This window comes from Deltaproteobacteria bacterium (assembly GCA_016874735.1).
Classification (GTDB): Bacteria; Bdellovibrionota_B; Oligoflexia; order Oligoflexales; family CAIYRB01; genus CAIYRB01.
Map to the genome: position 1 here is coordinate 115,343 of VGTI01000001.1, position 230,686 is coordinate 346,028.

The window sequence follows — 230,686 nt, forward strand, 5'->3', positions numbered from 1 at the left end:
CACAGGCGAGGGTGATTTCGGCACGACGCTCATCTGGCAATCACCATACCGGGTAATTATTGCGAAAGAGCTTGGAGAGGTTGCCGATTCAGGAAAGGTTAAACCTTTCAAATTTATCGCATCATGCGCAAGTAAGATGGATCAATTGGGCCGCCGTATCATTGTTAAACTGATCTCAGGTGAGTCCTGGTCCATTTATTTTCCCGATAAAGACACTTTGCTAGACGCAGACGATGATACGCCTCCTGCCCCTCCTGCGCCTTCGGGTAAAGGGGAACCGCCACCCAAAGAGGTCAAAGGCGAGGGGCACCACGGAGCCGAGGAAGAGGCGCCGCCACCAGTCTCAACCCCAAAGGCAGTGAGTCGTTACGATGATCGTCAGGTGTGGGCTATCCCGAGGACGGGATCGTTCACGATGCCATCATCCGGATTTCAAAGTGCCGGTGCAGTCACTCCGGGGATCGTCGGGGGCGAGTGTCGTTACACTTATTCTGGGACTTCAGAGGATCTAGACGTCGGAAGAATTGAATGCCATCAGGTAGCAGGCTTTAACTCGCTGTATTTACCGCTTACCTGTTTGCGAGAAATCCGTCCGAAGGCCCGTGACGGAAAATATAAATAGCTGTATATATTGAGTAATTTATAATTTTTTCGAAAAAGTCTAAATTCTTTGTCCGCCCTGCCGATGGAGGTGTGTGGGGGGACGGATGAGGACCTTGCAAAAGGCTATGGTGGCCACCATGGTGGCAAATATATTTACCGGGGCACAGCAGTTATTTGCGGCCGGCGGTACCGCGTTGACGGAAGTTGAAAGCGTGATCGATGAGGACCCACTTCCATCAACCAGGGCCCAGGGAATGGGATACGCTCTGACCACCGTGGCAGATGACGTTGATGCGGCGATGCATAACCCGGCAGGGATAGGTGGACTAGGGCCGGTGAGGGACAATGCGCCTTGGATACGGAGGCTCTACTTCCCGTTCGTCGCGGCAGGGGCAAACACCAGTGCTAAGAGTTTAGTCGGCGAATTGCGGAGCAACGGGGCCTCCTCAGACGCTGTCATTGGCAGGGCTGCTGTGGATAGCCGGGCAAACACTAGGCAGTACGCACGGGTCACGGCAGCAACGGGGATTTTGTTGAAGAGGCTTCTGATTCTCCCGTTCCAGGATTACCAAATTGCGGCAGTGCCGCGGGTGACCAATGACACCAGCACTCTAGATACCCGGTACCGCAGTATGACCGGCATTGGGTACGGATTCAGTGGTCAGGACAGCAAGGGGCGCATTAGCTTGGGATACTTCGGTTACTATGCAAAGCGGCAAGAGGTGCGTGGTCCCCTGAGTTACGAAGACCTCATGGATACTGGTAGACGCAATGCGGCAGTTCGCACTTATGCCAACGAGTACACGGGACGCTCAGACAATGTTGGGCTTATTTGCCGCTTCTCCCCAGCGTGGAACCCCGCCCTTGGGGTCAGCACGAAGAACCTTGGGGACACGACCTTCCGCAATGCGGGTGGTGGCACGCATTTGATTGTCAAACAGCAGACGAGCGTGGCCGTGTCGGCATCACCCAGGCTGGGTAAAGACGCCAGCGCTAATTTTGTCCTCAAGTTCGATCAGTTGGAAAACAAGAGCCTTGCGCCCAACGAAAAGTACCATTTTGGATCCGAGATTCTGGTTGGTGGTGTCGGCAGCTATGCGACTCTGGGTCTCAGAGCAGGGTTAACGCACATGGGTGCCTCCGGAGGGCTCTCACTGAATTTGGGCCTCATTTCGTTGGAGGCTAGCAGCTACTTTGTTGATTTGGCCGGTACAAGCAGTGCCCGTCAGGCTGAACAACGCCTAGGTGCGACTGTCTATGTCAATGTCTCAGAGTTCTGATATGATCGCCTCATGTTGGTTATTTCAAACCTAAGCTTTAAGTTTCGCCACCGACGCCTATTCCACGACCTGTCCTTAACGTCAGGCCCAGGGGACCTCTGGCATATTTCGGGTCCGAATGGCGTTGGTAAGTCGACGTTTTTGTCAGTGGTGGCTGGACTGCTAAATCCAAGTTCAGGCGCCATCGAGTTAACTTGGGAACAAAAGTCAGTTGACGACCGACGATCACACCTAGAGTACCTGCCGGCAGAGGCCAACGGCCTCTATCTGAAGATGGACGCCGTGCAGAACCTCAAGTTTTGGTCGGAACTCCGTGGGCTCCGGTTAGATGATGGCGCTATTTTTGGCGCTTTGGAACCATGGGGCCTAAACCACCCTCTCTTGCGTGATGGATTTCCCACCGAGAAGTACTCGACTGGTATGAAACGCAGGCTCGCCTTGGCTAGGCTCGATCTCTCGCCTACTCCTGGATGGCTACTAGACGAGCCGCTCTATGGACTGGATCAACAGGCTCTCACCGTTTTTAGGGAACGACTGCGGAACCATTTATCTCGTGGCGGATTTGCTCTCCTTGTGAGTCATGACCTGGAGCCTTTTCGGGATTTGATTACCGGGTCAATGGACATTGCCAAAAAGGGGGGCGTGTGAAGGCGACCGCCGGGAATCAGTACTTAACGCTGGTTAGACAGGGATTACGGGCAGAGTTTGTCGATAAAGAGCGGTTAATTTCTCCCGTTCTTTTCGCGCTCACGATGCTAGTTCTTTTTGCATTCGCCCTTGGAGATCTCGATCAATCCTTACGGATTAGAATTTATCTGGCCGAGACTTTGTTGACGGCGATTTTTGCACTACAAATCAGCTTCTCGCGTCTTTTTGAACCAGATCGGCAGGATCGGGTTTTTGATTTGCTAAGGACTTATCCTATTTCCTACACGGCTTTATTTCTTGCTAAATATACGCTGGTGTTGATCCTTGGTAGCGCTACCTTAGTGCCGACCATGCTTTTTGGGGCATTTTTACATCAGTCTGCGACCATCCAGCTTTTTTCATGGACAGTCCTTGGCATCAGTCTTTTGGCACTAGCCGGTCTAGGGGCCCTTGGTGTGCTCCTTTCGGCTCTCACCTTAAAGGCACAAGCACGGCAGATTTTATATCCCTTGCTATACTTTCCCATGACAACACCCGTGTTACTGGCCGCGGTGCAATCAGCGCGCCTTTGTCTCGAGGTCGGTCTGGGGAGTCCCGAGTTGAAGTCATGGCTTGGGCTACTGGCAGCTTTTGACACCATTTATATCACGCTAGGCGTACTTTTATTCACGGAACTTATGGTAGAGAGCTAAACTTATGCTGACGAGCGAAGATAAACGTGAGTTTGTAATTGGGTCATTTGTCCAATTACTGATTATTCTGCACTGGTTAATGGCGTTTTTCTATGCGCCAGTTGATGTTAATCAAGGGCCTGTTTATCGCATTATGTTTCTACATGTGCCGAGTGCCATCACAGCCTTCGGTAGTTCGCTCGGACTTTGTGTCTTCAGCGTTCTGGCTCTGCGTGATCGCTCTGAACGTTTGATGGCGTGGTCTAAGGGCACGGCAGAAGTGGGCCTTATTTTTACTCTGCTAACTTTGGCGACGGGGTCAATCTGGGGGCGCCCAACATGGGGGACCTGGTGGACCTGGGATGCACGCCTTACGACCACATTTCTTCTCGCCCTTCTCTATGCCGGTTATCTGCTACTCTATGGTTCCATGGCCCCTGGTACGGGACGGACCCGCGTTTGCGCTGTACTGGGTATCCTTATCTTTGCCGATGTACCTGTCATTTATAAGAGTGTGACATGGTGGCGCACGCTCCATCAGCCCCCGAGTATGATTCGTGAGGGCGGATCGACGATGGATCCTGAGATCCTCTGGACATTGGTTGCTGGAATTTTAGTCATGTGTATTTACGCGGCATGGTTGGTACGTGTGCGAGGGCGCAATATCATGTTGGCAGATGAGATAGAGTCTGCCTCCTATGCAACTCTGAGTGCGCCTTAGCTTGCAGGTCCAGCATTTAAATTTTGAAAGAGGCTAATTTAGTGGATAGGGGATGAGGTTATGGAATCGATGAATATACCAGGCACTGATCCTATGCCATATATTCTCATGGCATACTCAGTTGGAGCGTTAGCGCTTTTGGGTTTTACGCATTGGATGCTGCTACATCGGATCAAGCTCAGGATGAAGCTTAGATTACTCAATCAATCAGGAGCTGAAACGAATCATGGCAAATAAAAGCAAAACACGTTGGATTGTTGGTGGTGTGGTCATTGCAGGTGCCATTGTCGGGATGTCATTTCTCAGTCTCGGGGATAATTTAATTTACTTCTACACACCGTCAGAGGCGCAGGCAAAAGCCGCTGAACTTCAGGGTCAGACTATTAAAGTTGGGGGGATGGTACTTCCTGGGTCGGTAAAGTGGCAGCCCGAAGGTTTATCTTTAGATTTCACCATGACGGATTTGAAAGGACACAATATTGGTGTTCACCACAACGGCACCCCTCCTGACATGTTCAAGGAGGGGCAAGGAGTCGTGGTCGAGGGTCGCATAAGTGATGATGGCCAGTCGATTGCGTCTCGTAATCTCATGGTCAAGCACTCAGAGGAGTACAAAAAGCCAGGAGCCGAGCATTCTTCCATGGACAAAGAGTTACTTGAGAAAAGTTTGTTCAAGGGCCAGCAAACATCGGTGAAATAAAGGTACGATGATGAGTAACGACGAACTACTGTCAAACGATACCCCTGTTTCACGCCGCCGTACTCACCTAGTGATCACGGGTATTATTATTGCGATCGCGGCTATCCTGGTGACGGTGATGGCTACGGGTCTACGCATTGATACGACGCGTGTACCGCCTGCAAACATCGATAAACCAGCGCAGTCATTCCGCGTTGCTTGGGTACAAGGGCAATCTTTGTTGCCTCAAGTCAGTGGTGAACACTTTTCGTTAAGTGATCTCAAGGGTCGTCCGGTTGTTCTTAACTTCTGGGCAAGCTGGTGTGTGAGTTGTCGCCAGGAAGCGCACGAATTAGAGCAGTTCTGGCAGGCTAACAAAGACAAGGTGATGGTTGTGGGTATTGCGATTCAAGATAGTGCCGAGGATGCGAAACGATTCGCGGCGTACTTTGGTAAAACTTATATGCTTGGGCTAGATGAGGATGGCAAGGCTGCAATCGACTACGGTGTGTCAGGTGTGCCAGAGACTTTTCTCATCGATGCAGACGGTATTATCCGTCACAAGGAGATTGGCCCCGTCGACGCTAAACAGCTGGCGCAAAATATTAATAAAATACTTGGTAAAAGTAATCAGTGAGAACTATCCGTCGTCTCTAAGGAGCTGTGATCGCGAATTTCAGACTCTGGATCACGTAAGACGGTGTGCCCGGAATCTGATCATCACTTTGTAGCGATACGGCGTATTTGTAAGTCACTCCCGAATTGAAATTAAACACGGCTTTCGGAACGGTGATCGTTGCGTTGGTTGCTGTTTTGGTTGCGTCAAAGAGCTTCGACGGAGATGTCCATATTAAAGTAGTGTCGCTATAAACACTGACTGTCCAAGTAAAAGAGTTTAAAGGATCGGTGCTACCGCTGGCGGTGAAAGGGTTGGTTACAACCAGGTTACCACTGTCCCAAGCGCTCTTAGCCACGGCATCAGTGGCAGCTGGCAGAGAGGCCAAGTCAAGGGAGAACACCCACGGGAAGTCAGCCATCCACGCTTTGGCGTCGCTGCCAAACTTTAGCTCCAGGAATAAAACATCGAAGGTGTTAATGGTTGCAGTTGTCGCAACTTTGGCCTGGCCAGTGTAGGTTTTGGTCCCACTGCCGTCATCGGTTAGGCTGAGTAAAGATTTTCCTAATAGTGCGTCGGAGCCTCGGATAAACACCGTTGGTGTCGGACTAAGGCCGTCAAGCAGCTGGGTCGAAAAATTTATGTAAGTCAGTTTCTCTTGAGTCGTCTCATCGGCCGTTTTGCTGACTTGAACCGTGAAATACTTAATTACATTATTGAAGACTTGCTTGGGATTGGTTTCACCTGTGGCGAACAGATCGAGTTTTAATGCCTCTTTGTCGCCATCGTAAGGGTCCAGCCACTTGACGATACCGTTGGCGTTGTAATCGGGCGAGGCTGACTTAGCCGTTGTCGCGAGCAATCCCAGACTACCCGCGCCTAACTCACCGTGCAGGGCTCTGGCAGTTTCAGTGAGTCTTACGCCACGGGTGAGGCCGAGCTTGGATACTCCTGTTGGCAACTCTTGGTCGGACTGTTGGGATGGTACCGTGTAATTTTGGATTTCTAGTCCATCCGTGCTAGCAAATTTGAGGATATTACCAGCGTTAATCAGTTTGGGAAGTTGGGTTGAGTTGTAGCGCAACCATTGCCTAATGTTCTTAGAGTCGGTGCCAGGCATTGAGAGCACAGCTTGGAGCCGGTAATTTGGTGACAAAAGAGCGAGTGTCTGAGCAGTATTCGTCCGTACTTTTTTAAATTTAAATTTGCCAGCATTGTTGCTGATCGGCTCCACGCGGGCTATCCCAGTGTCCCGTTCTAGAGTCGTGACAACCCAGCCTTGCATGGCCGATAAACTTCCCTCAGCCGAAGAGATGACTCCAGAAATGTCGCCATAGGTGCCGCAAAGGTCGCAGAAACTCGCCGGCGACTCGCCGACGTTTCCGCACCCACTGACTAGCAGCAGTGCCGCATAAAAATGCAAAGTGGATTGCATTTTCTTCAATTGGGACCTCCTCGTATGTCTCTCCCATCGGCAAATCCCAAGACAAATTTAGTGCTGGCTGCTATGACGCCCTATTCATGGCTCGATAATGACTGGCGATAATTTTATAACCAACTATGATCACATGATTAATTCAAGATTTACACATATCAACGAAAGTTTCATTTGCGATCAGTGCCGTCGTGAGGTCCCCCCTCGCCGTGGCGGCTGCCGCAATCATTGCCCTTATTGTTTAGTATCGCGCCATGTCGATGTGAATCCTGGCGACCGGGCTAATCTCTGCGGTGGTCTCATGGATGCGATTGGCTATGAAATGCACGCGAAAAAAGGAATCATGCTGATTTTTAGGTGTCGACGTTGCCATCTAACGACACGCAACATGGCGGCCCATGAGGATCCTGTGGCTCCCGACAACTATGAGCTTATTTTGAAATTGAGTTATTCATCAAAACCTTAAAATCATTGAGAATCAGTGATATTAAAACTTGACCTTTTAATGCTAAATCATTACATTACGCCGACCCGAGGATAGCGACTTTTAGTGTGGGTTGGGAATGAGGTGGACTGTCGCTAACTTTCGTTTCGACGAGAGGAGGAGGAAAGTCCGGACTTCATAGAGCAGGATGCTGGCTAACGGCCAGGCGGGGTAACCCGACGGAAAGTGCAACAGAAAACAAACCGCCGTGGGCTGCGAAAGCTGCCAGCGGTAAGGGCGAAACGGTGAGGTAAGAGCTCACCCGCAGCTTGGTGACAAGATTGCGTGGCAAACCCCATCCGAAGCAAGGCCAAATAGGGAGACGATCATAAGTAACTAAAATTACTTATGGTGACACCGGCTCGGTAGTGTCTCCGGGTAGGCCGCTCGAGGCGACTGGCAACAGGCGTCCCAGATAAATGACAGTCACCTTTGTCTGTTTCGGCAGCAAAGACACAGAATCCGGCTTACAACCTCCCCCAATCAGACTTAAGTCCTATCCTCGGGACTCCAGAATTTTAGAGTAGAGACGCAAGACATGCCCGTGAAGCATCCAAATCCCTTTTCTTACAGCACCGATGGACTTTCCGACCAAGTGAATCCCTACGTCGCTGCGTTGCGAGCGGCAAACGAGGATGGCTCCCTAGCGCTTGGCTTTGGACGTGCCCTTGAGGGGAGTGCTGGCACTTGGCGTCAGCGAGTAGCTGCTTACTACGGCAAGGCCGACGGCTATAAACGTCTCGTTATTGAGATTGGATGCCACTTAGGTAAGACGCTACTTGAGATGGCAGAAGCCAATCCAGATACGCTTTTTATCGGCTTCGATATCACCTTCAAAAGGGTGGTCACTACGGCTCAACGTGCGAAGGCAAAGGGCCTTCAGAATGTTTTTGTCGTGCTTGCCAACGCCGCCGCTATCGATCAAGTTTTCGCCTCGGGAGAGGTCGATGGTGTGGTCATCTTTTTCCCAGATCCGTGGGTCAAGAAGGCGAGGCAGGCTAAAAATCGCTTGGTAGATGCTAGCTTTTGTCAGCGTCTAGAGGGTGTGCTCGTTAAGGACGGCTTCTGCTGGTTTAAGTCTGATCAGAGGCCTTATTTTGACGTGGTTGCCGCCCATCTGCGGGAGCGCGGCTTTGTGCGGCAAGCGACTGAGCGGCCCGAGGTCTTCCCGCGCGATCACATTAGCACCTTTGAATCAAGGTTTAGTCAAAAGAATATAGACACTTACGGTGGTTGGTGGAAGTCCGGTGCGATCGAGATGACGCATTGAGCTATGGGCTAAACAGCCCTCGTGCCGGCCGCGTAATGTGCTATAATAAGGGAATGGCGCAGCAAAAATCTGACAACAAGCCCCCTTTAAGCCCAAAGCTGCTTCGGTTTACTAGTAGCACGAAGCAGTCAGAGGCCGCGCCTGAACCTGCGCCATTGCCTGAAAACTTAGTTAACCAGGCGTTGGCTATTGCCTTGTTCGATGCTGGCGCTGCTGTGAAGGCGCCTACCACGGCCCATATTACTTCGATTGCGTCATTTACCGTGCCTGACGGAAGGCGGGCGCTTAAAGTGCGCGCCGAGGGTAAAGAAGAGTCGCGTCTAGGCGACATTGAACCCTTGCCGCCGGGGAAAAAGAAGAGCCAGTGAAACCACCCGCTGCACCGCCATCTGTAGCTGCAGTCGATATTACCTGCCAAGTGCGCAGGTACAGAGTGAGCACTGCAGTTATCACAGCGATAGCTAGGGAAATAAAATCTCATCTGGGGCTGGACGATTTTCAAATCGGCATCACATTCGTCGGTAGCCGCGCGATTAGAACGCTCAATCATCGGTTTAGAGATCGCGACAAGGTCACTGATGTGTTGTCATTCCCCCAAATTGATTGGCAGAGGCCTGTGCCCGTGCGTAGAAAGCGCAAGACTAATCGAGGGCAAGGCGATGCATTTTTGCTGCATACCCTGGGTGATATCGTGATTTCCATCCCGGAGGCTGAACGCAATGCGGCGCAAATAGGCCAAAGTTTGGAGCGTGAGCTATGTTTTTTGGTAGTTCACGGATTTTTACATCTCTGTGGTTACGACCATATGGTGCCAAAAGATGAGGCCATCATGTTGAGAGCGCAGCGCGTGCTGATGCAAAGACTCGGCGAGGGCACACGTCGTCCGCTCTGGCGCAATTGCGTTAAGACAACTTTAGTTAGAAGAAAGCGAGCCCGATAGTCATGGAAGCATTGTCTTCATACGACACTACCCAATTGGCAATAATTTCCGTAGCCCTGCTACTCTCGGCCTTTTTCTCTGGGACAGAGACAGCCATTACTGGGCTAGGGTCGCTCAAAGCTAAACATCTCATGGAACAGGGAAGTACCGCGAAACGGCAGCTTAATTTATGGCTGACGCATCCGGGTAGAGTGCTCACGACGATTCTGATCTTCAATAATCTATTTCATATTTTAGCGTCTGCAGTAGCGACGGATTTCGCTTCCAGGCATTTACAGAGTCAAGCCATTGGTATTGCGACTGGTGTGATGACTTTACTGATTCTTTTCTTTGTCGAGATCATTCCTAAGTCCTTTGCCAAGACCCATGCTGAGCGAGTCGCGGTCCCGGCACTGAGAATGATTTATGCCATCTACCTAGTGGTCGCTCCCTTGGTTTGGTTGGTATCAGGGTTTGCCCTCAGAGTGGTGGGCAAGTTGGGAGGGGTTAGACAAGATACCCCACCGATCACAGAGGAGGAGTTAGAGTATCTTGTGAACGTCGGTGAGCGTGCCGGTGTACTTGAAGAAACTAAGAAAGAAATGATCGTTGGTGTCTTTGAGTTTGATGAAACTAAAGTCCGGGAGATCATGACCCCGCGGCCTGACGTCAAGTGGCTAGGCGACGACGCCACTCTCGCCGAGTCCCTGGCCTTAGCAGTTGAATCTGGGATGTCACGGATTCCTGTGTGCGAAAATGGTGCAATAGACAATGTCATCGGGATTTTGCTCGTCAAAGATCTTCTTAAGGTGGCGCGCGATCAGCAGCGTGACAGCACTCCATTTAGCGTCAAAAGAATTATGCGCTCACCATTCTTTGTGCCCGAATCAAAACCAGTGATGGATGTTTTTAAAGAGTTAAAAAGCAGCAAGAACCATATCGCTATCGTCATAGACGAGCACGGTGGGACGGCGGGCTTGGTCACTATGGAAGATATCCTGGAGGAGATCGTAGGGGAAATCCAAGACGAGTACGATACGGAGGAGGCCGAGATTATCGAGACCGAGCCCGGAGTGTTTGATGTCGCTGGATCTTGTAACATTGATGAATTTCTTGAGCATTTCGGTATCGAGGAAGAGGATCTCAAAGAAAAACCTGATGAAGGTACAGACACTATCGCTGGCTGGATTGTGGCACTACTCGGGGACCTGCCGGCCCAAGGTGAGACCCTCAAGATTGGTTCCTTGAACCTTGAGGTGACCGAAGTCGAGCGGCAGCGGATTAGGCGCGTCAAGGTAACGGCCACTAAACCTGTGCAGGCAGATCCTATCGCAGGCTAAGCCGGTAAAGGACGTAAATGTTTGCGCATCGCGTTGACGCGTCCGGCCGCATCTTCCAGCCGCTCACGGAACGCAGGGCTGCGACTGGCCTCTTGGGTAAGCGCGTTGAAGGCTAGTTCGTAACGCTCTAAATGGCGACACACGAGAACCATGTCCACTCCGGCGGCGACGGCATGTACGATCGCCGCTTGCCATGCGGCAGGATCCTGAGGAACTGCTCCCATATTCATATCATCGCTGACCACAACGCCGTTGTAGCCAAGTTCCGCTTTCAACAATCCGTCGATGATGACCCGAGAACTGCTAGCCTCCCCAGGCCCCAATGCTGGGTAGATGCAGTGGGAGATCATGACCATTGGGGCAAAAGGGAGTAGCGACCTGAATGGAGGCAGGTGTGTCTGCTCCAACTCTGGGCGTGATAAGGATACCGTGGCTCCACCGATGTGAGTATCCACGGTGGCGGCCCCTTGTCCCGGAAAGTGTTTAAGACAACCTAGCACACCCGCCTCGTGGAGTCCTTCCAAGAAGCTGCCGGCACGCATGGTGACGCTGCCGGGAGTCACACCGAAGGCCCGGTCCCCAATCGCTGTATTGGTGGGTTCGGTCAACACATCGCAAACCGGTGCAAAATTTACATTGATTCCCAATTGGGCCAGGGCTGTGCCGATCTCACGTGCAATACCGCGAATTTGGGCCAAAGCGATCGGGGTGTCCAGCCCATCCGCCAAGTTTGCCGCAGGACCCGGATTAGGGAACGGAGCCTTTAAGCGCGCCACGCGCCCGCCCTCTTGGTCGATAGCGACAACAAGCGGCGGAGCCCCCGCTGGCCGGGTCGCTTGGAGGCTGCAGATGAGAGAGGCAAGATCCGAGCCGGGAGGACAGTTGCGGCCGAAGATTGTGACTCCCGAGGGAGCCACGCTGCGGAAGAATGAATCTTCGTCAGCGGTTAACTTCGTGCCCTCAACAGCGCATACCAGTACGGTCCCAGCGGCAGAGTGGACCATGCGGTAGCCTATTCGTCAATAATCTGGAGAATATAACGCTTAGACAGTTTGGCGGCTGCGCAGTTTAGGATGGTCCTGATGGCATCGGCGGTACGTCCTTGACGACCAATCACTTTGCCAATGTCCTCTTTAGCCACCTTTAACTCGATGATGTTGGTCTGGTTGCCAGCGATCTCACTGATCTCGATCCGCCCAACCTCGTCAACGAGCGCCTTGGCTATGAACTCTACCAGATCCTTCATGGTAACGTCAGAATCACCCATAGCTCACTTCCGTGTTCAAAAGGAATTCAACTCGCAACCGCTCTCAGCTAGCGTCAGCAGTCCTGTACTTACCTTACGTTAGTTTATAAGATAACTCTCGATAAGAAAAGGAGACAATCTGTGTCAGCAGTCACAATAGAAAACATCTTTGACGGTAACATAGAGCAAGTATTCGAGGCTTGTCGGCAATATCTCGACTATCCCAAATTCCTACCCGGGGTAGCTGGGATCGAGGTGCTCAAGGCTAAAGAGCCTAAGTCGGTGTGCCAGGTCCGCTACGAGGTCAGACTTATCAAGGTGTTTCACTACACGCTCAATATGTTTGAGGAAAAGCCTAGCAAGATCTGGTGGCATCTCGATGAATCCAACCTCATGAAGAAGAGCTCTGGGTCCTGGGAGTTTAGTGATCTGGGTAAGGGAAAGACTAAGGCCGTGTACAGTTTAGATGTGGCATTTTCCATGTTTGCACCGCAGAAGATAGTCGACCAGGTGGCTAAAGCCAATCTACCGGGCCTCATGAAGGGCATGCAGGCACTCATCGACCATCACCGGCATCATGGTTAACCATGGCCATCATCCCAGGACTGTCTAAAAGGTAGGCGGCTGTTTCAAGAGTTCGCGCTGCTTTCCGTCAGAATCGTGGCTGGACTTTCGTTTGACCTGAGACTCCTTGGGGGTCATCAGGTGACATTCTAATGTTTTCGGCCGGTTGTCCAGAGGGCTAAGACGTGGCATGGTCTTTGCTGATTACAGTGTAGATAGGCGATCTTGTCGCCCACCTACTGCTGATGTTGCCGCTGATTCGGAGGATAAAGTAGATGCAAGGACATGATACTGACAAACAAAGCAATGTTGTTTCGTTGTTCACGGTGCGTGATAAGTCCGCAGCCAAAGCCGTAGATCAGGCGGACGCCGAAATGGCGTCGAACACGCCTGAGACACCGGCTTTCGATGATGTGATGACTAAAAATGCTCGGAACCAAGAACGCATGGCCAAAGAGCGAGCAAATGCTAATAAATCGGTGCTGAAATCTTACCGGATCAAGCACTGAATCCGTGTTCTCTACCTGTTAGAGTGTTGTGGTTGACGTTGTCGCTTGTTGATAAATGTTGTTGTGTTGTTGAAGGCAGGTATCTCTATGAGTTTTGAGCAAAAGGGTTCAGAGTCCGGACCAACCCAAATTGTCGATCTGGCTTCTTTCCGGAAGAAGAAGGAAATCGATCAAGAACTGGCTCGCGGTGGGCGTCGCCCGTTATATGTTAGCCATATGACCGGTAAAGTTACCGGTCAAAACCCAGAGGCTAGTGGTCAGAATGACACCCAAGCTGACTTTGGGGATCGTCTTCAAAGGATTCGTAGTAGCCTCGAAAAGATTAACAGGCTTATGTCCGAACTAAAGAAAATGTCTACCGATTCTCAGCCAGCTTCGACTCCTATCTCCTCCTCCGGCCGCACTAAACTTTAATCAATTGATACATCTCATGCTTTCAGCTTGCCATTAAGTTGCCAGGCGATATATAGCCTCTCGCTCGATAGATCAAGGTAATCAATACTTTGACGATTGGTGGGTTCTATATGTCGCTTAGTAATTTTATGCACTTGGTTGCCTTCTGTTCACTTGTCATGGCTTGTTCTGTTAAGGACGACCTGGACGAGATGCACAAGAGCACCGTGGAAATGAATAAGACCACGCTAGAGATGCGTGATGCTACGACGCGCATGGAGCAGAAGACCGCCGCAATGCAGCAAACCACTGCGTCGATGGCTACGACTACGGAAGCGCTCAATCAGAACACAATCAACACCTACCAAGACTTGCGCCATGGGACCTCGGCTCAACTGAGAGCGATTGCCATTGAAAAAATGCGAGCGGCAAAGAGCCAAGTTGAAAAAATAGTTTACGCCGCCAGTTACGTGCGTGCCTTCGAGTTTCAGCTGTGGAAAGGTCAGGGGCGCGACGACGAAGCCAAATTGAATAATCAGCGCGACGATGCCGTGAATGAGTACCTGCGCATGATCAAAGGGATCTGCATGGACTTAGGTGCTAAGTTGACGATGTCGCCAATGTCCTCCGATGCGAGGATGCAGGATCTTTATGCCCTGGTAACAGTGATACACTTGGTGGATTCCAACGATCCAGGTCTCCAAGACGAGATGGACCGCGGCATGGAAAAACTTCTGGAAGAGGGTCTCAAGACCAAAAAGCAGGTCGAGAGTGGGGCGATCGGAGCAACGGCGCTTACGACATATATGCAAAGCGTACTACTTTACGAACCATACGCGCGTCTAGTTTTTGAACTGCGCCAAAATTTCCTGGCAGCCATGTTTGTGGGCGATATGGTTGGCGGACCGGCACGTACAGTTAGTCTCGTGCAGAAATTAAAAATGACTTTACTACTCTGGGTTGCTCCGACGCAGAGCCACAACACCGCCGCGTTAAATCAACTCAGAGACATGATCAACGAAGCGATGGAATCCCGTCAGATTCTCGTAGATCTTGGCTATCCGGTAACGCTACATAAATCGATAAGGCGTTTACTCGCTAATATGCGCATTGAAGAAAATGCTTTGGAAGCTGCCGATCGGCAACAAACCCTGAACGTTATTCGTAGCAGTGTCGAGCAAATTGTGTCGATGGACGCCGAAGCTGAGTGAGCGGCCCAGTTCAGTCTGTAACCTGTGCCAGGTAAGGCAAATTACGATAGTACTGATCTAAGTCGAGGCCGTAACCAATCACAAACTCTCGGCTGATCTCGAACCCAACGTAATCTAGGTGGTGATGCATTTGATGCGCCTCCGGCTTGGAGAGAAAGGTCGCCACTTTGAGGCTTTTGGGATTTCTGAGCTTTAGGAGGCCTAAAAGATAGTCGATGGTAACACCCGAATCGATGACATCCTCGATGAGCAGTACATGCTTGCCCGTGATATCACGAGTCAAATCGTGAGTCAGACGTACATGGCCGGTCGAAGCCGTGCCAACGTAGCTTGATACCCCTATAAATTCCATTGAGAGGGGCAGATTGATAGCTCGCACTAAATCAGCCATAAATATAACGGCACCCTTGAGTACGCCGATACAGACTAGTGGCTCACCATTGTAATCGCGTGCGATTTGAGCACCTAGCTCCGTAATTCTTTGTTGAATTTTGGAGGCGTCAAATAGTGGTTTGAAATTGATTTGTTTTTGCACAATCACACTCCTACAGCTTTGATGAGAATAGATTGAAGGCGCTCTTGGTTTTTAGCCACAAGGTCTAACACGTCGTCATGAGTCAATGGTTCGCCAAGACCACCTGACATATTTGTCACGAACGATAAACAAGCGACTTTCAGCCCAAGCTGATGTGCGGCCATGGTCTCTTGTACGGTACTCATGCCAACCACAGTTGCACCCAGACCTGCAAGCATGCGAGCCTCGGCCGGAGTTTCGTAAGCAGGTCCAAGAACGCCGACATACACACCTCGGACGATGTCATGATCTAAGGCGCAAATCTTTTCGAGCCAAGATTTGTCCCAAGCGCTTGCCATATCTAGAAATTGTTTACCGAAATATTTGCCCTTCGGACCCATCAGGCAACTTGTTCCCGTCATGTTTATCTGGTCGGTGACGGCGACTAATGTGCCTGGAGGGACGTCGGCGCATAACGACCCCGACGCATTTGTGAGCAGTACGCGTTTGACCCCTAAAGTTGCCAAAACTCGTAATGGATATACGATGTCATGGGCGCTCAGCCCCTCGTAAAGATGAAGGCGTCCGGTCATCACTACTAAAGGCGTATTGCCTATTGTTCCCGCTACTAGCGAGGCGCCGTGACCCTGCACGCTCGGTGACGCAACGTGAGGCAACTCTTGCAGCTCGACACTAGTCGAACCCGAAAGGTTGTTCTCAAAACCTTTAAACCCGGATCCGAGTACAACTAATGTCGGAGGAAGACGGTCGACTCCAAGGGCAGATTTCACTGCTGTTGCTGTAGCTGCAATCTCAGTCTCAAGTTTAGTTACTGACATTAAGTAATATCCTCAATAAACACGTGAGCCGTCGCTTGTTCACCCAGTTTGTAGGCTTGTCCCACCATATTGACGGCAACAGCTGCAGTTGATTCATCGGCGGCGTGAACTATGGCTACTGGCTCATCTCGGTCAAGGCGCGCTCCAACTCTTTTCAGCCCAGTGAGTCCTACCCAGGGGTTAATCCGGTCGTTGACGAGTCTGCGACCGCCACCGAGAGCTAATACGGCCAATCCTAATTGGCGCGTATCAATCGTACTTACAAATGGTCCACCAGAGACGACAACCGCTTTCTTGACGGGTGCCTTATAAAGCCGCTTGGGATCTTGTAGTAAATCCAAATCACCATTTTGCGCCTCGGCCACCTGTAAAAATTTGCGCCATGCGGTTCCGTCCAGAAGATGACCGCGCAATTTGGCGCGAATCTCGTCACCGTCTCGCGACGGCATAGCGAGACGCACCATCTCCGCCGCTAGGTGAATTGACAGCTCTGTCGTATCTTCGGGTCCTCGACCACTAAGAACCTCGCAGCACTCAGCAACCTCAAGGGCGTTACCTGCATGTGTGCCCAGTGGTGAGTTCATGTCAGAGAGAGTGCAGTGGACTGACAGTCCACAACTACGACCCACTGTTGCTAACTGCTGCGCCAATTCATAAGCGGCATCACGCGTCGCCATAAAGGCACCGGTACCGTGTTTAACGTCAAGCACTAGGCCGCCGATTCCCTCTGCCAACTTTTTCGATAAGATCGAGCCCACAATAAGAGGGATCGACTCAACCGTAGCGGTGACGTCTCGCATGGCATAAAGCTTGCGATCTAATGGCACGACTTGTTCAGTCTGTCCCATGATGCAGCCTCCCAGAGTAGCCATCTGGGCGGCAATTTGCTCCTCTGTCAGATAAACCGTCCAGCCCACCGCTTCGAGTTTGTCTAAAGTACCACCGGTATGGCCCAGGCCACGCCCAGCCATCATGGGTACTTTGACACCCTCGCACAAAACCAAAGGTAGTATGATCAATGAAGTTTTGTCACCGATACCACCCGTGCTGTGCTTATCCACTATCTGATGCCGGGGATAAGGCCAAGAGAGCTGGCGCCCAGAGTCACGCATAATTTTTGTCAAATCACTGGTCTCTTGCGGAACCATGCCTCGTAAAGTGACGGCCATTAGCATGGCGCCCATCTGATAGTCAGCGACCTCACCTCGAAGAAAACCTTGGAAAAACTCGGCGAGTTCGTGGCTAGATAGGGCCAAACCGTCGCGTTTGCGCCGTATGATTTCCTGGGGAAGTAAATTCAATGTTGTACCTCAGGGCGTTCGTGTTTAGCCCTATGGTGTATCACTGGATTAAAATTAGTTGCAGCCAAAACCGCCTCGTCAGATCGAGTGCTGGTTTCACCGGAACTATCAAAGTTATTAATCACGGACACCGTTGTGCCTCTTAATTCCACACGAATCCAATTACTTTGAGCGATCGGCACGGCCTGAATGGTGATGGTGCCATTTTGCTCGAAATCGTGAGGTGGATAGGCTCGTTTGATTAAACCACTTTCTGAATAAACTAGTATTTCCCGGGCGCGCACCTGAGGGGTGGTAGTAACGGTTACTTGCAGTTCCCAGTTCCGTCCCTCAGTATTTTTGACCTCAGTTTGATGGAGGCCGTTGATCTGAATGGTGGCACCAGCACTCAGGGAAAAACTGCGTTTTTGCATAGCCGTCCAGATGTCAACAGGTGTCGCCAGGCTACTGGGTCTGGCAGCAATAGCAATACGTGGTAGGAACGGCACATCCTGATCGTGCAAGTTCACAGGCGCCGCCGTTAGTAGCATGGGTGGGTCGAAGTGTGTGCTCACCCTGGACCAAAGTGCAATCAGTGCGTCATGATCATGGCTGGTCCGACAACCAAAAAACTGCAGCGCAGTCGGTTTAACGTCGCGAATAATTTGCTCAAGATCCTCGGTGCCTAATGTGTCGTTGGGGCAAAGTAGTTCGATCCATCCGGATTCGCCCTCGTCTCGAAGAAATTTGACGAATCGACTAAAGCTCTCATCGCCGGGACCAAGTTGTGCCTGCCTCCAGCGGTCTCCCAGTTGGATCGTTGCAGGCCAGTACCGCAATCGTGCGTCAAATTGGTCACTTTTGACCTCGAGAAACGAAACATCGAGGCTTGCCCCATTCTTCTGAGCAGTAGTCAGGGACTCACCGGCTAAATCCAATCCTAGACCTTGCATCAAAGCTTGGCGGAGGTCCGCGCTGAGGGGAACTTTGGGGCTAACCTCGGGCGCAACGATCGGATTGATATTAGCGAATAGGAAATTAGACCCAAATTCCGTCGCTGCGTCAGGCAACGTCGTGGTGCAATTCATGGTGCTCTGGGCGCCAGCAGCGATGGTGAGTCGCTGACGGCAAATGATGCCGCCATGGCCATTGACTACGCTTATCTGGTAGCTGCCTTCTCTCAATGTGGCTTGGGCAACTTTTGACCGGAGGAGCCAAACTTGCCGATCGATTTCTTGCGGCGGCTCTTCAGTCGATGAGTCATCGAAAACGACACCGGTTCCCAAACCAGAGGGGCCCATTGGTTCAATTACGAGCAGTCTGGGAACGATTCCTATTTGTTCAGACTTTAAATTAAAGCGACCAGTAGGTTGCAGTGGCAGGGTCAGATGGTGTGAACTCGCCGGTTCTAATTTGATCGGGGTGATACCCTCAATCAGGCGTCCGTATGGCGTATCTGCCAGGTAGTAGTCGCCAGGTGCCGGAAGTAACAACACGCTGGGCTTGTGCGTTTGAGCGACGGTGTAGGAAACGGGCTGACCTGCGGCATTGAAAAGGAATACAGGGAGCGCCACTCGTTGTTGGTCAACTGCGACCCGATCAATCGATAGGGTTGCTGTGCCGTGGTTAGTCTCGCAACCAGATAATGCGCCCCAAAAATCGTCGCGCGACTTATGTTGCTGTTTGAAGCTGTGTACTGCTGCGCACTGTTTTAATGCGCGGACCCTAGCTAGTGAACTGTCGCTACGGACCGAGAGCGACAAGTCGAACTCGACGCCATCCGCAGGCGGAGCCAGTGGCGGCTGAACTGGGGCTGATTCAAGCGCATTTTGTTCGGTTTTCAGGATGAGTCCACGATAACCAATGACCGAGATCAGGTCTGTGCCATTATAGCTGTAAAGATACTCTGAGCTCGCGAATTTACCGCTCCCTACCGTTGGTCCGACCAAGTAACTGCCAACCCCAAGTAACCGTAATTGCCAGGAGTGTGTGGCGGAAGTCAGTCCAGCTTGTTGAGGTTCGAGTAAGAAGGTTAAGCGCCCACTGGCTGCGTCCAGATGCCACGTCACCTGTATCGTTCTATTGGTGATCGATTTGTTGCCATAGAGGAAGCGCGCAAAGGCACCTTTACCGTCCGCATCTAAGCCAGTGTCCAGTGCCAATTGATGTACCGATGATGGCGAGGACTGACCTGGATTTATGCTCAGATCGATCCCCGAAATCGCACGGCGTCTGACCCAAGCGGGTGGACCAAACTGGGAGTCTAGAGCGAAAAAAGCCAGCACCGCGGGCTGCCATTGGGCCTGGCTTGGTTTGAGTGCTACGCCAGCTAGTACCACTTGTACTTTGGGACTACTCAGGAGCACGTGTCCGATGTATGGCTCTAAATGCGGGTGATGCTGAGCTGTAGACGGAGATATGGGCTCGGCTTGAATCGAGGGCGATGACTTTATGCCCTCATCAGCTAAGGTGATACTCCAAGCATAAATACATAAAGCTATTATTAACTTGATTATTGACATTTGACTACATTTATGGAAATTTAATGACCCTGCGATTATACGTGACGTTGATAGTGTAAGGTAAGTATTTATTTTTGAAGGGTGGACTCATGAACCTTGACCTTCCAAAAGACCACCAGTCTAATAAAGTCAAACGGCTACCGCCGTCGGTGGTTAAGGATATTGAGCTGAAGAATCATGCTCGCCGATTGGCAAACTTATCGCCGATCCGCATCAAAGTGCGGACTTGCATCTCTTGCGGAGCGTTATTCGAATCGGCTGGCAATCGCACCTGTGGTTGCAACACGCGCAGTACTGGCTACATCGCTGGTCGTGAGATTATTTGAAGGATCAAATTGAGAGGCGTTCTGTAGGGCCCAGTAATTGCTGGGCCTTTCTTTTTTTTCTCAATGTTCGTTCAGGTTGTACCGAAACTCACATTGGTGAGTCGCCAAGGGATCCTTGTGAACCTTGGGTTGGGGGGGTAATTGGCCAGTGATATTGCATCTTTAGTATTCGACCGACGGCCCTACACCGTCTATTATCAGGATATGCAAGGTGCGGTACAGACACTCAAACGGACTCCAGCACCGAAGCTGCACGAGGCATTACCTACGGATACTGTTGAGCTATTATCAACTAAGAGTGACGATTTCCGTGCTGGTGATGTGATGACGGTTCAGCATATCAACCCTCGTTATCCCAACACATTGCAATTACGTAACGGATCTGGCGACACGACGTTCGTCGAATATCTTGACGTCAACCTTAAGAACGAGGTGGCCCCTCGCCAGGATGGTCGCGACCCCATGGACCAGCCCTCGGTGAAAACAAGTAATCGCTACCTCATGTGGCCCTAGCCGGCTACCCGGCGTGCCCACAGTACCGGTCAGAGGCAAACATGTCATCCTTCTCGTAGCTGCGCAGAAGCACGTTGCCGATCGTCCACCCGACCAGATGACCATCGCTCCCGTACGCGCGCAGCCGAAAAAATTGCTCGCCGTTGCGATTGGGGCCGCTGTCATGAATAACTTCGTTCGTCGTCAGGCGTGTTTGACCTCGGACCTGTGCTATGCGGACGGGCTCCCAAACCACACGTCCGCTGGGGCAGCGGGCGAGGCGCTCCAACTCTAGAATCCGCGACGCGGAATCAAATAAAACTGTGAGCGGCATGGACTCCCCGGCTTGATAAACACGGCCGTTTGAATTGCTATCAAATTGGACGTCTGTGCTGAGGCCGCCTGGATTCGTTAAGTAGCCCTGCATGATCGTGAAGTCAAAATCGGCAATGTCACCCCACACATAAGGGCGGCTATCGACTTGATGGCGAAATCTAACCCCCTTGGGCCCTCCCATGCTTATGCATTCCTCTCGTCTGACGCTAGGATTGTTCTGGCTCATGGCTGTGCAGACGTTACTAATGACTTGGGCCATACCGCGGAGCTGCCCGTCGGTGAGCCAATTTGGCAGGGCTGGTTGACGGCTACCGTCTTGGATGCGCCCCGAGTTGCCGGTCAGGACGATGACAATAGCATCGTCTACCAGTTTCAGACTGCCTTGCTCATCTGTGATCGTGAGGTTTTGGCTGTAGTCTGCGACTTGAAAGATCCCATTAAGCACTGGGTCATTGCCGGCATCGTTAGGCAGAATGGGGGGGATGATGTAATGGCCTGCTAGTTTCACTTCGCTGTCATTGGCTCGCGTTTGTAATTCAAGGCAGGCTGATAGATTGAGTGGACAATGAATGACCTCGATGTGGTCGGGTTTGTTGGTTCCTCCGGTCATCGCTACTGGCACCAAAGGCAAAGGGGTCACCCCTAGGTCAGCGCCGCTGTTGGGGGTCACAAGACGAAACCATTGCTGGCCGTTGACCGGAAACTTTTCTATCGTCAGCCGCTCACCCTCTTTGGCGAGTTCCAATTTGGCGCCCGAGCGACGATCTTGCCAAATGAACCCCCGATTCAGTAGCTGCACCAGTTCTCTTGCAAAAAGAATCTGTACGTTACGTCTCTGATCGATGCCTCGTCGATGAACTTTGGCCAAATTTGATATCCAGTAAAACTTATCCTCAGCCGCGTTAGGATTTGGGCTCAAACTGACACCGGCCTCTTTGAATTGCTGTTCGAGCCAGTGAGCGTAGGCGTCGATTTGTGCCTCGAGTTCCAAGGACTCCGGTTTGCTGGCGTCAAGCCCGAGACTTACCAGAGGCACTCCGAAGGCTGACTGGGTCATAATAGTGCCGCGACCTAACGCGGGGGGGGTGCCGATGAGGCCTGCTGGTTTGCCGTAGTTCACCAAAGCATTGGTGGCGGAGAGCCTCGATTCTAGGTACCCGACCGCCATCATCATCCGGGCCGACATGCCTGTAGCTGCGGCAGCGCGGTAGAAGGCTGATTCGATTGAGCTGCCTCCTTGGCCGGCGGGACCCTTGCCGTTTCCACTCATACCGCAGGCCGCCATGGCAAAGGCCGTCATTGCCGTTAACATTCGGCTAATATTGACTAATCTAGCCATGGGCTAAATCCTCCGATGCGGATATTTTGGCTTTGATTTCAGAGCTGTAGTTGTAATAAGTATACGGGGCCTAGTGATCTTAGTCATGCAGTCCTTGATGCACCACGTTCCACCAGAGTTAGAAAATTTACTAAATTTTTATAGTTAGTTTATCAGTTACCCAGAGATACGGTGTACGACTACGACCTCTAGATAAGGCGCTAAGATCTCAATACTATCGAGATCGGACTTCAACTTAATGAGAAGGGTTCTTTAATGCTGAGTAAGCCTAGATTATTCCTCGCCTCTGCTACGATCATCGCTGCAGCTCCTGCATTCGCTGCTGGACTGAGCGGTACGGTTAAGGTTGATGGGTCATCGACGGTGTATGCCATTAGCGAAGCCGTTGCTGAGGAGTTTCGCGGCGTCGAGAAGGACATTCGCGTCACTATTGGTGCGGCAGGCACTGGTGCTGGTTATAAAAAGTTTTGCGCAGGTGAGCTTGACCTTGCCGGTGGATCGCGTCCCATCAAAAGTGACGAGGTCGATAAATGCAAGGCTGCCAAGGTGGACCTGATTGAGCTGCCAGTGGCGCTTGATGGGCTTACCATTGTTGTGAATCCCAAGAATACTTTTGTGAAGTCACTGTCTTTTGAGCAGCTCAAGAAGATTTGGGAGCCGGGGTCTAAGGTGAAAACATGGAAGGATGTAGATGCCTCCTGGCCGAATCAGCCCATCAAATTATTCGGCCCAAGCTCGGAGCATGGCACCTTTGACTATTTCACCGAAGTGGTTGTCGGTAAGGCTAAGTCCTCTCGTAACGATTACAGTGCTGCCTCTGACACCAACACTCTGGTTAGTGGCGTCGCTGGTGAGCCGAATGCTCTTGGGTACTTCGGGTACGGTTACTTCGAGGAAGCCAAGACTAAAATAAGAGCGGTTCCGATATCTAAAGATGGTAAAGCGCCAGCAGTTGTTCCGAGCAACGCCTTGATCGAAAACGGTAGCTACCCTCTGTCGCGTCTACTCTTCGTAACGGTAAACAAATCCTCTGCGCAGAGGCCAGAAGTTGATCGGTTTGTTGCATTTTACCTGCAGAACGCAAGTGAGATTGCCAAATCTGTAGGCTACACGGCGCTGCCTGGCTCCAAGCTGGAGCAGTCTAAAGCTAAATACAAGGCCCGCAAGGTGGGTGCTTGGCAGGAGTCGGCTCACTGATTGAGGAGTTCGGTTCCTAAGAATGAGTTTTATGTCTGAGGCATTTCTGAAGTTAGATAGAGTAAAACTAGCGCACTTCGAAGAGTCAGTTGTCAAAAAACTGCTCCTCGGATGTGCGCTCTTCTGTATCGTTGTCACCATTGGGATTGTCTTCTTGCTGTTTGAGGAGGCCATCGGCTTTTTCGCGCAGGTGCCGCTTTCCGATTTCTTGCTGGGCACCAACTGGGCGCCCATGTTCGAGCCGCGTAGTTTTGGCGTTTTGCCGCTTATTTGTGGCACCTTTTGGGTGACGTTAGGGGCGGCTTTAATAGGTTTACCGACTGGACTCGGGATTGGGCTATTTCTCAATGACTTTGCGCCTAGTTGGATCCGCAATTTAGTGAAGCCGGTTCTGGAGATATTGGCTGGTATACCAACGGTGGTGTACGGATATTTTGCTTTGACTGTGATCACACCTTGGTTGCAGGGACTTCTGCCCAGTGTGGAGGTATTTAATGCGGCGAGTGCAGCCATCGTTGTAGGGCTTATGGTGCTGCCCATGGTGGCATCACTTTGTGATGATGCTATCAAGTCGGTACCGCGTGCGGTTAAGGAAGCTGGTTTTGCCTTGGGCGCAACCAAGTCTGAGGTGGCTCTCCAAGTCACCATACCTTCGGCCCTGTCCGGGATTGTTGCCTCTTTTATTTTGGCGATCTCTAGGGCGTTTGGCGAGACCATGGCCGTCACTTTGGCTGCTGGATCGACGCCCAAATTGACTTTGAATCCGTTTGAGAGCGTCCAAACCCTCACAGCCTATATTGTGCAAGTGAGCACGGGGGATACACCTCAGGGTAGCATCGAGTATAAGTCGATTTTTGCTGTCGGCCTGTTACTTCTTGTCGTCAGTTTGCTCTTTAACATGCTGGCATTTTATCTCGTTAAAAAATACCGGACTGTGGGTGAATGATGACTGACTATGAACTAACCCAGGGATCCGCATCGATAGGTAGTCCGCCAATCAATGGTGTCGCCACCCAGTCGCGGCAAGTTCCTTTAGAGTCAAGACAATGGCGCCCTCGCAGAACGCGGCGTAAATATGTCGGTTACATGTTCCTTTTGCTGACTCTAGCCGCCACTCTTTTGGGGGTAGCGGCCTTATACGTACTACTCGAGTCCGTGATCAGCCAGGGCTGGGCGCGACTCAGTTGGGATTTTATCAGTAATTTCCCTTCGCGCATTGCTAGCCGCGCCGGTATCAAAGCCGCATTATTCGGCTCAATTTATCTAACAGGATTAGTGGCAGTCATCGCCATTCCTGTAGGGGTGGGTGCCGCGGTCTATTTGGAAGAATTTGCTGCTGACACTAAATGGCGGCGTGTCATTGATATCAATATAGCCAACCTTGCCGGTGTGCCCTCCATAGTTTATGGGATGCTTGGCCTCATGCTTTTCGTCAGAATTTGTGCTTTTGGCCACAGTCTGCTGGCCGGAGCATGCACCATGAGTCTTCTGATCCTACCTGTCATCATCGTTACGGCGCGAGAGGCGCTCAAAACGGTGCCAAATGGTGTCAGATTGGCTGCACTCGGACTCGGAGCGACTAAATGGCAGACCATCAGAGCTCATGTGTTGCCGACTGCCTTGCCGGGCATTCTCACTGGTGTGATCCTCTCCCTGTCTCGAGCTGTCGGTGAGACCGCGCCTTTACTTATGATTGGTGCTCTGAGCTATATGGCATTTGTGCCAGAGTCACCTATGGATGATTTCACGGTATTGCCAATTCAAATTTTCAACTGGTCGTCGCGCCCTCAAGATGAGTTTCGCGTCGCGGCAGCTGCTGGGATATTGGTGCTGCTTGCGATTCTGCTGACGGTCAATTCATGCGCTATTTTCATGCGCATGCGCTTTCAAAGGAAGATGCAATGGTAAAAGGCATCGAAGATAAAATGGGCGAGCGGAGACCGTTTGAGCCAAGTCCGCCGTATGCGATCGAGGCCCGAGACGTGAACATAGCCTATGGGGCGCGACGTGCCGTGCTCGATGTGACTTTAAAGGTACCCGAGCACACCATTGTAGCGCTGATTGGGCCATCTGGTTGCGGCAAGAGTACGCTGCTGCGAAGCATCAACCGCATGAACGATTTCGTGACCGGCGCTAAAGTTTCTGGGGAAATCCTCTTCCGTGGTCACAATATTTATGAACCCGCGGCTGATCCTGTTTTGATTCGACGCCAAATTGGCATGGTGTTTCAGAAGCCAAACCCCTTCCCAACTTCAATTCGTAAAAATATCACTTGGGGCCCAAAAATTAATGGTTTTCAGGGCAACTACGATGAGTTGGTTGAGACCTCGCTGCGCCGTGCGGCCTTGTGGGACGAAGTTGCAGGCAAATTGGATGAGAGTGGCTTAGCGTTGTCAGGTGGACAGCAGCAACGTCTTTGCATTGCGCGAGCCATTGCAATGGACCCCGACGTTATTCTCATGGATGAACCGTGTTCCGCCTTGGATCCCTCATCAACTCTCAAGATTGAGAACTTGCTATTAGAGCTCAAGGATCGGTTTACGATCATTATAGTGACGCATAACATGCAGCAGGCCCGACGTGTATCGGATTACACCGCATTTATGTATCAGGGTGAATTGATCGAATACGGGCCAACGGACGAGGTTTTTGAAACTCCAAGGCAAGAGTTGACGCGTGATTATGTGTCAGGTCGCTTTGGGTAGTCGTGGGCAATTAGGCACTAAATTTACTCGTTCACTGATGGAGTATTGGATGAACATTGCTGCAGAGACAGAGGTTTTTCCTAAAAAAGTGGCGGTGGCTGCAATGAATAATGAGCGCATTCTGCTCATCGAAGACGACTCCGATATTTCCGAACTAGTTCAATACAATCTCGAGCGGGAAGGATTTAAAGTATACACGAGCGCTGACGGCGAGGCTGGATTTAATCTGGCGCGTCAAGTGCGTCCTGATTTGATCATCCTAGACCTCATGCTGCCGAGTCTCGATGGTTTGAGCGTTTGTCGCCGTCTTCGGACTGACAGTCTGACTAAAGACACGCGTATCGTTATGCTCACGGCCAAGGGCGAGGAGAGCGATGTCGTGGTCGGGCTTGAGATGGGTGCCGATGATTACGTGACGAAGCCGTTTAGTCCGCGGGAATTGGTCGCGCGAATACGTGCGGTTTTACGTCGTCCTTCACCCGAAAGCCGTGGCGAGGATCAGCCTGATGACAGATTGACGGTCGGGCCGGTCACCATTGATGCCGCCAGACACGAGGCATACTGCCACGGGCAACCTTTGGCTCTGACTCTAGCCGAGTACCGTTTGCTGGCTACCCTGATCTCACGCCCTGGAATCGTTTTTACTCGGGAACAGTTGATTGAGAAGTTTACCGGTGGCGAAACCTTCGTCATCGATCGTAACGTCGACGTCCACATCAGAGCTATTCGTAAAAAACTTGGTGACGAAGCGGAATTTATTATGACTGTGCGCGGAGTTGGCTACAAATGCCGCGACTAAGCGCATTTAGATCGCGCTTCTTTTGGAAGAACTATTCGGCTTTTGCCGTGCTGTTTTTGGGTACCACGCTACTGGTTAGCGGTATAGTGTTTATCAAGGTCCGCACGAGCCTACGAGCGACCATTCAGGACAACCTGAAGGAGAAGCTCGAACTCATAGTGCCAGAAGCACAGCGGCTTTTAAGTGAGGGCACTGCTAATCCTTCTCAGTTTCTTGCCGTGTTGGGCAAGGCATCGCACACGCGAATTACTTTGATTAAAGAGGGTGGTGACGTCGTAGCCGACTCTGAATTCGATGTGGCGCACATGGAGAACCATTGGGGACGACCAGAGGTGCAACTCGCTCTCACTAGTGACTATGGATGGGCGGAACGTCGCAGTGGCACTGCCCAGCAACGAGTCACTTACGTTGCTAAGGCAGTATTTGATGTCGTTGGTCAAAGGGTAGGTATTGCCAGGATCTCGCTCAGTACTGATCGGATTGACTATGAGATGCGCGACTTGTTACTCACACTCGCTGCAGTGACGGCAGTCGGTGCTTTGCTTGCCCTAGGACTTGGCTGGACTCTGGCGCAAAGGGTTTCGATCCCAATTTGGGAAATGGTGCAGGTTGCTGAGGCTATGCGAGGCGGCAAGTATTCCGAAAGGGTTCGTACCATTACCCATGATGAGGTCGGTCGGCTCGGGGACACCCTTAATCGTCTCGGTTCAGAGCTGACGAGCAAAATTAGTGAGCTACAGAGACTTGAGACTGTCCGCCGCGATTTCGTCGCCAATGTATCGCATGAGATTAAAACTCCACTCACCTCAATTAAGGGATACGTCGAAACTCTGCTTAGTGGGGCTGTGCAAGACCCCGTCAATAGTCTGCGATTTTTAGAGAAAATCGAACGTAACGCCGAGCGTTTGACTAATCTCGTGCAGGATCTCTTGAGTTTAGCCAAGATCGAGGCGACTGAGGGCTCGCTCAAGCTTCAAGCTATAGATTGGAGCGAGGTCGTAACATCGGTTCTGGCTCGCAACGAGGATGCTATGCAGAAGAAGCATCTGCGCATAAAAGCTGAGATTCCGGCGTCCCCCGTTAGGGTCATGGGTGACCGCGAGGCTATGACCCAAGTTGTCGATAACCTTTTGACGAATGCTATCAAGTATACGCCCGAGGGTGGGAAAATTGTTGTTTCTCTCGCCAGTCGGGGCATTTGGGGCAAACTCACCGTGTCGGATACCGGGATTGGCATTCCCGCTGAGCATCTCCATAGAATCTTTGAAAGATTCTATAGGGTTGATAAAGCTCGGTCGAGGGATCTTGGAGGCACAGGGCTTGGACTCTCAATAGTCAAGCACCTGATTTCTGCTATGGGTGGTGAGGTTCATGTGGAAAGTGTGGTAGGAACTGGAAGCACCTTTTCCGTGCGTTTGCGCGGTGATAACTAGAGTAGTGGAGATTAAAACTATCGACCCTTAGGTACCATGTGGGCAGATGGCCCAAATTGTGGTAGTAAAAGGCATCGTTCCATTTACATGCCAGGGGGTGATTCTCTTGCGCAAGCTTCTATCTGTGACTCTATTGCTTGCTTTGGCGGCGGCCGTATTTTACCAAGTGCAAAGAGGGGGGCTGATTTGGCAAGATCCTGAGTCTCTCACCTCTGCAGGCATTGAACTTGGATCGCAAGGTGATGCCCAGGCCCAAACGCTGAAACAGTTGTGGCAACCGGAATTGCACCACCGTTTTGCCCCTGTGCCAGCCACGGTATGGCAGGGTGTAGCACGTCTTTCCGGATCTAAAGATTTAGATACCAAGCTGCATACGCTCAGTCTCGGTGTTCACCTATTCAATGTGATCTTGCTCTTTTTCCTTTTGAACACCTTTGTACAGAGTGAATGGGCGGCATTCCTTGCGAGTGCGTTGTTTGCGGTGCATCCGATTCAAACCGAAGCTGTGGCTTATTTAAGTGCGTTTGCAATTTTATTGGGAGGCACTTTTTCTCTACTGGCGATCAGCCAGTTCGTGCACCATGCCCTTGCTTTACGTCATGGTCATAAAAGTTCAAAGGGGCGGCGTTTCTATTGGTTCGGGACCCTGTGTCTGATCCTAGCGGTTCTTTGTCACCCCGCTTATGTTGTGATTCCGGGTGTAGCTGCAACCATGTTGCGACTTCTGCCCAAACAAACAACTCTTTACGTGGCCAAACCGAGCTCGTGGCGTATCGGACTTTGGTGGGCTATTGTTGTGCCGGCTGCTGTTTGGGAGATATTTTCGCAGGAGACCGAGAGTCTTCGTCAGTTGCTGCCATTTTGGAGTCGGCTGGTGGTCTCCGGTGATACCTTGGTTTTCTATATGGCCAAATTCCTAATGCCGATCAACATCGGGCCCGATTATGGGCGCTCACCAATGACCGTGATGACACATTGGTGGTCTTATGTTTTATGGCTACTTCCAGTCGGGCTTTACCTACTAGCAGCACCTCGTCGCGGTAGTCAGCAGAGCTGGTACCAGGCAGCGGTGGTGATCTTTGTCACGTTGTTGCTACCGGTGTCTGGCTTAGTTTATTTTTCTGCTCAAGCAAACTCTACTGTTGCCAACCAATATGCATATTTAGCACTGATGGCTCCGGCGCTCGGCTTAGCTTTCTTCATATCTAAGTCCCGTCGTGCCTTTGCTTCGCTAGTGATCGTGGGTTTGATTGGAACGTGCGCTTGGTTGAGCAAGAGAGACATTTCTCAGTGGCGTAGCGATGATTCACTTTGGCCATTCGCTTTAAATGTGAGTCCCGGTAGTCCCATAGCACACCTCATGCTCGGGAATCGAGCTTTCAAGGCTGGTGACTCAAGTGCGGCGCGAGAACACTACCGCGCCGCGTTATCGTCCCATCTGATCGATGCGTCGGTTTACTCAAATCTTGCCGACATCGAGAGACTGCAGGGGACGCCAGAGCAAGCCGCTGCCTATTACACGAAGGCTCTGCAATTAAACCCTGGGCTGCGTGGTGTTCATAGGTACCTCGGTGAAGTACACCTGGCTAAGGGTGCAAAGGATAAAGCTCTTGTTGAATTTCAAGAGGCTGTTAAAGAAAACCCCAAGGACTTCGAATCGCTTAGACAGTTGGGTATACTTTTCGCCCATAATCAGCAATTTGACCTAGCGATCCCTTACTTGACCCAAGTAGTAGATCAAGGACAAAAATCACCAGAGACGGCTGAGGCTCAAGCTTTACTCGGTAAAGCGCTTTTTAACACCAATCAACCCGACCTTGCGTTGAACCACCTGCGTCAGGCTTTGGAGATTTTTCCCAATCACGGTGAGGCTAACCGGCAGCTCGGTGATATTTATTTTGCAAAAGGCCTGCTCAACGAGTCAAAGACTTGTTACGAGCGTGTGCTTACTTACGGACAGCCATCTTTTGAAGTTTATAAAAATCTTGGGGTTATCCATACGGGCCGCAAAGAACATGCCAAGGCGATGAGTTACTTGAGTTCTGCACTTACACTTAAGAAAAATGATGCTGAGATACTCAAGAATATCGGCGTCAGTCAGTTTAATCTCCGGCAGTATCGGGAGGCCCAGCAGAGTTTCAATAGGGCACTGGGGATTAATCCAAATTTAGCGGAGCCCTATTATTATCTCGGCGATATGGCTCGCTGGCAGAGGAAGGATGCAGACGCTATTCGTTTTTATCAGGCCGCGATAAAGAACGATCCCACCTTCGGCGATGCCTATTATAGACTTGGTAACCTCTACATGAAGCGTGAGCAAGTGGCCGATGCGTTGGCTTTATTTCAGGTTGGATTGAAAAACATTCCTAATGATCCAAAGCTCACTTATGCCCTCAGACAGGCAAGTCAGCCGAAGCAGAAAGATAAGGTCGAGATCTAGTGTGGCTAGGACGCGCGCAAATGCCCGCGTCCTTGTGGCCACCCTTAAAGCAACGCCGCTACTCTTGGATCAGGCAGTGGTGCGCCATTGAGTGACAACTGATATAGTTCACCTAGTCTTTGGTAGTATCCCGCAAAAACAGGCGGTTCCTGCGTCCAAATGAAATCGGGGCGATCGGTTGAGAGCCAAGCACCACCAATGATTTTGCCGCGGCCATCCAGCTCCAGCGTGTATTCGTACCTTGCGGCAATTCCATACCAGTAGTCGCTGTCGTTTAAGGCGTTCCATTGCGGTTCCACCTCGATCGCATAGCTCATTTTCATGCTCACAACCAACTCCCGCATCGTGCCTTCGGCAGCTTTGGGACTGGGGGCTTGCTCGCGCAGTATCACACCGCTAAACGCGTATACTGGCTGATTCCAAACTTCGTAGCCGCGAGCCACCTCAGCCACGAAACCCACCTTCCTGCGACCAACAAGATTCGTAAGAGCGACATGGAGTGCGCCGGCATTGATACCACGACATTCTGGATGGTAGCGGATGGCGCTTGGATTTTTGACTAAGTCTACATCGCAGCGAAGGCCTAACAGGCGCGAAGGCGCGTAAGCAATGTCTCCTTGGTAATAACTCAGGAGAGCCTTAACATCCGAAGATGCGAATGGAACATTGATTCCACTTGGGCTACGGGCTGCTAATGATCGAGGCTCTTTGAAGTTTAAGGACGCCGCCGCCCAGCCATGGCACATGCCCTCCCAGGTAGCATTTGTTGGACTGACTCTTTCTCGTTCACGTTTGACCGTTGGGTAATCAAAGCGATCCATCAAAATATCGTACTTCTCGGCAGGAGATAGGTCGGCAAGGTCGGCCAAATTCATAGCGGCAACTTGGTCTCTCGTCGGAGGTGTATAGGTAAATTGTTCATCAGCCGACAGAGTTGCACGCCATCTTTGAGAAATCCCTCCCATATAACTCGGCCAGTATGAGTCAGTCCAAGGCCTCAAATCGAGCTGACCATTTAGGGGTAGTCCGCCAAAAGTCCGGTCGAATTGCCCTCCGAGAAGCAGGGGGTCGTTAGCCGCATTCCACGCCTCCCTGAGCGTCGGTGGATGTTGGCCGTTGGATCCACACGAGAGCACCGAAGAAACCAGAAAATAGCCAAGCAAATTGATGATTTTCATGACTTAACTCCGTCGCAAGGGTGGTCAATCGACCGCGGAGTCGGGCAAGGCGTGGGGACTTAGGCTCTGTGGCGTGCGACCTTATGTGCTGAGGTTCCTGGATTAGTCCTAATGCGCACGCGCTGCTAACCCGCTAGTCGCTATGGCATTGATAGCTCTTGGGGAGAGCCAAGGCAATCGATGTAGTTACGAGCGTAGAGTAAAATTCCGTAGTATGCTGGAGAGGCAGCATAGTATAATCTTACGTCCTCTGAGATCGGGAAAGGAGCCGCCAATGGGTGAGCATCATCACAATCATTCCAGCAATCGTCAGCCCTGGGCATCGCCAGCAATGTTTGGGATCCTTTTGATTGGCGCGGTATTTGCTGCTCTCTTCGCCTACGTGTCTTACTACGGGTTAAAGACTACGTCTTACAACCCATGGCAAATGATGCAGTGAAGGACGTCTAGGTTGAAGCGTCACTTAGTGCACCGTCTAGGACTCGGTCACAAATTGGCTGTTGTGCTAGCAGTTTTCTGTGGCACTTGGGTAGCGGTCTCATGCGTAACGACAGAGGAAACCAACCGACGTCGTTTGGCTCCGCTGCCGGATGCTTACATGAATCAACTAGGGCTCAGTGCATACACAGAGTTGAAGGCTAGTGAGCCGATTGAGCGTAGCAACGAGCTCAACCAAATGCTGCGGACTGTGGCCATTAGGGTTGCTGATGCTAGTGGCAAGAAGTTTGATTGGGATTTCACGCTTTTCAACAGCAAAGAGGTCAACGCTTTTTGTTTGCCTGGCGGAAAGGTCGGGGTCTATACGGGTATCCTTCCCGTTGCAAAGACCAATGCTGGATTGGCAGCAATTTTGGGCCATGAAATTGGTCATGCAGTTGCGCGTCATTCCGGCGAGCGTATGAGCCAGGAGATATTGGTCAGTGGAGTTCTGGTCTCGGTACAAAAGCTCCTTGGTGATTCTCAGACAAAGCCTTACGTGATGGCTGCGCTTGGTTTAGGTGCCAAGTTTGGTGTCGTGTTACCTTATAGCCGAGCACAAGAAACGGAGGCCGACACCATAGGCCTGAAATATATGGTTCGTGCTGGATATGATCCGAACGAGGCGGTCACATTATGGGAGCGCATGGCAGCATTAGGCGGTGCACCTCCAGAAATGTTGAGCAGTCATCCAGATCCACTGCGCAGGGCAGCAGCGCTTAGAGCAGAGATACCGCGTGTTCTAGACGAAAACTCGACCAAGAATCGAGTGAGTACAGAAATCATCCGCCTGTGAGTCATTTACTAGCCTGAGTGCGATCTACGCGCTATGATGCGCGTAGCTTTAAATCGCACAAAAAAATGTGAGCCGATTCATGCCGCTAAGGCGAATCGGCTCACTATACAGGAGGTAAGGAGGAACTCACGCACTTCTAGATGCTGCAGCAAGCGTGCCAAAAATTATTTGTTTAGTCAGTCGAGGCGGCAATATAAATTGCATGGTATCTTAGGTGTTTACATGCAGTCCTGCCGGCGATCGCATCGATCTTAAATGATTTGTATAAATCATGGTCAGCAACGCCAAAATCATGACCAATCCTTAGACGATGCCTCGACTAAATGCTCAAGAGGAGACTGTGATGCGTACTAGTTTATTCAATCAGGTCATTGGTTTAGTGACGTTGTTTCTGGCTTGTCAGCACTCCATCGCAAGGGCTGGAGCGCAGCGTCAACACCCACCGAGTGAACAAACCCAGCAGCAAAATCAAATCACTTATGGCAGCGGTCCGTTTAGTGGCAACGCCACGCATTTTGACGGGTTGGGAGAGCTCGCCGGAGGCTGCGGCGTACCCCAACATCGGCTCGAAACCCAAAACTTCGTAGCTTTGAACGTACAACACTCTCCCGGTGATTATAGCGAGGGTCAATCTCGTCCGTTACCAAGCCATCAGAGCCAAATCATGGGAGCATTTGAAAATGGACGCAACTGTGGTCGATGGATTCGTGTGACCATTGGTGACTACTGCACAGGAAATAACAATGGCGCTCCGCATGCGGGTTTCTGCCATAGTGCCGGTGACTCCCCATGGGTTACCGATCAATTTAACGGGGCTACCCTCGACATGATCGTCGCGGATAGTTGTCATGACGGCAACGCCTGGTGTCGCGATGACGCTCACCATCTGGATTTGGCGACAGCATCCCTAACGCAGTTCAAGAAGAACGGTGAGACGATGGCCGATTTACCAAGTAAATGGGGAAATCGTCGCGTGCACTGGGAGTATATAGCGGCACCAAATTATTCTGGTGATATCAAGATTGGACTCGCCAGGGATGCACAAAGGCTGTGGATTCCTCTAGTGATTACGCACCTGGAAAATGGCATTCACGGTGTTGAAGCTTGGGTCGACGGCCGGTGGCAGCTCGGCCAAATGGTGTCGGATAACGGCCAGGTTTTTCAGTTACCTGGTGGCGCACAGGCGCCGTACCGCATTCGCGTTTATGATGCAAACGATCAGCTCATAAATCAGGGACGCGTTTACGTGTTCGACTGGCCTAGTGAGTGTGGCGACCGTTGTTTAGCTAATTACACAGGGGTTACTTATAGGGCGGAGTAGGCCCGTGGCCTAGTCGGCGACATTTTTTTGTTCATATGCTCAGCTTGTTTAAAAACCACCGCCGCGGTCGGGGAACGGAAGTCATAGATGAACTCTCCCTCTTCCGATCCGGTGGGCACCAATTGCCAAATCATCGTCCCATTGTAGCCGGCTTTGTTTGCTGCACCGAGTAGTACTTCAAGCCACTTGTGTGGCTCTTTGGTGTATCCTAGATAGGGATTTTCTATATCGCTGATACCGATCTCTTCTAAAACGACTGGCTTGTTTAGTTTGTGAGCTATGCGCGCTCGATCTGCCAAAAACTCCTCACTAAACCAGTCAATATCATCTGTCGAAATCATCCAGTGAGTCGGGTAGGCGTGGACCGTCGCGAAGTCAATATTTGGCAGCGTCAAGTTGCGCTCATAATCGGCACCTTTGGAGCCGTCAGAAAGCCACCAATGCCGATCAACCTGAGCTTTTGAATGTGGCTCACGTTTGTAGCCCTCTTCGCCCGAAGCGATCAAATGGTTCGGGTCAACGGTACGTATGAAGTCAGACATAAAACCGAGCCAATCGTAGAGCATGTCACCAGGTTGCATGCCGCGGTCAGATTCATACCAGTCCTCGGTATGGGGCTCGTTTGCTAGTTCGATCGCCATGATCGTTGGGTCATTAGCGTAGGTCGTATTCTCACCGCGTTTATTGAGATAGGCAGTATTGGCGCGAGATAGCATGCGGCCCACGTGTCGCTTAAATGCTTCGCGGACATCCGGATCCGAATAGAAAAGATTTGGGTCGTCTTCGCCAATCACGTTGTTGACCCACCAAGACATGGGACAGTATTCCTTTTGGTAGTTGACCAGCGGAATAATTACTTTCAGATTAGCACTCCGTGCAGCATCGATGGCTAGATCAAGGCGGCGCAGAGCGATCTCGTCATATACAGCCGATGTTTTGGATACTGTCTTGAGCATGGCCTGAGCATTGCTGTCACCGCAGGAAAAGCCCCAGATACGCACCACTTTCATGCCCGATGCCGCTAGTTGTCGCATAATATCGTAAACCTCAGTCTCGGCGTGGCGCTCGATCAGACTGAGACGATAGAAGTTAGTACCCTGAAAATAAAAGGGGCGCCCCTTTAGCATGAAAGTATCGCCGGCTCGCGATACGAATTCCGAGCGATCGGCCACGAAAGCCGCTTTCTTGGCGGCGAATCCACTGGTCGCAACGACAAGGCACCATGGAAGAACCAACAGTCTGAAGAACCGCGGCATAGATCAGTATCCTCGTGCTTAGGTCAAAACACTGTAAAACGCGGGTTTTTTTACCCTACTTTTCGGTTTGTAGGCGGACGCTACCATCAAAATATGAATCCTGTATATAGACAAAGTGAACACAAAAAATGCCAAAGCACGGCAAAAAATTACAATGTAATAAGCTATATCTGGCCGCGGCGCGGCGGGTTCTAAAAAGCCAGAATCATTGTACTTTTAGTGGAAACACTGGCTGACATCGATACTAAAGTTTTGTCTCAAAAAGGCCGATACACATACCAACAATGTGTGTCGGGAAGTGAACACCCGACCGGAGATCACCATGCGCACCAAGGCAGCTATCTTGCGGCTACTGGGCTTAGTCTCGATCGGGAGTTTGTGTTTGACAGCCATAGAGGCATGCAGCCCGGCGCCGCTTGAAGGTGATCGCCGACTGGCGGTGGGCGCAGAGGGTTCGATCGGTGGCTCCCAACCGTGCCTGAAGCTCGCCGATCCCGTGCCCGGGTACGAAGTGCAGATCCAGGGCCTGATGGCGAAGTACTGTGTCTCGTGCCACACGGAACCCAAACAGCCTCCCTATTTAGCGACCTATGAGCAAGTGAAGAGCGCCGCTGCGGCGTCCAAAGCCGCAATTATTAGGGGCTCCATGCCGGTCAAGCCGGTGGTGATGAGCGAGCCGGAGAAGGCACTGTTCTCAGCTTGGGTAGACGGTCAAATGCCAGCAAAGGATGGCGTAGCCGTGGCTCCAGGTTCGGGCTCGCAAGCATCGACAGGACAAGCGACGACTGTGCCTGCAACGCAGATCAACACAGTCGCCAATTGTAAAAAACCATCCCCCGCCCCGGCGCCAGGTCCTGTGACCGCGGTCCCGGGGGCAGGTACATTTCCGGGCCCTGGCCCGACGTCTGGTCCATCTGCTGCCCCACCGAATACTCCCGTGAGCTATGCTGCCGTGATCGCGCCCTACCTTCAGGCTAAATGCAACAGTTGCCATCGCGTTGGTGGTACGCCTCCAGTGCTGACGGATTTTGCATCGGCAAAGCTAGGCGCAGCGCGATCTTTGGTGCGGATGAAGGCGCAAACGATGCCGCTGACTGGGGGCAACACCGCCAAGGAGATTGGCGACTTTGAGCTTTGGATTCAGGGTGGCATGCTGCCGTGATCAGGGCTTGATTTATAGTAGACGCTGCGCCCATGCTTGATGGCCGCTATGGAGTGGGCTGAAACGAGTTTTTTGAGGATTCGTTTAGTTGTAGCTGGTGAGAGCTCTAGACGCTTGGCGAGCTCATTGCTTGACATCGGAGCATCGTCCAACAAGCGGACAATTTCAGACGCAGGTACGACACCTTGTCTCCGGCCTGGACGAAGCGAAATGGCCTCAGCGAACAGAGAGATCTGATCCCCGTGGATCATCAGAGGTGCGACAGTATAAGGAAACAAATCGCGGAGTCTCATGATGCTGTTGCGGATTTTTTGCTGCCAGCCCTGTGAGCCTAGACTTTGGCGCCAAACTTTGGTCTGAATCTCGGCGCTTGAAGCGCAGAAATTACTTTTATTTAGCAGATAGTCCAGCATGTCCGCGAGTGACGAGTGGCGCTCCAGGCTTACTTCATAATGACCGCTCACAAGGAAGTTGCGGTCATCCAGACGCTCTAGATAGGGAGCAAAAAAGGCTCTTGTGTATCTAGCCAATAAATTTTGCTGCCACAACAGCTGTAGTCTTGGAGCATGGCCGTTGAGAGTGGCTTCCCATGCGCCTAGTGCGAACCTATCAGCAAAATGAATGCGTGATAATTTTTGCATGGCTCGTAGCAATTTACGACATTGTGCGAATTGACCAGTCTGGTAAGCGATTGCTGCTTCGATCATCATGACATGGGCATTGCGAGGAGTTTGGCCCAAATGTTGCGTGAGCATGCGAAACTCGGTCAGGCGAGATTCTGCCTCCTTGCATCGATGCTCGTGCAGGGCCAGTTTTATTTGGCCAAAAAGACCGTTTGCTGTCTGAGGGGCGAGACCGTGCGCAAGCCCCTGAGCGTAGCAGGTGTTAAAATGTACTTGGGCTTCGCGTAAATCACCGCCGGCTAGAGCAAGCTCTCCTAGTGCGTAAATGTATTCTAGGTAAAAGTGTTTGTTCCGCGCTAGCGTGGGTTTTAATTGCGATTTGGCTATAGGGAGGTCGGTATTTACCAGCGATGATTGAAGATAGTATCTCGATAGAGCTGTGATCTCGTCAATGGTGGAGACCCCGTGAGACGTATGGGGAACGCCAGCATTGATTAACACGGACTGACTTTCCTCGACGTCTCCCGACTCCCAAAAGAGCTCTGCTTTTAAAGCAAGATGCCTCATATGGCGGCGGACCCCTGGGTCTTTCGCGGCGATGTCTAAAGCCTCAAGTCCGAACTTAGTTGCCAGATCGACGCGTCCCACGGCCAAGTAAGTATCGGCAAGGGTCGAAATGATACGCAGTCGACAATAGCCAAAGTCGCGTCCGGGTAAAAATGCAAGCGCTCTACGCAGATGCTCGCGGGCTATCGTGTAGTTACCGCGCTCAAACGCGTCGACTCCCAGGCTCGCTTCACAATGGGCCAACGGACCCGGTAGGTCTTCTGACTCAGCAATACGGCGGCACTCCGCCATGAAAGTGAAGGCTTCCTGACGATTCGGGTTTTCCCCGCTTAAATGACAAATGGCGGTATTGAAAATGGTCTTAGCAACCGCCTCCCAATTGCGTGCCTCGCGATACTGCGCTGTGGCAGAGGCGTAATGACGCGCAGCTTCGCTATAATTCCCAAGGAAAAAGTGAATGCGGCCAAGATTGCAAGTGACGTCGCCATAGGTTTCTTCCGGGGCAGAGAATGGCCCTAGGTCCGCTTGGATGGCCTGAAGCTGCCGCATGGCTTTATCGCCGCGGCCCTCCTCAGCGTGGCTAACGGCGATGATTAGCGAGAGCTGCAGCTGATCTAACTGGCTAAGATTCTTCAGCCGCAAGGCGCGTGTTGCCGTCTCCCTTGCTAAATCTGAGCGACCACTTTCGAGATACAGCTGGGCGGCGGGTATACTTACTTGTGGCGAGTGGATGCGTTTCGAAAAATTATGAATCTCAAGGCCCAGTTGGGGGTTCCAGGCCGACAAGGAGCCGCGAAGCAGACATCCCCAGATTGCAGGATTATAATTCAGGCTCTGTGGGTCACGCGCGAGTTGGCCGAAGACTTCCTCCAGAGGGCGCGATAAACTGCAGTGGGCAAGCCGCTCCCCCCAGGTATCCAGGATGAGATCCCACGCTTTTTTGCTATGGCTGGACCGCGCCAATTTGACGAGCTGGTCCCATTTTTTCGTTTGTTTTGTGCGACTGGCGTTCATGGCGTGTAGCATTATCAGATTTCCCGTCGGTCACCAAAAAAAAACGCTGACCATGTCTCGGGGGGCTAAAACTACTTTATGCTAGCGGCGTGCAGATGCGTGAAGATCGGCGCAAGCAAGGTGTCATAGGTACCCGGTACACTTGCCATGATACAGAGGGCCGCGCGGGTGATGGCTGGATCTGGGTTTACGGACGACCTGGCCAATGCTGTGCCGAGTTCAGTTGAGCTAGTGGGGCCGCTAATTACGCCGGTAGCTAGCCGGCCGTCCTGGTAAATTACCTGGCAGTAACCCTCTTGCCACGGGAAGGTAAGTAGTAGCTCTGCCAAGGCTCTGCCATCTGGAACCAGGCGCAAAATTAGGTCGCTCGCGCGATCGCCTCGGAAACAGTGCCACTCGGATCCTTGGTAACGATCTTTTCTGACCTCCGTAGGAATCAGGAGCATCGATCGGCCCTCGCGCAGGGGCTCAATATAATCACGAAGAAATATAAGGCTAGCGGCTTCGGCGTGAACCAAGGAGAATGCCAGTTGCGTCTGTGTGGATGCAAGCATCGTAGCTCGTATGAGTCGTGCTTTGAGCTGGATGCTGGACTCAAGAAGACTGAGCTGCAGATCGTATTCTTTGCCAGTAGCTAGGCTTAAGGTGTGGTCGTCGATAGTCGTGGCCAGACCACCGTAACTGAGGTTGTTGAGTCGGCCCGATTGTCCGGAGTCCATCAAATTGACAATACCGTTTAGCGCGTTAGGGATTGGTACGCGCATGTGCAGGCGGCCCTCGCGCTCGATAGCGGAAAGGGCCTTGACCGTCGCTGCATCGCGGTCTTTGAGTTTCGCAAAAGCTGATTTCATGTGATTTAGTAAGCCCATAACCACCCTGCCAAAGTCCTCTCCAATCAGTAGTTTCGGCGGGGCTTAGAAATATCTTTAGTTGAAATCTATGTTTTTTTATGATACCACGATGACGTTCCTCAGTGTGCTTGTATCTAAAGTGAATTTCCCTGAGAATTCACTGACCTGCAGGCCCAGGCGTCTGATTTCCATTTGGTTATTGGATTGCATCTGGCCTTTTTTGTTTGGTCTTTCTCAATCGTGCGTGGCTAGGACAAGGTAGAGCGTGGATCGCATCAAACTCGACAACGTCATTACATTAGTCAACGGGCAATTGAATCCGTCTGGGTTTGATTGCATTGAGGCGGAATGGCTTGGTCACGAGCGGATCCTGCGCCTGTTTGTCGAGCGCGCGTCCGACGAAATCGGAATGAATTTAGATGGTTGCGTGAGTGCAACGCGTTTGCTCCACGAATGCGCAGCCTTAGACGATATGGTGCCTGGTCATTACGTCCTCGAGGTTAGTTCGCCAGGGGTGGAGAGGCCTCTGCGGCGCGTTGAGCATTTCCGCGCAAATTTAGGGCGTAGGGCTGAGGTTAAGCTGAGAGAGAAGTGTAACGAACGCAGGCAGGGTAAGGGTATCCTGGCTGAGGTGAGAGACGATAACGGTGGGTTGGTAACCATGCAAACTGAGCAGGGAGATTGGTCTTTCTCCCTGGAATTGTTGCAGCGTGCCAGTCTGCTATATGACTGGGGCGATAGTTAATCAGACCGCTCGTTGGTTGAATAAGTGAGGAAGGATCGAACAGCATGGCCGCAGTGACAGAAGCAAACGAGTTAGATAGCGATCTTACCCGAGTAATCAATGTGGTAAGTCGCGATAAGAATTTGGACAAAGCCGTTATCATCGACGCGCTGGAGCAGGCTGTATTGCACGCTGCGCGGCGGGATTACGGTGCGACTGCCGATTTAGAGGCTCACTACAACGAGGATAGTAACGAAATCGAACTCTTTCAATTTCGTACCGTAGTCCAAGATGTTGAAGATAAAGTGCGCGAGATCTCGGTGCCTGAGGCTCACCGCCTGGATCCAGAGGCCGGGGTTGGCGATGCGCTTGGAATCAAGATCGATACGGCAAGTTTCGGGCGGATTGCCGCTCAATCCGCAAAACAGATTATTGTACAAAAAGTGCGCGATGCTGAGCGCGCTCAGATTTACGACGAGTTCAAAGACCGTACGGGCGAAATTCTTAGTGGGCATGTGCGGCGCTTTGAGCGACATGACATCATCGTGGATCTCGGTCGTACTGAGGCCGTCATTCCCTATCGTGAGCAAATGCCAACTGAACGCTACCGCGTCAAGGATCGCATCACAGGGTACGTCCTCGAGGTCAAGAGATCGTCGCGTGGGCCGCAGATCGTTATGTCCAGGGCTCATCCAGGCTTCTTGGTCAGGCTTTTTGAGCAGCATGTTACCGAGATTTATGACGGTATCGTGACTATTGAGAGTGCGGCGCGTGACCCAGGTCACCGCTCCAAAATTGCCGTTTACTCTCGCGATCCATCGGTGGACCCTGTGGGAGCGTGTGTCGGTATGAAGGGCGCCCGTGTTCAAGCGGTCGTGCAGGAGCTCAACGGTGAGAAAATCGACATCGTACCTTGGGACAAAGACCCAGCTCGTCTTGTGTGTAATGCCCTGGCGCCAGCTGTCGTCAGCAAAGTAATCGTCGATGAGGCAAATCACAGTATGGAAGTCATCGTTGCTGATGACCAGCTGTCACTTGCCATTGGTAAGCGCGGCCAAAACGTGCGCTTGGCAGCGCAGTTGACCGGGTGGCGCCTTGATATCAAGAGCGAAGGCAAGCTGGAGCAAGAGCTCGTGGGTGCCAAGATATCTGTGGCGAACATTGCAGGGATCGGCCCTATGAGGGCGGAAATTCTTGTGAACGAGGGAGTTAAGTCGCCCGCTGATGTTGCTGCTTTGAGCTCCAGGACGCTGCAGCGTCTCCTCAATATGGAGGAGGCAGATGCGGACAAAGTGATCGAAGAGGCAACCAGAATAGCTAGGGAGTCTGGTCGTGAGATCGTTCCAGTTAGGGACGAACACGACGAGGAATCCGAGCTGCTGGCTCATGCTGCCGCCGAGCCTACCAAAGCTCCAGTGCAGACCAAGGAAGTGGAAGTTGACAGTGCTCGGGGGGATCGCCTCAAGTTGTTCCAACGTCTCATTGGTGTCGGCGAAGCAACGGCTCATGCCCTAGCTGATGCCGGGTACGGAACCATCGGAGATATCATTGCTGACTCGGCGGAAGAGGTAGCGCAAAAGACCGGCCTTTCTATCGGTATCGCGCGCACAGTTCAGATTGCTGCTGACAAGTATTTGCAGTCTGAGCTGGTAGATGGCTCTGAAGATGAGTGATTTGAGTTGAAAGTCCGGACCTTAGGTCAACGGACATAAAGGAAATGTGTAGATGTCAAAACTGCGGGTACATGAGCTTGCCAAAGAGTTGAATGTTGAGTCGAAGGTCTTAATGGCTAAGCTCAAGGCCATGGGCGCGAAAATCATAAGTCATCAGAGCACACTTACCGATCAGCAGGTTACCGAGCTGAGGGGGGCCTTGGGTGCCCCAGTCGCGTCAGCTGGAACGTCAGCTGGAGGTAGTGCGGCAGTTTCTAGCGATGCTAGTGGTAAGCCGCGTGTGGTGATACGTCGCCGTGCTGCATCTAAAGAAGACGCCGAGTCTCTAGAATCGGCGCAGGTAGAGACCGAGGAGGCCCCAACGGTCGCAGTGGCTCCCGTCGTAGCGACCGCAGTTGTCGCTGAAGAAGCGCGCGAGCCACAACCTAAGCCGACTTTGGGCGAGCCGGCAAAGGTAGTCGTGGCATCCGCGGAGCCGGTCAAGAAAGTGGTAGAGCAAGTAGCCGCGTCGATACCATCGCCGGTTGCCCAAGTCGTTACCAGACCGCCGACGCCAGCTAAAGTTGAACCCGCAGCAGAGTTTGATAGCGCAGCACATCCGGTCCCATCAGCGCCGGCCCCGGTAAGTAGGCACGTTGAAGAACCTAAGACTGTTACGAAAGAATCAGTGCCGCAGGAAGTAGTGCCCGAGGTTGTCCCTGTCGCGCCGGCTCCTGTTGCTGCACCAACGGCTCCCCCACCGGTAGATACTGCGACTGATGTCGCCAAACGCAGGCGCGAAGTTGGTGGCGCCACGATTGTACGCCGGGCTACACCCGAAGAAGTCGAAAAGCTAGAAAGTGCGAATCGCAGCCGTCAAACTGGACGGAAGGAAGACCATCGCGGTACCCGTGTCACGGGTTTGGGTTTACTTTCCAATCGCATCAGTAGTGATGCAGCGGCGCCAGCTCCTGCGCAGCAGGCCGCAGGTGGTACACCTGGTGCTCCTCAAACAGCATCTGATGTCGACGAATGGGGTGCGCGACGCGGTAACGTAGTCAAAGATAAGAAGACCTTGGACGACGAGGAGCAGCTGCGTCGTAAGGCGGCTGCGAAGGCGCGCCGTAATCAAGGCGCGATAAACACGCGGCTATTGCTGCAGCAAGCCGAAATTCTGACTTCTGACGAAGAGGTCCAGCAGGCGGACTTTTCAGGGCGCACGGTCTATACCCCGATGTCACCGCGTAGTAAGCGAGACATCAAGCGTCGTAAGGATCTTAAAAAGACGGCGATTACAACCCCGCGGGCATCCTATCGGGTGGTCAACATGGGCGAGTCAATCACCGTTGGTGAATTAGCCAAGCAGCTAGCTATCAAGAGTTCTGATCTCATCAAAAAATTGATGACTCAGGGTGTGATGGCAACAATCAATCAACCGGTAGATTTCGATACAGCCACGCTACTTGCAAGCGAGTATCAGTTCGAAGTTAAGAGCAATATTCAGACTGTCGATGACATTCTGAAGAAAGCTGAGGTCACTGATCTCGAGTCCCGCTCACCAATCGTCACGGTGATGGGTCACGTTGACCACGGAAAGACCTCAATTCTGGATGCTATTCGTTCTGCTGATGTGGCTGGTGGTGAAGCCGGTGGGATCACACAGCACATTGGTGCTTACTCCGTGGAACATAACGGGGAAAAGATTGCCTTCCTTGACACTCCTGGTCACGAGGCATTCTCGGCCATGAGAGCACGCGGTGCTAAAGTGACGGATATCGTCGTTCTGGTAGTTGCTGCAGACGACGGAGTGATGCCCCAGACCATTGAGGCGATTAATCACGCGAAAGCTGCAAATGTTCCTTTGATTGTTGCGGTCAACAAGATCGATAAGCCAAATATCAATTTGGACCGTGTGTACACCGAACTTACGGAGCACGGTGTTCAGGCCGAAGAGTGGGGCGGTGAGACTCAGTTCATTAAGACTTCTGCCTTGCAACGCAAGGGTATTGACGAGTTACTCGAGGCGATCCTTCTGCAAGCTGAGGTTTTAGATCTGAAAGCGAGCGCGAATGGGCAAGCCGAGGGTGTGGTGATTGAAGCCCATCTCGACAAAGGCAGAGGGCCAGTCGCCACAGTCATGGTGCAAAGCGGCACCTTACGCCCTGGTGACTATATCGTTGCTGGCACGGAATACGGCCGCGTTCGTGCTATGCATGACCATCGCAATCGCGATGTAGCAGCGGCAGGTCCATCAGAGCCCGTCGAGATTATTGGTTTGTCGGGTGTTCCGCGGGCTGGTGATCAGTTCAATATTGTAAACGATGAAAAAACTGCCAGAGAAGTTGCAGCTTTCCGCACAGAGCAAGCTCGCAATGCTCAGGCTACGAAATCGAGTGCAGCTAGCTTGGCAGATCTCCTCGCTAAAGTTAAGAATGAGGAGATCCCAGAGGTGCCAATCATCGTCAAGGCCGATACCCAAGGCTCGGTCGAAGCGATTGTTGACTCTATACTGAAGCTTAACACCGACAGAGTGCGTAACAGGATCGTTCACAGTGCCGTAGGTGGTGTGAATGAGTCGGATGTTTCGCTGGCGCAAGCCTCGGGTGCCGTAGTGGTTGCCTTCAGCGTCAGGGCTGCCCGTGGACTTGATGAGACTGCGGAACAAGCAGGCGTACCTATCAGGTACTTCAGTATCATCTATGAGATTGTTGATGCTGTGAAAGCCTTGATGGTTGGGAAATTGCCTCCAATCGTCAGTGAGCATGTGCTGGGTCGAGCTGAAGTGCGCAAGCCTATTAGTGTCCCTAAAATCGGCATGATCGGTGGATCGGCGGTTCTCGAAGGTAAGATCACGCGGACTTCATTCTGCCGCTTGATACGTAACGATATCGTAATTTACTCCGGTAAGCTCGGGTCGTTGCGTCGATTTAAGGATGACGTCAAGGAAGTTGTTCAGGGTTACGAATGCGGTATTGGTATTGACGGCTACAACGACCTCAAAGAGGGCGACATCATCGAGGCCTATATCCTCGAAGAAACGTCGGCCACATTATAGTTAGTTAAGGGTCATTTATTATGGGTCTACGTCAAGCCAGATTAGCCGATGAAATGAGAGATGTCTTAGCTGCCACCTTCACCGGTGGGCAGCTAAGTGATCCCCGTGTAGCCGGTGTCACTATCACTGCAGTTAAGCTATCGGCAGATTTGCAGTTAGCTACTGTCTACTTCCGGATCTACGGCGAGGGTCCAGAGCGCACTGCTCCCGACGCTGCAGCGGGATTGAAGAGTGCGACAGGGTTCTTGCGTCGGGTTTTGGCAGATGCTTTCGATATCCGTCGGGTGCCGAATTTGCGCTTCTTCTATGATGAGAGTATCGAGCGCGGCTCCAAAATCGAAAGTTTATTGGCCCAAATTTAGGCCAACCTGCTGTCGGAACAGTCCTAAGTGCAAAACTCACAGCAAATAGATGGGCTCCTTGCCGTCAACAAGCCCGCAGGCATGGTGTCTAAAGATGTTTCCCGTTGGCTCATGCGCCGTATTGGCAAAGTCAAACTAGGTCATGTAGGGACGTTGGATCCGGCGGCGGCAGGGGTTTTGCCTGTACTTTTGGGGCGTGCCACACGGCTACAGGACTTTTTGCTCGAGATGCCCAAGAGCTACGAGTTTGATGTGGCCTTCGGTATCGAGACAGATACCCTCGATCAGGACGGGCAAATAGTGGCTGAGTCAGAGTGGGATCATATTTCTGCCCCGGCGCTTGAGCGAGCCATCAAATCGTTCCTGGGTGAAATTGAACAAGTTCCACCCATATATTCTGCGGTGAAATACCAAGGTAAGCCCCTGTACGACTATGTCCGTGGCAAGGGTAAGAGTGGTGCTGCAGCCTCAGTCGTGCCTCTTGCTGAGCTTAAGCGCCGCGTCACGGTAACTAATTTTGAGATGCTGCGTTTCAAACCGGGATCTGGTACCTTCAGGATCACGTGTTCAAAGGGAACTTATGTCAGGTCACTAGTCAGGGATTTAGCGTATGCAGTCGATAGCTGCGCAACGCTAACGCGCCTCGTCCGCACACAGGCGGCGGGCATTGCGATTGAAGATAGTCTCTCGCCAGAATCGATTGACGCAGACCTCACAAAGTTCTCTGATCTAGTTGTGCCGATCTCGAAGATTAAGTTGAATCTATCTGTATGGCGTTGTTCAACACCTACATTAGGCGGCAGACTGAAAAATGGGCAAAAGTTAGTTCTGGACCATAATCAGTTTGAAGAATCTCTCGATGTGAATAAGGACAGCGCTCGCGATGCGGTGCTTCTAGTGGATGAAGGTGGAATTGCTTTTGGCGTGGGATGTGTCCGACGTCATGAATCTGGATCAGTGGAACTTGTAATGAAGAGGGGACTTTGATGAGCCAGGGAAATTCTGACTACCTGTTTACTTCTGAATCAGTGAGCGAGGGCCATCCTGATAAAGTTAGCGACCAGATTAGCGATGCTATTCTTGACGCTCTTTTGGCCCAGGACAAACACTCCCGTGTTGCGGTGGAGACCTTGTGTAAAACCGGCCTGGTCGTCATCGCTGGCGAAGTCACGACTAAAGCTGTGGTCGATTATGCAAAAGTTGCCCGCGAAGTGATCGATTGGATTGGTTACAATGACGGGAAGCTAGGTTTTGATGCTAATAGCTGCGGCGTCCTCACGGCGATTGAGCAACAATCACCGGACATCTCGCAGGGCGTGACAGCTACTGCTGACAAAGAGCAGGGCGCTGGCGATCAAGGGATGATGTTTGGTTATGCTTGTGACGAGACCACCGAGTTTATGCCGGCGACGATTAGCTATGCGCATAAATTGCTACGTAAGTTATCGGACTTGCGCCGTCAAAAGCACGTCGATTTTCTGCGGCCTGACGCTAAGAGTCAAGTCACCGTCGAGTACAAAGCAGGACAACTGACGCGCGTTGACACGGTAGTAATTTCTACCCAGCACACGCCTGAAGTAGCTCCGAAAGAGCTCGAGTCTTACGTCATTGAAGAAGTGATCAAGCGCACCATTCCGGCTGAGCTTCTGAAGAATACCCGTTATCTGATCAACCCCACGGGCCGCTTTGTCATCGGTGGACCACAAGGTGATTGTGGATTGACCGGTCGTAAGATCATCGTTGACACCTACGGTGGTCACGGTGCTCACGGCGGTGGCGCGTTCTCGGGTAAGGATCCATCAAAGGTCGATCGGTCTGCGGCTTACATGGGTCGTTACATTGCTAAGAACTTAGTGGCAGCTGGTTTGGCTAAGAAGGCCCTGGTGCAGCTTGCCTACGCTATTGGGGTCGCTGAGCCGGTCAGTGTCTTTGTCGAGACCTACGGGACATCTAAACTTACGCTAAAAGAGCTTGAGTCTAAAGTGCGCAGTGTTTTCCGGTTGAAGCCCCATGAGATCGTGAATCAATTTGATCTGCTGCGTCCTATTTACCGTCCAACTGCGTCGTACGGTCATTTCGGTCGCGACGAGTTCCCTTGGGAACGTCTGGATAAGGTTGCAGCACTGAAGGCATAATTACGCTTGAACGCAGCTAAGTCACTGTTTGTACCTAAGGTGCAAGCGGTGACTTTTTGCTTTCAATGGGTATAGAGGCTGACAGCAAGTTATATTACGCTCTATAATTGGCGTTATGGATAAAAAAGCCCGTAAGCAAATTTTTTTGGTTAATCGCGATTTTCAGCTTCGATACGTGCGACTTGCTGTGATTGTTGGTATTGCCTCAACGTGCCTTACGCTGATTCTAGTCCTATATCCATTGGTGCAATTTCGTATCATTCGGTTCCCTGTTTTCTTGCCACTGCCGTTTTTAGCAGCAATTTTGACTGCGATTGGCGCAAATATTGCGATTATTACCTGGTTAGGTGTGCATGTGACTCACCGCATTGCGGGGCCTATATTTAGCTTGGTCCGTCACATGCGTCATGTTGAGCTAGGTGGCTCGTTTAAGGGTGTGAAATTTCGTGAGTCTGACGACCTGCAGTATTTGGCGCGTAATTACAACTCATTGATGCATGCCCTCGTGGCTGCGGAGGAGGCGCGTCTAGCCATGCTCGATCGTCTAGAAGTAAGTATCAAGCAATCGACTGGTGAGCATACCGCCTCGCTCCTTGTTATTGAGGAGCTGAGGCAAGAATTTAAGAGGCGCACATGATCGAGCGAGTATTTGGCCAATGTGTAATGAAGCAGGGTAGTACCGTTATCATTGACGTAAACGGAGTGGGTTATGGAGTTGAGGTAACGGACGCTACAGCCGCGCAGTTACATGAGGACACGGCGGCATTACTCTGGATTTATACTCATGTGAGAGAGGACAGCCTGAGGCTTTTTGGTTTTCCAGAGTTATCGGAACGTCAGCTTTTTAGTCAGCTACTCAGTGTAAGTGGTGTTGGGCCAAAGGTTGCCATGGCTATACTCGCGACTATTTCGGCAAGTGATTTGGTCCGGGCGGTTGAGGAGGATGATGCCTCCATACTTGAAGAGGTGCCTGGTATTGGTCCACGCCAATCCAAGAAAATTATCCTAGAGCTCAAGCCCAAAGTTGCAAAAATTTCCGCGTTCTGTCTGACGCAGCAAACAGGCAAGACGCGGTCTCCGGCGACTGCCCCTCTTTTTGATGCACGCTCATCACGCCTAGCTGCTGACACAATTAGGGATTTACGTTCAGCGTTGGAAAATTTTGGGTACAAGGACAAGGAGATTCAACCCATCGTGCGCAAACTGGAGCGAGATCCGCCAGCCACTGACCTAGCTACTCTGCTCAAATCTGCGTTGGCAGATTTAGCCTCAGCCAGCCCCAGTGCGATCGGTCGGGGAGAGGAACTATTTTAAATGACGGATATAAAAAATCAGCGCCCAGATGAGTCCAGTGTTGGGACGAGTGGTCGCACTAGCATTAAAGTTGAACGTATCGTGGGCGGGGAAGTGGGTATTGATGACGATGTCTTAGAGGCGAGTCGGCCTGAGCTTCGTCCCCTGTCCTTCGATGATTACCTTGGTCAAAATCAGGTAAAGGATAATCTCAAGATCTATGTCAAATCGGCCATGCAACGCGCGGCCAGTTTAGATCACGTCATCTTGCATGGTCCACCGGGGCTGGGCAAAACCACGCTGGCTAGGATTATCGCGAATGAGCTAAACGCCCCTTTTTTTGAGACACGCGGTCCTGCAATTGAGCGTCCCGGGGATTTAGCCGGAATATTGACCGGTCTCACACCAGGCAGTGTTCTTTTTGTCGATGAGATCCATCGACTTTCCATTAAAGTCGAGGAAGTTCTCTACTCAGCGATGGAGGACTTTCAATTGGATATCATTGTGGGGCAAGGTCCGGCGGCCAGAGCCATGCGGATTCCGCTGCCCGAGTTCACGCTAGTTGGTGCGACGACGCGACTCGCTCTCTTGTCTAAGCCTTTATTAGATCGCTTTGGTATCCAGGAGCGTCTTGAGTTTTATGATATTGAGGCTTTATGTGCCATTCTGCGCCGCAGCGCGGCAATACTAGGTATCGAGGTATCTCGCGAAGGAGCGCGTGAGATTGCTAGCCGTGCGCGGGGAACCCCTAGGATTGCCAATCGCCTTTTGAAGCGTGTGTGGGACTTTGCCTTTGGATTTGATAAACGCCATGTCGATGCTGAGTTGGCCGATAAGGTTTTGCAGCGTCAAGGCATCGATTCATTCGGTCTCGAGCGTATCGATCGGCAGATACTCTCAACTGTAGCGGAGCAATACCAAGGAGGACCTGTGGGCATTGAGGCCTTGGCGGCTACCTTGAATGAGGACCGAGCAACGCTCGAAGAAGTTTATGAACCGTATCTCGTTTACAGTGGTTTTCTGGCACGTGGACCACGAGGACGCATGTTAACCTCCAAGGGTAAGGTTCACCTAGACGCGCTTGCTGCTAATAAATTGGAGCCTCGATGACGTTTACAGCTGGTGCATCTGAGAGCAAGTCCAGGAAGTCATCCAAGCGATTTATTAAATCCTCGGTTGTCCTTCATGATCGCACGCAGCTCGAGACAGTTTTTGACTATCTGCTTTTGATGTCGCGTAAATATAAGAGGAAGTTGCCTAACACAGAAATCACAAAACGTACTGTTCGTGTCGATTCGTCCTCATTTGCATTACCGCTCCCCCATTGGCGTCCGACCAAGATACCAGCGTCTGTAGGGTATCAAGTTGATACCTATCTATTTTACCCACGTCAGTTTGGTATCAACGAGCATACGTACCCCAAAGAGCGATTCTACGCTGACGTGCGACCTATGCTTCGATTTCGCGAACCCAAAATGGGTTTTAAAACCATGGTTGGTGGCAAAAATCTTGAAGCATCGCCATTAGTGTTCCTGCGTGAGTATTTAGAAGCTAGTGAAACTGAGCGTGAACCGGAGCCAATTCAAAATGCGATCGATGAGGTGCGGCTATTTGCGTGTGCCTATATTGGGACATATTTTCGCAGTATTGATAGGAACCGTAAACGAGTAAAGAAACTCGTGGCATTGGGTGCCGAGGCTAAACAAGAAGAAATTGTCAGTGTTTGTCTGAAATTAAGACGTATGGTTGAGCGGGCCGATCAGACATTGCGGGAGTTTTGGGGATTGCGTGATGTTGCCAAGACTCTGTCAGTAGGCAGCGTGCGACCCTTGCTTGATGAGATGCAAATAGTCGAGGAGTATTGTTACTACCGCCTACGAGACGGGGCCTCCTATCTTTTGCAATTCTGTCAGAGGTTAAACACAAAGTTTTCCGATGTCGCCATAGACGAGCTGAGGGAAGCCATCATGGCAGTGCTGTCGGTCCATGATGGCAGAGCCCGAACCTCCGGGTTCATGATGCCGAGTCCAACTAGCACTAATGCTCAGAAAGAAAAATTCATTCATCGACGCGGTGAGCTGAAAAGGCATATTTGGGAAGTGCTGTTCTTAGAGATCAGAACAGTGCCGCTTTTTGCAGTACAAAGACAGTTGGGGGCTATGATTGCTGCAGGTCTTGCGGCAACTTGGGCTCTTGTTGCTCAATTTGTGATTATTCTGCGGATTGCCCAAGAGAAGGACTTGGCTGATGGGCTTGGACTTTCAGGCTTAGTGTTTCTCTCTGCAGGTATTCTGGCGTACATCATCAAGGATCGCATTAAGGAAGTAGGGCGCAGTTATTTTGGCGGTGGTGTCATCAGAAGGGTGCCGGATCACAGCGAGCGCATTTATTATAAAAACAGATTTGGCAAGCCAACCCCGGTCGGCGATGTCAAAGAATTTGCTCGTTTCATCAAGCCCGAGGACTTGCCACCCAGGATTGTTGAGTTGAGGGACAACACGCCTGAGTCAGAAGTCTATGGCGCCGGTGGTATCACGCGTATTTTGCATTATTCAAAGTCGATCAAGCTCAGCGGCAAGCTGATGATTCTGAATCGCTATCCGCTCCGCGCGGTTCATGACATTTCCCGATTGAATATTGACGCCTGCCTATCGAAACTCGGAGAGCCGCGCCGTATGGTCGATCTGGTCACAGAGGACGGTGAAGTCGAAGCAGTGCGATTTCCGAAGGTGTACTATCTAGATATGATTTTAAGCTACTGGCGCTTAACGGATAAAGGCGAGAGGTCGCACCAAGGTCTGGAATATTATCGCTTAGTCCTAGACAAGAACGGCCTCATTAGGATTGAGAGGATGAATTAGGTTTGAACGCTTTAGTCATCTATCGCCTTGTCAAAATTGCTACAGTAGATAGTATTTAGGATGGTACTGAGCTCGGCCTTAGGAGGCTTACTTGTCGCAAGTTATTGTCACTAATGATGAATTGAAATCTAAGCGTGAAAAATCACGCGACCAAGAGCGCCGCATCGAGCGTGAGAGCGGCTTCGCCAAATGGCGACGCAACGATATCACTGGCCGTGATCCGCGGCTGACGGTCATTGGCTTGGCCCTACTTCCCGTCGTAGGGCTTTGGACCTTACTTGGGGTAGTCATGGTGGCCATGCTTGAGCTTTCGACCGCGCTATTTCGCGTCTTGGGACGCTTTGCCGGGGGGACCAAGTCCCTAATCACCGGCAAATAGCTGGGATCAAGTTGAGAGATTACGTTTGATCAAGTCGATGGTCTCTTTGATCTGGTCAGGGCTAAAATCCCCACTACGATAGAGCAGCACTTTGCCGCCGCGGTCAAAGAGCACGACCTCGAAGCTGTCATCTTTTAACTTCCATTTATTGACTAGAGTCTTCTGGAAATCCTTGACGTAAGTGGTTCTTGGATAGCGTTCCTGATTTTTCTTGAGCGCAGATTCTAGGATTATATTAGGTACCCAGGTACTTGCCATGTTGATGATGGCAATACTACCGAGCTTTTCGTCTGGAAAATTTTCCGCCTTGAGAGCCTCTTTTAGGGCCTCATTGTCGTCGCGACGGCTGGGTGCAACGTAAAAAAGAAGCCAGAGGCGATCTTTTATCGACTCGGTGGACCAGGGGGAGCCATCGACCCGGGCGCCTACTTCATTGCTGAAGAGCACCGTCTCCGGTTTTTCGCCGACTTTTATGGTGTCGCATAAAGCCGATTGCGAGACCACGAAGACGGCGGTAAGGATAGCCAGCTTGGTAACGACAGCTCTCATGATAAACCCTCATTGTTTCGCAAAGTTATTGAAATTTTCTGGCAAAAGCGCATTGTAGTCAATCGTCCGGTGAATGCATTTGGGGCTCACGGTTTGAGGCCCACGCTTTTTGCAGGGGATGGTCCTAAATGAAATCGATGAGTAGTCGCCATTGTTTCACAATCATGAGCGGACGATCGACCAGGGGAGCTGCCGACCGCTTCTGTGGGTGGACTGATCCCCCGTTGTCCGAGGATGGGCGAGCGCAGGTAATGGCGCGTCGGGTTGAATTGAGTCGCGAGGTGCGTAAGCTACCCGCTATCTGGTATGTTTCCGACCGGCGGCGCGCTATCGAGACCTTTGAGGTTTTGACAGCAGGCACGCAGGTACCGATCCTGAGGATCGCGGATAAGCTGCGAGAGATCAATTTCGGAGTCTACGAGAATCTCACGTGGGAGGAACTGCCAGATGAATTTCAAAGGCAGTACGAGCTAGCCCTGACGGACCCACTGCGGCTCACCTTTCCAGAGGGTGAGTCCTTTCGCGACATGTGCGAGAGGGTATCGGCTCTGGCTTTGGACATCCTCTCTTATCAGGATGACGAGTCCGATGTTGGCGTGATAGGTCACCAGGGAAGCGTGCGACTCTGGCATTTGATGGCAGAGGAGCTTCCGCCGGAGCAGTTTTTTGCGGATACACCCGATCTCGGGCAGGGTAAATGGATTACGATCAGCGCATCCCAGGTTGCTCAGTGGCGCCACAGGCATTTGAGCACAATGACGGCGGGTTGAATGCCTCCTCCGCTGCTGGGCGTCAATGGCAGCAGTCGATCCCATCGCGCATGGCGGCCATTGGGTTCATCATTTTGATAGTAATGGGCAATTTCTGGTTAATTGACGCCCTATTAGGGGTGCCGGTGCAAGGCTGGATGCGGTTTGGCCTGCAAATTGGGACAACTTCGGTTTTTTTAGGCGCTACGGGTCTTTTAGTACGGGCCATCATCAGCATCTTCCGGTAGTCGAGATGCAATGGGCTAATATTTGCGAGGCTGCCAAAAAATGGCCAGTCGTTCTACATATGATAAAATTAAGGTCAGGCGTCAGATCGACCGACAGCCTACCTGGGAGTCGGGGTATCCAATTCCTTCACGGGGTGACAAAGAATTGAAGTCTAAGAACGACAATAAATCAAAGCCAATGAGTCCGACGGTGAAAGCCTCGGTCAAGGCCACCGCATCGTCACCAGCGGCAAGGCCTAATCCCGCCACGAATGCTCCCATGCGGGGTATGAGTCGGTCACCGCAGCCCAATCCAGCCATGCAAATAAAACAGCAGCAGCCGATACAGCAAAATGACTCAGGTGAGGAATTCGACCTACAAAACACCCCAGCCTACCGGCTTCATCAGGCCTTGGCCAAGGCGCGGGGCAAAAAGCTGCTGATCTGTATCAAGGGCTATCCTGACCCAGACAATATTGGGACTTCTTTATGTCTCCAGTGGTTGGCACGTCACTATGACATTAATACCACCATCATCCATTTCGAGGCTATTTCGCACCACGAGAACCGGGCATTGGTCAAAAAGCTCGATCTGGACATGATCGAATACGAGAACAATTTTGATGTGTCCGGATTCGACTATTTTGCCGTCAATGATTCGCAAAATCCCGATTTGCCAATCAAACTGCCGGCAGATTGTAAGCTGCTAGCATTTGTTGATCACCACAAGACTCTCGGCACCGTTGAGGGTGAATTTGTCGATATTCGCGAGTCGTCTGGTTCGACCTCGGGAATCTACGGTGAGTATCTGATCGAGGGCCCCATCAATTTCCGTGGCAATTCTGTTGAGGAAAGTCGCATTGCCACGGCTCTAATGCACGGCATTCGCAGCGATACTGATAACTTTGTTAACGCACAGCCAATCGATTACCGAGCCAGCGAATACTTCGCCCAGTTTGTGGATAAGGATTTGCTGTCGCTCATTTCGCACCAGTCAATTCCAGCAAAGACCATGGATCTCACGCAGATTGCTCTCCAGAGGAAAGATATCCGCGGGACTTTCATGTTCTCGGGCGTAGGTTTTGTGCGGGACGAGGATCGGGACGGAATCGGACAGTGCGCCGATTACTTACTTCATAGAGAGGGAATCGACACGGTTGTAGTTTATGGAGTGGTTGGTAACCAGTTCATAGACGGCTCCCTTCGGACCAAATCTCACACGCTTGACCCTGATAAGTGGCTAAAAGACGTTTTTGGTGCCGACGAGGGCGGTAAGTACTACGGTGGCGGCCGCAAAGATAAGGGTGGATTTCAGATCCCCATCGGGGTTTTTGCTAGGTGTAATGACCGCGAGCTACTCTGGATACTGATCAAAAAGACCATAGACGAACTCTTCTACCAGAAGATCGGTATCGAAGAGGACGCCAACATAGACAGCGATTTGGCCAGCCAAAAAGGCTAGAGATCGCCTTCTGGATAGTTGAGGACGAAGGTAACCGGACCGTCATTGCGAAGGTCTACCTTCATATCTGCCCCAAACTGCCCGGTTGCTACTTGCAGGCCGGATTGCTTGGCAGCCGCAACGAAGTTTGAATAAACCCTGTTGGCAAGATCCGGCGCGGCAGCCTGAGTAAAGCTGGGGCGTCGCCCCTTACGGCAGTCAGCATACAATGTGAACTGACTGACCAGAAGTAGCTCCCCCTGGACGTCGCGGATACTAAGATTCATCTTGCCATTGGTGTCGTTGAAGGCACGAAGATGCAAAAGTTTGTCGAGCAGATGGTTGATCGTCGCATCGTCGTCGCCAGGATGGACACCGATGAGCACTAACCAGCCATGGCCAATCCGGCCAATAATCTCGCCATGAACCTCGACGCTTGCTTGACTGACCCTTTGCAGTACAAGTCGCATTTTATTTCCCTTGCATTGGCATGAAATTATTGAATCTTGCCTTCATTGGATTGGGCACCTATAAAGGGTCCTCCAGGATCCAGATAGGGCGGCATTATGGAACAAGCGAGCTACCAGTACCACTGTGAAAAACTGAAAGAGCTTCTGACCTCCCTGGGGGAGGACCCAGAGCGCGACGGGTTGCTGAAGACTCCGGGTCGGGTGATCGACTCACTGCAGTTCCTCACATCTGGGTATACAGAGGATGTTGAGAGCGTTCTGACCGGAGCTCTATTCGACGTTGATTACCAAGATATGGTCGTCGTTCGTGATATTGAGATCTACAGCATGTGTGAGCATCACATGCTGCCATTTTACGGCCGGTGTCATGTCGGCTACATCCCACGAGACAAGGTAGTCGGGCTCTCCAAGCTACCGCGGGTCGTCGATATTTTCTCGCGGCGCTTGCAGGTACAGGAACGGCTGACGCATCAGATCTCTGAGGCGATTGAGCAGTATCTTAAGCCGCTGGGAGTGGGCGTAGTGGTGGAAGCCTACCATTTGTGTATGATGATGAGGGGCGTTACGAAGCAAAACTCGTTCACGTTGACGAGCTCGATGCGAGGGACGTTCCAAAATCTTGAGACAAGGAATGAGTTTTTTAGCCTTATCCGAAGCCAGAAGTTGTGATTCATGGGAATGCATCTTTACACTTATGACGACCCACCAGCTGAGCGTGATGTCAGCCGGGCTGTTCGTGTCCTGACGGATTCAGGGGTACTCTCGTACCCTAATGATCTTAATTGGGCATTCGGGTGTGATGCAGCTAGTGCAAAGGCTCTTGATAGAATTTACATGCTAAAGCCAACTCACCCGCGTGAGTTGCCATTTAGCCTACTGTGCAGTTCTATTTCTATGGCTGCGGAATATGCTGTGATCGATAACGCGGCGTATCGAGTGCTGCGAAAGGCGTGGCCAGGTCCTTTTACCGTGTTGCTTAATGCGACTAAGCAGCTGCCACGTCAGCTCAAGGATAAACGTCGCGTCGTCGGTATTCGTATTCCGACCAGTAACTTGCTGCGCACTATTATCGAGCGTTTCGGCCAGCCCATAGCTACCACCTCGATACCCCCGATTAAGTTGAAATCTGCCATGAGCTCCGATCCACAGCCGCCTCGCTTCGGTTACGAGGTATTTGAATCCTACGGGCATGCGATTGATCTGGTTCTAGATCTTGGAGCAGAGCTCCCTGGACTCGAATCGACGATCATCGATCTAACCTCAGGGCATCCAGAAATTGTGCGACTGGGCGCCGGTGACCCTAGCCTTTTCCATGCGGGAACCTCACCAAATCGTGACTGAGGCACATAATCCTTTTCCCTGTCCGACCTCATTAGAAAGAGTGCTCTTGCGGGCACTAGCTTCTATAGGGCGGCAATGTTACGAGCTTGGGTGGTGTCCGGGAACCGCGGGTAACTTTTCCTTGCGAGGGTCGCGCGGTCTTTGCTGGGTGAGCCGCACTGGTATCGGCAAAGCTAGACTGGGAGCCGACGATTTTGTGCCTATTTGGCTAGCGACTGGCTCTAGTGTCATGCCTGGCGCATCGGCGGCCTCTCTGGAGGCTGCAGTTCACTTGGCGATTTATGGGCTGAGGCCAGAGGCGCGCGCTGTGGTTCACGCCCATCCTCCGGCTACGGTGGCACGCAGTGTCATGCATGAAGTTCTAGAGTTTAAGGAAGCAGAGATGCAAAAGGCTCTAGGTGCTCCCACGCATTTGAAATCGGTGGGTATACCTGTTATAGCCAATCCGGCGACGATCTCCCTTGGTGAAATGGTCGCTGCGTTACAGCCACTTACTAACTTAAATTATGGTGCCCTGGTTCTGCGTGGCCACGGAACTTATGCTTGGGGGGAAACTCCCGAGGCGGCGATGGATCGCATTGAGGCGCTCGAATTTTTATGCCAGACCAGCGTTTAGACTATCTGCGTATTCTTTATGTAGGCACCCTAGATTACGAGCAAGCTTTGCGGGTGCAGGAGCTAACGCATCAAGCGGTCACGACCAGCCAAGCGCCCCCGACGATCATTGTCGTGCAGCACCATCCCGTCCTGACTTTGGGCAAACATGCAGATCACAAGTTTCTTAAGCTAGCCCTATCGGCATTTAAAGATCTTGGGGTTGATGTAGTCCAAACAGATCGCGGTGGCGAGGTTACGGCCCACATGCCTGGGCAGTTGGTTCTGTATCCGATCATCCGTCTAGCCACGTTCAAATTGACGCCTAGGAGCTGGGTCGAAGTCCTAGAGCAGTCTGTGATTGAGGCCTTGGCTCAATTCGGGATTTCCGCCGCAACCGACCCCATAAACCCAGGTGTATGGGTTAAAAATCAAAAGATATGTGCCATCGGCATTCGGATCAAAGACCGGACTAGTGTCCATGGCATTGCGCTAAATGTGTCTAATAATCTTGAGCTTTTTGATAAAATTGTACCCTGCGGCATTCCAGATCGGGGTGTTACGTCTATGGCAAACTGCCTAGAAAAGGTGCCGACACTTGCGGAGACGGCATCTGTATTGCTTGACATATTGAGCGGGATGCTGCTATCGCGCGCAAGGGTCTAGATTCACTGCCGCTTGCAATAGCACCAAATAGGCTCTACAATTAAAATTATAGATTTCAAGTAAAATATTTTTAGGGAGTCGCGATGGTCGACGATAGCCTACGGGCAGTCGCTACACCGCAAAAGCACGGTACTGACGATGACCAGGTGGTCGCGCCAGCGCTGGCTATCGCAAACAACATCCCTGAATGCTGCATGGCGACCATCCAGGAGCATGTGCGCTACAACCCGATGATGGTTTGCGGACATTGTAAGAATATCATCAAATGCTTCGATAATGAGCGTGCCTTCCAGAATTACCTGACTTTTTGTCAGTCACGACGTCGCAATGTCCTTACCGGTTTGGTAAACGAGCATTGGACGGTTGCTTTTCGCTCCTACGAGACCTTTCACAGCCGCTGAAATAGTCTCAGCGCGAGGGTTGTTGGTCGGATCCGTCCAATATGACCTTGGGCGGCAATTTCTCCTCGGGGCGCGCAGAGGAGCGCTGCTGTTCGAATCGTGTCCAGCTCTTCAGGTAAGTGAATGCCGTCACGAGCTGGTAGTCCGAGCGCAGGGGTTCCGGCCATTTACTCACCTGGGTAGCGATGGCCGACTCTTTGGCTAGGTCGCTCAAATCGTTACTGGTGATGTGACCCTCGAGGTCGGACTCTTTCCTGGCGTCGTCGTCATTTTCTCTACGTTGTTTGTTGCCGCTGGAGTCAGAGGCAGTGGTAACGGATTTGTCCTTTTTTGCACGCGTCGGAACCAGGATATCCGGTGTGATGCCCTTGGCCTGAATTGAGCGATCCTTCGGCGTATAGTAGCGAGCCACCGTAAATTTTAGTCCTGAGCCGTCTGGCAGTGACACCAGAGTTTGAACCGAGCCCTTACCAAAGGTCGTCGTTCCCATGATCACTGCGCGTTCATGGTCCTGGAGGGCGCCGGCGACAATTTCAGAGGCACTGGCGGAACCACCATTAACTAACACCACAAGGGGAAAACCTATATGAGCTCCCCTTTTTGACGCGAATTCTCTTTCAACCCGCGATCTATCGCGTCCAACAGTGGAAACTATAACCCCACTGTCTATGAACAGGTCACAAACTCTGACTGCCTGATCGAGTAGGCCCCCTGGGTTGTCCCTAAGGTCTAGTACAAGTCCGCGTAAAGATTTCTTCTGACTTGCGAGAAAATTGGTAAGTTCCTCGCCGGTATTCTCCTGAAAACTTGCAATCCTTGCATAGTGAATGCCATCGGCCAGCACCTCTCCTCTCACCGATTTAACTTTGATGATCTCTCGAGTTAATTCAAAGTTTAGTGGGTCTTTGACACCCTCCCTGCGGATGGTTAGTCGCAGTACGGAGCCAGGCTCACCGCGCATAAATTCAACGGCATCAGTATTTTTAAGTTTAGTGAGCTCCCTACCATCCACGGCGATGATCTCATCGCCGGCTTTAACTCCGGCAGTGAATGCTGGTGTGTCCTCGATGGGAGATACGACGATCAGCTTCTGATTTTCCTGAGAAACGATAATTCCGACACCGCCAAACTTACCTTGAGTGTCACTTGTGAGTTGCTCGAAAGCCTTTTTCGGTAAAAGCACAGTGTGCGGATCTAGTTTCTCTATGATGCCACGCAGAGCGTTGGTGCTCATCTCGCCGAGCTTTACCTTGTCTTCGTCAACATACATCGTCTCTAGGTAGAACATCCCACGTGCTAATGTTTCGAGAGGTTGGTAGCGCTTATCAAGCTTGATACTTGGTGCGGCCTCGGGCGCTGCTGTCAGCGAAGCAGCATGCAAACATAAGTTTAGCAGACCGAGTTTAGTCAAAGAGCTAAGCCAGTTAGTGTGAGCAGGTGTAAGCAACTGGTTGCCCCCTAGTTGTCTCTCGAAAATTAGCAATCTACTCGGGATGGTTTTTAAAAGTTAGCGCATGGTGCCCGTCTTTGCCAAGTGCCAAGCTGTCGTCAGCCTCGGGCCGCTCCGTTGGTATCCCCTGCAGTGAGCTGCGAGTAGAGGGACTTGGCCCTACTTTTATCATCAGCATTGATGCCGTCAGTCTTACCATATTTGATGAGTAATTTCTGGGCTTCAAGCGTTTGCCCTTTGCGGACGTAAAGACTGGCGAGCGATTGCACTGGTTCGAAACAGATCAGGCAGTAGTCGACGGCCTTTTGATACGACTGAATTGCCAGTGCTTGACGATTTGAGTTCTCGTAAATGTGAGCTAGTTCCAAGTGCGATAGGAAAAAAGTTGGATTCTCATCCAGCGCTCGTTTCAACCATGTTTCTGCTTGAGAAAACTTGCGGTCCTTGGAGTAAGCAAATCCCAAATTGTGAAACAGGCGCTCGCGGTAGGGGTAATTTTGTTTTTCTGCATCGATGATGAGTTGATTTAGCAGCTTCACAGCCCGACTCAGGTCGCCGGAACTAATGAGTGCCGAACTAAGATTGAGGCCTGTGGCGACGTTTTTATCGATCTTGTACGCAATTTGGAATTCTTTGATAGCTCGCGGGTTATTCCTCAAGGATAGCTGGGTTAGCCCCATCAAATTATGCATACTTGGATCGTCCGGGTGTTGCCTCAGAAGATAGCGTAGGCTACTGAGGGCGGCTTCGGGTTTACCCGAGTCCAGTGCCTCACGGACGATTTGGCGTTGGGACTCAACGACCGCGTCCTCAGCCTCTTTCGCGGTGCCGGCTGTTTGACACCCAGACAGTGCGGAGATTAGACTGAAAATGGTACCTAGCGTAGTGACTTTGATTTGGAGTGTGAGGCTCGGTCCAAAACTTTGCTGTCCAGACATGAGTTAACCTCGTGATCGGATGGGCGGAGAGGTCTAGGAGGGTCGTCGTCACTACTGTCAAGTTTAGCAGATATGCCGAGCCAGCGGAAATTGCCGACCCGATAGTGAATAATCGCGCGGCTTCGACGGAAGGATAGGGCATGCGTGCAGACCAGGATGGACAGCAGCAAATAACGGACAGCATTCACACGGATCTAGCGTCGCAGCGGCAGGCTTTTGGACAGAAGCTGAAGAACCTGCGCGAGCAACAGGGGGTCAGTGTTGAAGCCTTGGCCGAGATCACGCGCATCAGCCAGGTTTTTATCGAGGCCCTTGAGTCCGGAGCGATGGATCGCTTACCCGGGCGCGTCTTTGGGCGCGGTTTCGTTCAGAATATTGCAAAAAATTTTGGCGCCGATCCAGAGCCGTGGCTGAAGGAATTTGCCATGGTATGGGAGCTCACGGCGCCCCCTTCAGTCTTGAAGGTGCAGATTAAAAATAAACCGACCAAAGATTTTTCTGACCGTCTGCAGCCCCTAGTGTCCCAGATGGCTAGCCTCGCCAAGCGCGGGGAGATTATCAAAATCGCCCTGCCGGTTGTTACGGTCCTAATCGTTGGGTATTTGGGCATAAGCCGTTCACTGGTGCAGAACGCGTGGCGGAATCTTAGCTCTCACAGCGTTGCCAGCCATGTTAAGGCCAAGCCGCTAGATTTGAGACCAGTTGACGGGAGTTTGAACGGCGTCGACATGGCGTCTTCGGCGGGAATGACTGCTGTAACCGGCGGTGTCGTTTCCGTGACGACTTCGGCCAGTGCGATAAAAGACTCTAAAATTAAAGCGGAAAACATAAATATTGCGGATGCTTCCAAGCATGCTGCGCCGTCGGTGACTAAGGCCAGCGCTGCATCAAGTGCACCAGGCGGAGACGCTCTGAAACCAAAAATACCGAAGCTACCGATGAGCGAAGCTGCGGCACCGGTAAAGATTGAAGAGAAAGAATCTGCCAAGGGACCGACAAGCAACGTGGAAGGTCAACAACAACTGGTCATAGCGGTATCGGAGCCAGTGCGGATTAGGCTGGATGTGGATCAAGGTCCGCCCGTGACTAAAGAACTGCAGCCGGATACCTACAAGTTTGGATTTAACAAAAAGGCCGACATGCTGATTTATGACGCGGCTGCTGTTCAAATTAGCTTCAACGGCAAAGCGCTTGGTACTTTGGGCAACAAAGGGCGCGTGCGTCGGCTCAGCTTTCAAAATCAAGTGCCTCAATCTAAGTCAATGTAATTAAAAGAATAAGAACTCCCGAGGGGCGTCGGCTTGCCGGCGCCCTTTAGATTTACGGCAGGCCCGCTAAAGTTTCCCGCCCAGGCTCCGAAGATAATCATGAAGGTGCAAACCTCGCTGGGAATAGTGGGATGGGGCTTGAGGGTCTGACCGACCTGAGCTTCTACGGGGATGGAATGGGTGCGCCAGTACCCTAGGACACGTGCGGGCCTATGATGGGCCAAATTGCCATGAGGGCGATTTAAGATCTCCTGACTTACTACCCGCTGAATCCCAACGGCTCAAATTTGAACGGGCCGTTGGGTTTTAGTATTTTTGGGCCATAAGGAACCCTACGCGGGGTGGATGAGGCTATTTGCGTGGCTTTCGCTGATTGTCATAATCTGGTGGCTGCTGTAGTGATACTAGATTGTTTCAGGCAATTAACGGCTTAATTACGGGACTTCAACGAGAACGATCGATGCTACCGTCTACACTTATATCTATCGCAGATTTAAAGGCCCGGCGTGAATCCTGGGCGACCGAAGGTCACAAGGTGGCTTTCGTACCCACCATGGGGGCGCTTCATGCAGGCCACCTTAGTTTGGTTCGGGCGGCTAGGGCTCAGGCCGACAGGGTCCTCGTGAGTATATTCGTGAATCCCACTCAGTTCGCTCCTCATGAGGACCTCTCCAAGTATCCGCGCACGATCAGTGCGGATCTTACATTGCTGGCGAGTGAGGGCGTGGACGCCGTATTTCTACCCAATGACACGACCATGTATCCGCAGGGTTTCCAGACTTTTGTACACGGCAAGAGTATGGCGCGGCTGCTCGAGGGGCTTTCGCGACCTCACCACTTCGAGGGAGTGCTGACCGTCGTTCTTAAGTTGTTCAATCTAGTAAAGCCAGACATCGTATTCCTCGGCAAGAAAGACTACCAGCAATGGCGCTTGATAGAGCAAATGGTTGAGGATCTCAATTTTGAAACCAAGATCATTGGTTGTGAGACGCTACGCGAACCTGACGGTCTAGCTATGAGTAGTCGCAATCGCTTTTTGTCACAAGAGGAACGGCCTATCGCCGCCGCGATCCACCGAGGACTTCAGGCGACACGCCAGCTCTTTCATGCAGGCGAAAGATCAGCGACTAAACTGCTTGCTGCATGCCATGAGGAAATTGCGTCTCATAAGGAACTCCAGCTCGACTATATTGAGATTAGGAAACGCAGTGATCTCAATGTTTTTGAGTCTGATTTGGACGCGCCGGCTGTTTTGTTGGTGGCGGTAAAACTGGGTGCGACGCGTTTGATTGACAATATTGAACTGGATTAACAACGTGGGAAATAAATCTGCTATCTCAGCTCTTCCACTTTGGTGGTTACGCAAAATCCAAAGCCTTTGGGTTAAGACCAAATTGTCACCGGAATCTCCGGCGACAGAGTTGGGGCTAAAGCCGGGTGTGCCGGTGTGTTACGTGCTGCCTTCGCGGTCTTTGTCAGATTTGCTTGTCCTCCAGGATCTGTGCCAGCAACACGGCTTGCCTGTGCCAGAGACGACTCGCAGTGGTATTCATAAACTTGGTCCCGCGACCTATATTTATTTAAATAAAGTTGGTTTACTGCAGGTTGATAGAGAAAGCGGCAAGGAGCCGCCATCGCCACTGGCCAAATTCGTCAAACTCGCAGAGGAAAATCCCGACTTAGAAATTCAACTTGTTCCTGTTTGTGTATTTTGGGGGCGCAATCCCGGACGCGAAGAGCGGTCCATCATGCGTCTACTATTTTTCGATGCTGAGCATGCTGGAATTCTCCAGAAGCTTTTTATCGTATTCGCCCAAGGGCGTAACAATTACGTCAATCTTGGAGCACCTATTTCCCTTCGTGCCTTGGTGGATGAAAAGGCGGGAGTGGCAGAAACTGCCAAAAAACTACGACGTGTGCTGCGTGTGCACTTTCGGCGACAACGTAATACGGTGCTTGGCCCAAGTCTACCGAGCCGTGATAGCGTTGCCTCTATCTTGCTGCAGAGCAAGGCGCTCCGAGATGTCATAGAGGACGAGGCACGCAAGAGAAAAGTGCCAGCCGTCAAGGTGCAAGCGATAGCACGCCGCTATATTATGGAAATAGCTTGTGAGCAGAGTTATCCCATCATCCGGTTGGCAGTTATATTCTTTACCTGGGTGTGGAATCGTTTATTCAACGGCGTCGTCATTAAGCACGCAGAGAGACTCAGAGCGATTGAGCAAACTCATGAGCTTGTTTATCTCCCCGCTCACAGGAGTCATCTCGACTACCTACTTCTCGCCTACTCGCTTTATCAACAGGGGCTCATGCCTCCGCATACAGCTGCTGGGATTAATCTGAACTTTTGGCCGGTCGGCGGCTTCCTGCGTCGAGCCGGCGCATTTTATATACGTCGCACTTTCAATGGTAATCGTCTCTACACGGTAGTGTTTAACGAGTATGTCCATTACCTGCTGACAAGAGGGTATTCACTCAAGTTTTATACAGAAGGAGGACGCAGCCGTACGGGGCGCCTGTTACCAGCAAAGACTGGCATGCTTGCCATGGTGGTCCATAGTTATCTCAGGAACTCTGAGCGTCCAATAGCTATCGTGCCGATCTACGTCGGATACGACAAGGTGGTTGAAGTTCGCACATACCAGCACGAGCTGCGAGGCGCTAAAAAGCGGAAAGAATCAGCAGGGCAGTTGATTAAAGCTCGTCGTGTGCTGAAAACTAATTTTGGTAAGGCCTACATTGGTATTGCCGAGCCCATCTATTTAACTGACTACTTAAACATTAAACATCCCGGTTGGGATAGTGAGGCTGTCACCAGCAATCACAAACCAGATTGGATGCCACCGGTGGTTGAAAGTCTGGCGACTGAAGTTTTGACGCGGATTAACGGTGCGGCAATTGTCAGTCCGGTTTCTCTTCTGGCGCTGATTTTGATATCGACGCCAACTAAGGCCATGGCAGAAGAAGACCTCCTCTACATGATGGAAAAGTTTACAGCATCCATGCGAGCAGCTCCTTACAGTCGAGATGTCTCTCTACCCGATGGTGATGCCCGAGAGCAGCTCCTCGCTGCCATGAGTGTGGCCAAAGTCCAGCGGTTCCAACACCCGGGCGGTGATGTTATTTTTGTCGAAGAGCAAGACGCAATTCTACTCAACTACTATCGCAACAATACACTTCATCTCTTGGCGATACCCTCTCTTATTGCCGCCTTTTTTGCGTACAACGACAAATTGGACGTTGAGACTTTAGTGACTGCTGTTGGACAATTTTACCCAATTCTCAAGCAGGAATTCTTTCTGCGTTGGCCTCAGGAAGCGATAGAACGCACTGTGACCACAGTGATTAGTACGATGGTCGACCAAGGGCTTTTGGTCCAGCTAGGCGATGGGGAATTATCGCGACCCTCTGTGACAAGTCGCGACCTAACGACGTTGCTGGTACTAGGCCGCTGCTTGGGGCAGCAACTAGAGCGGTATGCCATCGCGCTTGCGATATTGGCAAAGAGGGCCGAAGCCGGCCTAACCGTAAAGGTGGATGACTACGTTGATCAGGTGACTTTGATGGCCCAGAGAATCGCCATATTGAGCGGTCTTGTCGATGCAGAATTTTATGACAAGAAAGTCCTGCTCAAACTTGTCGATCAGTTGGTTGATCTAGGCTACCTAGGAACCGAAACCGAGGGGGTTTTGCGAGCAAGCAATAAGGTGGCGGAGCTAGCAGGTAAAGCTGTGCTCATGTTGAGCTCAGATATCCGCGACAGTATTTATCGTATGAATGTCAGCGCACCGAAAAAGAATTAAGAGTATAAGATGGCCAAATGGCATTTGAAGGACACCGATCGTCTCGAAAAGATCGGCAAAATTCGTAAAAAATCACGTAAAAAGACTCACGCCATTGAGCCAGGTGAGACTTTTGGAAAGCCCTCCACTGACTGGAACGTTGGCGGCGAAAGTGGGGCATTCGCTGCTCGCGTTGTCGAAGTCCATAAGCGCTATGCATTTGTATCCACAGAGACTGAACTCGGTAAAATTGATACAAGAGACGTATGGTTAGCGGAAGTTGCACGCAAATATTTGGTGTCTGAAAGATCTGAGCGTAATTTCGTGGCTGTAGGCGACTACGTCCTCTGTACACCGGATCGAGAGCATGTCGTAAAGACCAAGGCAGATTTACCTAAATGTGTGATTCAGCATTTGGCTCCTCGACGCTCAAAAATAGCACGACTAGATCCACACACGCCCGGTTTAGAGCACGTACTCGCTACCAACATGGATCAGTTGCTCATCGTCGCCAGTTACCTTAGTCCCAAGGTCAAGTGGGGGTTGATCGATCGTTATTTGGTGTTGGCAGAGTGCGAGGGTATTACGCCGATTATCGTTCTGAATAAGAGTGATCTTTTGCAGGAAGAGGGCTCGGCCGAGGACATTGCCGAGGCGGAGGCTATGGTGAACCTTTACAAGAGTATCGGCTACACCGTGTTTTCGGTCCAGGCGAATGCAACCACAGCTAACAGAGATCCGACAATCAAGGACATTGGCGAACACTTGCAGGGTAAGATCACCCTATTGTCTGGTCACTCCGGTGTAGGTAAATCGTCGCTAGTGAACTTATTTAGACCGGAAATCGAGCAGGTCGTAGAAGAAGATGACAACATCTTTTATAAGGGCCGTCATACAACTTCTTTTGCTAGCTTCATTAGGTTGGGTAGCGGTGGCTACGTGATTGATACGCCCGGAATCCGTAGCTTCACATTCGAAGAAAAAGGACCTATCGAGCTCAGCCATTGTTTTGTTGAATTTCGTCCTTATCTTGGGCAATGCAAATATAGAGAGTGTCGCCACCTCGATGAACCTGATTGTGCAATTCGTGCCGCAGTAGAAGCTGGTGAGCTGACCAAGTGGCGTTATAAATCGTATCTTGGAATACTTCTGGGGGCGACCGGTCGTGAGGGGCGCATCCGCGATCTACCGCTAGAAGAGTGATCGTTAAGCGCATTTTCGTAAATTGGTTTTTTCCAAGTTGGAGATATGGTGATGAGTTATGAGTTCGAGGACAATGAAGAGCTGAGTTTAATGCGCCATACTGTGCGTAAATTTGCTGAAAATGAGATCGCACCAAGGGCGAGGGAGTTGGATGAAAAAGAAGAGTTCTCGCTTGAGCTCACAGAACAGATGGGCGCTTTGGGCCTATTTGGTACCGTTGTGCCGCATGAGTACGGCGGGCAAGGTATGGACTATATTTCCTATGTAGTGGCGGTCGAGGAACTAGCCAGAATTGACGGTTCACAGGCCGCGACTATCGCCGCTCACAACAGTTTAGGCGCTGCTCCGCTATATTATTACGGGAACGAGGAGCAAAAACGTACCTATCTGCCCAGCTTATGTACCGGCGAGGGTCTTTGGGCTTTTGGCCTAACTGAGCCTGAGGCTGGAAGCGATGCTCAGGCTAGCAAGACCACGGCCACCTTTGACGAGACGCGGCAAGAATGGGTTATCAACGGTAGTAAACTTTGGATCACAAACAGCGCTAGCTCGATGACAAAGGGCATTACCGTTCAGGCAGTGACTGGGCGCCTTGCCAATGGGCGGCCTGAGCTGTCTTGTTTAATAGTACCGGCTGGGACACCTGGTTTAACGGCACGGGCTATGCATGGCAAGATGATGTGGCGCGCGTCAAATACGGGTGAACTCTACTTTGATAACGTGCGCGTTCCCGCCAAGAATATGCTCGGCACGCGTGGTCAGGGTTTCAAGATCATGATGGAAACTCTTGATAACGGACGTCTATCCATCGCTGCTATGGGCCTCGGTTTGGCCAAAGGTGCCTTGGATATGACACTCAAGTATGCCCAGGAGCGTCGTACCTTCGGCAAGGCGATCGCTCAACATCAGGCGGTGGGTTTCAAATTGGCAGAGATGGCCACGCGAATCGAGGCGGCAGAGAGTCTTCTCTACAAAGCAGCCTGGCTCAAGCAAAATCATAAGCCGTTTCAGAAGCTGGCCGCTATGGCCAAGCTCTATTGCTCTGAGGTGGCGGAGTATTGTGCGCGCGAGGGTCAGCAGACCTTTGGTGGTTATGGCCTTATGAAAGAGTATCCGATCGAACGTTTCTACCGTGATGCGGCTTTACTGCGGATTGGCGAGGGGACCAGTGAAATCCAGAGATTAGTGATTTCTCGTTACCTGGGCTGCTAAATTGACAGGGATCAAGCAACACTTAAAGATCTTCATCGCATGCGCTGTCTTTGGCGGCGCATTTGGATGTATTACTGACATTTTCAGTCGGCCTGCCAATTACGATAGCAGACCGTTAACAGTTCTTAATGCGTCTCTGTTTAATCAGAGGACTCCCAGTCGGCTGGTCAAGCGACCCTGGAAAGGAGACTGGGTGCTGCGACGTGATAGGCTGGAAATGATTGATCGTGACTTGCGTAATTCCCAGCCCGATATCGTTATGTTCCAGGAGAGTATGGAACGGATCGGTAGTGGAGCGGAGTCTGACAGTCGTATATTGGGTGCCGGCTCGTTGTCTGAATACGAATGGCGCCAACAGCAGATTAGTGAGTACGGAGACACCCAAGAAGCTGAGTCCATGGTAATAGCCGCCCGTCCACCACTCAAGTTTACCCTTAAGACTGACGGTCGTGGAGAGACGTGGACCATGGGTAGTGGTGGGTTCTTGATGACTACCACTCTCGAGTTTGAGAGTCAGCCTGTCGTGGTTTTTAACGTGCAGATGCCACCGGTAAATTCTGGTGCCTATGTATGGTATACATTCGTTCAGGAGCGTATTCTTGCCAAAATGCGTAAGGAGCAAATTTGTCCCAAGCGCGTGGTTGTTGGTGGCTACCTACCAGGTGACGAAACAAATAAGCGCTTCGCCGAATTTGTCAAAACCTTGCAGCTCAGAGATGCCTCGGCCGGGTTTTGCCAGGTGGCTTCCCGTTGTTACACGGCCACTCCGATCAATGATCTTTTTATGGCCACAGTAGGCGAGGAAGCGCCGTCGCGCGTGGACAAAATATTTGCCCATGTATCAGCGAATATTTTTTCAAGTGGCAAATTCTTCGAAGATTCTGATGCAACCGATCATTATATTCGTGAGTTTGGGATCAATAAATTATGGCCGACCCAACGTTTTGGGTGGAAAACCCAGTTAAGAATGGCGCGTTGTACTAGCTCAGAAATCGAACAATATCAGCAATTGCCCTAATTCGTATTGATTGCTAAGCCCCCTGCTATTTCCAGTCCTGCTAACTTGGAACTATTCACACCACGCCATCTATCGACTCGTAGATTGATCATTACGTCGCGGCTTATCGTATGGATGAGCTGAACGAATATGCCCGCGCCGATTTCTGCTGGATAGATAGGATCGCGAAGAGGCGGCAGCTTGCCACTACGTGACGGTAGCAAGTATGAAATCTTAACACCCAGTGATCCGTAAAAGGGATGCGAAATGCGAAAGACGCGCGCTGATTCATGGTGTAACGAAAAAATTGCTAAAGTCCGACTTGGTGCCTGTACCGCCTCCGTGCTCACTCGATCAAATGTTCGTAGGCCGCCACCTAGGGCCATCATCCAAGTGGAGTTAACGATATGGATGTAGCTTAGGTTCGGCTGTAAGTTTCCTGGTCTTAGGCTTAATTGCGCCCATGCCTCCGGATAGTTTTGAGCAAATTCCAGTCGAACATATGATTTCTGAAAGGGATTAGGATCATAGGTGCCATCGGTCTCCGCCAGGCATTCACCTGATAGGAAAAGTAGAAAGCAGAGTGAAAAACGTTTGAACCTCACTTTTTGCCTCTTCAAAGCCATCATGATCCTTCAAATGGAATTGCTGTTCTAGAGAATTATCGCATACCATCAGTGGAGACCATTCAAGTTTTCACACTGGAGTGCTTTAAGTGGCAAATAGGGCGGGTAGAGCTATTACAATTGCAATGGGATTGGCACTACTTGCGACCACCCTGCCGATATTTGCTGGATATACTTTCGCCTGCGCTGTCCTGACCTTATTAATTATGACTGGTTTTTGGCGACTCCTTACGCTTAACCTGCGGAGTCTACCAAGTTCGATTAATCCTCCAAACGCTGCAGTTATGCAGCACGCTTTCGCTGTACTTCGTCCACTGACCTTTGGTTGTTTGGGGCTTGTGGGAGCACATTTTCTAGCAGCATTTTTGGGCGTGTTTTTATCGCCGTGGACGCAGCCTATCGGTCCTTCACTAGCTGTCTGGAGTCATACTGCGGTTAAGTATGGGTTGCTGTGGTGTACTTTGAGTGCGGGAGTAATTGCGGCAAGTTTCTATGGTTGGCGACTGAAACATGCGGGCAGATTAATGTTTTGGTGGCTTTTAGCACTTTTTGTCTACGTGCTTTTCCAGCATTGGACGGGGATCGATTGGGTGCATGGATTCCATGCCCGCCTGGGACCCCATAGGTTCGCCTATGGAGTTTACCGAGTATCCGGTTTTATGGGGCATCCATTGACCTTCGCTTACAATCTTATGTTGGTATGTTTGGTTTCATTAGCGCTTTGTTGGTATCAAGTAAATAGCACTGACAAGCATCGCGTATGGTGGTTCGGTTGCTTTGTTTTGTCACTTTGTATGCTTTTGATCTCCGGCTCGCGATTTGTGCTCATTGTCATTGGGGCTACCATTCTCATTTGTGAAGGTCGTCGACTATGGCAACTAAAGTCGCGCATAGTACCGATTGTTATCGGAGTTTTCGCAATTCTTTGGTTAGAGGGATCTGCTCTGTCGCGATTTACTGAGATTTTTTCTGACAATCAAACCTTAGAGGAGCGATTTCCGCGTCTTGTCTTCTGGAAGTTGCATTGGCGCATGTTTATGGAAAATCCGATTACCGGAGTTTCGCGATCGGGTCTGCAAGATGCCATGCAGGCCTACTTCGTAAGTATCGGAAAACATGATACAGTATATGAAGCTCATAACCTTTTCCTACAGTATCTTGCCGACACCGGCCTAGTCGGCTTTGCCGGTCTTGCCATCTGGATTATCGGGTTGATGATTGGCTGGCGTCGCTTGTCTCCGGCAAGCTCCAAAGGTGTGAGCTATCTCGCCGTCGCCACCTTTATTTCTGCGCTCATGCAAAATAATCTAAGAGACTCTGCCTTCGTTTATGCTCTTTGGTTTTTCCTCGGTGCCCTCGTAGTCGACGTATCAATGGAAAAATTGAATCCAGTGGACCCGCCGCTAAATGACGGAAAATCGCCTCAAAATTTCATCTCAGGAGCGCATTCAGCGCATTCTAGTGCGCGTTTGTGAGGCGAAAATACCACTGGTGCTGCGGGTGATTGGAGCAAACTCAGCTATTGCCATCAAAGCACGAGCTCATGAGATCGGCGCTGATGCATCAGGACGTCGGTTCGTTGGGTTTAGTGGTGTTTCAAAAGCCGGGATAGAGATGATTGAAGTCGGTGGCGGTTTGCAAGTTGAGTTCGCTACCATGGCGACTAAAATCATGTTTTCAACACCGATTCTGGAGCGTGGAACATCCTGGGTCCGTGTTGGTTTCCCCAAGACATTGGTTAGTTTGGAGCGGAGAAGCTCCGACAGATACCTTTGTCGTGATCATTTAATGAGCTTTTTGAGCTTCAGTCTTTGGGGTCCAAAGGTAAGCGATGTGATCAGCCCGCCCTTTTACGAGCATCAATTTCAACCAGCATCCATGGTGCCGATAGCCGACATAAGCGCTGGAGGTGTTTGTATTGTTACTAGGTTTCCATCCCTCTGTAATGAGCTTTTTCGCGGCGTAGTTGATAAGCAGGCGCACTTACATATGCCTATGCAGCCATCAATTCCTGTCGAGGCTGAAGTGCGCTGGATCAAGAAGATTAAAGAACATATGACTCAGGTCAATACCGATACGCCAATTTCTCTATATTCCCGGCATTACCGACTTGGGATTCAATTCAGAGATCCAAGTGACAGTTTTAAGCTTGCTATCAAGCAGTTCACACAGCAGCTCGCGTTGAAGGATGCAATTTAGTCGGCCATTTTAGTTGGAGATAAAGCGATGGTAACGTCCAAAAAGTTACACTCACGCCTAAGGAGGCTGACTATACCTGCGATTGGTGGTCTGCTTCTCTCTAGTTGCACCATGGTGCAAAAGTTCACCAAAAAAGAGCAAGCCATCACTGAGCCTCTGGCGGTTAGCAAAGATGATACCAAACACGGAGCGGCCGAGCATGCCTCAGGTGAATCGACAGCCAAGGATGAGCGGGATTTGAAGGTGGCAAAACTCTGGGCCCGCGTTGATGAATTAGAAGAGGAAGTTTTGCGTCAAAAGGAGCGGATCGTCATCCTCGAGCGAGGATTAACACTTGGTTTGGTTCCTGACGAATTAAAATACCCCGAGCGCTCAAAGAAGCCGAAGACGGTTGTTGTGTCAGTGCATCCTGAGACAGCCGAGAAAAAATCAGTTGATTTAGAGAAAACAGTACCGGATCTCCCGCCTCCGTCAACTGATCCGGAAGCTCCCCAGCTTAAGATCACTAAGGTGGCTGACGGAGACAGAAAAGGATCTCCGTCAACAGCACCTGATCACGAGGAGTATGAGTTGGCAGTTGCAGCAGCCCATGACAGCTTTCGCTCAGGCCGCTACGGTCGCGCGATTGTTGAATACGCGGCAATAGGAAAGAAATTTGGTGAGCAGATAGACGCTGCCATGCATCAGTACTGGATTGCGAAATGTTGGGCAAATTTAAAGGAGTTTAACACAGCACGACAGCTACTCGTAGAGTTTTTGAAAAAGCATGGTGATAGTCCGTGGGCACCGCGTGCAAGGCTGGATCTTGGAAGGGTTGAGTGGCAGATGGGCCTGAGGGAGTCGGCGTTGGCTACATTTAAGTCAGTCATTCAGAAGTACCCGCTGGCTGATGCGGCTGAGATGGCTCGCATGGAATTAGAGAGTTTAGATAAGAAGCTTTGAAAGAAGGGCAGATCATGATGTCGCGGGCGATTGCCAAAACGGTCACAATTCTGCTTTCAGCGGTGTTTATGGCTGAGGTGTGCCTTGCTGTCGATCCGCTCGATCAGGCCACGCCTAAAGACAATTTGGACACTGCTTTGGATTCCGATGAAGCCGCGACAGGAATCCCAAAGGCAACGTATCTCATTGCACCAGTGGTTAACCCTAAGTTGACGGAGGCGGCAACGGCAGCTCCGCCTGTAGTCGATCCGCTTCTCGATCTTCCCGAACTCTCCAATCAAGTTGACGATGTCCCCGTTGGAGATTTTGGAACACCACCTCTTGGAAACAATTTTGCGGGCGCACCGCCGCTTCCCGGAACTATGCGGTTGCTTGCTGATGGTGAAGCTCCTGAGGATTATACAATCGAAGAGGGTGACACACTCATAGACATTTGCGATCAGTTGCTGGACGAACCAGGTTACTGGCCTAAGTTGTGGGCGCTCAACCCCGAGATCAAGAACCCGCATTTTATTTTTCCGTTTATGCGCCTTAGGTTTTATCCCGGTGATGATGATGTGCCACCCTACTTACAGGTTGTGTCTGAGGAGGACGTGGTACCTATCGATAAAGAAGACCTTGAGGAAAAGCAGCTGATTTCCGAACAAGTAGATCAGAATGCAAGGAGTATTAGAGAACGACGTCCGCAATTAGAAGACGATGCTGGTAATCCTGAAAAGCTTGTAATGCCCGTAGTAAAGGCATTTCAACGTGTGTTCCTAGGTCTTGTAGGTTTGGATCAAGTGGATGATCTCTCGCCACAACCGATGATGGGAGGGCGCATTTTTGTTGGATCTACCATGACCTTAAATGTCCCGATGTTTATTTATGGCGAAGAAGTAGATCCGATGGGAGTCGTTTTAGCTGGCCGTCTTGGCGGATTTTCCGTTGGTCAAGGCGAGGAGGTCATTGTTGAGGCGGAGAAGGGTTTACAGGCGGGGGCGACTTACACGATTTTGCGTGACACCGGTAAAGTTGAGAGCGCTCGGAAGGATGAAAGAGTTGGATACAGGTATGAATACGTAGCGCAAATTCGACTCGATCGTGATGTAGGTGATGGAAAATTTCGTGGGATAATTCAGGCGAGTCGGCTCGGTGTTATGACGGATGACATCCTGGTTCCCCTAATAAAGACCGAGAGAATAATCCCAAACGAGGATAATTCTGGCGGCAGTCAAGCCGTACAGGCTTCAATTATTGCCTGGGAGAATCAGGAGCAAGAAAATGGAGCGCGCGGAAATTACGCAGCGATTGATATCGGCCGCAACGGTAATGTGAACGTAGGATCAGTGTTATCTGTCTATTCAACTCCAGGTTATCTAATCGGTGACCTCAGTGCGCTATCTGACGTCATTGATTACAAACTGACGGGAGTGATTCGGATTATCGACGTAACGGACGTTGCGGCTGTGGGTTATGTGATTCAGAGTACCTCCGAGTTGCGGGTGGGAGACCTGACATTCAAACCCTAATTTGACTGATATTTACCGTATATCTGGATGGTTCGGCGATGGCCACGGATGTCCGTGGTGTTTTTTACAGTGAGGATGCAGAGTGAGGCGCAAGGGAGGGCTTTATGAGCTACCGCGCACTTGCTGTGATGACCCACGTGGCTTCTCAACTGATATATCGCTGGATTCCTTGCCCCGATCCATGTGGGTTTGCCATCACGACGCAGCTCGATGTGGACCGAGCCTCGGTCTCTGATTGGCGGGATTTCATCGTTTTCTTGGTGAAGAGTCTAGACTACGTACAGTCCTGGTGGGCCGTTTACCAAAGGATAACCCGCGATCAAGGGGATCGGTTGGCGCAGGCTATTGCCTCACATATAAAGGTGGCAAAGGCGGCCGGTGCTCACTATATTGTTTTCGGCGATCATGATTACCCGTCCGCGTTGCTGCATATCAGTGATCCCCCTCTGGGTCTCACTTTTACGGGTGACGCCTCTCTGCTCAGACGTCAGTCGGTGAGCGTGGTAGGATCGCGGAAGGCGTCACCATTCGCCGTCCATCAAAGCTACATGGTCGGAGCTCGGTTTGCGGAGCACGGTATTGTTGTAGTCAGTGGGGGCGCCTTTGGCTGTGACATAGCATCGCACTTTGGTGTGCTCGCCAGTGGTGTTGTCTCTGCGCCAGCTATCTGTGTATTTGCCGGAGGGCTTAGTTGTCTCTATCCACGTTCCAATCAAGGAGTTTTCGCCAAATTGCAGCGTCGTTCGGGCCTGATGCTGACGGAGCGGCTTTGGGATGCTCCCTGCCGTCCGCGCGATTTTACGGCGCGCAATAGGATCATAGCCGGATTATCGCGCACCACCCTGGTCATGCAGGCGGCTCAGCGGTCAGGGGCCCTGGTGACTGCCAGGCGCGCCCTTGACCAGGGAGCTGACGTTCTGGTACTCCGCCATCCGTCTGATGATATCCGCGCACAAGGGAGCCAAACGCTACTGGCGGAGGGGGCTCCTGGCTTTGATGATGCTGCCGATCTTGAGCCTTGGGTGTGATTCCTGGAACTATTCCTGACTCCCAATCGATAGTGATGCGTGGGGTCACGGCGGCAGGGTGACTTGCAACATGGATCCTTAGCTGCTATGCCGAGAATAGGACGGAGTGCACTAAGCGGAGTTGGGGGGGTGATGACGGAGGTACAAGGGTCAGTACAGCAGGAATGGTGGCAAGCTGTGCGTAGCATCGCCGAACTCGTGCACCGACAAGGTATCCAGCCGGACGATGATCGCCAAATTCGTGCTCAGTTGGTTGAGCAGGGTTACTCCGAGGCTGGCATCTGCCAGGCCCTGGACTGGATGGATCGGGCGGCGCTTTCAGGCAACCTCTCAGATTCATTGGCAATGATTCAGGACACAACAACCTATCTGCGCGTCGAACATGTGCTCGAGCAGGTCTCCGTTCATCCTCAACTACTTCGGGCGGTGACCACATGTAGGCAGCGAGCTTGGTTGCAGTCCGATGTTGCCGAACGCCTACTTGAGGGACTAAGAGTGATGGACTCTCGGGATTGGGATCGGCAGGAGATTGATGGATTCCTGGCGGATGTTTTAGGGGTGTCTGTGCCCAGTTTAGCCGGGCTCAGTTTAGAGTCGTTACTGAGGCGATGGCCTCGCGATCGGTACAATTGAAATCGTGATAACGTGATAACTTATGCGGCAGTGGCAGCTAGAAGATCGGAGTGAGTAAGCGATCATGGCTAAATTTCTCGTGGTCGTCGAGTCTCCGACCAAGGTCAAGGCACTGAAAAAATATCTGGGTAAGGATTACGAGGTCTTAGCCTCCAAAGGGCACGTGAAGGACCTGCCCGACAGGTCGCTGGGCGTAGACATAGATAAGGACTTCGAGCCCCAATACGTCACCATCCCTGGCAAAGAGAAGGTGTTGCGAGAAATTAAGGCAGCAGCTAACGAGGCCGAGCGGATTTATCTGGCGCCTGACCCCGATCGCGAGGGTGAGGCGATTGCTTGGCACATTGCTAGCGAAATAGCCAAGCCAGCCGACCAGATTCAGAGGGTCCTGATCCAAGAGATCACCAAAAAAGGGGTGCAAGATGCTATAAGCCATCCCGGAGACTTGGATGCTAACAAGTACGAGTCGCAACAAGCGCGTCGCATTCTCGATCGGTTGGTGGGCTATCAGATTAGTCCGTTGCTTTGGAAGAAGGTGAAGCGCGGACTTTCGGCCGGTCGCGTGCAGAGCGTGGCTGTGCGACTTATCTGTGAGCGTGAGGCCGAGATTAGGAAATTTAAGCCTGATGAGTACTGGACTGTAGATGCTGCACTTGATTCGGCGAGTCCCCCGACAATACTCTCGCGCCTTGTTTCCGTGGACGATCGGAAATTAGGTAAAGATCTGAAGATTGAGAATGGCGATCAAGCGGCCGCGGTAAAAGCCAGGATTTCATCGGGTAGCATCGAAGTGAAGTCGGTGCAGCAGCGAGAACGTAAAAAGAATCCCGTACCTCCATTCACGACGTCGAAGCTACAGCAGGAGGCCTTCCGCAAATTAGGTTTCAACGTCAAAAGAACCATGTCGGTGGCGCAAAGTTTATACGAGGGTGTTGATATCGAAGGTGAAGGTCCGCTCGGTCTCATTACCTATATGCGTACTGACTCAACACGGATCGCTGACGATGCTTTAACGGCGGTCAGAGATTTTATCCAAACCAAATACGGCGGCGAAAACCTGCCCGATAAAGCGATTGTATACAAATCCAAAAAGTCGGCGCAGGACGCCCACGAAGCAATTCGTCCGACCAGCTTGGAATACCCCCCGGATCGTGTAACTGATGTACTCAGTAAAGAGCAACTCTCGCTCTATCGGTTGATTTGGAATCGCTTCGTGGCCAGCCAGATGAAGCCGGCACTTTACGACCAACTATCTGTAGATTTTGCCGCCGATCGGGGCAAAGTAACCCTGCGTGCTAGCGGATCAAGATTGGTTTTCAAAGGCTTCCTCGAGGTTTATGAGGAGGGTCATGACGAGGAGCGTCGTCGTGCTGATGAAGAGGACGATGCTGAACAGGTGAGTGAAGGCATTCTGCCTCCGCTGAAAGAGGGCGACAAAGTTCAGCTGAACAAAGTTGATTTGCAGCAGCATTTTACACAGCCTCCCCCTCGATTCAATGAATCGTCTCTGGTCAAGGAACTCGATGAAAAGGGCATTGGCCGTCCTTCAACCTATGCCACCATCCTATCGACAATCGTCGATCGGGGTTACATCAAGAAGGCCGAAAACCGCTACGAGCCAACAGTCCTTGGCGAAAAAGTTAATGAATTATTAGTTCAGGCTTTCCCCGATGTTTTGAGTGTCCTGTTCACGGCCGGTATGGAGGAGAGCTTAGATAAAGTTGAAGAGGGGACGGCACAGTGGCGTCAGCTACTGAAAACCTTCTACGCACCATTCGCCAGTAAAGTGAAGGAAGCAGAGGGCTCGATGACTAACGTCAAAGCGTCATCTGAGCCCACGGATATCGTGTGTGACCGCTGTGGTAGTATTTTTCACATTAAGTGGTCGTCGCGCGGCGAATTTCTCGGTTGCTCAAATTATCCGAAGTGTCGCGCGACGCGAGAATTTGTCCGTGATGCTGATGGTAAGATCATTGTCAACGAGCCAAAGTACACCGGTGATAAATGTCCGAAATGCAGCAAGGATATGATCCTTCGTAGTGGTAGATACGGAGACTACATCTCTTGCCAGGACTACCCGCAGTGTCCAACGGTCAAGAGTCCCCAATCTGATGTCAAATGTCCAGAATCGGGCTGTTCTGGTGGTTTAGTTCCCCGTCGCACTAAGGTCGGCAAGAATTTTTGGGGGTGTACGAACTATCCAGGTTGTCAGTACGCAGTGTGGGACAAGCCTGTAAACAAGCCTTGTCCCGCTTGTAATTTCCCAATTTTAACCGAGCGTACAACGAAAAAGGATGGAACGCGCCATATTTGCCCATCCTGTAAAGCTGTGAGTGAGGCACCACAGACGGCGCCAGCGGATGGTGAGTCAGCTGACGAGCCAGAAGTTTAAAAGAAAAGCCTCGTCGCAAATAAGGACGAGGCTTTTTTACGCCTAAAAAATTGCGATTATGCCTTTTTGCCTGCTAACACAGCGGGATCAATTTTTATGTGCACGTCGCGCAGTTGCTTTTCTAGTACCTCCGCGGGTGCATTCATCAGTAAGTCTTGGCCTTTTTGGTTAAGTGGGAATGCGATAATTTCACGGATACTCGCCTCCTCGGCAAGGAGCATCACAATACGGTCAATCCCTGGTGCGATGCCTGCGTGAGGTGGTGCGCCGAATTTGAAGGCTCGGATCATGCCACCAAACCTTTGGTCGACTGCTTCTGGCGGGTGTCCGGCGATGGCGAATGCTTTATACATGATCTCTGGTAAGTGATTACGTACGGCACCACTAGATAATTCGACACCGTTACAGACAGAGTCGTATTGGAATGCTTTGATTGTGAGTGGGTCCTGATGCTCAAGGGCGTGCATACCGCCTTGGGGCATCGAGAATGGGTTGTGGGAAAATTCGACCTGTCCCTCGTCGTTGCGCTCGTACATCGGGAAGTCGACAATCCAGCAGAATCGATAAACATCCTTTTCGAGGAGATCCAAATCCTCGCCGAGTTTCGTCCGCAGGAGTCCCGCCAATTTCGCGGCAACGGATTCTTTATCGCAGATGAAAAACACGGCATCGCCGGTCTTAACCTGGCAAAGACTTTTCAAAGTTTCCATCTGCTCGGGCTTAATAAATTTGCCGATGGGCCCCTTGACGCCTTCATCAGACCAAACCAAATACGCTAGACCTTTGGCGCCAATCGAGGTTGCGTGGTCGACCAGCTTGTCATAAAAACTACGCGGTTTAGTCGCGATCTGCGGCACTGCAATGGCTCTAACAACGTCACCAGCGGCGACAGCAGTTTTGAAGGCCTTGAACTCCGTCTCGGCGAAGAAAGTGCTAACGTCACGAATTTCAAGTGGATTGCGCAGGTCTGGTTTGTCAGAGCCGTATTTTAGCATGGCTTGATCAAAGCTGATGCGCGGGAACGGCGCCGGTGTGTGCTTTTTAGTCGAGAACTCACCAAACACACCTGTCAGCAGTTTTTCCACGACGGCAAAAACATCGTCCTGCGTGGCGAAGCTCATTTCCATATCTAGTTGGTAAAACTCACCTGGCGATCTATCTGCGCGAGCATCTTCGTCGCGAAAACATGGGGCGATCTGGAAATAACGGTCAAAGCCACTGACCATCAGCAGTTGTTTGAACTGCTGGGGGGCTTGCGGTAGCGCATAAAACTTTCCAGGATGTAGGCGACTAGGGACCAAAAAGTCGCGCGCACCCTCGGGTGAGCTGCTAGTGAGGATTGGTGTTTGAAATTCGTTAAAGCCAAGGTCGATCATGCGGCGACGAATACTTGATATCACCTTAGAGCGTAGGATGATATTGCGTTGCATCTTCTCGCGACGAAGATCGAGGAATCGATACTTCAACCGATGCTCTTCCGTCACCTCTTCTTCAGTATCCAGTACGAACGGTAACACCTCGGCACTTGAGTGTACGGTGTATTCGTCGACGACTACTTCGATCTCCCCAGTGGGCATGTTGGGGTTTATCGTGTTGTCGTCGCGACGAATGACGCGTCCGGTAATTGTAATCACGCTTTCGATGCGCTGATGAGTCGCTGCCTCAAAAAAAGAGCGGCTAGGTTGAATGACGACCTGAGTTAAACCGTAATGGTCGCGCAGGTCGATAAAAAGTAACTGACCATGGTCGCGTTTACGAAAAATCCATCCAGAGATGCGGACAGTTTGGCCGACATCTTGGGCTCTCAGTTGGCCGCAGGTATGGCTGCGATAGGCATGCATGCACAGGCTCCTTAGTGGTGACTCGGGACGGTAGCGTAATACCACGGATCCCCAATTGTAAAATACGCTAGAGTTTTGGCCAATCGCTTCAGTGAGGGACATGAAGTACCGCTCTCTCCATGTCCCTCGTAGGCCCAATGAGCCTCGTGTATGACTGTCCGGCTTGACTTCAGTGGAGGCCGGTTCTCTATGGATGATCAGTATTTTACGAAGTTATCGGATGAGATCCTAGGATTCTTCGATGATCTGTCCGTCGATGAAGTGTTGATCAATGGGACGAGTTCTGTCTGTCTGGTCACGGGTGGACGGTACGCATTGAGATCGGTTCCATTTCAATCCCCAGTGGAACTGGCTGTATGGTGCCAAACTTGGGCCAGACGGCAGGGGGTGCGGCTGGACCCATTAGTTGGGGCTATAGGTGGTAGCTTTCAAGGGCATGACTACCGTTGGCACAGTGTGTTACCCCCGATTGCTCCTGATGGTCCGCTCTTCAGCCTGAGGCGGCACCGTTTCAACGCGCTTGATATTCATAGTTTTGCACTGACAGCTGCGCAAATACTTGCCATCAAGGCGGCCATGATGCGACGGGCAAACCTACTGATCTGCGGGCCGACGGGATGCGGTAAAACATCGATACTGGCGGCCTTGCTTAGGGCATTTGCTGCCGACGAGCGTGTGATCATCGTTGAATCTTTGGCGGAGTTGCCCCTGCCGACGCCCTACTCGGTGCGCCTTATTGAACGTCAGGCTAATCTTGAGCAAATCGGTGGCGTAGGCCTGGAGCGGCTACTGCGCGAGTCTTTGCGACTTCGTCCAGATCGCCTGGTGGTTGGTGAGGTGCGCGGGCCTGAGGCTCGCGTGTTATGCGAGGCACTCATGTCGGGCCATGGGGGGGTATTGGCCACCATGCACGCAGGTAGCCCAGCTGAGGCAGTGGCCAAATTGAGATTTCTTGCGGGTATGAGTACCTTCACCAGCCCCTCCCAGCGCTGGGAGGGAGCGGCTATCGAGGTACTTCAGATGCAGCGCGGGGCTCCACCTCACGTCGAATCCCTCACCAGGGAGGTCCTCGTGTAAAGCGTCTAAACCTCTGTTATGATGTAGGCTTGTCGGTAATGAGATGATTGTACCGTGGAGGCTAGCTTTGGCACGAAAGAGACGACTGCTGACGAGGGCCCTCTTGCTTTTTAGCCTAGCGCGTTCAGGCTGGCCCGCTCTTGCCGCGACTGAGGCGTATGCGCAAGGGGACGCCTCCCAGGCTACTACTGCAAAGGAGACTGAGGAGCAGACAGCAGAGCGTCGTCGCAACCAGCGCGAGCCTATTACCTTCGATCGACATGAAAACGGATTGGACTTAAAGGCGACCAACCTATTTGGGCGGCAGGTGACGACATCTTCCCCCAACATCCTGCTGGGAGCCCAATGGAACTATCGCTTCCATACGGAGACCTTCCTGGGGATCAACGTTGATGGCATGTTAACGCCAGCGCGCGCTCCGACTGAGGACCAATCCGTACTTAAGTATTCGACTTATTCTGGCGGCGTTACGCTCGCTCAGAGTTTGTTTTCCTACCAGGCGTTTCGGATCGTAATCAGCGTGAACGCAGGGGTTGGCGTGATATTCCTCCGAAACAATCCCTATGGGACCGATTTGACGACTCTTGAGAAACCAAGCTACAAATTTCTCGAGCCTGGTGCTTTCATCACACTATTCGATGTTAGCGGTGTACAGATCGGTATCATGGGTAGCCTGAGACGGGCTCAGTTACTCAGCAAGGCCGTGCTTGTAAGCAACGAAGACCTAACGTCCAGGACGATAGGTCTCACGTTTCGTAGCATGCTGCACTAACCTAGCGCTTACCGAGGCCGAACAAGGTCTTGAGGAGTTTCATAATCATGCCCAGCATAGTCTTGGGCGCGGCATCGCTCGACGGCGCAAGATCCTTACCAAATCCTGAGCGTTGGCCATGCCTCGAGCCGTGCCCAGATCCAATCTGTGATGGCTGCGCAAGCTGATAACCCGTGTGGTGGGGCGCTCCGTTTTGGTCTCGCTGCCCTTTGCCTCGCCGTCTGCGGCGCTTGCCATTGCCGTTCGAGTTAGGTTGGGCCGTCGCGTTGGCGTTAACACCGCCTCTTTGTGGTTGAGCCTCAAATTTAGCACCATCGCGAGGCTTGGACCTATGTTGGCCGTCCCGCGAAGCTCCGTGTCTTGGATCTCTATCCCTACGCTCGCCTTTTCGCTCCCGATGAGCCTGATACCGGTCCTCGAAGGGATTACCAGCACGATCTTCAATCTGGAGGTAGCGGTCGTCCGGCCACTTTGACTCTAGAGCTAACGGTCCGAGTAGGCTGTTGATCGCTGCCAGGTTATGTCCGTAATCATCACATACCAAGGAGAAGGCCACGCCTTTAGCACCAGCGCGTGCCGTTCTACCGATACGATGCACATAATTTGCCGCATCGTCAGGCAGGTCAAAGTTGTATACGTGGGTGATCCGCGAAATGTGTAGCCCGCGGCTGGCAACGTCAGTAGCTACTAACGCCTTGATCTTGCCCTCTTTGATTTTGTGGATCAGACTGATCCGCTTCTTCTGGGGCAGGTCGCCGCTAATAAGATCAGCATCCACCCCGTTGTGTTGCAGCTTGTAATAAAGCCATTCAGCGGTGAGCTTCGTGTTAGTAAAGATGATAGCGCAGTCGGGCTTATGGTCGGCCAATAGCCCCAGAAGGACGCGCAGTTTTTCCGTGGCATGGCAGTGAACAGCGTTCTGCTCGATGCGCTCGGGTGTGATGGTCTCAGGATTCACCGAGATGTATTCTGGGTTCTCAAGATACTCAAACGCCAGCTCTTTGACTTGCTCGTTAGTTGTCGCCGAGAACAGCAGGCGTTGCGCGTCGGTGGGTATCCGCTCCAGGAAAAACTCGACATCTTCGATGAAGCCCATGTCGAACATGCGGTCGGCTTCGTCACAGACGAAGCAGGCGATGTTCTCTAACTTCACCACCTTTTTCTGGATGAAGTCTTTCAGCCGTCCGGGCGTCGCAAAAATAACATCGACGCCATCCGTGATCTCTCGGGCTTGCTTGTCGTAGTCAATACCGCCGAATACTGCCATTGATTTTAGACCAGACTGGGCGAATAGCTGTTCAGCATCCTGCTCACTTTGCATCGCGAGTTCACGCGTCGGGGCGATCACGATAGCACGAGGCACCCGTGGCTCTCGGGACTCGGTGCTCAGCAATTTGTTCAGGATTGTGATCAAGAACACCGCAGTCTTGCCAGTTCCCGTTTGAGCAAAGCCGGCGACATCACGCGACCGTAAGGTGTACGGAAGGCACAGCTTCTGTACCGGAGTAGGCACGTGCCAACCCATTGTCCCGATGGCGGCCGCAATATCAGGGTGCAGAGGCAGATCGGCGAAACTGTTGACCCCAAGAGCAGCAACCTCTGGTGCGATATCCTTCAGGGGCACGTTTGCTCGTGGCCGCGTCGCTTCGTCGTCAGTGGCTTCGACAGGCGCCTCGAATTCGCTCGCTTCGTCGAGGTCGAGCTCGGGGTTGTCGTTATCACTGCCTGGCTCAGAAGTACCTGCTGGGGGTGGAATTAAGTGATCCATGATCCAATATTTCCCTTAAATTACGTGTCGTTGCGGGAGTTTGTGGTGGCACCACTTGAGTAGACTGCCGGTGCTGCCGATATAACATCCATCGTGTTGACCAGCTCAGGTCTAAGTTTAATGGGATGATGGCGGAACATGTCCGAACTCGAAGACAGCCAAAATGCTAACGAAACAGTAAACGCAGCTGCTCCCGCCGCGGAGGCTGTGCCGCCGACGGCACAAGATACGCCAAAAATATTAGAAAACCAAGAGAAACCGGCCATCGCAGCCGCCTCCCGCCCAGACACGCTAGAGTCGCGATTACTGCGACGGCACCAGGCAATCGATACCCTCTTGCGGGAGAAAGAGGTCCTGCAGTTGTCTTATGTAACCCGCAAGACTCCCAAAGCCTACTACCTCAACTGGAAGGCTGAGTGTAACCGGATCTTCTTTTTGGATATGAGTTTACGGCGTAGGGTCCAACGGTCCAAAGGGAAAGGCTGACAGCCGGAGTTTGGTGTGGTTTAATCAGCCTAACCAAGGAAACGGGGACCTAGGCACCATGAAAGAGTCCGGATTGATCCTGCGGCTGGCAGGTCTATTATTACTATGCCTGAGCTATACAGCGTGTATCACTCCAGGTGAAAAGCGCGTGATGAAAGACGACATCTACAGTGTTCAGATGCGCCTTCTGAACCTTGAACGCTTGCTAGCAGACACTAGCAAGGATGCAAAAAGCACCGGCGACTCAGCTACCAAGCGTATTGCGTCCACACAGGCAGAGCTTGAGCGGATGAGTCGCGAGCTACAGATGATTCGCGGTGAAATCGATGCCCTGCGAGTCGGAGTCCTTACCGGCCAGCTGCCAGGTGCAGACCCATCGTCGCAAGAACACTCAGTAGCCAAGAATCTGACCAAGCTGTCAGATCGTGTGGCTGCCGTGGAGTCGGCGCAGGAGGATCTTATCGACGTCCTTAAAAAGGCTGGCGTTAAGAGTGGAAAAAAAAAAGACAGTCGCAAGACAGTCACTGACGTCGGCGAGCTCCAGCGTGCCTTCGAAGAAAAGCGCTACAAACAAGTCATCGAAGACGGCACACACGTCGGTAAGCCGGCGAACTCAGAAGAAAACGAGCAACTCCAGTACCTTGTAGCTGAAAGTCAGTTTCGGTTGGGCAATATCAAAGAGGCCGCTTTGAAGTTCAACGACTTTGTTGATTCCAAGCCCTCATCGAAGTATTTAGCAGTAGCTAAGCTGCGGCTGGGTGATTGTTTCAGGCATCTCGGCGACACGGCGACGTCTAACGTATTTTATGAGGAGCTCATCAAGGAGTTCCCGACCTCAGATGAGGCCGCTAAGGCACGTGAACGTCTCGCCGAGGTTGTGACCGGTAACCGATAAGGCGACGTGAGTTAGTGTTAGTCTTAGGAATTGAATCAAGCTGTGATGAAACGGCATTAGCTCTAGTGCGCGACGGGGTTGACGTAGTTGGTTCGTTAGTCGCATCGCAAACAGCCGTGCATGCAAAGTTTGGCGGAGTGGTACCAGAGGTCGCCGCAAGGGAGCATCTCAAGGTGATCGCGCCGATGTTCCGTGAGTTGATGCGGACAACTAGTGCTCGCAGTCAGGACATCGACCTGGTGGCAGTGACGCAGGGACCCGGACTTATCGGAGCAATTCTCGTGGGCGTTGCTTATGCCAAGGGCGTGGCGCTTGCATTACATCGTCCGTTGATCCCAGTTGACCATGTCCACGCGCATGTTCACGGAGCATTGCTAGGGATAAGCGGGGCGGAACAGCCACAGTTTCCGACTCTAGCGCTCGTAGTGTCTGGAGGTCATACCAACCTCTATTACATGCAGAGTCCAACCCACTTTCAGTTGCTTGCATGCTCAATTGATGACGCTTGCGGCGAGTGTTTCGACAAAGTCGCCAAATTGCTTGGGCTTGGATACCCAGGAGGGCCTCGTATCGAGGCCCTTGCCCAACAAGGACGAGTAGACGCTGTGACCATGCCCCGTATGGTGAGTCAGAAGTCGCGCCTCGAGTTTAGTTATTCTGGTCTCAAGACTTTTGTAGCCAACCACTTACGTCAAGTTGGCCAGGTTACGGAGCAGGATAGAGCGGATTTATGTGCTAGTTTTCAAGCAGAGGCACTAGGTCAAATCGTCCGCAAGGTGCAAGAGGCGGTGCGACTGTTCCCTGAGGCGCGGTCAGTATTGGTGGCTGGTGGTGTCGCAGCCAATCAAACATTTCGCCGGATGATGGCTGACCAAATTTCCCTTCCATCATTTTTTCCTAAATTGGATTACTGCTCCGACAATGCCGCAATGATAGCTGCATACGGGTTTCATATTTATCAAAACCAGCCCGAGGACCGTGCAGCTTGGTTACGCCACAACTGGGACGCTTACTCTCGCTATGATTTTGCAAAGGCGCTAAATGCGACGTCGTCAGCAACGTGATCCGCTCCATCAGAAGAAGTCTCTCAGTCAAGTTTTCCTTAAAGTTGACTGGCCCGTTCAGCGGATGGTGGCCCTGCTTAAGGAGCTAGATGTTCAGCGTGTCATCGAGATTGGGCCCGGCGGTGGTGTGCTTACAAGAGCTATGGTTGATGCAGGTATGCATGTCTTAGCGATTGAGAAAGACCAACGTTTTGCTGCGCACCTACAAGAACAGATCGAACTCTGGGAGAGTCTAAGTCCAGGTAAACTGCGGGTGCACAACGAAGACATCCTACGCTGTGATTTACAGCAATTCGTGGAAATAGCTGGCGCCCCATGCGCACTAGTTGGGAATATTCCCTACCATATCTCGAGTCAAATCGTGCAGCTTGCCATCGAGAATTTGTCAAAGTTGCAGGTTGTCGTGTTGATGACTCAACTAGAGTTTGCAGAGCGAGTTGCCGCCAAGCCAAATTCAAAAGACTACGGTAGTCTATCTGTTTACGCGCAGCTTCGGTCCAGTGTCCACCTTGAGTACAAGGTAGGTCGTGAATGCTTTCAGCCTGTGCCTAAAGTAGACAGTGCTGTGATGACTATCCGGGGTCGGGATGAACAGTTAAGCACGGAAGTCCTGACGGCGACTGAGAAGCTGACGCGGCTTGCCTTCTCGCAGAGGCGGAAGAAGCTCAGCAACAGTTTGTCCACAATATTACCCGAAGGCAGTGACCTTAATGGTGCTCCGGTCGATCTAGACCGTCGGGCCGATGCTATAGCGCCACTAGATTTTGTCGCCTTAGTGGAGTGGTTAAGTAACCATAATCCATGATATTATGAGGCATTATGCTTCACCAATCATGGCAACGTTTTTGCGGCTTGGCGCTGATGGCTACTGGTGCCGTCTGCAGCAACTATGCGTTTGCGGTCGATTTTATACTCCCCGGGGTAGAGGCAAAGGCAGCTGCAGGTGCTGGACAGACGGTCAGTCGGGGAGCATCTGCCTTATTCTTTAATCCGGCCAACGTCATATTATGCCAAGGTGTAGAACCCGAGGCCGATCTTTCGTTTGCCAAGATTACGTATTCGTATCAGAACGCTGCCACAGAAACGTTTGAGCCAGCGGTTTTGGGTGTTACGACACCCACGGCTAGTTTAGGCGGTGCGTGGCGCGTTGATCCCTCTGTCGCACTGGGCATGGAGGTACTACCACTTGGCTTAGGATCCACACAGGACTACTTCGGTGCTCCCGTCGAGGTGACAACTGGTAGTTTTCAAGCGATGGATGTCAGTCGCAAAGAGGTAGCTGCCAAAATTGCCGCCGGAGGGGCGTTTCGTTTTCTTAAACGCTACACTCTCGGTTTGGGACTGATTTATACGACGGAACGTAGTTCCATACGGACTAAAAATGCCGGCACCGAAAGAGTTGCCCTTGAGGCTAGTTATGCCGGTAGATCCTTGCAGCCGAACTTAGGGGCCCGGATTGATGTCGGCTATGGTGTCATTATTGGACTTAGTTATCGCACGCCCGTGACGCGTGCTTACAAGGGAAGCTTATCGATCAATACGGCACCAGAAGACAGTCCGGCAGCTTTACAGTCGGGCGATTTTAAGGGCGTGGCTTTTGAGCCTGCTGCTCTTGGTGTTGGTGTCGAGTGGAAGTTTCTGAACTACGGTTTGTTTGGCGATTTTGTATATAAGGCCTGGTCAGCCGGCCGTTCCGTCAGCAAGGGCGGTCTCGGTGCTGATCCCGCAGAAACTGATTTAATAAACACTACTGATCTTGTGATTGGTGGCAGGTATTGGATAGGCAACAATCATCTGGCTCAATTTGCTATTGGATTGAACGGTGCGAATGTTGGCAATGGCAGCGCCATCAGTACGGACGTTAATAACAGAGATGTGGCTGGAGTCCAGCTCGGTCAGACTGAGGCGATTCCGCGTCTGCTTCTATCCGGCGGCTACCTATTTAAGATTGCTCCTGGCCGGCAGATCGAAGCTGCCATGATGGTGCTTAACGGACGTCGTGAGGTGCCAGTTGGATACAGTCAACCAGGTACTTTTCAGCTGCAGGCTTTTGTGACCACGCTTGGCTGTAATTTTGCCATTTGATCACTTAGCGACCTTAGATTGCTCGTAAACTTGCTTGATATTCCTCTCCACTGTCGTCACGACGCTTTCCGCTGCCTGGGACGGGAATCCCTGGTCATCTACGGTAATTTCCCCAATCGCTACCAAATAAGCGCTACCGTTAAGTTCAAGGAGAGCGCTGACTAATTCGTTGTTGCGCACAGTGCTTTTTCCGCTCCCAAATGTTTGTGCGTAAAGATAGAGGTTGTTTTGCAAGTTGTAGTGATTGACCAAATAGTCGTAGGTTGTGCGGATAGTTAGGATAAAAATGGACTTGGACCAATCCTGGGCCATCGTCCAGCCGCGCACCCAGCTCTTATCCTGGCTACTTGCGATCGGAGTCGAAGTCACCGCGACAGTTTGAGCTCCGTCGGCGATAAGTGACTGTTCTTGCAGTGCCTCGTCACCTTGGTTGGGTGCAGCTTTTTCGAAGTGTGTTTTGGCATCGACTGGGAGCTTTATGGCGCTGCCGTAGGACCAACTTACCTGTCCATTTTTGGCGACGATATCTGTGATACTCGTGATGCTTGGCTTACCTGTGCCAGCATACGCCTGCGCCACGAGACTGGCAAAAACCTTGGTCGGCACGTTCTGCGTCGTACACAAATTTGCTAATTGGCGCATGTGACTCGGTTTTTTTGCGATTTCTGTCGTAACAACGGCGGCGCACCATTGGCTCATCTGCTCCGGTGGCCTGGCAGCTGGTTGTGTCGCGGGGGGATTCGTCGCTGTGCCGTCAAAGGTGCCGCCTTTGGGTGCGATGCCGCCGCCTTTGGGAGTTTGGGGCGAAAATGACGCCCCTTGTTTGCTGGCGTTGGTGCCTTTTTCTGAGGACTGCGGCCCACTGCACGCGCTCGCTAGCGCCCACACGGCTGCAGGTAAAAGATAGTCTTTGAACTTAAACAACCAGGCCTCCGCAAACGATGCCTAGTTATCGGAATTCGTGACGTTTTCCTTTAACCCATTCAATTTAGTGTAATAGTGCCAATCATTTAGCAGACATGCTAAATGATTGAAGAATGGTCGGGCCGGCGAGATTCGAACTCACGACCTCACGCACCCCAAGCGTGCGCGCTACCAACTGCGCTACGGCCCGTTCACTCACTGAAGACATGGGAATTTATCGATACAAGAGACAATTCCCTAGGGGATTCTGCTACTTACCACAGACCTTCTGGACCGTCAACTCAAAGCCACGTGGTGACAGTGATGGGCCTGCGTTGCTGGGTGGGTCTCTGACCGGATATAATGACTTGAGTGGAACCATATCCAGAATGGTTCAGGCGTTCTCAATGCCCAGGTCGCCTCTGTTTCTTCTTCTCTACTCTCCCCTTAATTTTTGCATTTAAGCATTATTTACCCTCGACGGAGTTTAGTCTTGCCACGCATAGGTGATCGCAAAACTTTAGCACTCTGCCTGCTCATGTGGAGCTTAGACTCTCAAGTGGGCTTGGCTATCACCACGCATAAGAAACTCGCTAAGGCTCACCACGAAATTAAGGATGATTTATTTCCACGGCCTCCAACTGTACGGAAGCTGGTGCGGTTTTGGCGGAAAATATTTTACGAATACTCATCGACCACGGCTGTCATCCACGATGCTAACGACACCGATCGTATTGTCGATGTCATTGATTATTCTCCCCTGGAAAAGCAAAGATATTCGTTCATGGTTCCGCGACGCGATCGCGATGAAGTCACATCACGTAATTTGATCCGATACATTAAGGCAGCGGAAAATTTTGCCAAAGAAGGTGAATCCGCCGTGAACCGAGGCGAACCAGAGCGCCGTCTTTATGACGCTTACAAGTCTAATCCCATGGCGTTGCAGCGTCTCTATAAAGGCGAGGTCAAACTGCGAGCGCAAGGCGGCTTGGCTGATGATTTAATTCAGGCAGCAGCAAACGCCCAAGTCTATCTGCCCCAAATGGAGAAGATTTTTCTGCGCTACGGGGTACCCACGATCCTAACCCGCCTTCCGTTTGTCGAATCGATGTTTAACCTGAAGGCTAGATCTAAGGTTGGAGCATCAGGCATCTGGCAATTCATGCCTCAAACTGCTCGTCATTATATTTTTGTGAACGATTTAGTAGACGAGCGGAATGCTCCCGAAAAAGCTACTAAGGCCGCCGCACAATTCCTAGCCAACAATTACAGAATGCTTGGCAGCTGGCCGCTTGCCATCACTGCCTATAACCACGGCGTGATAGGTATGGCAAATGCGGTCAAAAAACATGGGACTAAAGATATAGGGACAATTATAGACAGCTATTATTCTCCAAGTTTTGGGTTTGCTAGTCGCAATTTTTATTCAGAGTTTCTGGCTGCTGCCGATACCTATGAAAAGCTTTATCGGCAGAATCGGATTCCCAAGCCGCTAGATTACACACCAACGGCATCTGTGATCATTCGTCATCCTATGTCGGTCGCACAAATTTTGCAGAGCACTTCGATTACAAAAGAACAATTGACTGCACTAAATCCCTGCCTGCTTGAGCCAGCATGGACCAAGAAACTCAACAAGCAGCTTCCATCTTTTTATGAAATCAAAGTGCCTAAGAATCTTCATAAAGCGATTCAGATCGGCATAAAAAACTTCGATGCTAAACGTTATGCCCGGAGATAGGTGATCATGAGCAAGTATCTAACAATTTCCATGGTCACGATCAGCGCATGTTTCGTTGGAGCATTGACCACTTTTGCTGCATCAAAAGCGCAAGAACCTCGGGTTGGTCAGGTAGATACTATCCTCGATCGACTCGAGAAGCGTCTTCTTGACCAAGAAGCAGATGGCGTCACCTTTAGTGATCGGAGTAGTGAGGTTAATTTTTTAAAACAACCTATTGATGGCAAAGTCAAAAAATACCAATTCAAGGCGGGCAAGATTGAGGCATCGGCGCCTGAAAAAGATCGTCTCAAGGCGATAGAAGTCTTAGTTTCAGACCTTGAGAGGCAAGTTGATGCGCTAGCGGCACGAGTACAAAAAACCAAGCAGTCGGTTATCGACGATGCGACTTTAAACAATTCTGTTGCTGTCGATGCCCAGATGGACGGAGTAGATAAAGCATCGATTAAGTCGATGCGGATTAGACTGGATGGTTACGAGCTCTACAGTATCTCAGATACTGCCGGGCTTTGGTTGCCTTCGAAAGTGGTACCGATATACTCAGGGCCATTGCAGCCAGGTTCGCATCGGTTGGATTTAGAGGTGCGTCTCATGCTGCGGACTAATCCAGATCTTCCCCTCAATTCTGATGTCTACAGGTACGTGAACAAGAGCTTCACCATGACTGTCGCTGGGGGGGCAACCCAGAGTCGGTACGTCATCGATATTAAGGCGCCCGAATCATTAGATGCTTCTGCTGACGCCAGTCTAAAGGAAATGATTTGAATTTTTGCCTACATCGTCGCAGTCTACGCTCGCTAATTGGCAGGGCCTTGCTAGTAATTTGCCTTGCCGTTGGAAGTCAAGCTAGTGCGTCGCATGCCAGCACCTATATCGACGAACCTGAGACGGAGCTAGCTTTAATCAAGACGAGTCTCGATCAATGGCTTCTTAAGTTAAATGCCGAAGATAAGCTTAATCATGAATTTGGCATTGGCCCCCAGAATGATGCCGCTGAGCGCGCCTGGGCTAATGCCAATGAATTTTTCGGGCGTAAAGAGTGGACCTCATCGGTTCGTGAATTAAATAATTTTCTTAATCAATTGCAGGTGCCAGATGGTGAGCGTTTCTTACGGGCACAATATATGCTCGGCATCGCTTATGAAGGGCTGCAATTTCGCGAAAAATCGATAAAAGCCTATTTCCGCTACCTGGCTGCGACGCTTACAGCGAAGCAGGAAAGATTCGAGGAACTCTTGGACGTTCTGCGGCGGCTAGTGCCTTTGGTCAGTAGTATCGCCAGTAAAAAAGAGTTACGGCAGCAGTTAGCCGCCCTCACTAGCCTGGAACTACCACCAGCGATCCGTGCGCTCGTGTTTTATTATGCAAGTAAAGCAGCGATCGGTGTTGGTGATTATGCTGTAGCGGAGGAATGGCTAAAGCAGTTGATCCAGGTCGATGGTGACGCAGTGTTGAAGGCACGAGCAATGTACCTATTAGGTGTGATTGCGATTCAAGGTCAAAAGTCCGACGCTGCGAGCGAATTTTTTGGAAAAGTTATTGCTCTACCAGGTGACGATGAGACGCGAGACTTGGCTCGCTTAGCGTTGGCTCGCTTGGCATTTAAGGCGCGAAAGTCGACACTAGCGTTGCGCCACTACGATACGATTGCGCCCGAGGCGGCTTCCTTCAAGGACGCCACTTTTGAGAGTATCTATGTGCTTATGGATGTTAAAAGGGAGCAGGAAGCGCGCGTCAAGTCCCTCCTGTATCTAAGCAGGTGGCCCGAGGGTCCCGAGGCGATGCAAGTACGCATACTACTTCCGTACTTGGACATGAGGGTGGGTGATCTGGCAGCAGCCCAGTCCTCGATCGCCGAAGCCGATAAGCGTCTGCAGGACATTAAGACTTGGCTTCAGCGTCATTTAGCCAACGAGTCATCGGTTACGCAGACGACTCTGGAGGATTTGACCACTTTGACCGGAGCACAATTAGCGGTACCGACGACTGTCCAGCGAGCGACGCAACTCTACGTGCGTCTGGCAGAATTGTCCCGACGCTTGAGCGATATTCGCGGCAGTGTCCGGAATACCTTATATACGGTCGGTCGGGCTAAAATTGTGCATTTTCGACCATTTTGGTTGAAGAGATCGACACAATTAGACGATGCATCAATGGAATTGCTGCAACTTGGGCATCGTCTCATTGAGACTGAAAGACGACTCTATGCTAGTAAGCTTAGTAGGATCGATCAACAGAGGTTGGATGCATCGTTCGCGCGGCGCGCTAGTTTACTTGGTGCTGCCGCCAAAGGCCATCGTCAAGCTCACAGCTGGGAAGACTTTACAGTAACCTCTGACATGACCTTACGGTTGGCTAGTGTTAGTAGCAAATTGGCAGGAATGCAGGCGGAGTTAGCCTCGGTCCGTTACGTTCATTTGCTGAGAGACAATGCGGGCGACAAAGGTAGCGATACAGCACGCATTGAGGAACACAGCGAGAAAGTAAAAAAACTTCAGGATTTTGTTTCCCGTGGCCTGGAGGCTGTTAGGCGCTACAGGACTAGCCAAATTGCTGATGATGCTCCCCATATCGCAACGATGATGTTTTTCCAATCTTATGCCGGCGCCATGATTGAAGAGGAGCTCATTTTATCCAGAGTCCGTGGCGTTGGCACGAAAACGAGTCACGAGCGTTTGAATGCAGAGGATGCCTCCGGCGCTTGGGCCCAGTGGAGGTTTTTAGCCAGTATGTTATTCGATCAGTTAAGTGCCTTAGATCGTGACATGCGTGCCAAAATGGGGGGGCTAATTACGGAGCTTGATCTCGAGGAGAATTCCTTTGATCTCTCTGATGCCAAAGTTGCGACTCTCAGCCGCATGCTGTCCGATCAATTGGGGCAATCGATGGCTGCCATCTTAAACCAATATCAAACAGCCATCGACGAGCGATTTGCACGGCACCAGAAGATACGCGGCGACCTCGACTATCTAAAATTTCTTAAAACACGTGACGATAACCAGAAGTTACAAGATCAATATAACCTTGAGCAGCAGATATTGCGGGATAATCTGCTCGGACTGCAACAAGGGGCTTTGTGGCAATGGCCAAATTAATGCGAGCTTTGTGCGCACCAATTCTAATCTTGTCACTCAGCGTCACCGTACAAGCGGGTGAACGCAAAGATGCTTTTCCTCCTGAGGTCAGCGATCCTGAAGCGATTCAGGCGATCCGCAAATATTGGGGAGCCTTTGAGGCGTACGAATACAATCTTTTACAGGATGGGGAAAAGAAGTTTAACGAGGCCTGGCGTGAAGTAAAAAAGAACTTTCAGAAAGCACGGATAAAAATAAGTGCGGCTGAACTCGAATCACTGCAAAAGGCTGCGCAAAATTATAGAACGCAGTTAACCTCACATCAAAACGTCTCTAGTCGTCCCTATACATTACTTAATCTGGCGCAGATCCTCGCGCTCATCGGCGATCATCAATCATCTGAGGATCCTGACGCGGGAACATTTGCACGTTCGGAGGCACTCGCCCTCATTAAGGATGTTGAGACCAATCATCGTGATTTCAGGTATTTAGATCAGGCGCTTTACCTGCGTGGCTCGGTACTGGCGACAATGGGCCGCGACGATGAGGCTCTAGCTGCATGGCGTGCGCTGGCTCCTGCAGCTCAATCATCGATTTACGGTGTCTACGCGCGTATTGCCATTGGAGACTCTTTTTATAAAAAAGATCAGCCATTAGATGCGCTCCGCTCTTACCAGGATGCTCAAGATATCTTAGGCAAGATCAAAATCGACGATTCAGACTATGAGCGCATTCGGTTAGATTATCGACTGGGTTGGGCAGCTTACCGATCCACCGAGCTCGATGCAGCTATGCTCGCAGCTAGTGATCTGCTCAGTCCGGATCTTCGCTTTAGTTCGGTCGAGCAGAAGCAGAAAATTCAGCAAGACGCTGTGGATCTACTGGGTGATTCGCTATTTGAAAACAATACGTTGGATAGAACTTATAGTGAATTAAGACGGCCTGAGATCACCGAGTTTTCTGGAGCGATCGGACTTCGTACTCTCAAGAAGTACTATGCCAACGGCAATTTTGATCAAGCGGCTCAGCTCGCTTCTTTCCTTTACCGTACCGTTCCCCTATGCGTACAGCTTCCGGATATACTGAGGATCCAAGCCGATGCATTTGGCAAAATTGGCAAGCCGGAACTACGCATCCGTAGTCTCGAAGCCCTGGCATCTCTTCTTCCTGCTCAGAGTCTTTGGCGAGCGAGAAACAAAGTAAATCTAAATGCAACAAAGGCTATGGAAGCACTGAGCAAACAAGCAGCCGAATTGGTCGCAATTAATAACTATGAAACTGCGCTTGCCTCAGGTAATGCCCGCTTATTTTTGAATGCAGCAGCACTTTACGATAATTTAATAGAGCAGTTTCCGTCTGATGTACAGGCCAATGAATGGCGGCTACGTCGAGCGCATTGTGCCTATTTTTCAGAGAATAACGATGAGGCAGCTAAGCAATACAATGCACTGAAAACTGATTATAAGGTATCAGCAGAGATATTGCAGATTGCATCTTATCAGCTAGTACTGACTAACGAAAAAAGATGGCGGGAAGCTTTTGCCAAGGCCATGGGTCGCGGTGATGATCCCTACACGGATGGTTCCACTTTGACAACAGTGGCGGAACTGGAAAAAAGTATCGATGAGTTTTCGTCGAGGTTTGCTGGTCAGAGTCGTTCCGTAGATTTATTGCTGGTGGGTGCAAGTGCAAATCGTGACATGAACCGCCTAGGTGATGCCGGCCGCTATTGGCAGCGTGTACTGGTTTCTCAACCCGCCTCAGCCCAGCGGGGACTGGCGGTAAGGGGGTTGATACTGACTGCGATGAAGATCGGTAGTCCGGCCGAAGTTATTGAGGCTTGCCGTCGGTATCTTAAACTTGAAGATTGGCAGGCATTGGGCCTTACCATCGCCACAGAATTAAACGGAGTGCTTTCGGCTGCAACCCTCGAGCAAGGCAAGGTCTTGGTCGGGAGCGGAAAGCTGCAAGAGGCCGGAGAGTTGATGGTAGGTGTTGCAGAAGAATTTCCTAAAGTTCCGGAACGCGATCGTATATTTAGAGACGGTGCCTACCAGCTAGCCATTGGCGGTGACTGGGGTGGTGCTGAAAGAGCCTCCACTGCCTATCTAAAATCCGGTTTAACTTCCTACCGGGGTGATATGGTTTATCTATTAGCGCGTGCTCAGGAGTATCAATTACGCCTGCATGAGGCTGCTAAAAGTTATGCTGAACTTACGGAGAAATATCCAAATCATGTACGCGCAGGAACTAGTGCTGCCAGGTCTGAGCGTCTAGCCTTAGCGGAAGGAGACTACAGTCTTGCGGCACGCGCCGCCACGCTCCAGGCTGAACGGTCCACTGTGGAAAAAGTGCGGCGGGCAGACTACGCGCGAGCGGCGGAATATTTAGAGAAAGATGGTGATCCAAACCGCGCCCTATTGATAGCCCGTAAGGGTCAGAGAGCAAGCCGGACCGCAGCAGAGCGATACCGAGCTGAACTTCAGATCGCGCGTCTTTCATTTAAAACGGGTTCGGAGCAAGAGGCTCTCGATGATTTAGCCATTTTGGCGAAACAGATCGATAAGAGCTCTGGGAAAATGCCATCCCAAGATTTTGCTGCGATTTCTGGAGAGGTTCACGTGATGTTAGGGGACGAAGCTAAGCGTCAGTTTGATGATTTCAACATGATTGAGCGCGGTGGTGACTTGAATGCTAATGTTGAGAAGAAGACCGAGTACTTTGCGGCTATGACGTCCGAGTACGACCGGGCAGCAAACGCAAGTGATCCCAAATGGAGTAGCGAGGCCAGGTTTCAGATCGGTGCCGCTGCAGAAGCACTCGCCGACGAAATTGCCTCACTACCGGCGCGCAGTGGCGAGGTGGTTACTTTAAAATCGCAAAGTCGCTACAACGCGACCGTCCAAAGACTGAAGTCTATGGCACAGAAATATCATGGAGCTAATGTATTGGCGGCTCGGAAAAATCCTAGTCTTTACAGAGACAACGAATGGGTGAGTAAATCTGCGATGCGTTTGAGTGGCGTCGTCGCATCTGATCAGATGACAAGGCATAAAGAGGCCTTACCGACAGCAGTGCAAAGTAATATTCCGTCAGACTGGAGCCTGTAATGGTGAAAAAATTCACAATTGCTTTGGTTTTGGCCGGGCTAAGTCTTCTAGGTTGTGCGGGTTCGAGAGGACAACATAGTGTCGACAATGATCTTGATCTTGGCTCCAATGCCATCGTGAAGATTAAACAGCGATCGCAATCTCAATCGATGCGTACGGCCGAGGTAAAGGGCGATGTTAAAGTTCCGCCTAACGCTGTGACTAATTGGCGTAGCTTTTTTAAGGCCCCTCCAACGGTCAAGGAAAGATCCGTTTTAGAGGAGCGTCTGAAGCATGCCCATGATTCAGGTGATGTCGATAATCTACTCGGCCGCGCTCGTACTGAGTTAGCGCTAGGACAGTTAATTGCTGCCGAGACCACGTTTCGACAAGTTTTGCGGCATGACGATGAAAATATTGAAGCCCTTATTGAGCTAGCTTCACTTTATCTGCGAATTAAACGGTTGAACGATACTTTTGATCTTCTCAGCCAGGCAAAAGACGCAATTAACGGCGCTGACGACGTTGGGCAGGGTGTGGCTATGAAATATCGCTACACTCTTGCACTCGCCTATTTGGCGCGCGGTGATCGTGAAAAGGGGCATAGGATTCTTAGTGACCTCATCGGTGTAGACAAAACGTTTGCACCGGCCTACGCGACTCTCGGACAGTCCTATTTAAACTCTGGTCGCGATAGTGTTGCTGAGTTCGTCATCCGTCGGGGTTTGGACCGTGTGCACGATAGTGCCAGCCTCCTTAACCTTATGGGTGTCTTGGCTGAGAGGCAGAAGAGGGTTGATGAGGCAAGAACGTGGTTCGACAAGGCGCTACACGCGACTCCCACTTACGCACCTGCCCTAGTCAATCGAGCGGTATTGAGTACGCAGACCCTCGAATATGCGGCCGCGGAGCAGGATCTCCTACAAGCGCTGGCACTCGACCCCCTCAACGTCGAGGCATTGGTCGCCCTTGGTGTAGTGCAAAAGCGCCAAGGTAACATTTCAGGCGCCAAGGCCTCGTTTACAAAGGCCATCGAGGTGGGTCCCGAGGATCCTTACGCGCGATTCAATCTCGCTGTGCTGCAGGCTGACGAATTACAGCGGCCAACGGAAGCGGCGCGGTTGTTTAGAGAGGTGATTCAAATGAACGGTGCCACGGAGAGTCTCAAGGATTTGGCCCGGGCATATGTCACAGATTTGCAACCGCCGGCGGCTCGATAAGTGTTTAGCATCATGATTATTTTTGAAATTCATGGGGCACCCTACTCAAGTTGTGTGGACGAATTACCGAACGAACGTATGGGACCTAGTTAGAGGACGCTATGAGCATCGATCACAACAACCCACCCGATGGCAATTTACCGGTAGGTGACCACCCAAGTGGGCAGTACGACACGACCAGTTACATTCTAGTGGTCGACGACGACAATACCCTTTTGAAGTTTTTCAAAATTCACCTCAATAAGTTTTTTTCTAAAGTCATCGTAGTTAAAAATGCTCGCGAAGCTGCTCAAACCTTGTCGGAAAAGCAAGTTGACCTGGTCTTGTGCGACATTAGAATGCCCCGCGTTAACGGCTTTCAAATGATGCGGCGCATTCGTCGCCACGATCCGAGCATTCCCGTTCTTCTCATTAGTGGCGCACTTCTGACGGAAGAGCAGGAGAGCGAAGCTGCCATGTTGGCGGATGGTTTTTTGCGCAAACCATTTTCAGTCGATGAGCTTCACGGATTCATCAATCGCGGCATGGAGCTGAGGGCACATTTTGTGCGACTCGTGCAATTAATCGGTGATAAGAAGTTCCTTCGTCCAGTACTCTACGGTAAGCGGAAAGTTGAAAGACTGGTGGAGAAAGAGCTGTTCGACGAGGCGAGATCGCTCCTAACTTCCATCAAAAAAGTAGGGTAGAGACTTTCAGAAAATCTGCGTCATTTACGCGCAATACACCTTGATGTGAGAGCGGCAGCATGGCTGAACAGAGTTGCCAGTGCTGCTGACAATAACAAACCTAGTACAAGGCCGATTGAGTCCGTACCATCAGCAACAGGTGGGTATAAGGATCGGATAAACATGCCGGGACCCATGGCTAGTATACCGCAGGATAGTCCGGCACTCTGTAGGACTTGCCAGCGTGGACCCAGTCTTGAGTAGGGCAATGTCAGTCCGAATGCAATGTGAAGTAAACCAAAAAGGTTAGTGTGGCCGTGAGCACTACTAAGGAGGACAGTATTCCAAGTTGGGTTAATAGCCTGTTCCGCAACATACGATGCGGTTAAGTCTGTGGCGATAAAGGCTCCGCTGGCAGCTGCGATAAACAGTGTCCAAAAGCCGATGGCAAAATTTACAAGAGAAATGCGGGGCATAAAATTTCGTTCGTCAGGTTATTAAAAGGCCCAAGGCAGAGAGCCCTTGGCGATAAGCTTGCTGTTTAAACGGTACGACACGCCGGAGCGCCTCAGCTACAGTCACCCAAGCTAGGGATCTGAACTCCTTGTCAGTGGCGCGCTCTAGCGATGGCTCATGCCCAGCTGGTAATCTGACATGGAACCAGATCTGATCCTGACCTTTGAATTTTTTTGTTAAAGGTCCGGCGATATCTGGAGGAAAATCATAGCGTATCGGAGCGACACTGCGACCCAAAACGATAAATTCCGCTACTCCGATTTCTTCTTGAACTTCCCGACGCACTGCGGTCTCTGGCGATTCGCCGGTGTCAATGCCACCCTGTGGGAATTGCCACGAGCCCGGCGGTTCTGCCCTTTCACCGACTAAAACCAAACCGTCTTTATTGGTTACAACGGCAAGGACGCACGGTCTGTACTCAGATTCCAAAGGACTACCTCTCAAGGCTGATAATAAGCGTCTCTATCATGGTATAATAAACTAATCGGACCGTTCGGTCAGCCCCCCAAGCCTGCATCAGTGCCACCTCGCCAGAAGAGTGCCAAACATGAAACTAAGTAACCATAGGTATCACTCTCTGATGTCATTGTGTTTTGCGACACTCGGCATGGTGGGAGTGACAACTTCATCACTAGCTGGGGTTTCTGTCACAGGTTCTGTGTCAACTTCTACTACTAACGTGCCCTTACAGATTACAACAATGCAGTACGGCACTGCTGGTGTCGACTTTGACCTAGGACAGTATATTAGGTTCGGTCTAAATTACGGCGTTCAGCTGAGCACGACATCGGTTTATCAGCCTCCTGCCGGCGGATCCAATGGATCGGCGAACTTGGCAGACCCAACTTGTCCAACGGTGGGTTCCTGTGTATCCGTCGTCAATAAAACGGTTATTACCGAACGCGGTAGTGGATTCACGCTGATCCTGTGGGCAGGAGAAATCTTCATGCCCTATGTGACAGTGGGTGGTGTAGTTAAAAACTATACATTTACTACCCAAGTGAATGACGGCACAGCCGAAGAACGTAAGGGGCAAACTCCCGTGTCGGTCAGTCTGGGTGGCGGTCTAGTTTGTCGTCTCAATCGTGACTTTAGTTTGAAAATGAATGCTCAGATTTCACCCGGTGTCACTATGAGTCCAGGTGATCCTACCCCACGGATGACATGGGATAAAAAGAATACATTTGGGCTTACATACCAAATTAGGTGAGGCCTAACTGCTGCAGTGGCACCGCCACGCGACCCTAATATTACTCGCCTCTCCAACCGATACCTCTCGAGGGACCATTTAAGGTTTGGGTCTTTAGTCGGGGTCGATCAGTGCCTATCGCATTGAAAATTGGGGTAGTTTTAACGCTAGCGATAGGGTGTATTTTCGCTGCGTTGTGGCAACTCGCTAACGTGCGCGGACTCAAAGCGCGAGGGCGACGTCGCCGATTGCCGGGATCTAGTGAAACCTCGCAAAGGTCAAGTGATCGCCGCCGCAAGTTTTCGCGCATGGAACGCAAGTTATTTCAGGAGGCGCAGCACTTCCTTGAGGATGGCAAGGTACAGCCTGCCGCCGCTCTACTTGAACAGCTTTCCATGCAGCGGGAGGCCATCCAGGTCCTTGAGGATCATGGGTTTATCCACGATGCAGCCAAAATTCTGATGCGGATGCAACGGCATAATCGTGCAGGCGTTGTTTATGCGCGCCATGCGATGTGGGAGAACGCAGCGCGGTGTTTCAAAATGGCTAACATGCCTGCAGAGGTTGCCAAGTGTGCACGTGAGTTCGGTGATAATACTATGGCTTGCGAGTATTTCGAGAAAGCAGAAAAATTTGGCCACGCCGCGGAGTGTGCTGAAGAGCTCAGTGATAATCTGCGTGCGGCTCGACTTTATCTCAAAGATAATAACCAAGCCAAGGCCATGAGCTGTTACAGTAAAGTTGTGGCTAAGAGTGGTACATCAAAGACGACGGATCTTCGTTCTTCTGAACTGCAATCAATCGCGTCCTATGTGGCAGACGGGCATGGTGACGGGAATCTTGCAAAAATCCTACATGCAAATGATAAGTTACTATCTGTAATTCAAAAGCTTCTCGCCGGTGGGATGGCCAATCAAGTCAAAGACATTCTAACCGCTGTAAAAGTTGATATTGCCCCGCAACTTATGGCCGACATCAACTATTCCGATCAGAGTGCACCTATACTTGCGGATGTTTTGTCCAAAATGGAACGGCATCAGTATGCCGGGATGATATATGAGCAGTTGCAGATGTTTGATCGAGCCGCAGTTGCGTTTGAAAAGGCTGGCGATCCCTCGCGTGCCAGTTACTGCCGCGAGCGTGCAGGACTTTCGTCCAAATCCAAGCGATTACCGGAAGACCCAGATGCAACCAGCGTGATCCAGCCGCCGCCACCGCGCGCTGATTTGAAACCGGTACAATCTGTGCCGAGTGCAGCGGGGCCTAGTTCACTGCGCGTGGAATTCGCCTTAGCAGCTGTCACAGAAGTTGCTAGACCAAAATCAACATTAAATACACAGGCCGCGGCAATGGCTGATGTCGTGCCACCACCGTTACCGATTCCCCCAGCTATGGCACCAGTGGCAGACGATCTTGGCCGCTCTGCTTTTGTAAAATCGTCGTTGTGTACCGATTTGAGTTTTGAGCAGTCGCAGGCCCTTTGGGATATTGGCGTGACCACTCAGTACGCGGCTGGAGAGACAATATTAGGTTACAGCGGTGATCCACGCGGTATATATGTCGTGCTGCGGGGACAAGTGAGTTGTTTCCGTCGCTACGGTGATAAGGATGCCTTCATCGATCAACTGGGCGCGGCTGATTCTTTTGGCGAACTTTGGCTACTAGCCGATAATCCGAGTGCAGTCCAATTCGTAGCTTTGCGCGATGTTGATATCAGGATCATCGATAGGGTAGCCTTCCTCCAGCTCCTGGAAAGAGATTCGACAATCGCTTGTAAGCTCTACAAAAGATTCGCCATGCGCCTTCTGGATAAGCTGCTAAATCAGCGATCTGACAGAAAAAATCCGCTCGCATCCTGATTGCGTGGGTTGGCACGGCGTGTGCACTCCTCGGTTAGTTGACCGAGTGGTAAGCTGATTTTCTACCTGCGGAGACTGCCAATGAACATGAGATGTATCAAGCACCCAGAGTATCGCGGAAAAACATCGCCAGTATTAGCGTGCCGCGCCTGTTGTTCCATGTTTCTTGCTGAGAATAGGTCGCACAGGACGAGCTCGGGAGGTGGCAGCATCGTACCACCACCTCCAACAGCTACTTCAAACCTGGATACGCGGCAGACCATTATTCAGACGGTTCTGCAAAGCCTGTGACGGCTGCTAGATGCATTCGATGACGACCGCGCTGGCTTCGCCGCCGCCGATGCACAGTGTCGCTAGCCCGCGTTTCTTGCCTGCTGCTCTGAGTCCATTGACAAGCGTTGCTAGAACACGTGCTCCACTTGCCCCGATCGGATGACCGAGGGCAACGGCGCCGCCGTGAGCATTGACCTTGGAAGCATCCAATTTGAGTTCTTTAATAGCTGCCATAGTAACGACCGCAAAGGCTTCATTAATCTCGAAGAGATCGATGTCATTAATCTGTAGTTTTGCCTTGGCGAGCACCTTGCGGATGCATGCAATGGGTGCCGTTGTGAACCAGCTTGGCTCCTGAGCATGAGATGCCTGGGCCACGATCCGAGCTATCGGCTGGAGGTTGAAATCTTTCACAGCTCTCGAACTTGCGAGTACACTGAGAGCGGCCCCATCATTGATCGAGGATGCATTCCCTGCCGTCACGGTGCCATCCTTCTCGAAGGCTGGGCGCAGGGTGGGCAATTTGGCTAGATCGACTGAAAACGGTTGCTCATCCTTGTCGACAATCACGTTGCCTTTTTTGCCTGCGATTTCGATAGGCACGATCTCCTTGGTAAAATGACCGCTCTCGGCGGCTCGCCGCGCCCTTTCGTAACTTTGAATGGCGAACTTATCTTGGTCCTCGCGCGAAAAGCTGAAATCCTTGGCGCACAAGTCGCCAAAGTTACCCATGGCTTTGTTGCCATAGGGGTCCCACAGTCCGTCAAACTGCATGTGGTCTTGTAATTCCACAGCACCAAATTTGTAGCCCTGGCGACTACCAGGCAGCATATGAGGTGCGAGCGACATACTTTCCATGCCACCAGCGAAGATGACGCTTGCGTCACCCGATTTAATCGCTTGATCAGCGAGCATCACGGCCTTCAAACCGGAGCCACAAACACGATTTATCGTTGTGGCGCACACTGACTTGGGTAAACCACCGTACAAGGCCGCTTGTCGCGCCGGTGCCTGGCCAATGCCAGCAGGCAGGACGCACCCCATGATGATCTCATCAACGGACTCTGGCTTGATGCCGGTGGTGTCGAGAGCATGCTTCACTAACGGTGCAGCGAGTTTCGGAGCGGGCACGGAGGACAAGGAACCACTGAGTTTTCCGATAGGAGTGCGTTTAGCGTACACAAGCAGAGTATCTTCTGACATCTCGTCCTCATGATGTAGGGCCGACCGTGGTCAACCTGGTTTGGCGCTGTTCTTGGTTCTTTCTTAATGGAAACATTTCGCCCTTAGCCACCAAATTATTCTTCATCTGATTAAGACGTAATTTTTTGTGGCGCAATCGGGTCCTAGCCGTTATAAGTTGCATCCAACCCAGATCGGACCGGGCCACTTCAGGCCGCTTGCTATGAGGACATCCCGCTATGTCTTTTCGAGGTCCCAGAGATGACCGCGCACCGTGCTCCCTTCAGCTCTCCGATGGTAACCGTTTTAATGGTCAATTGATCGGAGCTCCAGTCAAAGCCAGCGGCCAGATGGTATTTACGACCGGCATGGTTGGATATAGCGAGGCGCTGACAGACCCCTCTTACTTCGGGCAAATACTCGTATTCACTTACCCCTTGATCGGAAATTATGGCATTCCATCGTTGCCGCGAGCGCTAGAGTTACCGATTCCGCATGGATTCGAAAGTGACCGGGTTAATGCTGCTGCGGTGATCTTAGCCATTGATAGTCCTGAGGCGTTTCACTGGAACAGTTTCCAGTCACTCGATGCATGGCTCAAGCATCAGGGTGTACCAGGTATCATCGGACTCGATACGCGCCACATTGTCCACCTGATTCGCCAGTCAGCTAATTTGTTAGGACAGGTACTGCCGGAACATTCCATCGGATTGAGAGATTTAGGGCCGACGCTGACCAAGGTCAGCGGTGAGGGATTCTTTGATCCTGGGCAGCATGAAATTTTAGCTGCGGTGTCCAGTAAGGAGCGTCGCATTCTTGGGCGCGGCAAGACTAGGATCGGTCTGGTCGACTGTGGCGTAAAGTGGAATATCTTGCGCCAGTTGATCGAGCGTGGATGCGAGGTAGAGTTATTGCCGTGGGACACTGATTTATCCACCGTTGATTGTACAGCCTGGCTACTAAGCAACGGACCGGGTGATCCGGTGCGTACTGGCGACCTGTGTGGGCAAGTATCGCGAATACTCACAGGCGATCGCCCCTTACTTGGCATTTGCCTTGGCCACCAGGTGCTCGCGATTGCCGCTGGCGCCACCACTAAAAGGATGCAGTACGGGCATCGGAGCCACAATCAGCCCGTCTACCAGGTAGGCACCCGGCGCGGGTTCATGACCAGTCAAAATCACGGTTATGTTGTAGACGAGGCTTCGATTCCTGACGACTGGGAGCCCTGGTTCCTCAATGCCAATGATCAGACGATTGAGGGGATCAAACATAAGACAAAGCCTTTCCGTAGTGTGCAGTTTCACCCCGAGGCTGCGGGTGGTCCGCGCGATACTGGCTGGATTCTTGATCAATTTGTCCAAGAGGTGACGACCTAATGCCTATGCGTGCAGAGCTCCGAGCACTTGGTAGAGCGCCCAAAGTTCTTTTACTCGGTTCTGGTGGACTGTCGATCGGTCAAGCAGGCGAGTTTGACTACTCTGGTACGCAGGCCGTTAAGGCGCTGACGGAGCAGGGATGCGAGGTCATCCTGGTCAATCCGAATATTGCCACTGTACAGACGAGTCCAGAGCCCCATGTCAAAGTCTACCTTTATCCGGTCGAGCCAGAGTGGGTCGAAAAGATCATCGCCAAGGAACACCCCGATGCCATAGTCGCAGGATTTGGCGGTCAGACTGCTCTCAATTGTCTCATTGCTCTGCATGATCGGAATATTCTGGCTAAATATAATGTGCTGAATCTCGGGACGTCGGTCGCGACCTTGAAGATGACTGAGGATCGCGACCTTTTTGCGCAAAAAATGCGCGAGATTGCGATTCCCGTACCACCTAGTCACGCGGTGACTAGTCTCGCTGCCGCAGAGGCAGCAGCAGGTGCGATTGGTTATCCTGTTATCGTCCGTGCGGCTTATGCCCTTGGAGGCCTTGGGTCGGGATTCGCCAATAATGCGTCGGAGCTCGCTGCACTAGTTGTTCCTGCATTGGCCAATTCACCCCAGGTGCTGGTGGAGAAATCGCTGAAGGGCTGGAAAGAAGTTGAGTACGAGGTCATGCGCGATGGTGAGGGGAATATCATCACCATCTGCAATATGGAAAATTTTGACCCTCTCGGAATTCACACCGGCGACTCTATTGTGGTGTGTCCAAGTCAGACGCTCTCGGACGATGAGTATCAGATTTTACGCAATGCCGCGCAGAGGATCGTCGAAGCCTGTGGCATCGTCGGAGAATGTAACGTCCAGTATGCACTGGATCCATTCAGTCACCAGTTCTATGTGATCGAAATCAACGCAAGGCTGTCGCGCTCGTCAGCTTTGGCTAGCAAAGCCTCTGGCTATCCTATCGCCTATGTGGCGGCTAAAGTCGTCCTTGGACACGATCTCTTAGAGTTAATCAATCCGGTGACTGGCGTCACCTACGCCTACTTTGAACCGGCGCTTGATTACGTGACGATCAAAGTGCCACGTTGGGATTTGGTTAAATTCCGCGGTGCCTCCAGACTTCTAGGTTCGACGATGAAGTCGGTGGGCGAAGTGATGGCTATAGGGCGGAGTTTCCCGGAGGCGATTCAAAAAGCCGTCCGCATGGTGACCGAGCTTGGCGAGGGTCTCAGTGCTTTTAGGACATCGTCGGAAAGCGAGTTGGAGGCGGCTCTTTCACAGCCGACTGATACGCGTCTCTATGCTGTGCTGAATGCGTTGCGGCTTGGATGGGATATCGAAAAAATTCATGCTTTGACGGCCATTGATAAATGGTTTCTGGCAAATCTGCGTGAAATCACCACACTTGAACGTGAAGTTGTCGACCGCGCACGACGGACGTCCCCAGAGAGCGACAACGAGGCGTTTTTGCGAGCGGTGTTCGATGGGATGGATAAGGCTTCCTGGCGTCGCCTGAAAACGGCCGGATTTGGCGACGAGCAGTTGGCAGCATTGGTTTTACATGCGGCGCGCCGGGACACTAAACTATCAGAAAAGGCAATTCAGGCTGGATCGCGCGTTGTCAGGGAGCTGCGAAAACAACATGGCGTTGTTCCCTATGTCAAAAAGATCGATACCACGGCTGGTGAATATCCCTCGCCCTCCAATTACCTCTACATGTCCTATGTGGGTATGTTTCATGATCAGTTGCCAGATGATGGTAAGGACTCCATCGTCGTATTGGGTAGCGGCGCCTACCGTATCGGTACGAGTGTAGAGTTTGACTGGTGTGCGGTGAGTTGTAGCCGTGAGCTGCAGCGGGCCGGATGGCGTAGTGTCATCATCAACTGCAATCCTGAGACGGTGTCGACGGACTACAATAGTTCTGATCGGTTGTTTTTTGAGGAAATGACGCTCGAGCGTATCTTGGATATTTGCGAACTGGAGCAGCCAACTGGCGTGATTGCCTGCATGGGGGGGCAACTACCCAACAAGCTGGCGCTGCCACTAGCTGCGTCTGGCGTGCGCCTCTTAGGGCACAGTCCAGAAACCATCGATATGGCGGAGAATCGCAGTCTATTCTCGGCGCTGCTCGATAAACTTGGGATTGACCAACCGCGATGGGTTGCTGCCACAACGCAAGCTGACGTCGACAAATTCATTAGTGAGGTCGGGTTCCCTGTCCTGGTACGTCCCAGCTACGTGCTCTCAGGAGCGGCCATGCGCGTGGCCTTTGATGCGGCATCTTTGGCCCAATCATTAGCGGTTGCGATCGACATCTCGACGGATCATCCAGTAGTCATCTCGGAGTTTCTCCTCGGAGCGCGGGAGATCGAGTTGGATGGTATCGCCAAAGATGGCGAGATCCTGACATCCATAGTTAGTGAACATATTGAAAATGCGGGCGTCCACTCTGGCGATGCGACGATGGTGGTACCGGCGCAGCGGCTCTATGTTGAGACAGTCAGGAGGGTACGAGGAGCGGCGCGGCTTATTGCGCGTGGCCTAAACTTGAACGGTCCCTTCAACATTCAGTTCTTAGCCAGGCAGAACCACATTAAGGTCATCGAATGTAATGCACGCGCCGCAAGGTCGTTCCCGTTCGTGTCAAAGGTTGTGGGATTAAACTTAGCCGACGCAGCTACATCCTTAATGATTGGTGTTAAGCCGGCCATGTTGCGGTTGCCCGAGGATGACTTGCCGCATGTTGGTGTCAAGGCTCCGATGTTCAGTTTCACGCGGTTAGCTGGGGCTGACCCTGTGCTCGGTGTGGAGATGGCCTCGACGGGGGAGGTGGGATGTATCGGTCGGTCGTTCGACGAGGCTTTACTACTCTCCCTGGAAGCGGCGAAGTGTCGTAGGCCGCGGAAGGGTATCCTGGTTTCAGCCGGCCCCGAGAGCGAGAAGCTAAAGTTCCTCGAATGTGCAGAATTTTTCGCCAAGACATCACTTCCCCTATTCGCCACCGCGGGTACGGCTGACTACCTGGAAAAGCACGGATTCCGAGTGACTCGACTCGCGTGGCCCGGTGAGGCAAAGGGTGGCATGGATGTCATTCGTGCCATTAAAGAGGGGCTTGTTGACTTGGTCATCAATGTGCCTAAGGCGCTGCAGTCGCAGGAGTTGAGTTACGGTGCACAGATCAGGCAGGCAGCAGTCCAATTTGGTAGCTCGCTTTTAACCAACATGGAGTCGACCATAGTCTTCTGTCATGCCTTAGCGCGAAATCCAGATTTTGCCCAAGTTCACGAGGTCTTACCGTTGCCAGCCTATCGCAGCCAAGGCTGAATCGGTGAGACCCAGGGGAGCCTTGTTGATCTTTTGATTGACAGGCTCGCCGTGGACATTTAACTACTTAGGCTCACTTCCCTGGTGGGGTAGCTCAGCTGGTTAGAGCGATGGATTCATAACCCATAGGTCGCGAGTTCAAGTCTCGCCCTCACCACCATTCATCCTATAAATTCCAATAACTTATAGTTGTCGCACCGGGGTACTTGGCGTGTCTCCTTGAGGCCATATTGGAACACTCTACTATTATTTTATTTTTATTATATTTTATAGTTTATTTTAAAAAATAAAGATAAATAATTGACAAACTCATTGTAGTTAAATAAAAGCCGCCTCGCAGTTTTCGTTCTTAATAGAACTCGAGGCAATCATGCTTAACTTTCGCAATGCTTCTTTAGTGACTGTGTTATTATTAATGGCATCTTGCGCCAAACAAGACGGTGCGGGCGATGGTCAGCCCAACGGGATCAATCCCGACTTGGCAGCCGAGTACGACCGATTACCGGCCAACGTGCTGGTCGGGGTACGTGACGACGGCGAAACGAGGGAGTTACGAGTACCCCCTGATGGAGCCGTAATCACCGATGCTGCATCAGCCCTAGCCGCTTTTGAGACGGGTTCCGACGCTAAAGTGAGCGCGGTCTCAAGCGAATTGGATCGCACCAGCTCCGAACCCTCTTGGGCACCGCTTCAGGGCCTACTCGGCTTCGGCGCCTATGTGCCGCAGGTGTATTCCACAGTCAACGTTGGCTACACCTTCAACTATGGCTACAGCAATGTCTACCAGACTGGTGGGTATTCGATTTACTCCTACAAAAAACCTGTGTGCAGTCCTCCTTATTGCAGCACGGCTGGCGGTGGCATAGGGGGGGGTGGCATTGGTGGAATCGGTGGTCATATTTCTAAGTACGATGAGGCGTTGCAAAAAGCCCTTAAAAAATATGGGGTATACGCTGTCGGTGACAAAGAATTCTACCGTGGTAGCAAAGAGAAATATGCCTTAGGTGAGCGCCTTTTCAACGATCCCATTCTCTCCACATCGAACGGAGTCTCATGCGCATCGTGTCATGTGGCAAGTCAGGGGAGCACGATCTGGACGAGCTTTTCTCCAACTGGTTATGTGATCTCGGGCGAAAAGAAGGGGGCGGTGACGGTGCAGGATCTTCTGCCCCGCAATCCCCCAGCCCTCTACAACCTTGGTCACTCATCGTTCCGCAATTTGTTCTGGGATAGCCGCGTTGCGGCAGCACCACACGGCGTGAATGGGTACATTACCCCGGCCGGAGTCGAAACACCTCCCGGCCTAGATAACGCACTCGCGGCACAAGCACTTTTCCCTATGGCGTCGGAAAAGGAAATGGCTGGATGTGCAGCCTACGTTAACAATACCAACCAGTCTCGTTCGTACACGGATATCTGGAAGGAAATTATGGCGCGAGTACTCAGCAAGAAAGAGTACCAGGCTATGTTTAGTGCGGCTTTCCCGGAGCTGGGTGGAGGTGGCTTTGGTATCCAGCACTTGGCGAACGCGATTGCCGCCTATGAATCCGAACGCTTCTTAGCCATCAACAGCCCGTTTGATAAGTATCTCCGTGGTGACTATAGTGCCTTGACGGAAAACCAAAAGCGCGGCGCCGTTTATTTCTACGGCAAAGGCGGTTGTGGGCCTTGCCACTCTGGTCCGTTCCAAACAGACTATCTCCATCACGGTGTCGCTGTGGTCCAAATTGGCCCTGGCGAGGGCGATGGTCCGAAGAAGTGGGATGACTTTGGGTACGGTCGTGTGACCCATAATCCTAAAGACAATTGGAAGTTTAGAACCGTGCCCTTACGTAACATCACCCATACAGGACCATGGGGGCATGACGGTGCCTACGGAACACTCTTCTCCTTTGTACAGCATTACTCTAATCCGGTGGCAGCCTTTGATAAATGGAGCCCCTCAGAAGTAATCATGCCCAAAGGATTCGGTCTGATGCCGGAAGTGATTGCTCCCTGGTACGACAAGAAGATGGCGAAAGGAATCAAGGCCGCTAATGATGCTAAACCAAATCGTTTGGGTAAGCATGAAGTGGAAGCCATGATCGATTTCCTAACCACGCTGACCGATCACAAGTCCATCGGCTCGAAGTGATATAACGACAAAGAAGCCGGGAGCGTCCTGCTCCCGGCTTCTTTGTCGTCCTTAGCTTTTACAAAACTTTGACTAATCAAATTTTCCCGATTCATGTGAAAAATAATCAGCAAAAATAGGCATTTCTTTTTCATTCCTAAAATGAATCTTTAAAATAGAAATTATATACTTTCATATATTGGCCGCTTGGCCGACGGTGATGGTGCTTTTTTACATCCAGCATTTCTAGCTTGAAGTGGGAAGTACCTATCATGACGTTACAAAACCAGCGGCAAGGCCTCTATGACCCCCGATTTGAGCGCGATGGCTGCGGTATTGGAGCCATAGTCAACATGCGTGGAGAGCGTACCCATACTGTGGTACGTCAGGCGTTGATGATACTCCAAAACCTAAGGCATCGGGGCGCTACGGGCTACGATGCTGAGACTGGTGACGGTGCAGGGATCATCCTGCAGAAGCCTCATGATTTCCTACTCGAGATCGCAGAGGGCAGCGGTATCAGTCTGCCGGCGGCCAGTGACTATGCGGTGGGCATGGTTTTTCTGCCCACTGAGGAATCTCAGCAGCAGACGATTTGGGATACCTTCCAGTCGCAAACGGAGCGCGTAGGACTCGAGTGGCTTGGAACACGCGTGGTGCCTGTAGATCCCAGCGTCCTTGGTGAAGCCGCATCGGCCGTGCAACCAGCTGTGTTTCAAATCTTTATCGGACGCGGAAGTGCCAGGGATGAGTTGGCGTTTAACCGCAGCTTGTATCTGGCCCGGCGTTTGAGCGAGAAAATTATTGGCGCTCAAATAGGCGGTGCCAATGAATCGTTCCATGTCGCCAGCCTTTCGGTAAGTACCATTGTATATAAAGGTATGCTACTTCCTGAGCAGGTCTCCTCGTACTACGTCGACCTGACTGATCCGCGCCTAACATCAGCTTTGGCGGCTGTCCATTCTCGCTTCAGCACTAATACCTTCCCGGCGTGGCGCCTTGCTCATCCATTTCGTTGGCTCTGTCACAATGGTGAGATCAACACCATTCGAGGCAACGTGAATTGGTTTAGGGCGAGGGAGGTCAGCCTAGCCAATGAACTTTTCGGCGAGTTCGCGGAGGAGTTACGTCCTTTAATTCGCGCTGATCAGAGTGATTCGGCGTGTCTCGATGATGCTGTTGAGCTACTCGTGCTTACGGGCCGCAGCGTCGACGAGGCTCTGCGCCTCTTAGTGCCCGAGGCATGGCAGAAAAATAGCTTCCTAGATCAGGCTAGGCGTGCTCACTGCGAGTACAATGCTACGCTTATGGAGCCATGGGACGGACCTGCAGCGCTTTGCTTTACCGATGGTGTCAAACTTGGCGTTGCGCTTGATCGCAGTGGACTGCGTCCTTGTCGGTATACGGTGACGACTGACGATACGGTGATTCTCGCCTCGGAGGCAGGGGTCCTCCAAGTACCCGCCGATCGTGTGAAGGTTTGGGGCAAATTACGCCCTGGTGAGATGATGTTGATCGATACCAAGCAACATCGCATCATTAGTGACTTTGACTTGAAATCTGAAGCAGCAGCAAAATTTGATTATGTAGGGTGGGCGGAACGGCACATCACCCAGCTTGAACCACGAGATCCCCAAATTAGTGCTGAAAATATTCTAGAGCTCAGCCGCCAACAGGCAGCGTTCGCTTATACGCGCGAAGAGCTTAGTATGGTTTTAGCTTCCATCGCTCAGAGCGGCGATGAGTTAGTCACTTCTATGGGTGATGATACGCCGCTCGCTATTTTATCGCAGCGTTCACGCTTATTGTTTGATTACCTCAAGCAGCAATTTGCCCAGGTGACAAATCCGCCGATCGATCCCCTGCGGGAAGATATGGTGATGTCACTCACTATGTATCTAGGTACCAAAGGTAATCTTGCGGCACCGCCTTCATCATCCGCGTTACTGGTGAAAATCGAATCGCCTATATTGACACCTGGAGAGCTAGACTCACTTGAGCGGATCCCCGCACTCAAGACTTGTAAACTGTCGACGCTCTTCTCGCCTGCAACCGGTGTTGCTGGTATGCGGATGGCGCTATGCGAGTTGGTTGACGACGCTGTCAAGCAGGTTCGTTGTGGTGCAGCATTGGTGGTTCTTAGTGATCGGGGTGTAGACGCTGCTCATGCCGCGATCCCAAGTGTGTTAGCAGTTTCTGCGGTACACCATGAACTAGTTAAACTTGGTCTGAGGACGCGAGCTGATATTATTATAGAGACTGGAGAGGCTCGCAGTCCGCACCATTTTGCCTGTTTAATTGGCTACGGTGCTGCGGCGGTGGTTCCTTATTTAGCTTTGGCTTCTATCCAAGGTCTCTTTGCTAACGGTGATCTTGCTGCGACTTTAACATACGACTCGGCCGTGAAGTCGTTTCTTAAAGGTAGCCAAAAGGGCCTCCTTAAGATCATGTCCAAGATGGGCATCACGACGCTGCAGTCCTACTGTGGAGCGCAGATCTTTGAGGCGCTTGGTCTATCGCCCCAACTCGTCGATGATTTTTTCCCTGGGACGTCCAGCCGCCTTGCGGGCCTAACTTTTGACGATTTGGCGCGGGAAACGATCGGACGACATCGGCAGAGTTTTGACCGTAGTCGTCCGAGTGAAGAATTGCCGCTACCCGGCGGTTTTATACACTATAGATTTGGCGGCGAGCAGCACGCATGGAGTCCCGAGGCCATAGCCAAACTCCAGCAGGCAACGGCAACGGGTAGTTTTGCGGCATATGCCGACTTTAGTAAACTTGCCAATGCCGAGATGGCAGCGCCCACTGCCTTGCGTCATTTACTGACACCGCTCAAGCAAAGAACAAAAGTTGATCTGGCGGCAGTTGAGCCAGCAGCAGAAATCGTCAAGCGCTTCACCACGGGTGCCATGTCTCTCGGAGCTATCAGTCAGGAGTCACACGAGGCTCTGGCTATCGCGATGAACCGCATCGGTGGCAAGAGTAACACCGGTGAGGGGGGTGAGGATCCTGCTAGGTTCCAACCGGAGTCACCAACGCTGTCGCGTAATTCAGCGATCAAGCAGGTGGCATCAGGGCGCTTTGGTGTCACGGTTCATTACCTAACCAACGCGGACGAGATTCAAATTAAAATTGCCCAGGGAGCGAAACCCGGCGAGGGTGGGCAGTTGCCTGGACATAAAGTCGATCAGCAAATTGCCAAGCTGCGCCACTCCACTCCTGGAGTCCAGCTTATCTCGCCGCCACCTCACCATGACATCTATTCTATCGAGGATCTGGCGCAGCTGATTTTTGATCTCAAGAGTGCTAATCCCCGCGCTCGGGTTTCGGTAAAATTAGTTTCCGAGGCTGGTATCGGCGCGGTCGCGGTTGGTGTGGCCAAGGCCGGTGCGGATAAGATCCTTGTTGCTGGAGATAACGGCGGCACAGGCGCATCGCCACTCAGCTCAATCAAACATGCAGGTGCGCCTTGGGAAGTCGGTCTGGCCGAGGTTCACCAAACTCTCTTGGTCAATCGACTACGAGACCGGGTCGTCATTGAAACTGATGGCCAACTCCGCACTGGTCGTGATGTCGTAATCGCGGCAGCTCTGGGAGCTGATGAATTCGGATTCTCGACGGCACCCCTGATAGTTCAAGGCTGCATTATGATGCGCAAATGCCACTTGAACACTTGCCCCGTTGGTATTGCAACTCAGGATCCAGTGTTGCGCAAGCGCTTCAGTGGCAAACCTGAACATGTGATCAACTATTTCTTTTTTGTAGCTGAGGAGGTCCGCACATGGATGGCGGATCTGGGTATCACAAGTTTTGCCGATTTAGTCGGTCGCACTGATCTCATCGGCCAAAGGCGTGTTGAGGGACCTGGCAAAGCGCGTCATCTAGATTTATCGCCGCTACTACACAAGCCGCAGTTGACGCCTAAATTTACCAAGCGCAGCGGTGGCTATGCTCCGGATACCTACGATGACTCTTTGGTGCAACAATGTCGCCCGGCCCTTGATGATCGCACTCCGGTGGTGCTGTCACGGCGTATAAACAATGCGCGCCGCGCTACAGGTACGCTACTATCCGGCGAAGTCGCGCGGCGCTATGGGGCGGACGGCTTGCCTGACAATAGCATCACACTTCGGTTTGAAGGCATCGCGGGCCAGTCCTTTGGTGCTTTTCTGGCTCCAGGAATTACGGCCAATTTGATCGGCGCTGCTAATGATTACGTTGGTAAGGGGCTTAGTGGCGGGCGTATTGTGATTATCCCGCCTAAGCAAGCTCAGTTTATCGATGATGTGCCGGTGGTCATCGGTAACACGACATTATACGGTGCCACCTCTGGTTCAATCTATGCGGCAGGCGCCGCAGGTGAGCGCTTTGCTGTCCGCAATAGCGGTGCATTTGCCGTAGTGGAGGGTGTTGGCGACCATGGTTGCGAATACATGACCGGTGGCGTTGTTGTAGTGCTTGGTGCCGTAGGGCGCAATTTTGCCGCGGGCATGTCAGGTGGTGTGGCCTATGTACTCGACACCGATGGACTGTTCCATCTGCGCTTGAATCCTGGTCTGGTCGAGACTAGCCGACTCTCAGTCGCCGGGGACGAGGCGGATGTGGCACTGTTGCGCCAGATGATTCATCGGCATATTTCTCACACTCAAAGCGCCAGAGCACAGGCGATCATGACAAATTGGGAATGGCACGTAGCAAAGTTTGTGAAAATTTCCCCAAAGTCGGATGGTGCCTCAGCCAGTAAAAAATCGGTGCGTGTCAAATCAACCAAAAGATCCGTCGGCCATGAGGTGCAAAGTCATGTCTGATCCTATGGGATTTCTCGAAATAGCGCGGCAAAAAACGGCTTATCGCCCTGTCAACGAGCGGGTGAAAGACTGGGATTACGTCGGTCCAAAGACGCTGCCGCTTGAGCAAAACTTGCAGCAGGCCAAACGCTGCATGGATTGCGGAGTTCCGTTCTGTCAGAGCGATTACGGGTGTCCCGTCCATAACGTGATTCCCGAGTGGAACAGTTTGGTCGGATCGGGACGGTGGGAAGAAGCTTTAAAGAAATTGCACGCTACCAACAACTTTCCTGAGTTTACGGGCTTCCTCTGTCCTGCCCCGTGCGAGAATGCCTGTGTTCTCAATCGTGACAATCAGCCAGTCACAATTCGTGAAATAGAGCTGGCGATTATTGAGCGTGGGTTTGAAGCTGGTCTCGTGAAACCGCAAGCACCACGAGAGGAGCGACGTGAACGGGTCGCGATCGTGGGATCAGGACCAGCTGGACTTGCAGCGGCGCAGGAATTGCGGCGCCGCGGATTTCAGGTGCGCGTGTTTGATAAGGGCCAGAAGCCTGGTGGTCTCTTGCGGTACGGTATTCCTGATTTCAAGATGGCCAAATACGTGATCGATCGCCGGATCGAGCAGATGCAGGCTGAAGGAGTTGAGTTTAGTCTCGGTATGAGTGTCGGTACTGACGTATCGATCAATGATTTGCAGAGGGATTTTGACGCCGTACTGTTGGCAGTAGGTGCTGAAGCCGCTCGTGACCTGCCGATTCCTGGTCGCGATCTAGCGGGTGTGCATCTAGCTATGGATTATCTCACTGTGCAGAATCGGGTGCTCAGCGGTGAAATCACGAGTGCGGCAATCAACGCCGCCGGTAAACGTGTAGCAGTGATTGGCGGCGGTGATACGGCTTCAGACTGTATCGGTACAGCACGACGCCAGGGAGCTGCAGCGATCTATGAGTTTTCGCTGTTGCCGAAGCCCGGGGATGAGCGCGGCCGCGAGACACCTTGGCCTCTGGTTCCTCTAACGCTTAAAGTTTCGCACGCTCACGAAGAGGGTTGTGAGCGACTATTCGGCGTGATGACCACAGGATTCAGCGGTCAGGATGGTAAGGTGTCGCAGCTGCATGCTGTGCAGTGTGAAACCAAAGATGGGCAATTGATTAAGAAAGCAGGTACTGAGTTCTCGCTTGATGTAGATTTAGTTCTACTAGCCATTGGGTTTGTTGGGGCAGACGCAAAAATTGCAAGTGTGACTCCCGGGCTTGTGCAGCGTCCCAACGGAACCTTAGCAGGCGACGTCAATGGGATGACCTCCCTACCTGGAGTATTTGTAGCTGGCGATGCCCGTAGGGGGGCATCTCTCATCGTGTGGGCAATTGCAGAGGGACGACGAGCAGCGGATTCTATTGAGCGCTATCTCCATCGTTAAACACAGTTGCTTTAACTTAGCTCGTTAATCACCTTGTGGAAGAACTCAAGGAATGTTTCGGCGTTCTTGCTGAGTACCCATCGCTTGCGGGTAACGAGCTTTAGGCTGTAGGAGAACTCTTTTTTCGGATAAAGCACCGATAAAGTTCCTGCCGCAATGTCTGACTTGATCATAAATCGCGGAAGTAGGGCTACACCGAGTCCCCGCAGCACCATTTGTTTTTGTGAGTCTAAGTTGTTGCTAGATGCCGCAACATCAAATTGAATTTTATTTTTCTTAAGCATTTCTAAAACCGGAAACTGACGTGACTTCGGGTAATCGATGTCGCGCGAGATGATAAACTGCGATCGCAACTTTGATTTATGCTTGTGGTCATTAGCGATCACCACTTGGAAGGGAATCTTCATCAGCTCTTTAACGAAGAAGTCCTCGTTACTTGGTATCGTAAAGAAAAGACCAAACTCAATTCGCCCCTCAATAAGTTCGTTGCAGATCAGATTGGACGCACCGGAGAAAAGCGAGGGCCTCACTTTTGGATGCCTGGCCAGGAAGTCCTCGAGTACGTGAGGACCTAGCGAGCTAGCTGCAGAATCGGTCAGCCCAAAAGAGAGCGCTCCCTGGCACTCTGTCATTTCTTGTCCTGAGACCGTTTTGATTTCCTCAACACTTTGAAAGATTTCCTCACAGCGCTTAAAAATCTCGCCACCAGCGTGGGTTAAATGCACGCCGCTACGGTAGCGCTCGAGCAGGACGACACCCAGTTCCTCCTCGAGGGAACGAACCATCTTGCTGATGGTAGGCTGCTGAATCCGCATGACTTTCGCGGCGCGGGTGAAGCTGCCCTCTTTGACCACAGCGTGGAAGTATTTAAGATGATTGAGTTCCATTGGTATTCTCAGAATGAATATATTTTATAGATATTATACACTTTCGTGCCAAATTTGAGTGTGCCATAATTTGAATAGATCTGGCCACAAGCATGGCCTCGGAGGATGACAGTTATGGCGCATGGTTTTTTGATCGATATGGACGGAGTGATGTACCGGGGTAACCAACCCATCCCTGGTGCCATCGAGTTTGTAAGACGTCTGATGGACGATGAAATTCCCTTTCTCTTTCTGACCAACAACAGCCAGCGCACTAAGCGCGACGTTGTTGCCAAGATGCACCGTATGGGCATTCCTATCCAGGAGAAGCACGTCTTTACCAGCGCCATCTCAACCGCGCAATACCTTGCATCACAGACTCCCAGGGGAACCGCATTTGTGATCGGTGAGGGAGGCCTCCTCAACGCACTCCACGAGTATGATTACTCCATTGTAGATAACGATCCAGATTATGTAGTCGTCGGAGAGGGTCGCACCATGACCCTAGAACTTATTGAAAAAGCGGTTAAATTAATTGGCCGTGGAGCCAAGCTGATTGCTACAAACATGGATCCTAGCTGCCCAACCGAGGGTGGTCTACGCCCGGGATGCGGTGCCATTGTGGCCATGCTTGAGGCCGCGACGGGCATAAAAGCATTCAGCCTAGGTAAACCTAGTCCGGTGATGTTCCGGGCGGCGCGTAAGGAGTTAGGGCTTCGTACCGCCGAGACCATTATGATCGGCGACACCATGGAGACTGATATCCTGGGCGCAACTCAGATGGGCTACTACTCGGTTCTGGTGCTTTCTGGTGGCACGCACAAAGACGAGCTCAGCAAGTTCTCCTATCGTCCGGATCTCGTAGTCAGCTCGGTCGCTGATCTGCTTGATTCCGCCGCCCTGAGCAAGTTCTTTAAGCAAAATGGCATCAAGCCTAGTGTGACTTCCAGCGTCAAAAAAGGCGAAGTCACCGCAAGTACCTAAAAATTAGACCTCAGCGGCGACTCAGTTTGGCCACAACCTCGACATGCTCTGTCTGTGGAAACATGTCGAATGGGTGCACCGAGTCGATTTGCCATTGGCCAGATTTCATCAGTAGTTTTAGATCTCTAACTAAAGTCTGGGGATTGCACGAGACGTAGGTTAGGGATTTAAGACTAGCGTGCTTCGTGGGGGATGCGAAGTAGGCGCTGACTTTGGCCGCGATTCCCCCACGCGGTGGGTTTATGATCACAGCACTGACCCTTGCCCCGTCTCGCTGCACGGCAGCATGGCGAGCCAGGAAGTTTTCTACCGAGTCATGAATAGCTTTAAGATGGCGCGGTGCATCTGATTGAGCCGCAGCAGCTTCAATGGCGTCCGCGTTACCGTCTACTAAATAGATCTGGCGGAAATCCCCGGCTGCCGCATAGCTGTAGGCGCCGAATCCGCCGTAGAGGTCGAGCAAGGTGTCGCCACTGAGGCCAGATGTGATCGCCCTGATAAACTCCGCCACTAACTGCTGGTTTGCCTGAAAAAAAGACAAAGGGCTCAGATGAAATGTCCGGCCGGCGACAGCAAATGGGATGGTTCTTGGACCAGCCAGGTGTGTGACCTCACTTCCGATGATGCGGGTATCGTCGTCTTTGGAGAGTTTTGTGCCGTAAACAGCGAGTTTATCTGTGGCGACTTGCTGAGCCCATGTCAGCAGTGCCGACGCATCGACCCCAGTATGGGATAGAATTACCCCTGCTGCCTGAAAACTGGCGCTATTCCGGATGGTTAAAAACTTAAGCCGGTTTGGCTGAAAGCCGCGTTTTCCGTGTTGATAGAAGGATGCCGGCAGTCTCGTTGCGCCATCGCCCGTCATCAGTCGGGCGACCAGCTTATTGATGCCAGGTTCATGCACGGGGCAGTCTGGGATATTTACAACCGTTTTAGACTGCGCCTGATAAAGTCCGATGCGACGCTGACCGAAGCTGTCCTCGTCCAAACAAAGCTTGGTCGAGCTGCGGTAGGCAAACTGCGTCGGACTTGCAGTGACAGGCAGGATTTCCCCTACTTTGACACCGCTAAAAATCTTGTGCAGGGCAAGGCCCTTATCGCGCAGTTGTTTAGCATACGGGGTTGTGAGGCTGGAACAACCGGAGCACGAGCGATAATGGCGGCACTTGCTAGACATGAGGTGCTTTCTGGCAAACATTCGAAATGATGAGCTTAAGTATAGATTTGGAGGGGTCTTGTCTAGTGCTTATGGCACGACGCCAAGAGTGAGAATCCTCATCCTCTTCTAATTTAACCAGACTTATATTAGTTTACAGCCGACTATCAATCATGATGGTCTTGCGATTAGCATAAAGTGCTAAGAATTGGGGGGACGATATGAGAATCCTCGTGGTCGAAGACGATGCTCCCTTGGCAAGTATCCTGCTCCGTACGCTCCGGGAGGAATCGTATGCGGTTGACCATGCTCCTGATGGGCAAGAGGCGGAGTGGCTCGCGTTTGAAAATCCTTATGATCTCATCATTCTAGACCTCATGTTGCCGCGCAAGAACGGGATGGAAGTCCTGAAAACGCTGCGTGACGGTGGTCTGACCACGCCTGTCCTGATCTTAACCGCTCGCGATGCCAAGGAGGACGTGGTTAAGGGACTCGATCAGGGGGCCGACGATTACCTGACCAAGCCGTTCAATCTGGACGAGTTGTTGGCACGGGTGCGTGCGCTATTGAGGCGCCCGAGTGGTGAGCCTGCCTCGATGATCGAGGCTGGACCTTTGCGCATCGATCCGAGCCGTAAGGAAGTGACGCGGGATGGTCAGGTGCTGCAACTCACGGCTAAGGAGTATGCGTTGCTTGAGTATCTGGCGCGCCATGCAGGCACGGTGCTGAGTCGGACGCAGCTAAGTGAGCACGTATGGGACATGAACTTTGAGCCCACGTCTAATGTCGTTGATGTTTATATCGGTTACCTCCGTAATAAGGTGGACAGACCGTTTGAGCATGCACTCATTAAGACGGTGCGCGGTCATGGCTACATGTTAGATTTGCCTGTCAGTCAAGCTAAAGTGGTGCCATCAGTTGCGGTAGAAAATGTGACGCATGTTTCTTGACCGTATTCCAGTGAGGCTGAGGTTAGCTCTGGGCCATGCCATTTGGATGGCCCTGCTATTCCTCTGTGTCGGATTTGGACTCTACCGAATCGTCGAGCATAATCTATTGCGCTCGGTTGATGCGTCGCTGATAGTTTCAGCCCAGTCAATCAGAGACGCCCGTTTTGTTCGTGGTTTTAGTCCGCCAATCATGGAGCGCTTTCTTAATCAATTTTTTGGTGAGAAGCACATTCAGCCTTACGCGCAGCTGGTCGATCTCTCAGGTAAGATCAGCGTCAAGACCGATTTGCGCGTGAGCTTGCCGGTGACACATAAAGCACTCTATCGGGCCGAGCGTGGGCTTGAGACCCTGGAGACCTTTCCACCACGACGGGCTACCGATGCTCCGCTCAGGCAAGTGACCTTGCCCGTGATGCGCTACGGTCGTTTTACGGGTGAGTTCATTCAGGTCGGCGCCACGCTAGATTCTACGTTCCATACGTTAAAAGAGATTGCCTGGGTGCTTTGGACGTCGCTGCCGCTTGGCGTCATATTGTCGATGGTATTTGGTTACCTTCTGGCTAAGCGTTCCTTGATGCCTGTGACCGAAATGAGTGAGGCGGCCAAGCGCTTAGGTAGTGACGATCTAAGTGTGAGATTGCCTCTACCTCAAGCCAAGGATGAATTGCGGCAACTAGCCCAAACGTTCAACGAAATGCTCGATCGCCTTGAGGACGCCTTCAAAAGGCTGCGGCGTTTCACTGGTGATGTTTCCCACGAGCTGCGAACTCCTTTGGCAGTGCTGCGTGGCGAGGCGGAGCTAGCGCTACGCCGTGAGCGCACGGCAGAGGATTACCGATCGTCTCTAAAAACGATCATGTCCGAAGCCACCAACATGACCGGCATCATCGAGGACCTGTTGCTACTAGCGCGGGCCGAGAGTCGCGCTGTAGCGATGACATGGATGGAGTTGAGAGCAGTCGATTTCGTGGCAGATCTCGCGCAAGCGGTGTATCCGGTTTACGAAAAGCGTAGCGTCACGCTGCGGACTAATCTCCAGTTTCACGGTGACTTTAGTGCCAATCCGGGTTACTTAACGCTGGCACTCAAAAACATTCTACTTAACGCGGCTAAACATTCTGCTCCCGACAACGTGGTTGATTTTACGATCACGGCAGACAGTAAGGAGATGGTTTTTATCGTCACTGACAGGGGCGAGGGTATACCTGAGGAGTCTCTACCTTACATCTTTGATCCGTTTTACCGTGCAGATACAGCCCGCAACCGTGCAGCTGGTGGCACGGGGATAGGACTCAGTTTGGCCATGGCACTAGTTAAGCTACATAATGGTCAAATTTCGGTAACTTCTAAGACAGGATCCGGAGCGACCTTTACCGTGAGGATTCCGCAGCAATTTACTGAAAAGTCGCGCCTTGAGATCAATCGTCTTAATTTTACCAAACCTCAGGTCGGCAAATCTCAACCATCGCTAGCCTAAAAAACCGCTCAAGTTTGCCTAGCTCTGCCCGAAACTCTAGTAGGTAGGTGACCATCACACCGGCCGCACTTCGTGTGATCAATCTATACTTGAGGGCGAGGCTAGCAGTGAGCGTGAGGTGTAAAGTGACGTTGCTCCAACTTAGAGCCGCTGGGGTATTAATCGGCGGCTTAGTGCTATTGTCTTGTAATCAGAGAGAGGCTCAGTTCGCGGGTAACTCTATAGATGCCAAAGCAGCGATCGTCCTTAGTGAGCAAGTATTTGGTGCAGGCGTCATCGGAGACCATGAGGTGACCTATAAGCCTGCATTCGGCACGGTTCGTGAGTCTCTTGCGCTACGGCAGAAGTCGCCAGAGTTGATAAAGTTTAGGCAAGATAGCCGCGCCACAAAGACTGAGTTCTTTACGCAGGGACATCCGGGCTCAGTGACGATCAAGGACTATCCGATCACGTCTACGGAGGAGCTAGATCTTCTAGTTGTCGTCGATAATTCAAGCTCGATGGCGGCGGTGCAGGCGATGCTCGCCGAGGGTATGCGCGACTTTATCGATCAACTAGGCGACGTCGATTGGCGCATCGGCATCATCACGTCGGATAATCCTAGTAATCCAGTCCTAACGCATGGCGACGGGTGTCAGCTATACGGTACCGATGGTCTACCTGGTGGTCAGCCCCTAGTGAAGGGTGATCCTGATGCGAGTAGCAAATTCCTCAATACGATTCTAAATATCGGTGCCCGCGGATCAGACTATGAAGAGAGTATTCTCAACACCTACAAACATTTGACCGGCACTTGTGCCTACGGATCGAATCAGTGGATGCGACCCAACGCGATGCTGGGCGTGCTATTTGTGACGGATGAAGATAGCTACTGCCCTGAACCGGTAGATCCAATCACTGGGATCCCGACGCGTCCCAAAGACTCGACCAGTGAACTTTGTGCGGTTGGGCAGAGGCCGCAAGACTTAGCCAGCTTGCTACTACCACCGCGACGCGAGGCATCGTCGTCTAAAGTTTATGCACTCACCTGGAGCCCGAGCGATGTGCAGTGCTACAGTAATGCTCAAAGACCAGCTAACCGTATCTTGGAACTCATAGGCCTAGTCGGTGGCTTCGGTGGCAGCATTTGCCAGAGTAACTACCGGGACACCTTACGTGCCATCGCGACAGATGCAGCGCGGACGGTGCGTCGCCATTTTCAGTTGCCGCATGTACCGATTCCGGACTCAGTCGTGGTCACCATCGATGGCATGGCCACGAGTGATTACCGTATCGAAGGGTCGGTACTCATCCTCACTAACGTGTCCCCCACGCAAACCAATCTTCATATCTCGTACCGTCACGATCCCGTGCCTATCTTTAACTCCGTGCAGGTTGCAGCGACGCCAGACCTAGCGACTCTATCGGTTGAAGTTAACGGTCAACCACTAGATCCTAACCAATTTAGTTTCAACCCTGGGACTAGGGAGATCAGCTTTGTCGAAACGCCGCCTAGCTATGCCCATATAGTAGTGAGTTATAAGGCGGGAGACGGCCTTAGTCGCAGATTTCAGCTCGGAAATATTGCTAAAGACGACGGTCCCCTCACAGTCACGGTAGATGGTGTTGAGACCCAAGACTTTGTCTATGACGAAACTAACCAAAGTATTGAATTTGCCGTACCGCCCGGTGATGACCGCGAGATCACCGTATCTTATAGGGGTATTGACTCCAAGCAGCTCCTATACAAGGGCTTTGTGCATCCGTCCGGAGCTCAACCACGGTCCTTTAAAGCCATCGACGATGTCACCGGTGCCGCGCTAACGGTGACCCGCGAGGCCGATAACCTCGTGTTTTTGGCTGGTGATGTGGTCGACGGGCGTAAGGTCACGATTGACTACAGCTATGCTGATCGCAGTACGCCCCTTAGCTATAGGTTGCCGGATGCACCACTCGCGGGTGAGGTTGAGGTCAGCGCGGACAGCAGTCCAGATCAGTGTGTTGAAAATGTTGATGTCTCACAGGATATGATTTCCTTTCACTGCAATGCGGATGACCTGAGATCGATCACCTTTAAATATAAAGTTGTCGAGGAGCACAGCAGCGTATTTGCGTTAGCTAGTCCTCTACCACCCAATGCCTTTGCCCAAGTCTTTGTCGACGGCGTTAAGACGGATAAGTTTAGTGTAACCGGTACTGTTGTGACCGTGCCGCTCAGCGAGACTAAGCCGACATCGACGGTGCGGGTTTTGGTGCTGACGCGGGTGTATTAAGAATGGCTGTCGGGATTAAGTGACGCTAGCCTCACATCTGCACTGCGAAGAGATCACAGTATGCACGATTTTCACTCGCCACTGCCCCTCCCGTAGAACTGAAGGACATCCAGACATAATAAGTAGTCGTGGTCCCACCATTTAAGGTTACATAGGTATCAGCATGTATGGTGCTCCAATACCCCCCGACGGCGACTTGATAAGGGTAGTAAAAGGTCGAATTTAGGGAAGTGCTGCTAGTACTCAGAGTCATAACAAATTGGCCTGTGTTTGATTGCATCGCCATTTGCCGATTGGTGATGCGGTAACGACGAGCCGGACCTGCGGGCACTGTAATAGTTAGATACTCACCTGTGTAATACCAGCCGGTGCCCGGCGCATAAAAGCGACTAGCTGGCTGTGTGGAAGAGATAATGTCTCCAAGGCCACCTGAGATACGTGCGTTACCAATCACATCTAGAGTGGCGGCAGGGGACGATGTTGCGATGCCTACGTTGCCGCCTTGTGGGTTCAAAGCTAGCGTTTTTTTATTGGTGTTGATGTTCACGGATTGTATGTAGGAAAGCCCATTAGATTTATCGGCGCCCATAAACAACGCGTAGTCAGACGAGGTCGATCCAGTTGCAATTTGGAACGGATGTCCACCGTTTTCAATACTGGCATAATTACCCAACGAGCTAATATCAAGTTTGTTGGCCGCGACAGAAGTCCCTATCCCGACGTTGCCTGTTTCGGTAATTCTCATGCGCTCAACTGCATTGGCTGCATCGCCCGAAGTTTGAAAAGAAAGATAGCCTTGGTCATCCCAAGTCGTTGAGCCAGAATAAATTGCAGCTGAATTATTTGAAGCGCCACGATTGTATCCGTGCCAAACGATGCCTCCGTGAGTCCACCCACTCGATCCGGTTGCGTTAGCACTGGATATGCCAATGTTACCGGACTGAATGAATACTTTTTCAAGGGGCGCCGTAGTCCCAATTCCGATGTTCCCTGCACTTGATACTGTCAATCTGTCTTGCGCCTGAGTACGCAAGCTGAAGGCGTGAGCAGTATTAGTTCCCACACCACCCTCATTCTCATTTGCAAAATAGTGTGTGTACACGCCACTGGCGTTTTCCAATACCACACCAGCCCAACTACCCGTGAGCGAATTGCTTCTGACTCTGACGTCCTGGTTACCTGACCCGATGACATCCAGTTGGCTGGTTGGCGCCGTGGTCCCAATACCCACGCTACCGCTAAAGAAACCGCTACCACCGGACATATCACCAGTGGTTGTAATCATAGAGGCGCCGTTTATCGTTGCTGCTGAGATGATGGGGGAGGCAAGGGTCTTATTGCTTAAGGTTTCATTCGCAGTTTGTGTCACCACCACACCACTCGTGGGAAAGGTCGCTGATGAGTTAACACCCGTACCTCCAGCAGAAGATGGCAGTACCCCAGTGACAGCTGCCGTCTGCGCTAAATTAATGGCGCCAAAGGATGGTGTGCCACCATTACTTGGCACGACTAAGCTCTGATAGGCGGTGCCTGCAGCGGTGGAGAGGATATTGCTGCCACCATTACCAAGCAAGACGCCATTAGTTGTGAAATTAGTCGCACCGGTACCACCGTTACTAACGGGTAAATTGCCAGTCGTGATGATGGAGGCAGGAAGCGACGGAATATCTGCGACGACAAGCGCGCCACCATGATAGAGACGGCCTTTCGCGTCGGTGGCCACCTTCGTATAGGTACCTGCTACTACACCAGTCGCGGTGAGCGTGGGACTCGGGAAGTTACCTGTGAGATCGCCACCAGCGGCACCAGTTGGAGCTAGACCAGAGGTCCACGAGAGTTGCCCTGATCCGTCGGTGACTAAAGTCTGGCCGTTGGTGCCATCGCTACTTGGCAGAGTCCATACAGTAGAAGCCGATAAATTATCGGGAGCTTTTAGGGCTAGAGACTGACTGTTTGTACTGTCGTGTATCACTAACTTTTTACCGGTCACACCGTCACCGCGCAGCGTGAGATCGCCGTTAAATGAGCCTGTGGATGCGGTGACGCTCCCTAAAGTATCAATGACAGTCGAGCCCGCTATGAGCGAAGCACCTGTCACAGTCGCTGCACTGACAATCGGTGAGGCGAGTGTTTTATTACTCAGCGTTTCCGCGGCAGTTTGTGTCACGATCACGCCTGAAGTTGGGAACGTCGCAGTCGAGTTGATACCAGTGCCACCGGCGGACGTAGGTAGTAATCCAGTCACGGCTGCCGTCTGCGCTAAATTAATGGCACCAAAAGACGGCGTGCCACCGTTACTAGGCACCACTAAGCTCTGGAAGGCGGTGCCTGCAGCGGTCGAGAGGAGATTGCCGCCGCTGTTGCCAAGAACGACACCGTTATTGGCAAAGCTCGATGCGCCTGTACCGCCGTTGGCGACTGGGATGACGCCACTGGTGACACTCGACGCTGGTAGCGGTGGAATATCGCTGACTGTGAGTGTGGCGCCTGAATATATCCGTCCCTTCGCGTCTGTCGTCACCTTCGTATACGTGCCCGCTGCTACACCAGTCATAGTGAGTGCAGGATTGGGGAAGTTACCGGTGAGATCGCCACCAGCGGCACCCGTTGGTGCCAGACCAGAGGTCCACGAGAGTTGACCGGATCCGTTGGTGACTAAAGTCTGACCGTTGGTGCCATCGCTACTCGGCAAAGTCCATACGGTAGAAGCTGATAAATTATCGGGAGCTTTTAGGGCTAGAGATTGATTGTTTGTACTGTCGTTTATGACTAGCTTTTTGCTAGTCACGCCGTCACCACGCACTGTGAGGTCGCCATTAAATGTGCCATTAGCAGCAGTAACGTTACCGCTCGTATACATGACCGTTGTACCTGATATTAACGAAGCCCCGTTGATGGTACCCGCGCTGAACACCGGGGAGTTCAGAGTTTTGTTGCTCAGTGTTTCTGCTGCACTCTGCGTGACTACGACACCGCTTGTTGGAAACGTGGCCGTGGAACTAACCCCAGTACCGCCGTTACTGCTTGGCAACACACCGCTAGTGATGCTCGATGCTGTTAGCGGCGGGATATCGCTGGCCGTTAGAGTGGCGCCCACGAAAACACGTCCCTTCGCATCCGTCACGATCTTCGTGTATGTGCCAGCAGCTACGCCTGTATTAGACAACGTCGCCTGAGCGCTGCCCGGACCTGAAGCCGTCACGTCACCAGTGAGGCTACTCATATAACTACCAGCTGTTTGTTTACTGCTAAAGCTTAGGTAATCAGCGTTAGAAATCAGACCAGCTGTTACTGTCGCACCCGCTGATGCCAGAGGGATACTGAGCGTGTGGATATTGGCGCTTGAGTTTATCGCTGGCGCAGTTCCGGTGTTACTGACCGCAAAGGACTGACTGTTGCCAGTCTGACCGTTTAGGGCGGAAAGTCCTGAGCCAGATACGCCTAGGGACCTTGCTTGGGTGCCGTCCCAGAATTTGATCTGGTTGGTGCTGGAGTTGTACCAGGTTTTACCTAGATCCGCTGAGCCTGTGCCGCTAGCGTTGAGCGTCGCGATTAATGCTGCCTCTGTAGAGTTGTCGAAGATCCCGAGTCCTAAAGTCTGAGCGGCAAAGATTTTGAGATCGCCACTAAGCTTGAGACCAGCAAAAGTCGGCGTCGCCGTAGGTTTAATGTCCTGCTCGGTAATCGTTGGTGGGATGGACCAGGCTAATTTACCGCTGCCATCTGAGGTAAGGAATTTACCGGCACCACTGGTACCAGTGGTTACGAGCGAAAGCTTGCCATCGCCGTTAAAAGCGATGGTTTTTTCGTCTACAGGTACGCGCATGGCGTAGGGCACGAAACTAAACTTCTGCCGCGGATAGGTCTTACCTGCGGCAGTCAGTTCTATATAAACCGGCTGCGCACCGTCACCGAAAATACTCTCGATATCCGCGGCTGTAAGGTCGAGGTTGAGCGTGAGCACACCTTGAGACAGTGGGATTTCGCTAAAACTAAAGACCCTTCCCCGCGGGGATCCACCGGAGTCAGTGACGAAAAACTTGGCCTCGATGGCGACTGGTCCATCGAGTGGCGCACCGTTAGCTTGTGTGAGTCTAGCTGCATAGCTGAGGGGAAAAGTCGGCGTATCGCCGTAGGTGAGCTGAGACGACATGACGAGACTCCAGACGCAGCAAGCGAGTGCTGCTGCGTTTAGCCGTCGTGTCATCCTTCTCAGTTTGGAGCGCAACCGGTCTCCCCCTCCCTTGCTCTTGAAGGGCGTTTGGTACTCGGGAATGAGTCCTTAACACCCCGCCATCTTTAGAACTTCCTTCGGCAGGACGGGGGAAATCTTGAGGCGTAAAAATTGCGGTCTAAAATGGCAGTAGGTTCAGCGGGTTGGGTGTATTGTTTGCGGCAAATTTCAGGTGGGTACGGTCAATGGAAGTGCGAAAAGCCTGGCTTGTAATGATTGATTATTTTTACTGCTATAGCAGTAAAAAAGTGCGCACTTTTGTCAAAAATCAGCTATACTGGATCTTATGTGGGTAAATTTACTGCTATAGCAGTAAAATGGAATGGCAAATGCTCAACGACTTAGGCGACATCATCCGCTTTCACCGCAAAAAAAGCGGCCTCACGCAAGCACAGCTAGCCCAGCTGGCGGGCATAGGTAAGGCTGCGGTCTACGATCTTGAACATCGGACTAAAAGCACTCGTATCGATACCCTGCAAAAGGTGCTCAACGTACTAAACATCTCCGTCAAACTGACCAGCCCTATCATGAACGCCTACGAGGAACTGAAACATGAAGCGCGCGCGAGTGTTCGTTCACAAGACTGAGGCCGGTATACTCGAGGAGATCGTCAAAGGTAGGTCTTACCGTTTTTGTTATCACGATGCTTACCAAGGACCACCTGTTTCTCTGACTATGCCAGTCGTAGAGAGAAATTTCGACTACGATAGGTTTCCTCCGTTTTTTGACGGTTTACTGCCTGAAGGTATTCAGCTCCTTGGTCTACTCAGACAGGGGAAACTAGACAAGGATGACTACATGCAGCAACTCATTACGGTAGGGGCTGACTTAGTTGGAGCAGTGTCGGTTGAGGGACTAGATGATGAATAAGTGCCCAATCACTTACGCGGAGTGCGGATCGAATAAGTTTTCTGCAGAAGGCCTTAAAAAAATTTCGGCCAAACTCTCAAACCTCAAAGATCTTCCGCTTGACACCAACGGACTGCGCCAGGAGGCCATGCTTAGGGCCACTAGACTATCCATTCAGGGAGTCCAACCAAAACTCAGTGCCAAACTCAACATCAGAACGGAATCATTTGAGATCGTCGACGCCAAAGGCAAATTTATCCTGAAGCCTCAGGCTGATTATCCGGAATTACCAGAGAACGAAGATCTCACCATGCACCTTGCGGAGGTCGTCGGATTCGACGTCCCAGTTCATGGACTAATCTACGCTCATGACCAATCCATGGTTTACTTCATCGAGCGGTTTGATCGCCTTGGTCATAACAAAATTGCTACCGAAGACTTTGCGCAACTAGCCGGTGCGAATCGCGAGACTAAATACGCCTACAGCATGGAGCGACTTGTAGGTTTGATCGAAAAGTTTTGTACATTTCCCGTCGTTGAAAAGTCAGAGCTCTTCAAAAGAACGATATTTAGCTATCTGATTGGTAACGAGGACATGCACCTTAAGAATTTCTCCCTCATCACCAGAGACGATATCGTCCGCCTTTCGCCGGTATACGACTTTGTAAATTCCTCTATAGTGCTCAGAGATCCAGAAGAACTAGCACTGCCACTTAATGGCAAAAAGCGCGGGATTACCAGGAAACTGTTACTTGAGTATTATGGACTTGGGCGGCTAGGACTGGGGCAAAAGGTCATAGATGACCATATGCAGAGATTTAGTCGGGCACTTCCTGTATTTTATGATTGGATCGAAAAAAGCTTTCTGTCGGCAGCTTATCGCGAAAAATACAAGGCACTAGTGAACGCGCGAGCCACCATGCTCCAAATCACTTAATTAAAAGTAGGAGGGCACTTTTTGATATGCTGACCGTGTCCTCAAACAGTCGAGACAGTTCTGGAGTCGTGGCCCCGCCCAGCGGGAGTCATATCGCCTGCAGAATATCGCTCATGGTCGCTGCGCCGTGATCGCGGCCGATGAGATGGATCGCTTTGCGCAGATTGATGGGCATATCGTAGTGCCAGTTTTCTAGCCACTGCTCCATCGGACTACTGAGATCCTGCGTCACTTGCGTGACTTTTAGGTTGGTGGCGGGAGCGGTTGGGAAATAGGGATCAGTCACTTGCGGTGCTCCCGACGAGACCGATCCTTGCGTCTTACCAGCCACGACGTAGCCAAGTGACTGCAGAGCATCGAGGGCCTCGGTCACCCAGCTTGCTGGGAGTCGCATCTTGTGGGCTAGATCTTGGCCGCTCAGACCCTTGCCACTGCCCGCGGCAAACTGCTGATGAATAGCCAGCAGTGATACCCAGGGCAACGCAGCTTTGAACTGCATGTTGCGGAGCTGCTCAACGGGCGATTTACTCTGGTCTAAAGCCTCTTCCTCACCCTGCACGGGGAAACCCTCTTGCAGGCGCCAACTCACCAGTGCACCAATCAGAATGATGATCCACCCTATGTACAACCAAACCAGGAAGATCGGCACCTGAGCCAACGCACCGTAGAGCGTTTGGTAGTTCTTGGCGTCGCGTACATAGATGCCGTACAGCCACCCACTGATCTGCAGGGCAGTCCCGGCGACCAAAGCACCCAGCGCTGCGTTCTTCGTGCCAACAGCACAGTTAGGACCGATCTTATAGAGGAAAAAGAAGAAGATGAAACTGCCGAGTAATTCCGTGAATCGACCGATGATCCATGCCATGGGTCCGATACTCACGCTCGAAGTGGAGGAGAATAGTGCAGGAAAGCTCAGGCTTGCCGTGACCCCCACACCAATCGCCACAATCACCATGCCTAACGTTAAAAAGGTCCAGAAGTACATAAAGCGGATGAAGACGTTGCGGCCCTTGCGGACCAACCAGATCCTATTCAAGGCCTCTTCAACCTGACGCAGCAGCAGAATCAGCGTGACTAGCACGCTGGCAAAGCTGGACCAACCTATAGTAGCAAGACTGATCTTGCTGATCATGCGATCGAGATAACTCACCGCAGCCTCGCCGCTGTCTGAGGCAAGATTCTCGAGGATGAATTCGCGGGCTTGATCGATGAGGCTCGAGCCTTTGCCCAGTAGTGGCGTAAATAGCGAGAGCACGCAAAAAATGGCTACCAGCGATGGTACCAGCGACAGCAGCGTCACGTAGGCCATGGCGCTCGCCTGCTTGGTGAGGTCGCAGCGGACAATATCCTGGATAAAAATCCGACCTACATGGGAACGCGACCGGATACTCTCAGGGAGATAGCGATGAACTACGTCGATGTATTTCTGCATTAGTGCAGAATATCAGAACCTTGCTTGCCTTGTCGCCGTTTAATCCAGGCGCGCATCTCCTTCACCACCGTGCGGTCCCACTCCGGATCTACGCGCGCTGAGCGGAAACGATCAAACAGTGCATCAAGGATCCCGACAAAGGTTGTTGTCGCCTGGAGGCGATCGGCAAGTGGCAAGGCTACTGCCTTGGGCTCTCCGTCCTGTCCCTCCTGAGGCTCCGGTGTCGGTAGCTTGAGAGAGCGTGGACTCAGGTCGTCGCAGCCAAGCACGGCTGAATACTCACCGCCGTCTTTAACGCGCAGGCCGAGCTTCATCTCGCGTACGGTCTTACCGGTGGCCAGAGACGCCGAAGCCTCCTGGCTGTGGCTTGGGTCGCCACCCTTCATGACGTTCTGATGACTCATCGCCGCGTTGCCCTCGAGCACAAGGCGGTCGTCGACCCACAGGTCGATCTCCACATTTTGACCTGCAACCTCAAGTCTCAGACGCTCCTTCATAGTCTCGGCTAAGTACCATAGCCAGGTAAGAAACTCGCGCCCGAGAAAGCTCTTAGACCGGCCAAGCGTCATCAACTCGTCTAGGTGTGGAGATGCAATCGTCATATGGTGAATATCTCAATGTTTTCAGGGTGTTGGGTAAAATAGGAGGATGTGGATAAGGTGTTGATAACACAGGGATAAGCCATTCCTTGCCATGCGACTTCCGAGCGGGAGGCTAGCCAGGAACTGAGACCATTAATCCCCATGACGCAGACCCAAATCCGGTACACATCAAGGATGAGGAAATGAGTGTGTACGGATGCCTTTTATTTGTCAACCGCGTGCTGGCAATTTTTTTCTTGTGGCAGATCTTCGTTGCATGACGCTCTAATAATGTATCCAGCACCTACAAAATGGATCTTTCGTGTGAGCAAAAAAAAATCAAAACACCAAAGCCAAAAACACGGGACAAACAAGTCTGGTGTCCGTCAATTGCCGACGGTGGAATTTGAGGATTTTGCTACGGCTGACCAAGTGTTTTTAGCTCACATTGAGAGTGGCGAGCTGATGCCACGCCGCGGCAAAGAAGCTGACGGTAAAAAAGTGAGCGCAACGGATGGACCAAAGACCGGTAAAGGCCCAGGTGACAAAACGATAGATCTGCACGGGCTCACTCTTGAGGCTGCATTTCGTCATCTGGATTACATGATCTCTGCCGTGCTGGGGCGCGCATCCGGTCCCGTGACGTTTAAGATAGTGACCGGTCGTGGCCTTCATAGCGGCCCCGGGGGCGGAGTCCTTGTGGTGGGCGTGCATCGGTATGTAACGGAACGCTACGGCCCTCGTATCGTAAGCATCGATAGTTCGCCGGCGGAGACGCAAATCTTGGGCTTCCCCTGGCGCGGTCATTTTCATGTAACTATACGCCATGGCTAAGCAAAACGGCTGTGTCGGCGTAGCTGGTCAGGGTTGAGCTGCACAGTGACAATGGCAGTACTTGCAACTTGGCCAGAAAACTGGGAGAAAGCGGCGGCACTTGGGCCGGTCCGCTGAGCGTATCGGTCCCACATCCCATTGTATTGTAAGGATCTGGCGCATGCATCCACAGCACACCTATGAACTCCGCGTTAACTTCGTCGGCGAAACTCCTGCTGCAGTGAAATGCAAGGAACGCATGATCGACTGGTTGCTACTTAATGGCGTCGAGTCCTTTGTCGAGGGTGAGCTTGCTGTCGACATCAATCAGAACCAAGATGAGCCGCCACGGGACTACTACACCGAGCTCGGTGGGGATCAAACGCCGCTGTCTGTATACCGTTATAGCCGTGAATCGCTGGATGACTTGCGTATCAAACTCGAGCATGCCTTTGGCGCGCAAATTGAAACGGCGCTCAACACCATGGAGACGGAGCTCTGGATGGAGGGGTGGAAGGAGAGCTTTCAGCCTTTCGCTACCGAAGTATTTTATGTGCGTCCCCCGTGGATCACGACACCAGCGCCGCGTCCTGGTCTTATCGATCTCGTGATCGAGCCCGGCATGGCCTTCGGGACTGGACAGCACGCCACCACCAGGCTTTGCCTGGAGCAAGTGGGGGCTGATTTTCAGGAGCTGGGCACCAAGGTGGCTCAGCGCTCGGTATTGGACGTCGGGTGCGGCACAGGCATTCTCCTGATTGGCGCTAAGAAATTGGGCTACGGTCGCTGCCTCGGCACCGATATCGAGGATGACGCCATACTGGCCTCTAAGACTAACGCCCAGGTAAACGGCGTAGCTACCGACTTTATGTTGGGGAGTCTTCCTGACGGTGAGACCTTTGATCTCGTATTGGCCAATATCCTTGCCGTCGTCATTATCAGACTAATGCCGCAGCTAGCGGCAGCAATTGCACCAGGTGGCAAGATTGTCTTCAGCGGATTACTCACCGAAGAGGCTGATGAGGTTATCGCTGCCGGGTGCCGCGTGGGCCTTGCCCCGGTCAGGCAGACTGACTTGGCGGGCTGGGGCTGCATTGTGATGTCTCAGCCTCAGCGTCGCTGAGGAGATTTTGGCGATGTCGCATACCTATAGATTTTTAGGCAAGGCGCAGAGTGAGACCGAATGGGTGCTTACTGGGGACGAAGCACATCATTTTGCCAAAGTATTGCGTCTTGCCATAGATGAGATCGTGGAAGTCACCGATGGTGGCGGCCGGTGGATCAGTGGAACTGTGACGGCTGTGACCAGTCGCGAGGTAACGATCCGGGTTTCGCAGTCTCATCAGGTGGCGCCACCGATTATCAGGCTAGAGCTGGCAGTAGGGGCGCTGCGTCACGGTACTGTTGATGAGATATTGCCCATGCTCTGCGAGCTAGGGGTCGACCGTATCCATGTCTTTGGACAGTACGGTGTCGCAAAAAGTCGCCTAGGCCCCAAGGTTCATGAGCGTTGGCACCGCATCCTCGTCCAGTCAATTAAACAATGCAAGAGGCCTTGGCTCCCCTCTGTTGAGGAACATGAATCAGTCGACGCACTGCTGACTGCCACGGCAGGGTTAAATGGCGCAGATGTGGCCCGTTTCTATTTGGACCCGGCCGCCACATTGCTCATGCCTAAGGCCCTGCAAGCTTGTGGCACAAGCCACGTATTGGCCATCGTTGGCGGTGAAAAAGGCTTCGATCCCAGGGAAGAGGCCGCACTCAATGAGGCTCAGGTCACAGGAGTGCAGCTTGGCAGTAGCATTTTGCGCGCAGTGACTGCCGCAGTGGCGGCTGTCACCTGCCTAGAGTTACATCGCCGACAACTGTGATACCATAGGCGCTAGTCATCTAGCACATTATGGTTGGAGCGTTGCACACATGGGTAATCAAGGGCGGCGACGGGGGTTTGCGTCGTGGTTTGTCGAGCCTTACAAGCAGGTGCGGCTTGGACTTGTGGTCCTTCTTGTGAATTTTGTCTTTGCAGTCCTGATATTTGGTGTCTTTGGCTACTACCTTTACGACGTTTATGAAGCGGTCTCAGTCTACTTCAAACTATCCGACGGCGAGAGCGTCGTGACGATGAAGAAGTTTGCCGTACCGCTCATTAGCTGCGCTAGCTTAATCGTCCTGTTCGTACTCACGACGATACTGGTATCGGTACGATTCACACATCAGATCTACGGACCACTGGTCTCCATTCATAGATATCTGGACGAGGTGCTTGCCGGTAGTGTGCCCCAGCCGATTCAGCTGCGCGAATCTGATCAACTTAAAGACTTAGCCGACAAGCTCAACAGCGTGGCCGAGCGTATGGCCGTAGATCAGCGCGCCGGCACCATGGTTGCGGTGTATCGCTTTCTCGATGAGCTGGGCGAGGGCAAAAAGCCGCACCCCATCAAGCTGCGCGACAATGACCGCATGACGGAGCTGGTCGAGAAGCTTAATAAGTTAGCTGCCAAGCTCGGCTGAATCTGTCGTTAGCCTTGCGTCAGCGTGGCGATGTGGACGGCGACGGACTCCGCAAGTGCATCGATATTATAGCCGCCTTCAAGACAGCTAACGATGCGTCCACCGCCGTGGACTTTTGCAGCATCCATGACCTTCCGCGTTAGGACGGCAAAGTCCTCACTCGCGAGTCCGAGATTCCCGACAGGGTCATCCATGTGGGCATCAAAGCCGGCGCTAATGATCACAAGATCAGGCTTAGCGGCGGCGATGGCCTTCTCGAGCCCACGACTAAACAGTTCTAAGTATTCGGAACGGGCAGTGCCAAAACTTACGGGCACATTAAGCGTCGTGCCGAGTCCTTTGCCGGTACCGGTTTCACTGCTGTCACCAGTACCTGGATAAAATGGGTAGCGGTGGATACTATAAAAATAGACCGAAGGATCTTCATAAAAGATGTCCTGCGTGCCGTTGCCATGATGGACATCCCAATCGACGATGAGAACGCGATGCGCGCCGTGTTTAGCCTGAGCGTGTCTAGCAGCGAGGGCGACGTTATTAAACAGGCAAAAGCCCATACTCGTGGCGGCCGTTGCGTGGTGTCCTGGAGGACGCATCAAGCATACGGCGTGCTTATCCTGTCCGGACATGACGACATCCACAGCTGCCGTGGCTGTACCGGCGGCCATGAGCGCGACGTCGAATGAATCAGGTGACACCACCGTATCAGCATCGAGTTTGCCCCCGCCTTTGGCGGCGAGCGTTCTAGCTGCTTGAATCTGCTCAGGGCTATGCACGGTGGCAAGCTGCTCTAAACTAATATTTGCCACGTTGCCGCGGCGGCACTTCTCAAGCCAGCCACCGGTCTCGAGCTCTTTGTCGATACTGACGAGTCGATGAGCGCTCTCAGGGTGTTGGCCAGTGTTGTGGTCACGAAACCGATGATGAGTAAATAACGTCGTCATATTGAGCTTAGCTCCGCGTGAGATTTAAGCGACTTCCGTTGACCCGCAGCCTCGAGCCATTGATATGCTCGCTCGTCTGGGTTGGAAGCATGGACTACGTCTGCGATGACGGCCACACCTGAGGCACCTAGCCTCATTGCCTCTCGTACGTGTTCAGCCTTGAGTCCACCGATGGCTACCAAGGGTTGTTCAAACATAGAACGCCAAGTTTTGATTTTACCCAGGCCGTGCGGTCCAAAACGCAGTGATTTGCATGTCGTAGGAAATATCGGTCCCAGAGCGATATAAGATGGATTTACACCTTTGGCTACGGCTGCTTCACTAAGGCTGTGCGTGCTAATACCTAGTCGCAGACCCGCACTGGCAATCGCAGCTAGATCAGCCGTCCCTAGGTCCTCCTGACCGAGATGAACACCGTAAGCCTTAAGTTCTATGGCCTCACGCCAATGATCGTTAATAAATAATCTGACATTGCGGACGCGGCAATAGTCGACGGCCTGTTTGATCTGCTGTATGAGCGCGGACCCCTCAAGATCCTTGATGCGTAGCTGTATGGTTGATGTGCCGCAGTCAACCAGTCGTTTCACCCAAGAAAACGTATCGACCACCGGGTAAAATCCAAGCGGTTCCGGACCACAGGGTGGAAAGCTCAACGGTCTAGCAAGTGGAAGAGTCTCGGACCTTGACGGTAGATCGCTAGGGTCCACATCGGTAGTTCCTAAACCAAGGAGACGTACGCCGGTCTCTGTATCGATAGCGGACCGCATCTTGCGATTTACATAAATACGTGCAGCAACTAGAGCGTCGTGAATCTCACAGCCCTCAGCAATGCGCGCGGTAACTGCCGATGCTAGGGCACAGCCGGTGCCACGCGCGCCATGCGGTAGACGATCGGTGGTGAGCCAATATTGACTCGCTGTATCGGCGTAGTAATCATGACACAAGGCGCTCGCGAGATGGCCGCCTTTGATAAGGACCCGGCGCGCGCCCAGGGCTAGTAGCTTTGCGGCAATTGCCGGTAAGTCTTCGGGGCCATTAATCTGACTACCGGTGAGTGAGACTGCTTCATCAACGTTTGGTGTTAGTAAATCAACACGAGGCAAAAGCTTGGTCTTCATCGCCGTTATGTTGTCGTCGTCGCTTAGTGCACCACCACTAGTGGCTTTGACGAGAGGATCGAGTATGACAAACGTACGATCTACAGAGCGATCTTTGGTGATGTACTCAGCCACCTTGGAAACATTTGCTGCGGAGCCTAGCATTCCTATTTTGATGGCCGCTGGTTTGGGCATGGTTGGACTAGCCAGCGACTGCAGCTGAGCTTCAACGATAGCCGGATCGACCATGTGAGCATCGGACCACTGGGTAAAGTTTTGAGCCGTCGTCGCCGTCACGACCGTACAGGCATGAACGCCGTGCTCAGAGACGGTGATGAGATCCCGCTGGCAACCCGCCGCCCCACTCGGATCAGAACCGGCAATGATCCAGACTAGTTTCATCACGAGTTACCTCACTTACCTCAGGGTTGATGACGACGGGACAGACGCTTGGGTATCATCGCCGCCAGTAAACGCACGTCCCAGCACTGGGGTCGAGGGCACGGCAAATTCACGTGGCGCTATCATGCCGGCTTGGTAAGCGAGGCGCCCCGCGGTCACGGCATGAGCAAAGGCGCTTGCCATTTTTGCTGGCTCGTCGGCCATGGCGACTGCGGTATTTAAGAGCACGGCATCACAGCCTAGCTCTAAAGCCTGAGTCGCGTCGGAGGGCTTGCCGAGCCCAGCGTCGATAATCAGCGGTATATCGGGAAACCGCGCGCGTAGTGTCTTGATGGCACGCGGATTCGTCAGCCCCAATCCTGAGCCTATCGGTGAGGCCCACGGCATGAGGACGCGGCATCCGACATCAACGAGCCTCTGAGCCAAAATCAGGTCATCCGTAGTGTAGGGAAACACCTCGAATCCCTCGCGACAAAGGATGGTAGCAGCCTCCACCAAACCGAATGGATCAGGCTGCAAGGTGTAATCATCGCCGATCACCTCGAGCTTAATCCAATTGGTGTCGAAGAGATCACGCGCCATATGGGCTGTCGTTACAGCTTCTTGCACCTGATAACAACCCGCGGTATTAGGAAGGATCCGCACGGGTAGCTCGCGCAGATAACTCCAGAATTTTTGGCCGCTCTGCTTATCGGCACTTTCACGACGCAGCGATACAGTGATGATCTCGCAGCCTGATGCCGTGATAGCTTGCTGCAAACTTTGTGCTGATGGATATCGCGAGGTACCCAAAAGTAGGCGGCTGTTTAGTTTTGTATCGCCGATGTGCCACATGTGCCACTTACCTCACTTAGCCACCTGCCATAGGGGCTAGAATTTCAATGTCGTCGCCAGCATTTACGGGATGCGCGCCAAATTCGGATCGTTTGACGCAGGTCTTGTTGATGGCGACTGCGACAAAGTTTTGTTGGTATCCTAGTTGCGCGAGTAAGTGGTCGACGTTATCGACAGTGTCTATCTGACATGTGTTGCCGTTAATTCTTAGTTCCATTGCGGATCTCGTTCCCAATCTTTTATCCCCTCTCGCGTAACAAGACGTAGCTCATTTTCACTCAAGGGCTCATCTCTTAGTGTTTTCAATGTTACTGCGACCAGCAGGGGCGCCATCAAAAACCCGTAGCGGAATAGTCCATTGAGTCGCCAAACCCCGTCGTCAATCATGAGGCGAGGTAAGTTGTCGCTGAGGGCGGGTCGGCAATTGGTAACCAAGTTTTCGATGTTAGCGTAGCGAAATCCTGGATGGACGCTGTAAGCGGCGGAGAGTAGCTCCATCGCCGATTTCACGCTCACCGGTGCAAGACTCTCACTCTCGATCTGCGTCGCACCAATAGCGTAACGATTGTCCCCGCGCGGCACTATATAGATCGGGTAACGTCCGTGCACCAAATGTACGGCGTGCTGCAAATTAACCTCAGGAGCGATCACCTCGACGAGCTCTCCACGCACGCCGCGCAGATCTTTGACATCAGTCTGAGCGTTAAAACCGCGACAGTCGAAGACGCGGTCGTAGGTCTCAGATTTTTCCTTGCCGACACCAATACGATCGGCCTGAAGCTCCGTAACTGCAAGAGGCATGCGGCAGGTGATTGCACTCTGTTCGATGGCGCATCTCAGCCCGGCAAGTACCTCGTGATTCAAGATGTACCCATCGTGGGGTAGGTACAGAGCTTGGCGAAAAGATGCCGCGGCGAATGCTGGTTCCACCACACAAAGATGCGCGTAATCTAGAAGGCGCGGCTCCGCCGCTGGGAAACGCCGCGTTAACTTTTGCTGAAGTTCTGCGAGCAGAGCCGTGTCGCCCGAGTGAGCGACATGGAGCGTGCCGCGCCTAACCCTAGTGGTGTTTATATGATGCACCTGAAGTAGCTCATGCCACAAATCAGTTGACTGCATACCTAGGGCAAATATGCGCGGCTCTGTATTGTGGACAGCTTCGAGTGCCGGCGTCAGTAGACCGGCCGCAGCAAAGCTGCAAGCAGCCCGGCTGTCCCATCCCACCCGATCGTAGATGGTCACATCCCAGCCGCATCGGTGGAGCTGCAAAGCTAGGAGTCGTCCTAGCACGCCAGCACCAACGACGGCTGCTCGCTGACTCACTCGTGTCCCTCCGCACTTGCAGCTTTAGCCAAATCCTGGCTGATCCGCATCGAACAGAATTTGGGACCACACATGGAGCAGAAATGAGCCGATTTGGCGTGCTTCTGCGGCAGTGTTTCATCGTGATAACGCCGCGCAGTCTCTGGATCCAGGGCTAGATTGAATTGGTCCTCCCAGCGGAACGAAAACCGCGCGCGTGACAGAGCGTCGTCGCGTCGCCGGGCGCCCGGATGACCCTTAGCTAAATCGGCCGCATGCGCAGCAATCTTGTAGGCGATGATACCGGCTTTGACATCGTCTCTATTGGGCAGCCCTAGGTGTTCTTTGGGGGTGACATAGCAAAGCAGTGCCGTGCCAAACCAGCCGATCATCGCAGCGCCGATTGCACTCGTGATGTGATCGTATCCAGGCGCGATATCGGTCACCAACGGCCCCAGCGTGTAAAACGGAGCCTCGTGACAGTGTTTGATTTGCAGCTCCACGTTCTCCTGCACCATGTGCATGGGCACATGGCCTGGTCCTTCAATCATGACCTGCACATCATGACGCCAAGCGATCTCGGTTAGTTGTCCCAGTGCTTTGAGCTCAGCAAATTGCGCCTCATCGTTAGCGTCGGCGGTTGAGCCGGGACGCAGTCCGTCGCCGAGCGAAAAGGAGACATCGTAGGCCTTCATGATGGCGCAGATGTCTTCAAAGCGCGTATAGAGGAAATTCTCTTGGCCGTGATGGTGGCACCACTGCGCCATGATCGAGCCACCGCGTGACACGATACCCGTCACGCGATTTTTAGTGAGTGGGATGAAATCTCTGAGAACTCCAGCGTGAATAGTGAAGTAGTCGACTCCCTGTTCGGCCTGCTCAATAAGGGTGTCGCGGTATACCTCCCACGTGAGGTCTTCGATGCGCCCGTTGACCTTTTCGAAGGCCTGATAAAGCGGTACGGTGCCGATCGGCACTGGTGAGTTGCGGATGATCCAATCCCGCGTCACATGAATATTTCGTCCAGTCGATAGATCCATCACCGTGTCAGCACCCCAGCGGGTGGCCCACACGAGTTTTTCCACTTCTTCCTGAATCCCAGAGCTGACGGCCGAGTTACCGATGTTGGCATTGATCTTGACGAGGAAGTTGCGGCCGATAATCATCGGCTCGATCTCAGGATGGTTGATATTAGCTGGGATAATGGCGCGTCCTCGCGCAATCTCCTCGCGGACGAATTCTGGCGTGATGACACTTGGGATCGAGGCGCCGTAACTTTTGCCCGCGAGGCGCTGGTCACGTTCACGTTCGGCCGCCTTTAGGTCAAGGCTGCGGCGCCGTTCGTTCTCACGAACCGCCACGTATTCCATTTCAGGGGTGATGATGCCGCGCCGCGCATAATGCATCTGCGTCACATTGCGGCCGTAGGCAGCTCGTCTGGGCACGCGTTTTAGGCCTGGGAACTGCTCGGTCGACAGGTCGCCACGTGGCTGCAACTTAGGTGCGGTAGGGGCGTATAACTCGGTGTCGCCGCGATCGCTGATCCAGTCCTCGCGCAGCGCCTCAAGGCCTTTGGTGATGTCTACCTGCAGGGTATCGTCAGAGTAAGGGCCGCTTGTGTCGTACACTACGACAAGACCATCGTCCTCGGGAGCTCCAGCGGTTTTAGCTCCAACCGCAATCGCTCTCATCGGCACGCGAAGGCTCGGAAATAGCTCACCCGCGACATAGATCTTGCTGGATCCAGGCAGTGGCCCGGTACACGGGGTGTATTTAATCTCAGGATTAACAGTGGTCGGGGTAGGACTTGTGGTTCTGGGATCGCCATGGTGCATCGTAAGGTCCCTCTCTATAGTGACGGCGATGGATATGGCTAGCACGAAGCAATTCCCGAGTAAAGCTGCTAGGTCTAAAGTCGGTGATCATGTTAGCTTCTGGGAAACTTATGGGGCTCTAAGAGGAGGCACCACTACTTGGACGCATCAAGTCAGACCATTCTCGGCAAAAGCTGGGACCCAAATATGATCCTTTGGCTTTTTGTGAGCCTGCGTTTAGGCCAGATGGCTGTAGAGCGTTTTTTGTCGACGCTCAATCGCAGCTATTACAGTTCTGCTGAGCGGCAGCGTCTAGCCAGTCAAATGCTCGGTATCAGCGATGCCGCGATGCAGAAGAGTCTGGCTTACAGCAACGATAAGTTTATATTCGCCCGGGTTGCAGGGACGTTATCACTAGCCTGCACGCTGGCATTTCTCATCGTCGGCGGTCTCGGTGTCCTTGAAAATTTGGCGCAAAAGGGGAGTCAGCTCACGTTTCCATCTGAGTTGGTGACCGGGCTCTACTTTTTCGGCCTGTTAGGCCTTTTAAGTAGCGTCTTTAGTCTGCCATTTGATTATTACCGAACTTTTGTCCTGGAGCAGAAGCACGGCTTTAACCGCCAGACGCCACGAGGATTCTGGGTCGACAGGCTGAAGGGTCTCATATTAGCGGTCGCTTTAGGTGCGCCAATTTTAAGTTTATTGCTGTGGCTCATCCAGGCGGCCGGCACCTGGTGGTGGCTCTATGCATGGGTGGCTTTGAGCGCCTTTAGTGTCCTGACCGCATGGCTTTACCCTACCTTTTTGGCGCCGTTATTTAACAAGTTCACGCCAGTCACGGATGAGGGACTTAAACAAGGTATCGAGACACTCGCCGCTAAGGTTGGATTCCGCACGGCGGGTATCTCGATCATGGATGCGTCGCAGCGGTCTAGTCACGGTAATGCTTATTTTACGGGTGTTTTTGGTAAAAAGCGGATCGTACTGTTCGACACGCTGGTCCAGGCCATGGCCCCGCATCAGGTGGTAGCGGTCTTGGCGCATGAGCTAGGTCACTTCAAGTTGCATCATGTGAGATGGTCCCTGATCCGAGGCGTCCTAGCGACGGGGCTCATCTTTTACCTGCTCAGCCTATGCCTACCGATGACCATCTTTTACCAGAGCTTTGGTCTCAGTGGGGTATCCGCCCACGGTGCTCTCGTGGTGTTTTCGCTATGGTTTGGGCTACTTGATTTCGCCCTTCAGCCTATCGGCAACGCGATCTCGAGACGCAACGAGTTTGCGGCTGACCGCTTTGCCACGGAGCATACCGGCAGCGCTCATGAGCTAGGCAGTGCCCTCCTCAAGCTGCGTGAGACTAGTGCCGGAATGCCGCTCAGCCACCCACTGTTCTCGGCCTTTTACCATTCTCATCCTCCTCTGCTCGAACGCTTGACGGCTTTGGGTTATACTCGAGATGAGGCGCAACCGATGGTGGTGCATCCATCGTGACGCTCATGCACCATGCTACTCAGTTACCGGTGGTTAGACCGATGACCAAGTTGACGAGAACGCAAGAAAAAGCGCTGGATTTCATCCGTGCCGCGAGTGCCAAGACCGGCGTCTCGCCGACGTTGCGCGAGATCTGTGCGCATATGGGTTATAAGGCCATAGGCTCGGCTCAGGATCTGGTGATGGCACTGCGGCGTAAGGGATTTTTGGAGGAGAATGAGCGCCAGTCGGCACGTGCTCTGGTGCTCACGGCCATGGCTCGCCAGCAGATGGCTGGCGAGGATGCGCTCGAGGAGACTTCCGATGCGCTAGCCGTGCCGCTACTGGGCAAGGTCCCAGCCGGTAATCCCGTGCTAGCTGTCGAGGAGCGCATTGGCAACCTGAGAGTCTCGCTCTCTCTCGTGTCGGCCAGCTCACGGCAGTCGCTCAAGGCGCAGAATTTGTTTGCGCTGCAAGCCACCGGCGACAGTATGGTGGGTGCAGGCATCTTGGACGGCGATTTTCTGGTGGTCAAAGTTAACAACGATCCCAAAAAGGGTAGTATCGTCGTCGCGCGTCTAGACGGCGACGTGACAGTCAAGCGCCTCATGCACGAGGACAAATCTGGCTGGTTTTTGAAACCAGAGAATCCTCGCTTCCAGAATATCTACGCCAGCCAAGATGCTTTTGAGGTGATCGGCGAGGTTGTGGCCTTGCAGCGCGCGCTATCCTGATCTGCGCCATTACGATCTGCGCCATTACGATCTGGCAGCTGCCATGAGATCAACCAGCGCCTGCGCAATCTCCCGTTTGATGGGAGCGGCAACGCTTAGCTTGTCGTGATCAGCCTTAAGATAGATAGTCGTGCGGTCACTCTTAACGAGATAGCTCACCCCAACGACACCAGGGTAAGTGTCAGTGAATCCTGAACACGCAAGTCCAGGACGCGCTCCAGGATGCGAGGTCGTGACGGTGCACGCGGTGATATCCTGCCACGGCGCTGCCATGATGCGATGGCGTCCACGCCAGTAGATTCCGTCCGACTTGAGGCTCAGTGGTCCCCAGGTGATGTTTGAGCTGAGTAAGGCCGTTAGATGCAGGACTGGGCTATGGCCCTTTTTGCACGCACGGATGCGGTCGCGGTGAGCCTCCTGCCCTGCGCTGATAAGACGACGTCGCTCGGTTTGATGGGCCTCACCAAACTCATGCACTAGCCGCGCCATGGCGGGCGTGAGAGTCAATATAGAGTCGTAGCGACCAGATTGGGTGTGGCGCATGTGCACGGCTTCGGTACTATTTATAAAGCGGCCAAACACTTTAAAACAGGCCATATGTATAGCTGCCTGCATGATGAAGTCGGCATTAAGACCTAGCGCCTTAGCCTCTACTGTGCCTAGCTCCATCGCATCCCAAGTGTCGATGGCAAACTGCTCAGCCTCTGCATGGAGCATGGTTGCCGTGGTCGCGATGGTTTGAGCCAATTGATTGTCGATCTGCCATTTTATTGAGGCAAAATTAAGCGCCTTCCCCCCAACGCACGACGTCTCGAGCTCCGCGTTCAGATACTGGACATAACGTAGCGTCGGATGACCATCGAGGAATGAATGATCGCGATTAATACCCGCAGTCCCGTCACCAGTGACGATGAGCTGGTGACTTTTATCAAACCAGCGACTAGCGAAGTTACCCAAGATCAGGTGACGCATGGCTGCGGTACGATGCGTGCTCTGTTGATCCATATCCCCATTAAAGTCAAAATCTAGAGCCAGTAAAAATAGCGCCTCGTCCATGGAGCTCAGCGAACTCGCGTTGACTGCTGATGTGGCGAGTTGTCGCCGGATCATTGCCCATGACGGGCGTGGTAACGCAGTCAGCAGGCCGACTTGGGCCTCCGTGTCTCTAGGTGATGCAACGATGCCCTGGAATGTTGCTACCAAATCCGCGCAGGTCGGCACGGTGTCGTCCAGGTCGATGCGGTAGAAATGACCTTGGTAAGCGACGACGAAGTGCCGTGCGTCCGGGACGTGAAGGCGCGCGTCTTTTAACTCACCTGGCAGACGACTGGTGCCGAAAAAGTAGGGATACTGTTCAGACTCCAGCAGATAACCAGACTCCACTTCAGGGGCCAGGGAATTAGTCTTTAGTTCCCTGTGAAACAGCAGTGCTCGTCGTGTGAGATTTGCTGCCCGCTCAACGGCAGAAATATTTTGATCCGGCTTCTCAAAGAGATAAGAAATATTGGAGAACAAAGCTAAGGACTCACGCCCGGTTAAGTAGGCGTCTGTCATCGTTTGATTCTGCCAATCGCGCGCGGCACCCTGTTTAAGAGTCGCACTACGCTCGATGATGGATCTGGCGACGGTAAAGAAAATATCGCGTCGCCATCGATCTCCCAGAGACGTCTCAGCATAGCGCGCCGCATCACGAAGTTCGGCCAGAGTATCTTTTACTGGTGGCATTGGCCTCAGACTGAGCGGCTTTACGTCCACGGCGAAGTCCTTACTGGTGCGCGCAAAGCGCCAGCATACCACAACGGACTTAGTTGGCTAGGGACTGCCTTGCGGTTTGATGATCGGTTTGATGATCAGCTACCTGGTGTGATGCGGGAGCAGGACGCCAGGCTGGCCCTTTAAAGGCATACTTGATGGCGACACTAAAGCTACCGGCGTCGCGCATGTCGCGCAGCAAAAGCGCGGTCTCGTGAAAATTGATCACGAACGGGTTATAGGAATTAAGCGGCTTAGTGAGCCCAAAGCGCACCGGCACCTCTTTCAACTCAGCTTGATAGGTGCCAAAAAGGCGGTCCCATATCATCAAAATGCCACCGTGGTTTTTATCAAGATAGGACTCGTTGGCAGCGTGATGCACACGGTGGTTGCTTGGACTATTAAAATAATGGTCAAACCAACCCAAGTGCCCAACCGATTCCACGTGGATCCAGTACTGATAGAGCAACACCAGATATTTGCTGATCGCCAGCAACACAGGATCCATCCCGAGCAAAACCAGTGGCACATAAAATAGCAAATCACCTAAGATCCCAATCCACGGCAGCCTAACCGCTGTAGATAGGTTGTACTCCTTGGAGCTGTGATGGACGGAGTGATAAGTCCAAAACAGTCTGATCTCGTGAGAGAGACGATGGTTCCAGTAGTAGAGGAGGTCGGCCACAACAAAGGTTAGTAGGGCTGTCCACCAGTTAAGAGGCAGCTTCAGTGGGGCCCATTGGGCTACGTGAGTCAGCACTGTCACCAAAACTGTGCCCGTTAGGAGCCAGTTCAGTGGGCGGTTGATGGCCCAGATGGCCAGGTTAGCCAAAGTTTCTTTGCGGTCGCGCTGTTTGCTCCGTAGCGCTAAAGTCACCACAAACTCGAGCAAAGCGATGCTAACTACGATGTAGGGAGAATACTCAAGAAAAGATTGGATCGTATGCATGACCATAGCTCCCAAAGCTCTTTAGATGGGGTCTGGGCGACAACACCGCCCATAAATTAAGCTTAATCACTTGATTGAATTTGTCAATCAAGTGATTAATAAATTTACTCAACATACTGTAATAACGGGTAAAAAGTGCCGAAGACTAGATCTAGACGCGCCTCCAAGGTGCGATCAGCCGCTGACTCTAAACAGGTTCTTATTGATGCGGCGATTAAGTTATTTGCCGAGCGCGGCTTTGACGGGACTACCACCCGTGACATTGCTGACGCCAGTGGGCTCAATATCAGTCTGATCTCGTATTACTTCGGCGGTAAAGACGGACTCCTACAGGCCGCTCTCGAGTATATCGAGAGCTATCTCAATAAACCTGAGTTACTCCAAATCACTCCAGATCGGACGCGTTACTTTGAGGGGTGGCGTCATTTTATCGCCGATTTTATGCGCTCCCATGTCGCTAATCCAAACATGCACCGCTTGGTGCAGCGCGAGCAGGAGCGCGATAGCCTCATCTTTAAGACCATGGTGCAGCAACGCTACGCACCCTGGTATAAGCGCATCATGACCTATATCGAGCATGGGCAATCATCAGGCTGGTTAAAACCTCACCTCAATCCAAGTACCGTCGCCCTAGCAATCCACGGAGCTATGGTGCAGCAAGTGCGGCTTGATGTCTTTCTCCATCAACTCCGGGGGCAAACACTCAAGGATTCGGCGCACCTTGAGGCGGTAATCGAGGATCTCTGCGCGATTTTACTCGCGGGAGTTGAGGGGAGCGGATGATGGCAAGTGAGGTGCGTCTGTCCTCCGCTGACATGACAGCGCCGCAATGGAGATGTCAGCCTCGTATTTAGTTGTGCCATCCTCTGTAGTTAAACACTATCGCTCTCACTGACACCTGCATGTCTTTGGTATTTTGCAATGTAATCCTTCATCTTCGGCTCCTGAGGGCGAAGGAGCTACCTAATGGATTTACTAGATCCCAAAAACGATGCGGTATTTAAATACATGCTGGCGGGTGATGATACTGAAGATCTGCGGATCAGTTTACTGACGGCGATCTTGAGACCAGAGTCACCGATCGTAACAGCGACGGTAAAAAACCCGCATCTGCCAAAAAAGCATATCCGCGATAAAGATACGGTGCTCGATATCCTGATGGAGCTCAGTGACGGTAGACTTGTCGACTTAGAGATGCAGATGGCATGGCGGTCATATATCCCGGAGCGCGCGTATTACTACGGCAGTCGTGTGATCAACGCGCAGCTGAGTCGTGGTCAGCGCTACCAAAGCCTGAAGCCGGTCTCGACTATATTCTTGCTCAATGCCATCGGATTCCCTGAGGCGCCAGCGGACCACGGCCACTATGTGTTTAGCATGAAAGAGCAGTCTAACCTGGCTCAGCTGCCACCGCTATTTACCATGCACTTTGTCGAGATTCCCAAAATCATCCGCAACTTGCCAGCCGCCCTTCACTCGCAAGAAGACTTGGCTTTGGCACTTTGGTGCAAATTTTTGTATAGTCCTCATCAATTAGGACTCGCAGGACTCGACGAGGTGATAGCCACCATGCCAGCACTGAAGAAAGCCAAAAAAAAGCTAGAGGAAATCTCCGCCGACGAGGAGAAGCGGGAGATAGCCCGCATGCGCGAGCGCGGTCGTCGTGACTACGAGAGTGATCTCGAGTACGCACTGACACGCGGTAGGGCTGAGGGTATAGCAGAGGGTGAAGCAAGGGGCAGAGCAGAGGGTGAACGAGCAGCAAAGATCACACTGCTTCATGGGCTACTCGGCAATGTTGCTACATCGGGATTATCAAGTAAGGAGCTTGCGACTCTTTGCGGACTGAGTGTGGACGAGGTTGAGAACCTGCGCGCTGACTCAACTGCTGCGTCTAGTATATTTAAACCTTAAACACCCCGCGAGAACTCTCCAATTTTTTTGATGAAAATAAATAGGGAGCTGTTTGTTCCTGCTAAAAATCCCGCATAATTGCCAAGATCTTCGACAGAGATCAGGTGCCCACAGGTTCCGAAACTGCACACGTAACCATCCCTTGAGACTCATCATTAAGCGGCGTTAAGTTGCGCAATGCATGGCATAAAATATCCGCTATCCGCTAGGCAGGCGTGTCATGCCCATGTCAACTAAGACTCTCATCAATATTGGCACTATTTTCGCATTACATGTTATAGTGATGGCAAGGGCGCCAGGCTGCGCTCAGGCATTAGTCACTGTCGTATAACTGTACAAAAGCCACTAAAAGATAGTGTGCGCTGGTGCTTGCGACAAAAAATCCTCCGAAAAACCAGTAAACTGAAAAATGCTTAGGCATCTTTCGGTGGCACTGTATTTGCCATTTTCTGGGGTCGAAGAACCGCCTCGCAGGCAATCGTAATGTGCCTAAAATCTCGCATGTTGCGTGGGTTGAAAGGCTGTCAGAAAAATCCGGGCATGAGAGTTGGCGCGGAAATCGCACAGCGGAATCCATGCAGCGCAAATCCTTTTTTTAACGGAGACAGCATGCGAACCATTTCTATGGGTAGAACTCGTTTGAACGAGTCTCGAGTCAGGAACCTCTTAGGTCATGTGAGCTTATCTAGGTCCAAAAAATCGGCGCACGGTCGGAGAGGATTACTGGTTTCGTCGATATTAGCAACTGTGTTTATCACATCGATTATACCAGGATGTTCCGTAAACAAGGCCGAATTCGGATCAGAAGTAAAAGCATCTGAAGAGTCAATGGCGGTTTTTGGAGGATACGAAAGCGTAAAAGGTTCGGCTGAATTTAAGCAGGCTCTTGAGAATGTCATAAAGGCAAAAATTCAAGATAGAGACTCTGACGCAATGAGTATAAAGATCAATGATACCGTGTTTCCCGACTACGTCAGAACCTTGAAGAGTCAGACACGTATCCTGGGGCGAGATCCTAATAAAGACTTGCCGTCAAATTTTACGAGAAAAAAACTCCACAAATTAATTGAGAACGATCCAGTTAGTGCGATTGACTTTGAGTTAAACAGACAGATCTTGTTAGCACAGCTGGCGGCAGGTCAAGATAAGTCTAGGCTGCAGAAGGCTTTGAGTCAGTTTACGTACAAGCAGCATCTGCAAGCTGCTCGAGCTGGAGAACTGATAGTGGCGATGGGCGCCTTAGCGGCTGGCTCAGATAAGAAACGCGCTGAGCTCGGTCTTCTCGACTGGTCTAAAGCTATCGCAGCAGGATCGGAGTTCGCTACTGCACTACTTAAATTTTTTCCTACCGACAAGGATAGAGCAGAAGTCGATGAAAAAAAGGTAAAAACTGCGATAGCTGCGCTTGATGCCAGTATGAGAAATCTGTATCAACAAGCAGTTAATAATTGCATAATTGATTCAGGCGGTATCATGAACCCAGTCCAAAACTATAATGTTTGCAGCGGGAAGGCTGGGGCGAATTCATTGCCGCCGACTTTGCAGAGCACACGAGGCATGGCGACCCTGGATGACGTGGTCGGCCGTGAGTGCACTCATGGTATCGCGCGTGACTACGTTTCGTTTCCAGATGAAAAGCCTTGGCAAACTGAATGGGGGAGACACGAACCGCGTCATCGTGAAATGTTAGCAGCGAGTGGCATCAATATTCCAGATAATTTAGAGGCGACAAGTAAGGTCCCTCAATATGGTAATAGTACTAACGGATGTCAGGATTACACTTACTATTGCACGTGTTCTTTCGGTTGGGATTACAAAACTATCAGGAAGGCCGGAAATTTTCATGATTTTTGGTGGAAATTCGGCGACTCCGATGGTGGAGCGGCAAAAGGTTGTGGATGGCACTTTAGTAATTCGAATAAGGCGCCGGAAGCCACATCCAGTGGCGAAAAGCCGTGTGAGAGTCAGGCTGTTACTTTTCTGGCCAACCAAATAAAGGCAGGTAAATGAACGAATTCGGAAGAATTTGGAAAAAAATGATCTCAAAAGTAACTCTTGAATTGCCTATCATTTAAAACAAAAATTACTTTACCCCACGTCGATGATCCAAAAATCGAGTGGGGTATCATAATGTAGTTTATTTTACCACCAGTGATTTTCAAACCCATTAACCGTAAATCGCTCATCAACGGCCAAAGTTTGTCCTGTGATATAGGATGCGGCGGGTAGACAAAGAAACGCAACTACGCTGGCGACTTCTTCCGGTGTCCCGACTCTCCGTAGCGGAGTGCGCGTAATGTTCTTCTGATGGTCGATCTCGCTGGAAAGGACCGTCTCAGTCAGGGGCGTTTCGATAAACCATGGTGCGACGCAATTGACTCTGATGCTGTCGCGTGCCCAATCGGTAGATATGTTCTTGGTCATTTGAATCATCGCGGCTTTAGTCATGTCATAAGGTTTGCCAGTCTGGAGGGCGGAGAGTCCAGCAACAGACGAAATATGGACCATTGAGCTTTGCTTACTTTGTTTAAGGTAGAGCTGAGCTAGCCGACTAAGTTCAAAGGTACTCGTGAGATTGGTGGCGAAGATCTTCTCGATAAACGGCTCCGATAAAATGCCTCCGACACATCCAGGATATGAGTATTCAGACTAAAGCCTTGCGCATCAGCCTCATCGCCCAAACTCGCTAACTGATCCTACATCATCCCGGTCATGCCGCCCGGCGGACCGCAGGTGAATGAGTTTTGGTAGCAGCAAGTGTGGTATTGTATTTACAGGTAGTTGAGACAAAAATTTTGGGAGTATTCGACGTACTTTTTGGCGCGGCTAACTTCTCTGGGCGTTTATCAGTGACTTGGCCCAGGGATATGAGCCAAGTTCCCGTTAGTGCCGCTACGGATCCGCTCTTCCCCTAAGGTTTCGGTCTTAGTTACTGAGCAATGGGAGAGCAGCCTTAGTCGCGATCCTCTAATATCATCTTGTCGAATCCTAATGCTAAAGTTGAGCCGTCTTATTCTTTATGGGCTAATGGCTACTAGGCTCACTAAAGCGCGATCTCCTGCAATGCCTGCTGCCATGGCCACACTTCTACATTACCTATCTGGAGCTTTTCAGCCCCCTGATAAGCGATGATGGAACGATGCGGTTTGCCGTAAAATTTGGCAAAACTGGCGAGGCCACTTAGGTCCGAGGGTCCAATATTCCGAGTAGCCTTTATTTCGAGAGCTATGGTGCTGTTCGGATGTTCGATGATTAGGTCAACCTCTGCACCATGCTCGGTCCTATAGCTAGAAAGTCGCATGCCCATAAGATCCTTCGCTGCGATGCTATGAATGCACTGCGTGACAACCAAAGTTTCAAAAAGTTGACCTTTGCGATCATCACTGACCGTGAAATTCCCGAGTAAGCCGTTTAATACTCCCGTATCGAAGAAAAAATACCGGGGGTGTTGCACGAGTCGAGTCCGTGTCGACTTTGCGAAGGCATTGATTCGGTGCACAATCAACGTATCGTCAAGGATGTCAAAATAGCGGCGCGCGGTCTGATGATTGATCTGTGCCTGTGAGGCCAGTTTTTGAATGTCGAGAAATTGGTTGGACGTGACGGCTGCGAACTTTAAAAATCTGGCAAAGCCTTCGATGTTTCTCGTTAAGGCCTCGGCTTGGATCTCTTCTTTTAAATACGTGGCAGCATAGGACAAAAGAGTCTTCATCTTGTCTTTGCTGCTTGGCTCCGTGTAAATTCCCGGTAGCGACCCAAAGGCCATGAGCGCATGCTCGTCAGCGACATAGTCCAGCTCGGCAGAGACTAAAGGACCAAGCGTGAACGTGTGGATTCGCCCCGGCAGCAAATTGGCCTGACCCCGCCTGAGTTTGCGAGCGCTTGATCCAGTTAGGATGAAACGCAGCCCACGTCCTTCGTCCAAAATTTTCTGAATGGTGTTAAGAAGACTAGGTAAGCGTTGGATCTCATCAATAAAGACCTCTTGCTTACCAACCCTAGCACCCAAGACCTTTTCGAGGCGTCTGGGATCAGCGGCAAAGTCCAGGTAAGTGCCTTCGTCGGCCAAATTAATCTGCATCGCAGCAGGGAAGATCGCCTTGAGTAGTGTGGACTTGCCAGTCTGACGCGGCCCGAGAAGGAGCATGCTTTTGGATGTGGTTGTGAGCTCGTTGCTAAGGCATCTAGCGACAAAAGACATCATAATTCTCAATGGTTATTGTGTAAAAATACCTAGTGTTGATAATACGCGGTATTATCAACGCATGTCAAGTCCGCCCCTGACATGAATACGCCGCCATACAGATGTCAGCCTCGTATTTAGTAGCGCCATCCTCTGTAGTTAAACACCATCGCTCTCACTGACATCTGCATGTCTTTGGCATTTTGCAATGTAATCCTTCATCTTCGGCTCCTCAGGACGGAGGAGCTAACGAATGGATTTACTGGATCCCAAAAACGATGCGGTTTTTAAATACATGCTGGCGGGTGATGATACTGAAGATCTGCGTATTAGTTTACTCACTGCGATCTTAAGACCAGAGTCACCGATCGTAACAGCGACGGTAAAAAACCCGCATCTGCCCAAGAAACACATACGGGACAAAGATACCGTGCTCGATATCCTGATGGAGCTCAGCGACGGTAGACTTGTCGACTTAGAGATGCAGATGGCATGGAGGTCATATATCCCGGAGCGAGCCTATTACTACGGCAGTCGCGTGATCAACGCGCAGCTAAGTCGTGGTCAGCGATACCAAAGCCTGAAACCCGTATCTACCATCTTTCTCCTCAATGCCATTGGTTTCCCAGAGGCACCGGCTGATCATGGTCACTACGTTTTCAGCATGAAGGAGCAGTCTAACCTGGCTCAGCTGCCACCCCTATTTACCATGCACTTTGTCGAGATTCCCAAAATCATCCGCAACTTGCCAGCCGTCCTTCACTCGCAGGAAGACTTGGCTTTGGCACTTTGGTGCCAGTTTTTGTATAGTCCTCATCAATTAGGACTTGCGGGACTCGACGAGGTGATAGCCACCATGCCAGCACTGAAGAAAGCCAAAAAGAAGCTAGAAGAAATCTCCGCCGACGAGGAGAAGCGTGAGATAGCCCGCATGCGCGAGCGCGGTCGTCGCGACTACGAGAGTGATCTCGAGTACGCACTGACACGCGGTAGAGCTGAGGGTATAGCAGAAGGTGAAGCAAGAGGCAGAGCAGAGGGTATAGCAGAGGGTATAGCAGAGGGCGAACGAAACGCAAAGATTACACTGCTTCATGGGCTACTCGGCAATGTTGCTACATCGGGATTATCAAGTAAGGAGCTTGCGACTCTTTGCGGACTGAGTGTGGACGAGGTTGATAAGCTGCGCGCTACAGGGCACTAGGCGTAGTTCAGTTTACATAGATGACTGGTGCACATGGCAAGGTTAATTTAGAGCGTCAAGACTTGCGGAAAGTTCGTGCCGTAACTTTACAATGTACAGTAAAACTACTCACGGACCCATCAAGCAAAACCCGCATAATTCCGATCAGCCTGTATGTGCTAGACAATTTTTCTGCCTCCATCACTCCTTATAGGAAGGGTCTAAGCTATGAAAAAGCATTGGATTCTTCCGTCCGTAGCGATTGTCAGTGTTGCCGCCCAGCTGGTAGCGTGTGGCATGCGTGATGCTGAAGACCTAAAGAAAATCGTCCAAAGCTACGGCAACGGCAGTGGCTCCGAGAGTTCGCAAACGACAGCTGTCCAGGGGGCTTCTACAACCGATGGACAAAAGCCCGATCCAGCGTCTCAAACGACCACGGCACAGACTAGTCAACCGCCTGCGGCGAAACCTGTAGACCCTACGACTCAATCGGGCTCAGGCACGCAAGTGGCACAACAAACCACGACAGAGCTCATGAATAGGCAGCACGTTAGTAAATGCCTTAAGTCCTGGAACGGCAAAGCCCCATTTACTGAGCAATCACAGTTCCGCACCCTCGTGCCTGGTGTGATGGTATTTGGGATCGGCACGGCCATCGATGACACACAGAAAACGGTGGCGCCCGAACTCATCCTGATCCCGGCCGGAGTTAACGTGCTCGGAACAGCCAAGTACCGCTTGCTCAATCCCAATGGCTGGTACTGCCTAGCGGCCACCGTCAACGTTTTAGGTAACCTCAGTATCGACGCCGATGCCAAAGCGCAAATCGCCGATAGTTCGATCGACGTGATGGTTGCGGGTAAACAAAACGTTAATGCAACCGGTTATGTGACCGTGAGTGTGGGTGGCAGTATCACACTTAAAATCGTCAATTAGGTGAAGTGAGCCCTAGTCGCCCTTAAACGGTATGTAAATACTACCCAAGGCTCCGTCTAGTTCAGGCTTCTCGGATGGCAGTATAAATGCACACCTTAGGCCGCTCAGTCCACTTGACCAACTTTGTTTGGCGAGTTGGTCGGTGAGCTTGCGGCATCGCTGCTTCATGTCATTAAGAGCGACCTCACCTGGAACTTTGAGGCGTACCATAATTCCCGCGCCATCGGTCACCAGCATCGAGGCGGCATAGACGACCGATTCACCGTTTAGAGTCTTGGCCATGAAGCTTACAAATTCAGGTTGCTTCATGATTTGATCACGGGCTGTGTTGACTTGGGTTGTAAGCTCAAGGCTCAGGTTCTTGCCGACTTCTAGGAGCTTAGCAGCTAGGTCGTACTCAATGTAGGCAGCCTCTTTATGGCCTTTCTCTAGATCCTTATTAGCCTGCTGAATCCACGCCACGGGATCTTTGTCCGCATGCGTCCACTGCTGGGCGTAAAACGATCCTAAATACCATTTGTCGCCGACGGGTACGATGGTGGCGAAGGCTCGCCCGATTTCCCTCTGTCCCATGATCTGGAGCCAGATGCCAAATTGCAGGGAGTAGCCGTAGTGCGGGTATACCGTTGCTTCGTCGCTGTCGCAGAGTTGGCCTTTGGGCGTGCCATCGACGGTATTGATGGCCCATAGACGATAGACTGATACGTCCAAGGGACCGCCGAGAGTGGCGTCAATCTTGGTCAGCATTTCCTTAACCGCGAAGAGGCTCGTGTTGAGGCGGGGGTGAAAGAGTGGCTGCATCACCATGGCGTCCTTGGTGCGAACGCCTTTGATGAGGTCAGCGATAAAGGCATCAAAGCCGGGGGCTAAGCCGGTTTGACCACGGGTGCTAATCCTAACCTGTTTACACGCAGGTTTGTTGATTTGATCCTTGAAGAGTTGCCCCCGCAAGGCCTCGTCGCCGGGCATGGCGTCGGCAGCTAGAAGAGTTGGCGCCATGAATGCTAGATGACACGTGAAGGTGAGGCCCAGCATGGCCGCCAACCGAGCCATCAAAAAGGCGGCAGCCTCACTTCTTAGCGACGCAGCTGCCGCAGCCTTTTTTGTCAAAGCTCTCCAAGTCCCAAGACCCGAATTCCTCATTGATGACCTCAAGCGCGTCGGTAAGAAAATCGTACTCGCAGGTAAACAGCTCTTTCATCAGCTTCTTTTCGAGACAATAGGCATTATAGCTGAAGCTGTCTCTTTCGGGGTCGTAGATTTCACTAATCCCGGCTTGGCGGTCGCGAAAGACGAGGACGGAGTGATCATAATTTTCTTCGGTCAACTTTTGCATAACTACTGTCCTCTAACCTGAGTTGAGTCGCTAGTGCTTAGGACGATCTACCTAGCAGCCAATGAGCAAACTGCTGTAGATCGCCGTTTGGCGTTACAATCCCTACTAGCTCGGCCATCGCAGCCGCGGACACCAATGCCGCAGCGTCGCGCGCTGCATTGGGTGGCATCATAGCCAAGTAGGTGAGCTTGCCCGACTCCTTGTCTTTACCAGCCGACTTGCCAGTGGTCGCGGCTTCGTCTAGGAGATCATCGGTGATTTGGAAGGCTAGGCCTAAACCCTCACCAAAACGACGCAGACGTTCCACCGAAGGCATCGGTGCTTCAACGGCTAGAGCGCCAAGGGCGGCAGCACAGCCTAGGAGTCGTCCCGTCTTGAGTTCGTGGATGCGGTCCAGATCCGCGCGCGATGCGCCCTGACGTGCCGTCCAGTATAGGTCCAAGCTCTGCCCCAGGACCATGCCACGGCCACCTGCCGCATGGGCCAGTTCCTTCACCATGGCAGCAGTGCTCAGTTGTGGATGGGCTGCGATCAACCCAAAGGCGTCGGTGAGCAATGAGTCACCCGCCAGTAGCGCTTGTGCCTCGCCGAAGACTTTGTGCGTTGTCGGTTTGCCGCGACGTAAGTCGTCGTTATCCATGCACGGCAAGTCGTCATGCACCAGACTGTAAGTATGCACGAATTCAACCGCGAGCGCCGCCGGGAGGGCCCGTTCCGGATCGCCACCGAGTGCTTTGGCAGTCATAAGACAGAGTGCGGGACGGACTCGTTTACCTCCAGCTAGCAGCGCATACTTGATCGCTGCGGTCACTGGGTCAGTACCGGCATAATGACGCTCAATGTGTGATGCCAGAGCGTCGTTAAAGAGGGATTGCCAATGTTGCAGCTGCGATTCAAAGGCGCTCATGGTTGTACCTCTCAATTGCTCCACTCGGTAACGGCAGGGTGCCGTTGATCAGTCGACGCATCACTTCAGGATAGAGCTTGCATTCAGCCGCAAACACACGGTCAGCCAAACTGTGCGTATCATCACTAGGCAGCACGGGAACGACGGCTTGAGCAATAATCGCGCCTTCGTCATAGTGATCGTTAACAAAATGCACCGTAGCACCACTCACGTCGCGTCCAGCGGCTAGGACTGCTGCGTGAACACGGTCACCATACATGCCCTTACCACCAAACTCAGGTAGCAGCGCTGGGTGAATGTTGATCAAGCGGTGCTGCCAAGGTTTGAGTACGGGAAAGCGCTTTATAAAGCCTGCCAGCACGATCCAATCGATATTCTGTGATAGCAGCCACTCTTCCAGTGCATGCGCCGTCACATCGGCATCTTTGACAAAGTCACCGACAAATACAGGTATGCCATGCTCTCGCGCGATACTGACGCCGCGACAGTTGGGTGTGGACGCAATCACAGCTGCGACCTGAAATTCCGAAACACTCTGGGACCTGGCGATAAAGTTGGCGAGACTCCTGCCACCACCTGACACGGCAATGGCCAGCTTTGCTGGTAGCATGCTGTCTTTGCTCTGATGAGTCATGGAGCTACCTTAGTGAACTGTACGCGTTCACGGTCTTTCAGTCCGTTCCAGAAGGCTTCAGCCGTGATCACCTTGCCGCCGGCTGGTTTGAGTCGATGTATGAGTAGCTGTCCCTCACCGGTAGCGACGCGTAGGACGCGATCCTTCTTGTCGTAACTGACCGCTCCGGGGGCGGCAGAGGATAGAGCTGATGGAGCGGCCTTGATCTCGACAAGCCCCAGCCTTCTATCAGCCAGATGGGTGAAGCTACCAGGCCAAGGCTCAAAGGCACGAAAGCGCCGATAAATGATAACGGCGGGTTGAGTCCAATCGACCTCCCCGTCGTTTTTATCAATCTTGCGACAGTGCGTGACGGCAGTCTCGTCTTGGGGTGTTCCCGTGAAGCTGGGGTCACGCAGCTTATCGATAGCCCGGAGCACCAAGGGGCCACTGGCCTCAAAATAGCGGGTGGTGAGCGCGCCGGAAGTCTCATCGGGCCCGATGGGCAAGGACTCCTGGACGATGATGGCCCCGGCATCCAGCCTCTGTACGGTGAAGAGCACGCTGACGCCACTGACCTCATCGCCTGCCAGTAGGGAGGCGGGGACCGGTATGGCTCCGCGGTACTTGGGGAGTAGCGAGGGGTGGATGTTGATGGTGCCCCGACGGGGCGTGCTGAGAAAAGCACTGGGCAAAATCTGCCCATACGCTGCCGTGATCGCAAGATCCGGCTTAAGCGCGGCAAAAGCGGCTAAGAAATCAGGATCGCTGGCTTTTTCCGGTTGCAGCGTGGTGATACCCAAGGTCTTGGCATAAGCCGCCACCGGAGGATCCGCCATCTTACCTCCGCGTCCCACGGGCCGAGCCGGTTGACTGACGACCGCAACGACCTCGTCACCGCGGCTTTTAGCGGTGTCGAGGAGAGTTTTGAGCGGAGCGATAACTGGTTCCGGAGAACCGAGGAAGATCAGGCGCATAAAGCCTCATAAACAGTCACAATGCTACCGTCCGACTTATAGTCAACTTGAGCGCGCAAGTCCATCGATAGGCCTCGTTTGCGCCGCATACCTCGTCAATTGCGCGATATCTTGCTAAAATGAGAATGGTAATCCTGCCCCATCCTGCCACTCCGCCCACCAGAGAGTTTCGTCGTGCCTAGTTCGACCTTGGCACAATTAAGACAGCTGCAGCAGTCGCTTTATGACAAGGCCTTCAAAGAGGCACGTGCCATAGTCGGTGACAGCTCGCGACGAATTTTGTCCTACTCGGCGCGATTCGAACGCAGTCTGCCCACACGTTTTGTTCTGACCTCCCAAACAGACGTCTTGGATGCCCTAAAGCGTCATGAGTTTGTGCTTTACGGTGATTTTCACACTCTGCGTCAGTCGCAGCGCGGACTACTCAGACTGGTGCGCTCCTACGTCGATCGGCAGCGCACGGACAAGGTGGTCATCGCGCTGGAAATGTTCAAGCACGTAGATCAGGACTTTATTGATGGTTACCTCGCAGGAGGGCTCACCGAGGAGGCCTTTCTTGACGGCATCAATTATGCCGTGGAGTGGGGTTTTCCCTGGCAGAATTTCAAGATGATCCTCGATTTCGCCAAGGCAAGGAAACTACCAGTCATTGGCATTAACTCTGATAATGCTGGACGCGACCTGCTCTCAGTGCGCGATCGATTCGCCGCTAAATGCCTCATCGACGCAGCGGAAAAATATCCAGGGCACAAGATCGTTTGTTTGATAGGTGAATACCACCTCGCTGATGATCACCTGCCCAAAGCCCTTGCAGCCGAACATCGAAGGCGTGGCCGCAAGGGTAAGGTCATGCGCATATTGAATAATATCGATTCTTATTACTTCAGTCGTCAGAAGCCCAATTCTCATGCTTCCACAGAGTACCTAAGACTACGTAAAGATTTCTTCTGCATCATGAATTCCCCGCCATGGATGAAGTGGCAATCATTTGCCCTGTGGGAAGAGATGCGCCACATGGGGGCCTGGCACACCAGTAATCACGAGGCTGAGTTTGATCAAGATATCGATGTCAATCACGAAGAAACTTATGACGTTGATTTTCAATTTCTCGGCTTTGTCAAAGAGCTAGCTGGATTCCTGCAGGTGAGCATCGATTCTAGCGCGATGGAGAGTTTTCACATCCATTTTTCGCCGCGTGGCGATTTTCTCTCGCACATCATGCGTGATGGTGGATTTGAGCAGCTTGAGGCCAATCGTATCATCGGTAGAGCTGGTGGTGACGGTGTATATTTTCTCGCACGCACTAATACAGTGTTGCTTGCCGATATCTCAATCAATAACCTAGCTGAAGCCGCAGGGCAATATCTGCATAGTTTGCTCAGTGGATTCGATGACTATAGTGACAGCAAGAGCGATGAATTTCTTCGGCGGATTGTAAAAGCAACAATGGGTATGCTTGCATCTAAGATTCTCAATCCACGCCGTAAGTGCATGGAGCTTCACCACTATCGGCAACTCGCAAGGCGACAGCGCGGTATCAAAGGTAGCCAACGCTCCGACATGCGGGCCCGCGCGACGAGCGGCATTTTGCGGTTTGATCGATGGATGGAGATTGCGCTAGCAAAAGATGACAAAGTACAACCACCGATACCACGGTCTCTGCTACAACTCGATGCAGACAGTGACTATCACTTTAGCCGGGCAATAGGTCAGATGTTGGGATTTGCCCTGTATAAAAAAGTTATCGCCAATAAGATCACGACGGTTCAGGTCAAAAGATTTTTTCGACGTAATCACAGTAGCACTCAGTCGCTCTGGAACGATGTCGTTTGGCTTTATAAACTCATGCAGAATTAGTCGCGGCTACGACGCAGGCTGACTGGCGACCGTGTATACTGCGCGCGTTGCATAAATGATCTGGCCGCTTGCGTCGATGAGGCAAGCCGTATAGTGGTAGGCGACAGCGGCAGCAGTAAGGTCATCGTGGATATGGACTGGGCCCGCAATTAGCTGAGAAATCGTGGTGATCGGTGTGTCAAAGGGTGAGTCGCAGCTGAGGCTCGGCAGGCCAGCAGCAGCAGCGCGCCGTCTAATCGCGATATAGGCGCCGTCAAAGGAGCCGCTAGGGGGCGTGATTGTGAGCTCGATACCACCTGCAGGACCAGTAGCTGACTTTGCTTCGATCATTGGTGGAGGTTCGGCGATACAGTAAAGTGACCTTTGGAGGTCACATCCCCCAGGGCCGCCACCACTGAGCCATCCCGCCCCTGTGAGTGTCGAGGAATCGCCCGTCTGCCCAAACGCGGCAGCACTTGACGAGCCCCAATTGTTACAGGTCAGTCCGGCCAAAAACGAGCCATCACTCTGGGTACCTGTCCACACAGGGGACTGTGTTGGGTTACCGGTGGCATCCAAAATGGGTCCGCTACTTTCGCTGAGGCCAATGTTCCAAAATGTAGCCTCGTCGGCAAATAGCGTATGGAAGGCATTGGTGACGCTGTAGTCGGAGGCAGCAATCTGCCCTAGAATGCGTACGCGGGACTTCGCCCCGACGTGTTCATCCGAGAGAACGGCGCGCCAGCGCTGCTCGCGCCGCAAGTGAATACGGGGGCTTCTATTGGCAAATTGCTGGCAGCGGTCATCTGCTGCCCCTGCCCCACCGCCAAGATTGCCAGGCACTGTTGGTGCCGTTGTGAACATAATTTGCGGTTTAGTGGAGGATGCCTGTGGCGCCGCGATTCTCAAGACACTGCTGTCTTGATCGAAAAGGCACGCGCTGTAGCTAAACAACTGACCGGCAGCATCGGTTTGGTCTGTGAAGGTGATGGGATTAATTGATTGATCGCTATAAGCGCCGATGACTACACCTTCGTCGCAGTTGGGCGCGGCGCTGCCGGATTGGCGGTGCATCTCGATTTTGGTCCAGTCTCTTTTGGTACCGAGTTCTAGGGTGATCTGGTTGCTGCCTACTACCGGTCCGGTGGTCGCCTGTAAAGTGGGTGGAACAGACTCTGGTTCATTAGGTCCCGAGGGCTCAGGCCCAGGGGGAGGCGTGCTAGCCGGAGTGGGGTCGGGGTTCGTACTTGGGTCTAATGGCGGTAATGCTACCACATCGGCGACTTTTTGCGGACGATTCCCGCCTTGCGTGCGGACGTCCAGGCTGGCCCGCCCCAGCCTCTGCCATGCGCCGCAGGACTGAAATAGGGCAGTTCCACCTATCGCTAAGACTATCAGACGCCATTGAGCTTTCACGGCTAAATCTCCGACCTATGTCTGAGCTGCTGATCGGAGTAGGGAGCGTTAGTATTTAGTTCATTGATATGGTCATAATGGCAAAAAGTGGGGAGTTGTCCCAGCCTCATGTTAGATTATTCTGGATCCCGTCAGGCGGGATTCTGAAGGAACACCAACCGAAGAGTGTGTGATGCGTCCACTAAGCATACTAGTCGTTGACGATGAGCAACTGCAACGCGAGACACTTGCGTCGATCTTGTCTGAGGACGGCTATCACGTAACCACCGCTAGCGATGTCCATGCGGCTGCCGAGGCCTTGACAGAGGGCAATTTTGAGGCGGTCCTTACGGATTTTAGGATGCCCGGCGGATCCGGGCTTGATGTCGCTCGCAAATCTAGTGAAGTGTGTCCCGAGGCTGCCATTCTCGTTATGACGGCCTATGCCGATGTTCAGGGTGTGATCGACGCCATGAGACTTGGGGTTGTTGACTACTTGCTAAAGCCGCTCAACGTTGAGTCATTGCTGCGAAGACTAGCGATCATCCGTGATCGACGTGCATTGCAGCTTGAGGTCAACTTTCTCCGCGGTGAAATGAACAGACAGACTGATCCTGGCACCTTGCTCGGTGAGTCAGCTCCGATGCTCGAAATTGGCAAGATCATCGAGCAAGTGGCGCAAACCCGCGGGACGGTGCTGATCACAGGGGAAAGTGGTACTGGCAAAGAGGTCGTGGCTCGCTCCATTCACCGGATGAGTCCTCAGGCGACCAATAAATTTGTCGCTATAAACTGCGGCGCCCTGCCGGAAAACTTGCTGGAGAGTGAGCTCTTCGGCCATAAAAAGGGGGCCTTTACGGGGGCGCTGGCAGACAAGCAGGGGCTTTTTGCTGTCGCAAGTGAGGGCACACTCTTTCTCGATGAAATTGGCGAGATGCCGAAAAACCTCCAGGTTAAACTCTTACGCGCGCTCCAGGAGAGGGAGATCACACCGGTTGGTGATACTAAATCGATCAAGGTGAATTTGCGTGTCATCGCCGCAACCAACCGTGATTTGGCAGCAGAGGTGGCGCAAGGTCATTTTCGACAAGATCTCTTCTACCGCCTGAATGTGGTAGAGATAAAGATGCCACCACTGCGCGAGCGTCGTGATGATATCCCTATGCTAGCCCGCCATTTTGTCGAGAAATATACGAAAGAGCTAGGACGACCCATGCGCCCCCTGTCCAGTGACGCTATCCGGCATCTTGTATCCTATCCTTGGCCAGGAAATGTTCGAGAACTTGAAAACATCATCGAACGCGCCATTATTCTCAGTAAAAATCAAGATCGCATCGATGTGGACGACTTCCCGGTGACGCTTACCGCATCATCGCAGGCGTCGACGCTACCGCAGAAGTTGGACGACGCACTAAGGGTCTTCGCGCGGGATCACATACTACAGGTACTATCGAGTGTGTCTGGTGATAAAAAGGAGGCCGCTAAAGCCCTTGGTATGAGTCTATCAAGCCTATACAGAAAACTAGAGGAACTCGATATCTCCTCAAAACGCTTGGATGATCCGCGGTGAGGTGGCCACGTCCCTTACGAAGGATCGGCTGGCGTATATTTACGCTTTTCGGGCTGCTGCTGGTCGGCGTGGCATTATTATTCAGTGTCACGGGACTTAAGTTTGCCGATGAGACGATCAGAGCTAATGCCGAGAACGAGCTGCGTATCATGTCGATCAACTTATCGCGGCAGGTACAAAGGCAGCTCAACCACATTGAGGAGACTCTAGACTCACTGGAGAACCACGGTTTTCTACTAGAGGAACTGCGACGAAGTGAGCCAAATAAAACGGAGATCGAAGAGTTTTTACAGAATAGGCTCACCTCACTAGCGCTATTTGAAGAGCTAGCGGTCTACAATCGCAACGGTACCTGTGTCGGCGCTACCGATCCAAGCTGGTACGACATACCCGGGAAGCAGCAAGCGTTCTTTATCTCTGGACTGCGCCAGTTTAACTTCTCGGATATCTACACATCCGATGAAGGGAAGATTCAGCTCGTATCGACGCCGATTAGCAATGGCACCATCACCAAAGGTGTCTTGGTGGGACAAGTCAACATGTCCTGGATCTATGATGTGATGGATCAGCAGCTTGGGGTGCTGCCGAATACTGATGCCTTTTTGATCGATTCAGCACTTCGGTTTATTACCCCGGGTAAGACCGGTATCGACCGACTCCTGGAGAGTCATTTGATTGCGACGCCACTCATTAAGCACTTAAATCAGGAGTTTTGGGTAGGTCAGTACCCCAACTTCAACGGCAGTCAGGTGTTAGGTACGGTATCTAAGATTCCCAACCGCCGCTGGTACGTTGTTGTTGAGCGGGATCTGGTCGAGGTCACGCGCCCTATCAAATCGGCTGCAAAAGTTATTCTCGCTGCGACCGTGGTCCTGATTGGACTGCTCATACTGCTCACCTATTTGTTAACAAGATCGATCACGCGTCCACTTATGACGCTCGTTGATGGGGCGCAACGTGTGGCTACAGGTGATTTTGCGCAGCCATTCACTATTCCCGAAGGTATTGACGAGGTGGCCTTTCTCGCTTCTGAATTCGATAAGATGCGCAGTAAAGTTGCGGCTTTTCAAGAACGGATACTCGAGCGCCTAGAGGAGAGCGAGCGTAAACTCATAGACAGTGAGCGACTCGCTGCTATCGGCACGCTGGCATCTAGTTTGGCGCATGAAATTCGTAATCCCCTCAATGCTATGTCCCTGCTCCTGTCGCGCCTAGAGCTAGCCAAAAGCAGCGATGCCGTGAGAGTGCAGGTCACTAAAGATCTGCGCGGGGAAATAGGTCGCCTTGACCGTTTAGTTTCAAGCATCCTTGATTATGCTCGTCCCCTAAACTTGCAATTGCAGACAACCGATCTGGGGGCCTTAGTGAAGAATACCGTAGAGCTTTATCGAGGCGTTTTTGAGGGTAAGCAGATTCGCTGTGACGTCATTGTAAGTCCCAAGCAGTTGAAGCTAAATCTCGATCCAGACCGGGTCAAACAGGCTTTAGTAAATCTCATACAAAATGCCGTGGAAGCGATGTCGATCAATGGCCGATTAACAGTGGACGTGCAAGCCGATGGTAATGCGGCGAAAGTCATCCTGCGCGACGATGGTATCGGACTGCCCTCGCATCCAGCTGGCAGGCTGTTTGACCTCTTCTTTACAACCAAGGAGAAAGGTACCGGACTAGGACTCAGTACAGTCAAAAAGATTATGGATGCGCACCGCGGCGAAGTGGCTATCGGACCCAGAAGTGACCTCGCGGGGGGTAGCAGGCAGCGTGGGTCAGAGGTAGCCTTGAGTTTTCCGCTAAATTCTCAAATTTGAGAAACTGGCCGAGAAAAATTCTCAGAACTGCGACTTCTTGGCTACCCGGCCAGAATTATTAGGCAATTATTTCAGCTGGTTATTCTGGCAGGTGGGGTCGGTGCGTATTGGCCACAATCCTGCAAGGAGTAAGGTTATTGGCCGGTATTGAATCGGCAACGAACTTTCATCCGAAGGAGTATGACTATGCTTTTCCGTAACATCCTCGTTGGCGTTTCCCTTGCCGCTCTCACCAGCTCGGTAGCAATGGCAAAAGGCGCAAAAAAAGAGCCAAACTGTGAAGTGAATGGCAAAAAAGTCTACGTGAAAGACGAAGCTGCTTGCACCAAGAAGCATGGCACCTGGGCCGCTCCAGCTGCTGAGCCAGCTGCTGCTGAGCCAGCTGCTGCAGCACCCGCTGCTGAGACCGCTCCTGCTGCAGGCGACGCTCATGGAGAAGGCCATAAATAATTAGGCCGACTTCTCTGAGAAGAGATGCTAGCCACTGGGCGTATGCCTAGTGGCTCTTTTTGTTTACTGGCGGCGTTTAACTTGGGTGACTATTCCGATACGTTCGAGTGCCCTGATCAGTATCATTGTTGGATCAATTTCCCACCACTTGATGCCTGCACGGGCCACATCGGGAAAGGCATGGTGGTTATTGTGCCAACCCTCCCCAAAGGCGACCACTGCAACCCACCAGGTGTTGGTTGAACCATCATCGGAGTCAAAGTTGCGGTAAGTAGCAACAATCCGAGCGCACACTTGCAGTGTGATTTGCTGGATGTCTTTAGAAAGCCAACTCGGGTATGGATCCGCATAGCCTACAAGAAAAACGTCGATTTCTCCGTGATTCACCGGAGAGACCGCCCCAGCTTTTGTGCTTGCAATCGCTTGACTCATGGAAATCCTCCAGAGTGATCCACTAAATGCGCGCGCTTTTCGGTATTTTCGGCGTTTCCCTTAACATCTTCTTTGTAATTAATTGGTAAAAGCGCCATTTTTTCGGTCATCTGACCGGTGTCTTTCGGCAGATTCAGATGTTACGGTGCTCTTTTACAGATTGGTGACATTCTTTTTACAGGTGGAGATAAAGAATCTTCCGATAACGGGGTTATAGTGGTGCTAACCGAGTGATTCGGCGTCCTGCACCCATTAGTCCGGGGGTAGTCATATGATTATCGTCTATTTTTTCATTGCCCACTACTTCTTATCTATCTTCTGCCAGACCTTCTTCCTGCATAGGTACGGCGCGCACCAGATGTTCACGATGAACAAGTTCTGGGAGCGTTTTTTTCATCTTCTCACTTATGTGGCTCAGGGTTCGTCTTACCTGAATCCTCGTGGTTATGCGCTTTTGCACAGGCAGCATCACGCTTATAGCGATACTCCGCGCGATCCGCATACCCCCACCATGTACGGCAACGTGATGGCGATGATGTGGGATACGAAGAAACGATACCAAGATATCTGCGAGCGCACGGTCGAGGTGGAAGGAGCGTTTACGAGGGAGCGGTACCCGGAGTGGCCGCTACTTGACAAAATCGGATTTAACCGGCTATCAAGCGTGGCTTGGGTAGTCTTTTACGTAGCGTTCTATGCTACATTTGCTACTGCCTGGTGGCAGTGGTTGCTACTGCCCGTCCAGATCCTGATGGGGCCGGTGCATGGTGCGATCGTCAACTGGTGTGGTCACAAGTACGGCTACCGCAACTTTAAAGTGAGCGATCAGTCACGCAACACGCTGCCGTTTGATTTTGTCACGTTCGGCGAGCTTTTCCAAAACAACCATCATCGGTTCGGGCTAGACCCCAATTTCGCCAAACGTTGGTTCGAGATCGATCCTACCTACCAGATCATCAAGGTGCTTGCTGCATTACATATTGTAAAGTTGCCACCGAAGAAACAAAATGAAGTGGAAGAAATCAGAGTGGTTGTTCCCTTCGCCGAGGCAAAATAGGCCGGTTGGCCCGCTTGACCTTCCGTGGGGACACTTGGATCCCCCTCCCCCGGAGGACAGTCGCCGTGCAGGATGAAAAACAAAGTCGAGATCGTCGGTCCTTCCTTCAGAAAGCGAGTTTGCTCCTGGCAGCCGGTACGGTTGATGGAATTTTTTCATCAGCTTTGGCCAAAAGTGTGGTCTTGCCTTTTGCCAATGGTGAGCGCCCTTTGGTTGCTTATCCTCAGAAGCGTCCCCTGATACGTCAAACGACGCGCCCCCCTCAGCTAGAGACACCTTTTAGTGTATTCAAAGAGGGTGTCCTCACGCCCAATGATGCGTTCTTCGTCCGCTATCACCTAGCTAATGTACCTCTGTCTATCGATATCGAATCCTACCGCCTGAATGTATCAGGCCTAGTGGACCGCCCATTGTCTTTGTCTCTAACCGAATTGCGCACACAATTCAAAGAATCCGAGATTGTTGCTGTCAATCAGTGCTCTGGAAATAGCCGCGGGTTTGTCGAACCGCGGGTGGGTGGCGGTCAACTTGCTAACGGTGCCATGGGTAATGCCAAGTGGCGCGGCATTCCCCTTAAACTCGTGCTCGACCGAGCTGGAGTTAAGTCTGGAGCGCGGCAAGTCACGTTCAATGGCTTGGATGCACCACTCTTGCCGACGACGCCAGATTTCATCAAGGCGCTAGACATCGTTCACGCTCGCGATGGTGAGGTGCTGCTCGCGTATGCCATGAACGATGCTGATTTACCGCTACTCAATGGCTACCCACTGCGTCTTGTCGTGCCCGGATATTACGGTACTTACTGGGTTAAGCATCTGAGTGACATTCATGTGGTGGATCAAGAGTTCCAGGGATTCTTCATGGGTAAGGGCTACCGCATCCCCGACAATGACTGTGGCTGTGTCGTACCAGGTACTACTGCAAAGACGACAAGACCCATCGGCAAAATGGTAGTGCGGTCCTTCATCACTAGCCTCGAGCCAGGTGCGGCCCTGCGCGTTGGGCAAGTCACCGCGGTACATGGTATTGCTTTTGACGGTGGTAGCGGGATCCGCGCCGTCGATTTGTCGCTTGATAACGGCACTACTTGGCAAAGTGCAAAGCTTGGACGCGACTACGGGCGCTACTCATTCAGGCCCTGGCGATTTGATCTCACTTTAAACACTAAGGGCAGTCACCACCTTTTGGTCCGCGCTAGCGCTAATGATGGACAGGTTCAGCCGATGGAAGCTACTTGGAACCCCTCTGGCTACCGACGCAATGTGATCGAATCGTTACCTGTGGTGGCAATATGAAGACACTATGGATAGCGCTGGCGCTCATGCTGGTAACTGAAGGCGTTAAGGCCAATGTTGCGATCTCGTTACCTGAAGAGTCAGCTGTATATCGTAATGGTCCCGGCGTTGATATGGCCAATGCCTATTGCATGGGGTGTCATTCTGCGGATTACGTCCTCACCCAGCCTCCTGGCATGCCACGTGCATTCTGGACGGCAGAGGTAAAAAAGATGAAAGAGGTTTTCGGCGCACCCGTCCCTGATGATCAGGTTAAAGGCATTGTCGACTATTTAGTAAACACTTACGGCGATGCCAGAAAAAAGTGATCTATGTTTAAAGCGGTCTTTCTGATGATTGGCGTCATTTGCACAGGCTTATCGATTGCTTTTGCTGACTATTGGCTGAGTAAGCTAGGACTCAAAGAGCTGGTTGGTGCGCGCGAGTATGCGGTCTTTTTTTGGGCCGGTGGTATCGCTCTGACGGGAGCTTTATCTACGTGGTACTTAGCTAACGATATGGCCGTATGGTCGGTTGGAGCGGAATACGTCAAAAGCGATGAACCATCTTTGGCAAATATCCAGGCATTGGTTGCCGCACTGAGCTTGGCAGCAGGACTAAAGCATCAGCCTAAACTCGCAGTTTACCCGGTCCAAGACATCAACGCCATCGTCGTAGCGCGGAGCCGGCGGAGCAGCACCATTGCCATTTCAAAGGGAGCTCTCGATCGCGCGGATGATTCACAAATGCGTGCGATCATTGGTTACTGTGTGACTAAGATAGCGTCAGGTGAAATTATTCCCTTACTGTTGCTGCAAGGCGTAGTCATGGCATTTACGCTGTTCCCCACGAGGATGTTTGCACTACTTCTCGGCACCTCGCTGCGTACAGCTGAGGAGGACACCCCATCCGACACGATTGAGCGAGTTTTGACCGCGATTCTAGAAGTGCTGTTTCTACCGTTTACTGCCTTACTCATCCGTTACTATAGTCGCGAGATTGAAAATAGAGCTGATCGTCGTGCTGCGGCTATTTTGGGTGCTGACAGGTTTAAGACTGCACTGAAAACTCTAGAGTCTGAATCGGCTCCGAGAGTATTTCGTGAGTCATACGCGCTGCCGCACAAGTTTGGTATGACCAAACTGCCACGCCTATGGCTACTTGGATTTCACGCAAGTTACGGTTTGCGCGCGCAGCGACTGGACGTCTAGTGACGTGTATTATGGCAAGAGACCGCTCATTTGCGTCGTGCTTGGCGTAGCCAGGTGCTTATGTAGCGCGACCGATAGAGCCCTAATAAGCCACCAAGGAAAAGCCCGATCACATGCTGGGTGTTGGCCACACCTGGTATGACTCCTACTAAACACAAAACCAGCCATGCCATCATGATAAAAGTGGTGCCAGGCCCGAGTTCATAGGGTGAGTTGTATTGGTGTCGGCTCATGATCCAAGCGTAGCCAAGCATCGCATACACAACCCCTGACATACCTATAAACATGGGTCCTGTGGCGAGGTACTCGGCGGTATTTACTAGAACCGAAATTATTAGTGTGAACAGTAATAAAAAGCGTGACCCCTCATGGATTTCCATGGCGCCACCAAGTTGATAGATCCACATCATATTAAACAATAGGTGCCAGATCCCACCATGCAAGAATATTGGTGTTACAAGTCGCCAAATTTGACCGTGCATAATCTCTGGGAAATTACCCCCGAGATATTCGGAAAAGTAGAGTAGACGGGAGAATCCGCCTAGCCCCGGCAGCCCACTAGCTAAAGTGGCGAGAACCGAGAGTCCGATCAGAACGATTGTGATAGGCATTTGTCGTGACGGTGAGCGGGCAAAAATCTCATTGCGGACATCAATCATGCGACCGCGCTCACTGACTTTTGCCTTTGACACTGCATTCGTTGTAGTGATGTGGGTGCTGGGTGCCAGAGATTTGGCTTGAAAGCGAACGTCTTCAGGCGCTGTCTGGAAGTCACGGAGATGCTGCTCAGCAGTATCTAGGTGATCCTCGTTGATGATCCAAATCATAACTTGGTCGTGATCGTCGTCACGTAGTTCGCAGTCGATACCTTGGTGCTGGAGGAATCTGGAAAACCTCTCTGCATCACCCTTGGGCATGGCCTCACCTAGTCGTCTCATGCACCTAACTCCCTTTTTATCTGCTGCAACAACTGACTATCTTCGACCTGGTCAAACGGTTTTGCAATCGACCAATCGTAGAACCAGATGGGCTTACTGGCTAAATCCGGATGTTCATCTTTGTACCGTGGGACCACATGCGCATGTAATGCCGGTTCTAAGTTACCCAGCATTTCATAATTCATACGTACTGCTCCGGTCACACGGAGTAAGGCATCACCAAGGCGCGCCATGTCACTGAGAAAGCAGTCTCGATCCCGACCGTTCAGGGCATTTAAGTGGGGCACCACTGGGTCTGGGAGCAGCAAGCAGTAACCCCGCAAGATCTGCCTCTCCCCGAGGATGGCCCATCCCGAATCAAGTCTTGCAATGACATTAGGCAACTGGCCACTGCGCGCAGCTGTAACAAATTTATGGATAGCGGTAGTCACTTGTGCCGAAGTCCTATGCGGATCAGATCGCTCGCAAAAAAGCCACCCAGTCAGACCTGGGTGGCTTAATAGCCTTAGCGTGTAAAGGCGGATCCTAGATCGCCGCTCGCCACTGTTAAGTTTACGAGTTCATCGATCTAGGGAACCAATTACCAGCGGTTGCCGTCGAAGCTACCGCGGCTAGAGCCAGAACGTGGGCCGCCGCCGCCAGTGCGTGGACGCTCTTCTGCCTCGTTAACTTTGATGTTACGACCGTCAAGGGCCGCGCCGTTCATCTCTTGGATGGCGCTACGAGCTGACGTCGCGTCTAGAAAGGTCACAAAGCCGAAACCGCGTGAACGACCGGTCTCACGATCCAAGATAACCTTGGCTTCGTCAATATCACCGAAACGTGCGAACGCTTGACGCAAACCGTCATCGTTGGTGTTCCAGCTCAAGCCGCCCACAAATAACTTCCTAGTCATACTCACTCTTCCCTTGCAAACTGGCACAGCTCAGCCGTGCACTGATCTCTCGACAGCGGCCAAAACCTTACATTTCGACCAACTGAGCCCCACCACGATCGGCAGGACTAGAGCGATGAGTTACCATATCTGGCGGTCTGCCGCCATGGGAAACAGGGGCTGTCGTGGGCCTTCGCCCATGGTCTTTCAAATAGCATATAGAAGTTGAGTACTTAAGACTTTCCCTAGGGATTGCAATCAGCTTACATTGATGGGATGATGAATGGATAGGACGTTACTGATAAGGTTATAGCTTAGTTAGCTAGTGCAATACTTTTAAGGACGAGGGAACCATGAATACCGGAGCAGGCATTGTAGGTGGATTGGTAGTGGGAGCAATTATCGGTTACGGAGCAGCTAGTCTCAAGGGCGGCGGCAAGTTTGAGGACATCACCCTCTTCGAACTCGACGGCGCCAAGTACAAGGAGTCGGATCTTCCGGCCGATATCCGTTCGAATCTCTACGATATCCGCGCTGAGGCGTTCGATCGTCAAAATGCGCTCATCAACCAATTTGCTCTTCAGTTTGGGTTAGCTAAGGACAAGGACAAGAACGTTAAAGCTGACTCCATCCCAGCCTTTGATGTGCTAGTCGAGACGCCTGCACCTACCGATCAGGAGATCATGCAGGTTTACGAAGCTAACAAAGCCCGCCTCCCCGAAAATACCCCCATCGATCAGGTAAAACCTGAGATCGAGCGTTATCTGCGCACCCAGAAATTGACCGACGCTGTCCGCGCTAAGAATCAGGAATTCGTGGCAAAAAAGCGCTTTGTTATGTTAGCGCCAGAGCCCACCTCGCCAAAAGTTAATATAGTCTTGGACGGCTACGGTGCCCGGGGACCAGCCGGGTCGCCAAACGTCGTGGTTGAAGTGGCCGACTATCTCTGCCCCAACTGCCAAGCGATGGCACCTGAGGTGGAGGCCACCTACAAAGAGCTAGGCGACAAGTTCCGCTTTGTGGCAGTGCCTTACGCGCTTCAGCCAGCTGGCTTGAGTGGCACCTTGGCACGCGGTGCATTCTGTGCCCGTCAGCAGGGTGACGACGCGTTCTGGAAGTACCATGAGAAGACTTTTGCCACCGCGAAAGAGAAGGGTTGGAAGCTGTCTGACCCAGATTCTAAGGATTTTGTCGTTGCCCTCGCAGCAGAGGCCGGCATCGACCAGGCTAAAATCGATGCTTGTGTGAATTCTCCAGAAGCCGCCAACTTTGTGAAGAACACCACCGACAACATGCGCAAGTCGGGTGTCACGGGCACACCTAGCTTCTTCATGAACAACCGTCGCATGTCCTTGGCTAACAAGTCGTTCAAGGATGTTGTGAAGGCCACCGTACAGCCAACCAGTCACTAAGATTCCAGCTTAGTCGGTTTAGATCCTAGTAAATCCAGCCATTTGCGTCCACATGGACACAAATCGGCTGGATTTGTGCTATAAGGCGCGGGCTTCGTCAGTGACGAACGCCTCTAACCTCGACCGACCAAACAGGGACATTTTAGTCATGACACTGCGCCTCAAGGACGTCGAACTCCCAGTCAACGCTGCTGGTGACGACCAGTTGCTTCATGCTGTTGCCACCAAGTTGTCAGTCGATCCATCCACGGTAAAGTCGCTCATCATTCGCAAGAAGTCCCTCGATGCCCGGCGTAAAGCTCGGATCGTTTACCATTATCAAGTCGATGTCGATGTTTACAACGAGCCCAGCGTTCTTGCCCATGCTGGTGGGGTGGCTGAAGCTGTAGGCCCGGAAGCGGTCGCTGATCCGCTTGATGGCTTACCTGCCGGCCCTTATCGATTTAGGCACATGCCGATCATTATTGGCAGCGGACCCGCTGGTACCTTTGCAGCGATTGCACTGGCTCGGGCTGGACAACCCTGTCTAATCGTTGAGCGCGGTGAGCCTGTTGAGCAACGTCTCCGTACGGTTGGAAAGCTCAGGCGGGACGGAAGCTTCGATTCGGAAAGTAATTACTGTTTTGGCGAGGGTGGTGCTGGGACCTTCTCCGACGGTAAATTAACTTGTGGTCGTAATCACCCATTGGTCAAATTTTTGTTTCAACAATGGGTCGACTACGGTGCGCCTGCCGAGATTCTTTACGAGGCTCATCCCCATATCGGTACGGATTACCTCCTGCGTATTGCCAAGAACCAAAGGACGGCACTCGAAGCTGCTGGCTGTGAGTTTCTCTTCAAGCGTCGCTTTGTTGATGTGCAGAGTGGTGGGACCGAGGCCAGGTACCGCGTCACTCTTGACGACGGTGTCACCTACAAGACGGATCATCTCATCTTGGCCATCGGTCACTCAGCGCGTGACACCTACGAGATGTTACTTGATCGTGGACTAGCCATAGCGCCTAAGCCTTTTGCCGTTGGTGCCCGCTTTGAGCATCCGCAGGAAGTCATAAATAAGATTCAGTTTGGTAGTTGCGAGATACTGCCGGCAGCAGAATATAAACTCGCTGCGCATGCTCAAGATCGCGGCATTTGGACCTTCTGTATGTGTCCAGGTGGACATTTGCTCCCGACCAACGCTCAACCCGGACATTTAGCTATCAACGGCATGAGCTATCATGCGCGCAACAGTGGTTTTGCTAACGCTGCAGTTGTAGTGAACGTGCTGCGCGAAGATTATTACCGCGGTCATCCCCTTGATGGTGTGAAATTTCAGGCTGCTATTGAGAAGGCTGCCTTTGCCGCTGGTGGGGGTAATTATCACTCACCTGCTCAGCGGATGGTCGATTTTATGGCTGGCCGCCTCAGTCGTGGGGACATGAAATCTACTTACGAGCCGGGCGTCACGAGTGCACGGCTCGACAAGATTTTACCGGAATTTATCGCATCAGCCCTGAAAGAAGCCGTCGTCGATTATAATAAAAAAATGCGCGGCTACATCGCGCCCGACGCCCTTGTGGTCGGCGTCGAGACTAAAACCTCATCGCCCATAGTGATGACCAGGGACAGAAATCTCCAGTCAGTCAGTCATCCTGGATTGTTCCCGTGCGGTGAGGGCGCAGGATTTGCCGGCGGCATCGTTAGCGCATCTCTTGATGGCGTGCGCGTTGGGCGCGCAGTTCTGGATGATGCTATCGATTCAGCGCTAGCTCAGCGTTTGAACTGAATTAGTCGGGAAATCGCGGTCGACCACCGTGATCTCCTGGCGTTTAGCGAGCCTGTATTCGGCAAAGGTGTCGTCAACGATGTGTTGCCGCATCTCCGCCATCAGTTCGCCGTAGAAGTGCAGGTTGTGCTGCGTAATCATGTGCCAGCCTAAGCCCTCAGAGGCTTTGGTCAAATGATGCAAATAGGCACGCGTGTAATTTTGACACGTGTAGCAGGTGCACTCGTCGTCAATTGGCACATCATTAAATTTGTAAACGCTGCGTCTGAGGCGCACTAATCCCCTGTGGGTAAACGCTGTGCCTTGCTGCGCCAGAGCAGACGGCAAAATACAATCAAACATATCAACGCCGCGGTGAACCGCCTCAAGCAGATCAATGGGAGTACCCACGCCCATTAAGTAACGTGGTAGATGATCGGGTAGCATCGACGTGGCGAGTCCACAAAAGTGCTCGCGTTCGTCTTTGGTTTCACCCACGGCTAGACCACCGATGGCAAAGCCGTCAAACGGATGCTCCCTCAAGAAGCTGGCACTCTCGCGTCGCAGATTCTCATCGCAGGCGCCTTGAACGATGGCGAATAATGACTGAGGACTATCCTCGCGCGCAGCTAAACTACGCAATGCCCAGCGATGGGTCCGTTCCATCGCCTTTGCGGATACGTCATAGGTGCTGGTAGAGGGCACGCAGACGTCTAATACCATCATGATGTCGCTACCTATGGCGCGCTGCGTCGCAATGCTGACCTCGGGGCTCAGCAGTATCGCTTTGCCGTCGACATAACTGCGAAAACTTGCGCCCTCTTCAGTGATACGCCGCTCTTTTGGCAGGGAAAAAATCTGAAATCCTCCCGAGTCCGTTAGAACTGGTCCATCCCAGTTCATGAAACGGTGGATACCGCCAAAGTGACGGAATACTTCCGGTCCTGGGCGCAGCAACAAATGATAGGTGTTAGCAAGCAGCACTTGCGCCCCAACTGCACGAAGTTCCTCGACGCGCATCCCTTTAACTGTGGCCTGTGTACCAACGGGCATAAACACTGGAGTACGTACTTGGCCATGAAGTGTTTGCATAGTGCCAGCGCGTGCCTGCGACGCGGTGGCCGCTGCCACGAGATTAAAGGAGAGACGGCTCATGTCAGTTTGCTTTCGAGCTCTGCCCAGCGGGCATATAAGTTGTCGACTTTGGTCTGAGCTTGTTCAAGCGCAGCAAAGGCTTCGGTGGATTTAAGAGCAGACGTCGCAACGGCAGGATCTTCGGCCTGACTTTGCGCAAGTTCGAGCGCTGCTTCAGCTGCGGCTATGGCCGATTCCATGCCGTCGTACTCTCGTTGTTCGAGATAGGACAGGCGCTTCGTGCTCGGTTTTGGGCGAGTAGTATTCTTGCCATTAGCGGCTGACGAATCGGCGGCGCTCTCCGTTTTATCCGACGAGCGTGTCTTACCTAGCGTGTCCTCCCACTGCTCGATGTCAGCAAAGAGTCCCACGTTACCCGTGCCATCGAGACCAATGAGGAGATTTGTGATCTGGCCCAGAAAATAACGGTCATGCGAGACAAGGACTATAGCACCTGGGAAATCCTGCAGACTCTCTTCAAGAGCCTCAAGAGTGGGGATGTCAAGATCGTTGGTCGGCTCATCCAGTAGAAGTACATCAGCCGGAGCTAGCATCAGCTTAGCCACTAGGGCTCTCGCTTTTTCACCGCCGGAGAGATCCTCGATCCGCAGCTGTAGTTGCTCGGGACGAAACTGAAAACGCCGCGCCCAACTAGCAAGATGGATGGAACGCCCGCGAAAAACGACCGAGTCACTACCATCGCCAAAGAAATCGCTGAGCTTTACTGCTCCGTCAAGTTTGCTCCGCTCCTGATCAAAGTAAACAACTTTAAGGTTATCGGCAAAATCAATAGCGCCGCCGTCAGGTTTAGATTCTCTCGCAAGCAGCTTAAGTAACGTCGTCTTACCGGTACCGTTGGCGCCCATGAGGCCAATGCTCATGCCGGGCATGACGACAAAACTTAGGTTGTCGACGATGGTACGATCACCAAGACGACGCGAGACATCTGTTAACTCTATCAGGCGTTTAGTTTTGCGACCGGTAGCGCTGAAATCAATTCTCGTCTCGCGATGGACTAGCCGCCCTTTAACCGCGTCAAGATCCTGAAGCAGTTTATTGGCTTCATCAATCCGGTACTGCGCTTTTGTCGTGCGCGCTTGCGCACCGCGACGCAGCCAGGCGACTTCACGACGGGCCTTATTTGCCAGAGTTTCGGACAGGCGTTGCTCACGTTCAAGATATTCAGCACGTTTTGTCAGGAACGACCCGTAATTACCATCGCTGATAAAAGAGCCAGTTGGATAAATGGGAGCCACTTCAAGAATGCGTGCAGCCACGCGCTCGAGCAGATAGCGATCATGACTGATCATCGCCCAGGCAAACGGCGCATGCTTAAGCACGCGCTCGAGCCAGAGGATGCCCTCAAGATCAAGGTGGTTGGTAGGCTCGTCGAGCAGCATGACGTCAGGTGCCTGCACCATGGCTATGGCGATGCTGAGACGCTTCTTCCACCCACCGGATAGACTGGAGATTTTGGCACTGGGATCAAAGCCAAGTTGCCCCTGCAGTTTTTGACTGCGGGCGCTAGCCTCGTCGGGATTGAGCGCTGAAGACTTAGCCGCCGCCGCGATAAGGTCACCCACTGTCTCGTCTGGCGGGAATGCCGCGGTTTGCTCGATGTAGGCAACGCGTAGGCCCCGCTGCCGCGTGATCAAGCCGCTGTCTGCCTCCTCGAGCGATGCAAGTAAACGCAAAAACGTAGACTTCCCAGCCCCATTGGGACCGATGATACCGAGGCGTTCCCCCGCGCTAACAGTCACCGATAGGGACTGGAACAGGGAGCGCCCATGGTAGGATTTGGCTAGATTTTGGCAGCTTATGAATATCGACATCGCGCGCCACTATGGCACCGACGTCGATAAATCTCAAGTCCTCACTCCGCATCCTGCAGATACAGAGTTTAGGTTTAATTTCCGCTTGCTTACATCGGACTAGAGTTGATTCATCGCCATCAAGCCGATCGCAAACATGCCAACCACAATCAGACCAATCAGCAGACGAGGTGTCCAGGCACTGTGATAGATTCCAGATAACGATGTTTTCGTAGTCTCAGGAGATTTAATCAGGCGCAGGTTAGCCCTCACCGGGAGCGCCAAGCCTGGGGTTTTCGATGCTTTGGAATGGTTCCCGACAGTGTCCTTAGTGGTAGCACTCAGGGTTGGTACCGAAGCAGGGCCTATGATGCGGTAGACGTCGTGGCTACAGTGGCCGCACTTACCGGTTACTGCTCTACTACGGTTGTCCAAGATCACGGTATGCGCATTCTTGGTCGGCGTGTGAGCCTGACACTTAAGGCAAAAGGCGTCTGGATAGTGACGCTTTTCGGCGCCAGTCAGTGGTGCTGTTGCCGTTGCCGCCTTGATTTTTGGCATGATGCGGTAAACTTCCGACGTGCAATGGGCGCACAGTCCCTTCAGCGCGCGCGTCTGATTGGCGAGTAGCACCGTGTGTTTCCCTTTTGTCTCGGTTTCCGTTCCGCATTTGACGCAGTAGGCATTTGGGTAGTGTTCAGAATCAGAGTGCTGCATCTTCGTGTCTCCTTGAGCGCAGACGACTATGCTACTCAGCAAAAACGAAGCCAGTTTATAAGTGTCCAAATTTATGAGTGTTTATACTTGTTAGATTCATGGGGCCAGCGACTGATAGCGCGACAGGTGTAAAAACTTCATGCGGCCGCAGAGCAGCATTTGCTCGATGTTGGCATTGTGAATCATGGCTCGGGATGATTATAGTCTTAGGTAACGCAGCTAAGTACCTGAACTATCTCATAAATAGGAGCCATCATGATTACCGACGTCAGTGCGCGTATGCCGTGGATCCGCGGTCGGATTTTGATAGGCGGTGAAATCGTCTCAAAAGGCTACGCGACGCGTGAAGTTTACAGCCAGTGTAGCGAGGACGGACAACCGGTCTTAATTGGTGAGACGCCCAATGTGGACGCTGACACTTTGATGTTGGCTGTAGATGCGGCGTCGAGGGCCTGGAATCGCGGTCAGGGCGCGTGGGCGCTGGCCCGGATGGAAGAGCGTTTGCACGCGCTCAGCGTTTTTAGGGAGAAAATGTGCGCCGCGCGCGGCATGGTGTGTCGCTCGCTCATGTGGGAGATCGGCAAAACCTGGGCCGATGCTCAAGGTGAGTTTGATCGCACGATCCAATACATAGACGATACGGTTGAGGAGGTTAAAAGGCTGGACCGGGACTCAAGCCGGTTTCAGTTTGTCGGTGGGCTTATGGCACAAATCCGCCGGGCCCCGCTGGGAGTGACATTGTGCATGGGACCATTCAACTACCCTCTTAACGAAACCTTCACAACACTCATCCCGGCTTTAGTCATGGGTAACACTGTGGTCGTAAAGATGCCACGCTACGGTCAGTTGCTGTGGGATTATTTGCTCGACGGATTTCAAGAGGCTTTTCCTCCCGGTGTGGTGAACATCGTTAATGGAGCCGGGCGTAATATTGTTGGACCGGCGATACAAAGCGGCAAGATCGATGTTCTGGCCTTTATCGGATCAAGCTCGGTAGCAAATAAAATAAAATTGTCGCATCCGAATCCGCATCGTTTGCGGAGCATTCTTGGGCTCGATGCAAAAAATCCAGCTATACTTCTACCTGATGCCACTGTTGACGTTGCTGCCACCGAATGTGTACGTGGAGCGCTGTCGTTCAACGGTCAGCGCTGTACGGCATTAAAGATGATCTTTGTACACCGTTCTATCGCTCACGAGTTTCACGAAGCCCTCGTGCAAAAAGTTGAGAGTTTGCCGCGCGGCATGCCTTGGGATCCAAACGTACAGTTGACGCCCTTGCCCGATGCAGGAAAGCCGGCTTATTTGGTCGATCTGATCACCGATGCCGTTAAATTAGGAGCGGTTTTAGCGAATCCTGGGCGCGGTGGTAAGGTCGCGGGGACGCTCTTTCACCCCGCTGTGTTGACGGATGTGCCGCTAACCGCGAAAATTGCCATGGAAGAGCAATTTGGCCCGGTGATTCCTGTGCACACCTACGATGATTTGGCCGCAGTGGAGGAGTATATCGTCGCATCTCAATACGGCGCTCAAGTCAGCATTTTCGGTCACGATCCGGAAGTTGTGGGTCCTCTGGTCGATCGTCTGGTGAATCAAGTGTGCCGCATTAATTTGAATGCTCAATGCCAGCGTGGTCCGGACGTCTTTCCATTCACCGGGCGCAAGAGCTCGGCAGAGGGTACGCTCAGCGTGCACGATGCACTGCGCTCTTTTAGTATTCGGTCTATGGTAGCGACTAAACAGGATAGCGTCGGAAAGGCAGTAGTGCGGGGCATACTCGACAGAGATTCGTCGCGCTTTTTGACAACGAATTTCTTGCTCTAATTAACAAAGTGGTCGCATAGGGTCGCATCACTTCGATGCGACTTTACCTTGGATGCGGCGCATTAATTTCGTGAGCGACGAACCCGTTTGGCCGATGGGCATGAGTTCACGGCGCGCTGTGGGGCGAGGCTTCGAGGCTTTGATGCGTGCTTCTAGTTCGTAGGCGCTCTGGAACATCGTCTTAGTCGTCCTTGTCATTAGTCAGGCCAATGTGGCTTGAATCGTGGCTGACTTAGACATATTAGCTCCAGGTTCCGACCAAGTGTTAGACTTGGCCGGCCAGTCATGATGACTTAGTGAAAAAAAAGCGAGCAGTGCCGCATGACAACTGCGACAAAGTTGCCTATCACCCCATTTTTGGCAGAGATTACAGGTTCTTTGAGTAGCCGTGGGATAGCTATAGTCAAGGCCGAGCCCGGGGCTGGTAAGACGACGCAGCTACCGCGCGCCCTCCTCGACGCGGTGCGTGGGCGGATCGTCGTGCTGGAGCCAAGGCGTCTTGCCGCCAGGCTCTCTGCCGAGAGGATCGCTCAGGAGATGGGCGAAGCCTGTGGGGAGACCGTTGGCTATAGCATCAGGTTTGGCTCCAAACAGTCAGGTAGGACCCGCGTCCTGTTCGTGACGGAGGGAGTGTTCCTTCGACTGTTGCAGGATGATCCCGAACTGCGCGGCGTTGAGGCTGTAGTCATAGACGAGTTTCATGAGCGCCACCTCCACACGGATCTTGCTTTGGCTGCGGTCGCGGCGCTGCGGCAGTCGCGGCGAGCCGATCTTAAGCTGGTGGTCATGTCGGCAACTCTAGATACAAGGTCGCTCGAGCAGTTTCTCCCGGGGGCGGCCGTCTTTGATATCCCAGGGCGTACCTTTCCCGTGACCATCGACTATCTGACGGGACTAGAAAACCATCCCATCGAGGAGCAGGTAGTGAGTGCGACCAAGAGGATGACCGAGGATCCTCGTTGCCAAGGTGACATCTTGGTGTTTCTGCCGGGGATGCAGGATATCCGGAGATGCGCCGAAAGGCTGGCGCAAACTCTGAGAGATCAGGTCAGCCCGTTGCCTCTGGCTGCAGACCTTTCACCAGCTGAACAGGCAAGAGTCTTTGCCCCCAGCGCCAAGCGTAAAGTCATACTTGCCACTAACGTGGCAGAGACTTCGCTCACGATTCCAGGCGTCACGGGCGTGATTGATGTGGGTTTAGCCAAGATCGCCGGACATGCCGCATGGAGCGGCATTGCCACCCTCGACGTCAAAAAGATCAGCCAAGCCGCTGCGATTCAGCGTAGCGGACGTGCCGGACGGATGGCCCCTGGAGTGGCCTACCGGCTGTATAGTGAAGGCGATTTTTTAGGTCGCCAGCCATTCACGGCACCGGACATCCGCCGGTTGGACTTGGCCGAGGTGTTTCTCACGGTACAAGACCTGCGTGACCGCAGTGGTCTACCGGTTGCTCGATTTGACGTGGCTCTGCCCTGGTTTGAGGCCCCGATGGAGGCGGCGGTAGTGTCGGCGCGGCAGCTACTCAGGCAGCTCGGAGCCATCACTGATACCGATCAGATTACAATTCGCGGACGCAGCATGGCGCGGCTCCCGTTCCACCCGCGCCTCTCTGCCATCATCGTCGCCGGCCAAGAGGCAGGATGCGGCGAGGCAGCGCTTGCGGCAGCGACACTGATCAGCGAGGGCATGGTTTTTAAGCGCGGCGCGCAGCCGGCCGTCAGGACAGACTGTGATCTAAGGCTTCAGATAGACGCAGTTGCGAGACTCGAGGCTGGGGCTAGACTAGCACCGGCGACGCTAGCGGCCGCGATAGATATGGGCAAGGTAAAACATGTCGTGTCTGTTTATCGCCAGCTAGCTGGACGACTTAAACTTGGCGATTGGCCCGGACCGGGTCTAGCCGACGATGAGCGCTTGACCAAGTGCCTACTCGCGGGATTTCCCGATCGCGTGGCGAAAAAGCGTAACCTGCCTCAAAATTCGAGCAGGAATCAGCCACCTCTGTACAACTTCTGCCTAGGTCGAGGTGGTTATTTAGGTGAATCTTCGACCGTGCGTGATGCTTCCTTTATCTTGGTCTTTGACGCTTCCGAGGCTGCAAGTCGCAGTGCCGATCGTGGTGTGATGATTTTTGCCGCCTCGGCCCTGTCTCCTGCTGTGTTGCAGGATGGGACCAGTACTTTGGTGATGCATCGGACGCAGCCCATTTGGGTCGACGATGGATCTCGAGCAGATGTCTTTGAGCAGGTGAAGTACGGCGAGCTTATTGTGTCTGAGGCGCGGTTGCCAGCATCTAGTCATTACGCTGCGCAACTGGAGGAGCTACTGCGCGCCAAACTGGCGGAAGTTTGGCCAAAACCGTTTGACGACGATAGTGATCTTGTCAGCTACCATGCACGCCTTGCTTGGCTGGTGCAAGCGGGTGAAGGTGAGGGTTTTCCGACCTTTGACGGGGAGATGCTGGAGCTTTTGCAGGCCGAAATTTGTGGGGGCAAGCGCAGTTTCAAGGACATCCTTGAGCGCTCACTCGGGTCCTACATCGAAGAGCAGTTATCCTACGCGCAGCAAGAGGCGCTTCGGCGTGGAGCACCGACGGAGCTGAAACTGGCCAATGGGCGGCGCCTCAAGGTTCACTATGAACTGCACAGGGATCCTTATATATCTGGATTTGTTCAGGATTTTTATGGGTTGACCGAGACCCCGCGCCTTGCTGGAAAAACCGGCCTCACTGTGCAGGTGCTTGGCCCCAACCGCCGTCCCCTGCAGGTGACTGGTGATTTGGCGGGATTTTGGCAGCGGCACTACCCAGCCTTGAGGGCGGAATTGGGGCGCAAATATCCTAAGCACTTTTGGCCAGAGCAACCAGCGACGGCTGGGCCCTTTTTGTACTACAATCAAATGCTAAAAGGACAACGTCCAGAGTCGCAATGATAGGGGTATGGCATGTCTCTCGTGCGTGTTAAGGCTTCGTTAGCAGCGTCATTTTGCCTCGGCTTGAGTATGTTATCAGTGCCGGCTGCGGCAGCCAGAAGTATGGGTGATGCAAAAGATCTGGGACAATTGACGCAGCTTAAAATCAAATCGACTGCTGCACTCGTCATGGATCTCGACACGAATACAACGCTTTTTGAACGCGACGCCGATGTAGTCCGGCCCATCGCAAGTATATCGAAGATTTTTGGTGCCTTGGTCATTGCCGAAGAGTGTAAACTTGATCCTGACGGCTTGCATGAGATGTCGCCGTCCAATCGCGATGCCGCTAGGGGCGGCGACAAAACTAAACTAACTACTGGTTGGAGTTATTCGCACCGCGACCTGTTACATGCCGCCCTAATGAGATCTGATAATAGAGCATTACCGGCTTTGGCTGAGGCCTGTGGCTTAGATCCGGCGGCACTTGCTAACAAGATGACGGAGCGCGCGCGCAAGATGGGTCTCGTTAAAACCTCGTTTAAAGAACCCGACGGGCTATCGCCGGAGAACGTATCGACGGCTCGCGAGGTCATGGTGGCTCTTAAAGAAACGATGCGTAATCCGATGCTAACCGAAATTATGGCTAAGCCCGAATACGTACTCGTGGCACACAAAGGCGAGCGCACCCGTGATATAAAAATCAAGAATACGGATCGTCTTCTATCAAAAAACATAGCGCAAATACTCGCCGGTAAAACTGGTTATACGGACATAGCGCGCTACTGTTTGGCCGTTGCTGCCAAAACTTTTGAAGGGCGTCAACTCGGTATGGTTTTTCTCGGCGCCGAAGGTAAACACACGCGCTTTGCTGATTTCACGCGCGTGATCAAGTGGTTGACATCTAACGAGGCTATCGCCGCGGCAAGTAAATCCAGCGTTAATAGTGGTAATCGTGATGCCGATATCAATGGGTCGGCCGCGGCATCTGGTGCAGTCGGCAAGAAAGATGTCATGCAAATTCCCCTAAAGCCTGAGGCCACATCGGTCGAGGTTGAGTGATATGTCCTCATTCGTGAGTGACTACAGTATTAAAGCTATGGAGCTCCTTGAGGAGGCACAGACTGCCACCGACGAGTTTGCTGCAAAGACGCAAATCAAATGCCGCGAAGGCTGCGGCCAGTGCTGTTTGAAGCCAGGCATTGAAGTGCAGGTGGTAGAGATGCTACCGCTTGCTATGTCACTCGTAGAAAACAGCGAGGCCGACAAGTGGTATGACCAGGCCGCACGAGATCCCTCGGGGCGCTGTGTGTTTTATGCCCCTGATCCACGTGACGAGACCTTAGGAAGGTGCCAGCAATATGCGCTGCGCCCTAGTCTTTGCCGCCTTTTTGGATTTGCTGCTGTGAGCACAAAAGATACTAAGCATCCAGCATTAGCCGCCTGTTTTTGGCATAAAAGATTACAGCCGGAGACAGTGGCGGCCGCGCAAACGGCTATCGACAATGGCACCGAGGTGCCGTTGTTCGCTGATTTTCACATGCGGATGTTTGCGTTGGCGCCGACCCCAAGCTTGAGCGAGATCATGCCCATCAACCAGGCGTTGATGTTTGCTATCGAGAAGGTTGAGCTGCTGGCGCGCCAAAAAGACGCGAAATAAACCAGCACAAAAAAGATCGGCCAGGTACCTCTGAGATTCAAGCCCCCCCGAGCTTTTGTCACAGTGTCCTGGCCTATTTCTAAGTTACATGGCGTACAGGTTTTGAGCAAGTTTTTTTTGACACTTCCCATACTTCGCGGGTTCTAACCACCCGATACTGCTGCCTTCTTTGTGTCTTATGGGGCCTAAATGACTGCCTTGATCCTCCCAATGTGAGTCATCCTTATATTTGGTGGGAGCATTGACAGGTGGCGATCGCACCATATCTTTACCAAGTGCAAGTGGCTCTAAAGGTTGAGCGAGGTCCAACATGGAATTTGAGCAAACGAAAAAGTATCCGGTACTTCCAACCCGCAACGTTGTCATCTTTCCCGGCACCACACTGCCACTGAATATCGGGCGTCCACGCAGCGTTGCTGCTATTGAGGCAGCCAATGAGCGCGATGGGCTCATCATTGCCTTAGCGCAAAAGGCTGAAGTCAGCGGCGATCCTGGGAGCGAAGATGTATTTGCCGTGGGTACCCTGTGCAAAGTCGAAAAGATGCGCGGCTCAGCCGAAAGCGGTTACCAGGTCCTGGTGCGCGGGGTAGCGCGCGTGAAGGTCAACCAGTTTGAACAAGTGGAACAGTTCATAGAGGCGTTGGCGGAGGAGTCACTGGACGTCGAAGATGCCGACGACAAATCGCTCGAGGCTCTTGTTGCCAACGTCAAAACTATGGCGCGGGACATACTCCAGCTGATCCCTGGAGATACGCGACAAGTAGTTGAACTGATCAATGGGCTCGACGACGCCGCCCTCTTAATGAACTTATGCGCTGAATACCTTGAGGTTCCTCTCACTACTAAACAGGAGCTGCTAGAGACCGTTTCCGTGCGCGCTCGCGCCCTGCGGCTTTTGGAGCTCATGCAAACGCAAAAAGAGGCGTTGCAGCTACAAAGCGAAATCCGTGAAAAACTGTCGACAAAAATGGGGAAAATGCAGCGCGAGGCGATCCTCCGAGAGCAAATGCGCGCGATCAAAGAGGAACTCGGCGAGGATGAATCAGGGAAATCGCGCGACGATTATGTCGATAGAGTCGGCAAGTCGAAGATGCCCGAGGCGGTCAAGAAGATTGCAGCCGATGAGGCTAAGCGCCTAGCTGATCTTGGTAGCTCATCACCAGAAACGCATGTGGTTCGTAATTATCTAGACCTTCTACTAGCCATGCCATGGGACGAGAGCACGGTCGATAATCTCGATTTAGATCAGGCGCGTACCCTACTTGATGCAGAACATTACGGTCTCGAGAAGATCAAACGGCGCATCATTCAGCATCTGGCAGTCTTAAAACTGAAGAATGATCGTCGCGGCTCCATTCTGCTCTTTGTTGGTCCACCTGGGGTGGGCAAAACTAGCTTAGGTCAAAGCGTAGCTAAGGCCCTTGGTCGGAAGTTTGTCCGGGTAAGCCTGGGCGGTGTAAGGGATGATGCTGAGATCCGCGGTCATAGACGCACATACGTCGGTGCGATGCCGGGGCGCATTGTTCAGGGGATCAAACGAGCTGCTGTTAATAACCCTGTGTTTATGCTCGATGAGATCGACAAACTTGGACGCGGCTTTGCTGGGGATCCGGCGGCAGCCTTGTTGGAGGTTTTAGACCCAGAGCAAAATGCGACTTTTTCCGATCACTACCTTGATGTGCCCTTTGATTTGTCGAAGGTATTCTTCATTGCGACGGCCAATAACCTCGAGTCGATTCCTGGACCATTGTTAGACAGGATGGAGGTGATTGAACTTACCGGCTACACGACAGCCGAGAAATTGCATATTGCTAAGAGCCATCTCATTCCCAAACAGCTAACTGAGCACGGCATCAAGCCATCTGAGCTGAGAATCGCTGATGATGCGCTGATGCGGATCATCACCCACTATACGCGGGAAGCAGGCGTGAGGGATTTGGAACGCAAGGTTTCTGAAGCGATGCGTTTCATGACCGAAAAGGTGCTTGAAGCTAAGGGTGAACAGCTAGTGGTTGAGCTACGCGATCTTGAGGAAATCCTCGGTCCAGAGCGCTTTGTTCACGAGGTCGCCGAGCGGGTCTCACCCCCGGGCGTAGTGACTGGTCTAGCTTGGACGCCGGTTGGAGGGGAAATCCTATTTATTGAGGCCAGTTTGATGCCAGGCTCCGGAAAGCTAACCCTTACGGGTCAGCTAGGTGACGTGATGAAGGAGTCGGCACAGATCGCCCTCAGTCTGGTGCGGTCTAACTTGCCAGCTTTTGTCCCAGGTTTTGATTACGAGAAGAAAGATATTCATATTCACGTTCCCTCAGGGGCTATCCCTAAGGACGGTCCGTCGGCAGGCGTTGCCATGCTGACCACTCTGGCCTCACTCTTCACCGGACGGCGTGTGAGCCCCGTGCTGGCAATGACGGGAGAGATCACGCTGCGGGGATCAGTGATGCCAGTGGGTGGGATCAAGGAAAAGGTCATGGCAGCGCACCGGGCAGGTATTGAGAGGGTCTTACTACCCAAGCGCAATGAGAAGGATCTGCGGGACGTACCAGAGGAGGTGAAGAGTAAACTTCAGTTCGTCTTTGTAGATACGGCTCAGGAGGTGCTCAAGGTGGCGCTTGATTTGGATGTGACGGTGCTGCCTGAAATCCAGCCGCACACGGCGCCGGCCGCAGCTTCGAATCCGGCACAGTAAGGACTTACCTCTAGATCGACGATGGCTGAAATCCGTGATACCGTGAGTAGCCTTTTTTGACGTCATCTAGAGGTAAGCATGAGCCAGCAAGTTGGGGCTAGTTTGGCCCCTGAAGAACAAAAGATCATCGACCAGGAACTCGCACTTCACGAAAACGTGAAGCAAGCGGTTCGGGCCGAGGCGATGGCCGCTGTGCCGGACATGAACGACGTCAAAAAGCGACTCATCGAACTTCGTGATGAGGCTATTAGCGCACACGAGCACGACCTACCGGCGCTCTTCCAGCAACTGTACACGCATCACAGCTTAGCAGCTCGGGATTTCACCAAGAAGTTGCCGGATATGCGAGCGCCTTACTTCGCTCATGTGCAGACACTCGAAAATGGGCGCACGCGCGATGTACTTATTGGTTACCAAACCTTCATCGATACCAAGTTAGGGGTGACGATCATCGATTGGCGCCACGCGGCGATGGCCAAGGTGTTCTTCAATTACCGTGAGGGCGAAGAATATGAGCTCGAACTCCCTGGTCGTATTGCTTTAGGCACGCTGGTGATGCGGCGGGTTATTACGTTTGATGGTGGAGAGCTAACTGGCGTCAGCACGCCTGCTTTCAACTTGGTCCGTGAGCGTGGACAACCTTGGTATCGCTACGGCAGTCAGTCCGCGCCAGATTTGAGCGGTGGCGCCGGCACTGCGGTCAATGTGCAGCAGTTTGGTATAGGTATCACCAACCGGAAGTTGCCTGATGTCTCAGCGCTGCTCGATCAGGATCAGTACGAGATCCTTAGACGTGAGGACCGCGGAGCTCTCCTCATTCTTGGTGGTGCCGGTAGCGGCAAGACTACAGTCGCGCTGCACCGCATGGCTTTGCTTGCTTATCAGCGCCCTGGATTTTACGCGCCTAGGTTTATGCAGGTCGTGGTACCCGAGCAGGGTCTGGTGCGGTTGACGGAGCGTCTGCTTGGTGGTCTGGGCCTAAATGGCGTCAAAGTAGAGACCTTGGACGCATGGATGACTGATCAAGGGCGCCATATCCTGAAGCGTATTCCCAAAAGAGTTTACGAGTGGACGCCCCCAGCTGTCGTCTACATCAAGCGTCATCCGGCCTTATTAAAGGCGATGGAGGCACTGGTAGCGCAGAAGGTGACGGACATCGCTAGTGCACTTAAGGGACTTATTGGTGAGTGGGGCACCGATCTCATCGACTTCCTCCTATCCTCAAAGGCGCCCTTGGTGCCGCGTCTCGATGCGCTACTCGAGCGCGCGAAGGACCCGCATGTGCGCAAAGACGCAACGCAACCAAGCAAGTGGCAGCTGGAGACCTTGGCTAAGTATCTGCATGAGACCAAGGAAAACTTGGTCGATGGTGATTTGACACGGTCTGAACTTTACGGTGATGCCGTATGCCACAGTGCCCTCATACAGCATAGCGACGGTCACATTAATGCAAAAATGTTGGCCGAACTAACGCGGCACACGAGGCGCCAGTTTGAGGAGCCACAGAAGCATCACGCAGACCGTGAAGACGAGGCCGGTCTGGACGTCGAAGGTGCTGAGGTAGAGATTGATGATTACGCGGGTACCATCGACGTTGAGGACTTTGCAGTCCTACTCGAGTGGCTCCACCTGATCCACGGGCGCGTGACGCGCAAGTCGAAGTCCATTACCGAATACCACCATCTTGTCATCGATGAGGCCCAGGATTTGGCTCCACTGGAGCTGCGTATTTTAGGTCAGAGTCTGGGGGCTGATGCTACCTTAACCGTCGCTGGTGACGCGGCGCAGCAGTCTGATCCGAGTGTTGTGTTCCGCGGCTGGGATGATGCGCTGGCGCAGCTAGATGTGGCGGAAACCTCAGAGGCTAGGCTTAGTACGAACTACCGTTGCCCAAGGCCAGTGGCCGAACTTGGCCATAAGGTACTCGGAGCCATGGCCCCAGGTGACTTGCCGAAGTCCATCAGAGAGGGGCGTGATGTCATCTTTACGGCCGTGCCTAACGAAGGCCTAGCCGTGGTCGAAATGACCGACGTTTTAAATCAGCTGACTGGGCGCGAGCCTCTCGCCTCGGTCGCCATTATCTGCGAGAACGAAGAAAACGCACGTCATTTCTACGAGGCGCTTGCTGGTAACCTTGACGTGCGCCTGGTCATTGATGGCGAGTTCTCGTTCAAGCCTGGGATTGACGTCACTTATGTCTCGCAGGTGAAGGGTCTGGAGTTTGACTACGTCGTGCTCCCTGATGTGAATATTGGTATTTACCCGAACACTGCAGTTGCGAGAAAGTCACTCCACATCGCTATTACCAGAGCTGTCCATCAGCTGTGGGTGATGTCGGTTGGTAAGAAATCCGAGATCCTGACTGAACTAGGATACTGATCTTGAGCCTAAGGTAGCTGGAGGGTGAACTTAATCTCCGTCCACGCCGTTTCGGCCCTGCCGTAGCGGTTGCGACGGGGCTTGAAGCGGGCACCTTTGGCTGAGGTCAGGATACGTTCGTCCATACCGAAACCAATGCGCTTTTTAAGTTCAGCATCTAGTACGCGACCAGTCTCTTCCACCAACACCTCGACTATAGCCGACCCTTCGAGTCCTGCATCGATCGCGGCCTGGGTGTATTCTGGCTTCGTGATGCTATCGCGGATGAGCTCTGGTTCAGCGCTCATATCGCCTTGAAGGGCGCCCGGTTCTTCCTTAAGACGCTCGCCGGTGTCCTCGACCATGAGGGTGTTACCAAGCGGTGCTGCAACTTTGCCTCCGGCGGTCATAGCATCAGCGGTCAAACCTTGTACAGGTTTAGGCGGGGGCTCATTTGGTTTTGGGGGAGGTGATTTACGCTCGCTTGCGACTTTGGGTGGTTTTGGCTTAGGTTTGGGCCGTTCCCGCGGTGGCGGCGGTGGCGGCGGTGGCGGGGGTTCGGCTTTAGCAACCACTGGTTGTTCCACGATTTTAACTTTCACGGCCTGCAGCCGCTGGGCCGGCGGGCGCTCACGTGTCGCAATAAACAATCCACCTGATACATGGATGACCACGGAGCCCACCATACAGGCTAGCCAGAGATGCTTCCATGTCAGCTGTTTAGTCATGGCACTAGTTTAGCTTAATCAAAGTCTACTTTGCCAATTTCCCTTGCCGTCGTAGGATAGTAGCAAACATTTCAAGGGTTAAAGGGGTACCGCCATATGTCGCGTGTTACGGTCGCTGCCAACCCCCGCGGTTTGTATCTTCTAAAGGGATTGGGATTAGTCTTATTAGTCATGGGTGTTAGCCATCCTGTGCACGCTCAAAGTGAACCATCCCCCAATGGCCCTGCCACAACTGAGGCAGCTCCGCAGGAGATCAGCCTGCGCGTCAAAGCTAAGGGCACGGGCATACCCATCAGGCGCGTCGAGGCGCGCCTGCCAGGTGGTAAAAAGATCTATGGCGACAAAGAGGGACTTTTAAAGCTGCCACCTAGCGCTGTGGTACTAAAGATTGAGCTTTATAAATCTGGCTATGAGGTCATGAACCTTGAGTTAAGCCCCTCTCAAGGCGAGCAGACTGTTTACCTTTTGCCGGCAGCGCCTAGTGACAGTAACGAGGTTGTAGTCAGGGGGGAAAAGCCCACCGAGGCGTCTCGTAAAACTGTGACGACCGAAGAGGCTGTGCGCGTCGCACCAGGGCGTGATCCGGCGCAGATCCCGCGTCTGCTACCTGGGGTCCAGGTTAATAACTTCCGCACGGATATCGTCATCAGGGGATCGCCACCAAACGGGTCTCTTTATGTAATCGATGACTTTCAGGTGCCCTTTATCTTTCACTCCTTTGGCAACATTTCGGTCATCCCCGACCAGATTGTGAACGACGTCGCCTTTTCGACCGGTGGTTTTGGACCGGAGCGGGGTAATGTGACCGGTGGCGTCATCAATCTTAGGACTAAAAACGAGATTCCAGAACGCAGTAAGACCGAGTTTCGGGTAAATATCCCGATCTTCTCCACCATCTATCACGAAGAGCCTGTTAATGACGGCAAGGACTATGTCGCGGTATCAGCTCGTCGCAGTTATCTCGATGTGCTGTTGCCGCCTATTTTGAAAAACGCAGGGAATATGGAGCTAACCGTATTCCCGCTCTTTGGTGACGAACATATCTTTTACGTCCACCCAATCGAAAACGGTGTGGTCAAAGTCATCGGTGCGCACGTGTATGATGGTGTAAAGCTGATCCTGAATTCAGATCTATCAACCACGGCCGATGGTAAAGCCAAGTTTGATATTCAAAGATCATTCGAGTTACTCGGTGTTGAGTGGAAAAAGGACTTGAATCAAGACTGGAGTGTTAAGGTTGAGCCTAGCCTCAATCATCAATCCAACTCCATCGATATCGTCAACAACGCAATTGATATTGCTGCGACTAGCGTTGCCGTCTACGCTGAAGCCGCACGTAAGCTCGGCGGTAAAGACCGCGTCTATGTCGGAACAGAGTTAAGTTACGGTAAGGCTAGTGTCAAAGTGCTCGCTCCCGAGCAAAATCCTAGCGACCCGTTCTACAATCCTCAGTCGGCACCGCAGAAAAAAGTGGAGCAAGTCTCGCCATTCATCGCCGAGGCACTTTGGGTTGGAGGTGAATTAAACTACGGAGACTTACTCGTCATGCCGGGGCTGCGCGCCTTTAGGTTTTCGCAGCTGACTCAGCCTGGCGCCGATCCACGTGTTAACTGGCGCTATCAAATTAATAACATGCACTCATTCAAAGGCGCCTTAGGCCAGTACTCACAGACCCCCGAGTTTTCTGAGACAAGTGCAAGTTTCGGTAACCCAGCACTCAACTATATCGAATCGCGGCACTATGTGCTCGGTCTTGAGACAGTTTGGAGTGATCTTTGGATCTCAGATGTTCAGGGGTTTTATAAGACGATCGATAAGACGGTGCAAAGTGATCCCCTAGTTAAATTGGATAATGATGGTGACTCGTTTAGTACGGGGCTGGAGTTTTTTATCAGACGTAATTTGACGGAGAGGATTTTTGGCTGGTTTGCCTACACTTACTCCATCAATAAAGCGCGTGAGCAGCCAACGCAGCTCTATCACAATTCCGAGTACGATCAGACTCATGTCCTGAATGTCACGGGAAGCTATAAATACTCGGCTCTGTGGACTTTTGGTGGTAGGGGGCTATTTCGTAGTGGCAATACTTACAACGGTGTCGATTACTCGGTTTATAACGTCAACCTAAACCGTTACGAGCCAAGGCAGAGCTTTACCACGCCGCTCTATAACAAGCGGGAACCGGTGTATTACGAGCTGAATCTCTATGCTGACCGCGAGGTACTCTTCGATACTTGGAAGCTGACCTGGCGCTTTGGTATCGAAAATTTGGCGCTGAAGCCACAGGTCCAAGGTGTTAACTATAACTACGATTATTCGAAGCAAGAATTTGTACGTAGCGTACCACCTGTTCCTTATATCGAAGTTAGGGGGATCCTATGAGACACATATGGCGCGCATCCTTGCTGCTTCTAGTTTTCATCAATATTGCCTGCGACGGTGACGAAGACCGCTTTGAGCGGATTGCCAAGCTGCGCGGACTTGGGCTTTTGACTTCACCCGTGATTGCACCCCCTAGTACCGATGCGGTACCTAGTCAAGTGGAGTTCACCTTTTACGCGGCAGCACCGCTAGGCGAGACGGTGACAGCGACACCTTACCAAGACTTGCAAGGCTCACTACGGAAGGTGTCCATCTCCAACTTCACTGTTGGCGAGGTTAGCTACGAGGACCACTCTAGTCTGCGTATAGTCAAGGTGAAGGCTACGGGGGTCGTGCCACCAGCATCCTTGATCTACTTTGATCCCAGTAATGGATTTGCCACCGTTCGTTATGCAATATCCCTGGTTGGGCAAAGCAGCACGCAAATTCTGGTCGGAAATTTAGTCATTTATCCGTCGGGAGCAGCCGAGCTGACAAGCAAAAATAATCTGCCGACCATAGCCATTACCAACCCCACGAAAGATGGCACGATTAACGGATCGGAGCAGGAGATCAAGGCCGATTTGACCGAAGTGAATGACGAGACTTACCGCGTCGGATGGTTTGTGAGTGGTGGGAGACTCGATGCTAAAAACAAGGTCAGTACCACTTGGACACCAACCGGTTCCGGGAAATACACGGTCATTGTCACTGCACGAGGGACAAAAACCTCGGCATTTGGTATCGATGTGGTAGACGTCACAGCTAATTGAGTCCAGGGCGGGCTCGCGACCGTGCTGTGCCGCAGTCGTGGAGCCCCAGCATGCAGCATGGCAGCAAAACCTCGTTGGCGACTTTTCTGCTGACGATGGCGATCATTATTGGTCTGACCTTTTGGATGGTCGAGTCCTACGTGATGTCTCTCCTGACGGGAGGGTTTATGGCCATGCTTGCACGCCCGTTCTACGTGACTTTGAGGCGTAAGCTCTCCGTCTCTTTCGCTGCGGGGCTGGCGACGATGGGGCTACTACTACTGGTCGTTATTCCTCTTGGTGTCTTTATGGTGCTCGTCGCGAGGCAAGCGGTCATGATTGGTGCGTGGGCGTCGCAGCTGCAGCTAACGCCAGTCGATGATTTACTCGTGGAGCTCAGCGGCGTCTGGCCCTTGTCTGTGGTAGCCGATAGTCCGGATGCGTTGAAAAAGTTGGTACTGAGTCAGTTGAATCAATGGGGTGCAGCTGCGACGAGACTCATGGTTGAGTTGGCTAAAGGTTTGCCAGATAACATCATGCAGCTGGTGCTGTCGTGCCTTACCTGTTTTTTTGTGATGATCGATGGGCGTCGGCTTATTCATTGGATAGGTTCCCTGATCCCCCTAGGCTCCCAAATTCGGGAGAAATTAGTCGATTCATTTAGAAGCACGGCAATTTCCGTCGTCTGGGCCAGTATGGCCGCAGCTGCGGCCCAAGCTGTGATGATGGGCCTGGCATTTTTGCTCACGGGTATTCCTGCAGCAGCGTTGGCCGCGGCAGCTACGTTTATATTTGCCTGGATTCCACTTCTTGGCAGCGTGCCGGTTTGGCTAGCAGGGTGTGTTTATCTTTACGCTCAAGGTCATGTTGGCAGTTTGATTGGTCTTCTGGTCCTAGGTGGGTTGACCGGCGTTGTCGACAATGTGGTGAGACCGTGGGTTCTACGCGGTCGGGGCGAGATGCACCCACTGGTCAGTTTGGTGGCTATTTTTGGTGGCATCAAGATGTTCGGTATTATGGGAGTCTTTTTTGGTCCCATCTTAGTGGCATGTCTTTTGACACTTTTGCACGTATGGCCGACAGTAGCGAGGTCCGAAGGACTCGATATTTAACTGAGGCCCTAGATGTATAAGCTCAGACCCTATCAAACCGAGGCGGTGCAATCCGCTGTCGATCATTTTCGTCACCAGCGCAGTCCGGCGGTTATAGTGCTGCCTACTGGTGCCGGCAAAAGTCTGGTGATTGCAGAATTAGCACGTATAGCTAAAGGGCGCGTGCTGGTGCTTGCTCACGTTAAGGAGCTGGTCGAGCAGAACTATGGCAAGTACATCAGTTACGATCTCTCTGCCGGGATATATTCAGCGGGATTGGACCGGAAGGATAGTGCGGAGAAGGTGATCTTCGGCAGTATCCAGTCTGTGGCACGGGCTAAACGTGAATTTTTTGCCGCATTTTCACTCCTCATCATTGACGAGTGTCACCGTGTGTCGCTGGCTGAGGACACGCAGTACGCGCAGGTGATCCGGATTTTGCGTGCCGCTAATCCCAAACTGTGCATCCTGGGACTTACGGCGACGCCGTACCGACTGGGTCTAGGCTGGATCTACCAGTATCATCATCGAGGTATGATCAGGACTGAGCAGGAGCGGTTCTTTAAAAAGTGCGTCTATGAGCTATCGCTCGCCACCATGATCAATCAAGGTTATCTGACGCAGCCCATTAAGATTGATGCACCAGTGGCCTGCTACGACTTTTCGCAGCTGAAACTTTCGGGAGCTCAGGGCAGTTTTGCTTTGGCAGAGGTGGAGAAGGTCCTTAAAGATCAGTCGCGCGTCACTCCCGTGATTGTCGAAAATATTATCGACATGGCACGTGACCGTCAGGGCGTCATGATCTTTACGAGTTCCGTCAGACACGCGGAAGAGATCTTTAAATTACTACCGCAAGAAATGTCGGCGGTGGTTGTTGGTGAGACTGAGGGCTCTCAGCGTGACGCGATTATCCATAGATTTAAGCAGCGTGAGTTGAAGTTTCTCGTCAACGTATCGGTGCTTACCACGGGATTTGATGCTCCTCATGTCGATGTGATTGCTGTCTTGCGCCCTACCGAATCGGTAAGTCTCTATCAGCAAATTGTCGGTCGCGGGCTGCGCCTTAGTCCCGGCAAGGAAGATTGTTTAATCCTTGATTACACCGGCCAGGGTCATGATTTATTCAGGCCTGAGATTGAGGACTCGCGACCATGTGCCGAGGCGCAAATTGTGATCGTCCCATGTCCCCTCTGCAACTACGACAATGAGTTCTGGGGTTTAGTGGACGACGAAGGTGAGATCGTCGAACACTTTGGTCGCAAGTGCAAGGGAGCTACGGAATGCCTGGAGACGTTCAAAGTGGAGCGTTGCTCTTACTTTTTCCGCTCTAAACTATGTCCCCATTGCGACACGGAAAATGACATTGCCGCCCGCGTTTGCTCTGGCTGTAACGAGATGCTGGTCGATCCTGATAAGTCCTTGCGCGAGGCTATGAGCCTTAAGGATGCCCATGTGATGCGCCCCGATTTCATGGAGCTACATCCGCGCATCGACCGGCGCCAGCAGGAATTTCTGGAGATTCGCTACTACGACTGCGACGGCAATCACCTGAAGGAATTCCATTATCTAAACGGAAAGGCCAGTATCCGGGCGTTTAACTACGGATTTTTGCGCATGCACCTGCGGCGCCCAGAAGCAGCGCCAGAGATTGCCGGCGTGGACGATGTGATCAGTGCGCAGCATCTGCTTCGACTCCCGATGTTCATCATTGCGCGGAAGAAGAAGCAGTTTTGGGAGATACGGGAAAAGGTCTTTCTTTAGACCGGCCGAGGTATAAGGAACAAGTCTGTGTGATAAATTGTACCGTCAAACTTCTTGGCAAAATCGCGTATACGCTCGGTTGGTAAAAACTCGCCGGCATGTTGTCCGCCAACTTCAGCGAACTTCTCAAATTTTTGCTCGATAATTTTGATTAATTGCTCGTAACTGCCGGCGTCAACGAGATCGTGTGGGCAAAACTCAATGCAAAAAGGTACTTGTCGTCTGATCAGTGATTCAGATCCGGCTAAGACAAAACCCTCGTGGCCCTGCGTGTCACACCAGACTAAAGACACCGATGCCGCATCTACTTGGTGAGTGACAAGCAGGTTATCCAAAGTATCTACGTCAACATCCACGGATGTGCCAGCAGCGCTTGTAGGATTGCCTTGAATGCGATGATCGCCGCAATTTTCTTTTGATAGGGCTAACTTGAGTTGGCCTTTGGCCGTAGACACTGCATGAGGACTTACGATGACTTTTTCAGCGATCCCATTAGCTTCCATGTTTAGACGTAATACTTCGAGGTTGCTCGGTGCTGGTTCAATACACACGGCCTTGTTGAAGCTACCAGATTTCAAAGCATAAATGGTAGTAGTCCCAATATTAGCCCCTACATCTAAAAAAGTTCCTCCCAGAGATTTACCTACTTTGGCACACAACTTTAGGACTGCCTCGAGATCGTTGCGCGCAAAATGGCCAACCGCGACCGTATAAGGTGTCACGACATTATCGTGCAGGAACATGAAGGTAGTCTCGTTGCCATCAGCGAGGCCCAAGTATCTTAGATTGGGATTCAAGTGACGCAGTAAGCGGCAGTAAATACGACATAGCAAAACGCGACGATACGTGGGGGAGGTTAATAGTTCTTTGACCCTTCTGAGGCGATGTAAAATCATTTTTTGCACTTCCACGGAACAAATTCTAAGACCTGCCGCACAGATCCTTGGTGAACAACTTAAGTTATCAACTAAACAGGAAGTCCAAATCCTTAGACGACAAATCAGCCAGGACGTTGCCATCCTCGGCAATAATACCTTCCACCAACTGACGCTTGGCTGCTTGGAGCGATAGAATCTTCTCCTCGACAGTGCCACGCGCAATGAGTCGGTATGCAAAGACATGATTGACTTGGCCAATGCGGTGCGCCCTGTCGATAGCCTGGGCTTCGCTTGCTGGGTTCCACCAGGGGTCAAGGATGAAGCAGTAATCCGCCGCAGTCAGGTTAAGGCCGACGCCTCCAGCCTTGAGGCTGATGAGGAAGACCCGAACGTTTGGATCCGTCTGGAAGCGCTCGACGCGCTCTTTGCGATCCGTAGTCGAGCCATCCAGATACTCGTAGACGATACCTTTGGCATCGAGCCTAGCCTTAACAATGGCTAGCATCGACGTGAACTGACTAAAGACCAGAGCCTTGCGTCCGGAGTCCATGACCTCTTGCAGCTCGTCTTCGAGTAGATCTAGCTTGGCACTGGATTCCATCGCTCGGGCAGAATCAATAAGACCAGGGTGGCAGGCAAGCTGGCGCAACCGCAGAAGCGCCTCAAGGACGTGCATCCGCGATTTGCCCAGACCCGCGGACTTGATCTTCTTCTTAAGCGAGTCACGGTAGTGAGCAGCCAGTTCATCGTACTCCCGCTGCTGATCAGGCTCGAGGACACAGTATACGGTGCTCTCAGTTTTACCTGGAAGTTCTGGGAGCACCTGCTCTTTGGTACGACGCAAGATAAAGGGACGTAGGGCGCGAGCCAGTGTCTCTAGTTTGCCACCGGTCAGTTTGCCGCTGCCGCTGAAGAGGTCGCCGAATACGGCTGCACTGTCGAGCATGCCGGGATTTAAAAACCGGAAAATGGAGCCGAGTTCGGCAATACGGTTTTCGACCGGAGTACCTGACATTGCCAGACGACGTTGCGCTTTCAGCGCACGTGCAGCTTTAGCCGACTGTGTCGACTCGTTTTTGATCGCCTGTGCCTCGTCAAGAATCACGTAATCAAACGACACAGACTGAAGGAGTTCAATGTCACTGCGCATCGTGCCGTAAGACGTAACGATCACGTCATACTTGCGCAGAGTCCGCGCATCTTTTGGCCTTGATGCACCAACGTGCGCCATGACCTTGAGATCAGGTGTGAAACGTTTAGCCTCGTCCTGCCAGTTATAAATCAAACTAGTAGGAGCAACGATGAGCGACGGCAACAGATCTTCGTCGCGCTCTTTGGCTGCGAGGCGGCGCTTATGTAAATAGGCTAGTACCTGAACTGTTTTACCTAGACCCATGTCGTCGGCAAGGCAGCCGCCAAAGCCAAATTCGTCTAGGAACTCGAGCCAGCCAAGGCCCTGCTTTTGGTAAGGACGGAGCTCACCGATAAACGACGGGGCTGGATCACGCGCCGTGACGCCGGAGAATGCTGCCAGTTTTTGTCTGTAAGCTGCGAATGATTGGTCGAGACTCGCCTCAGCAGCCTCTGACACCAGCACGTCAAGAAAGGCCGCGTGGCTGGTGCGATAACGTAGCTCATCGCCCTGACCGTCCTCGCCCATACGCAGGATGGGATCCAGCTTCTTGAGCCACGACTCGGGGAGTAAACCCACCGTGCCGTCACCAAGTTGCACACGGTTATCGCCGCGACGCAGAGCATCTAGGAGCCTTGGCAACTCAACTGTGGTGCCACCAAAATCAAAACTTGCGCGCAGATCGAGCCAGTCTACGCCAGACTTCACGTCGACATTGAAACTGCGCCCTGCCCGGAGCTTTTTGCCCTCAGCCTCAACCGCCCAACCATGTGTGTTGAGATCAGCCACTAGCGTCGGCAAATTGGATGCATCGACAAAGACGTCGGCACCAGTCACTGCGCGGCCAGCCGAGGGATGTACACCAGCATGCTCACAGAGATCCTTAACAAGCTGCTCCTCTTTGACGCGGTCCCGGCGCAGCACGATGCGCGGCGGTGCGGGAGGCTCAGGTTGCTGCGGTGCTTGTGGCACCTGTGGAGCTTGCGTAGTTGGTGTCTCTAAACCCTGCTCAGCAGCCTGCTCGAAGGGTAGTGTCTGCTCTTGCTGCGCTTGATCAGCGGTAGCTTGGTCCGTCGGAGTTTGCCCAGCTGGCGCCTCGATCTGATGTTGCCTCTGGCCACGACGACCATGGCGCCTTTGATCATGCGGGCGTTGTGGCATCGGTGGCGGTGTCGGTGGCGCCTCGTATTCAAACTCGTAATTGGCCATGAGTACCATGGCCTTGTCGGTGATCGGCGTCGCCAAGAATATGAGCTTAGGTTTCGCTTCGCCAACGACGATGCGCCATCCACTATCGCTCGGCAAATCGAGTTGCGGCGAATTGGCTAAATCAACAAAGGAGCGAAGGAATGCAGCCTGATCGGCCTTAGGCACCTTAATCGATTGCACCTGCTTCAGGGTGTTGATCCAGCCACAGAGCCGCGGATCTGGCATCGCGATGTGGATGACCCGATCTTTGAAGATCACCGTGCCATCGGGGAACGCAGCTAAAATGTCGAGTAGCGGTACCGTGATACGGCCGCGCCTAAACTCACCGCGCACGATCCAGGTCCTGTCCTGTTTGCGTACGGCTACGGCGAGCCGAAAGATCCACGGATCACGCATATCCCACGATAGGGCGTGGAAGGCATCGAGACCGATGTTGAGCGTGGTTTCAAGTTTGGCATCATCGATGCCGAGCCAGCCGAAGCGACCAGTCGCCGCCATCATGCTCATGAGTTGAGGGCGCAAACTCTCGGCTACCACAAACGAATGAACGCGCGTACGCAGTGGTGCATTCGCTTCGTCCCATGAACCGGCTCGTGCTACTGTCGTGCTCGCAGTGCCAAAAATTTGTGTCAGGACGTCACGATCCGGACCTTCTGCAAAACCCTCGAGGGCCTTGACGTCGACTGGAGCTGCGGACAGTTGGACATTTTGCTTATGGTCACCCGTGCTGCCATCAGCCTGCGGAGTCCGGCGGAATAAACAAAGTGTTAGTAGACCGCTGCGCCGCGTCGATTCGGCATCGATGATGTAATAAACATCACTTTGTGCGCTTTTGGTAGCAGCTCGCTGACGGGGTTCGACGAGTTCGCGCTGAGCATGGCCGATGAGCTTCAGCGTCTCGCGCCACGATAATTGGTCACCGTGGCCACGATTTTTATGGGGCTCGGGCTCTTTTTGCGCAGGTGGTGCCGCGTGACTTGCTGCCGAGAAGGCCCTGATGCGTCCCGAGGCGTCAGGTTCAGCGCTGACCACAGCTCGCATACGGCTGGGATTAGCCTGCAGAAACTTGGTGTGGAACCCGATCGGATGATCAGTCGGTGCCTTGAACTCACACGCGGCCGTGCCATCTGCCATACACAGTGTCGCCCAAATATGCTTGCAGTATCCCTTACCTCCGGCAAAGAAGGGGCAGTCACAAAGAGCACTGATGGTGGATCTTTGACGCTGAGCGTCGACCGCCATCTCCAGCGTCACGTGATATAGGGCACCTTTGCCCTTAACGTCAGCCGTCAAACGCTCCGGTGCGACGTTGGTTAAGACGACGCGCTTTTGGCGGTAGTAGCCCTCGCCGCGCACTCTTACCTGATCCTCAATGTCCACCGCGAGAGCTGTTGTCAGCCCGCCGATGCCCCGAGGGGGTCTCATACCATGTACACTAACGTGATTGGGGGAACGCTTGCCTGAACGGCCACGCCCACGGCGTCCTCGCCTCAAATGGGTAACTCCTACGCGGTCCTGCTCTTGTTGAGGACTTCTTGTTTCTGGTCTTAAACCGGCGCCTTCAGTAACGGCTTGCAATCCTTGGTGAGGTTGCCTTCGGCGGCACGGTAGCCCTTTGACCACTTCCTACTAGCTTCACAGTTTGTGCGCCGCAAAGCAAGAGTAGATTTTTGCCTAGAGCCGGTTTTTGGGGTGAGTCATGGTTGCCTAGACCTTGTGACAGGCGACGTCGTGTCCTTTCGCAATTTGTCTTAAGTGCGGTGTCACCTGGCGACACTGCTGGTCAGCTTGTGGACAGCGTGCTGCAAAGCGGCAGCCTGGAGGCGGATTTATGGGACTCGGAAGTTCGCCTTTTAAGAGTTGTTCCGGGCGACTACGCTCTTTTTGGGGGTCCGCCAAAGGATTTGCCGCCACCAAGGCTTGGGTATAGGGGTGCAGAGGTCTAAAAAACACCTCGTCCGCCGACCCGAGCTCAACAATTTGACCGAGATACATGACGGCCATGCGTGATGAGATATAGCGCACCATGCTGAGGCCGTGGGCGATGAAAAGGTAGGTAAGGCCAAGTTCTCGCTGTAGATCTTGCAGGAGCGTCACCACCTGCGCTTGCACGGAGACGTCCAGTGCCGAAATAGGTTCATCGCAGACGACAAACCTGGGCTCGAGGGCGAGGGCGCGCGCCAGACCAATACGCTGACGCTGCCCACCGGAAAATTCATGCGGAAAACGAAAAGCATGTTCCGGCAGGAGACCAACGCGGTCAAGCCAAGAAGCCACCCTTGCGGCTCGTTCGGCACGTGTCCACAGCCCATGAATGTCGGGGCCCTCAGCAATGATGTCGCCGACCGTCATCCGGGGATTGAGGCTGGCGTAGGGATCTTGGAAAATCATCTGTGCCTGGCGCGCAAACTGACGTCGCCGCGCCTTGGTCAATCGTCCAGCGACGGACTGGCCGTCGATCTGAATGTCGCCAGCCGTCGGCTCGTACATCCGCACTAGGACGCGTCCCAATGTAGATTTGCCACACCCGGACTCACCGACCAAACCCAAGGTCTCGCCTGGATTGATGGTGAAAGATACTCGCTCTACGGCGTGGAGTTGCAGTCCGTGACCAAGGTGAAAGTATTTGCTGACTTCTTTGACTGTTAAAAGTGGAGCCGTCATCTCTGCACTCCGTCGGCTTGCTGCTGTGTTCCGCCCACCACATACACACCTGCCGCGCGGCGCTGCTCAGTAGCCTGAGGATGCTGCAGCCAGCACATGGTCCTCGTGCTGCCCGCATGGACCTCCGGTGGTGCGCGCTCTACACAGATGCGCATGACAGCCGGACACCGCGGAGCAAAGGCGCAGCCCACGGGCGGACTGAATAGGTCGGGAGGACTACCTGGAATGGGCGTCAATGGCTGATGCGACGAAGTCTCGTCCCTAGGCATAGCTCGCTGCAGCCCAACAGTGTACGGGTGTTTGGGTTGGTAGAATACGTCGTCGACCTTGCCCTCTTCGATCACCTGGCCGCCGTACATGACGATGACGCGATCGGCCATCTTAGCAACGACGCCCAGATCATGTGTGATGAGGATCGTTGCCATGTTGAGGCGGTGGGCGAGATCGCGAATGAGCGAAAGGATCTGAGCCTGAATCGTGACGTCTAGTGCTGTTGTAGGTTCGTCAGCGATGAGCAATTTAGGATTGCAGGCGAGGGCCATAGCTATCATGACGCGCTGACGCATCCCGCCCGAGAGCTCGTGCGGAAATTGCTTCAGCCTTTTTATAGGCTCCGGAATGCGCACGAGTTCTAGGAGCTCCAGCACCCGGTGGCGTCTAGCCTGGGCATCCATCTCCGTATGCAGCAGCAATACCTCTGCAATCTGATCGTAAACGGTCATGGTCGGATTGAGACTAACCAGAGGATCCTGAAAAACCATGGCAATTGCGCCGCCAGCGATTTGCCGCATCTCCTTGCGACTGATTTGCAAAAGGTCGCGCTGACCAAACACAATCTTGCCAGAGATTACGCGTGCTGGCGGTGTAGGCAAAAGGCCCAGGAGCGACTGCACGGTGACTGATTTGCCTGATCCCGATTCGCCGACGATACAGAGTGTTTCGCCCTCGTAAACTTTAAATGAAACATTGCGCACAGCCTTCACCTCACCGCCATGAACGGTGAAATTAACGCTAAGATCGCGAGTCTCAAGGAGGACCTGAGCACCGGCGCTATCGTGTGATTGAGGCTGACTCATCGTTACAGTTCCTCGTGACAGATTCTCGTCCTAATTCCGGCCGCGCAGTTTGGGGTCAAAGGCGTCACGCATCGAATCCCCGAGTAGATAGAAGCAAAGCAAGGTCACACCAAGTACCGAGGCCGGTAAGAAAAACTGGACAGGGTTGACCTGCAGGCGCCGCGCCGCATCGAACACGACGTTACCCCACGACGGCGTGGGTTGCTCTAGACCCAGTCCAAGCATCGAGAGAAATGCCTCCGACGCAATCACGCCAGGTATCCGCGCTGACCACGCGATGATGATGAGACCAAGCAAATTAGGTCCAATGTGGTGCGTAATAAGGCGTCCCACGGGAGCACCGAGTAGTTTACTCGCTTGAACGAACTCGAGTTCACGCATGCGCAGTACCTCGCCCCTAACAATGCGCGCAAATCCAGCCCAACTAAAAGCAGTGAGCGCGATGACGAGGCTCAGCAAGCCCTTGCCGATCGCCACCTGCAAGATGATGAAGATCAAAAGGTCGGGGAAGTTATCGACGATCTCGACAATCCGCATACAGACGGTGTCGACACGTCCACCCATGAGACCAGAAAAAGCACCAAACACGAGCCCAATCAAAATACAAAGACTTGGTACGAGCAGGGCCAGTAGCATGTCAACGCGCGTGCCCTGAATCATCCGTGCTAGGACATCGCGTCCAAGAGCGTCGGTGCCAAATAAATGCGCGCGCCCCGCAATCGTGCCACCAACCTTGGCCGCAGGATCGATAGCCTGTGCGTCGGTGAGCTTAATCGTGTTTATAAGTTTAGTCTCAATGGTGGCCGCTCTTTGGCTGTAGTAACGCTCCCCTGTGACAGGATCATCGACAAAGCTGACGATGGAGTACTGATAGACCTCGGATGGATCGAGCCCCAGACCATCATAGTAGGAATATTGCGTCGGATCATTGATCTCGATAATACCAAGACCACGCTCCGCCGTGCCGTCGGCAAGATCTTGGAGACTGACCGACTGATCATTCGTTTTGATGACGCGAAATAGTGCGTATCCAGATACCCCGACTACCGGTTGCCAGACGAGATTGACGCCGTCGACGGTTGCGTCTCCGTCGATGTGCACCGATGGCGGCGCCTTTAAGTCGCCTGCACTCAGAAGCGGTGCTTGTTGGTCGTAGTTGCGATCTAGACGTTCCTCGGGCACCGGGGCAAAATCATCGACTACTAGAAGGGGCGCGCTGCGCGTGGGACCTTGGTTGATATCGTGCGGATTCTGCTGATTCTCGTAGGCGACACCGCCAGCGGATTTTGGAAAAAACCACGGGCCAACAATGCCGGCCAAAGTCACCAAGGTGATCACCACCAGGGAGATCATAGCGAGGCTATTTTGCCTGAGTCTATGGAGTGAGTCCTGCAGATAGGTTAAAGCCGGACGGGAAATAACCTCTGCTGCAGCGCCGTCCGTCTGGAGCGGCTGCAGGAGTTCAGGCGCTAGCTTTTCCCAAGTGATGTCACTAGTAGTCACGGCACGCTCCTAACCAAACCGAATCCGAGGATCGATGAGCCCATAGACCACATCTGTGATCAAGTTGATGACAATAAAAAAGCCCCCGTAAAAGACTGTGAGTCCCATCAGTACGTTGTAGTCGTTGTTGCTGATCGAGTTAAAATAGGCGGCACCGAGCCCTGGCACTCCGAAGACGTTCTCGATGAGTAGCGATCCAGAGATAGCGCTCACAAAAATGGGCCCAAGCAAAGACACCACCGGCAGGATCGCGTTGCGGAGTTGATGCAGCACTACGATTCGTGGCGTTGAAGCGCCCTTGGCCTTAGCCGTACGGACAAACTCGGCAAAAGCCACGTCCACCATCTGACTCCGCATATAGCGCGTCATCAGCGTGATGATGCTGAGACTGAGCGTCGTGCCCGGCAGAATCACATCGCGGAATTGCCCCCAGCCCACAGGTCTAAACCAATGCCCGCCATCAATATGAAAATGAGTAAGGGGAAACACCGCAAATAAGTACTGCACGACATAAGCGATCAGCGCCGACGGTATAGCTATACCGATGACGCATAGGACCATCGCTGCTCGATCAATCAAAGTATTGCGGTAGAGCGCTGCCAATATCCCTAAAGTGAGACCAATAGTCGTCCCAAAAACTAGGGCGTAAATCCCGATAGCTGCAGAGGCAGGAAAATTCTCGATGATCATGCGATTGACACTGCGGTCGACCGTGCGAAAACTTTCGCCAAAATCACCATGGAGAAACATGCGCCGCATCTGGATCGTGTACTGCTCGAAGAGGGGCTTATTCAGACCGTATTTGGCTTCAAGATTGGCCCGCACAGCTGCCGGGATCTCCTTGGTCCGCGTCAGCGGATCGCCGGGTACAGCCCGCATGAAGACGAAGGTCAACGATGCTAGGGCCCACAACGTCAACACGGCCATTGCAAGTCGCTGCCCGACGTAGCGTACGAAACCCCATGATAAAATATGTGTCATCGGGTACTCCGCGTCATTTAATGCTTAGTCTCGGGCTGCCAAACGGCATAGCGAAAGTCTGGGCTAAAACCAAAGCCATTGTGACGAACTTGCTTTAGAGCCTGAGCCACGACAAAGGCGCCACCAGTTTGGTCTATAGGTACGATCGGACTCTCGTCCCACAGGATGCGTTCCGCCGCGGCAAAAATCGCTACCCGTTGCACGGGATCCGAAGCATGTGCGGCCTTAACGATCAGGTCCTCGTACGTCGCGTTGACCCAGCCACCCATGTTGTTGTCGTTGCCCTTGGTAAAGAGGTCCATAAACGTCATGGGATCGCGGTAGTCGGGGCACCACCCAGCAAGCGTGATGTCAAAATTGCCGTCGCGTGATTTCTGCAACCGCGTCTTAAACGGTACACTCTCCACCCGGACCTCGGTGTGGAGGATCTTAGCCAAACTGTTCTGCCAGTATTCCACCAGCTTCTTTGCCAAAGTACCGTCGTCAGCCAGGATGGTAAAACTCGGTGCAGACGCCTTACCGGTAGCCTGCAAGTAGTCCTGCAGCTTAAGCTGAGAACTTGGATAATCCGCGTCACGGGATTTAAGCGGCGCCTCGCGTCTAAAAGTGAGGCCCTTGCGCGATCCCGGCATGTAGTCGGGGATGATGCCGAAGGTTGGCTTGTACCCAGGAACACCGAGAATCTTATTCACGTACTCACTGCGACTGATGCCGTCGCGCACCGCCTGCCGCAGCCTTTTATCCGTAAAGGGACGGCCAGGACGCACATTGAACGCCAGGTACGAGGTACAGCCGGTGGGGAAGCTCTTAATCTTTAGGCGCGCCGCTAGGGCCTGCTTAATGATCTCCGGTGACGAAGTCGTCGTGTAGTCGATCCCACCAGTTTGGAAATTATTGAAGTTAGCCTGCGAATCCTTGACCATCGATGGGGACTCGATAGCGTTGATTTGAATCCGCGCCGCATCCCAGTACGTGGGGGAGCGCTCAATCCGTAGAGACTGCTCCTTCTGCCACGCGCCTAACATAAACGGTCCGTTGCCGACGATGCTGGCTGGATCGATCGCAAACTTGTCGCCAAACTTAGCCACGATGTCCTCTCGCAGTGGATAGAACACCTGAAAAGTCGCTAGCGAATCGAAAAAAGTTACAGGCCGACTCAGCGTGACTTGCAGGGTCTTGTCATCGAGTGCGACGACGCCTAGCTGCTCTTTGGGGAGCTTCTTAGCAATAATGGCGCCGGCATTTTTAATCCCTGCCGTGTCGGCAATGAACGAGTACTCGCTAGCATAATTAGGATCGACCAAGCGCCGCCACGAGAAGACAAAGTCCTGCGCGCGCAGCGGCACACCGTCTTGCCACTTGGCTTTGTCCCGCAGCTTGAACGTCCAAACCGTCTTATCGTCGTTGACACTCATGCTCTCAGCGGCGCCAGGGATCACGTTACCTACGGCGTCGTAGGACATCAGACCCTCGTAGATGTGACCCAGCCACATCGAACTAATCGTGTCAGCTTGTTTAGTGGGGTCCAAGGACGGTGGCTCATCGCCAGCGCTGAAATAAATCTCCTGAGCACTCATACGCTCAGATCGTGATTTCTGACCAGCATAGCCAGGAACGGCACCGAACACGAACGCCCACACTACACACCAGGCCGAAAAGCGCCGGCATTGGGTAAATAATCGCAGCATGGAGGTACCCTAATTTAGGCAGAATGAAGCCTAAGGCTCTCGCTTTTTTACGGATAATTACTCAGAAATTCAAGCGCTTTCTAGAAACCGCGAGAGCATCTCAGTGAACTGCGACCAACAACTATGCCCCATTGACTCACTGTCGACACAATTATGAGCAAAATGGGGCGCCACTTGGGACGCAGCATTATCAAGCGGCACGAGCGTCCATCGCGCATGAGGATAACGCTTGAGTAAGCGCGCTAAACCGACGTAGCTGACGAGCTCGTCACGCGGCGCCGCAAAGATCATCGTCGGTATATTTAGATTGTGAGCGCTGATCTCAGCCGTCGCCGCAGCGCTGGCAAATACGGCGTTATAGGCCATGAGCGGCAGCTGGTCATGGACGCGAAAAGCCGGCGGTGAACGACTAGGAATATGTTTGACCCAAGGTAGTAGATTAAGGGTCTTGATGAGACGCGCGTACCAGCGCAGTCGTATAGCTGGCACGATGAGGGCGCGTTTATGAAAGACGGGCGTTGCGCCATCATTATGCTCATCATCGTTGACAAAATCGACGTTTAGCAAGGCTCCGAGTGAAATACCGACGAAGTTGAGCGGCACACCATACTGCTTACTCAGAATGGCAGCTTTGGCTATTGCCTGCCGCATGTCCTCGAGCCAAATATCCCGCGTCACAGCGGCAAGACTGGCGTAGTTGCCGTCATGACCAGTCAGCGTCAAAGTGACGACCATGTGACCAAGCGACTGCAATAGCTGGGCGATGTCGCCGAGGCGCGCAGGCCTTAGATTGAAGCCGTGCGTGAGTAGGGTGACGGCCCGGATCGGTACATCTTGCGTCGGGCGCCTTATGTCTAACTGGCTCGCAGGTGCACTCATCAAAATATCCAGTATTGCTGATTGTCGCACGGGGTCGAGCGAATTTTGTCACTTTAGGTAACGAGCTGCTATCATGACTAAAAATCACAAAATAAGCGAGTCCCCTGCCGCGGCCCCAACACCGCGTTATATGGAGTCTAGATTGACGGCGCAAGTAGCACATACTCAAGTCATTGCCCCGGTCCCAGAATTCCCCGGCGCTCGCATTACTGAGGGCCGCGTCAAGGCTCTTGATGGAGTCCGTGGTCTCGCTATTGCGATGGTCATGATCGGTCATATAGGCGAGTTCGGGACTGACATCAGCCCGATCTTTCGCGCCGTGTATGCCCTTAGTTGGATTGGGGTGGAGCTATTCTTTGCGCTGTCAGGTTTTCTCATCACCAGCATTTTACTCGAGACTTTAAACACCAAAACATATCTGGCTCGCTTCTACCTACGACGGTTCTGGCGTATCGTGCCGCTTTACTACGTAGTCCTAACGGTAACGACCTTTGTGCTCCCGCAAATATTTACTGAATTGATCACGCCCGAGATGGCCGCGACGTGGCGTGACCATGCACCGTGGTACTATGGGTTCCTCGCCAACTTCATGATGCTTAGGCTTAACGACATGCCTAAGGATCCCGTGACGGTGGCTTGGTCGCTGGCTATTGAGGAGCAATTTTACCTGGTGTGGCCACTAGTCGTCATGAGCTTTAGACGCTGGCGACCACTGGGGGTCCTAGGATCCTTGATAGCTCTAAGCATCGGGCTTAAAGCGGTACTACTGATGCGGGGATGGAATGAGTTTCATTTTTACCTATTCACCCCAACGCGCCTAGAGCCCCTGGTGATCGGCTCTGCCCTCGCTCTCGCGCGTCATCATGGCTATTTGCGATCTTTTGGCACTGCGGGGGATCACGTTTGGCCGCTGGCAAAATGGCCGTTTGCGCGCCTAGGATGCATTGCCGCTGTCGTACTACTATTCCTGCATTTATTGTCGCTCCTTAGCTACGGGGTAGCAGGCGTTGGCGTCGTCGCCACTGTCATCGAGAGTCTAACCTACTATCTACTAATTGGAATTATGTTTACATCGCTGCTTGGCTATGTGTTGGCTAAACCAGACAGTGATGTTGCGCGCCTATTTCAGAAAAAGTGGCTATGCCAATTAGGCTTATGGAGCTACTCGATCTACCTGACCCACAACTTAATCAATCACGGTTTAGCTCAGTCTGGCCTGACTTTTGGGATTTTGGGGACTAATGTCGTGGGCCTGATCGGTCACGGGCTGGTCACCGTGACTTTATCTGTCGGGGTCGGGTGTGTGCTTTATGTTTACGTGGAGCGTCCAATCATTAGCTGGCGTAATCGGTGTATTTAATTTTTAGACAACTGGACCGGAAGTCACTAATTGTGCGGATGAAAGTAAATGGGAATCATTAATTTCCCACGGAACCAGTCAAAGAATTGAATAAGCCTTAAACACTGCGAGTTACTATCTCAGGGTGCGAAATACAAACACCGGAGTTCCTACCTGGGATTTCACGGAATCCTACTAAAGCCCCTATATGCATGATGAAATTGTTTGGTATCCGATTACCATAAATCTAGATGCAACCTTGTAATCGGTACCGTTGTAGGAATTGGCATCATTTTCGCATCTGAGTAATCACGCCTCAAAAAATCGCATTGTCGTTATTTTTGTGACTACTTCGCTCCCCAAGGATTGGGTTCGGATCAATCGAGGCTACCAGCAGTTCGTGTGTGCCTGAGAGTCATCTCCGTCAAACTCAATTACTCATGGGAGAGTAGTAATGATCCGTTCATGGACGAAGTTAAGTTATGGCGCACGTATTATAAGTGGCAAAACCGCTCTGCTTGCCTTGGTGTCGGGGTTGTTGCCAATCCTCGGTGCATGCTCATCAGGCAAATCAGATTTTGCCGATGCGAGCATATCGGCAGAGGCTCAAGAGCATTTCAACATATACGATAAGTTGAAGGATGATCCTGGTTTCAAAGAGCAATTTGCCAATAGGATGGCGTTGAAACCAGATTACAGTATCAAAACAAGCTTTGATTTAACCGCCAACGGAAAATTGTATAAAAATGCTGACGAAATTTTTAAGCGAAATTCTAAGATACATAACGTTGGATTCAACGGTTCTTATGCCGACTTCCTTAAGATGCACGGCGTCGGAATCGGTAGCGTAGAGCTTAGAGATTTTCAACTTGCAGACGACATTACGGCCGACAATCTACAAGCAAACGGTAATAAGGAAGCTCTCGCCGCATTGTTGAAAAAATATACTTTGTTGGATTTCGTCAGGGCGACTAGAGCTGAATTGATTGTTGCGACCTACAAAAAGCTCTTGGGATCTAATAAATCCGCTGCTTTAGGGCTGCTATCGGCAGACAAAGCGATCGAAAAGGGAGGCGATGTCACGGAAAAATTCATAGACGCGATTGACAAAGGTCCTGAACGTTCCGCTAACCAAAAGCTAAAAAATGCATGTGCGAAAGCAGTAGACGCATGTGTTACCGAGAGGACGAATGTTGAGCTTGAAAGGTGGCTGCAGTGCACTGGCAGTTTAAACGACCCGAATGTTACTCTTAATATGCGTGTTCCTAGGCAAAATATGGCCGGCAACGATGGTATGGCGGTGTGGAGCCCCTACTCTTACCCCGGTACTCTCGCCTGTGGTGAGCACTACTGGAGAGCCTATTGTGCTGAAGGTTATAAAAAGAAGGATAACAGTGAGAAGTACTATCACTCAGACAATGAGACTCAAGGCTGCTCGTGGCAGCACGACAAAGAGAAGTCTCCGAAAAAGCCTAACGAAGACGTAAAAGCAATTCTAGAGAGAAGAAGTGTTTGTGAGGCCCAAAAAGGTTGCAATCTCAGCATTAATTTGGGTAACACCTAACGGACCCGTGTCAGAATATGCACCGCGGATTTCAGTCACTGCTGGGATTCGCGTGCAAATTTGAAAATTCCGGGATGTCAGCTCAGCCCGACGGTAGAAAAAACCTAACGACACCAATCTTGTCGAAAATAATGCAGCGCAATGAAATATACGGTGGCGAGTGATGATACTGAAGATCTGCGGATAAGTTGACTCACTGCGATCATTAGACCAGAGTCACCGATCGTGAAAGTGACGGTAGGCTTGTCGACTTAGAGTTGCAGTAGTGGATTAGCAGCGCGCTAAACGGCTCTACTCCGCTAAAAAGTCAGCGGCCAGCTTAGCTCGAGCATGAGCTCCGGCGTAAACCCGGGATCTTTACCACAGGCCGCTACGATGGATGCAGCTAGGGAGAGTGCATCACGATCAAGTTCGATGCAGTCGAGAGCATCGCGCACCTCAGAGCGGTTGGCCAGAGCCAGGCATTTATTGATCGCCAAATCCACGTCGTGGAGTCGGTATCGTAATACATCGTCTTTAACTACCAGGAAAAAGCGAAAGGCAGTATCTCTAACCCATTCGAGTTTGACTTGATCCTCGCCCTTCGACACGGTGGCACGGTAAAAACTGGGCTGAGCCATGTTCGTATCTACCGTGTATCCGGCGTCGGTGAGAGTCTTACGGTCGCTTTCGTATGCAGCAAGGACTGCGAGATAACCCTCATGAAAGATGGCGATATCTGCGGATTACCGCAGCGAATCGGGATGTCTCTGAATGGCGGAGGCGCCTGCTACGTAGCTATCCGGATTGCGGTGCTCTTGCGGGAGGCGTAGCAGGTTTTTTTGAAATTTAGTCAGCGGCATCGCTCAGCGCTCCCGCTTTAGTTAAATCAAGTTCATGTGCCAGGCGCATACCTTATTGATATCAAGGTCTTAGCCATATCCATCCTATGTATATACATATCGGCGTAAGGCCAATCTGACTTCAGTCATGTCTCGCTGATTTGTTGGCTAACGCTATAACTGCGGGTCCGTCCGGTAAGGAGCTTGAGGCTCTTTGCGGACTGAGTGTGGGAGAGCTTGATAAGCCACGAGCGAAAGGGCACTAGATTGAAAGCAAGCGACTTCACCCAAACGTGAGAACCACGAAGATTTTTTGGGCAAATTGCAGAGCGCGGTAGTTGAGGCAAGTGCTTCAACTACCGCTCTTAACTGCAAACTAACGCTAGAATTACCAGCGTCCGCCGCCGCCGCCGCCGCCGAAGCCGCCGCGACCACCGCCGCCGCCGCCGCCGAAGCCGCCGCGACCACCGCCGCCGCCGCCGCGTGGCTTATCTTCGGCTTCGTTCACCTTAATGGTGCGGCCGTCGAGTTCTTTGCCGTCCATGCCAGAAACCGCCATTTGGGCTCCTTCTGCATCGGCGAAGGTTACGAAACCAAAGCCGCGGGAGCGACCGGTGTCGCGATCTTGGATGACCTTTGCTTCATCCACTTGACCGAAACGCTCAAAGGCCTGACGCAGCGTGTCATCACTAGTATTCCAGCTTAAACCACCAACAAAAACTTTCTTTCCCATGTCTCTCTCAATCCAAAAACAGGTAATTTGTAGAACTCAAGACAACGATTGTCTCTTGTTCATGGACATCTGTGTACTACCATTATTAATAAAATGCCTCACTTAAGTTACGATCCGAGACGTTCCGCCTCTTTTCTTGTGGGGGCGGTAAATTTTTGTACAGTGATCCTCTATAGTTATGATCCAGTTTAAAACTTAGGTATACCGAAAGCGAACGATGTTGTGTGGTGGCGTTAGACTATCCAGACGATGGGCGCACCTGGCTGCGAAGTGCAGGCTCACACGTGCGGCGTCTAGACGACCCGAACACCAGCTTTCATGAATATGGTCAATATTTTCGGAGTGTTTCCTACAACCCGACTTGAGCATCATCCTGTGACTACGTATTGGGCAGTGTCGTGCAACTTTACAAATGTCACCGAAGATTGATATTTAAGTGTATTTACGATAAAATATATTCAGAAAATCGATCAATCTGAAAATTGCTTGGACATCCCGCAGCTGTGCTTTGATCTGCAGATATTTGGACTGAAGACATGATTAGCGGACAATCAAATTGTGCCTAAAATCAGGCATGTGGCGCGCATTTTGTAGCGACCAAAATAACCACCTCATCGGCACTGGTGCAGAAATCGCAATATGGATTTCAGCAACACAAGTCCGTTTTTAGAGTGAGGTGATTATGAGACGACAAATATTGTTGGTTACCGGTGGTTGGTCGGTGACGCTGGCCGTATCACTCATGGTATCGGCGGGAATCGGCACGGGTTGTTCGGGCAGCAAGTCTACTTTGTCGGGTGATGTGACACCCTCCCCTGAATCTGAGGAGATGTTTGGCGCTTACGGAAAAATTGCTGATGATGAAAGCTTTAAGCAATCTTATCTTGCAGCGTTGAATTCCGAGATTGAATCATCTTCTGAGCCTATCGCTGTGAAGGTACAAGGTGTTGTTATTAACGATCTGAGTTCCTTGTTGCGGGATCAGTTGAAAATCGGATTAAGCCAAACCAAAATCAGAGAATTGCCTAAAAATGCATCAAGAAAAAAATTGATCCAGTTTGTCGAGCATAGCCCACTCAACGCCGTGGATTTCGAAAAGTATCGGGCTTTTATGTCAGCGAAATTGTTAGCTGGTAAGAATGCGAAAGCTTTATCAGATCTGTATGAAAATGTTTCGTTGGCCGACCAGGTAAAATCGATCAAAGTTGGGACCGTTTTAGCGGCTATGGGAACCTGGGTGAGTAAACAGAATGATCAAGAGCAAAAGCTTAGTCTTCTTTTAGGGGGCGAAGTCGCCGGTGCGGCAGTTAGCGGAATAACGGACATCATTAAAACTGCAATGAATAACTATAGCCCAGTGTCTTTATCTGAGGCCAATCTAAATAATGCACAAGCTGACGAAAGCCGGGCCAAAGCAATGCAAATGATTACCGATAGTGGCTTAGAGGGGACGTTAAACACACAGGTCTTGCAATGCCAGGCCAGCAAGTACAACAGACCTTACGAGAAGTGGAAAGGCTGCACCGAGCAGGGAGCTCTGATGGGAAAAACACAAGGTAAAGGCACAGTAGCAGAAGTGGGGTCCTATTTCCCGAAAGATACGTGCACTAACGGTGTAGCCAGGGATCTAAGGCATCAAGGGGATGAAGCGCGTGCAGAAGGGGGGCCAGCAAAATCCAGTGACTATGGCAGATTCTATCCCGGAAATCCCGAACAGGGCTGTCAGGAGGTGCGATGGGACTGCGTATGTGAAGCGGGTTATAGGGTTAATAAAACTACCAGGATTGTACCAACTTGGGTGCACGATAATAGTTCGTCGTTTGGTTGTGCGTGGCACCTTGCGGATAGCCAGCCGAAAGAGGTCAAGAAACCAGATGCTGATAAGGGCTTTGATTGTGATACAGGAATTATCGATTACATCGCGAAAGCACTTAAACTGCGCGGAAAGTTATAAAACTTAGTTAGGTAGAAGTTTAGGGACAAATCCCGAGATTCCATCACCGGACTCGGGATTCTCTATTGAAACGATTTTTAATCAGAATGAACCAAAACCGCGGGATAAAACTTATACGAAACGGTCTGTGTTTATGGGCGGGGTCTTCGTGACGTCGATATATTGCGCGCCACTCGAGTGAGGTACTAAAACATCTAAAGACTGGTGGAGGTAAGGGGAGTCGAACCCCTGACCTTCGCAATGCCATTGCGACGCTCTACCAACTGAGCTATACCCCCAAGGATCACTGTAGGTTGTCGGTTATGCTTTTTCCGTACCTAGCTGTCAACTCAAAATCCAAATGAGAGGAGCTCTCCGTGGCGGAATTTTCGAGTCATCGTGGCGCTAAGGGGTCATCGTGGTTAGCGGCTGCGGCGGTGTTAGCCCTCGTCGGTCTATCCCTATCCTTATACTCTACCTTGCACCATATCGAGGTCCACGCGACGGGGCATACCAACGCGGCCTGCAACATCAGCTCTAAGTTTAGCTGCGACGAAGTCGCACTTAGTGAATATAGCGAGATCGCTGGGGTTCCGCTGGGCGTCTGGGGGCTGGGTTATTTTGCGGCTCTGCTCGTGCTCCTGGCTGCTGGCCGCTCGGCGATCAAGACGGCCAAGGACCACCTCCTGGCCTACGCCGTCCTAGTGGCGGTCGGAGTAGTCACTTCCCTAGCACTCGGCGCTATTGCCGTCGGGAAGCTTAATGCCTACTGCGTTATATGCTTCGGCATCTATGGTGTGACATTACTGCAGGCGTGGAATCTCGTCAGGGCTCGCAAGCAGATTGCCCCCCGCCAGACGGGATCTCAGGCCGAATCACTTACTTTTAAGGGCCTGATCAATGGCCTCTCCACGGCAGCTATCGCTGTGGCCCTGGCGGTCGGGCTGTTTAATCTTTTAAAACCCACGCGCCTTCCAGAGAAACTGGACCTGCCGCAAACGGCCCTGGCACCAAAGGCAGCGGCACCAACACCTAAGGTGAACGACATCCCGCTTAGCAAATCAGCCTACGCGGGGCTCGGCGAAGACTTCCGCAAGGGCGGCGACGCGGCCAAGGTAGTGGTGGTCGAGTTTGCCGACTACCAGTGTCCAGCCTGCGGCTTACTTGCACGCAACGTTAAGCAGCTGCACGAGGAGTTTGGCGACAAAGTACTATTTGTCTTCCGCAACTATCCGCTCGATAACTCCTGCAACAGTTCGATCCCAAGTCGGATGCATGAATACTCGTGTAAGGCAGCAGTCCTAGCACGGTGTGCTGGAGCCTACGGCAAGTTTTGGCAGTATCACGATCGCCTCTTTGAGAATCAGCAGGCTATCGACGACGCCAAGCTCAAAGAATGGGCGCAGGCTTTGGGGCTGAGCGCGGACCAGATCCAAACCTGTCTAAACAGCAAGGACGTCATGGCCAAAATTAAAGACGATATAGATATCGGCAACAGACTTGGCATCGATTCGACGCCGACCGTATTCATAAACGGTGTGCGGCAAGTGAATGGGAACGGCCTGGATGAGCTCCGCGGCCAAATTAATAATCAGCTAAACTGATAGCAGTTTGAAGAGTTAGGGTTTGCCATTGCAGATGGAATTTGAACACGATTATCAGCAAAAAGTGATGACTCAGCGTTTTGTCTCCCCGACAACGCTCGATAGCGCCGCGGCCGTCCAGTCTTGGCGCTCGCAGTGGATGAAGGAGCTGAGCTCGTGGCATTCGCCTTACAAAGTCCTGGTGGATTGTCGGGAGCTCGCCATTGGTCCGCAGCCGGAGGTGGTGAAGGCGCTTGATCTCATGATCAAGTTTTTCAACGGATTCTTTCTCCGCAAAGTGGTGGGCTTTGGTTACCGTGCTGACGCTGGGTTGGAGCAGCTGCCGTTTCCGGTGCTCATAACCGCTGAAGATGCTGCTGTTGAGCTTGGGATTCGTGCACCTAAAGATCGCGTCGCTACGGATTTTCGCTCGACGATTCAGCTGCAGAATCACTTTCAGCAGCACAGTATCGAGTTAAGTTTCTCGGAGCCGGTCTTGATCAGCACCAAGGAGCAGGTTCAGACGCTGCGATCCAAGCTCATGAACAACCTGATGCAGTGGCACTCCAAATGGAGCCTCATCATTGACTGCGCCAACTTAGAAGTGGCACCAGAGGTAACGGCCGACATCGAGCGGTTGATGACGGTGCTGCGTGGATTCTTCATGAAGCAGGCGGTCGGCTATAGCCCCAAGGGAGCTAAGGAGTCGTACCCCTTCCCTGTATTCCGCGCGCGGCACCGAGCCGTGGCCGAGATTGAGGGCGAGGGTAACTTCTCCGGTGACGATGCAAACTGCCGGTCGCGGAAGCCCTAGTTTATTTATAACCCATTACATTTACTGGACATTCATAGCAGCATGGGGGGCGTCCGCCGCCCCGCTAGGAGCGTTTGGGTAACTCATGGTAGGCTACTAGGGTCGCTCAGACATGTGACGGCTGTCGCGTTTAAGCCGGACGGAATCTAAGTGTGGTTGGCTTAAACACTGGCCATTGTTCATTTAGGTCTGTATAAATTTGTCTGAATCCAGAGCTGTGGGCTTTGGTATTACGGAACGAGCTAATTTTGGTTGAGGTGAGGGCGCGTGTTACCTGTTGAGATTCTGCCGGTTCAAGAATCAATCGTACTCAGAGCTCGCGGCTCAGAGTTGCTTATCCTGCCGCATCACGTTCAGAAGCTAAAAGGCTTGGCAAAGGCGCGTGATTTTAGCCAGTACTTCCGTGGCGAGGCGCTAGTCAACAGGCCCGCGCGTAAACTGTTCGAGGCTTGGTTGCGTAAGGACCACACTCTTTGGCCGCGTCTCTACCAAGTTGTTCATAAAGAGATGACCGCTACATCTGATGCTGCGACAGCAGATCATGAGGATGCGCCCAAGGCTGCAGCTAAGGCCCCAGAGGCAGCTGAAGCCAAGGCGGCTGCGCCCAAAGCGGCGAAAAAAGACAAGGCTGCGGAAGATAAAGTCGCAACGGACAAGCCAGCCGCCGAGAAGCCTGTGAAGGCTAAGGCTGCAGCAGGCAAGGCTGACAAGGCTGAGGCTGCACCGGCTAAAGAGAAAAAGGTTGCCGGCGTCAGTAAAGTAGCCGTCGTTAAAGAGAAGAAGACAGCTGACAAAGCAGATAAGGCCGAAAAACCAGCTCCCGCTAAGGCTAAAGCCAAAGCGACGGATAAAGAGGCACCAAAGGCGACCAAGGCCGCTCCTAAGGCTAAGGTGGCTAGCGCAAAGGCGAAAGGGTAGGCGTCTGATCCACAAGTTTCTGATCAGCGGCAAAAACGTACTGTGTATGGTGTCGCGGCGACCAGAGCAAGTGGGTCCGCGGGACGATGCCAAAGTGTACGAACTTGTGATGCCGATCGATGCTTATTGGGCGGCTGAGAAGCAGATCAAGGATCTGGATTATAAGCGCTCAAGTTTTGAGGATCAGTCGAGCATCATGCAGGCGCAGCGAGAGGTTCTCATGTCTCTCGTTAACTTCATCGTCGCTGAGAAAGATCGACTCCAGGTGAAGGCGGCCCTCAATGGCCCAGCAGGTAAATGACGTAGTCCGTGCGGTCTTTTTGGACCGCGACGGCGTCCTGAATCGCGACAAGGGCTATGTCTACCGTGAGAGCGAGCTTGAGCTGCTGAGCGGCGTTGCCCCTGCGCTGAGGCGTCTTAAGGATCTTGGCTTTTTGCTGATCGTGGTGACGAACCAGTCTGGAGTCGCTAGAGGTCTCTACGGCACGGCAGATGTCGAGCGTTTTCACGACGCCCTCAGCCGCGCCATTGCGGCAGCGGGAGGCCCACGCATTGATGACTATTTGTACTGCCCCCATCATGAAAACGGCACGGTGGCGGCCTATGCGATCGTTTGTGATTGCCGCAAACCTAAGCCGGGTATGCTCCTGACTGCGGCAAAAAAGCACGGCATTGAACTCACGCGCAGCTTCATGATTGGTGACAAGGCCGACGATATCGAGGCCGGACGCCGCTGCGGGGTGACGGGCATTCAGGTCGGCACTGCCTACGGTCCAGGCCATCCGGACGCTATGGCTGTCGTGAACTCTCTAGAAGATGCCTTGGGCTTTATCCACTGAGGCCATGGTCACACGGGAGCAGGACCACCGGCATCGGACTTAGGTACCCTTGGCCTCCTGCATCTTTTTCAGAAGGAGCTTGATACGAGGTCCACAGCGCTCGCCCTGGCAACCACCGCTACCAGTACCGACCTTACGGTTAACGTCGGCCACGGTTTCGCATCCCTCCATACCCTTTAGGACGCGCCCTAGATTGATGCCCTTACAGATGCAGACCACTTTAGCCATCTGCCTGATACGCTCTTCGGTCTTAGGATCTAAGGTCTTATCGTCATCTGCCATAAGGTGAACGCTCTCATTTAAGATAAAGGGGGCCGAGCCATGCGAGCCACTGCGGACTGAGTATTCCAAATATCATGACAGTAGCATTACAAGCAGCATGGAAGGCGATCGCTGGTAATAGCGAGTGGCTGAAGTAGACCAACGCCTCGCAGCAAAGCGCGAGCAAAAAGGCGCCTAGAGCGAATCCTACGTTACCTGACATTAGCCGCTCCAGAGTCGGTGCACCGTGCACCATGGTGAAAATCACAGCACTAAACCATGCCGACCAAAGAGGTGATAGCTTGGCCTTAAACATCTGACTGACGCCGCCACGGAACACTAATTCCTCGATCACCGGGATCCAAAGTATGGAACCTGCAAAGGACCAAATCTCTGCCGTGCTTAGTGCGACCGCCTGATCGCGGCCAGTCAATTTGGCGAGTGCCATGCTGCCAACCACAACGGCCAAGGCTGGTACGTAGGCGATCCTCGTTCCGGCACTTAAGAGGCCTCGCGTGTTGAGCCTTAGCAACGTCAAGGCTGCCAGCGCCAAGGCAGAGTTAACCGCGGCTGCAGCCAGCCAGTCGGGTGCCACAATGGTCGCAGCATAATGGTAAATCTCACCAAGTGAGGTGGCTACCGCTACACTGATCAAGGTGGCCGCTAGAGCCTGAACTGGTGAGAGTCGGATCACACGAAATCTCTCAGGCCGACGCGGCCTCGTCTTTTTGTTCCGTCAATGAGTGGAGCAGTTTCATCAGACTCGGCAAGTCATTTTTATTCACGTAAGCATTAGCGCCTGAGGCCATGCCGGCCGCTTGCTTGCTCCGGTTCATGAGAGACGTATGTAAAATAACAGGAAGTTTGAGTAGATCAGGATGGCGCCGGATCATTTGCGTTAACGCTATACCGTCGACCTGAGGCATCTCAATGTCTGTAACGACGGCGTCAAATGGCAGAATTTTAGGCTGCTCGCCGCGTGCTTTTTCCAGGATACGCAGGGCCTGCTGTCCGTCACTGGCCTCGACGACGCTATAGCCCTCGCGCGTCATGGCAATACGGAGGCTACTGCGGATGAACGGCGAGTCGTCGACCAAGAGCACGCGGGCTTTCACGCGGCCAGGTGTGGGGGTATCGTTAAGACGACCGTCCATTGGTAACGTACCTGGAGCGTTCAGCGTCGGTCCCTCCAAGGCAGCGATAATGCCGTCGAGGTCCAAGATAAATAGAAACTGATGATCATCGGTCAGAGTCATGGCGATGATGAAACTGCCAGCATCGGCTGAAGGTGGCAGCACCTTATCCCACGGAACACGCCGAATCCGATGGGCGCTATCGACGATAAATCCAGCGCGCTTGTGGCTAAACTCAGTCACGATAATTTGTTGATCGGGGCGCGCATCGCCAGGTTCGTCGCCCAAAGCTAGGCTCAAATTCACGGCGGGGATTGGGACACCGCGGAGTTCAAAGACTCCAGCGATGCCTCGCACACGAGACACCAACGGGTTTACCTGCGGCATCCGCACCACCTCGCGGACTTTACCGACGCTCACTCCATAGAGGCCAGACACTTCTTGTCCATGGATGCGGCGCGTCAAAGTGAACTCGATCAACTCGAAGGAGTTGCCACCGAGCTCTGTTTGCAGCTTTTGCAGGTCACCGCCCATGCAAGTCACTCGATGTTAGAGGGTTGAGGATCCTTTGAGAAGTTCTTCCAGGCTGCGCTTTTGGCTGTCGGATAGTCGACTGAAGCGAAAGCCAATTTTGGTCGACTTCTTATCGACCCAAGCAATGACGCCTTTGATTTTTGAATCGCTACCGTCGTCTTCGCTTGGTGGTTTACGCACGACCTTTTTACCAACTTGCCCTGGTGTGGGTAGCTGAACGGCGATGGTTAATTCCTCGCCATTTTTGAACTTCATCGGTCCATCCAGTTCGACGCAAGCGCCTCCGAGGCTGATGTTTACTATGCGACCGGTGACCTTCGGGGCGCGCTTGCCACGCCCGGCACCTTTGCCGACGAGGAGCGTATCCAAGGACGTTTCAAAGCGCTTGCCCAGCCGGTGTTTGTCGGTCAGGAAGCGGTCGATTTTATCGCTCAGGACGTCAAATTTGATGGGCTTAGAAATCCAGGCGCCAGCATCGTTAAAGGCAAAAAGATCGTTCTTCACAGCATCATCAACGTTAGCATCGGGGTAAGCCGTCAACAGGATCGGACCATGATAAGTTTTACGCATTGCGTGAATGAGAGCGATGCCATCGGCGTCAGGTAAGTCAAAGTCGACGACGCACATATCAGGAGTTTCCTTGGCCAAAATCTCCAGGCACTGTTTGCCAGTGACTGCGACGATGATGATCGAACCCGGGATTTTGTCTTTAAATACCTCAGAGCTCATAACTAAACTTGGTTTACATGCGTCAGCAATCAAGATTGTGGTCATGACCTGATCCTCAAATGTGGGGCTTAAGAGGTTTTTAGATGGCGAAAGTGGCGGGGGCAAATGGAACGCTGGGATAACTCTTAGGATAGCTCTTACGTTGATTATACCCCTGCTAAAGATTGGCGCCAAGTTGCCGAAACGGATGATGTAAGCATTCGTTTTAGAGGCTACTAATCGAGACAACCCACTGAGGGGTCGATGAAGATCCAAGGCAATTGCAACTTAGCCAAACTATTCGGCCTCGGCCTGGTGGCCGTGTTGCATGCGCCCGTTAGCACCGGTGCAAGTCATTATACGATCAGTAAATATGGTTACCTTTTTGACGTCCGTGACATCAAAACAACGCTCGATATTCCGGTCCGCGATCATGTGGAAACAGTGGCGATGCCTGCCGCCATTATGCAAGAGCGCCTAGAAAAAGCGGCGTCGGATACGACCGTCGAGCCCCTAACAATAGTGATCTGGAATAAGCCGCAGCAGATTGCCGCAATGGCAGCCAAGTTAGCTAAATCAGGCAGGAAGAACGCGCTCAAGGTTTATTTCACAAAAAAACTGGAAGCCTCACCAGCGGCCAAACTGAATACTGACGCCAACACTAACGGCAACGATGCAGCATCTGCCAAGACCATCACGCTCGATAAAGCTGGTTACGATCTCATCGATTCAAGTAAACTAGGTGCAATTTACGCCAAGCCCCAGCACAACCTCGAGATTCAGGGGGACGGTTTTAGGAGTAATCCAAAACTAACCAAAAATTTCATACGCGAGCTCGTGCCGTTTTTCGACAAGGCAGCACGGACCGACCTACGGACCAGGCTACAAAAGGGTGAAAACCTTGAGGTCAACGTCGACCTCCTACCCGAGTTTGCCAAGTCCATGCTGAAAAAATACATCATCTTCCGCGGCCCCAACTGTTTCCACGCGGCTTTGGCTTTCCAGAGTGTGCTGCTGCCTAGTTCATCTTTCAGAAATGTGAAGGAGGAGCCTGGCTATCATCGCGCCATGATTAACTACGACGAGCTGTGGCGCACCATAGCGTCCGAGTTTTACGAGATTGATCCTAGCCGCCAGCAGCTTAAGTACGGCGATATGCTCGTCTTTTTCGATGTCCCGGAGCGTCAGGCGGATCAGGCATCGACGGAGATCGATTTTCATTGGATACGCCATACGGCGACTCACTTATTCAACGGCTTCACCTTTTCCAAGGGCTCCAAGTCACCTAACACACCCTACACGGTGAGAACGCTCAACGAGGAGTGGGATACCTGGAAAAAATTCACTAAGAACCTAGGGTTAAGAGTGTTTCGACGATCTTTAACCAAAGTGAACGAAAAGCCTCCCGTCGATTTAGTCGACTGGGTCTATTAGGGCGGGCCAAGTGACTACCCAACGGCGCAAAATGCCAGTGACAATGGAGCGGCGACTATGTTAGCTAGGCTCGCTGCTCTTGACTAAAGGATTCACCCCCAACAGGATTTGCCCTATGACCCGGCAAGGATTCCGAAAATCCCGGCAGGCGCCGTTGCCACGTAACATCTATCGTCGCACGCCGCTTACCAATCGTGGTGGGGCCAGCCGCTTTGGACCGCGCCCGGTCGAGCCTAGCTGTGGGCTTAAATCCCAATGCGGGGCCTGTAAATTTGTGAACGGTGACTACACCGAGGGGCTTGAGACTAAGTTTAAGGCTGGCGTCGAAGTGCTGCGCGGAGCGGGATTACTCGACAAATGTCGCGTCCTGCCACCCGTGCCATCTCCTCACCCGTTGGCGTACCGCAGCTTGGCTAAATTAGCAGTGAGACCAGCGCGCCCAGGTGCGCCCGGAGTCAGCACCAGTTTCAGCGCGGAGGGAGAGATCATCCCCAACCGTTTTGGCATCGGTTTATTTGCAACGGGTAGTCACAATATCGTCGACATGGACAGCTGCCCTCTGCACACCCAGCCGATCAGCCGGTTTATCCGTGATCTCCGCTCGGAGCTCAATCGGTCGACCCTGATCCCCTACGATGAGACTAAGCATGCAGGTCAGCTGCGCTACGTGGCGGTGCGTGCAGCGCACTTAACTGGTGAGCTGATGGTCACCTTTGTAGTGACGGAACCGCTCAAACTCGAGCTGAGGCAGATTGTTGGTAGCCTCCAGCGCCGTGGGCACAAAATCAACTCGGCCCACATGAACATCAATGATGCAACGGGCAACGCCATCTTTGGTGCGTCCACCGTGCGGCTGGCAGGCAGTGAGCGTCTCCGTGAGAGTCTTTGCGACTTGTCGTTTGAGGTGGGACCGACGTCCTTTTTCCAAATCAACCCCTGGCAGGCCATAAATCTCTACCGCCGGGTAGAAGCCGTTGCCGGTCCTGCGCTGGGATCAGCGCCTGTGGCTTGGGACCTTTACTGTGGTACCGGGCAGATCTCGTTGGTGTTAGCACGCCTGGGCTACCGCGTTCTAGGGATTGAAGAGAACCCCTCGGCAGTGCAGGACGCGCAGGCAAATGCTCGTCGGAATAAACTCGACGCGAGAGCCGAATTTTTAGCCGCTCGTGTTGAGGACGCTGAGGAACAACTGCCACGTTGGGCCCACACGCCAGGTTTGATCGTCGTCAACCCCTCACGTCGCGGCCTGGCCGAAGGCACCAGGCGTCATCTGGCACGCCTACTGGTCAACGAGCCTCAGGCGCGATTTATGTACGTATCCTGCGATGTTGAGACTTTAGCTCGGGATCTCAAGGTAATCTCAGAGCTGTCCGGCTTCCAGGTGAGACAGGTCGAGCCCTTTGATATGTTCCCACAAACCGACAATATGGAATGGCTCGCGGTCTTGAACCGTCCCTGATAATGTGGCGGCGGACAGCCCCCTTGTCCGCATGACACACATTTTAGGACGAAAGTGACCCCATGGCGCATCAAGACGAAGCCTTGATTCAACCTGGTGAGCGTTCGCTCACCTACGGAGCCTATCTACACGTTAATGAGCTGTTACAGTTGCAGCAGCCACTCACTGAGCCGTCACAGCATGATGAAATGCTGTTTATCATCATCCACCAAGTGTACGAGCTGTGGTTCAAGCAGATACTGCACGAAGTAAGGCTTGCCACCGTTGCCGTGTCGCGCGACCAACTGATCATGCTGAATCGTGTGGTGGCTCGCATCAAGTCCATCCAAACCATACTCACCAGCCAGGTTGAGATTCTGGAGACGATGACACCGCGCGATTTTAATTCCTTTCGCGACCGCCTGAATCCCGCGAGCGGCTTCCAGTCCTACCAATTTAGGGAACTTGAATACCGCCTCGGTTGTAAGGAAAAAAACTATCTCAAGTTCCATGCGCATGATGCCCACGCATCCAAAATTTTGGCAGAGGCCTTAGAGGCACCGAGCCTCTATGATCACTTCATTCAGCTCCTCGCTAAACGTGGCTTTAACATCCCTGAGGCCGTGCTCAAGCGAGACGTCACCCAGCCGTATCAGGCGTCAGACGCGGTTTTGGCAGCTGCTGTCAAGATTTACCAAGAAGCCGACCGCTACTATGATCTATACTCAGCACTTGAATCACTGATGGATCTCGATGAGGGACTGCTTCTTTGGCGTCAGCGCCATGTAGCCATGGTAGAGCGCATGATCGGCAATCGCCGTGGTACAGGCGGCTCGAGTGGCGTCAAGTATCTGACGATGACGCTCAGCAAGCGGTTCTTTCCTGAGATTTGGGACGCGCGTAATTGGCTAGGAGATGCCCAGTATGGCGACACCAAAAACCGCTCCGCAACCGCAGAGCAAAATCAATAAACTAGCGGCTGAGCTGGCTGAATACCCGATGGAAGAGTTGGCGCGTATCCGCCGTGAACTCGTAGCCGCGGGTAAGCCAGTTTTTGACTTTGGCACGGGAGATCCTAAGATCCCAACCTGGGAGCCGATTCGCGACGCTTGTCGTGACGGGATTCCAGAGATTAGCCAGTATCCCAGCGTCAGGGGCACGGATGCCTTACGCGCAGCGCAGCAGGGCTACTTGGATCGTCGTTTTGGCTTGCGTCCCAGCGATTACGACATCTGTCCGTCAGCCGGTAGTAAAGAGGCCATCTTTCACATCGCATTGTGCTTAGTAGGCCGTGCCGGTGGCAAAAAGCATATGATTTATCCGGACCCAGGCTATCCCGTTTACCGCTCGTCCACGATCTTTGCCGGAGGTATTCCCTATCCGGTGAAACTAACGCCCGATAACGGATTCCTGCTCGAGCCGTGGAATCTGCCTCCGTATATTCAGCGCGATGCAGCGGCGATTTGGCTCAATTATCCACATAATCCAACGGGTGCCACTGCTAACAAGGAATACTGGACGCAAGTGGTCGAGTGGTGCCATCGCACAGACACTATATTGCTCGCGGACGATTGCTACGTCGATATTTACGACAGCGTGATCGACAATACGCCGCTGCCAGATGGAGCCGACGATGATCGGCCGATGACGCCGCTTCAGCTGTCAAGCGACCGCGTTCTTTCGTTCATGAGTTTATCGAAACGCTCCGGCATGACGGGCTATCGTTCAGGACTCATTGCGGGTGACCCGGACATCATCAAGGCGATCTTGAAGGCGCGGGCTAACTTTGGTGTGGGTGGTCCTGATTTTGTCGCTAAAGCAGCTGTCGTAGCTTGGAATGACGATATGCACGTGCTCGAGCGACGCGCTATTTTCACGCAGCGTATTGCTCAGGCGGCTCCGGTATTTCAAGAGCTCGGGATGTTGAAGGATGTGCCTAAGGCCACCTTCTATCTCTGGACTAAAATACCAAGTGCGTTTGGCAGTGGAGACGTGCGTTTTTGCCTGAACTTAGCTGAGCAGGGCGTCATCTGTAGCCCGAGTAGTTGGCTCAGCGAGAGTATCAAGGGGTATGCGCGGTTTGCGCTGGTGCCCGACACCGAGCCGACGGCAGAGGCACTGCAGATCATTAAGGATTATGTGAACAGCTGATGCCAACGATACTGTTTAAACCTCTTGGTATCGCGGTGTCTGTCGACGCCAACACTAAGATCTTGGTGGCGGCCAATCGCAACAAGGTGACGATGCGCTACGGATGCGCTTCGTGCCGTTGTGGCACCTGCGGGGTCAGCGTGCAAGGCGGCAGCTTGACGCCGATGCGGACTAACGAGCTTAGTCTACTCGCCAAGATGAAGCTGACAACCGATGGCAGCATCCGCCTGGCCTGCCAGGCCAGGGTACTGGGTGGCGACCTGGAGGTTGACTTGGCGTTCCAGGACACCTATTCGCCTGACGCCGCTGACGATGCCGACACCGACGGCTTTGAGGACACCTAAATTTATCAATATTATTAATATTTTATAAAATTCTTTAAAATATTATAAAATAATATTGACTTAATAATAAAAATTGATAATATCGCTCTTAACCTGGTCCACAGCCAGGGACGAAGGTTCATCTCTCTCTACTGCTGCTCCTGCTGTTGCTCCTCTACTTGCTGTTCTTGCTGAAGGTTGTTGCTCCATGTTGTTGCCGCTCGTTGCTGTGCCGTACCGTCGTCTATTCTCATTTTTAACAATCATGTCCGCCCTGATGTTGGCCGCCTGCTCCACCGACTATAAAGTCGTCAAAGTGAAGCAGTACCGCATGGCTCTCACCAAGGGCGACGCGTCTTTTAAGGCGATGTTCGAATCACTGATCAACGACTACAACAAGGCTGCTGGTAGTACCGTTCTTATTTTTGAAAACGATCCAGCCAAGGCCAACTGCTCCATCGCTGTCATAAAGAATCTCGTGAATCAAGACACTGAAGGCGTCGGCACCGGTAAGGTTGGTCTAGGTCAGTGGGTAACCCAGTCCAAAGCCGAAAATCCCTTACTCGTGGTGCCCGGTGATCAACCCACTGAGACCGTCTACTACTCAATGAATGTGCAATTTGATCAAGACTACATGAAAGACGGAAGCACCTACGAGCGTCAGAAGTTGTTCTACCACGAAGTTGGTCATGGCTTAGAACTCGATCATACCGAAGTCACCGAATCCGATGTCATGTATCCCGACGTTGGTGTTGGCGACCCGAAGAACTTTGACTCTTATTTTCAGTACGTCCGTTCCTACATGGCAGGCTGATCAGAAGGCTAATGGGTGCCGCTAGAGTCAGCGAGCTAAATCCTTCACCGCAGATTTGGAGTTTCTCAATTCACCGCGAAACTTGGCCCGGAGCTTGACCATCTGCGTCATAGCCTGGGCCTCTCTGCCTTGGAGGAAGAAGCCGCTGGGTGCCTGCATTTTGCCGTCGATATTTGCCGCACTGAAGTCGATGTTGGTCGAATCTTTGCCGATGATAGCGCTGTCGCCATTTGATTTAGTGGTATCAGCCGTAGCTGATCCCGCGTAAAGAGCAACGATGAGGGCCAGACTTTGGCTGTGTGTTCTCATGTGCACTCCGTCTTATTGTAGCGTTTTCTCTAAACTCGAAATATCGTCGTCGTCGTCGTCGTCGTTAGTCGTGTTTTTGGTTTGTTCTTTTACTTCTTCCTTAACCACTTCCTTAGCCTCTGCCCTTTCTTTGGGGCGGCTATCGACGCTAGGCTCGTCATGATCCTTGGTGGCAACCTTTTCCTGCTTGGACTCGCCAGCTGGGGTCTTTTCGGAACCGGCCATGGATTCAATGTCGTCATCAGAGAACTTTTCGCCCCGAGCGGTTTGATGATGCTGGATACTATCGATGAGTGTGAGAACTTGCTCGTTGTCAGTGGATTTGCCACGTGTGCTACGAAGATACGCTTTGAGGTAGCTCACGGCCTCGTTATAGCGACCGTCGTCTTTAAGGAGTACAGCTAGATTGTATAGTGCAATCGGGTTTTGATCATCCATGGCTAAAACCTGCCGAAACATTTTTTCTGCTGGCTCACGCTGGCCGCGTGCTGATTGAATGATTGCCAGATGTAGCTTAGCATCCGTGTGATTGGGCACACTCCTCAAGATTCTCTCAAATTCCACAGCGGCTTGATCCATTTGCCTGTACTTAAGCAGCAGTACGCCAAGATTCATGCGCGCCGCTAAATCGTCCGAATTAAGACGCAGCGCCTTTTTGAATAGGGCCATGGCGCCGGCGTTGTTGTTGCGCTTCAGTTCGATCATGGCGAGCATGTTGAGGACACTGCTGTCTTTTGACTGCGCACCACCAAGGTCATTGAGGAGCAAGGCCGCCATATCCGGGTTATTGCGACGCATGGCAATCTCGGCCAAAGTTTTGCGTGCAGACTTATTTTTTTGGTCATGCCGTAAAACATCTCGCGCGTGCTCCTCGGCAGACTCGAGCTCACCGAGAGCCGTTTCGACGCTGGCGAGTGCCGCCATAGCGCTATAGTCGCTGGGATTTTCGCGCAAATGCTTTTTCAGAGCGTCGGCCAT

The 230,686-nt window shown here is 52.2% G+C and carries 200 protein-coding genes, 3 tRNA genes and 1 other RNA gene (2 of these 204 cut by a window edge); 134 read left to right on the top strand and 70 right to left on the bottom strand.

Going from position 1 to position 230,686, the window contains the following annotated elements:
* From FJ146_00465 to FJ146_00495, 7 genes are all read left to right on the top strand, one after another.
* Nucleotides 1-622, top strand: the 3' portion of a protein-coding gene (locus FJ146_00465) for a hypothetical protein (protein MBM4250427.1). Its footprint begins 326 nt before the window's first position; only the last 622 of its 948 coding nucleotides appear in the window; its start codon lies beyond the left edge, outside the window; its stop codon occupies nt 620-622.
* 85 nt (nt 623-707) lie between these two features.
* On the top strand, nt 708-1,883 hold the full coding sequence (locus tag FJ146_00470; protein MBM4250428.1) for a hypothetical protein: 1,176 nt from the start codon (nt 708-710) through the stop codon (nt 1,881-1,883).
* A 12-nt stretch (nt 1,884-1,895) separates the two neighbouring features.
* Nucleotides 1,896-2,531, top strand: coding sequence for a heme ABC exporter ATP-binding protein CcmA (gene ccmA / locus FJ146_00475; GenBank protein MBM4250429.1), 636 nt, complete (start codon nt 1,896-1,898; stop codon nt 2,529-2,531).
* A complete protein-coding gene (locus tag FJ146_00480; GenBank protein ID MBM4250430.1) occupies nt 2,528-3,223 on the top strand; it encodes a hypothetical protein in 696 nt (231 codons plus the stop codon). The genes ccmA and FJ146_00480 overlap by 4 nt, the downstream gene beginning before the upstream one ends.
* 4 nt (nt 3,224-3,227) lie before the next feature.
* On the top strand, nt 3,228-3,923 hold the full coding sequence (locus tag FJ146_00485; protein MBM4250431.1) for a cytochrome C assembly protein: 696 nt from the start codon (nt 3,228-3,230) through the stop codon (nt 3,921-3,923).
* A gap of 226 nt (nt 3,924-4,149) precedes the next feature.
* The gene (locus tag FJ146_00490; GenBank protein MBM4250432.1) at nt 4,150-4,623 is read left to right on the top strand and encodes a cytochrome c maturation protein CcmE; all 474 of its coding nucleotides are present in this window, start codon (nt 4,150-4,152) and stop codon (nt 4,621-4,623) included.
* A 7-nt stretch (nt 4,624-4,630) separates the two neighbouring features.
* On the top strand, nt 4,631-5,239 hold the full coding sequence (locus FJ146_00495) for a redoxin domain-containing protein (GenBank protein MBM4250433.1): 609 nt from the start codon (nt 4,631-4,633) through the stop codon (nt 5,237-5,239).
* Nucleotides 5,240-5,255: 16 nt separating this feature from the next.
* On the opposite strand, the gene FJ146_00500 is transcribed toward FJ146_00495, so the two are convergent.
* Nucleotides 5,256-6,662 carry a hypothetical protein gene (locus tag FJ146_00500; protein MBM4250434.1) on the bottom strand — a complete coding sequence of 469 codons (1,407 nt, stop codon included), beginning with the start codon at nt 6,660-6,662 and terminating at the stop codon, nt 5,256-5,258.
* A 124-nt stretch (nt 6,663-6,786) separates the two neighbouring features.
* Here FJ146_00500 and FJ146_00505 point away from each other — a divergent pair, with 124 nt between their 5' ends.
* From FJ146_00505 to FJ146_00530, 6 genes are all read left to right on the top strand, one after another.
* A complete protein-coding gene (locus tag FJ146_00505; GenBank protein ID MBM4250435.1) occupies nt 6,787-7,119 on the top strand; it encodes an RNHCP domain-containing protein in 333 nt (110 codons plus the stop codon).
* Nucleotides 7,120-7,211: 92 nt separating this feature from the next.
* Nucleotides 7,212-7,623: RNase P RNA component class A (gene rnpB / locus FJ146_00510), an RNA gene on the top strand.
* A 52-nt stretch (nt 7,624-7,675) separates the two neighbouring features.
* The gene (trmB, locus tag FJ146_00515) at nt 7,676-8,407 is read left to right on the top strand and encodes a tRNA (guanosine(46)-N7)-methyltransferase TrmB (GenBank protein ID MBM4250436.1); all 732 of its coding nucleotides are present in this window, start codon (nt 7,676-7,678) and stop codon (nt 8,405-8,407) included.
* Nucleotides 8,408-8,460: 53 nt separating this feature from the next.
* The gene (locus FJ146_00520) at nt 8,461-8,775 is read left to right on the top strand and encodes a hypothetical protein (protein MBM4250437.1); all 315 of its coding nucleotides are present in this window, start codon (nt 8,461-8,463) and stop codon (nt 8,773-8,775) included.
* The gene (ybeY, locus tag FJ146_00525) at nt 8,772-9,347 is read left to right on the top strand and encodes an rRNA maturation RNase YbeY (protein ID MBM4250438.1); all 576 of its coding nucleotides are present in this window, start codon (nt 8,772-8,774) and stop codon (nt 9,345-9,347) included. Before FJ146_00520 ends, ybeY begins: the two co-directional genes overlap by 4 nt.
* Nucleotides 9,348-9,349: 2 nt before the next feature.
* Complete coding sequence (locus tag FJ146_00530; protein ID MBM4250439.1) at nt 9,350-10,666, top strand: HlyC/CorC family transporter; 1,317 nt, start codon at nt 9,350-9,352, stop codon at nt 10,664-10,666.
* Here the strand turns inward: FJ146_00530 and FJ146_00535 are convergent.
* On the bottom strand, nt 10,663-11,670 hold the full coding sequence (locus FJ146_00535; protein MBM4250440.1) for a glycoside hydrolase family 3 protein: 1,008 nt from the start codon (nt 11,668-11,670) through the stop codon (nt 10,663-10,665). The genes FJ146_00530 and FJ146_00535 overlap by 4 nt on opposite strands.
* Before the next feature lie 8 nt (nt 11,671-11,678).
* Nucleotides 11,679-11,912: a KH domain-containing protein gene (locus FJ146_00540; protein ID MBM4250441.1), complete on the bottom strand. Its 234-nt coding sequence runs from the start codon at nt 11,910-11,912 to the stop codon at nt 11,679-11,681.
* 111 nt (nt 11,913-12,023) lie between these two features.
* Here FJ146_00540 and FJ146_00545 point away from each other — a divergent pair, with 111 nt between their 5' ends.
* The 4 genes from FJ146_00545 (at nt 12,024) to FJ146_00560 (ending at nt 14,589) form a co-directional block, all read left to right on the top strand.
* Nucleotides 12,024-12,497 (top strand): hypothetical protein, encoded by a 474-nt coding sequence (locus tag FJ146_00545; GenBank protein ID MBM4250442.1) that lies wholly within the window; start codon nt 12,024-12,026, stop codon nt 12,495-12,497.
* Nucleotides 12,498-12,751: 254 nt separating this feature from the next.
* Nucleotides 12,752-12,985, top strand: coding sequence for a hypothetical protein (locus FJ146_00550; protein ID MBM4250443.1), 234 nt, complete (start codon nt 12,752-12,754; stop codon nt 12,983-12,985).
* 87 nt (nt 12,986-13,072) lie between these two features.
* Nucleotides 13,073-13,399 (top strand): hypothetical protein, encoded by a 327-nt coding sequence (locus FJ146_00555; protein MBM4250444.1) that lies wholly within the window; start codon nt 13,073-13,075, stop codon nt 13,397-13,399.
* A 110-nt stretch (nt 13,400-13,509) separates the two neighbouring features.
* Nucleotides 13,510-14,589 (top strand): hypothetical protein, encoded by a 1,080-nt coding sequence (locus FJ146_00560; protein MBM4250445.1) that lies wholly within the window; start codon nt 13,510-13,512, stop codon nt 14,587-14,589.
* A 10-nt stretch (nt 14,590-14,599) separates the two neighbouring features.
* Here FJ146_00560 and hpt read toward each other — a convergent pair whose 3' ends face one another.
* Genes hpt through FJ146_00580 form a run of 4 tightly spaced genes read right to left on the bottom strand, consistent with a single transcriptional unit; the run spans nt 14,600 to nt 19,744 of the window.
* Nucleotides 14,600-15,127, bottom strand: a complete 528-nt coding sequence (hpt, locus tag FJ146_00565) for a hypoxanthine phosphoribosyltransferase (protein ID MBM4250446.1) — start codon at nt 15,125-15,127, stop codon at nt 14,600-14,602.
* Nucleotides 15,127-15,942 carry a purine-nucleoside phosphorylase gene (locus tag FJ146_00570; GenBank protein MBM4250447.1) on the bottom strand — a complete coding sequence of 272 codons (816 nt, stop codon included), beginning with the start codon at nt 15,940-15,942 and terminating at the stop codon, nt 15,127-15,129. The genes hpt and FJ146_00570 overlap by 1 nt, the downstream gene beginning before the upstream one ends.
* Nucleotides 15,942-17,243, bottom strand: a complete 1,302-nt coding sequence (locus tag FJ146_00575) for a thymidine phosphorylase (protein MBM4250448.1) — start codon at nt 17,241-17,243, stop codon at nt 15,942-15,944. Before FJ146_00575 ends, FJ146_00570 begins: the two co-directional genes overlap by 1 nt.
* Entirely contained in the window at nt 17,240-19,744 is a 2,505-nt protein-coding gene (locus FJ146_00580; GenBank protein MBM4250449.1) for a hypothetical protein, read from the bottom strand. The genes FJ146_00575 and FJ146_00580 overlap by 4 nt, the downstream gene beginning before the upstream one ends.
* 89 nt (nt 19,745-19,833) lie before the next feature.
* Here FJ146_00580 and FJ146_00585 point away from each other — a divergent pair, with 89 nt between their 5' ends.
* A complete protein-coding gene (locus tag FJ146_00585) occupies nt 19,834-20,070 on the top strand; it encodes a hypothetical protein (GenBank protein ID MBM4250450.1) in 237 nt (78 codons plus the stop codon).
* Between the two features lie 141 nt (nt 20,071-20,211).
* On the top strand, nt 20,212-20,583 hold the full coding sequence (locus tag FJ146_00590; protein ID MBM4250451.1) for a hypothetical protein: 372 nt from the start codon (nt 20,212-20,214) through the stop codon (nt 20,581-20,583).
* A gap of 4 nt (nt 20,584-20,587) precedes the next feature.
* On the opposite strand, the gene FJ146_00595 is transcribed toward FJ146_00590, so the two are convergent.
* Complete coding sequence (locus tag FJ146_00595) at nt 20,588-22,237, bottom strand: hypothetical protein (GenBank protein ID MBM4250452.1); 1,650 nt, start codon at nt 22,235-22,237, stop codon at nt 20,588-20,590.
* 255 nt (nt 22,238-22,492) lie between these two features.
* Between FJ146_00595 and FJ146_00600 the strand changes: the two genes are divergently transcribed.
* The 7 genes from FJ146_00600 (at nt 22,493) to FJ146_00630 (ending at nt 30,811) form a co-directional block, all read left to right on the top strand.
* A complete protein-coding gene (locus tag FJ146_00600) occupies nt 22,493-23,434 on the top strand; it encodes a PstS family phosphate ABC transporter substrate-binding protein (GenBank protein ID MBM4250453.1) in 942 nt (313 codons plus the stop codon).
* A 22-nt stretch (nt 23,435-23,456) separates the two neighbouring features.
* Nucleotides 23,457-24,380, top strand: a complete 924-nt coding sequence (pstC, locus tag FJ146_00605; protein ID MBM4250454.1) for a phosphate ABC transporter permease subunit PstC — start codon at nt 23,457-23,459, stop codon at nt 24,378-24,380.
* The gene (pstA, locus tag FJ146_00610) at nt 24,380-25,342 is read left to right on the top strand and encodes a phosphate ABC transporter permease PstA (protein ID MBM4250455.1); all 963 of its coding nucleotides are present in this window, start codon (nt 24,380-24,382) and stop codon (nt 25,340-25,342) included. The genes pstC and pstA overlap by 1 nt, the downstream gene beginning before the upstream one ends.
* Before the next feature lie 17 nt (nt 25,343-25,359).
* Nucleotides 25,360-26,139, top strand: a complete 780-nt coding sequence (pstB, locus tag FJ146_00615) for a phosphate ABC transporter ATP-binding protein (protein ID MBM4250456.1) — start codon at nt 25,360-25,362, stop codon at nt 26,137-26,139.
* A gap of 103 nt (nt 26,140-26,242) precedes the next feature.
* The gene (locus FJ146_00620; protein ID MBM4250457.1) at nt 26,243-26,938 is read left to right on the top strand and encodes a response regulator transcription factor; all 696 of its coding nucleotides are present in this window, start codon (nt 26,243-26,245) and stop codon (nt 26,936-26,938) included.
* Nucleotides 26,926-28,371, top strand: coding sequence for a HAMP domain-containing protein (locus tag FJ146_00625; GenBank protein MBM4250458.1), 1,446 nt, complete (start codon nt 26,926-26,928; stop codon nt 28,369-28,371). The genes FJ146_00620 and FJ146_00625 overlap by 13 nt, the downstream gene beginning before the upstream one ends.
* 46 nt (nt 28,372-28,417) lie before the next feature.
* The gene (locus tag FJ146_00630; GenBank protein ID MBM4250459.1) at nt 28,418-30,811 is read left to right on the top strand and encodes a tetratricopeptide repeat protein; all 2,394 of its coding nucleotides are present in this window, start codon (nt 28,418-28,420) and stop codon (nt 30,809-30,811) included.
* A gap of 44 nt (nt 30,812-30,855) precedes the next feature.
* Here FJ146_00630 and FJ146_00635 read toward each other — a convergent pair whose 3' ends face one another.
* Nucleotides 30,856-31,989 carry a hypothetical protein gene (locus FJ146_00635; GenBank protein MBM4250460.1) on the bottom strand — a complete coding sequence of 378 codons (1,134 nt, stop codon included), beginning with the start codon at nt 31,987-31,989 and terminating at the stop codon, nt 30,856-30,858.
* Between the two features lie 451 nt (nt 31,990-32,440).
* Here FJ146_00635 and FJ146_00640 point away from each other — a divergent pair, with 451 nt between their 5' ends.
* Together FJ146_00640 and FJ146_00645 are read left to right on the top strand one after the other, a co-directional pair.
* Nucleotides 32,441-33,262 (top strand): M48 family metallopeptidase, encoded by an 822-nt coding sequence (locus FJ146_00640; GenBank protein ID MBM4250461.1) that lies wholly within the window; start codon nt 32,441-32,443, stop codon nt 33,260-33,262.
* A gap of 343 nt (nt 33,263-33,605) precedes the next feature.
* Nucleotides 33,606-34,583 (top strand): hypothetical protein, encoded by a 978-nt coding sequence (locus FJ146_00645; protein MBM4250462.1) that lies wholly within the window; start codon nt 33,606-33,608, stop codon nt 34,581-34,583.
* On the opposite strand, the gene FJ146_00650 is transcribed toward FJ146_00645, so the two are convergent.
* Nucleotides 34,568-35,839: a hypothetical protein gene (locus FJ146_00650; protein ID MBM4250463.1), complete on the bottom strand. Its 1,272-nt coding sequence runs from the start codon at nt 35,837-35,839 to the stop codon at nt 34,568-34,570. The genes FJ146_00645 and FJ146_00650 overlap by 16 nt on opposite strands.
* Before the next feature lie 322 nt (nt 35,840-36,161).
* On the opposite strand from FJ146_00650, the gene FJ146_00655 reads away from it, so the two are divergent.
* The gene (locus FJ146_00655; GenBank protein MBM4250464.1) at nt 36,162-37,001 is read left to right on the top strand and encodes a hypothetical protein; all 840 of its coding nucleotides are present in this window, start codon (nt 36,162-36,164) and stop codon (nt 36,999-37,001) included.
* On the opposite strand, the gene FJ146_00660 is transcribed toward FJ146_00655, so the two are convergent.
* Both FJ146_00660 and FJ146_00665 read right to left on the bottom strand, forming a co-directional pair.
* A complete protein-coding gene (locus FJ146_00660) occupies nt 36,980-39,217 on the bottom strand; it encodes a tetratricopeptide repeat protein (GenBank protein ID MBM4250465.1) in 2,238 nt (745 codons plus the stop codon). The genes FJ146_00655 and FJ146_00660 overlap by 22 nt on opposite strands.
* A 59-nt stretch (nt 39,218-39,276) precedes the next feature.
* Entirely contained in the window at nt 39,277-40,074 is a 798-nt protein-coding gene (locus tag FJ146_00665) for a PilZ domain-containing protein (protein MBM4250466.1), read from the bottom strand.
* A gap of 247 nt (nt 40,075-40,321) precedes the next feature.
* Here FJ146_00665 and FJ146_00670 point away from each other — a divergent pair, with 247 nt between their 5' ends.
* The 11 genes from FJ146_00670 (at nt 40,322) to FJ146_00720 (ending at nt 52,517) form a co-directional block, all read left to right on the top strand.
* Nucleotides 40,322-40,801, top strand: a complete 480-nt coding sequence (locus tag FJ146_00670; GenBank protein ID MBM4250467.1) for a hypothetical protein — start codon at nt 40,322-40,324, stop codon at nt 40,799-40,801.
* Nucleotides 40,802-40,845: 44 nt separating this feature from the next.
* Nucleotides 40,846-42,453 carry a transcription termination/antitermination protein NusA gene (gene nusA, locus FJ146_00675; protein ID MBM4250468.1) on the top strand — a complete coding sequence of 536 codons (1,608 nt, stop codon included), beginning with the start codon at nt 40,846-40,848 and terminating at the stop codon, nt 42,451-42,453.
* Between the two features lie 52 nt (nt 42,454-42,505).
* Complete coding sequence (infB, locus tag FJ146_00680) at nt 42,506-45,487, top strand: translation initiation factor IF-2 (GenBank protein MBM4250469.1); 2,982 nt, start codon at nt 42,506-42,508, stop codon at nt 45,485-45,487.
* Nucleotides 45,488-45,507: 20 nt separating this feature from the next.
* A complete protein-coding gene (rbfA, locus tag FJ146_00685; protein ID MBM4250470.1) occupies nt 45,508-45,849 on the top strand; it encodes a 30S ribosome-binding factor RbfA in 342 nt (113 codons plus the stop codon).
* Between the two features lie 27 nt (nt 45,850-45,876).
* Nucleotides 45,877-46,836, top strand: coding sequence for a tRNA pseudouridine(55) synthase TruB (gene truB / locus FJ146_00690; GenBank protein MBM4250471.1), 960 nt, complete (start codon nt 45,877-45,879; stop codon nt 46,834-46,836).
* Nucleotides 46,836-47,984, top strand: coding sequence for a methionine adenosyltransferase (locus FJ146_00695; protein ID MBM4250472.1), 1,149 nt, complete (start codon nt 46,836-46,838; stop codon nt 47,982-47,984). The genes truB and FJ146_00695 overlap by 1 nt, the downstream gene beginning before the upstream one ends.
* Before the next feature lie 115 nt (nt 47,985-48,099).
* Nucleotides 48,100-48,621 (top strand): hypothetical protein, encoded by a 522-nt coding sequence (locus FJ146_00700; GenBank protein ID MBM4250473.1) that lies wholly within the window; start codon nt 48,100-48,102, stop codon nt 48,619-48,621.
* Nucleotides 48,618-49,298 carry a Holliday junction branch migration protein RuvA gene (gene ruvA / locus FJ146_00705; GenBank protein ID MBM4250474.1) on the top strand — a complete coding sequence of 227 codons (681 nt, stop codon included), beginning with the start codon at nt 48,618-48,620 and terminating at the stop codon, nt 49,296-49,298. Before FJ146_00700 ends, ruvA begins: the two co-directional genes overlap by 4 nt.
* Nucleotides 49,299-50,387 (top strand): Holliday junction branch migration DNA helicase RuvB, encoded by a 1,089-nt coding sequence (gene ruvB, locus FJ146_00710; GenBank protein MBM4250475.1) that lies wholly within the window; start codon nt 49,299-49,301, stop codon nt 50,385-50,387.
* Complete coding sequence (locus FJ146_00715) at nt 50,384-52,138, top strand: hypothetical protein (GenBank protein MBM4250476.1); 1,755 nt, start codon at nt 50,384-50,386, stop codon at nt 52,136-52,138. Before ruvB ends, FJ146_00715 begins: the two co-directional genes overlap by 4 nt.
* 91 nt (nt 52,139-52,229) lie before the next feature.
* On the top strand, nt 52,230-52,517 hold the full coding sequence (locus FJ146_00720; GenBank protein ID MBM4250477.1) for a hypothetical protein: 288 nt from the start codon (nt 52,230-52,232) through the stop codon (nt 52,515-52,517).
* A 6-nt stretch (nt 52,518-52,523) separates the two neighbouring features.
* Here FJ146_00720 and FJ146_00725 read toward each other — a convergent pair whose 3' ends face one another.
* Nucleotides 52,524-53,066, bottom strand: a complete 543-nt coding sequence (locus FJ146_00725; GenBank protein ID MBM4250478.1) for a transcriptional regulator — start codon at nt 53,064-53,066, stop codon at nt 52,524-52,526.
* Nucleotides 53,067-53,194: 128 nt separating this feature from the next.
* Between FJ146_00725 and FJ146_00730 the strand changes: the two genes are divergently transcribed.
* Both FJ146_00730 and FJ146_00735 read left to right on the top strand, forming a co-directional pair.
* Entirely contained in the window at nt 53,195-53,836 is a 642-nt protein-coding gene (locus FJ146_00730) for a histidine phosphatase family protein (protein ID MBM4250479.1), read from the top strand.
* Between the two features lie 372 nt (nt 53,837-54,208).
* Nucleotides 54,209-55,504, top strand: coding sequence for a bifunctional oligoribonuclease/PAP phosphatase NrnA (locus tag FJ146_00735; GenBank protein ID MBM4250480.1), 1,296 nt, complete (start codon nt 54,209-54,211; stop codon nt 55,502-55,504).
* Here FJ146_00735 and FJ146_00740 read toward each other — a convergent pair.
* Complete coding sequence (locus FJ146_00740; GenBank protein MBM4250481.1) at nt 55,501-55,953, bottom strand: D-tyrosyl-tRNA(Tyr) deacylase; 453 nt, start codon at nt 55,951-55,953, stop codon at nt 55,501-55,503. The genes FJ146_00735 and FJ146_00740 overlap by 4 nt on opposite strands.
* A 96-nt stretch (nt 55,954-56,049) precedes the next feature.
* Here FJ146_00740 and folE point away from each other — a divergent pair, with 96 nt between their 5' ends.
* The 5 genes from folE (at nt 56,050) to FJ146_00765 (ending at nt 58,955) form a co-directional block, all read left to right on the top strand.
* On the top strand, nt 56,050-56,622 hold the full coding sequence (folE, locus tag FJ146_00745; protein MBM4250482.1) for a GTP cyclohydrolase I FolE: 573 nt from the start codon (nt 56,050-56,052) through the stop codon (nt 56,620-56,622).
* 3 nt (nt 56,623-56,625) lie between these two features.
* Nucleotides 56,626-57,294 (top strand): threonylcarbamoyl-AMP synthase, encoded by a 669-nt coding sequence (locus tag FJ146_00750; GenBank protein MBM4250483.1) that lies wholly within the window; start codon nt 56,626-56,628, stop codon nt 57,292-57,294.
* Nucleotides 57,266-57,910, top strand: coding sequence for a methylthioribulose-1-phosphate dehydratase (locus tag FJ146_00755; protein ID MBM4250484.1), 645 nt, complete (start codon nt 57,266-57,268; stop codon nt 57,908-57,910). The genes FJ146_00750 and FJ146_00755 overlap by 29 nt, the downstream gene beginning before the upstream one ends.
* Nucleotides 57,892-58,554: a lipoyl(octanoyl) transferase LipB gene (lipB, locus tag FJ146_00760; GenBank protein ID MBM4250485.1), complete on the top strand. Its 663-nt coding sequence runs from the start codon at nt 57,892-57,894 to the stop codon at nt 58,552-58,554. Before FJ146_00755 ends, lipB begins: the two co-directional genes overlap by 19 nt.
* An 83-nt stretch (nt 58,555-58,637) precedes the next feature.
* Complete coding sequence (locus FJ146_00765) at nt 58,638-58,955, top strand: hypothetical protein (GenBank protein ID MBM4250486.1); 318 nt, start codon at nt 58,638-58,640, stop codon at nt 58,953-58,955.
* A 7-nt stretch (nt 58,956-58,962) separates the two neighbouring features.
* On the opposite strand, the gene FJ146_00770 is transcribed toward FJ146_00765, so the two are convergent.
* The gene (locus tag FJ146_00770) at nt 58,963-60,402 is read right to left on the bottom strand and encodes a S41 family peptidase (protein MBM4250487.1); all 1,440 of its coding nucleotides are present in this window, start codon (nt 60,400-60,402) and stop codon (nt 58,963-58,965) included.
* 101 nt (nt 60,403-60,503) lie between these two features.
* Nucleotides 60,504-61,343, bottom strand: a complete 840-nt coding sequence (locus tag FJ146_00775; protein ID MBM4250488.1) for a tetratricopeptide repeat protein — start codon at nt 61,341-61,343, stop codon at nt 60,504-60,506.
* Between the two features lie 140 nt (nt 61,344-61,483).
* Here FJ146_00775 and FJ146_00780 point away from each other — a divergent pair, with 140 nt between their 5' ends.
* The 6 genes from FJ146_00780 (at nt 61,484) to FJ146_00805 (ending at nt 69,826) form a co-directional block, all read left to right on the top strand.
* The gene (locus FJ146_00780) at nt 61,484-62,611 is read left to right on the top strand and encodes a helix-turn-helix domain-containing protein (protein MBM4250489.1); all 1,128 of its coding nucleotides are present in this window, start codon (nt 61,484-61,486) and stop codon (nt 62,609-62,611) included.
* 460 nt (nt 62,612-63,071) lie between these two features.
* Complete coding sequence (locus FJ146_00785; protein ID MBM4250490.1) at nt 63,072-63,923, top strand: pantoate--beta-alanine ligase; 852 nt, start codon at nt 63,072-63,074, stop codon at nt 63,921-63,923.
* Complete coding sequence (gene plsB / locus FJ146_00790) at nt 63,901-66,414, top strand: glycerol-3-phosphate 1-O-acyltransferase PlsB (GenBank protein MBM4250491.1); 2,514 nt, start codon at nt 63,901-63,903, stop codon at nt 66,412-66,414. The genes FJ146_00785 and plsB overlap by 23 nt, the downstream gene beginning before the upstream one ends.
* A gap of 9 nt (nt 66,415-66,423) precedes the next feature.
* The gene (gene rsgA / locus FJ146_00795; protein MBM4250492.1) at nt 66,424-67,596 is read left to right on the top strand and encodes a ribosome small subunit-dependent GTPase A; all 1,173 of its coding nucleotides are present in this window, start codon (nt 66,424-66,426) and stop codon (nt 67,594-67,596) included.
* A 51-nt stretch (nt 67,597-67,647) separates the two neighbouring features.
* Nucleotides 67,648-68,808, top strand: coding sequence for an acyl-CoA dehydrogenase (locus FJ146_00800; protein MBM4250493.1), 1,161 nt, complete (start codon nt 67,648-67,650; stop codon nt 68,806-68,808).
* Between the two features lie 193 nt (nt 68,809-69,001).
* Nucleotides 69,002-69,826, top strand: a complete 825-nt coding sequence (locus FJ146_00805) for an endonuclease/exonuclease/phosphatase family protein (GenBank protein MBM4250494.1) — start codon at nt 69,002-69,004, stop codon at nt 69,824-69,826.
* On the opposite strand, the gene FJ146_00810 is transcribed toward FJ146_00805, so the two are convergent.
* The gene (locus FJ146_00810; GenBank protein ID MBM4250495.1) at nt 69,823-70,410 is read right to left on the bottom strand and encodes a hypothetical protein; all 588 of its coding nucleotides are present in this window, start codon (nt 70,408-70,410) and stop codon (nt 69,823-69,825) included. The genes FJ146_00805 and FJ146_00810 overlap by 4 nt on opposite strands.
* A 110-nt stretch (nt 70,411-70,520) precedes the next feature.
* Here FJ146_00810 and FJ146_00815 point away from each other — a divergent pair, with 110 nt between their 5' ends.
* From FJ146_00815 to topA, 7 genes are all read left to right on the top strand, one after another.
* Nucleotides 70,521-71,906 (top strand): hypothetical protein, encoded by a 1,386-nt coding sequence (locus FJ146_00815; protein ID MBM4250496.1) that lies wholly within the window; start codon nt 70,521-70,523, stop codon nt 71,904-71,906.
* Entirely contained in the window at nt 71,839-72,630 is a 792-nt protein-coding gene (locus tag FJ146_00820; protein ID MBM4250497.1) for a PilZ domain-containing protein, read from the top strand. Before FJ146_00815 ends, FJ146_00820 begins: the two co-directional genes overlap by 68 nt.
* Before the next feature lie 27 nt (nt 72,631-72,657).
* Entirely contained in the window at nt 72,658-73,572 is a 915-nt protein-coding gene (locus FJ146_00825; GenBank protein ID MBM4250498.1) for a tetratricopeptide repeat protein, read from the top strand.
* Nucleotides 73,573-73,586: 14 nt separating this feature from the next.
* A complete protein-coding gene (locus FJ146_00830) occupies nt 73,587-75,083 on the top strand; it encodes a LysM peptidoglycan-binding domain-containing protein (protein ID MBM4250499.1) in 1,497 nt (498 codons plus the stop codon).
* Nucleotides 75,084-75,187: 104 nt separating this feature from the next.
* Nucleotides 75,188-76,111 carry a DNA-processing protein DprA gene (locus tag FJ146_00835; GenBank protein ID MBM4250500.1) on the top strand — a complete coding sequence of 308 codons (924 nt, stop codon included), beginning with the start codon at nt 75,188-75,190 and terminating at the stop codon, nt 76,109-76,111.
* An 87-nt stretch (nt 76,112-76,198) separates the two neighbouring features.
* On the top strand, nt 76,199-76,744 hold the full coding sequence (locus FJ146_00840; GenBank protein MBM4250501.1) for a DUF494 family protein: 546 nt from the start codon (nt 76,199-76,201) through the stop codon (nt 76,742-76,744).
* 64 nt (nt 76,745-76,808) lie between these two features.
* Nucleotides 76,809-79,136, top strand: coding sequence for a type I DNA topoisomerase (topA, locus tag FJ146_00845; GenBank protein ID MBM4250502.1), 2,328 nt, complete (start codon nt 76,809-76,811; stop codon nt 79,134-79,136).
* A 56-nt stretch (nt 79,137-79,192) separates the two neighbouring features.
* Here topA and aspS read toward each other — a convergent pair whose 3' ends face one another.
* Complete coding sequence (gene aspS / locus FJ146_00850; protein MBM4250503.1) at nt 79,193-80,977, bottom strand: aspartate--tRNA ligase; 1,785 nt, start codon at nt 80,975-80,977, stop codon at nt 79,193-79,195.
* A 150-nt stretch (nt 80,978-81,127) separates the two neighbouring features.
* On the opposite strand from aspS, the gene FJ146_00855 reads away from it, so the two are divergent.
* Nucleotides 81,128-82,054 carry a CpaF family protein gene (locus tag FJ146_00855; GenBank protein ID MBM4250504.1) on the top strand — a complete coding sequence of 309 codons (927 nt, stop codon included), beginning with the start codon at nt 81,128-81,130 and terminating at the stop codon, nt 82,052-82,054.
* Nucleotides 82,055-82,121: 67 nt separating this feature from the next.
* A complete protein-coding gene (locus FJ146_00860; GenBank protein ID MBM4250505.1) occupies nt 82,122-82,826 on the top strand; it encodes a hypothetical protein in 705 nt (234 codons plus the stop codon).
* A gap of 1 nt (nt 82,827) precedes the next feature.
* Here the strand turns inward: FJ146_00860 and FJ146_00865 are convergent, their stop codons facing one another.
* The gene (locus FJ146_00865; protein ID MBM4250506.1) at nt 82,828-84,594 is read right to left on the bottom strand and encodes a DEAD/DEAH box helicase; all 1,767 of its coding nucleotides are present in this window, start codon (nt 84,592-84,594) and stop codon (nt 82,828-82,830) included.
* 138 nt (nt 84,595-84,732) lie between these two features.
* Between FJ146_00865 and FJ146_00870 the strand changes: the two genes are divergently transcribed.
* From FJ146_00870 to FJ146_00890, 5 genes are read left to right on the top strand one after another with little or no spacing between them, the layout of a single operon-like run.
* Nucleotides 84,733-85,080, top strand: coding sequence for a hypothetical protein (locus FJ146_00870; protein MBM4250507.1), 348 nt, complete (start codon nt 84,733-84,735; stop codon nt 85,078-85,080).
* Between the two features lie 58 nt (nt 85,081-85,138).
* Nucleotides 85,139-85,975 carry a tetratricopeptide repeat protein gene (locus FJ146_00875; protein ID MBM4250508.1) on the top strand — a complete coding sequence of 279 codons (837 nt, stop codon included), beginning with the start codon at nt 85,139-85,141 and terminating at the stop codon, nt 85,973-85,975.
* 14 nt (nt 85,976-85,989) lie between these two features.
* Nucleotides 85,990-87,039 carry a tRNA (adenosine(37)-N6)-threonylcarbamoyltransferase complex transferase subunit TsaD gene (gene tsaD / locus FJ146_00880; GenBank protein ID MBM4250509.1) on the top strand — a complete coding sequence of 350 codons (1,050 nt, stop codon included), beginning with the start codon at nt 85,990-85,992 and terminating at the stop codon, nt 87,037-87,039.
* Nucleotides 87,017-87,844, top strand: a complete 828-nt coding sequence (gene rsmA, locus FJ146_00885) for a ribosomal RNA small subunit methyltransferase A (protein MBM4250510.1) — start codon at nt 87,017-87,019, stop codon at nt 87,842-87,844. Before tsaD ends, rsmA begins: the two co-directional genes overlap by 23 nt.
* 14 nt (nt 87,845-87,858) lie before the next feature.
* Nucleotides 87,859-89,124, top strand: a complete 1,266-nt coding sequence (locus FJ146_00890; GenBank protein ID MBM4250511.1) for a hypothetical protein — start codon at nt 87,859-87,861, stop codon at nt 89,122-89,124.
* Here the strand turns inward: FJ146_00890 and FJ146_00895 are convergent, their stop codons facing one another.
* Nucleotides 89,125-90,048, bottom strand: coding sequence for a hypothetical protein (locus FJ146_00895; protein MBM4250512.1), 924 nt, complete (start codon nt 90,046-90,048; stop codon nt 89,125-89,127).
* A gap of 114 nt (nt 90,049-90,162) precedes the next feature.
* Nucleotides 90,163-90,238 (bottom strand) — tRNA-Pro (locus tag FJ146_00900).
* A gap of 282 nt (nt 90,239-90,520) precedes the next feature.
* Here FJ146_00900 and FJ146_00905 point away from each other — a divergent pair.
* The 6 genes from FJ146_00905 to FJ146_00930 all read left to right on the top strand — a co-directional run bounded on the left by FJ146_00905 (nt 90,521) and on the right by FJ146_00930 (nt 99,837).
* The gene (locus FJ146_00905; protein ID MBM4250513.1) at nt 90,521-91,768 is read left to right on the top strand and encodes a lytic transglycosylase domain-containing protein; all 1,248 of its coding nucleotides are present in this window, start codon (nt 90,521-90,523) and stop codon (nt 91,766-91,768) included.
* Between the two features lie 6 nt (nt 91,769-91,774).
* A complete protein-coding gene (locus tag FJ146_00910) occupies nt 91,775-92,533 on the top strand; it encodes a hypothetical protein (protein ID MBM4250514.1) in 759 nt (252 codons plus the stop codon).
* On the top strand, nt 92,530-94,863 hold the full coding sequence (locus tag FJ146_00915; GenBank protein MBM4250515.1) for a hypothetical protein: 2,334 nt from the start codon (nt 92,530-92,532) through the stop codon (nt 94,861-94,863). Before FJ146_00910 ends, FJ146_00915 begins: the two co-directional genes overlap by 4 nt.
* Nucleotides 94,851-97,952, top strand: coding sequence for a hypothetical protein (locus FJ146_00920; protein MBM4250516.1), 3,102 nt, complete (start codon nt 94,851-94,853; stop codon nt 97,950-97,952). Before FJ146_00915 ends, FJ146_00920 begins: the two co-directional genes overlap by 13 nt.
* Entirely contained in the window at nt 97,952-99,151 is a 1,200-nt protein-coding gene (locus FJ146_00925; protein ID MBM4250517.1) for a tetratricopeptide repeat protein, read from the top strand. Before FJ146_00920 ends, FJ146_00925 begins: the two co-directional genes overlap by 1 nt.
* 101 nt (nt 99,152-99,252) lie before the next feature.
* Entirely contained in the window at nt 99,253-99,837 is a 585-nt protein-coding gene (locus FJ146_00930) for a response regulator (GenBank protein ID MBM4250518.1), read from the top strand.
* A gap of 20 nt (nt 99,838-99,857) precedes the next feature.
* Here FJ146_00930 and FJ146_00935 read toward each other — a convergent pair whose 3' ends face one another.
* On the bottom strand, nt 99,858-100,292 hold the full coding sequence (locus FJ146_00935; GenBank protein MBM4250519.1) for a hypothetical protein: 435 nt from the start codon (nt 100,290-100,292) through the stop codon (nt 99,858-99,860).
* Between the two features lie 13 nt (nt 100,293-100,305).
* The gene (locus FJ146_00940) at nt 100,306-100,776 is read right to left on the bottom strand and encodes an RNA pyrophosphohydrolase (GenBank protein MBM4250520.1); all 471 of its coding nucleotides are present in this window, start codon (nt 100,774-100,776) and stop codon (nt 100,306-100,308) included.
* A 103-nt stretch (nt 100,777-100,879) separates the two neighbouring features.
* Between FJ146_00940 and FJ146_00945 the strand changes: the two genes are divergently transcribed.
* Nucleotides 100,880-101,542: a hypothetical protein gene (locus FJ146_00945; GenBank protein ID MBM4250521.1), complete on the top strand. Its 663-nt coding sequence runs from the start codon at nt 100,880-100,882 to the stop codon at nt 101,540-101,542.
* A 110-nt stretch (nt 101,543-101,652) separates the two neighbouring features.
* Nucleotides 101,653-103,380, top strand: coding sequence for a cyclic nucleotide-binding domain-containing protein (locus FJ146_00950; GenBank protein ID MBM4250522.1), 1,728 nt, complete (start codon nt 101,653-101,655; stop codon nt 103,378-103,380).
* A gap of 297 nt (nt 103,381-103,677) precedes the next feature.
* Here FJ146_00950 and FJ146_00955 read toward each other — a convergent pair whose 3' ends face one another.
* Entirely contained in the window at nt 103,678-104,856 is a 1,179-nt protein-coding gene (locus FJ146_00955; GenBank protein MBM4250523.1) for a thiolase family protein, read from the bottom strand.
* Between the two features lie 218 nt (nt 104,857-105,074).
* Between FJ146_00955 and carA the strand changes: the two genes are divergently transcribed.
* The 6 genes from carA (at nt 105,075) to FJ146_00985 (ending at nt 117,869) form a co-directional block, all read left to right on the top strand.
* Nucleotides 105,075-106,214 carry a glutamine-hydrolyzing carbamoyl-phosphate synthase small subunit gene (carA, locus tag FJ146_00960; protein ID MBM4250524.1) on the top strand — a complete coding sequence of 380 codons (1,140 nt, stop codon included), beginning with the start codon at nt 105,075-105,077 and terminating at the stop codon, nt 106,212-106,214.
* Entirely contained in the window at nt 106,214-109,543 is a 3,330-nt protein-coding gene (gene carB, locus FJ146_00965; GenBank protein ID MBM4250525.1) for a carbamoyl-phosphate synthase (glutamine-hydrolyzing) large subunit, read from the top strand. The genes carA and carB overlap by 1 nt, the downstream gene beginning before the upstream one ends.
* An 83-nt stretch (nt 109,544-109,626) precedes the next feature.
* Nucleotides 109,627-109,703 (top strand) — tRNA-Met (locus tag FJ146_00970).
* Nucleotides 109,704-109,913: 210 nt separating this feature from the next.
* Complete coding sequence (locus FJ146_00975; GenBank protein MBM4250526.1) at nt 109,914-111,677, top strand: hypothetical protein; 1,764 nt, start codon at nt 109,914-109,916, stop codon at nt 111,675-111,677.
* Between the two features lie 251 nt (nt 111,678-111,928).
* On the top strand, nt 111,929-116,467 hold the full coding sequence (gltB, locus tag FJ146_00980) for a glutamate synthase large subunit (GenBank protein MBM4250527.1): 4,539 nt from the start codon (nt 111,929-111,931) through the stop codon (nt 116,465-116,467).
* Nucleotides 116,460-117,869, top strand: a complete 1,410-nt coding sequence (locus FJ146_00985; protein ID MBM4250528.1) for a glutamate synthase subunit beta — start codon at nt 116,460-116,462, stop codon at nt 117,867-117,869. The genes gltB and FJ146_00985 overlap by 8 nt, the downstream gene beginning before the upstream one ends.
* Nucleotides 117,870-117,880: 11 nt before the next feature.
* Here FJ146_00985 and FJ146_00990 read toward each other — a convergent pair whose 3' ends face one another.
* On the bottom strand, nt 117,881-118,756 hold the full coding sequence (locus FJ146_00990) for a LysR family transcriptional regulator (protein ID MBM4250529.1): 876 nt from the start codon (nt 118,754-118,756) through the stop codon (nt 117,881-117,883).
* A 114-nt stretch (nt 118,757-118,870) separates the two neighbouring features.
* On the opposite strand from FJ146_00990, the gene FJ146_00995 reads away from it, so the two are divergent.
* Nucleotides 118,871-119,719 carry an HAD family hydrolase gene (locus FJ146_00995; protein MBM4250530.1) on the top strand — a complete coding sequence of 283 codons (849 nt, stop codon included), beginning with the start codon at nt 118,871-118,873 and terminating at the stop codon, nt 119,717-119,719.
* Between the two features lie 10 nt (nt 119,720-119,729).
* Here FJ146_00995 and FJ146_01000 read toward each other — a convergent pair whose 3' ends face one another.
* Nucleotides 119,730-120,917 (bottom strand): class I SAM-dependent RNA methyltransferase, encoded by a 1,188-nt coding sequence (locus FJ146_01000; protein MBM4250531.1) that lies wholly within the window; start codon nt 120,915-120,917, stop codon nt 119,730-119,732.
* A gap of 179 nt (nt 120,918-121,096) precedes the next feature.
* Here FJ146_01000 and FJ146_01005 point away from each other — a divergent pair, with 179 nt between their 5' ends.
* The 3 genes from FJ146_01005 to FJ146_01015 all read left to right on the top strand — a co-directional run bounded on the left by FJ146_01005 (nt 121,097) and on the right by FJ146_01015 (nt 125,554).
* Nucleotides 121,097-121,825: a response regulator transcription factor gene (locus tag FJ146_01005; protein MBM4250532.1), complete on the top strand. Its 729-nt coding sequence runs from the start codon at nt 121,097-121,099 to the stop codon at nt 121,823-121,825.
* Nucleotides 121,815-123,302, top strand: a complete 1,488-nt coding sequence (locus tag FJ146_01010) for a HAMP domain-containing protein (GenBank protein MBM4250533.1) — start codon at nt 121,815-121,817, stop codon at nt 123,300-123,302. The genes FJ146_01005 and FJ146_01010 overlap by 11 nt, the downstream gene beginning before the upstream one ends.
* Nucleotides 123,303-123,427: 125 nt before the next feature.
* On the top strand, nt 123,428-125,554 hold the full coding sequence (locus tag FJ146_01015) for a hypothetical protein (GenBank protein MBM4250534.1): 2,127 nt from the start codon (nt 123,428-123,430) through the stop codon (nt 125,552-125,554).
* A 31-nt stretch (nt 125,555-125,585) separates the two neighbouring features.
* Here FJ146_01015 and FJ146_01020 read toward each other — a convergent pair whose 3' ends face one another.
* Nucleotides 125,586-129,707 (bottom strand): hypothetical protein, encoded by a 4,122-nt coding sequence (locus FJ146_01020; GenBank protein ID MBM4250535.1) that lies wholly within the window; start codon nt 129,705-129,707, stop codon nt 125,586-125,588.
* 410 nt (nt 129,708-130,117) lie between these two features.
* Between FJ146_01020 and FJ146_01025 the strand changes: the two genes are divergently transcribed.
* From FJ146_01025 to FJ146_01035, 3 genes are read left to right on the top strand one after another with little or no spacing between them, the layout of a single operon-like run.
* Nucleotides 130,118-130,375, top strand: a complete 258-nt coding sequence (locus tag FJ146_01025; protein MBM4250536.1) for a helix-turn-helix domain-containing protein — start codon at nt 130,118-130,120, stop codon at nt 130,373-130,375.
* Entirely contained in the window at nt 130,341-130,658 is a 318-nt protein-coding gene (locus tag FJ146_01030) for a toxin HipA (protein ID MBM4250537.1), read from the top strand. Before FJ146_01025 ends, FJ146_01030 begins: the two co-directional genes overlap by 35 nt.
* Nucleotides 130,651-131,574, top strand: a complete 924-nt coding sequence (locus FJ146_01035) for a HipA domain-containing protein (GenBank protein ID MBM4250538.1) — start codon at nt 130,651-130,653, stop codon at nt 131,572-131,574. Before FJ146_01030 ends, FJ146_01035 begins: the two co-directional genes overlap by 8 nt.
* A gap of 88 nt (nt 131,575-131,662) precedes the next feature.
* Here the strand turns inward: FJ146_01035 and FJ146_01040 are convergent, their stop codons facing one another.
* Entirely contained in the window at nt 131,663-133,006 is a 1,344-nt protein-coding gene (locus FJ146_01040; protein MBM4250539.1) for a YihY family inner membrane protein, read from the bottom strand.
* Entirely contained in the window at nt 133,006-133,608 is a 603-nt protein-coding gene (locus FJ146_01045; GenBank protein MBM4250540.1) for a hypothetical protein, read from the bottom strand. The genes FJ146_01040 and FJ146_01045 overlap by 1 nt, the downstream gene beginning before the upstream one ends.
* A 270-nt stretch (nt 133,609-133,878) precedes the next feature.
* Between FJ146_01045 and FJ146_01050 the strand changes: the two genes are divergently transcribed.
* The 4 genes from FJ146_01050 to FJ146_01065 all read left to right on the top strand — a co-directional run bounded on the left by FJ146_01050 (nt 133,879) and on the right by FJ146_01065 (nt 136,911).
* Nucleotides 133,879-134,421 carry a hypothetical protein gene (locus FJ146_01050; protein ID MBM4250541.1) on the top strand — a complete coding sequence of 181 codons (543 nt, stop codon included), beginning with the start codon at nt 133,879-133,881 and terminating at the stop codon, nt 134,419-134,421.
* Nucleotides 134,422-134,581: 160 nt separating this feature from the next.
* Entirely contained in the window at nt 134,582-135,523 is a 942-nt protein-coding gene (locus FJ146_01055) for a 50S ribosomal protein L11 methyltransferase (GenBank protein ID MBM4250542.1), read from the top strand.
* A 13-nt stretch (nt 135,524-135,536) separates the two neighbouring features.
* Nucleotides 135,537-136,271, top strand: a complete 735-nt coding sequence (locus FJ146_01060; GenBank protein MBM4250543.1) for a 16S rRNA (uracil(1498)-N(3))-methyltransferase — start codon at nt 135,537-135,539, stop codon at nt 136,269-136,271.
* Nucleotides 136,272-136,320: 49 nt separating this feature from the next.
* On the top strand, nt 136,321-136,911 hold the full coding sequence (locus FJ146_01065; protein ID MBM4250544.1) for a hypothetical protein: 591 nt from the start codon (nt 136,321-136,323) through the stop codon (nt 136,909-136,911).
* Nucleotides 136,912-136,919: 8 nt separating this feature from the next.
* Here the strand turns inward: FJ146_01065 and FJ146_01070 are convergent, their stop codons facing one another.
* The 6 genes from FJ146_01070 to thiC are packed head-to-tail and all read right to left on the bottom strand — an operon-like array spanning nt 136,920 to nt 143,322.
* Nucleotides 136,920-137,852, bottom strand: coding sequence for a histone deacetylase (locus FJ146_01070; protein MBM4250545.1), 933 nt, complete (start codon nt 137,850-137,852; stop codon nt 136,920-136,922).
* Nucleotides 137,849-139,351, bottom strand: coding sequence for a phosphomethylpyrimidine kinase (locus FJ146_01075; protein MBM4250546.1), 1,503 nt, complete (start codon nt 139,349-139,351; stop codon nt 137,849-137,851). The genes FJ146_01070 and FJ146_01075 overlap by 4 nt, the downstream gene beginning before the upstream one ends.
* 15 nt (nt 139,352-139,366) lie before the next feature.
* Nucleotides 139,367-140,185, bottom strand: a complete 819-nt coding sequence (locus tag FJ146_01080; protein ID MBM4250547.1) for a thiazole synthase — start codon at nt 140,183-140,185, stop codon at nt 139,367-139,369.
* Nucleotides 140,186-140,201: 16 nt separating this feature from the next.
* Nucleotides 140,202-140,402, bottom strand: a complete 201-nt coding sequence (gene thiS / locus FJ146_01085; GenBank protein ID MBM4250548.1) for a sulfur carrier protein ThiS — start codon at nt 140,400-140,402, stop codon at nt 140,202-140,204.
* On the bottom strand, nt 140,393-141,508 hold the full coding sequence (locus tag FJ146_01090; protein MBM4250549.1) for an FAD-dependent oxidoreductase: 1,116 nt from the start codon (nt 141,506-141,508) through the stop codon (nt 140,393-140,395). The genes thiS and FJ146_01090 overlap by 10 nt, the downstream gene beginning before the upstream one ends.
* The gene (gene thiC / locus FJ146_01095) at nt 141,505-143,322 is read right to left on the bottom strand and encodes a phosphomethylpyrimidine synthase ThiC (GenBank protein ID MBM4250550.1); all 1,818 of its coding nucleotides are present in this window, start codon (nt 143,320-143,322) and stop codon (nt 141,505-141,507) included. Before thiC ends, FJ146_01090 begins: the two co-directional genes overlap by 4 nt.
* Nucleotides 143,323-143,460: 138 nt before the next feature.
* Here thiC and FJ146_01100 point away from each other — a divergent pair, with 138 nt between their 5' ends.
* A complete protein-coding gene (locus tag FJ146_01100; GenBank protein MBM4250551.1) occupies nt 143,461-144,792 on the top strand; it encodes a M48 family metallopeptidase in 1,332 nt (443 codons plus the stop codon).
* Nucleotides 144,789-145,505, top strand: coding sequence for a repressor LexA (gene lexA, locus FJ146_01105; protein MBM4250552.1), 717 nt, complete (start codon nt 144,789-144,791; stop codon nt 145,503-145,505). Before FJ146_01100 ends, lexA begins: the two co-directional genes overlap by 4 nt.
* 24 nt (nt 145,506-145,529) lie before the next feature.
* Here lexA and FJ146_01110 read toward each other — a convergent pair whose 3' ends face one another.
* Nucleotides 145,530-147,260 carry a choline/carnitine O-acyltransferase gene (locus FJ146_01110; protein MBM4250553.1) on the bottom strand — a complete coding sequence of 577 codons (1,731 nt, stop codon included), beginning with the start codon at nt 147,258-147,260 and terminating at the stop codon, nt 145,530-145,532.
* A 49-nt stretch (nt 147,261-147,309) separates the two neighbouring features.
* A complete protein-coding gene (locus tag FJ146_01115) occupies nt 147,310-148,212 on the bottom strand; it encodes a sterol desaturase family protein (GenBank protein MBM4250554.1) in 903 nt (300 codons plus the stop codon).
* 129 nt (nt 148,213-148,341) lie between these two features.
* On the opposite strand from FJ146_01115, the gene FJ146_01120 reads away from it, so the two are divergent.
* From FJ146_01120 to FJ146_01130, 3 genes are all read left to right on the top strand, one after another.
* A complete protein-coding gene (locus FJ146_01120; GenBank protein ID MBM4250555.1) occupies nt 148,342-148,989 on the top strand; it encodes a TetR/AcrR family transcriptional regulator in 648 nt (215 codons plus the stop codon).
* A gap of 183 nt (nt 148,990-149,172) precedes the next feature.
* A complete protein-coding gene (locus FJ146_01125; protein MBM4250556.1) occupies nt 149,173-150,120 on the top strand; it encodes an Rpn family recombination-promoting nuclease/putative transposase in 948 nt (315 codons plus the stop codon).
* Nucleotides 150,121-150,948: 828 nt separating this feature from the next.
* The gene (locus tag FJ146_01130; protein MBM4250557.1) at nt 150,949-152,130 is read left to right on the top strand and encodes a hypothetical protein; all 1,182 of its coding nucleotides are present in this window, start codon (nt 150,949-150,951) and stop codon (nt 152,128-152,130) included.
* A 132-nt stretch (nt 152,131-152,262) separates the two neighbouring features.
* Here FJ146_01130 and FJ146_01135 read toward each other — a convergent pair whose 3' ends face one another.
* Entirely contained in the window at nt 152,263-152,736 is a 474-nt protein-coding gene (locus FJ146_01135) for an SDR family oxidoreductase (protein MBM4250558.1), read from the bottom strand.
* Between the two features lie 128 nt (nt 152,737-152,864).
* On the opposite strand from FJ146_01135, the gene FJ146_01140 reads away from it, so the two are divergent.
* Nucleotides 152,865-153,035 carry a hypothetical protein gene (locus tag FJ146_01140; GenBank protein MBM4250559.1) on the top strand — a complete coding sequence of 57 codons (171 nt, stop codon included), beginning with the start codon at nt 152,865-152,867 and terminating at the stop codon, nt 153,033-153,035.
* A gap of 128 nt (nt 153,036-153,163) precedes the next feature.
* Here the strand turns inward: FJ146_01140 and FJ146_01145 are convergent, their stop codons facing one another.
* Nucleotides 153,164-154,324 (bottom strand): ATP-binding protein, encoded by a 1,161-nt coding sequence (locus FJ146_01145; protein MBM4250560.1) that lies wholly within the window; start codon nt 154,322-154,324, stop codon nt 153,164-153,166.
* Between the two features lie 232 nt (nt 154,325-154,556).
* Here FJ146_01145 and FJ146_01150 point away from each other — a divergent pair, with 232 nt between their 5' ends.
* Nucleotides 154,557-155,504, top strand: a complete 948-nt coding sequence (locus tag FJ146_01150) for an Rpn family recombination-promoting nuclease/putative transposase (protein MBM4250561.1) — start codon at nt 154,557-154,559, stop codon at nt 155,502-155,504.
* A gap of 207 nt (nt 155,505-155,711) precedes the next feature.
* A complete protein-coding gene (locus FJ146_01155) occupies nt 155,712-156,419 on the top strand; it encodes a hypothetical protein (GenBank protein ID MBM4250562.1) in 708 nt (235 codons plus the stop codon).
* A 12-nt stretch (nt 156,420-156,431) separates the two neighbouring features.
* On the opposite strand, the gene FJ146_01160 is transcribed toward FJ146_01155, so the two are convergent.
* Genes FJ146_01160 through FJ146_01180 form a run of 5 tightly spaced genes read right to left on the bottom strand, consistent with a single transcriptional unit; the run spans nt 156,432 to nt 160,252 of the window.
* Nucleotides 156,432-157,529, bottom strand: coding sequence for a hypothetical protein (locus FJ146_01160; protein MBM4250563.1), 1,098 nt, complete (start codon nt 157,527-157,529; stop codon nt 156,432-156,434).
* Complete coding sequence (locus tag FJ146_01165; protein ID MBM4250564.1) at nt 157,489-157,755, bottom strand: hypothetical protein; 267 nt, start codon at nt 157,753-157,755, stop codon at nt 157,489-157,491. The genes FJ146_01160 and FJ146_01165 overlap by 41 nt, the downstream gene beginning before the upstream one ends.
* A gap of 37 nt (nt 157,756-157,792) precedes the next feature.
* A complete protein-coding gene (locus FJ146_01170; GenBank protein MBM4250565.1) occupies nt 157,793-158,662 on the bottom strand; it encodes a polyprenyl synthetase family protein in 870 nt (289 codons plus the stop codon).
* The gene (locus FJ146_01175) at nt 158,649-159,296 is read right to left on the bottom strand and encodes a phosphoribosylglycinamide formyltransferase (GenBank protein MBM4250566.1); all 648 of its coding nucleotides are present in this window, start codon (nt 159,294-159,296) and stop codon (nt 158,649-158,651) included. The genes FJ146_01170 and FJ146_01175 overlap by 14 nt, the downstream gene beginning before the upstream one ends.
* On the bottom strand, nt 159,293-160,252 hold the full coding sequence (locus FJ146_01180; GenBank protein ID MBM4250567.1) for a methionyl-tRNA formyltransferase: 960 nt from the start codon (nt 160,250-160,252) through the stop codon (nt 159,293-159,295). The genes FJ146_01175 and FJ146_01180 overlap by 4 nt, the downstream gene beginning before the upstream one ends.
* 141 nt (nt 160,253-160,393) lie before the next feature.
* Between FJ146_01180 and FJ146_01185 the strand changes: the two genes are divergently transcribed.
* The gene (locus tag FJ146_01185) at nt 160,394-162,109 is read left to right on the top strand and encodes a ChaN family lipoprotein (protein ID MBM4250568.1); all 1,716 of its coding nucleotides are present in this window, start codon (nt 160,394-160,396) and stop codon (nt 162,107-162,109) included.
* A 6-nt stretch (nt 162,110-162,115) separates the two neighbouring features.
* Here FJ146_01185 and FJ146_01190 read toward each other — a convergent pair whose 3' ends face one another.
* Nucleotides 162,116-163,504 carry a hypothetical protein gene (locus FJ146_01190; GenBank protein MBM4250569.1) on the bottom strand — a complete coding sequence of 463 codons (1,389 nt, stop codon included), beginning with the start codon at nt 163,502-163,504 and terminating at the stop codon, nt 162,116-162,118.
* A gap of 172 nt (nt 163,505-163,676) precedes the next feature.
* On the opposite strand from FJ146_01190, the gene FJ146_01195 reads away from it, so the two are divergent.
* The 3 genes from FJ146_01195 (at nt 163,677) to FJ146_01205 (ending at nt 167,311) form a co-directional block, all read left to right on the top strand.
* Entirely contained in the window at nt 163,677-165,053 is a 1,377-nt protein-coding gene (locus FJ146_01195; GenBank protein MBM4250570.1) for a sigma-54-dependent Fis family transcriptional regulator, read from the top strand.
* Entirely contained in the window at nt 165,050-166,861 is a 1,812-nt protein-coding gene (locus FJ146_01200) for a HAMP domain-containing protein (protein ID MBM4250571.1), read from the top strand. Before FJ146_01195 ends, FJ146_01200 begins: the two co-directional genes overlap by 4 nt.
* Before the next feature lie 186 nt (nt 166,862-167,047).
* The gene (locus tag FJ146_01205; protein ID MBM4250572.1) at nt 167,048-167,311 is read left to right on the top strand and encodes a hypothetical protein; all 264 of its coding nucleotides are present in this window, start codon (nt 167,048-167,050) and stop codon (nt 167,309-167,311) included.
* Nucleotides 167,312-167,374: 63 nt separating this feature from the next.
* Here the strand turns inward: FJ146_01205 and FJ146_01210 are convergent, their stop codons facing one another.
* On the bottom strand, nt 167,375-167,743 hold the full coding sequence (locus FJ146_01210) for a hypothetical protein (GenBank protein ID MBM4250573.1): 369 nt from the start codon (nt 167,741-167,743) through the stop codon (nt 167,375-167,377).
* A gap of 271 nt (nt 167,744-168,014) precedes the next feature.
* On the opposite strand from FJ146_01210, the gene FJ146_01215 reads away from it, so the two are divergent.
* The 4 genes from FJ146_01215 to FJ146_01230 all read left to right on the top strand — a co-directional run bounded on the left by FJ146_01215 (nt 168,015) and on the right by FJ146_01230 (nt 171,285).
* Nucleotides 168,015-168,800: an acyl-CoA desaturase gene (locus FJ146_01215; GenBank protein ID MBM4250574.1), complete on the top strand. Its 786-nt coding sequence runs from the start codon at nt 168,015-168,017 to the stop codon at nt 168,798-168,800.
* A gap of 65 nt (nt 168,801-168,865) precedes the next feature.
* Nucleotides 168,866-170,095, top strand: coding sequence for an oxidase (locus FJ146_01220; protein ID MBM4250575.1), 1,230 nt, complete (start codon nt 168,866-168,868; stop codon nt 170,093-170,095).
* Entirely contained in the window at nt 170,092-170,403 is a 312-nt protein-coding gene (locus tag FJ146_01225) for a cytochrome c (GenBank protein ID MBM4250576.1), read from the top strand. The genes FJ146_01220 and FJ146_01225 overlap by 4 nt, the downstream gene beginning before the upstream one ends.
* 3 nt (nt 170,404-170,406) lie before the next feature.
* Nucleotides 170,407-171,285, top strand: coding sequence for a hypothetical protein (locus FJ146_01230; GenBank protein MBM4250577.1), 879 nt, complete (start codon nt 170,407-170,409; stop codon nt 171,283-171,285).
* A gap of 26 nt (nt 171,286-171,311) precedes the next feature.
* Here the strand turns inward: FJ146_01230 and FJ146_01235 are convergent, their stop codons facing one another.
* From FJ146_01235 to FJ146_01245, 3 genes are all read right to left on the bottom strand, one after another.
* The gene (locus tag FJ146_01235) at nt 171,312-172,223 is read right to left on the bottom strand and encodes a rhomboid family intramembrane serine protease (GenBank protein ID MBM4250578.1); all 912 of its coding nucleotides are present in this window, start codon (nt 172,221-172,223) and stop codon (nt 171,312-171,314) included.
* Nucleotides 172,220-172,642 carry a hypothetical protein gene (locus FJ146_01240; GenBank protein MBM4250579.1) on the bottom strand — a complete coding sequence of 141 codons (423 nt, stop codon included), beginning with the start codon at nt 172,640-172,642 and terminating at the stop codon, nt 172,220-172,222. The genes FJ146_01235 and FJ146_01240 overlap by 4 nt, the downstream gene beginning before the upstream one ends.
* 161 nt (nt 172,643-172,803) lie before the next feature.
* Nucleotides 172,804-173,118, bottom strand: a complete 315-nt coding sequence (locus tag FJ146_01245; GenBank protein MBM4250580.1) for an RNA-binding protein — start codon at nt 173,116-173,118, stop codon at nt 172,804-172,806.
* A 332-nt stretch (nt 173,119-173,450) separates the two neighbouring features.
* On the opposite strand from FJ146_01245, the gene FJ146_01250 reads away from it, so the two are divergent.
* Both FJ146_01250 and FJ146_01255 read left to right on the top strand, forming a co-directional pair.
* The gene (locus FJ146_01250) at nt 173,451-174,509 is read left to right on the top strand and encodes a DsbA family protein (GenBank protein MBM4250581.1); all 1,059 of its coding nucleotides are present in this window, start codon (nt 173,451-173,453) and stop codon (nt 174,507-174,509) included.
* A gap of 52 nt (nt 174,510-174,561) precedes the next feature.
* Nucleotides 174,562-176,274, top strand: coding sequence for an FAD-binding protein (locus FJ146_01255; protein MBM4250582.1), 1,713 nt, complete (start codon nt 174,562-174,564; stop codon nt 176,272-176,274).
* On the opposite strand, the gene tgt is transcribed toward FJ146_01255, so the two are convergent.
* From tgt to FJ146_01270, 3 genes are all read right to left on the bottom strand, one after another.
* Nucleotides 176,254-177,408: a tRNA guanosine(34) transglycosylase Tgt gene (tgt, locus tag FJ146_01260; protein ID MBM4250583.1), complete on the bottom strand. Its 1,155-nt coding sequence runs from the start codon at nt 177,406-177,408 to the stop codon at nt 176,254-176,256. The genes FJ146_01255 and tgt overlap by 21 nt on opposite strands.
* Complete coding sequence (locus FJ146_01265) at nt 177,405-179,219, bottom strand: ABC-F family ATP-binding cassette domain-containing protein (protein MBM4250584.1); 1,815 nt, start codon at nt 179,217-179,219, stop codon at nt 177,405-177,407. The genes tgt and FJ146_01265 overlap by 4 nt, the downstream gene beginning before the upstream one ends.
* Nucleotides 179,220-179,318: 99 nt before the next feature.
* On the bottom strand, nt 179,319-179,915 hold the full coding sequence (locus FJ146_01270; protein MBM4250585.1) for a hypothetical protein: 597 nt from the start codon (nt 179,913-179,915) through the stop codon (nt 179,319-179,321).
* 255 nt (nt 179,916-180,170) lie between these two features.
* On the opposite strand from FJ146_01270, the gene FJ146_01275 reads away from it, so the two are divergent.
* From FJ146_01275 to FJ146_01300, 6 genes are all read left to right on the top strand, one after another.
* On the top strand, nt 180,171-181,739 hold the full coding sequence (locus FJ146_01275; GenBank protein ID MBM4250586.1) for an aldehyde dehydrogenase family protein: 1,569 nt from the start codon (nt 180,171-180,173) through the stop codon (nt 181,737-181,739).
* A gap of 321 nt (nt 181,740-182,060) precedes the next feature.
* On the top strand, nt 182,061-184,670 hold the full coding sequence (gene hrpB / locus FJ146_01280; GenBank protein ID MBM4250587.1) for an ATP-dependent helicase HrpB: 2,610 nt from the start codon (nt 182,061-182,063) through the stop codon (nt 184,668-184,670).
* A 12-nt stretch (nt 184,671-184,682) separates the two neighbouring features.
* On the top strand, nt 184,683-185,711 hold the full coding sequence (locus tag FJ146_01285; protein MBM4250588.1) for a D-alanyl-D-alanine carboxypeptidase: 1,029 nt from the start codon (nt 184,683-184,685) through the stop codon (nt 185,709-185,711).
* Nucleotide 185,712: 1 nt separating this feature from the next.
* A complete protein-coding gene (locus FJ146_01290; protein MBM4250589.1) occupies nt 185,713-186,309 on the top strand; it encodes a YkgJ family cysteine cluster protein in 597 nt (198 codons plus the stop codon).
* A 310-nt stretch (nt 186,310-186,619) separates the two neighbouring features.
* Nucleotides 186,620-188,998, top strand: coding sequence for an endopeptidase La (gene lon, locus FJ146_01295; GenBank protein MBM4250590.1), 2,379 nt, complete (start codon nt 186,620-186,622; stop codon nt 188,996-188,998).
* 78 nt (nt 188,999-189,076) lie between these two features.
* Nucleotides 189,077-191,377: a hypothetical protein gene (locus FJ146_01300; protein MBM4250591.1), complete on the top strand. Its 2,301-nt coding sequence runs from the start codon at nt 189,077-189,079 to the stop codon at nt 191,375-191,377.
* An 8-nt stretch (nt 191,378-191,385) separates the two neighbouring features.
* Here the strand turns inward: FJ146_01300 and FJ146_01305 are convergent, their stop codons facing one another.
* Complete coding sequence (locus FJ146_01305; GenBank protein MBM4250592.1) at nt 191,386-192,084, bottom strand: TonB family protein; 699 nt, start codon at nt 192,082-192,084, stop codon at nt 191,386-191,388.
* Nucleotides 192,085-192,180: 96 nt separating this feature from the next.
* On the opposite strand from FJ146_01305, the gene FJ146_01310 reads away from it, so the two are divergent.
* Genes FJ146_01310 through FJ146_01325 form a run of 4 tightly spaced genes read left to right on the top strand, consistent with a single transcriptional unit; the run spans nt 192,181 to nt 198,049 of the window.
* On the top strand, nt 192,181-194,466 hold the full coding sequence (locus FJ146_01310; GenBank protein MBM4250593.1) for a hypothetical protein: 2,286 nt from the start codon (nt 192,181-192,183) through the stop codon (nt 194,464-194,466).
* Nucleotides 194,463-195,218 carry a hypothetical protein gene (locus tag FJ146_01315; protein MBM4250594.1) on the top strand — a complete coding sequence of 252 codons (756 nt, stop codon included), beginning with the start codon at nt 194,463-194,465 and terminating at the stop codon, nt 195,216-195,218. Before FJ146_01310 ends, FJ146_01315 begins: the two co-directional genes overlap by 4 nt.
* Before the next feature lie 50 nt (nt 195,219-195,268).
* The gene (locus FJ146_01320; GenBank protein ID MBM4250595.1) at nt 195,269-196,309 is read left to right on the top strand and encodes an AI-2E family transporter; all 1,041 of its coding nucleotides are present in this window, start codon (nt 195,269-195,271) and stop codon (nt 196,307-196,309) included.
* Nucleotides 196,310-196,321: 12 nt separating this feature from the next.
* Nucleotides 196,322-198,049 (top strand): DEAD/DEAH box helicase, encoded by a 1,728-nt coding sequence (locus tag FJ146_01325; GenBank protein MBM4250596.1) that lies wholly within the window; start codon nt 196,322-196,324, stop codon nt 198,047-198,049.
* On the opposite strand, the gene FJ146_01330 is transcribed toward FJ146_01325, so the two are convergent.
* From FJ146_01330 to FJ146_01365, 8 genes are all read right to left on the bottom strand, one after another.
* Nucleotides 198,046-199,170 carry an FkbM family methyltransferase gene (locus tag FJ146_01330; protein ID MBM4250597.1) on the bottom strand — a complete coding sequence of 375 codons (1,125 nt, stop codon included), beginning with the start codon at nt 199,168-199,170 and terminating at the stop codon, nt 198,046-198,048. The two genes, FJ146_01325 and FJ146_01330, sit on opposite strands and share 4 nt — an antisense overlap.
* A complete protein-coding gene (locus FJ146_01335) occupies nt 199,013-202,693 on the bottom strand; it encodes a hypothetical protein (GenBank protein MBM4250598.1) in 3,681 nt (1,226 codons plus the stop codon). The genes FJ146_01330 and FJ146_01335 overlap by 158 nt, the downstream gene beginning before the upstream one ends.
* 282 nt (nt 202,694-202,975) lie before the next feature.
* On the bottom strand, nt 202,976-203,932 hold the full coding sequence (locus FJ146_01340; protein ID MBM4250599.1) for an ATP-binding cassette domain-containing protein: 957 nt from the start codon (nt 203,930-203,932) through the stop codon (nt 202,976-202,978).
* On the bottom strand, nt 203,929-205,008 hold the full coding sequence (locus tag FJ146_01345) for an ABC transporter ATP-binding protein (GenBank protein MBM4250600.1): 1,080 nt from the start codon (nt 205,006-205,008) through the stop codon (nt 203,929-203,931). Before FJ146_01345 ends, FJ146_01340 begins: the two co-directional genes overlap by 4 nt.
* 30 nt (nt 205,009-205,038) lie before the next feature.
* Nucleotides 205,039-206,511: an ABC transporter permease gene (locus FJ146_01350; protein MBM4250601.1), complete on the bottom strand. Its 1,473-nt coding sequence runs from the start codon at nt 206,509-206,511 to the stop codon at nt 205,039-205,041.
* Between the two features lie 9 nt (nt 206,512-206,520).
* Entirely contained in the window at nt 206,521-207,492 is a 972-nt protein-coding gene (locus FJ146_01355) for an ABC transporter permease (protein MBM4250602.1), read from the bottom strand.
* A gap of 17 nt (nt 207,493-207,509) precedes the next feature.
* Nucleotides 207,510-209,180 (bottom strand): peptide ABC transporter substrate-binding protein, encoded by a 1,671-nt coding sequence (locus FJ146_01360; GenBank protein ID MBM4250603.1) that lies wholly within the window; start codon nt 209,178-209,180, stop codon nt 207,510-207,512.
* A 69-nt stretch (nt 209,181-209,249) separates the two neighbouring features.
* A complete protein-coding gene (locus FJ146_01365) occupies nt 209,250-210,059 on the bottom strand; it encodes a hypothetical protein (protein ID MBM4250604.1) in 810 nt (269 codons plus the stop codon).
* Between the two features lie 73 nt (nt 210,060-210,132).
* On the opposite strand from FJ146_01365, the gene FJ146_01370 reads away from it, so the two are divergent.
* Complete coding sequence (locus FJ146_01370) at nt 210,133-211,419, top strand: acyltransferase (GenBank protein MBM4250605.1); 1,287 nt, start codon at nt 210,133-210,135, stop codon at nt 211,417-211,419.
* A gap of 433 nt (nt 211,420-211,852) precedes the next feature.
* Complete coding sequence (locus tag FJ146_01375; protein ID MBM4250606.1) at nt 211,853-212,962, top strand: hypothetical protein; 1,110 nt, start codon at nt 211,853-211,855, stop codon at nt 212,960-212,962.
* 299 nt (nt 212,963-213,261) lie between these two features.
* On the opposite strand, the gene FJ146_01380 is transcribed toward FJ146_01375, so the two are convergent.
* Both FJ146_01380 and FJ146_01385 read right to left on the bottom strand, forming a co-directional pair.
* Nucleotides 213,262-213,582, bottom strand: a complete 321-nt coding sequence (locus tag FJ146_01380; GenBank protein MBM4250607.1) for a hypothetical protein — start codon at nt 213,580-213,582, stop codon at nt 213,262-213,264.
* A gap of 589 nt (nt 213,583-214,171) precedes the next feature.
* On the bottom strand, nt 214,172-214,516 hold the full coding sequence (locus FJ146_01385) for an RNA-binding protein (protein MBM4250608.1): 345 nt from the start codon (nt 214,514-214,516) through the stop codon (nt 214,172-214,174).
* Between the two features lie 682 nt (nt 214,517-215,198).
* On the opposite strand from FJ146_01385, the gene FJ146_01390 reads away from it, so the two are divergent.
* The gene (locus FJ146_01390) at nt 215,199-216,470 is read left to right on the top strand and encodes a hypothetical protein (GenBank protein MBM4250609.1); all 1,272 of its coding nucleotides are present in this window, start codon (nt 215,199-215,201) and stop codon (nt 216,468-216,470) included.
* A gap of 202 nt (nt 216,471-216,672) precedes the next feature.
* Here FJ146_01390 and FJ146_01395 read toward each other — a convergent pair.
* Nucleotides 216,673-216,748, bottom strand: a tRNA-Ala gene (locus FJ146_01395).
* 78 nt (nt 216,749-216,826) lie between these two features.
* On the opposite strand from FJ146_01395, the gene FJ146_01400 reads away from it, so the two are divergent.
* The 5 genes from FJ146_01400 to FJ146_01420 all read left to right on the top strand — a co-directional run bounded on the left by FJ146_01400 (nt 216,827) and on the right by FJ146_01420 (nt 220,603).
* Complete coding sequence (locus tag FJ146_01400; GenBank protein ID MBM4250610.1) at nt 216,827-218,053, top strand: hypothetical protein; 1,227 nt, start codon at nt 216,827-216,829, stop codon at nt 218,051-218,053.
* A gap of 22 nt (nt 218,054-218,075) precedes the next feature.
* Entirely contained in the window at nt 218,076-218,846 is a 771-nt protein-coding gene (locus FJ146_01405; protein ID MBM4250611.1) for a hypothetical protein, read from the top strand.
* 267 nt (nt 218,847-219,113) lie between these two features.
* Nucleotides 219,114-219,764: a hypothetical protein gene (locus FJ146_01410; GenBank protein MBM4250612.1), complete on the top strand. Its 651-nt coding sequence runs from the start codon at nt 219,114-219,116 to the stop codon at nt 219,762-219,764.
* Nucleotides 219,765-219,810: 46 nt separating this feature from the next.
* Nucleotides 219,811-220,065 (top strand): hypothetical protein, encoded by a 255-nt coding sequence (locus FJ146_01415; GenBank protein MBM4250613.1) that lies wholly within the window; start codon nt 219,811-219,813, stop codon nt 220,063-220,065.
* Nucleotides 220,046-220,603 carry an HAD family hydrolase gene (locus tag FJ146_01420; protein MBM4250614.1) on the top strand — a complete coding sequence of 186 codons (558 nt, stop codon included), beginning with the start codon at nt 220,046-220,048 and terminating at the stop codon, nt 220,601-220,603. The genes FJ146_01415 and FJ146_01420 overlap by 20 nt, the downstream gene beginning before the upstream one ends.
* A gap of 39 nt (nt 220,604-220,642) precedes the next feature.
* On the opposite strand, the gene FJ146_01425 is transcribed toward FJ146_01420, so the two are convergent.
* Genes FJ146_01425 through FJ146_01440 form a run of 4 tightly spaced genes read right to left on the bottom strand, consistent with a single transcriptional unit; the run spans nt 220,643 to nt 223,305 of the window.
* Nucleotides 220,643-220,885, bottom strand: a complete 243-nt coding sequence (locus FJ146_01425; protein ID MBM4250615.1) for a (2Fe-2S)-binding protein — start codon at nt 220,883-220,885, stop codon at nt 220,643-220,645.
* Between the two features lie 13 nt (nt 220,886-220,898).
* Complete coding sequence (locus tag FJ146_01430; GenBank protein ID MBM4250616.1) at nt 220,899-221,558, bottom strand: CPBP family intramembrane metalloprotease; 660 nt, start codon at nt 221,556-221,558, stop codon at nt 220,899-220,901.
* A 10-nt stretch (nt 221,559-221,568) separates the two neighbouring features.
* Complete coding sequence (locus FJ146_01435; protein MBM4250617.1) at nt 221,569-222,531, bottom strand: chemotaxis protein CheV; 963 nt, start codon at nt 222,529-222,531, stop codon at nt 221,569-221,571.
* A 15-nt stretch (nt 222,532-222,546) separates the two neighbouring features.
* Nucleotides 222,547-223,305: a response regulator gene (locus FJ146_01440; protein ID MBM4250618.1), complete on the bottom strand. Its 759-nt coding sequence runs from the start codon at nt 223,303-223,305 to the stop codon at nt 222,547-222,549.
* Between the two features lie 198 nt (nt 223,306-223,503).
* Here FJ146_01440 and FJ146_01445 point away from each other — a divergent pair, with 198 nt between their 5' ends.
* The 6 genes from FJ146_01445 to FJ146_01470 all read left to right on the top strand — a co-directional run bounded on the left by FJ146_01445 (nt 223,504) and on the right by FJ146_01470 (nt 229,399).
* Nucleotides 223,504-224,673, top strand: a complete 1,170-nt coding sequence (locus FJ146_01445) for a hypothetical protein (GenBank protein MBM4250619.1) — start codon at nt 223,504-223,506, stop codon at nt 224,671-224,673.
* Nucleotides 224,674-224,788: 115 nt separating this feature from the next.
* A complete protein-coding gene (gene rlmD / locus FJ146_01450) occupies nt 224,789-226,132 on the top strand; it encodes a 23S rRNA (uracil(1939)-C(5))-methyltransferase RlmD (GenBank protein ID MBM4250620.1) in 1,344 nt (447 codons plus the stop codon).
* A gap of 62 nt (nt 226,133-226,194) precedes the next feature.
* On the top strand, nt 226,195-227,082 hold the full coding sequence (locus tag FJ146_01455) for a tryptophan 2,3-dioxygenase (GenBank protein MBM4250621.1): 888 nt from the start codon (nt 226,195-226,197) through the stop codon (nt 227,080-227,082).
* Nucleotides 227,027-228,262 (top strand): aminotransferase class I/II-fold pyridoxal phosphate-dependent enzyme, encoded by a 1,236-nt coding sequence (locus tag FJ146_01460; protein ID MBM4250622.1) that lies wholly within the window; start codon nt 227,027-227,029, stop codon nt 228,260-228,262. The genes FJ146_01455 and FJ146_01460 overlap by 56 nt, the downstream gene beginning before the upstream one ends.
* Nucleotides 228,262-228,606, top strand: coding sequence for a 2Fe-2S iron-sulfur cluster binding domain-containing protein (locus FJ146_01465; GenBank protein ID MBM4250623.1), 345 nt, complete (start codon nt 228,262-228,264; stop codon nt 228,604-228,606). Before FJ146_01460 ends, FJ146_01465 begins: the two co-directional genes overlap by 1 nt.
* A gap of 187 nt (nt 228,607-228,793) precedes the next feature.
* Complete coding sequence (locus FJ146_01470) at nt 228,794-229,399, top strand: hypothetical protein (GenBank protein MBM4250624.1); 606 nt, start codon at nt 228,794-228,796, stop codon at nt 229,397-229,399.
* 27 nt (nt 229,400-229,426) lie between these two features.
* On the opposite strand, the gene FJ146_01475 is transcribed toward FJ146_01470, so the two are convergent.
* Nucleotides 229,427-229,708, bottom strand: a complete 282-nt coding sequence (locus FJ146_01475) for a hypothetical protein (GenBank protein ID MBM4250625.1) — start codon at nt 229,706-229,708, stop codon at nt 229,427-229,429.
* 12 nt (nt 229,709-229,720) lie between these two features.
* A protein-coding gene (locus FJ146_01480) for a tetratricopeptide repeat protein (GenBank protein ID MBM4250626.1) crosses the window boundary here: on the bottom strand, nt 229,721-230,686 show its 3' portion. It continues 183 nt past the right edge of the window; the window shows 966 of its 1,149 coding nt (coding positions 184-1,149); its start codon lies off the right edge, out of view; it ends in the stop codon at nt 229,721-229,723.

Coding starts and splice junctions, on each gene's coding strand:
- FJ146_01270 (MBM4250585.1), bottom strand. CDS start 179,915: ATGCAGCACTCTGATTCTGAACACTACCCAAATGCCTACTGCGTCAAA.
- FJ146_00855 (MBM4250504.1), top strand. CDS start 81,128: ATGACTGTCCGGCTTGACTTCAGTGGAGGCCGGTTCTCTATGGATGAT.
- FJ146_01010 (MBM4250533.1), top strand. CDS start 121,815: ATGTTTCTTGACCGTATTCCAGTGAGGCTGAGGTTAGCTCTGGGCCAT.
- FJ146_00585 (MBM4250450.1), top strand. CDS start 19,834: ATGAACCTTGACCTTCCAAAAGACCACCAGTCTAATAAAGTCAAACGG.
- FJ146_00535 (MBM4250440.1), bottom strand. CDS start 11,670: ATGGTCCACTCTGCCGCTGGGACCGTACTGGTATGCGCTGTTGAGGGC.
- topA (MBM4250502.1), top strand. CDS start 76,809: ATGGCTAAATTTCTCGTGGTCGTCGAGTCTCCGACCAAGGTCAAGGCA.
- FJ146_01230 (MBM4250577.1), top strand. CDS start 170,407: ATGTTTAAAGCGGTCTTTCTGATGATTGGCGTCATTTGCACAGGCTTA.
- FJ146_01030 (MBM4250537.1), top strand. CDS start 130,341: ATGAAGCGCGCGCGAGTGTTCGTTCACAAGACTGAGGCCGGTATACTC.
- FJ146_00715 (MBM4250476.1), top strand. CDS start 50,384: ATGACGTTTACAGCTGGTGCATCTGAGAGCAAGTCCAGGAAGTCATCC.
- FJ146_00635 (MBM4250460.1), bottom strand. CDS start 31,989: ATGAAAATCATCAATTTGCTTGGCTATTTTCTGGTTTCTTCGGTGCTC.
- FJ146_00875 (MBM4250508.1), top strand. CDS start 85,139: ATGAAAGAGTCCGGATTGATCCTGCGGCTGGCAGGTCTATTATTACTA.
- FJ146_00520 (MBM4250437.1), top strand. CDS start 8,461: ATGGCGCAGCAAAAATCTGACAACAAGCCCCCTTTAAGCCCAAAGCTG.
- FJ146_01285 (MBM4250588.1), top strand. CDS start 184,683: ATGTCTCTCGTGCGTGTTAAGGCTTCGTTAGCAGCGTCATTTTGCCTC.
- FJ146_01050 (MBM4250541.1), top strand. CDS start 133,879: ATGTATCCAGCACCTACAAAATGGATCTTTCGTGTGAGCAAAAAAAAA.
- FJ146_01215 (MBM4250574.1), top strand. CDS start 168,015: ATGATTATCGTCTATTTTTTCATTGCCCACTACTTCTTATCTATCTTC.
- FJ146_00630 (MBM4250459.1), top strand. CDS start 28,418: ATGGCCCAAATTGTGGTAGTAAAAGGCATCGTTCCATTTACATGCCAG.
- trmB (MBM4250436.1), top strand. CDS start 7,676: ATGCCCGTGAAGCATCCAAATCCCTTTTCTTACAGCACCGATGGACTT.
- FJ146_00665 (MBM4250466.1), bottom strand. CDS start 40,074: ATGGGCTTACTAAATCACATGAAATCAGCTTTTGCGAAACTCAAAGAC.
- FJ146_01145 (MBM4250560.1), bottom strand. CDS start 154,324: ATGATGTCTTTTGTCGCTAGATGCCTTAGCAACGAGCTCACAACCACA.
- pstC (MBM4250454.1), top strand. CDS start 23,457: ATGAGTTTTATGTCTGAGGCATTTCTGAAGTTAGATAGAGTAAAACTA.
- ruvB (MBM4250475.1), top strand. CDS start 49,299: ATGACGGATATAAAAAATCAGCGCCCAGATGAGTCCAGTGTTGGGACG.
- FJ146_01115 (MBM4250554.1), bottom strand. CDS start 148,212: ATGGTCATGCATACGATCCAATCTTTTCTTGAGTATTCTCCCTACATC.
- FJ146_01150 (MBM4250561.1), top strand. CDS start 154,557: ATGGATTTACTGGATCCCAAAAACGATGCGGTTTTTAAATACATGCTG.
- FJ146_00600 (MBM4250453.1), top strand. CDS start 22,493: ATGCTGAGTAAGCCTAGATTATTCCTCGCCTCTGCTACGATCATCGCT.
- FJ146_01255 (MBM4250582.1), top strand. CDS start 174,562: ATGGACACAAATCGGCTGGATTTGTGCTATAAGGCGCGGGCTTCGTCA.
- FJ146_01355 (MBM4250602.1), bottom strand. CDS start 207,492: ATGACACATATTTTATCATGGGGTTTCGTACGCTACGTCGGGCAGCGA.
- FJ146_01380 (MBM4250607.1), bottom strand. CDS start 213,582: ATGGCTCAGCCCAGTTTTTACCGTGCCACCGTGTCGAAGGGCGAGGAT.
- FJ146_00910 (MBM4250514.1), top strand. CDS start 91,775: ATGAGCAAGTATCTAACAATTTCCATGGTCACGATCAGCGCATGTTTC.
- FJ146_00505 (MBM4250435.1), top strand. CDS start 6,787: ATGATTAATTCAAGATTTACACATATCAACGAAAGTTTCATTTGCGAT.
- FJ146_00470 (MBM4250428.1), top strand. CDS start 708: ATGAGGACCTTGCAAAAGGCTATGGTGGCCACCATGGTGGCAAATATA.
- FJ146_01300 (MBM4250591.1), top strand. CDS start 189,077: ATGAGCCAGCAAGTTGGGGCTAGTTTGGCCCCTGAAGAACAAAAGATC.
- FJ146_01310 (MBM4250593.1), top strand. CDS start 192,181: ATGTCGCGTGTTACGGTCGCTGCCAACCCCCGCGGTTTGTATCTTCTA.
- FJ146_00490 (MBM4250432.1), top strand. CDS start 4,150: ATGGCAAATAAAAGCAAAACACGTTGGATTGTTGGTGGTGTGGTCATT.
- folE (MBM4250482.1), top strand. CDS start 56,050: ATGGAACAAGCGAGCTACCAGTACCACTGTGAAAAACTGAAAGAGCTT.
- FJ146_00730 (MBM4250479.1), top strand. CDS start 53,195: ATGAAATCGATGAGTAGTCGCCATTGTTTCACAATCATGAGCGGACGA.
- FJ146_00530 (MBM4250439.1), top strand. CDS start 9,350: ATGGAAGCATTGTCTTCATACGACACTACCCAATTGGCAATAATTTCC.
- FJ146_00580 (MBM4250449.1), bottom strand. CDS start 19,744: ATGTCAATAATCAAGTTAATAATAGCTTTATGTATTTATGCTTGGAGT.
- pstA (MBM4250455.1), top strand. CDS start 24,380: ATGACTGACTATGAACTAACCCAGGGATCCGCATCGATAGGTAGTCCG.
- FJ146_00650 (MBM4250463.1), bottom strand. CDS start 35,839: ATGCCGCGGTTCTTCAGACTGTTGGTTCTTCCATGGTGCCTTGTCGTT.
- FJ146_00945 (MBM4250521.1), top strand. CDS start 100,880: ATGAAACTAAGTAACCATAGGTATCACTCTCTGATGTCATTGTGTTTT.
- FJ146_00625 (MBM4250458.1), top strand. CDS start 26,926: ATGCCGCGACTAAGCGCATTTAGATCGCGCTTCTTTTGGAAGAACTAT.
- nusA (MBM4250468.1), top strand. CDS start 40,846: ATGGCCGCAGTGACAGAAGCAAACGAGTTAGATAGCGATCTTACCCGA.
- FJ146_00820 (MBM4250497.1), top strand. CDS start 71,839: ATGACGGAAAATCGCCTCAAAATTTCATCTCAGGAGCGCATTCAGCGC.
- FJ146_00695 (MBM4250472.1), top strand. CDS start 46,836: ATGAGCCAGGGAAATTCTGACTACCTGTTTACTTCTGAATCAGTGAGC.
- FJ146_01475 (MBM4250625.1), bottom strand. CDS start 229,708: ATGAGAACACACAGCCAAAGTCTGGCCCTCATCGTTGCTCTTTACGCG.
- FJ146_01210 (MBM4250573.1), bottom strand. CDS start 167,743: ATGAGTCAAGCGATTGCAAGCACAAAAGCTGGGGCGGTCTCTCCGGTG.
- FJ146_01305 (MBM4250592.1), bottom strand. CDS start 192,084: ATGACTAAACAGCTGACATGGAAGCATCTCTGGCTAGCCTGTATGGTG.
- FJ146_00825 (MBM4250498.1), top strand. CDS start 72,658: ATGGTAACGTCCAAAAAGTTACACTCACGCCTAAGGAGGCTGACTATA.
- rlmD (MBM4250620.1), top strand. CDS start 224,789: ATGACCCGGCAAGGATTCCGAAAATCCCGGCAGGCGCCGTTGCCACGT.
- FJ146_00785 (MBM4250490.1), top strand. CDS start 63,072: ATGCTACCGTCTACACTTATATCTATCGCAGATTTAAAGGCCCGGCGT.
- infB (MBM4250469.1), top strand. CDS start 42,506: ATGTCAAAACTGCGGGTACATGAGCTTGCCAAAGAGTTGAATGTTGAG.
- lon (MBM4250590.1), top strand. CDS start 186,620: ATGGAATTTGAGCAAACGAAAAAGTATCCGGTACTTCCAACCCGCAAC.
- FJ146_01040 (MBM4250539.1), bottom strand. CDS start 133,006: ATGCAGAAATACATCGACGTAGTTCATCGCTATCTCCCTGAGAGTATC.
- FJ146_00660 (MBM4250465.1), bottom strand. CDS start 39,217: ATGCTACACGCCATGAACGCCAGTCGCACAAAACAAACGAAAAAATGG.
- FJ146_01445 (MBM4250619.1), top strand. CDS start 223,504: ATGAAGATCCAAGGCAATTGCAACTTAGCCAAACTATTCGGCCTCGGC.
- gltB (MBM4250527.1), top strand. CDS start 111,929: ATGACGTTACAAAACCAGCGGCAAGGCCTCTATGACCCCCGATTTGAG.
- FJ146_01070 (MBM4250545.1), bottom strand. CDS start 137,852: ATGACGACGTTATTTACTCATCATCGGTTTCGTGACCACAACACTGGC.
- FJ146_00990 (MBM4250529.1), bottom strand. CDS start 118,756: ATGGAACTCAATCATCTTAAATACTTCCACGCTGTGGTCAAAGAGGGC.
- FJ146_00865 (MBM4250506.1), bottom strand. CDS start 84,594: ATGGATCACTTAATTCCACCCCCAGCAGGTACTTCTGAGCCAGGCAGT.
- FJ146_01375 (MBM4250606.1), top strand. CDS start 211,853: ATGATCCGTTCATGGACGAAGTTAAGTTATGGCGCACGTATTATAAGT.
- FJ146_01330 (MBM4250597.1), bottom strand. CDS start 199,170: ATGTCTTTGCATACCGACTCATTGCGCGTGGCACTGTCGAGGAGAAGA.
- FJ146_01075 (MBM4250546.1), bottom strand. CDS start 139,351: ATGAAACTAGTCTGGATCATTGCCGGTTCTGATCCGAGTGGGGCGGCG.
- FJ146_01470 (MBM4250624.1), top strand. CDS start 228,794: ATGTTGTTGCCGCTCGTTGCTGTGCCGTACCGTCGTCTATTCTCATTT.
- FJ146_01065 (MBM4250544.1), top strand. CDS start 136,321: ATGGGTAATCAAGGGCGGCGACGGGGGTTTGCGTCGTGGTTTGTCGAG.
- FJ146_01005 (MBM4250532.1), top strand. CDS start 121,097: ATGAGAATCCTCGTGGTCGAAGACGATGCTCCCTTGGCAAGTATCCTG.
- FJ146_01025 (MBM4250536.1), top strand. CDS start 130,118: ATGCTCAACGACTTAGGCGACATCATCCGCTTTCACCGCAAAAAAAGC.
- FJ146_00975 (MBM4250526.1), top strand. CDS start 109,914: ATGCTTAACTTTCGCAATGCTTCTTTAGTGACTGTGTTATTATTAATG.
- FJ146_01360 (MBM4250603.1), bottom strand. CDS start 209,180: ATGCTGCGATTATTTACCCAATGCCGGCGCTTTTCGGCCTGGTGTGTA.
- FJ146_00840 (MBM4250501.1), top strand. CDS start 76,199: ATGCCGAGAATAGGACGGAGTGCACTAAGCGGAGTTGGGGGGGTGATG.
- FJ146_00920 (MBM4250516.1), top strand. CDS start 94,851: ATGGCCAAATTAATGCGAGCTTTGTGCGCACCAATTCTAATCTTGTCA.
- carA (MBM4250524.1), top strand. CDS start 105,075: ATGTCTTTTCGAGGTCCCAGAGATGACCGCGCACCGTGCTCCCTTCAG.
- FJ146_01000 (MBM4250531.1), bottom strand. CDS start 120,917: ATGTTTGCCAGAAAGCACCTCATGTCTAGCAAGTGCCGCCATTATCGC.
- carB (MBM4250525.1), top strand. CDS start 106,214: ATGCCTATGCGTGCAGAGCTCCGAGCACTTGGTAGAGCGCCCAAAGTT.
- FJ146_01080 (MBM4250547.1), bottom strand. CDS start 140,185: ATGTGGCACATCGGCGATACAAAACTAAACAGCCGCCTACTTTTGGGT.
- FJ146_00495 (MBM4250433.1), top strand. CDS start 4,631: ATGATGAGTAACGACGAACTACTGTCAAACGATACCCCTGTTTCACGC.
- FJ146_01415 (MBM4250613.1), top strand. CDS start 219,811: ATGGTGTCGCGGCGACCAGAGCAAGTGGGTCCGCGGGACGATGCCAAA.
- FJ146_01125 (MBM4250556.1), top strand. CDS start 149,173: ATGGATTTACTAGATCCCAAAAACGATGCGGTATTTAAATACATGCTG.
- FJ146_00800 (MBM4250493.1), top strand. CDS start 67,648: ATGAGTTATGAGTTCGAGGACAATGAAGAGCTGAGTTTAATGCGCCAT.
- tgt (MBM4250583.1), bottom strand. CDS start 177,408: ATGAGCCGTCTCTCCTTTAATCTCGTGGCAGCGGCCACCGCGTCGCAG.
- FJ146_00955 (MBM4250523.1), bottom strand. CDS start 104,856: ATGTCAGAAGATACTCTGCTTGTGTACGCTAAACGCACTCCTATCGGA.
- FJ146_01055 (MBM4250542.1), top strand. CDS start 134,582: ATGCATCCACAGCACACCTATGAACTCCGCGTTAACTTCGTCGGCGAA.
- FJ146_00570 (MBM4250447.1), bottom strand. CDS start 15,942: ATGTCAGTAACTAAACTTGAGACTGAGATTGCAGCTACAGCAACAGCA.
- FJ146_01170 (MBM4250565.1), bottom strand. CDS start 158,662: ATGAGCGCCTTTGAATCGCAGCTGCAACATTGGCAATCCCTCTTTAAC.
- FJ146_00700 (MBM4250473.1), top strand. CDS start 48,100: ATGGATAAAAAAGCCCGTAAGCAAATTTTTTTGGTTAATCGCGATTTT.
- hrpB (MBM4250587.1), top strand. CDS start 182,061: ATGACAACTGCGACAAAGTTGCCTATCACCCCATTTTTGGCAGAGATT.
- FJ146_00930 (MBM4250518.1), top strand. CDS start 99,253: ATGAGCATCGATCACAACAACCCACCCGATGGCAATTTACCGGTAGGT.
- FJ146_00935 (MBM4250519.1), bottom strand. CDS start 100,292: ATGCCCCGCATTTCTCTTGTAAATTTTGCCATCGGCTTTTGGACACTG.
- FJ146_00985 (MBM4250528.1), top strand. CDS start 116,460: ATGTCTGATCCTATGGGATTTCTCGAAATAGCGCGGCAAAAAACGGCT.
- FJ146_01165 (MBM4250564.1), bottom strand. CDS start 157,755: ATGCAAAAGTTGACCGAAGAAAATTATGATCACTCCGTCCTCGTCTTT.
- FJ146_00595 (MBM4250452.1), bottom strand. CDS start 22,237: ATGGCTAGATTAGTCAATATTAGCCGAATGTTAACGGCAATGACGGCC.
- FJ146_01235 (MBM4250578.1), bottom strand. CDS start 172,223: ATGAGACGACTAGGTGAGGCCATGCCCAAGGGTGATGCAGAGAGGTTT.
- rbfA (MBM4250470.1), top strand. CDS start 45,508: ATGGGTCTACGTCAAGCCAGATTAGCCGATGAAATGAGAGATGTCTTA.
- FJ146_00540 (MBM4250441.1), bottom strand. CDS start 11,912: ATGAAGGATCTGGTAGAGTTCATAGCCAAGGCGCTCGTTGACGAGGTT.
- FJ146_00780 (MBM4250489.1), top strand. CDS start 61,484: ATGCGTGCAGACCAGGATGGACAGCAGCAAATAACGGACAGCATTCAC.
- FJ146_00890 (MBM4250511.1), top strand. CDS start 87,859: ATGCTTCACCAATCATGGCAACGTTTTTGCGGCTTGGCGCTGATGGCT.
- FJ146_01250 (MBM4250581.1), top strand. CDS start 173,451: ATGAATACCGGAGCAGGCATTGTAGGTGGATTGGTAGTGGGAGCAATT.
- ccmA (MBM4250429.1), top strand. CDS start 1,896: ATGTTGGTTATTTCAAACCTAAGCTTTAAGTTTCGCCACCGACGCCTA.
- FJ146_01440 (MBM4250618.1), bottom strand. CDS start 223,305: ATGACCACAATCTTGATTGCTGACGCATGTAAACCAAGTTTAGTTATG.
- FJ146_00560 (MBM4250445.1), top strand. CDS start 13,510: ATGTCGCTTAGTAATTTTATGCACTTGGTTGCCTTCTGTTCACTTGTC.
- thiS (MBM4250548.1), bottom strand. CDS start 140,402: ATGGAACTAAGAATTAACGGCAACACATGTCAGATAGACACTGTCGAT.
- FJ146_01290 (MBM4250589.1), top strand. CDS start 185,713: ATGTCCTCATTCGTGAGTGACTACAGTATTAAAGCTATGGAGCTCCTT.
- FJ146_01130 (MBM4250557.1), top strand. CDS start 150,949: ATGGCGGTTTTTGGAGGATACGAAAGCGTAAAAGGTTCGGCTGAATTT.
- FJ146_00870 (MBM4250507.1), top strand. CDS start 84,733: ATGTCCGAACTCGAAGACAGCCAAAATGCTAACGAAACAGTAAACGCA.
- FJ146_01245 (MBM4250580.1), bottom strand. CDS start 173,118: ATGACTAGGAAGTTATTTGTGGGCGGCTTGAGCTGGAACACCAACGAT.
- FJ146_00555 (MBM4250444.1), top strand. CDS start 13,073: ATGAGTTTTGAGCAAAAGGGTTCAGAGTCCGGACCAACCCAAATTGTC.
- FJ146_01435 (MBM4250617.1), bottom strand. CDS start 222,531: ATGGGCGGTGACCTGCAAAAGCTGCAAACAGAGCTCGGTGGCAACTCC.
- FJ146_01045 (MBM4250540.1), bottom strand. CDS start 133,608: ATGACGATTGCATCTCCACACCTAGACGAGTTGATGACGCTTGGCCGG.
- FJ146_01175 (MBM4250566.1), bottom strand. CDS start 159,296: ATGACTCATCAGAGCAAAGACAGCATGCTACCAGCAAAGCTGGCCATT.
- FJ146_01460 (MBM4250622.1), top strand. CDS start 227,027: ATGCCCAGTATGGCGACACCAAAAACCGCTCCGCAACCGCAGAGCAAA.
- FJ146_00765 (MBM4250486.1), top strand. CDS start 58,638: ATGGTCGACGATAGCCTACGGGCAGTCGCTACACCGCAAAAGCACGGT.
- thiC (MBM4250550.1), bottom strand. CDS start 143,322: ATGCACCATGGCGATCCCAGAACCACAAGTCCTACCCCGACCACTGTT.
- lipB (MBM4250485.1), top strand. CDS start 57,892: ATGCCAGACCAGCGTTTAGACTATCTGCGTATTCTTTATGTAGGCACC.
- FJ146_01385 (MBM4250608.1), bottom strand. CDS start 214,516: ATGGGAAAGAAAGTTTTTGTTGGTGGTTTAAGCTGGAATACTAGTGAT.
- FJ146_01420 (MBM4250614.1), top strand. CDS start 220,046: ATGGCCCAGCAGGTAAATGACGTAGTCCGTGCGGTCTTTTTGGACCGC.
- FJ146_00755 (MBM4250484.1), top strand. CDS start 57,266: ATGCGGGAACCTCACCAAATCGTGACTGAGGCACATAATCCTTTTCCC.
- FJ146_01035 (MBM4250538.1), top strand. CDS start 130,651: ATGAATAAGTGCCCAATCACTTACGCGGAGTGCGGATCGAATAAGTTT.
- FJ146_00835 (MBM4250500.1), top strand. CDS start 75,188: ATGAGCTACCGCGCACTTGCTGTGATGACCCACGTGGCTTCTCAACTG.
- FJ146_01325 (MBM4250596.1), top strand. CDS start 196,322: ATGTATAAGCTCAGACCCTATCAAACCGAGGCGGTGCAATCCGCTGTC.
- FJ146_00750 (MBM4250483.1), top strand. CDS start 56,626: ATGGGAATGCATCTTTACACTTATGACGACCCACCAGCTGAGCGTGAT.
- FJ146_01425 (MBM4250615.1), bottom strand. CDS start 220,885: ATGGCAGATGACGATAAGACCTTAGATCCTAAGACCGAAGAGCGTATC.
- rsmA (MBM4250510.1), top strand. CDS start 87,017: ATGCGACGTCGTCAGCAACGTGATCCGCTCCATCAGAAGAAGTCTCTC.
- FJ146_00995 (MBM4250530.1), top strand. CDS start 118,871: ATGGCGCATGGTTTTTTGATCGATATGGACGGAGTGATGTACCGGGGT.
- FJ146_00830 (MBM4250499.1), top strand. CDS start 73,587: ATGATGTCGCGGGCGATTGCCAAAACGGTCACAATTCTGCTTTCAGCG.
- FJ146_01390 (MBM4250609.1), top strand. CDS start 215,199: ATGAGACGACAAATATTGTTGGTTACCGGTGGTTGGTCGGTGACGCTG.
- FJ146_00740 (MBM4250481.1), bottom strand. CDS start 55,953: ATGCGACTTGTACTGCAAAGGGTCAGTCAAGCAAGCGTCGAGGTTCAT.
- FJ146_01345 (MBM4250600.1), bottom strand. CDS start 205,008: ATGAGTCAGCCTCAATCACACGATAGCGCCGGTGCTCAGGTCCTCCTT.
- FJ146_01365 (MBM4250604.1), bottom strand. CDS start 210,059: ATGAGTGCACCTGCGAGCCAGTTAGACATAAGGCGCCCGACGCAAGAT.
- FJ146_01180 (MBM4250567.1), bottom strand. CDS start 160,252: ATGCGCCTGATCTTCCTCGGTTCTCCGGAACCAGTTATCGCTCCGCTC.
- FJ146_00620 (MBM4250457.1), top strand. CDS start 26,243: ATGAATAATGAGCGCATTCTGCTCATCGAAGACGACTCCGATATTTCC.
- FJ146_01020 (MBM4250535.1), bottom strand. CDS start 129,707: ATGTCGTCTCAGCTCACCTACGGCGATACGCCGACTTTTCCCCTCAGC.
- aspS (MBM4250503.1), bottom strand. CDS start 80,977: ATGCATGCCTATCGCAGCCATACCTGCGGCCAACTGAGAGCCCAAGAT.
- FJ146_01265 (MBM4250584.1), bottom strand. CDS start 179,219: ATGTCGATATTCATAAGCTGCCAAAATCTAGCCAAATCCTACCATGGG.
- rsgA (MBM4250492.1), top strand. CDS start 66,424: ATGGCCAAATGGCATTTGAAGGACACCGATCGTCTCGAAAAGATCGGC.
- pstB (MBM4250456.1), top strand. CDS start 25,360: ATGGGCGAGCGGAGACCGTTTGAGCCAAGTCCGCCGTATGCGATCGAG.
- FJ146_00655 (MBM4250464.1), top strand. CDS start 36,162: ATGCGCACCAAGGCAGCTATCTTGCGGCTACTGGGCTTAGTCTCGATC.
- FJ146_00550 (MBM4250443.1), top strand. CDS start 12,752: ATGCAAGGACATGATACTGACAAACAAAGCAATGTTGTTTCGTTGTTC.
- FJ146_00775 (MBM4250488.1), bottom strand. CDS start 61,343: ATGTCTGGACAGCAAAGTTTTGGACCGAGCCTCACACTCCAAATCAAA.
- FJ146_01155 (MBM4250562.1), top strand. CDS start 155,712: ATGAAAAAGCATTGGATTCTTCCGTCCGTAGCGATTGTCAGTGTTGCC.
- ruvA (MBM4250474.1), top strand. CDS start 48,618: ATGATCGAGCGAGTATTTGGCCAATGTGTAATGAAGCAGGGTAGTACC.
- FJ146_01465 (MBM4250623.1), top strand. CDS start 228,262: ATGCCAACGATACTGTTTAAACCTCTTGGTATCGCGGTGTCTGTCGAC.
- FJ146_01315 (MBM4250594.1), top strand. CDS start 194,463: ATGAGACACATATGGCGCGCATCCTTGCTGCTTCTAGTTTTCATCAAT.
- FJ146_00925 (MBM4250517.1), top strand. CDS start 97,952: ATGGTGAAAAAATTCACAATTGCTTTGGTTTTGGCCGGGCTAAGTCTT.
- FJ146_01455 (MBM4250621.1), top strand. CDS start 226,195: ATGGCGCATCAAGACGAAGCCTTGATTCAACCTGGTGAGCGTTCGCTC.
- FJ146_01335 (MBM4250598.1), bottom strand. CDS start 202,693: ATGAGACCCCCTCGGGGCATCGGCGGGCTGACAACAGCTCTCGCGGTG.
- FJ146_00725 (MBM4250478.1), bottom strand. CDS start 53,066: ATGAGAGCTGTCGTTACCAAGCTGGCTATCCTTACCGCCGTCTTCGTG.
- FJ146_01340 (MBM4250599.1), bottom strand. CDS start 203,932: ATGACGGCTCCACTTTTAACAGTCAAAGAAGTCAGCAAATACTTTCAC.
- FJ146_01370 (MBM4250605.1), top strand. CDS start 210,133: ATGACTAAAAATCACAAAATAAGCGAGTCCCCTGCCGCGGCCCCAACA.
- FJ146_01320 (MBM4250595.1), top strand. CDS start 195,269: ATGCAGCATGGCAGCAAAACCTCGTTGGCGACTTTTCTGCTGACGATG.
- FJ146_01060 (MBM4250543.1), top strand. CDS start 135,537: ATGTCGCATACCTATAGATTTTTAGGCAAGGCGCAGAGTGAGACCGAA.
- FJ146_01275 (MBM4250586.1), top strand. CDS start 180,171: ATGATTACCGACGTCAGTGCGCGTATGCCGTGGATCCGCGGTCGGATT.
- FJ146_00485 (MBM4250431.1), top strand. CDS start 3,228: ATGCTGACGAGCGAAGATAAACGTGAGTTTGTAATTGGGTCATTTGTC.
- FJ146_01205 (MBM4250572.1), top strand. CDS start 167,048: ATGCTTTTCCGTAACATCCTCGTTGGCGTTTCCCTTGCCGCTCTCACC.
- FJ146_00645 (MBM4250462.1), top strand. CDS start 33,606: ATGCGTACTAGTTTATTCAATCAGGTCATTGGTTTAGTGACGTTGTTT.
- FJ146_01195 (MBM4250570.1), top strand. CDS start 163,677: ATGCGTCCACTAAGCATACTAGTCGTTGACGATGAGCAACTGCAACGC.
- FJ146_01225 (MBM4250576.1), top strand. CDS start 170,092: ATGAAGACACTATGGATAGCGCTGGCGCTCATGCTGGTAACTGAAGGC.